Origin of the sequence: Winogradskyella marincola (genome assembly GCF_029624125.1) — a bacterium.
In the GTDB taxonomy this organism is placed as follows: Bacteria; Bacteroidota; Bacteroidia; order Flavobacteriales; family Flavobacteriaceae; genus Winogradskyella; species Winogradskyella marincola.
The window spans coordinates 1-230,686 of sequence record NZ_JARSBN010000002.1; the positions used below are offsets into that span (position 1 = coordinate 1).

Sequence of the window (230,686 nt, forward strand, 5' to 3'; positions counted from 1 at the left end):
AATATCTCAGCGTCTTTACTCGGTAAATCAAACTGCTCTTGTTCGTCCCCTGAATTGTCATTGTCGCATAACTCATAAGAACTTACTTCTATGGTATCTGGTAGTGGGTTGACAATTAATTGCAAGGTCGTAGTATCATAACAGCCTGCTCCGTTTTCTATACGTACATATACTTCTTCTGCATTTGCAGTGGTATTGGTGTATAAATTTGGTAATACTCCGGTATTGTCAATAGCTCCTTCTGGCGTGGAATGGTACGTTACTGTTACTCCTGTCTGAACTCCTATAACCTCAGCATCGCGATCGCTTAATGTAAATACCGTAAAACCATCGGTATCGTCATCACACTCCTCTAAAGCTATAGGTGCATTTGCAGTTGGATTACCTAATACTTCTAGGGTTAAAGAAGTAACAGCATAACACTCCTCATTATTATTGTCTTCTAATCGTGCATAAATAACCTGACTATTTGGTGTTGTATTGTTGTAAGGAGATGCTAATGGTGATTGGTCGTCTTCAGCATCTGTTTCGGTTAAATGATAAGTTACACTTACATTGTCAGGATCATTTGTTCCTATAACTTCTGCATCTCTATCTGTTAAAGTAAATGTTCCTATTCCATCAATCGTATCGCCATCACAAACTTGTATTGGAGTTATCATACTTCCTGTTGTAATATCTGTAAATAAGAGTTGAAATGATGTGGTATCAAAACATTCTTGAGAAGCATCAGCTATGCGAACCCATATTGTTTGAGGGTTAGAAACATTAGTATAGTTTGTAGGTAAAGCTCCTACATTATCAATGGCATCTTGCTCTGTAAGGTGATACGTTATGACAAAATCGTCAGGGTTTTGACTTCCTAACACATCATCATCATTTTCTGATAAATCAAACTCTGCTGTTCCATCAGCATCACATGTAGACAAATCTGGTGCAGTATTAGCGACAGGATTTGGTTTAAACTGTACAAAAATATCTGATGAATTTTCACATCCTGGTGCAAACACTACATCAACATAATAATATCCTTCATCTATAACATCAATTGTAGAACCTGTCTCTCCATTAATAAGAGTTGCATTATTAATATCATCTGTAGGAGAGTAATACCAAGTATGTGTTGCTGTTGGAGCTTGCGTATCTAGGGTTACTGCAGTACCACCACATTCTGCAGTACCAGCTGCAATAGTTACATCATCACCTAAATCTCCTCCTAAATTAAAACTGCCTGCTTCTAAAAATATAGCAGAATCCCAAATAGAGTCTCCTTCATCAGCAACAACAAGTTTAATCTCATACTCTACATTTGGTGTAACAGGAGCAGTTGCTGTTAAAGCAATTGTGCGTCCACCATAGTTGGTATCGCCTAACTCATATCCATTAAAAAAAGCTGGATTAGCCGTACATGTGCCAGAGTTATTAATATTGGTTACACTTACAGGAGTACCATCATCTAATACCGCCAAATTAGTGTATTCTGTTGTTCCTACTTCTCGTAATAAAAATGCAAAAGCATCGGCAAAACTACATTCTGTACTACCATCATATTCCTCAGAGAACATGATGTAACGGAAACTTATTGCTGTGTCTGTAGGCACAAAACTAAACTTCACATATGTAGCATCATTAGAATTAAAACTTGGATCCGTTGGCAAGAATAAAGCTTCTAAATCTGCATCACCTCCTAAGCCAAGATTTGTTGATGCTGTTGTTCCTGGCCCATCATCTTGATTACCTCCTTCAAATGCTCTACCTGTAGATAAAACAATACCTTCTTCAAACGGAAAATTAGGAGCTGCACCACCTCTTGTAAAATATCCATAACTTTTGGTTTGTAGTGCTCCAGGCGTACCACTGACTTGCACTTCAAAATTATCTACACTTGAACATCCTCCTGAAACCAATACATTTTCAACCAATTCCTCTAAGGTATAAGAAGATTCTGGGTATGCCGAATTATTTATTGTTACTATAGGATCTAATACATTAACAAAAAATGTTGTGCTTTCATCACAACCTATGGGATTATCATCTTCTACAGTTAATGTTACTAAATATGTACCTGGTGCTGCATAAGTGTTAGACACATTTGTTCCAGTACCAACATTACCATCTCCAAAAGTCCATGAATATGTTGCATTTGTACCATCAACTGAAAATGTAGCTCCACCTACAAAATCAACTGTTTCTCCTGGTAATATCTCAACAACATTCGGAAAAGTTTCTGCTGGTGTTGTACTTACAATCTCAGGTGTTATTGTTTGACAGGACACAGCACAAGTGATGTTGGCTTCCCAACCTGTTGTATTTAGCGAACCATTAGATGTAAAAGTTATAGTTAAACATCCTGAAGCATTATCTGTTGACGCTATTACAGTTCCTGGAGACGCTACACCAGAATATGTCCCAATAACAGGCGCTGTAGTATCATCTCCATCGTAAATGGTTAATATATCAGCATTTAACTGTGTACTAAAATCAACAAAATCTAATATAATAAACTCATCTGCATTTGGTGCACATATCGTTGTTGTAAAACTTTCGTCATCTCCATAAGAACCAAACTCTCCACCTGAATCAAAAAACCTATCAGGTTCACAACGCGTAAATGTCCCATCTTGCATTGAGAAGTCTTGAGAATACCCAAGAACTGAAATCATCAGTGCAGTAAAAAATAATATCTTTTTCATAGCTAGTTAGAATCCATTAAAAAACACAATAAAATATTATAAATTTAACATTAGACATTATGTTTTTACAAATGAGGACGAAATTTAATCAAATAAAATGAATTGACTTAAGAAATTGGTCACAAAACATTATATACATGATTAACGATTGATGCTGATATTTCATATTTTTGCATAAAAAAAGATGCCTAACACAAAAATAACAATAGTTCCTACCTCTAATGAGGCCATTTTAAAATTTGAAGCTGATCGGTTTTTAACCAATCACAATAGTTTTGAATTTAATAACATTGACGAAGCAAAAAACTCTCCTCTAGCTCAGCAATTATTTTATTTACCTTTTGTAAAGAAAGTATACATTGCATCGAATTTTGTAGCTATTGAGCGCTACAATATAGTTACTTGGCCAGATGTACAAGATGAAGTAGCTACACAACTAGAAGACTATTTATCTGGCGATGGTATCATTGTTACAGAAGACGCTGTAAAACCAAAAGCTGCAGTTACTGTTTATGCAGAAAGCACACCTAACCCAAGTGTTATAAAATTTGTTTGTAATAAAGTTTTAGTACCAAATGTATATGAATTTACATCTATTGAAGAGGCCAAACCTTCTCCAATGGCAACTGCTTTATTTCAATTTCCATTTGTAAAAAATGTGTTCATGGAAAAAAACTTTATTTCCATCACTAAGTTTGACATCATTGAATGGGAAGAAATAACACTTCAACTTAGAGAGTTTATAAAATCTTATGTTGAAGATGGTAAAACTATACTTAATGATGACGCTCCTAAGCAGCTTAACAAAACAGAAAAAGCCATTGAGCAAAAATTTGAAGCTCTAGACGACACTTCAAAAAGCATTGTAAATATTCTTGAAGAATACGTTAAACCTGCTGTTGCTAGTGACGGAGGTAATATTGAGTTTAGGTCTTACGATGAAAACACAAAAAAGGTAGAAGTGTTACTACAAGGTGCTTGTAGTGGATGCCCTTCTTCTACTTTTACATTAAAAAGTGGAATTGAAAACATGCTAAAAGAAATGTTAAACGATACTGCTATTACCGTTAACGCAATTAATGGGTAAACTTATGTGACTTTTTATCTTCAATTGTTTCTAAAAAATACAATCTAATAAAACAATATTATTATGGCAGTATTAAAAGTAATTGAAGTATTATCTAACTCAGACAAAAGTTGGGAAGATGCCACTAAAAAAGCTGTAAAAGAAGCATCTAAAACAGTAAAAAATATACGTTCTGTATACGTACAAGACCAAAGTGCCATTGTTAAAGATGGTGATGTTACAGAATTTAGAGTTAACTTAAAGTTGACATTCGAAGTTAAATAATTGCAAAACAATATTTTAAATTTACTCGGTTTACTACCGAGTTTTTTATTCAAAAAAAAATAATCAAGATGGAAACACAAAAATGGATAGATAAAGGTTATGACATAATTGTTGAATTTGCGCCTAAAATTTTGGCTGCAATTCTGATATGGATTATTGGTAATTGGGTCATTAAAATGGTAATGAAAGGTGTAAAAAAAGCCATGACCAAAGCTAATTATGAAGATAGCTTAAAAAAATTCTTACTCAACCTACTTAATTGGATTTTTAAGATTGTATTAATCCTTGTTGTGCTTGGCACTGTTGGTGTAGAAACCACTTCTTTTGCTGCAATACTAGCTGCTGCTGGTTTGGCTATTGGTATGGCTTTGCAAGGATCTCTTGGTAATTTTGCTGGTGGTGTTTTAATAATGATTTTTAAACCTTTTAAGATTGGAGATCTTATTGAGGCTCAAGGCGAAATCGGAGCTGTAAAAGAGATAGAAATTTTTACCACCAAACTAACAGGTCTTTCTAATAAAGAAATTATAATTCCTAATGGTGCGTTGTCTAATGGCAATATTATAAATTATACTACTGAAGGCACAAGACGTGTAGACTTGGTTTTTGGCGTAAGTTATGATGCAGACATAAAACAAACTAAAGAGGTTTTAATGAATGTGCTTACCTCTAACCCTAAAGTATTAAAAGAGCCTGCTCCTGCTGTTACGGTATTAGAATTAGCAGACAGCTCTGTTAATTTTGCAGTAAGACCTTGGAGTAAGGCAGAAGATTATTGGAGTGTTTACTTTGAAGTTACAGAAAACACAAAAGAAGCGTTAGATGCAGCTGGTATAGAAATACCTTATCCACACTCTGTAGAAATACAAAAAGAAGGTTAAACCTTCTTTTTTACAGCTACAAAATCTTTTAAATAATAAGGTTCAAAATAGGCGACATCTTCGATGTCGCTTTTTTTATACTTTAACTCAGACAGCAAACTCATTTCATTTGCAGAAGGTAATTTATCTTCAACAAAAATTGCATTTGGATGATTAAGCAACTCTTTTGTTTTAGCAACACCACTTCCTACAAAATAAACCTTATTGTCTTTTAGCAAGTCTATATAACTCTCTTCGGTTAACACTTCGGCTTTAATCTCTCTAACCTGTTCGTATTTATGATTAAAAATAGCTGAATACACTTCCATACGACGTGCATCTAACATAGGTATAATAACACCATCATCAGCTTTTACCTGATGTGCTAAACTTTCTAACGTCGAAACCGAAATTAAAGGCTTACTTAAAGCATAACACAATCCTTTAGCAGATGACACACCTATACGCAAACCTGTGTAAGACCCAGGACCTTTGCTTACTGCAACAGCATCTATATCTTTAGAAGAGATGTTTGCTTCTGCAAAAACATCTTTTATATAGACATGCAAGGTTTCTGCATGAGAGTAACCAGCACTGTTATCTTCTTTTAAAACTAAAGTCTCTCCATCTTTAGACAGAGAGACTGAACAATTTGTTGTGGCTGTTTCTATATTAAGTACTAAGGCCATTAAATGCTATTTAAAATTTATTCCTCTTTCTTATCCTTTACGCCTGAGGTTGTTTTCTTTTTGTTTTTATACTCTAAAAGATCACCAGGATTTAAGGATTTTGAAACCATATTATATGGACCTGTTATGATCTTATCGTCTTTTGATAATCCTGAAATAATCTCAATATTAGAGTCGTCTTGAATACCTGTTTTTACAACTCTTAATTTGGCTTTCCCGTTATCATCTATAAACACGCATTCAAACTTTTCTTCTTCATTTTGAATTTCGTCTTCTTCAAACTCAGCCTTAGAACCATAAGGTTTTTTAGTAGCGCTTGTATCTGTCTTAATTACAATTGCACTTATTGGCACTGCTACTGCATTTTTCTTTGTTTTGGTAATAATATCTACCGTAGCTGTCATACCTGGTCTAAATGGTGAATAATTCTCTGGCTTACCTTCTGTAAGATCTTTGTAAGACTCTTCAAGTATTCTAACTTTTACTTTAAAATTAGTAACCTGATCTGCAGTTAAACTACCTGCTGCAGAGTTAGCTATTTCTGTTACTACTCCTTTAAATTCTTTTTTCAAATAAGCATCTACTTCAACAATTGTAGAATCTCCAATGCTTACCTTTACAATATCATTTTCGTTAACATCTACCTCAACTTCCATATTATTAAGGTTTGCTACTCTTAAAATCTCAGTACCAGCCATTTGTTGCGTACCTACAACACGCTCACCTTCTTCAACATCAAGCTTAGAAATTGTACCGCTCATTGGCGCATAGATTGTTGTTCTGTTTAGATTGTCTTTTGCTTCATTAACAGTTGCTGCTGCACTTTGCACATTGTAGTACGCAGAATTTTTTCCAGCCACCGCAGTTTCGTAGGCTGCAATAGAACTGTCCCAATCTGCTTTTGAAATTACGCCTTTATCAAAAAGCGACTTGCTTCTTTCGTAATCTGCTTTGGCTTGTTTAAGATTAGCTTCGGCTTGCTCTAATCCAGCTTTTACATTCTGATAGGATGCTTGAGAACGGTTTACAGCAGATTGAATTAAATCTGGATTTACTCTTACTAATAAATCTCCCTTTTTAACCTCCTGACCTTCTTTAAATGGTAATTCTAAGATTTCGCCCGATACTTCTGAAGAGATTTTAACCTCTACTTCTGGTTGAATTTTTCCGGTAGCAGAAACGGTTTCTACTATATCTCTTAGAGCAACTTCTTTTACTATAACTTCTTTAAAGTTTCCTTTTTTACCAAACCATCCCAATGATGAACCTGTCACTAATAAAATTAGTAAAGCAACAACACCACCAATTATAATTTTTACAGTTTTACTCATTTCTAATATTAATTTAAATCAGTTATTGGAAGTCCAAAATAGAATTCTAATATTTTAAGTCTGAAAATATAATCATACTTTGTCCTTACCACGTCTGATTGTGCATTTTCATATGCTGTTCTCGATTGATTAAAATCGAATGAATTAGACAAACCTACATCATAACGTTCTTTGGCGTACTCAAAAGCTAAACGACGCGCTTCTTCTGTTTTCAAAGCTGCTTCGTAAGATTTTTTAGAGTTTTTTGCATCATTATAAGCCTGATAAACGGTAGACTCTAAGTCTAACTCTGTTTGCTCTAACTGAAATTTTTGGCGCTCTATGGCTACTTTACTTCTTTGAACATTATTTCTTACGCTAAACCCATTAAAAACAGGGATTCTAAGTTGTAATCCAAGTGATGTACCATCAAAAATGTATAACTGGTCTATAAATGGAATATCTTCACCTGTAAATGGATTTGTTTGAGAACTTGCCCAACGCGTGTTGTATTGCACAAAACCAGATAATGTAGGATAGTAGCTAGATTTACTGATTTCTAAATCTTTTTCTGCCAAATCTAAATTAGCTTTAGCTATAAGCACATTATTAACTTCTTCTTTAGCTTTCTCTGCAATCTCAGCTGGACTTTTTTCTAATATATCTGCAGACACTAAACCGTAGTCTATATCTACAATATCAAAATTTAAATAATCTTTAAGTTGTAATGTTTGTGCTAATCCTAGCTTAGAAATAAACAATGCATTCTCTGCATTTATAATTTGTTGTTCTTGGGTAGCGCTTGTAGCTTGTATTTCTAATAAATCGCCTCTTGGCAACACTCCTGCATCAACAAGATCTTGGGTGTTTTTAATATTCTCTTTTGTTACTTCGTTTTGAGATTTTAAAACACGCAACTGCTCTCTGTTAGCAAGGATTTGTAAAAAAGAATTTGCAACCATAAGTGATACATCATCCTTCATTTTATCTAATCCATACTGCGAAGCTATTTGATTTAACTTAGCTCTTTGAAGCGTCTTCCAGTTGGCTAAACCATTAAAGATATTAATCCCAGAACTAATTGAACCATTAGCAGACTCAAACGTGCTATTTTCAAACTGGTTTGTTGCTGGGTTTACGTTAGCACCTGTATTACTTCCAAAACTTCCGTTGGCATTAAGAGTTGGTAAAAAATTACCAATAGCATCTTTTTTTGCTATATCTGCAAGATTAGTATCTAACTCACTTTGCTTAATAGAAATATTATTTTCTAAAGCATGATTTACACACTCTAAAAGTGTCCACTTTTTATCTTGTGCCTGACCAAAAGCTACAAAAAAGAGTAGTAATACTATGATTGATTTTTTCATCTGTATGTTTATTGATTGTTTGATAGACAGATGGAATTTGTCATTATTAAATATATTGAAATTTATTTTTTGACTCATTTCACAATGCCTATATGTCTATGTAAATTATAAAGTGTTACACTAAATGTTAAAATTATTGTTTGGCAAATTTTTCAACACCTTGAACAGGATTCCAAACCTTTATTTTATCATCCTTGGTAATACCGCTTTTAACCTCTACAAATATACCGTCTCCTATACCTAGTTCTAAATCTCTGCGTTCAAATTTTTGCTCTCCAATCTGAACTTCTACATATGGTTTTTTGGTTTCATCATCATACTGCACTAAGGCTTCTTTTATCGCTAAAACCTTTTCTGCCTTTTCTAAAATTATTGAAGCATTAGCACTTAATCCTGCTCTAATAAATGTAGAATCCATTTTCTTTAAAGTTCCTTTAATTTCAAACTGAATAGCTCCATTTTCTTCAACTCCTTTAGGTGCAATGTAATCTAAAACTGCATCAAATTTATCGTCCTCTATAGCACCAACAGTAATCTCTAAAGGTAAGCCTTCTTTTATTTTTCCGACTTCACTTTCATCTACCTTACCTTCAAAAATCATTTTAGTTACATCTGCTAATGATGCAATTGAAGTTCCTTCATTAAAATTGTTAGCTTCAATAACCTGGTTTCCAGCCTTAACTGGAACATCTAACACCATACCAGATACAGTTGCTCTAACCTGCGTTTGAGCTATATTACCAAGTCCTGAAGTAGTTCCGGTTTTAATAATATCATAATTTTGGCGCGCTTGAGTAACATTAATTCTCGCTTGCTCTACTTGTTGCTTAGCCTGAAGAAAGGTATTGTTTACCTGATCGAAATCATTTGCTGAAATTACACCTTTATCAAACAGTGCTTTTTGACGATCATAAATCGCTTTCTGAGTATTAAAATTAATCTCTGCGGTTTGTAGTGACGTTTGATTGGAAGAAATACTGTTTTTTGCACTTGTAAGATTTGAAACATTTGGTATTACTCTAATCTGAGCAATTAGATCTCCTTGTTCTACATACTCTCCTGCTTCTACATATACTTCGTCTACAACACCAGAAATATTTGGCTTAATTAAGACCTCTTCTTTTGGCACAATAGAACCAGTAGCTACAGTCTTAACCACAATGGTCTCTTCTGTAGGAGACTCTGTTGAATAAGTCACAGGATCTTCCTGATTTTTTTGCCATAAATAATATAAAGCAACTACAAATAACACTACAATAAGCAGTAAGGCAATTAATGTTTTTGTTCTTTTCATGAGTTAATTGATGATAATTAATTTATTCTATTCTTAAAGCGTCTACGGGTTTCATCTTGGTAGCTCTTGTTGCTGGAATAAATCCTGCAGCCAGCCCAGAGACAATTAAAATTATTAATGCTGTAAATACAACTTGCATACTTACGCTTGGATTGGCAAAGTTTTCGGTAGGACCAGCATTGTCTAAAATGGTATTTAATCCCCAAATTAAAAAAGCGGCGAATGTAATACCTATCATACCAGACAAGGTTGTTAACAATAAACTTTCTTGAAGAATTTGAGATTTTATAGTCCATGGAGAAGCTCCCAACGCTCTTCTAATTCCTATTTCCTTTGTACGCTCTTTTACAACTATAAGCATAATATTGTTAATCCCAATAATACCAGACATTAACACCAGTATACCTACAAAATAACCAACAATACTTAAAATTGAAAACAGACCATTAATTCTTCCAAATTCTTCAGCGAGATCAAAATGGCCAATAGCTCTATCGTCTTCTGGGTGCACTTTGTGCCTCGATTTCATTAAATCAAAAACCTTTTGCTTAATTGTTGTAATTGGCACATTGTCTTTTGCTGTTATAGCCATCCAACCAACTCTATCTCCTCTATTAAAAGCTTGACCAAAAGTGGTAAAAGGAATATAAATGGTATTGGCTTCTTCTTCTTGGTTACCTTGACTATTACTCATTTTAAATGTACCAACAACCATAAAATTAACACCATTAATCTTAATGTAAGTACCTATAGGATCTTCGTCTTTATCGTATAAACCTTTTATAACACCTGTACCTATAACACAGGTTTTTCTTTTTTCGTTAATATCAGAATATGAAACAAAACGCCCTTGAAGTATATCCATAGGTTGTTGATTTATATACTCTGGGTAATCTCCATAAATTTCAAAAGCACCTGTTTTTGTACCTCTTATGACATTGTTAGCTCCTCTAAATCCTCCGAGTTGGTTTCGTGGAGACACATATTTTAGATTAGGAATTTGACTTTTTATTGCTGCAACATCATCTATCTTATAGTTAAAATAACGTCCTTTTGGCAATCCTTTATATGGTTTAGAAGTACCTTGAGTCCACATAAACATAGAGTTGGTAGCAAAATCACCAAAATCTGCTGTAACTCCATTTCTTAATCCATTGGTTAATGCTAATAATATAACCAGAACAAAGATTCCCCAAGCAACACCAAATGCTGTTAAGGCTGTTCTTAACTTATTTGCACTTAAGGCTTCTAATATTTCGCTCCAACGTTCTCTGTTAAACATATTATTCGTCTCTTAATGCTACAATAGGTTTTATTTTTGCTGCTCTGTAAGCTGGAAAAAAACCAGCAACTGCACCTGCAAAAACAAGCACAAAAACAGCACTTAAAGCAATATTAAAATCTACTTGTGGATATTTTATAAAATCGTGCTGAACCTGAGGTCCTACTATTTCGAGAAGCCCTAAACCGAAAATTAAGCCAAATAAACCTGCAAACATGGTTACAAAAATGGCTTCCTGTAATATCATTCCTATTATTGATAATGGTAAAGCTCCAAGTGCTTTTCTAATACCTATTTCTTTAGTGCGCTCCTTTACGATAATCAACATAATATTTCCAACACCAACTACACCTGCTATTATAGTTAGCACACCTATAACCCAAAACACAAATTGAATGGTATCTATTAATGAATATATTTTTTTAGCTTCTTCTAATGTATTAAATACACGCACAGCACTCGTATCATCTGGAGCAACGGTATGTATTTGTTTTAATTCAGTTTCAATAGCAGTAGACATATTATTAGATAGTGTAACTGCATCTTCAAAATTATCAGACATCTTAACCGTAACTAGGATGTTTCTAATATTATCACCAGCTCCAAAAACTTTTTGAGAAGTAGATAATGGAATATAAGCTTGTTGCTCTTCGCGCTCACCACCTGGATCTATAAATACACCAACAACCTTAAAACTTATTCCATAGATTTTTATTTCTTTATTTATCGGGTCTTCATCCTTAAACAGATCTTGCCTAAGTTTTTTGCCAATAACAGCTACTTTTCTGGTTTCTTCTACATCTGTTTCGTTAACAAATCTACCAGTTTCCATATCAGCATTTTCAATAAACTGATGATCTGGCATAACACCTCTAACCTGATAATTTACATTTTCGTTTTTATAGGTAATCTCTGCTCCCCAAATAGAAAATATAGCTGTTTCGTGCTCTATATTACTTTTGTATTTCTGAGAAATGAAGTCAAAATTTTCATTTTTCATTTGAACATATCTCCCTGGATTAAGGCCTTTGTATCCTTTTGTAGTAACACCAGTCCATACTGTAATTAAATTAGAAGCATCTCTTTCAAACTGAGACTTAACACCATTTTCTAACCCTTTACTAAAGCCTAAAAGGATAACTAAAATAAAAATTCCTGATGCTACTGAAAGACCAGTTAAGAATGTACGAAGTTTATTTTTTCGTAAAGTTTCAAATATTTCTTGCCAACGCTCTAAATCAAACATGTGCTGATGCCCTAACTTGTTCTACAGTGCTATCGTCTATAATAACACCATCTCTAAGGTTTACAATACGCTTAGTCATATGTGCTATATCATCTTCGTGTGTTACAATAAGTATTGTCTTGCCTTCATCATTAATGCCTTGAATAAGCTCCATTACTTCGTAAGATGTTTTTGTATCCAAAGCTCCTGTTGGCTCATCTGCTAACAGTACTTTAGGGTCGCTAGCCAACGCTCTTGCTATTGCTACACGTTGCTTTTGACCTCCAGACAACTCACTTGGGAGATGATGAGACCACTCTGCTAAGCCTACCTTTTCTAGATAATGCATGGCTCTGTCGGTACGCTCTTTCCGCTTTACGCCTTTGTAGTATAATGGCATAGAAACGTTATCTAATGCACTTTTATAATTAATAAGGTTGAAGGATTGAAAGATAAATCCTAAAAATTCATTCCTGTATTTGGCTGCTATCTTCTCATTAAGATTTTTAATAGGCACGTTATCCAGAATATATTGACCTGAGTCTGCTTCATCTAACATTCCTAAAATGTTTAACAAAGTAGATTTACCAGATCCTGATGAACCCATTATGGAGACTAGCTCACCTTCATTTACATTAAAATTTATTCCTTTTAACACGTGAAGCGAATTGCTTCCCATATGGTAAGACTTATGTAAATCTTTAATCTGAATCATAATTGGTTGGTTAACACATACAAGTTTAAGAAAATCTAGGAGGCTTTTGTGCCAACAAATTGTTAAGACTTCTTTACAAACCCTATGATATAGACTAAAATTTTAAAGAATTGTTACAATTATTAAACTGTTTTATTTGACTTTTTAGAATTATTGAAAGTCTTGTATACAAAAAAACCTATAACAGCTACCAGAATATAAGGTACTGCCATTAAAAACATAATGCCATCATTGATGCCTTCTGCTGCAGATTGATCCTCTCCACTTTCTAACACTGCTCTACACATAGCACACTGCGCATTTGTTCTTAGAAAAAAGAAAAGTGACATTATTAGAAAGGTTATTTTTTGTTTCATTATTAAATGTAATAAGGCGAAATCATAAAGTATACTACAACACCTGTTACTGCAACATACAACCACATAGGAAACGTTACTTTAGCTATTTTCTTATGACGCTCTATATTATTAGTTATAGCTCTTACATAGGTGATAAGCACAAATGGTATAATGACAACAGAGAGTAAAATGTGCGTTATTAGGATAAAGTAATATATATATTTTATAGCTCCCTCTCCACCGAATTTTGTTGAATCACTCGTCATATGATACGCCACATACATTACTAAAAACATTACAGATAATGCTATGGCAAACTTCATTAAGTTTTCGTGTAGTTTCCTGTTTTTATTTTTAATTGCTATTACGGCAACTATAAGTACAATTGCTGTTAACCCATTAATGCCAGCATAAATTGGAGGCAACATCGTTAGTGGCTCTACATCGAAACCTAATTCTCGAAGATTAATTCCAAAAAGCGCTGCTACTGCAATTGGTATTACCACTGACAATACAACTATCCACTTATTGTACTTTTTTTCCTGATCTAAATCTACATTACTCATATTATTCTTTCAATAGTTTAGCAATATCTTCTTTTAGAATTGTAATTTCTTGCGGAATTCCTTCATCATCTTCTCCTTCTTCTTCAGAAATTAAACCATTATAAAACAATAAAGGGTTTCCAAAATTATCTCTTCTAGATCTTATATATCCTTCTTTATCTATTAGAGCAAAATTACCTGAATGTTCAAAGCCACCTTCTACATCATCATTTTTTCCAGTATATAGATTGAAACCTTGATTGGCTAGCTTGTAAATAGCATCTTCATCTCCTGTCATTAAATGCCAGTTAGGATTTGTAATTCCGTACGACTTGGCATAAGCTTTCAAAACTTCGGGAGTATCGATTTCTGGATTTATGGTAAATGAAGCTACACCGAAATTTTCAAAATCTTTGAAGTGATTTTGTACGTTTACTAGGTTACGATTCATTATTGGACAAATCGTTGGACAGGTTGTAAAAAAGAATTCTATAACATAGACCTTACCTAAATAATCCTTGTTAGTAACAGTGTTACCATTTTGGTCTGTAAAACTAAACTCTGGCACTGTTCTATTTTTTCCATCTAACGGAATATATGCTAAATCCGAAGCTTTCTTTGATACATCTTCGCTTCTGCTTTCGTCTCTTGTAATATCATTATTGCTTACTCTATTTATAATCTTTGGTATAAAAATGATACCAAAAACTAAAATGATAAAAGCAATACCTACATATGAATAGTTAGCCTTTTTACTCATTGATTTGTTTTAAATCTTTATTTCTTCTTTGATTAGAATCATCAAACTCTCCTTTGCGCTTATCTCTATATTCTTTAAAAAGCACTCTCATATCTTCTGCTGCCATTTTGTTTTTAAGCTCAGCAACTTCTACACAATCATAACTATACAAGCTATAAACTGACGCATTTGATTCTATCTCTTTATCTGTTCTATCGTCTAATCTTCCTCTTTGGTTTAAATCTCTATCTACTATAAAAACCATACTTGAAGAAAGATTGTTATCTAATGTTTGTTCTGACTTTAAGCTATTAAAAATGCTTTTAATATTAGACTCATTAGTATAAACTAGGTGCCAAAATTTTAAATCTTCGTAAGTCTTAATTTCCTTTAGTAATGTTTCTGCTTCGGATTTAGCTTCGTGTGGCAACAACATAACGACTTGAAAAGTTTTAAATCCTTTACTTCGGTCGTATACCAATTCTTTAAGATTAAAAGCTGCAGTAGAATTATCCATTGGCTTTTTACCTAAAAAAGATAAAATAGTAATATGATCTTTTAGTTGAATCTCGTTTTCATTGGCAGGTAGTTCTTTAATACCTTCTTTAACGATATCTAATGGATTATAATTATCCTTAGAAAGCAACATTACTAGTATAAATGCTACTGGCAAAAAGAATAAAATACCTAAGACGATGTTGCGTTTTCCGCTGCTTAATTCCATAATACAAAAATAAAAAAGGTGGTTTAGAAAAACCACCTTTTAATATCATTTAACTCAATATTTTTGAGTTTAAAAATCTCTAGTAATCAAAGCATCTTCTGCATTGTATACACTAAATACATAACCACCTTCTTGCAATAAGATGAATATTAAGTAGCAGATTAAGAAAACTCCTGTCCAAACCACAGATCTTCTTAGCCCTTTGGTTTCATCTCTCATGTGCATAAAATCCCAAGTGATGTAATATGCTTTAACGATTGTAAGAAGGATAAATATTAAGTTTAGAGGCTTCATATATACAAATGGCGATAAAATTATATTACCAATTGTTGCAAAGAACCCTCCCTTAAAAGGATCTATCCAAGTGTGCATTAAAATTTCTGGTTTGTAAATACCTAGTACAACTTCTACAGCAGTTACAAATGTTAAGAATGCTAAAACACCCCAAATTTTTTGTGTATTGGATTTAAATTTCCAAAGCCCTCTAAATATCTCTAATTTATGTTCGTGTGCCATAATTTATTAACTATTCTATATTTTAAACTAAGTAGAAGAATGTAAATACAAATACCCAAACTAAATCGACAAAGTGCCAATAAAGTCCAACTTTTTCTACCATTTCGTAGCTACCTCTTCTTTCGTATGTTCCTAAAACAACATTAAAGAAGATAATGATATTAATTACTACACCAGAGAAAACGTGAAATCCGTGAAATCCAGTTATGAAAAAGAAAAAGTCTGCAAATAAGGATGTACCGTATTCGTTAACTACTAAGTTAGCACCTTTAACTACTAACTTTCCATGTTCTTTTATTTGTCTTAGAGATTCCTCTCTAGACAAAACAGTTTTTTCACCTTCCGCGTTTATTTCCTGAGTTCTTACTCTAATATTTTCGTTTGCAGCAAGACCATTGTAGATTTCGCTTACAGAGTAAGGTGGCAATGCTTCTTCACCAACAAACCATAAACCGTTTTTACGTTCGTGCTGTGCTCTTACACCTTCTTCTACAACCGCAATATCTTCTATAGATACTCTTTTGAATTTTTCTTTGCCATCTACAGTTACATACTCACCAAACTGCAGGATATTACCACCATTAGTCTGTACTGCACCATAGTCTCCTTGTATAAATGTTGCCCATTCCCAAGCCTGAGAACCAACAAATATTAAACCACCAATAATGGTTAAAAACATGTATACGGTTACTTTGGCTTTGTTCATATGATGACCTGCATCTACAGCTAATACCATAGTTACAGAAGACATAATAAGAACAAATGTCATAAACGCAACGTAAATCATTGGCAACTCTTGCCCATGTAAAAACGGAACGTGAGTAAACACTTCATCGGCAATTGGCCATTCTTTAATAAACTTAAATCTAGAAAAGCCGTAAGCGGCTAAAAAACCTGAAAAAGTTAATGCATCAGAAACGATAAAAAACCACATCATCATTTTACCATAACTTGCTTTTAGAGGCTTATTTCCTCCTCCCCAAGTTTTTTCTTCTGTGCCAGTATTTGCTACTGTAGAATCCATAGAAATTATTTAAATTTTAAGATTGGACAAAAATAATCAAATTCTGTCTCTAAAAAAATATAAAAACAAAAACAGCACAAGCCAAAGCAGGTCAACGAAATGCCAGAAATTTGCAGCCAGTTCTAAACCCAACATATTGTTGGCATTGTACTTTTGTTTAAAATGATTATAAATAACAACAGCTATACAAATTAACCCAGCAATAACGTGCAATATGTGCACAACCGCTATGATGTATATGTATGATATTGTGATATTACTTGTTGGTCCTGTAAAGTTGTATCCTGCTTCAATGATTTGCTTAAAACCTTCAAACTGAACGTATATAAAAGCAATACCTAAAACTAAAGTGATTAACAACCAGATCTTAGACATTTGCCCATTATTTTGTTTTAGAGCTTTTTTAGCTAAGATGAAAGTTAAACTACTTAAAAGAATAACAACAACACTTACATAAAATGCACTTGGCAATTCGTAATTGCTAAGCCAATCTTTATCTCTTCGTTGTTTAGAACTTACAATGAAAGCACTCAATAATGCCGAAAAAGTCATTATTAGAGATCCTATACCAAACCAAAGCATCATTTTCTTTGATCTGCCTATTTTTTCCTGTTGTGTTCCTTCTGTTAAATCCATTCTATCTCAAAAATTTATCCGCAACAAATATAATTTGCAACATTGTAATATAGAAAACACTAGACAACATAAGTTGTTTAGCGGCTTTTACCGTTCGCTGTTTAAATAATCTTAATGCAAAAACCAACATTAGTACACCTAATAAAAATACTAGCACTGCAGCTAGAATAGACAGTTTTAAGTCTCCCGTAAAACCTAAAACAGGGATAATAGATACTAATATTGTCCACACACTATACATTATAATCTGTACTGCAGTTCCTTTATCTCTCTTTCCTGTTGGAAGCATAAAAAAACCTCCTTTTTCATAGTCCTCATATAAAAACCAACCAATAGACCAAAAATGAGGAAATTGCCAAAAAAACTGAATAGCAAATAAAGTTCCTGGCTCTATACCAAACTCTCCTCGAGCAGCTACCCAACCCAACATAAATGGAATTGCTCCTGGTAGTGCACCTACAAATACAGATAATGGTGTCTTAGTTTTTAAAGGTGTGTAAACACTTGTATATAAAAATATAGAGATTGCTCCCCACATTGCTGTTTTAGGATTAATATTATAAAGTGTTACAATTCCTAAAACTGCAAATACCGTAGCAATAACAAATGCAGTATTAACAGACATACGACCAGCAGGAATAGGTCTATTTTTAGTCCTATCCATTAAAGCATCTAAGTCTCTCTCAATAATTTGATTGTAAGCATTTGAAGCACCTACCATAAAGTATCCACCAAGAGCTAATAGAATAAGTGTAGTATAGCTTATTGTCTCGGCACCCAACAAATATCCTGCAAGTGCAGAAAACACCACACTAACAGACAATCCCATTTTTGTGATTTCTTTAAAATCTGTTATTACAGAATTTTTTGATATCGAAGAATTTGTAGTGCCCAATGCTGTTTTATTGTCCAGTTCTTAGCGAGTGCAAAGATACTTTAAAAAAGGGTTTCACCAACGTTATAGAAACTTTAATAAACGTATTTTTTTTTAAAAATCGTTATACCAATTAAAAAGATCTGTCCTAATGCCTAAGCTAAACCAAAGCGTGTTTGAATCTGCAGTTGTAGACGTTATGGTTTCAGGATTAAAATCTCTGTAGATAATATTTGCAAACACTTTTAAGTTTGTTTGCGGATTGAGTAAGTACCCCATTTGATGTTCCCACATAAAACTATTGGTTTTATTTCCTTGACCAATAGTTATACCTGTGTCAGAAACACGATCATTGTAATCTCTATAAATATCTCCTCCATAAGAAAAGCTATCTTCTTCTGTATTATAGTCAAAACCTCTTTGCCCAATAATTAACTTGCTATCTGCAAACCAACGCTTATAATTATATCGACCAATTAGCACCAACTCTCTAAAATTAGATCCCCAAAGATGTGCCATCGGCTGGTTAAAATGCCCATAATTAAGAATTTGAGTATTGTGAGAATATGTATAAGGACGAACTTGATTGTATTCGGCCTGAAGCAGCAAGTTATCGACTTTAAATGCATTGAAATATTTAGCACCTAATTGAAAACCAAACTTATTTTTCCAGCTTTTGTTTCCACCTGTGACATCACTTAAGGAAAATTCATCTAAAATGAATTGCCCATAGAGATTTACTTTATTATTCCATTTGTATTTACCACTTAGACCTAAAATAGCATTTCCAGCTCCTTGCCCTGTTTGAAACTCAATCGCTCTAAAGAAAATAATCGGATTAAGATAATTAACATCAAAACCTCTACCATTTGTATCCGCCCACATTACAGACTCAAACAATCCTATATTAAGTCTTTTAGACACATTCCAACTTAGATAATGATTTGCCATATACTTAGTTAAAAAGGCATCATCTACCACAACCTCTGGCCTAACATCCTTAAGCCACATCCATGTGCTTGTGTATTTTATCTTCCAGAAACTCGTATTCAGCTTAAGGAAAGGATATGGACTTGCTACATCACTCTGAAATAGTGAACGGTATCCATCACCAATAAAATTTTTACCATGTCCAAATTGAATATTTAAAAAATCTGCTGGTGTGTAAGATAAATACGCTTCTGCAACAGGATAATCATACGAGTTTTCTTTAAATCCCTTACCAATGCCACGACCAGGAATTATTGCTGGATCTGGACCAAAAGCCTTTAGACTTTCTGCATAAGCATTAAAATAGTCTGCAAATCTTCCTTGACTCTCATATACCGAAGTGGAAATATTGAAACGCTTACCAAAACCAGCTTGAATATAGATACCTCTCGTATTGTTCCAGGTACCATCATCTCCTTCTGTTTCTCCACCAAGTTGCAAATCCACAACTGGGTCTACTGTAAACCAGTAATCTTTACCTTGAACTTGCACTAAATGTTCGTTATAAAGCTTTCTGCCAAACCAACTATCTGTTTCTTTTGCTAAACTTTCTTTCTCTGCTTTAATGTCATAATATTTAGCAACATCAGCTTGAATAAAAGGCTTGGCTGCCGTATGACTATTAGTGCCTATTACATTCATATCATCATCAAAACGTGCGTAATAAGAATGCGTAAAAGGAACATTTAATTGACTGTTATACTCTAAGCCTTCATAAGGTTTTGTGCCTTTATTTACATTATCAAACTCGTTAGACAAAGTCGCATTTAAGTCATCTTTTCTTTTCTGGCCTTTTGCATTAGCCTCATCACTTTCATTCTCATTAGTTTTCTCAATAGGCTCAACCAAAGGGATATTTATATTTAAGCTATACTGAACAAAAGTTGGCTTACCATTATACGTAGCTGGCTTTATTTTTGGCAACGCTTCAAAAACTCGTTTAGTTTCTTCCTTTAGTTCATCATAGATAGCATCCACGTATACAACGTTGAATTTACCTTCTTTACTAACTTCAAACAACACTTGCACATTTCCTTTATAATCTTCGTCTGTGATTATTTGAGGTACTTTAAAATTATTATACACAAAACTATTTAAAGTAAAATTGAAACATGACCTTAACTGCTCTACCGCAAGCGAATCGCACTCACTAAATACAGGTGGTTTTTCGTAGGTTGAAAGTGTCTGAGCATTACTCAAAAAAGAAATTAATAAACCAGCAATAAGCCAAATACGCTTCATAAAACAGACCTAATTATTAGTGCTCGAAAGATACTTATTTTTTTTAGTAACCTTAAAACAAAAAACCGCTACAGCTGGGTAACGGTTTTTATAACTATGCAATTACTATTAGTCTCTTACCATAAACTTAATTGGCAAATTATAGATAACACCAACGGCTTTATTCTGCTGATAACCTGGCTTCATACTAGGTATTTTATCTATAACACGTATTGCTTCTTTCTCTAGTACTGGGTGTGGAGCCCTAATTTTTACATCAGTAACGTTACCATTTTTATCTACTGTAAACTGTGTTTGAATAACTTGCAAGCCAGATATACCATGGTCGCTAGCTATTTCTGTATTAAACTTTCTACCAACTAGCTTGGTAATCTTATCTGACATGCATTTTTTTCTATCCTCATTGGTATTCATTTTTTCACATCCTGGATATATTGGAGCTTTCTCAATTTTATAAAAAGGAACATCTACAGGTGGATCTACTTTATCTACAATAATATCTTCTGGTTTAACCGTAGGCTCATCAGAAGGTTTTGGGTCATCTGGTGTAAAAATTACTTCTTCTATATCTGGTGTATCATTCTCTACCTCCTTGTAAACATCTTTTAAATCTCTACTGCGCTCTACTTTGGGCTCGCTTTTCTTCTCAACAACCTGTTCTACTCGATAATCCGGCACTACATCTATAGTTGCTAAATCATTACTTTCTACAACATCGATTGTTACCTTTTTTTCTTGAAACTGCATTTCAAAAAGCCCATAAGTAGCCAGCAAACAAAGAATCAACCCTATTTGAAAATACAGGGTTGAGTTTTTTTGTAAATTTGCATCATGCTTTTGTGACTTCTTCACCTCAACAGTGCTCTGACCAGCGTTGTTGAGATCTTTTTTTGAATTTTTCATAATACGTATTATTTAAAATGTTAATATTATGATAAAGTCACAATAAGCGTACCAAAAAGAAAATCCCGTCCAATTAATTTTGAACGGGATTTTTATTTTTTAAATAAGTCTTAGACTATTTAGTCATTTACCTGGAATACAATTGGAATTGAAAACGGCATTACCACAGACTTACCTCTTTGTTTTCCTGGCTTCATTTTAGGAAGCTTAGATAAAACTTTTTGAGCTTCTTTTTCTAAAGCTGGGTGAGGACCTCGAGTTTGTATCGCAGTAACATTTCCATTTTTATCTACTTTAAATCTACAGAAGATTCTTTTCTTACCTGGAGCTAAACCTAAATCTTGAGCTAAATCTGTGTTGAATTTTCTTGAGATAAATTTATTTACCTTTTCATTCATACATTCTTTTTTTGCTGCGTTACCTTTTTCATTTTCACAACCAGGGAAAACAGCAACATTTTCAATAACATGGAAAGGTACCTCAAGATCTTCTTCTACCTCTTCTACTTCTACCTCTTCTACCTCAACGATTTCAGTTTCCATTTCAGTTTCCGTAGACTCTATAACTGTTTCTTCTACTTCTACTTCATCTTCTACAACCTCGATTACTTCAGGCGCAGCTGGTGGTGGAGGTGGTGGAGGTGGTGGAGTAACGATTTGCTCTGTAACAGGCGCTTCTTCTTCAAACTCATCATCTACATTAAGTGTGTCTGCGACAATATCGCTCTTCTCATAACTCTTGTATTCAAGAGCCATATATGTAAAGCCTAGCATTAATGCTAAACCAACAGCAAAATATAATGAGCTGTTTCTACTTACATCTGATTTTGGATTCTTTTTAAGTTCCATATTGAAAATTCTTTAATAGAGTTGCTAATTTAATTAAATAATAAGTAAAAAAGCAAAACTTCTTTTTATTTTAACTTTATTATATTTAATCTAACAGCAATTAACGTGCCAATTATAACACCTGAAGCATTCGCCATCAAATCAAAATTATCGTAAGTTCTTTTTATATTTATTTGATGCTGCAAAACCTCTAACAAAACACCAAATAAAAAAATAACGATAAAAATCAACCATAAGTTTTGTTTTGTTTTACCTGATTTAAAGAATGTAATCCACAAACCAGCTAAACCAGCATAGGCCAAAAAATGATATATCTTATCGTCAAATGAAGACCCTAAATTTGGCACTCCATCTAGGCTTATAAACGTTACTACAATCAGTGCTAATGTATAAATAACAGCAACCGATAATAGTAGTTTTCTAAGCACTTACTAAAGCTTTATAGTCTTCTGCAGACAGTAAGTTATCTACTTGAGAAGCATCAGAAAACTTTATCTTAATCATCCAACCATCACCATAAGGGTCTGTATTTACCTTTTCTGGCTCATCTTCTAGATTTTCGTTGAATTCAATAATTTCACCAGATAATGGTAAAAACAAATCTGACACAGTTTTTACAGCTTCAACTGTACCAAATACTTCTTCTGCGTTTAGAGTTTCGTCTACAGTTTCTACTTCTACATAAACGATATCTCCTAATTCTCCTTGTGCAAAATCTGTAATGCCTACTGTTGCAATATCACCTTCTATTTTGATCCACTCGTGATCTTTGGTGTATTTTAATTCTGATGGTATATTCATCTTAAATTGTATAATATAATTAGTGAAGCAAAAGTAATTTTTTAATTGCTTGTTTTCAAACCAAAATCCTAAAATTAATTTCCGAAGTTATATCGCAATGTAAAACCTGATCTAATTGAGGTTTGAGGGAATGATGTAGATATTGCAAAATCTGAAAATGTATAATCAAAATAGAATATCGCTGTAAGATTTTTACTAAATGCATAATCAGCTGTAAATTTTCCTCCCCAAATAGTTTGGCCAGCAGTAATCTGATTATTTTCTAAATCGAGATATCGTATTATGGTTTTATTATCTCTCACAGAGATATCTGCACGCATGTTTAAATCGCTTTTTACAATTTGTTTTGCACCTGCTAATGCAGATCTAATTCTAAGGTCCTTTATACGATATCCTAATCCAAGTGTATATTCTTGACCTTGAATTTCTGTAAGCAGATTGTTATCGAAACTTAAGGATAACATTCTGTCTTTTTGTATTTCTGCTAATACCTTGATAGAGTTTTTCATTTCAAACTCTAAACGAATTAATGGACTAAATTGCTCTTCTAAGTTGATGTTACTATACAAGGTACCATTTTTAAAATCTCCCGACTGGTTTAAAGCATCTGTTGATTGATCGTCATATTCTACACCTCTTTCTCCTGCTACATAATCTAAATTTGTTCTAAACTGGTTTATGGTATATCTAGATCTATAGCCATGTTGTACAGAAAAACGTCTAAAGGTCTTTTTGAACCATGGAATTTTCATTAATCCAGTATACTTTAACGTCCAGTTAGGTATTGGTACATCTCTAAACGCTCTAGTTGTTATTTTCTCTGGATCGCTACCATGGTAAGCCGAAAGGAAAGCTGGCAACAATACACGTTGACTATTTTTTCCAAAACCTAACGGATATCCTTCTGCATCTGTTGCAAAGTTGTTTGTACCATAAAACTCTCTCGCTAATCTATTGGCTACAATTAATCTATTGGCTCTAAAATCGTCAAAAGCGTCAGATTGATTTTCATCACTTTTACCAAAAGCTGTTTTGATTAAAGCTGTTGATATATTAAAATTACCAAATGTATTAGGTGTTAAAGATCTATAATCTAAAATACCATCACCTGAACCTACAGGCACTTCGTTTCCATCAGCATCCAAATAATCTTCTACTCTAAAGTTTTCTGTAAAGTTCTCTGCGTAGGTTCGGTTACCTATTAAATCGATTTTTAAATCTCGCATTGGCTCTACATTAACCGAATAGTCTAATGAGGTATTTTTTACAGATGTGAATTGTTCATTAAAATTATCGTAAGTTGTTAACCAACCATTATTAGCCACTATGCTTCTAATATCGTTTTGGCTACCAAAAGTATAACCCCAAGTTGGTCTTAGCGTTCCTATAAAACCTGGTGTAGGTAAATATCCAGGCAAATAGGTTCCGTTATTCTCACTATAACCAAATTGTATACGCTTTACCATGGTAACAATATCTACTAAAGTATTGTACGCTTTCTTTCCTGCACTTAACCTATTAGGGTCTTTTTGCTCGTCTCCACCATCTAGTGATTTATTTGTATTTGGTGTTGCAGATCTTGATTTAACACGAGATTTGCTGTTTCTACCTCTACCACGTCTATTATCTTTTCTTACTAAACCTACAGACCTGTAAAATGTCTCCATGTTTAAGGTAGAATTAATATTGTGCGTATTAGAGTTCTGTATAGAGTGCCCTAGATTTTGTGGTTGCCCATCAATAATAATACCTTCATTTAAATCTGAACCTTTTTGCCACTGAAATGCTCCATTATAGGTGTAAGTGGTTCTTAAAAAACTTAAAGCAGGAATCTTATACAAAGGCAATTCGTAATTAACCTGAAGTTGTTGTGTTTGGTAGTTTGGATCTCCAAAATCAAAGAAACCATCCCAAACATCTAACGTTGGGTCTTGCCTTCCATTAAGCTGGTCATCTATAAAATAGTTTCTAACAATATTAGTATTAGCAGCGCTAAAATTAAGACTTAATGCATCTGTAAAATTATAATTTATGGCATACTGAAAATCGAAAGTATAGTTTCTTCTAAATAATTCTTCAATACCAATATTATCACCACCCAGTTCTACTTCTCTAAACTTCTGTTTACTAAATTGCCTGTTTATATCTGTATTTACCGAAATGTTAGATGGTAATAAATTAAGGTTAAAATCTTTTAGAATCTTCCAGTACTTTCCTGTAAAGAGAGAGTCATTCTTTTTAAAAGGCTCTATTCTTACTGGCTCAAAAGCGTAGTTATAGTTGACACCTGCTCTTACATTTTGGTCTAAAGAATTTTCAATCTCAAAATCGCGATGCTCAACTTTGTTATACGAATAGTTGAAGGTTAAGTTTTCTACATCGTAAAAACGTTTCTTCTTTTCTGTTGTACGTTGTTTTCTAACACCTATGAAGTTTATACTCTTTCGTTTTGTATAATTTTCATTTACTTTAAGTATAGAATCTTGGTTGGTAGTATTATCTAACTGTGTTTGTAACTCTATATCTCTATAGTACTCATCAAACTGAGGAGTTATAATTTCTTCGCTTTGCGAGTAGTTAAACGGAAGTTGAATTCCCCATTTTTTAGGTAGCAACTGACCTAACTGCACATTAGTAACTACATCGTATTGTTTTACATCTTCTCTGCTACGCTCGTTAGGAGACTGTTCTAAACCACCAAAACCGATTGTACTACGTCTACCTGTTGCACTAATATCTGCAAAATCTGCAATATTAGAGTCCATACTTACTACAGCAGCCCAACCACCTTCGTTTTCTAGATCAGACATACGCAACTCATTGAACCAAACTTCACCACAAGCAGGAGTTCCTGTTATACCAGAATTCTTTACACCTACCATTAAAACTCTAATATCACCAAAATTAGGATTACCTTTTATAGCCACACGTTGTTGTCCTGTTGCTAAAGGCGAAAATTCTGCGACAGGTGTATCATTTAACACTCCATCTATAACATTATAAAACGTAGGATCTTCGTTAGAAAGCGTCTGATCAAAAATTCCCTGTGACTTAATATCTTGAAGAATATCTAACGAGATATTAATCTCATTAACTGCTGGCCAAATACGTTCTTCTATAGACAAATTACCATCCACTAAATCTGTTGGTAATAATGGTACTTCTATTTGATAGAAATTTTGAGTAAAGTCATTACCCATTCTTATAAAGGCAGTAAGCTCTCCTTCTTGAAGGGTTTGCCCATCTTGAGCTTCAGCATGTAAAAACATACGTAAGTTTTTGTACTGACGCATATCTACATTAATATTCTTAAACACACCTCTAGAGTCTTCTGGCTCCAACTCGCAAGCTTGTAACACTAAAGACTGTTCGTTTTGTCTTATAATGTTGTTGTTGTTATTTAATTCCTCACGTCTTACACCTGGTGGAATTACGTAATCTCCATCATTTTCTTGCACACCAATAATACCAACATTAAACTCTGCGTTTGCACTGTTATTAGTTGGATCGTTATCTAAGTCTAACGTGTATCGTCTCCAATCACTTCTTACCAAATCTAAAGTTGCAAAACGAAGCACAGTATTTTCAACAAAATCTCGTAAGTATAGACGAGCAAAACGCACAGATCTTATATCAGAAATACCACCTATAGAATTAGTTGGCTCGTTGATCGGTAATCTAAACTGGTACCAAGTTACATCTCTTTGAGTTCCATTTGGAAGTGTTACAGTCCTTACTTTAACGTCGTTAATCTGAGGATTATTGGCATTTAAAATTGTTGGGTTTATATCTACCTCATACTCGTAATAACTATCAATAGTATTCATGGTGTTATCACGGTTAATATCTTCTACATCTGGCTGCGTAGTAGATCCTCTATTCGTATCTGTAAACACATCTGGAGTATTACCTTCTAATCCATTGTATTGCTTATAACGTTCAAAAATATTACCATCTGTATTAAGGTAGTAGGTATAATTATCTTTTGCTGGATCTTCGCCAAATTGCGAACCATAAACAGCAGCTTCTTCAACATCATCATAACCATCTAATCCAACATCTTGATATGTTCTTTCTTGTCCTGTAGTTGCAAAGGTGTAAATTAAAGATTGGTTTTGTGGCACAACACTATTATAAGCTGTAGGCTCTAGAATTGAAACATTACCATCATCTGGAAGTCCGTTTTCATATTGCTTCTTCCCATCTTTTAAGACATCTTCAGAGATGTTTCCTAAGTTTATAAAAAGCTTACCACCTTGACTTGCAGGATTATCTAAAAATGGATCTTGCACCCAAAATTCAATATATTCTACATTGGCTTGTTCAAAATCTGTAGATGTAATTTGTCTAGATATACCTGCCCAACGTTGGTTTGGCATTACTGTTCCTTGTGCTTCTTGAGGATCAAAATTATAAGGTCCTCTTTCGTCTGGATAATATGTTAAATCTAAAGTATTAATTACAGCTGTTTGCCCTTGAACTATATCTACCTCTGGAAAAATTTCTTCAATAAAAACACGTCTTGTGTATAAGTTAGACACATCATCATCGCTTATACCACTTGGACGTTGTGTACTATAAAAAATAGGATCTACAGTATACCAGTTTAAAAACCCTCTACCATAACCATTTTCTACTCCACTATCGTCATTACCTCTTATATTTCCTGGTAATTCTTTTGGTCTACTAGACAAGTACCAAGATAACGGACTTAATAAGTCTATAGAGCCTTGTGTACCTTCAAAATCATCAATATAAGCTGTAGCCTCTCCATCGAAATCTGTGCCTTTTGGTGCTCCAGGCAGTAGGTATGCAAACTCACCTCTTACCGAAAGGTTAGATGGCACATCTGTATCTATGTTAGGAAGCTTATTTACCAACCTTGTTAAAAACGGAACTTCAGTTGAATAATTACCATTAAAACCAAAGATGGTATTATTTATAGGCTCTGAATTAAAATTAGCTTTTTGAGTAATTGGTCTTTCATTAAGATTTAAAAGTGTTGCTCCAAGCACAAAATTTTCATTAAACTGATGCTCTACATTAACACCAGTAAATCGTCTTGTTTGCTGACCAAACACTGCATTATTTTCTACCGAAACATTGATTGGTGTATTTGATGCTTTTAAAGCTTCATCTAAAATCTCTACGCGTCCTAACTGATAATTCACGGTATAATCTATACCTTCTACCAATACTCTACCACCTGCTGTAACTCTTACAGAACCTCTAGGCACATTAAAAGCACCTATAGGAATTCCTCCATCGCCTCCACTACTCTTAAAACGTCCTTTTATCTGAAACTTGTTTTTTTCAGCTTCATTTAAAGCTTGCGTTTTTGTAGATTTATAAAGCAAATCGTAAACGTACTTTTCTTGGTTTTCATTGGTGTAAACGTCTTGTTCATAATCCGTATCATTATTACTTGGATTATTATCATTATCTAAGACATCGAATAAGTAACGACCAAAAGGCTCGACCTTTGTGAAAATAATTTTACCATTTTGAGGTATTATTGTTATCTGAGGATTTGTAACATAATCAAAGAAACCATCACCTCCTTCTTGAGGATCATTGTTGCTATTTAATCGATCTAGATGAAATAGCCTAATTAATGGTGTTTCTTGTATCTCGGTATCGTCATTAGGATCTAATGGTGTGTTATTATTGTACAATGGAAATGTTGTACCTTCAACTGGTCTTATGTAGTTGACAGGTGATGCTTCTGTATAGAAAATATTTAACCTAAAATCTTCTTGACTTAATTGAAAAGCACCTGTATCGTAGATGTTTTTCATCATTAAGTCCCAAATTGGCTGTTCTACAGATGTTACAGCACTCTTCAGCATTTTTAAGACTAAACTTTGGTTGTTTACCACCTGATTACCTGTAGTACCTTCGCTTACTTGGGTTGCATCTACTCCATCGTTTGCAAACTCACCAACTTGGTACACTTGCCCACCTCTTGTATACTGAAACGCTACAGCTAAAACTTCGTCATTTAACAACCTTTGGTTTAAAGAGATATAACCAAGTTCAGTATTTAAAACATAATCTTGTCCTTCTTGAAGCTTACGCGCAGCTTCAAGCTTTCCGTAATCAAAACCTTCATTAACATTTACAGAAACACCAGCTTCTACGTTGGTTATATTTCTAACTGCTTCCGTTAAAAGCGAGCCTGCACCACCAATATTAGTAGGATCAAAATCATTGTTACCATTATCTGGTAGTCCTCCTAGGTTATTGATAAAACCTCCTGGCAATGGATCTAATCCTATATTCTCTGGATCTGACTCACCTAAATCCTGAAATGCTACAATGTTTCTTACATTTTCAGTTTGGTTATTTCTGTTTGTTACCCAGACTTCTACTCTGGTAATTTGTAAACCTTGATTGTCTATAAAAGGGTATTGTAATAAAGCTTTATCATAGTTATCTCTAAAGTAATGAGATAAAAAATAGTGTCGGTTTTCGTCATAATCTCTTGCAAAGAATTCAAACTCTTCTAAAGTACCACCTCCTTGTGCTACAACAGATTTAGACTGGGATTGTTGCTCCGAGAAAACAGCTGTAACTCTTGTTTTACCAAACTGCAATTCTGTTTTTACACCAAACAGACTTTGTGCGCCTCTAATTAAAGAACTATTAAGAGGCATATTTACATTACCAACTTCAATCTTTCTAATGATATCGTCTTCTGTTGGTGTATATTCTAATTTTACAAGCTGTTGAAAATCGAACGTTGCTTCGGTATCATAGTTGGCTGTAACCTGAAGTCTGGTACCAACCTTACCAAGTAAACTTAGCCCTATTCGTTGGTCAAAATCAAAAGTAAAGTTAGATCTATTACGAGGTGAAAATGAAGGATTATCTTGCTTAGAAAATAACACTCCTAAATCCACTTCTGCATAACCACTTGGTATTACACTGATTGTATTACCGCCAAAAATAGTTTCAAAAAGTCCAGAATTAACATAAAACTCTGGTAACAAATTCTTCTGGTCTTCCTCGCTACCTTCTTTCTGTCCAGCAGCAGCATCTGCCATGCGCTTGTAATACTCTTTTAATCTTTCTTCTAATACCAAACGTCTGAATTCTTCTGGAGTAAGAATTAAAGGATAGTTTATATTAAAATCGCCTATTTTCTCTGTATACACATAGCGTTCTAAAATAGGATCGTAAGTATATTTTGAAATAATGCTACTAGGATTTGGCATTTTAAGCTTACCTAGTGCAAATGTTGTTTTTGTAGAATCTTGCTCTTCTGTTTCTGGCTCTTGGGCAAAAGCAGGCGCACTCATTAGCATCATAAATGCTAGTGACACGTAAAAACTGATTGACTTTAATTGATTGTAGTTAGTTCTATTCAATTGTATTATAAGTTTTTAAGAGCTTCTTTTATGATTTGCTCCACAAGGGCATCTGGTTGGGCTTGTAATATTTTATCAACTACTTTTTCGGATTGTTTTTTGTTAAATCCTAAAACATCTAAAGCAGATAACGCTTCTTCTTTGCTTGTATTGTTTGGTATAAGAGAAAGTTCGTCTATACCATACACTTTTAACACTTTATCCTTAAGATCTATAATAACACGTTGAGCGGTTTTGGCTCCAATACCTTTTACACTCTGAATTAATGCCACATCTCCACTTGCTATTCCTTCTTTAACTTGGTCTGGCGTTAAGGACGATAGCATTGTACGCGCAGTATTTGCACCTATTCCACTAACTGAAATTAGAAGTTTAAAAATTTCGCGCTCTGTTTTAGAAGAAAAACCATAGAGACTATGCGAATCTTCTCTTACCTGTAGATATGTGTACAGTTTTAAATGTTCTTTATCAGGAATTTGAGAAAATGTATGTAGAGATATATTAATAAAATATCCTACTCCGTTGCAATCTATTACAACGTCTGTAGGATTTTTTTCTACTAGTTTTCCCTCTAAGTGTGTAATCATTTATTACATAAGGTTAAAGTCCCAAATGTAATAAAATTATTTACAATAAAAGAGGTGTTACTAATGTAAGACTACTTTGCCTTTTGTTGTCTTTTTTCTCTTTCTTGTGCATCTATAACTGCTATTGCAGTCATATTTACAATTTCGTCTACACTAGCTCCCAATTGAAGTATATGTACAGGCTTTGCCATACCCATCATAATAGGACCTATAGACTCTGATTTATTAAGCTCTTTTAATAATTTATAGGTAATATTTGCAGCATCTAAATTTGGAAAAATAAGTGTATTTACTTTTCGTCCTGCTAATTTAGAAAACGGAAATATATCTTGAAGCATTTTAGCATTCAAAGCAAAGTCGGTCTGTAACTCACCATCAACAACCATATCTGGATATGCTTCATGCAAAAACGCAACAGCATCTTGTACTTTCTTTGATTTTGGGTTTTCTGAAGATCCAAAATTAGAATACGAAATCATTGCTGTTACAGGTTCTATTCCAAACATTCTTGTAACTTTTGATGTCATTCTTGCTATTCTTGCCAAATCCTTTGCATCTGGATCTATATTTATGGCTGTATCGCTTAAGAACATTGGTCCTCTTTGCGTCATCATAACGTTGGTTGTAGCTATTCTAGTTGCTCCATCTGCTTTACCTATTAATTCTAACATAGGCTTTACAACAGTTGGATAACTTCTTGAGTAGCCTGTAATAAGCGCATCTGCATCACCTACATTTACCATCATTGCAGCAAAGAAATTACGTTCACGCATTTTTTTCTCCGCAGAATAAACAGTTACTCCTTGTCGTTGACGTTTTTCCCAATAAACCTTAGCGTATTGGTTTTTGCGTTCATTCTCTTCATCAGATTTTGGATCAATAATTTCTACATCTGCATCAAACTCTATTTCAGACATTAACTCTATAATGGTATCTTTTCTACCTAAAAGCACTGGTTCTGCCACGCCTTCTTCGTAAACTATCTGAGCTGCTTTTAAAACATCTAGTTGGTCTGCTTCTGCAAAAACTACTCGTTTTGGGTTAGTACGTGCTCTTCCTAGCAACTGACGTACCAACTTATTATCAGAACCCAGACGTTCTAACAACGCATTTTTATATCTGTCCCAATCCTCAATTGGTTCTTGCGCAACACCACTTTCCATAGCTGCTTTTGCTACAGCAGGTGGCACTTCTGCTATTAATCTTGGATCAAAAGGTTTTGGAATAATATAATCTCTACCAAAGGCTAATCTGGTTTCGTTATATGCCAAATTAACCTGTTCTGGTACTGGTTCTTTAGCCAATCTAGATAGTGCTTTTACAGCAGCCATCTTCATTTCTTCATTAATTTTGGTAGCTCTAACGTCTAATGCACCTCTAAAAATGAAAGGAAACCCAAGCACATTATTTACCTGGTTAGGATGATCACTACGACCAGTTGCCATAATGATGTCTTTTCTGGTATCAATAGCTAAATCGTAATTTATTTCGGGATTTGGATTTGCCATTGCAAATACAATTGGGTTTGCAGACATTGACTTTAGCATCTCAGGAGACACAACATCTGCCATAGATAAACCGATAAAAACATCAGCATCTTTCATGGCTTCATCTAAAGTATCTATTTTTCTGTCTGTTGCAAACTCTGCTTTTTGAGCTGTAAGATTATCTCTGTCTTTTCTAATAACCCCTTTACTGTCTAACATTACAATGTTTTCGCACTTAGCACCAAAGGCTTTGTAAAGTCTTGTACAAGAAATAGCAGCTGCTCCTGCTCCACTTACTACAATTCTTACATCTTCAATATTTTTTTCGGCCAGCTCTAAAGCATTCAATAATGCTGCTGCTGAGATTATTGCCGTACCATGCTGGTCGTCGTGCATAACAGGAATATCTAACTCTTCCTTTAAGCGACGCTCTATTTCAAAGGCTTCAGGTGCTTTAATATCTTCAAGATTAATACCACCAAATGTTGGTGCAATGTTTTTAACCGTTTCTATAAACTCATCAACATTTTCTGTATCTACCTCAATATCAAAAACATCTATGTCTGCAAAGATTTTAAACAGCAACCCTTTTCCTTCCATTACAGGTTTTGAAGCTTCAGGACCAATATTACCAAGTCCTAAAACTGCTGTTCCATTAGATATTACTGCTACTAAATTTCCTTTTGCTGTGTATTTATAGACATTGTTAACATCCTTTTCTATTTCTAGACATGGTTCTGCAACACCTGGTGAATATGCTAAAGATAAATCTCTCTGTGATGCATATTTCTTTGTTGGAACAACTTTTATTTTTCCTGGAGTTGGCTTGGCATGATATACCAAAGCTTCTAATCGCTTGCTTTGTTTGCTCATAATCTAAACGGATTAAGCCGCAAAGATACGTAATGAAACTGGGTCTTAAAGACCATTAGCATTAAAATAACATGAAAGTATATATAATAGTTAATCTTTGAGAAACTGAACATTTCTAAGCAGTCCTGCATACTTAGTTCGCTTTACTGCAGATTTTTTAAATACTTTTTTAAACGTCTCTTCTGTAATGTCTTCCCAGTCTTTTTTGGTCATTGATAATAGTTCAGGGTGCGGATTAAATAAAGGCTCGTTATGCGGTTTACTAAACCGATTCCATGGACAAACGTCCTGACATACATCGCAACCAAACATCCAATCATCAAATTTACCTTTCATGTCAGAGGGTAAATTATCTTTTAATTCTATTGTAAAGTACGAAATGCATTTACTTCCATCTACAACATAAGGTTCTGTAATGGCTTCTGTTGGGCAAGCATCTATACAGGCCGTACACGTACCACAATGGTCTGTAACTGGTGTATCATACTCTAACTCTAAGTCTATAATAAGTTCTGCAATAAAATAGAATGAACCAACTCTTTGAGTTAGTAGATTAGAATGTTTTCCTATCCATCCTAAACCAGATTTTGCTGCCCAAGCTTTGTCTAAAACTGGTGCAGAATCTACAAATGCGCGTCCATCAACTTCTCCTATTTCTTCTTGAATAAAAGCCAACAACATTTTGAGTTTATCTTTTATTACAAAATGATAATCGGTACCATAAGCATATTTTGATAGCTTATAGCTATTAGCTGTTTGCTCTTGGCTTGGAAAATAATTAAGCAATAAAGACACTACACTTTTTGATCCTTCTACAAGTAGTGTTGGATCTAAACGTTTATCGAAATGGTTTTCCATATAACGCATTTCGCCATTCATATTTTTATTTAACCAAGATTCTAGTCTTGGTGCTTCTTCCTCTAAAAATCCAGCTTTACTGACTCCACAAGACAAAAAGCCGAGTCTCTTGGCTTCTGCTTTAATAAGTTGTGTGTATTTAGAGGTATTAGTCATTAAGATCGAGGTTCAAATCTTAAGAAAGCATTTTTTGGTTTTAAGGTAATGAGTGGTGTAATTTCTATAGTTTCAAATTCTGGTATAATCTTATATTCTGAAACTAGTTGACTTACTGCTATTATCATTTCAAACATAGCGAAGTTATTACCTATACACTTTCTTGGACCTGCACCAAATGGAAAATATTGAGATGAGTACTTTCGTCCTCCTTCATCAAAGCGCTCTGGCATAAAAGCTTCTGGCTGATCCCATAAATCTGGGTGTCGATGAATCTCGAAAATAGAGAACAACAAACTAGAATCTGCCTTAAACTTCATTTCATTAAAAGTATCGTCAGAGATATTAACACGATCAATAAAATAAGCTGGCGGATACAATCGCATAGCTTCCTCTATTACTTGTTGGCATACTTTTGCAGATGTTACTATTGCCATTATATCATCTGTTTCTTGCTTTATACCAGAAACTTCTTCTACAATCTTATCTTGCCAATTGGGATGTTGTGCAAGTAACTGAAATGTAAATGTTAGAGCATTAGATGTTGTTTCGTGTCCTGCTACAAATAATATTAAAATTTCGTCAATTAACTGTGCTTCGCTCATTGGTGTACCATCTTCATATTTGGCATCGAGCAGCATATCTAATAAATCGTTTTGCCTAGAACCCGAATCTCTTCGCTCGTTAACAATACGTTTTAAAATTTGTCTTGCCTCTTGGGTAAGATCTAAATGCTTTTTTAAACTTCCGCTTGCAGAAAACCACCATGCTAAATAAGGTTGCCTTAATTCTTTTACAAGCATTTTTTGAGTTGCCTCTGTTATGTGCTGCAATCTGTGTATATCTTTTTGATTTACAGCACTGCTAAACAATGATTTTACAACAGTTTGAAATGCTAAATCATTTAATATAGGAAAGATATCTATTCTTTGGTTAGGCTGAATTTGTTGGTATTCTGAAATAATAGTATTCTTAATATTATCTAACAACAAATTGAGTTGCTTTTTATGAAAAGCTGGCTGAATCAGTTTTCGTTGCTTTTTCCAATGTTCTCCTTCAGATGTTAATAATCCTTGGCCAACATACTTTGATAGATCTTGTGTTTGGATCTTGGTTTTTGAATAGTTTTTCTGATTTTTTTGAAGCACATATTCTGCAAAAGCAGCATCTCTAGAAAAGTAAATTTTTCTATTTGGACCTATTGTAAGGCTAAATGTATTTCCTTTTTCAGAGAAATTTTTGTGATGAAACGGTAAAGGGTTTTTTAAAATATTTAGCGAATGCCTTAAAAATTGAGATAAAGGCACGTTAGGTATGTTTGTATTATTCTTCATAGATCTAAAAAATCAAAACAAACCTCCTTGTATTGGCCCTTTAACTTTTCCTAAGTGTTTATATGCTTGTTCTGTGACTTCTCTTCCACGAGGTGTTCGCATTATAAAACCTTGCTGAATTAAAAAAGGTTCGTATACTTCTTCTATTGTTTCGGCACTCTCACTTACAGCTGTTGCTAAAGTTGTAATACCAACAGGTCCTCCTTTAAACTTATCTATAATGGTGGTTAGGATTTTATTATCCATTTCATCCAATCCATGTGCATCAACATTTAAAGCCTCTAAGGCGAACTTAGCTATTTCTATATCTATTTTACCGTTACCTTTTATCTGAGCAAAATCTCTAACACGTCTTAATAAAGCATTAGCAATACGAGGTGTCCCACGACTACGACCTGCAATTTCTATTGCTGCTTCCATTGATATTGGCACATTGAGTATTGATGAACTTCTTTGCACAATTGTAGTTAGCAAATCTGTTTTATAATACTGCAAACGACTGCTTATACCAAAACGTGCTCTCATAGGTGCTGTTAATAGTCCTGAGCGTGTTGTGGCACCAACTAAAGTAAATGGATTTAAATTAATCTGAACAGTCCTTGCGTTTGGTCCAGACTCTATCATGATGTCTATTTTATAGTCCTCCATGGCAGAGTACAAATACTCCTCTACAATTGGGCTTAATCGATGTATTTCATCAATAAAAAGTACATCTCTCTCTTCTAAGTTAGTTAGTAAACCTGCTAAGTCACCTGGCTTATCTAAAACTGGTCCTGATGTTACTTTAATATTTACATCTAGTTCGTTTGCTAATATGTGTGCTAATGTGGTTTTACCTAATCCAGGAGGCCCATGAAAAAGGGTATGATCTAATGCCTCTCCTCTTAGGTTAGCCGCTTGAACAAAAATCAATAAATTCTCTAATACCTGATCTTGGCCTGTAAAATCATTAAAGGATAAGGGTCTTAACTTTTTTTCTAGATCAAGCTCTTCTGGACCAAAGTTGTCGTTAGATGGATTTAGGTTTTCGTTCATAGTATTTTCCGTGAAAACGGGAATCTTTATAAGTTACATATTAAAGATTCTGAAGCTAGTTCAGAATGACAAAGAAGTCTAAACAAATATAATGAAAAAGACCTTTGAAGATTTAATCACTCCAAAGGTCTTTTCTTATTTATTCTGCGACATCATATATCGCGAGTATTTTTTAGTGATGTAATTCCTCTTCACCTTCTTTCATCGGTACAGTTTGAGGCACAAAATCTTCGTCGTGACCTGGCTTACTGTAATCGTATGGCCAACGGTGTACATGAGGAATTTCTCCTGGCCAATTACCATGAATATGCTCTACTGGAGTTGTCCACTCTAATGTCGTAGATCTCCATGGGTTTTGAGTCGCTTTCTTACCGTAGAAAATACTACTAAAGAAGTTATATAAGAATATTAACTGAGCTGCTCCTGCTATCAATGCAAATACTGTTATTACAACTTGAGTATCTGCAGTATCGTCAAATAATGGGAAGTTAGAGTTAGTATAATAACGTCTTGGTAAACCTGCCATTCCGATAAAGTGCATTGGGAAGAAAACACCATAAGCACAAACTGCAGTTATCCAAAAATGTAAATAACCCAATTTTTTGTTCATCATTCTTCCAAACATTTTAGGGAACCAATGGTACACACCTGCAAATACACCATATAATGCTGATATACCCATTACTAAGTGGAAGTGAGCAACCACAAAATATGTATCGTGTACGTTAATATCTAATGCACTATCACCTAAAATGATACCTGTTAAACCACCTGTAATAAATGTAGATACTAATCCTATAGAAAACAGCATTGCTGGATTCATCTGAAGATTACCCTTCCAGAGGGTGGTTATATAGTTAAATGCTTTTACCGCTGATGGTATTGCAATTAATAATGTAGTAAATGTAAATACAGATCCTAAGAATGGATTCATACCAGAGATAAACATGTGGTGACCCCAAACTATAGTAGATAAAAATGCAATTGCAAGGATAGAAAGAATCATTGCTCTATATCCAAATATTGGTTTTCTAGAGTTGGTTGCAATTATCTCTGATGTAATCCCTAATGCTGGAAGTAATACGATATATACTTCTGGATGTCCTAGGAACCAAAATAAGTGTTCGTATAATACAGGAGAACCACCTTGGTAATGTAATACTTCACCTTGAATAAATATATCTGATAAGAAGAATGAAGTACCAAAACTTCTATCCATTATTAAAAGTAATGCTGCAGATAAAAGAACAGGGAAAGATATAATACCTATTACTGCTGTGATGAAAAATGCCCAGATTGTTAATGGCATTCTTGTCATAGACATCCCTTTTGTTCTTAAGTTTAATACAGTTACAACATAATTTAAAGATCCTAATAATGAAGATGCAATAAATATAGCCATAGATACTAACCACATAGTCATACCTGTACCAGAACCTGGCTGCGCCATTGGCAATGCACTAAGCGGTGGATATATAGTCCATCCTGCTGCTGCTGGACCTGCCTCTACAAAAAATGATAATACCATTATTACACAAGACAAGAAGAACAACCAATAAGATACCATATTCAAGAATCCTGAAGCCATATCTCTGGCACCAATCTGAAGTGGAATCAGAAGGTTACTAAATGTACCACTAAGACCTGCTGTAAGTACAAAGAATACCATTATTGTACCATGAATAGTAACTAATGCTAAGTATATATCAGCATCCATAATACCATCTGGAGCCCACTTACCAAGTAGAGCTTCAAAAACAGCATTTTGTTGGTCTGGCCATGCTATTTGCATACGAATCATTAACGACATCATAATACCTATGATACCCATTGCTATAACACCAGTAATTAAATACTGCTTAGCTATCATTTTATGATCTTGACTAAATATATACTTAGTCACGAAAGTTTCTTTATGATGATGTACGTCGTGATCGTCGTGATTGTGTGTATCTACTGTTGCTGACATAATCTATTTATCTGTTTCTTAATTTTTTAGTTCAATGATTTTGCAAAAGTGGTCTGTTCTGCCATCCAAGCATTATATTCTTCTTCGGTCTCTACAATAATTTTCATCTGCATGTTGTAGTGTGACTTTCCACAAATTTTATTACATAATAATAAGTAATCAAATTCGTAGGTTAATTCTTGACCTGCTTCTTCTATCTCTGCTTGACGTGCTCTTCTAAGGTTGTTAATATTTTGAACCTTATCAATTATATCTGGATTTTGACGCATATCTGCAGTTGTTACAGTTGGTGTAAATCCGAATTGAGTTACCATACCTGGTACACAGTTCATTTGTGCTCTAAAATAAGGCATGTAAGCTGAGTGCAATACATCTTGAGAACGCATCTTAAATAAAACTGGTCTATTTACAGGCAAATGTAGTTCTGTAACTATAACGTCGTCTTGAGCGTTAGGATCGCGCTCATCTACACCTAGTATGTTAGCTCTATCTAAATCTATTAATCTTACGTTAGCTTTTCCAAGTACATTATCTTGACCTGCATATCTAGCTTTCCAGTTAAATTGTTGAGCATAAAGTTCTACAATTAAAGGATCTTCTTGGTCATCAACATTCATGATATCATTCCATGTAAATAAACCGTAGATAATTAAACCTGCTAAAACAACAACAGGAATGCCTGTCCAGATAGCTTCTAAAGTATTGTTATCTGCATAGAATAATGCTTTTCTACCTTTTTCACCTCTGTATTTAAAAGCAAAGTAGTGTAACAAAAATTGAGTTACTGTCTGTACTATAAAAATAACAACCATAGAAATGGCCATAAGGTTATCTATACCAGGACCATGTTCTGAAGCTGAGTTAGACATTAAAGGTAAGTCACCTAAATACCAAAAACATAATATAGTAATGATATATATGAAGGCTAAAAAGCCCATCATTAAGTAACCGTTTAACTTATTATCTTTATCGTCAGCTACTTGAGAATTGCTTGCTCCTACTTGAGCCAAGTCAAAAATCTTTATCAATTGCCAAATAGCAACAGCTACAAAGAGTACAATTATAATCGTTAATAAAGTAGTCATTATCGTATGAGTTCTTTTTAAATATTAATAATGGAAATGTTTACTTTCCTCTGTAAATGGATTTTGTTTTGCTAATAATGGTGCTTTTCCTAAAGCTGTAAATACAATGAATAAGAAAAGACCACCAAATAATAAGACAGCACCTATTTCTGGCATACCTATAAACCATCTATCTACTACTGTTGCTGGCATAATCCAGTTGAAAACATCTAGATAGTGACCGCAAAGAATTACGATACCTGCCATGATTACAAACCAGTTAATACGCTTGTAATCACTATTCATTAATAGTAATAATGGGAAAATAAAGTTCATTGCTAACATTCCGAAGAATGGAAGTTTGTAATGTTCTATTCTAGTAACAAAATAAGTTACCTCTTCTGGAATATTTGAATACCATATTAACATGAATTGAGAGAACCATAAATAGGTCCAGAAAATACTGATACCAAACATAAATTTAGCTAAATCATGAATATGGCTGTCATTAACAAACTCTAACAATCCTTTAGATTTTAAGTAGATAGATATCATTGCAATTACCGTAATACCACTTACAAACATACTTGCAAAAACATACCATCCAAATAAAGTACTAAACCAGTGAGGATCTACACTCATTATCCAATCCCAAGACATCATAGACTCAGTATAGATATAAAACACTAAGAATGCTGCAGAGATTCTAAAGTTCTTTTTAAAGTTTTTATTATCACTTGCATTATCTTGAGCAATAGAGAACTTTCTAGAGAAATATCTGTATAAAGACCATCCTCCTAAGAAAATAAGACCTCTAATAAAGAAACCTGTTTTGTTTAACCATCCAGATTTACCTGCCACTAATTTATCGTAGTTTTCGTGTCCTACTTCTGTAACACCTTCTTTTAACCATACAAATAAATGGCTATCTGCGGCAAAAGCAATGGCTAACACAATTAAACCACCAGGTAAAACATAAGAAGTAATACCTTCCATAACTCTAAATAAGACTGGAGACCAACCTGCTTGTGCTGCATACTGAATTGCGTAAAAAGCAAGAACACCAAGAGCAATCATAAAGAAAAAGAATGCACCAACATAAAGTGCTGCATAAGGTCTGTTGTGGATTTGGTGTAGCGCATGCTCTTCATGATGTGTTAATCCACCATGAGCTTCTTCACCATGATGATCATCGTTCTTTGCAACAGCATGACCTGCTTCTGCATGCTCATCACCATGAGCTTCTGTAGCATGAGTATCACCATGCGATCCATGACTATTTTCTGCTTTTATATATTGATCAATGTTTCCTTCATTCCAATGATGTGAATCAATAAAACCATAAGCAACACCTATCAAACCGAGTACCATCATAATAATAGCACCCATTCTTAATCGATTTGAAATTTTATATTCCATTTATATAATCTTTATCTAAATCTTATTTTTCTAAATCTGCCTTTAGTTTCTCAACATAAGCAACTACTTGCCAACGCTCTTCCTCGTTCAATTGGTTTGCATAAGAACCCATTGTGTTTTTACCATAATAAATAACATGGTAAATACTACCTGTAGTTATTGCTCTACCAGCGTCATCATAACTTGGCACACCTAATATTTTTTCACGGTCTACTAGCTTACCTTTTCCGTTTCCTTTATTTCCGTGGCAAATACCGCAGTAAATATCGTAAAGCGCTTTTCCTTTATCATAATCTACTTGTGTAGAATCTAAAGGACTTGTTAATGTTGTCTTTGCTAGTTCGTACCCTTCATTAGTATTCTCTATCTCATAAGGCATAAAGTCACCTCTAGGAATAGTTCCTTCTGCTGGTAACTGTGCTTGAACTCCGTTAGCAAAAGCATCAGATTCCTGATAAGTTTCATAACCTACTGATTGGTACATATTAGGCATGTATTGATAGTTAGGTCTAGAATCTTTTTTACAAGACACAAAACTTACTAATAAACCTAGTACTACGATATATTTCAATGATGTCTTCATATTAATGTGCATCTTCGTCTTTATCTACAATATTAATTTCAACAGCTCCTGTTTCTTGTAATAATGAAGTTAATTCACTTTCATTATTATGAATAGCAATTTCCATTAAGAAATGATCATCTGTTGTTCTTGGATCAGGGTTTTCTGCCTTCTTAAAAGGCCACATTCTACTTCTTAGATAAAATGTAATTACCATTAAGTGCGCTGCAAAGAATACCGTAAGCTCAAACATAATAGGCACAAATGCAGGTAAATTTTCTAAATAACTAAAGCTTGGTTTACCACCAATGTCTTGTGGCCAATCTTTAATCATTATAAAATTCATCATTGTAATAGCAACCGTTAAGCCAACACATCCATACATAAATGCTGTTATTGCAAGTCTTGTTGGTGCTAAACCCATTGCTTTGTCTAGTCCGTGAACAGGAAAAGGAGTATATATTTCCTCGATATGATGCTTTTTTGCCTTTACCGTTTTTACGGCTGACATCAATACATCATCATCTGTATAAATAGCATGAATTACTTTTGAAGCTTCCATATACTATATTAGTTGTTTAATAAATTTTTAGCTTGCCCTGCCCAATCATCACGCTCTGCTCTTCCTGGGAAAGAACCTGTGATTGAATCTAACAAATCATATTCTGTTTTTGTCATCTTACTAACTTGTAAGAACGTATAAATACCAATACTGTTTAGTACTTCTTCCATCTTAGGTCCAACACCATTGATCTTCTTTAAATCATCTGCTGATTCTGTTGAAGGATCAAAAGAACCTATGCTACCTAGAAGACTATTAACTTTTTCTGAATTGTCAACTGATGCACTATCTTTTGAAGATGAAGCTACAAATCCTACAGGACTTGATGTTCTAGAATCTGCTCCTGTACCTACTAAGCTATCTCCTCTTTCTCTTATGTTTTTGTAACGCTCACCAGATGACTTTAAGATCGTCTTAACTTCTGCTTGTGCAATTACTGGGAATGTACGAGAGTATAATAAGAATAATACAAAGAAGAATCCTATTGTACCTATAAATATACCTATATCTACAAATGTTGGAGAGAACATAGTCCAAGAAGATGGTAAGTAATCTCTGTGTAATGATGTTACAATGATTACAAAACGCTCAAACCACATACCTATGTTTACAACTATTGATATAAAGAATGAGAACATGATACTTGTTCTAAGTTTCTTAAACCACATAAACTGTGGAGAGAATACATTACAAGTCATCATAGCCCAATATGCCCACCAGTAAGGTCCTGTTGCTCTGTTTAAGAATGCATATTGTTCATATTCTACACCAGAATACCATGCAATAAATAACTCAGTGATATAAGCCACACCTACAATTGAACCTGTAATCATAATTACAATGTTCATTAACTCAATGTGCTGTACTGTAATATAGTCTTCTAAATTACACACCTTACGCATAATGATAAGAAGTGTGTTTACCATTGCAAATCCTGAGAAAATTGCACCAGCAACGAAGTAAGGTGGGAAAATTGTTGTATGCCAACCTGGAATTACAGACGTTGCGAAGTCAAATGATACAATTGTGTGTACAGAAAGTACAAGAGGTGTTGCTAAACCAGCAAGTACCAATGATACTTCTTCGAAACGTTGCCAGTCTTTAGCTCTACCAGACCAACCAAAACTAATCAAAGAATAAATCTTCTTTTGGAAAGGTCTAATGGCTCTATCTCTAAGCATTGCAAAATCTGGTAATAAACCTGTCCACCAGAATACTAATGACACAGATAAATAAGTTGAAATTGCAAATACGTCCCAAAGTAATGGCGAGTTAAAGTTTACCCATAACGAACCAAATTGGTTAGGAATTGGTAATACCCAATATGCTAACCATGGACGACCCATGTGAATAATTGGGAATAAACCTGCTTGAACAACCGAAAAGATTGTCATTGCTTCTGCAGAACGGTTAATTGCCATTCTCCATTTTTGGCGGAATAATAAAAGTACTGCAGAAATAAGTGTTCCTGCGTGACCAATACCAACCCACCAAACGAAGTTAGTAATATCCCAAGCCCAGTTTACAGTCTTGTTAAGACCCCAAACTCCAATACCAGTTGACACGGTATAAATAATACAACCTATTCCCCAAAGGAATGCAACCAAAGAGATGCCAAAAACAATCCACCAAGCTTTGTTTGCTTTGCCTTCTACCGGTTTTGCTACATCTATTGTAACATCGTGGTACGATTTTTCTCCGGTAACTAAAGGTCTTCTAATAGGTGCTTCGTAATGAGACGCCATAATTATATAATTGATTCTTTAATTTTTATTTATGCTTGTGATGTGTTACGTACTTTTGTTTGATAAACCACGTTAGGTTTTACACCAACATGCTCTAACAAGTGATACGCTCTATCATCTTTTACTAATTCTGAAATTGGACTTCCTTCTTCATTAACATCTCCAAAACGCATTGCTCCACTACCACATGCTGCTGAACATGCACATGCATCGTTAAACTCGCCTTTTGCAACAGGTCTTCCTTCGCGCTTAGCTTTAAGGATTACTGCTTGAGTAGACTGGATACAGAAAGAACATTTCTCCATAACACCACGTGAACGAACTGTAACATCTGGATTTAACACCATACGTCCTAAATCATCATTCATGTAGTAATCAAACTCATCATTTTGGTTATATAAGAACCAGTTAAAACGACGAACTTTATACGGACAGTTGTTAGCACAGTAACGAGTACCTACACAACGGTTATACGCCATATGGTTTTGACCTTGACGACCATGCGATGTTGCTGCTACAGGACAAACTGTTTCACAAGGTGCATGATTACAATGCTGACACATTACTGGTTGGAAAGCTACTTGTGGATTATCCGCTGGATTTTCCATTTCGCCAAACTCACTTAAAGAGCTTCCTAAGCCAGATATGTTTTCTTTCTTTTCGTTATCACCTTCAAAAGTATCTTGAGAAGAGTAATACCTATCAATACGCAACCAGTGCATATCTCTACTTCTTCTCATCTCTGATTTACCTACTACAGGCACATTGTTTTCTGCGTGACAAGCGATAACACAAGCTCCACATCCTGTACAAGCATTTAAATCTATAGATAAGTTAAAATGATGTCCTACTGTACGGTCAAACTCATCCCATAAGTCTACTTTTGAATCTGTAACTTTTACAGGATTATGATCTAATGACACTAGAGGAACAGCATTCCAAACATCTCTGTCTTTTGTATTGAATACCTCTAAGCTAGTTTCTTTAATGATATCTCCACGACCCATTAATGTGTTATGCAATTGCACACACGCAAACTCATGTTCACCAGATGCTTTACTTAAAGTTACATCTTGTACAGAGTTAAAGTTGTGGTATAGAGGGTAAGCATTAACACCAGTCTTCATTTCTGCTTTCATACCTTCAGCAGTTCTACCATATCCAAATGATAATCCTACTGAACCTTTAGCTTGACCTGGTTGTATAATTACAGGAACATTTTCTAAAGTAGTTCCGTTTACTGTAATATTTACTCTGCTTCCGTTTAATCCTCCATTAGCTACATTCCAGTTTTCAAGACCTAAAGCTTCTGCATCTGCTCTTGAAACTGTTACGTAGTTATCCCAAGTTGTTCTTGTTATTGGATCAGGAAACTCTTGTAACCAAGGGTTATTAGCTTGCTGACCATCTCCCATTCCTGTCTTAGGATATAGAACCAATTGCATTTTCCCAGCTTTAGCAGATGCTGCTAATTGTCTTGCTGCGTTACCACTTGGTGTTTCTACATTATCATCTGAAGAACTATCCTCTACTGCTTCCGTGTTTTCCACACTTGAAGTTGATGTAGACACAAACACACCATCTTGTACAGCTTTGTTAAATGAAGCTCCATTTAAAACATCAGCTGTCCAAACAGATTTTAAATAATCTCTGTATGATGTACTATTTCCATTCCATGCTAAAAGCACTTCCTGAAATTGTTTTGTATCGAATAACGGACGAATTGTTGGCTGCATTAACGAGTAATGTCCTGCTTTTAATTCGAAATCACCCCAAGATTCTAAACTGTGAGGTGCAGCAGCTATATATTGTGAAAGTACAGATGTTTCATCTTGTTTCATAGAGAATGAAACTGATAATTCTGTTTTCTTTAAACCTTCAGCAAAATCTGTTGAATTAGGAAGTGTGTACATTGGGTTAACACCATTCATAATAAGTGCACCAACTTTACCAGCTTTCATATCAGCTACAAGTTGCATTACACCTTTATCACTTCCTTGTCTTGTATTTATCGTTGTTTTAGGATCAAATGCCTTACTGTTTAAATACTCATTAATCTCTAAAACTACAGTTTGCGCATTTACGTCTTGAATACCTGCAACAACCACAGCATTACTACCAGCTTTTGAAATCTCATTTGCAGCAGACTGCACAGCTTTAGCAATGTTTTCTGGTAAATCTACCGAAACAGCACCACCAACTACTAAACTATGTAATTTTGCTAGTGCTAATTTCTGTTGATTTGGTGTTAATGGCACACGCTTATCAGCGTTAGCTCCAGATAGAGTCATGTTAGACTCAAACTGGATGTGACGCGACATTTTTCCATTTTCAGGAATACGCTTTTTTGCATAATCACTATCGAATCCTCCACCTTGCCAATCGCCAAGAAAATCTGCACCAACAGATACTATAGTTGTAGCTTTTGAGAAATCGTAATTAGCCATTCCTCTTTTACCATACTTTGCTTGGTATGCATCTAAAGTTGCTGATTCTGAAATCGCATCATAAGTAACATGCTTTACATTACCATACTTTTCTGCAAACTCAGAAACCAATTTATTAGTTGAAGGACTTGGCGTTGTAGCTGTTAAGAAAACGATTTGCTTATCGTCACTTAAGCTATTTAATTTTGAAGTTGTTTCAGAGACAAAAGTATCCCAAGAAATGGTATCATTACCCTTCATTGGCGACTTCACTCTTAAACTATCGTATAAACCTAATATAGAAGCATGAACTCTTGCATTAGCACTGCAATTTGTTTTTGCATCTGTATTGTTTTCAATTTTTATTGGTCTTCCTTCTCTTGTTTTTACCAAAACACTTGCAAAATCATAACCATCTGCAATTGTTGTTGCATAGAAATTAGCAACACCTGGCACTATTTCTTTTGGTTGATTTATATAAGGAATTGACTTAATTACCGGACCTTCACAAGCAGCCAACGAAGCAGCAGCTGTACTAAACCCGATATACTTTAAGAAATCACGACGCGATGTAGATGACGACTCTAAAGTCTCCTTATCTCCTAAAAACTCATCTGTTGGAATTTCTTCCACAAATTCATTTTGTCTAAGCGTCTCAACAATAGAGCTATTATCGTTTAGCTCTTCAACACTTTTCCAGTATTTCTTGTTTGATGACATATAATTCTGAATTACTTCTTATTAAAAATTAATAATGGCACTTACCACATTCTAATCCACCCATTTGTGCCGCAGTTAATTGCTCAACACCATACTTTTTAGATAACTCTTCATGAATCTTAGTATAGTAACCGTTGTCTTTAACCTTCACATTTGTCTCCCTATGACAATTAATACACCAACCCATTGTTAATGGCGCGTGTTGATACATTACTTCCATTTCCTCTACAGGACCATGACACGTTTGACACTCTACACCTGCAACAGACACGTGCTGAGAGTGATTAAAGTACGCAAAGTCTGGTAAATTATGTATACGAATCCATTTCACTGGCTTAGAATCACCTGTATAACCAGTACCATCCCAACCAACAGCAGCATATAATTTTTGAATCTCTGCATTATAATCCACACCATACTCTTTACCTTCAGCTAAAGTCTCTGGCGCTACTTCTGAAATAGACTTGTGACAGTTCATACACACATTCAACGAAGGAATGCCTGATGTTTTACTTACTCTAGCAGAAGAGTGGCAGTATTTACAATCTATACCGTTATCTCCAGCATGTATTCTATGAGAATAATGAATTGGTTGCACAGGCTCATAACCTTGATCAACACCAACCTGCATAAAATAACCGTACACAAAATAACCACTTGCTAACAAAAACAAAATAGCAGTTACCAGTACTAAGAATTGGTTTTCTATAAATGCTTTCCAAATTGGTTTTCTTTGTTCGTCTACAGGAATCTCAATACCCTTTGCTTCCGCAAAACGATTTAACGTACGCTTTACTAAAACCAAAGCCATTGCTAACAACCCAAATAACACTACCAGTGCACCAAGAATTAGATCATTAGAAACTCCTCCTCCAGAACCAGTTCCTTTAACCTCACCAGTTGTTGGAACAGGTTTTTCTTCTTTAGGCTGAGCAGTATATGCTAAAATATCAGTAATATCCTGATCACTTAACTGCGGAAATGCAGTCATTGCAGTCTGGTTATACTCGTTAAAAATCTTAACAGCATAAGCATCACCTGCCTTAATTAGAGATGAACTGTTGCGTATCCACTTGTTTAACCACTCTCTATCCAAACCTTGCTCATCGGCTAATCTTGCTTCTACATTACGCAAAGCAGGACCTGTCATTGGCTTATCTAGCTTATGACACGCAGCACAGTTAGTATTAAATAAAGATTTTCCGTTTGCTGGATCTCCTTCTTGAGCAGTCAGTGAAGTTGAAAACGTAAGTAATAAAATAAAACCAACACTAAATATCTTAGAGGTTAAATTACGGTAAATCACTTGTTTCATATTGTTAGTTGAATTATCTTCTAATCTTTGGTACGATTTTTTCAGTTAAATATGACAAAAGTCATGTTTCTGAAACTCTGGCAAAAGTAAGATATTAAGTCGATTTTAGAAATCATAGAGAAGTGTTAATATCTAATTTATACCAATTCTAAATAACATTTTTATGGCTATATCGTTGAATAATATAACTTTGTATTTAAACCACAAATTATGACAAAAAAAAACAAATATATCAGTACTGCAATTTTAACATTATTACTCTCCGCAAGCTTAAATGCGCAGCAAGGAGACGTCACAATTGAGCAAGATAAAGAAATAGATAAGCTGCTAGAATACAAAAAGGATGTTAAGACCAGTAAAGTCTATAGAATACAAATATTCCAAAGCACAGATCCTGATAAAGCTGATCGTGAAAAATTGAATTTTTTAAACCTATTTGACGAGTGGCCTGCTGAAATTGTTTGGAACACTCCAAACTATAAAATATGGGTAGGTAATTTTACAACAAGACTTGAAGCAGATAGAGCTCTAGCTAAAATAAAGAAAGAATACATGTATGCTATGATTTTTCAACCTAAATCTGACAAAAAATAGAAACACAGTTAAAATAAAACACAAAAAAAAGCGACTTATATAAGTCGCTTTTTTTATTTAAATTATTTAGAAATTATTTTAATTTCTTTTTTACTTCAACCTCTTGGAACGCTTCTAAAATATCTCCTTCATTGATATCATTGTAACCTTTAATTTGCATACCACAATCGTAACCTTTAGAAACTTCCTTAACATCATCTTTAAATCGTTTTAATGATGATAATTCACCTGTGTAAACCACAACTCCATCTCTAATAAGTCTTATACCAGAATTTCTGTAAATTTTACCATTAGTTACCATACAACCTGCAATGGTACCAATCTTAGAGATCTTAAATGTTTCTCTAATTTCTGCTGTACCTGTAACCTCTTCTTTAAGCTCTGGAGATAACATACCTTCCATAGCATCTTTAAGGTCATTAATAGCATCGTAGATGATAGAATATGTTCTGATATCGATTTCTTCTTTATCGGCAGTTATTCTGGCATTTCCAACAGGTCTAACGTTAAAGCCAACAATAATTGCATCAGAAGCAGATGCTAACAACACATCACTTTCTGTAATTGCTCCAACACCTTTGTGGATAATATTTACCTGAATTTCTTCTGTAGACAACTTCTGGAATGAATCAGTTAATGCTTCAACAGAACCATCCACATCACCTTTAAGGATAATGTTCAGCTCTTGGAAATCACCAAGCGCTATACGTCTTCCAATTTCATCAAGTGTAATATGACGTTGAGTTCTAACAGACTGTTCACGTTGTAATTGTGTACGTTTAGCAGCAATTTGTTTTGCTTCACGCTCATCTTCAAATACATTGAATTTATCACCTGCTTGTGGTGCACCATCCAGACCTAATATTGATACTGGTGTTGATGGCCCTGCTTCTACTATGTCGTGACCACGCTCATCGTGCATAGCTTTAACCTTACCACTATTCTTACCTGCTAAAACGTAGTCTCCTACTTTTAAGGTACCAGCTTGTACTAAAATTGTTGATACATAACCTCTACCTTTATCTAAATAAGCTTCTACTACTGTTCCGCTTGCTGCTTTGTTAGGGTTAGCTTTTAATTCTAATAATTCTGCTTCAAGTAATACTTTTTCCAAAAGCTCTTTTACTCCAGTACCAAATTTTGCTGATATATCATGTGATTGAATTTTTCCTCCCCAATCTTCAACTAATAAATTCATATTAGCTAATCCTTCTTTCACCTTGTCTGGGTTTGCGTCTGGCTTATCAATTTTATTTATAGCGAATACGATTGGAACACCTGCCGCTTGAGCATGAGAAATTGCTTCTTTGGTTTGTGGCATTATAGCGTCATCAGCAGCTACAACAATAATAGCAATATCTGTTACTTGAGCACCACGAGCACGCATTGCCGTAAAGGCTTCGTGACCTGGTGTATCTAAGAATGCTATTTTTTGACCATTATCTAACTGAACTCCATAAGCACCAATATGCTGAGTAATTCCACCAGATTCACCTGCAATCACATTTTCTTCACGAATGTAATCTAGTAATGATGTTTTACCATGATCTACGTGACCCATCACTGTTACGATTGGTGCACGAGATTTTAAATCTTTTGGATCGTCTTCTACTGTTTCTATTGATTCTTCAATATCTGCAGTAACAAACTCTACTTCATATCCAAACTCTTCTGCTACGATGGATAATGTTTCTGCGTCTAAACGCTGATTCATTGTTACCATCATACCCAAAGACATACATGCAGAAATAACTTGTGTTACACCAACATCCATCATTGTTGCAACTTCACTTACAGTAACAAATTCTGTTACTTTAAGGATTTTGCTTTCTGCTGCTTCTGCTTGAAGTTCCTTTTGAGATTGCTCTCTATGTCGATCTCTTTTTTCTCGACGGTTTTTAGCTCCTTTTCCTTTACTAGATTTTCCTTGTAGCTTTTCTAGTGTTTCTCTTACTTGCTTTTGTACTTCTTCTTCACTAGGCTCTTCCTTAACTACTTTTGGACGAGTACCTCTTCCTTTGCCTCCTCTTCTATTATCAAAGTTTGGTCTTCCGCCTCCATCATTGCCTCCTTTGCTAATTCTACGTCTCTTACGTTTATTATTGTCATTAGAAGAATCTGTCTTTTTATCTTCTTTTTTCTTCTTAGGCTTATTAAACTGAGATAAATCTATTTTTTTACCTGTAGTAACCGGACCTGTTAGTTTTTGGTATTGAGTTTTTAACTTATCATCTGTCCTAGGCTCAGTGGACTCTGGTTTCTTCTCAACTTTAGGTTCTACCTTTTTTGGCTCTTCTTTTTTAGGCTCAACCTTCTTAGGCTCCACTTTTACAGGCTCAACCTTTTTAGGTTCTTCTTTCTTAGGCTCCTCTTTTTTAGGTTTTTCCTCTACTACCTTTTGTTTTTCTTCTTTAACAACAGGCTTTTCCTCTTCTTTCTTCTCCTCTTTAGCTTTTGGCTTTTTATCTAAATCGATTTTACCTATCTGCTTTGGACCACTAAGCTCAGCCTTTGCTTTTACAACAGACTCTTTTACAGCTTCTTTCTTTTCCTTTTCTACAATTTCGCGTTCGCGCTGCTCACGAAGCTTCTCTTTTTCCTTGAGTTTTGCTTCACTTACCTCTTGAGCTTTTTCACGCTTAGATGCATCTGTTTGAAATTCATCAGATAACGTGTTGTAAACCTCTTGCGAAATTTTTGTATTAGGACTTTTCTCAATTTCGATGCCCTTAGACTCTAAAAAGTCTACTGCACGGTCTAATGAGATGTTTAGTTCTCTTAATACTTTATTAATTCTAATTTGAGCCATAAATTGCTGTAATATACTTAAATCTGTTTTATATCAATCTAACTTCTTCTGTTTTTAAAGTTAAACTGCTATTAGTCTTCAAACTCTTCCTTAAGAATTCTAATGACTTCTAATATTGTTTCTTCTTCTAAATCAGTACGTTTTACTAAATCGTCTACGTCTTGTTCTAGAATGCTTTTTGCTGTATCCATACCAGCTTTGCTGAATTCATCAATAATCCATCCATCGATTTCATCTGAGAATTCTTTTAATTCTACATCTTCTTCTGCACCTTCTCTAAACACGTCTATCTCATAACCTGTTAACTGACCTGCTAAACGAATGTTATGTCCACCTCTACCAATAGCTTTGGACACTTCTTCTGGCTTTAACAACACCTCAGCACGCATGTTTTCTTCGTCTAACTTTAAAGATGTTACTCTTGCTGGACTTAATGCTCTTGTTACATACAGTTGCGTGTTGTTTGTAAAATTAATTACATCTATATTCTCGTTACCAAGCTCGCGCACAATACCATGAATACGAGACCCTTTCATACCAACACAAGCTCCTACAGGATCTATTCTGTCGTCATAAGAATCTACAGCTACTTTAGCTTTTTCTCCTGGTATACGAACTACTTTTTTCACTGTTATTAAACCGTCAAATACTTCAGGAATTTCTTGCTCAAATAACTTTTCTAAAAACAATGGTGATGTTCTAGACATTATAATTGCAGGCTTACTTCCTTTTAATTCAACACTTTCTATAACTCCTCTTACATTTTCACCCTTTCTAAAGAAATCTGAAGGTATTTGTCTGTCTTTTGGCAAGATAATTTCATTACCATCATCGTCTAATAAAATTATAGCTCTATGACGGATGTGATGTACCTCTGCAGTATAAATTTCACCTTCTAACTCTTTAAATTGCTTATAAATGTTAGTATTATCGTGCTCATGAATTTTAGAAATAAGATTTTGTCTTAATGCTAAAATTGAACGTCTTCCTAAATCAATTAACTTTACTTCTTCTGCAACGTCTTCACCTACTTCAAAATCTGGCTCTATTTTTTGAGCTTCTGATAATGCAATCTCTTGATTAGGATCCTCAACTTCACCATCTGCAACTACGATACGATTTCTCCAAATCTCTAAATCACCTTTATCTGGATTGATAATGATATCAAAGTTGTCGTCGTCTCCGTACTTCTTTTTTAAAGCATTACGTAACACATCTTCTAGAATCGCCATCAGCGTCACTCTATCAATTAACTTATCGTCCTTAAATTCTGAAAATGACTCTATTAACGCTACATTTTCCATAATTGAATTGAATTAAAATTTTATTTTAACTTTTGCTTCTTTAATGTTATCAAAAGCAATATTAACTTCTTTAATTATTGTTACCTTACCTTTTCCTACTGGTTTTGGTTCTCTAGCTTTCCACTTTAACATCACCCCTTCTAGTGTAACATCTGTTAATTGCCCTTCTAGCACATTACCTTCTACAGTTTTTATTTCTAGGTTTCTACCTATATGCTTATTATACTGTCTTGGTTTTTGCAAAGGCGATGCTGCACCACAAGAGGATACTTCTAATGAAAAGTCTTGCTCTTCTCTATCAAGATTGTGCTCAATGGCTCTACTTACAAAGATGCAATCTTCTACTAACACACCATTATCGCCATCTAAAATAACTTTAATGGTATTATCTGATAAAATTTCAAAATCAATAAGGATTAAATCCTTACGCTGATCTAGTGCCTGATCTAATAAATCTTTTACTGTATCCTTAAACATCTCTTGATATAAAAAGAGAGGACTTTTTCGTCCTCTCTCGTTTTCTTTCCGTAAACAATTGTGCAAATATACAATATTATATGAACTTTTCAAAGTCCAGTAAAATGGATTTATTTTCGTAAATTTATGTAACTAATATAAATCACTCAAAATAATGAATAGAATCCTAGTCCCTACTGATTTTTCGGAGCAAGCAACTAATGCTTTGGAAGTTGCTGCCATGTTAGCAAAAAAACATGATGCCGAAATTTACTTATTACACATGATGGAAATACCTATGCAACATATTGATCCAGGATCTGTAAAAAGTGACATTCCTGAAACGCTTTTTTTTATGAAACTAGCGCATAAAAAATTTGAAGATCTTATGGATAGTGATTTTTTAGAGGGCATTACTGTTCATGAAACTGTAAAGGCTGATATTACATTCAATGAGATAAAAGATGCTTGCAAAGAATTTGACATTGACTTAATAGTTATGGGCTCTCATGGTGCTTCTGGCCTCAAAGAAATGTTTATTGGTTCTAATGCTGAAAAGGTAGTTAGATCTTCTGATGTTCCTGTGCTGGTTATTAAAAATAAGCACAACAGCTTTAATATTAAAAACTTTGTTTTTGCCTCCGACTTTAAAAATGACAATAGAGAAACTTATAAACAAGCCGTAAAGTTTGCGGAATTATTTGATGCTAAAATTCACCTATTACTAGTTAATACTGCAAATAATTTTATTACAACTCACGAATCTAGAACTCGAATAAACGATTTTATTTCTGGGCAGAGTTTTGAAAACTATACTATAAACGTGCACAACGACTTTAGTATAGAACAAGGTATCTTAACTTTTTCTCAAGAAATTGACGCGGACCTAATAGGTATAAGTACACATGGCAGACAAGGTATTGCTCATTTTTTTAATGGCAGCATAAGTGAAGACTTAGTAAACCATGCTAAAAGACCAGTAATAACTTTTAAGATATAAAAGAATACCACAGATGTAAATAAAAAATCCTAATCAAAAATGATTAGGATTTTTTTGTTGATCTGCTTGAGCTCTCTTCGATTACACTCTACATAAACTTCTCATCTTATATATTGTAAAAAAAAAAAAAAATCCTTACTCTAATAGAATAAGGATTTAGATTTCAGTTGGCCTACTAGGGCTCGAACCTAGACTCTTCTGGACCAAAACCAGACGTGTTGCCAGTTACACCATAGGCCAATCTCTCAAATTGAGGGTGCAAATTTAATACAAAAGTTGTATTAAGCAAAAAAAAGTAAAAAAATAATTGAAATTACTTAACGTTAACTTAAAAATGTAGGCATTACTATAATAATTAGTAAATTCGCCAGCATCATTAACCAAGGTTTTCAATGACAGATTTTAACTTTAAAAAGTGGAATAACGTATTAGCATGGCTAGTATTTGCAATCTCTTGTACAGTCTATGCGCTAACTGTAGAACCAACAGTAAGCTTTTGGGATGCAGGAGAATACATCTTAACATCATCTAAATTACAGGTTGGTCATCCACCAGGAGCACCATTGTTTCAAATGATGGGAGCTTTCTTTTCTATTTTTGCTTTAGAACCTTCACAAATTGGTATGATTATGAATTTAATGAGTGCTGTAGCAAGTGCTTTCACCATTTTATTCATGTTTAAAACCATAAGTCTTTTATTAGTAAAACTTGTAAAATATAATGAAGATCCTTCTCAAGGTAAAGGACTAGCCATATTAGGCAGTGCTTTTGTGGGTAGTTTAGCTTTTACGTTTACAGACTCTTTTTGGTTTAATGCTGTTGAGACCGAAGTCTATGCCATGGCTACGCTTATAATGTCTATAATGTTCTATTTAGCGTTGCGCTGGGAACAAGACATGCATAAGCCAAGAGGTAACAAATGGCTAATTCTTATTGCTTTTGTTATTGGTCTTTCGTTTGGAGTTCACTTTATGGGATTACTAACTATACCTGCTATTGGCCTTATATACTACTTTAAGAATTACAAAACGATAACCGTTAAAAACTTTATTTTAGCAAACGTTGCTTCTGCCGCTATACTTTTGTTTATTTTCAAATTATTATTGCCATCTACTTTAAAACTCTTTGGTAATTTAGAAGTGTTTTTTGTAAACTCTATAGGATTACCATTCAATTCTGGAACTATCATTACAGGCCTCTTGGTGATTGCCTTGTTCTACTTTGGACTAAATTATACTCGTAAAAAAGGATTTATTCACCTTAACACATTGGCACTATGCCTTATGTTTATTTTTATTGGGTTTTCTTCTTGGATGATGCTACCTATCAGAGCTAATGCAAATGTAATTATTAACGAGAATGATCCGTCTGATGCCAGAGAATTATTAGCTTACTATAACTTAGAACAATATCCAGAAACCCATTTGTTTTACGGACCACAGTTTACCGAAATCTATTCTGGAGCGGATAAAGATGAGCCTTTTGTTAATGACAAAAAGAACTACGAACGTGACGAAAAAACCGGAAAATACATAATCATTAACGAGTGGGAAGGCACTAAACAAAACTACAACCATGAGCATGCTTCTATACTACCAAGAATGTGGAGTAGTGAACATGCTGAAAATTATATGATGTTTGCTGGGTTAATTGATTTTAAAATAAACCCAAATCTTCAAAAAAATGCTTTTGATGAAGCATACAATGTCTTTATGAACGATGCATTAAGACAAGGTTTAGGCGAAGCTGAAGCAGACCAAATCGCTACTGAACAAGCAAGCTCATACGCTTTACAAGAAAAACGTCGTTTTGACCAAGTTGTCAACGATTTTAGAACGCGTATAAAAAAAGGTGAAATAGACTACGAAGGCTATGACAAATTCTTAAGACGATACGGACAACAATACCTAATTGTAGAGCAACCTTCTTTTGCAGATAATATTACCTATATGCTCCAATACCAATTTGGTTACATGTATTGGCGTTATTTTATGTGGAATTTTACCGGAAGACAAAACGATATTCAGGGTAAATACGACGATTTTAATGGTAATTGGATTTCTGGAATTAAGTTTATTGACGAATTGCACCTAGGTGTATCTCAAGACAACTTACCTACAGAAGTTTTAGAAAATAAAGCCAGAAACACGTATTACTTCTTACCATTATTACTCGGTATAGTTGGATTTTTGTTCTTATTGTATACAGATGCTAAACGTTTTTGGGTTTTACTAGTTTTCTTTTTAATGACTGGTTTAGCAATTCAATTTTACACTAACATTAGACCTTTTGAGCCTCGTGAACGTGATTACTCGGTAGTTGGATCTTTCTATGTGTTTGCCATTTGGATTGGCTTTGGAGTTTATGCCATCTACGATCTTTTAAAATCTAGCATAAAAACAAAATTATTAGCTCCTGCCGTTACAATCGCATGTTTAGTTATTGTACCAGGTGTTTTAGCGGCTAACAATTGGGATGACCATGATCGCTCAGGAAAATATACAGCCAATGCAATGGCAAGAAAGTATTTAGAATCTTGTGCACCAAATGCCATTCTATTTACCATTGGAGATAACGACTCCTTCCCATTGTGGTACTTACAAGAAATTGAAGGTGTAAGAACAGATGTTCGTGTGGTTAACACAAGTTTATTTCAAACAGATTGGTATATAGATCAAATGAAACGAAAGGCCTACGAAAGCGATCCTATTCCTTCAAAATTGACCCACGATAAGTATAGAGGTAGCAATAGAGATATTACAATCTACAGAGAGATTACTAGAAAAATTGCAAACGACACTTTAGACATCAAAGAGTTTATGGACTTTATAACCAGTGACAGACCAGACACTAAGTTTGAACATGTTGTAAAAGCTCAAGGTGAAGATCCTAGACAATATCCTAAACACATTCTTAACACTAATTATTTCCCAACAAGGCATATCAGTATTCCTGTTAATAAAGACCAAGTTCTTAAAAACGGTATTGTTAAAGCCAAAGATTTGGATAAAGTTGAAGACAAAATTTATGCTGAGATAGAAGGAAGTTATATCTACAAAAACAGATTATTAATGTTAGATATTTTAGCAAATAATAATTGGGAGCGTCCAATCTACTTTACTGGTGGAGCCTTTGGTGCAGAAGACTATGTTTGGCTTAAAGATTACCTACAATTAGATGGCATGTGTTACAAACTAGTACCGATAAAAACACCTGTAGACAGAGCTAACCCTTACGATATGGGACGTGTTGACTCTGAACTTATGTACAACATGGTGAAAAAATGGAATTGGGGAGGAAGCGGCGAAGACATCTATCACGACATTGAAAGTAGAAGAAACGGTATTACATACAGAGGTAATTTAGCACGATTAATAGAAGCTCTTATCAATGAAGATAAGTTAAAAGAAGCTGAAGAGATTGCAGATATTGCCATGGAAAAAATGCCTGTAGATAAATTTGGATACCACTCACTTTTAGAACCATACATAAGCGCTTATTACGAGGTCGGAAATACCGAAAAAGGAAGAGCTTTATACAAAGATGTAGCAAAAGTTTATCAAGAAAACTTAGTGTACTATGGAGGCTTAGAAGAATACGATCAAATAAGATTAATTGATGACATATATCTAGACATACAACGCTACAGAGCCTTAGTAGACCTTCTGGTAATATATAACGACAAAGACTTTGCTTTAGAGGAAACCAAGAAGTTTAACAGCTACCTAAGCCTACTTAAACTTATGGATTCTGCCGAGCAAGAAGAACAACCAAGAGACGATATAGACATTAATACTATTTTAAACGATACAATTAAAGATTCTATTACTCCTGAAGAATAAAAACTAATGCAGATTATTCCAGCCAAAACACCAGGATTTGTAAAAGCATTATTCCCAAATTTTGTCTGGAATATCAACACACCAAACAAAGAGCTTTATCTAACCTTTGATGATGGACCCACGCCCGAAATTACAGATTGGGTACTTTCTACATTAGAAGAATACAATGCTAAAGCAACGTTTTTTTGCATAGGCAATAACATTGAGAAACATCCAGAAATCTTTCAAAGAATCATTAATTACGGACACGCTGTAGGCAACCACACTTTTAATCATCTTAAAGGCTGGAAACACCAAACTGAGGATTATATTAATGATGTTATTAAAACTGAAAGCTTCATAAAAAAGCACAAGCTTAATAGTAATGAAAAGTTATTTAGACCTCCTTATGGAAAATTCAAATCAAAACAGAGCAAAAAGATTTTAGAACTAGACTACAAAGTCATTATGTGGGACGTTATTTCTTATGATTGGGATAAATCAATATCTGAAGAAAATTGCCTAAAAAATGTAACATCTACTGCAAAAAATGGTAGTATTATCATTTTTCATGATAGCGTAAAAGCATACAAAAACCTAAAATATGCCTTACCTAAAGTTTTAGAATATTATAGTAAAAAAGGATTTGCGTTTAAGGCTTTATCTAGAGATACTCTTGAATAATACTTATTAAAGTAGCAACATCTTGCCCACCGCTGTGACGCCATTTCATCTCGCCATTTTTGTAGATTATTAAAGTAGGCAAACCCTTTACTCGCAATGCTTCTGCCAGCTCTCTGTTTTTATCAACATCTATCTTAATAACCTTAGCCTTATCACCTAATGCTGCAGCAACATCTCTAAGTATAGGATGCATAGCTATAGATTGGTCATTCCACTCTGTGTAGAAGTCTAATAGTACCGGAATATCGACATCTATTAATTCCCCAAATTTTGACATACATTATATTTTTAGTCAAACTTATTCAACTAACCTCTTAAACTTATGAGTAAAAAAAACACAACAGATTAGTTACGAACTATATAAAAATAAGCATTTCTTTACAATTATGCTTGTTTTGTTCCTTTTTTGAGCTCTATTACAGTAATTTCTGGCCATATACCAACTCTGCCTGGATAACCAAGATAACCAAAACCTCTATTAACATTTATATATTGACCAAGAGCTTCATATATTCCTGCCCATTGCTTGTAGCGCCATTTTACAGGACTCCATTTTATCCAACCAGGAATTTCTATACCAAACTGCATTCCGTGCGTATGACCACTCAAGGTTAAATGATAATGGTACGTATCATTTACCACTTGCGCATCCCAATGACTCGGATCATGAGACATTAAAATTTTAAAATCATCAGAATTAATCTGCGACGAAGCCTTTTTAAGATCTCCTTTTTGCTTGAAGCCTTTTCCCCAATTTTCAACTCCAACGATAGCTATTTTTTCACCATTTCTTTCTAAATATCTATGCTCGTTGAGTAAAAGATCAAAACCAATTTCTCTTTGTATATCTTTTAAATCTTCAAGATTTTTTGCTTTTTCTGCTGAGGAATCCCAATCCACATAATCACCATAATCATGATTTCCCAAAACAGAATATTTTCCGTCTTTAGCCTTTAGTCTACTAAAAGTAGTTTTCCAAGGTAACATCTCTGAAGCTTTATTATTTACCATATCACCTGTAAATAATATAACATCAGATTTCTGATCATTTATTAGATCAATAGCATATTCAATTTTCTCCTTGTTATCAAAACTTCCAGAATGTATATCGCTGATTTGTGTTAGTCGATAACCATCAAAAGCCTCTGGTAAATCTTCAAAGTGCAGTGTATAATTCAAAACTCTAAAATTATACTTACCCTTATACATACCATACAATAATGATGCAAATGGTATTGCAGCTAGTCCTAGACCTATTTGGCTAATAAACTTACGTCTTCCTGGTATATGAAAAACCTCTTTTTTGGCAATAAACTTATCATACAAACCAAAAATTCCTCTAATGATATCTTCGCCCAAAAGTATAGGTACAAGCACAAGATTTAGAGACATAAAAGTTAATAAAAAACCAAAAGCATAACTTTTTAAAGGGCTTAATACCCTACCTTCATTCACTACCGTAAATTGAAGAATAAAATTACCAACTACAACGACAGCAATTGCAATAAATAAGTAATGAATCCACGTTTGCTTTGTCACAGTCTTAATGGCCTGAAAACCGTAAACTGTAAGTAAAATATATAGTATAATAAAAATTATCCATCTTGTCATAAGACAAATTTAAACATATGCACCTGTACTTATCTTATGAAAGTGTTAAAGGTTTTTACAGCTAAATCATCCAAACTATTAACCTCTGTTTTAAAATAAACAGTTTTTGATTCATCAGGCATTAAATCGAAAAAATTATCAGAAAAATGACCTTTAGCGTTTGTATACAAAAACACATCTTTTTGAAGTGTTGACGAAGACAACTCTACAGAAAAACCATCATTAGTTTTAGTGATTATTTTTTGAATTTCGGCTTGATGCAGTTTTAAATCTTTTGGTTTTACAAAGTAGAAAAATGATGAATCACCATTGAAAGTTGAAACTAAAACAGTTTCGCCTTTATTGAAGTTTAAGGCTTTTAAATCTAATTCAAATTTTACTTCACTTGAAAGTGGCTTGACCGATATTTGCTCTTCGTTAGACCAAATAACTTTGCCTGAAAAATTCATTAGTTTCAAACTTAGCTTTCCTGATATATCTTCTAAACCATCATTAACAACCCAGGTTTTTAAAGTTTCATTTTCAACTTTTGAAGACACTAAAATATTTTCAAAACTTCTTTTAGCCTTATAATGTAAGGCTTTCCAATTACCAAAATAATCGATACTACTCCATGAAACCGCTGGCCAGCAATCATTGAGTTGCCAGTATAGTGTACCCATATTATAAGGTTTTGCACGTCTATGTGCTTCAATACCTTTAGTGATGCCGTAAGCTTGTACTAATTGACTCATATATACATAATCTTCCGCTGAATCAGGCACAGGAAAATCGCGTTGCATATAAGTTTCTATAATTTGAAATCCTCTAGAATGCTTTTGATGATTTTTAAAACCTTCAGAAGTAATATCTATACTATCCTTTTGATTTATGAATTGAATGACCTCGTAACTCGGAAACGACTGAAACCCAAACTCACTCATAAAACGTGGCACATTATCTTCCAGATGTTCAAATGGATAACCATCGTGCCAAATCCACCAATCGTGCGCATCGCCTTCTGACTTATACAACGGATTGCCTCTTCCATATTTTGGAGACGTTTGCCAGTAACTGGTATTTGAGTATTGATTCACTACTTTTGGAAGTATGCTATCAAAAACCTTTATATAATTGTTCCAAATTTCTTCTTTCTCTTCTTCACTTCTGTCGGCTTGCCAACCCCAACGATTCCAGCCTTCAGAACTTTCGTTATTACCGCACCAAAGTGCAATAGATGGATGATTTCGCAATCTTTTTACATTCTGCTCAGCTTCTTTAGCAACATTATCTAAAAACTCAGTGTCGCCAGGATACATTGCACAGGCAAACATAAAATCTTGCCAGACCAAAATGCCTTTTTCATCGCACAAGTCATAAAACTTATCATCCTCATAAATGCCACCTCCCCAAACTCTCAGCATATTCATATTGGCATCTACAACATCGCTTAACAACCTTTCGTAATCACTATTTTTTACTTCATTTTGAAAACTGTGCTGTGGAATATAATTAGCGCCCTTGGCATAAACAGGCACATCGTTGACTTTAAAATAAAAGGATTCGCCATTACTATCTCTTTCGGTAGCCAACTCAACAGTTCTCAAACCTTTTTTTACTGAAATACTATCTAAAATTTTTCTGCCATCTTTTACAACAACTTTAATATCGTATAAATATGGTTCGCCTAGATTGTGTGGCCACCAAAGTTTTGGGTTTTTTATATCAAAAATAATCTCTGATTTATTTTGGTCTGAATATTCTACATTCAATTTATTATTAACATAAACACCATAGGTCAAATTACTTTTATCTTTCGCTTCAACCTTTATATCTAATATGAATTTTGCGATGGAATCTTTCAACTCAATTTGATTTAAAAATGTTTCTCTAATCTTAAAATCATTCCAAGCCACTAACTTTATCGGTCGCCAAATACCACTTGTATTCAATTTTGGTCCCCAATCCCAACCGTATTGAAATTGTGCTTTTCTTGTAAAAACACGCTCGCCTTCCGGTAGCTCATATGATAATTTTTCTTGTGCTTCTTTTTCATATTTAGAAGTACTTTCAAAAACTAATCGCAATTCATTTTCAGCTTTTAAAAGTGGTTTTACATCTACGTCCCATTTTCTAAATGCGTTGTTAGCTTTTAAAATTAAACTGTCATTTAAATAAACCGAGGCGTAAGTATCTAGACCATCAAAATTGAGCTCAAAATGTTTTTTCTCGAGCAAGTCTTCGCTTAATGAAAAAGTGGTTTTGTATTCCCAATCGGTTTCTGAAACCCATTGTACTTTTTCTTCATTATTACCAATAAAAGGGTCTTCAATAAATTGATGATACAACAAATCTGAAAACACATTTCCCGGAACAGTTGCAGAGTTCCAAACGGTATCTGCTACTTTTTTGAATTGCCAATTTTCATTGAGATTAATTGTAGTTGGTAAATCGTGTTTTGGCTGACAGCTGAAACAGAGTAAACAGGTTATAAAAAAAACAATAAAATATCTCATATCATAAGTAAAGGCTAGATTGTCTGAAAACTTGAGTTTTGTCAATCTGAACTCGATTCAGATCTTAAAAAAACACTAAACATAAATTAAAATGAGATTCTGAAACAAGTTCAGAATGACACTTCGCTATTTCTAAGAACCTAGACTAATTTATCGCATCTAAAATAGCTTTTATTTTTATTGGGTCTGATAAGGTCATTGGCACAGAAAACATAGAATTACCTTCCGCTTTGGTTGTTGAAGCTGAAGCGTGAATTTCGTCTAAACCAGCTTGTTTAAACAGCCTCGCATTTTTTAAAGACACGCCTCCTCCTGCTAAAATTTTGATTTTATTTTCGGCTAAAACATTTAATTCTTTTAATAGCTCTAAACCTTCTTCTGCGGTTGTTTTTTGGCCTGAAGTTAGCACACAATTAGCACCAAGTTCTATAAGTTGCAATAAGGTTTCTTTTGGGCTTTTAACCTCATCAAAAGCACGATGAAATGTGAATGGTAAGGGCTTGGCAAGGTCAATCAGAACTTTTGTTCGTTCGTCATCTAATGTATTATCAGGTTTTAAAACACCTGAAACAATGCCTTTACAACCTAAATCTTTGCAAAGCTGAATATCGGTTTTCATTATCTGAAATTCATCATCAGAATACACAAAATTGCCACTTCGAGGACGTATCAACACAAAGACTGGAATGTCTAATTCTTCAATTACTTTTTTCAATAAACCATATGATGGTGTAATGCCACCAACCGAGAGTTCTTGACACAATTCTATGCGATGTGCTCCTGCCTCTTGAGCATTTTTTGCGGATTGGTATGAGTTGGCGCAGATTTCTAGTTTCATAGTATTTCCTGCGAAAGCAGGAATCTTTTTAATTTGTACTTGTTCTTTTGTTTTACACCCCTAAAGTCCCCTCAAGGGGACATTCCTAAAAAGGAACTTGTGAACTATTGTTCATTTTGAGATGACTTTAGAGTATCTCATTAATTTACAATGATCTCATCAATAAAGGTCCAAGCTTTGTTACCAGCACCTTGCTTGCCTTCTGGGATTGTGCCGTAGTTTTTCACTTTAATTTTAATATATCTCGTTTTACAACTATTACCTGATTCAAATACAATACATTCTAAATTAATTTTTTTAGTCCGTTCAGTATCTTCAAAAAAAGGTTTACTAAACTCAACTCTCATATCATTACTAAAATTATTTTCATCATCGACATATGTAACAATTACTTTGTCCGGTAAATAAATCCATTGCCCATTACTTTCATAAAAACGAACTTCAAAAGAGTTAATTTCTGTTTTCTTCCCCAAATCAATTGTAACCTCAATATCTTCTCCCCAAAACCCTAACCATTCTTTATCTCCATATCGCGAATCACTTCCTGAAATACCATTAATTAAACCTTCTGCTCCACTTCCAGAGTAGGCTTTATGTGGTTGTTTATCTATCGTGATTTTTGCACCAACTGCTTTGTGGTAATTAATGTTTTGTGTAAAAGTTTTTCCTAATTGTTTCTCCTCATTAAATACAGCTGCTTTGATTGTTGAACTTTCGGTAATCGGAATTTTAGAGTCGTAAACTTTTGAATTAAAGGTAGGCTCACTTCCATCTAAAGTATAACAAATGCTCTTGCCTTCTGTTAGAGTTTTTAATTCATAATACGACTTTCCGTCTTCAGAAATTAAATCGCCTTCAATTTCATAAAGATGATTGGCATAGTTAATATCCAAAGCATCTAAACGCAGATGAAAGTTTTCTAACCTCGAAACAAAATCCTTGTAGTTTTTATGTTCAGGTTGAGACCAAACCACTTCGCTCAGCGCCAACATTCTCGGAAATGCCATATATTCAAGATGCTTTTCATTTGGAATGTATTCTGTCCAAATATTGCCTTGAGCACCTAAAACATATTTTGATTCTTCTATTGTTAATTCTTTTGGAATTGGATTAAAATCATACACTTTTTCCAACGGCAAAAAACCACCAATAGCCAAAGGCTCATCCTCATTTTCGGATTGGTAATAATCGAAATAGCAATGTGATGTTGGTGTCATTACCACATTATGTCCAGATTTTGCAGCTTCAACTGCTCCACTCGTACCTCGCCAAGACATAACCGTTGCATTGGGTGCCAAACCACCTTCCAAAATTTCGTCCCAACCAATGATTTGTCGCCCTTTTGAGTTAAGATATTTTTCCATTTTGGTAATGAAATAACTTTGTAAATGGTGCTCGTCTTTTAAGCTTTCTTTCTTAATCAGGTCTTGGCAATGCGCACAATTTTTCCAACGGGTTTTTGGTGCTTCGTCTCCACCAATATGAATGTATTTGCTTGGGAAAAGTTCTAAAACCTCATCCAAAACATCTTCTAAAAACGCAAAGGTTTTTTGATTTGGACAATAAATTTCCTCAAAAACTCCCCATTTTTTGGCTACTTCAACGGGTTCATCTGTACAGCCTAACTCTGGATAAGCCGCAATAGCAGCTTGTGCGTGACCTGGCATTTCTATTTCAGGAATCACAGTAACAAAACGCGCTTTAGCATACTGAACAACATCCTTAACTTCCTCTTGGGTGTAATAACCTCCATATCGTTTACCATCAAACTGATGTGGTTGGTCGCTGTAATGTCCTACCAAAGTTTGATTTCTATAAGCTGAAACCTCTTGTAATTTGGGATATTTCTTAATCTCAATGCGCCAACCTTGGTCGTCTGTAAGATGCCAATGAAAAGTGTTTATCTTCAACATAGACAAAGCATCAATGTATTTTTTTATAAAATCAACCGAAAACATATGTCTTGCCACGTCGAGATGCATACCACGATAAGAAAATTGAGGTTCATCTTTAACTATCAATGCCTGAACAGTAATTTCATTCTCTAAAAACGTATCATTTTCCAGACCAACAGGCATTAATTGCCGTAAGCTTTGCACAGCATAAAATGCACCTTGATCTGTTGATGCTTTAATTGTCATTCCGTCTTTTGAAACCGTTAAAACATAGGCTTCAGGCTTTAAATTGTTGTCTAGTTTAAATTGAATTTCATTTCCTTCTTTCAGATGTATTGGACTTCCGCTTTCAATAAAATCTTTTAAAAACAGCGCGCTAACCTTAAGATCGTCATCGTAAGTTATTCCAGTAGATTCATCAATTGTAAAAAATGAATCTATTATTTCTACAGAATTTGGAAGCGGAATAATCTGTGGTTGAATTATTTGAGCAGGCTCTTTCTCACAACTTATGATTAAAAGCAACAAAATAAATAAACATAGGGATTTCTTGATGTGCATTTTAGTATATTAGATGCTTTAAAATTAGCAATCTTTTGAAAAATCTTAAATTATTTTCCACTTTCATTGCTATCCTTTTATTTTTTGGATGCAATAAAAACAATAATCTCAAACCTGCAAAAAAAGACCAACCACTAACCAACTACGTCAATACCTTTATTGGCACAGGTGGTCACGGCCACACCTATCCTGGCGCAACGATGCCTTTTGGTATGATGCAACTGAGTCCTGACACACGTTTAGAAGGTTGGGACGGCTGCTCTGGCTATCATTACACTGATGAATATATCTACGGATTTTCACACACACATCTTAGCGGTACAGGTATTAGCGATTATGGCGACGTTCTTTTAATGCCAACCAATGCTATTAATTTCAATAATGGATATGATGGAAAATCTGGTTATAGAGCTCACTTTTCACACGAGAATGAAAGTGCAGAACCAGGTTATTATAAAGTACATTTAGATTCAACTGATATTGATGTTGAGTTAACAGTTTCCAAACGAAGTGGTATTCATAAATATCAATTTCCATCGGCTGAAAATCAGTATGTGGTTTTAGATTTAGCACACAGAGACAAACTGTTGGGTTATAAAATTGACAAGTTAAACGACAGAGAAATCAATGGTTACAGACATTCTGCTGCTTGGGCAAAAGATCAGCGTTTGTTCTATCATATTAAATTTTCGCACCCAATAAAAAACATCGTCTATGATGACGGCGAAAGTGTGGCTGTGAGTAAAAATTACAAGTTTGAAAGTAAAAAGGCCGTCATTCAATTTGAAAACCCAAACAACGAACCAATCCTCATTAAAACAGGAATTTCAGCCGTTGATGAATCTGGTGCTTATAAAAATTTGGAAGCCGAAGTTTTAAACAAAGATTTTGAAACCGTAAAGCAAGAAGCACATCAAGCCTGGGAATCTCAACTCGAAAAAATTGTTATTGAAGGTGATGATTTAGACAAAAAAACCAATTTCTATTCCGCCTTATATCACACAATGATTGCACCAAATATCTATCAAGATGTTGATAGTCGTTATAGAGGTATGGATTTAGAAATTCACGAAACTAAAAATTTCGATTATTACACTGTGTTTTCACTTTGGGATACGTACAGAGCTGCTCATCCGCTCTATACGATTATAGAGCAAGATAAAACCAATGATTTCATCAATACCTTTTTGGCAAAATATGATGAAGGCGGCATAATGCCAATGTGGGATTTATCAGGAAATTATACTGACTGTATGATTGGCTACCACGCTGTACCTGTTGTTGCCGATGCGTATTTAAAAGGTATTCGCGGCTACGATACCGAAAAAGCTTTTGAAGCTATGAAGCATTCGGCAACGCGAGATAAATTTGGGTTAGAAGCCTATAAAAATTATGGCTTTATTCCTGTTGATGAAGAAAGCGAATCGGTTTCAAAAACCTTAGAATATGCTTATGATGATTGGACCATAGCTCAGATGGCTAAAGCGATGAATAAAGACGACGATTATAAAACCTACATTCAACGTGCGCAATACTACAAAAATGTGTTTGACCCAAGTAGTAAGTTTATGCGTGGACGTTTTAGAAATACGTGGTTTTCGCCGTTTGATCCTTATGAAGTTAACTTCAACTATACCGAAGCCAATTCTTGGCAATACAGTTTTTATGTGCCACAAGACATTTCTGGCTTCATAGATTTATTGGGTGGAAAAGACGCTTTAGAAGCCCAACTTGATGAATTATTTTCGGCAAAAAGCGAAACTTCGGGACGTCATCAATCGGATATCACAGGTTTAATTGGTCAGTATGCTCACGGTAACGAGCCAAGCCACCATATGGCTTACCTTTATAATTTTGTAAATAAGCCACATAAAACCCAAGAGAAAGTTCATCAAATTTTAACCGAACTCTATAAAAACGAACCAGATGGTGTTTCGGGAAATGAAGATTGTGGGCAAATGAGTGCGTGGTATGTATTGAGTTCTATGGGCTTTTATTCTGTAACGCCAGGTTCTAATCAATATATCATTGGCGCACCACTTTTTGACAAAGCCACTATTAATCTGGAAAATGGAAAACAATTCAACATTACAGCGCATAAACTAAGTGATACCAATAAGTATGTAGAATATGTATATTTAAATGGTGAAAAACTAAACAACACCTACATCACTCATAAGGATATTGTGAATGGTGGTAATTTGGAATTTCATATGACCGACAATCCAGCGGTTTGGGGAAGTCAAGACGGTCAAGAGCCAAAAACCGAAATAACAGACCACATTATTTTACCGTCGCCATTTATTGAAAAAGGGGATATCACTTTCAGAGGTTCTACGGAAGTTGTTTTAAATACTTCTGAAAAAGATGCCAAGATATTTTATGCTATTAATGATGAAGATTTTCAACTTTACGAAACGCCTTTCAATATAACAGAAGACACAAAAGTGAAGTTATATTCTGAAAAAGACGACCTGAAAAGTCCTGTGCTAACCACGCCTTTTTATAAGATTGACCCAAACTTAAGCATCACTTTAGAAAGTGAATTTGCTAATCAGTATTCAGCAGGTGGAAATGATGCGCTTATTGATGGCATTAGAAGCACCAAAAACTACAGAACAGGCAGTTGGCAAGGCTACCACAACACAGATTTAGTGGCCACTGTAGATTTAGGAAGACTGAAACCTATCAACCTGATTTCTGTAAACTTCTTGCAAGACCAAGGTGCTTGGATTTTTTATCCGACCGAAGTGCAATGCTTCGTTTCAAAAGATGGTAAAAACTATAAAGCTTTACCATCGCAAAAGATAAATACGCGAGACAGAAATAATGAAATTGAAATTAAAACCACTGAGTTTAAAATTCCAACAACAGAATATAAGTATGTAAAAATCATCGCAAAGAAACTAGGCGAACTACCAGAATGGCATTTGGGCTACCCAATGGATGGCAGAAGCTGGATTTTTGCTGATGAAATCTCGATAAGATAACTATGGCATTTAACTCATTAATTCCAACATTAGAAGTCGAAAGTATGGATAAAACCATTGCGTTTTATGAATCGTTCTTAGACTTTAAATGTATTAGCAGAGACGCCAATAATTGGGCATTTTTAAAAAAGGATGATGTGGAAATAATGCTATCTTCACGTTTTTACGAAGATAAATTTCCAAAACCTGTTTTTACAGGCGGTTTATATATTTATGTAGATGATATCGATGTGATATGGCAAATACTAAAAGACAGAGTTGATATTTGTTATCCTATTGAGAATTTTGAATATGGTATGCGCGAGTTTGCCATTTTTGATAACAATGGCTACAGATTACAATTTGGTCAAGAATTAGAACCTAACTAACAACAATAAAATATGAGCAATCAAAACAACAAATCGGCTTTAGCAACCTTAGTCACCGTTTTCTTTTTCTGGGGATTTATTGCTGCATCCAACAGTGTATTTATTCCTTTTTGTAAAACGTATTTTAACATTGACCAGTTTCAATCGCAATTGGTAGATTTTGCCTTTTATGGTGCGTATTACATAGGTGCTTTGTTATTATTTATTCTGTCTGGTTCTATCAAAAAAGACATTATGAATAATTGGGGCTACAAAAATGGGATTATATACGGTTTATTACTTTCAGCTGTTGGTGCTTTTGTAATGTATCCTGTAACAGCAGGTGCCGAACAAGGTCAAACTGGTGTATTTTACTTGGTGCTCATCGCGTATTTTATTGTTGCCTTAGGCTTCTCGCTGCAACAGACTGCTGCCAATCCATTTGCTATTGCACTTGGCGACCCAAAAACTGGTTCGCATCGTTTAAATTTAGCTGGAGGTATTAATTCCTTCGGAACAACCATAGGTCCTGTTGTGGTAAGTTTAGTCATTTTTGGATCTGCAAGTTGGAGCTCTGATGAATTAGCATCTATGATTGCTAATAATGAAATTACGCTAATGACTGTGCAACAGCTTTATCTTGGAGTTGGTGTTTTATTTTTAGTTGCTGCTGCATTATTCTACTTCTCTAAAAAATTACCATCATTAAAATCTGAAACAGCTTTTGAACCAGCTAATAAAGCCAGAAACCTACTTGTTTTATTGACAGTTGTCGTTTTAGGATGCATAGGATATGTAATTGGTTCGTATGTAGGAAAAAATGAAACTAACGAAAAATTAGAACAACTAAGATTGATTTTATTATTTATTGCCCTAATTTCCGTCGTTATTGCTGTATTTTACGCATATACTAGCGCATCAAAAAAGCCAGAAGGCTGGGGAGCAATGAAGTATCCTCAATTAGTCCTAGGCATGCTTGCAATCTTTACATACGTTGGAGTTGAAGTTACTGTAGGAAGTAACTTAGGAGAACTTTTAAAACAGGAAATTGAAAATTCCGGCTTAAACATGCTTGGTCTTCCCGCTCTAAACGACTCTCAACTAGGCTCATACATCTCATTATATTGGGGCGGATTAATGATTGGTCGTTGGGTTGGTGCCATTACTGTTTTTAATCCAAGTAAAGGTCTTAAAAAAGCCTTGCTTATCATTGTTCCTTACATTGCCTTTGGTGTTATCATTCTAGTTAATTCAATAAAGTACAGTTTCAGTTCTGACGAAATTTTATTTTTCGCCATTTGTATTGCGGTTCAAATCGGTGGTTTCTTCTTAGCTAAGGACAAACCTGTTCAAACTCTAAAAATCTTTAGTTTATTAGGCATCATTGCAATACTTATTGGTCTATTTGCTTCTGGTAATGTGGCTTTATTCGCTTTTATATCTGGTGGGTTATTTTGCTCTATAATGTGGCCTTGTATTTTCACATTGAGTATTGCAGGTTTAGGCAAGTACACTTCTCAAGGTTCATCATTTTTAATAATGATGATTTTAGGTGGAGCCATCATTCCACCAGTACAAGGAAAATTGGCTGATGTATTTACCATACAATCGTCGTATTGGATGGCTGTTGCTTGCTTTGCTTATCTTTTGTTTTATGCGTTTAGAACTAAGACCGTTTTAGACAAACAAGGTGTTGAATACTAAATTTCATTTATGCTTAAAAACATTTTTTTTATACTTAGTTTAAGCCTTTTCTTTTGCTCTTGTAATGACAATAATCAAGAGGAGAATTCTAAAAACATTCCCACTCTAGATTATACTCAATATGTAAATCCATTTATAGGAACCAGCAAAATGGGTCACGTTTTTCCTGGTGCATCAACACCTTTTGGAATGGTACAATTAAGTCCACAGACTAACTTTGAGGTAATGTTTAAAGACGACGGGAGTTACAATACCGAAACCTACGAATATTGTGCTGGCTACCAACACAAGGATTCTACAATAATAGGATTTGCGCACACTAATTTTAGTGGTACAGGACACTCAGACCTTGGCGATTTTTTAATAATGCCTACTACCGGAAATCTTGTATTAGACCCAATAGAGTCTAACGACACAAAAGGTTTTTATTCTACATTCTCACACGATAAAGAGGATGCTTCACCAGGTTATTACAAAGTAGATTTAGACAGTTACAACATTAAGGCTGAACTAACCGCTAGCGAGCGTGTTGGGTTTCATCAATATACGTTTCCAGAATCTAAGAATGCGCATATCATTTTAGATATGGTTTACAATGTTTATCATCACGATAATAAAAATATATGGACATTCATTAGAGTAGAAAACGACTCAACCATAACAGGCTACAGGCAAACCAAAGGTTGGGCAAGAGATAAGAAAGTATTTTTTGCAGCAAAATTCTCTAAACCTTTTACCAGCTATGGTCATAAAAAATATGACAACGTGAAATATGATGGGTTTTACAGACGTTTTAAGCAGGATGAAAATTTCCCAGAAATGGCAGGTAAGGACATAAGAGCATATTTTAATTTTAATACAAGTGAAAACGAACAAATAAAAATAAAATTCGCACTATCATCTGTAAGTTCTGCTGGTGCTATGAAGAATTTAGAAACCGAAATTCCGCATTGGGATTTTGAAAAAACAAAACAAGAAACCCAACAAAAATGGAATAAAGAGCTATCTAAAATTGAAGTTGAAACTTTAACCGAAGCACAAAAAACAACATTTTACACCGCTCTTTATCACACCAACTTATCACCTATTATTTATGAAGATGTAGATGGACAATACAGAGGTTTAGACCAAAACATTCATCAATCTGATGGTTTTACCAACTATACTATTTTCTCGCTTTGGGACACTTACAGAGCACTGCATCCTTTATTCAATATAACACAGCCGGAGCGCAACAATGATATGATAAAATCTATGTTAGCTCACCACGATGAAAGTGTTCATAATATGCTTCCTATTTGGAGTCATTACGCAAATGAAAACTGGTGTATGATTGGCTACCACGCTACTTCGGTAATTGCAGATGCTATGGCTAAAAATGTTGGTGATTTTGACTATAATCGTGCATTAGAAGCATCCGTTAATACAGCCAGCGTAAGTTATTTTGATGGATTAGGCGACTACATAGATTACAAATATGTACCTGATGATAAAAGCCATTCTTCAGTATCCAAAACTTTAGAATATGCCTACAATGATTGGTGTATTTTACAAATGGCGCAAAAAGTAGGTCATCAAGCTCTCGAACAAGAGTTTTACGAACGCTCTAAATATTACAAAAACGTTTACGATCCTCACATAGGTTTTATGCGTCCAAAATTATCTGATGGTAAATTTAGAGAAGATTTTGACCCAATGGACACGCATGGACAAGGATTTATTGAAGGTAATGCTTGGAATTACGGACTATACGTTCCTCAAAACATAGATGGTATGATAGATATGATGGGAGGAAAAGACAGGTTTAGCCAACACCTGGATTCTCTTTTCACAATGGAAATTGACGATAAATACATTGCCAAACACGAGGACATTACCAGAGATGGTATAATTGGCAATTATGTTCACGGTAACGAACCTGGCCATCATATTCCTTACCTTTACAACTGGACCAATAATCCTGAAAAAACTCAAGCAAGAGTTAGAATGATTATGGACACAATGTATGGAGCTTCGGTTGAAGGGCTCTGTGGTAACGATGACGCAGGACAAATGAGTGCTTGGTATATATTCAGTAGTTTAGGGTTTTACCCTGTAACACCAGGATCAGCAGATTATGCTTTAGGAAGTCCTCTAGTAAAAGAAGCCAAAATTCATTTAGAAAATGGCAAAACACTTTCTATTACAGCTAATAATCAGAGTAAAGACAACGTATATGTAAAAAGCATTTCAATTAATGGAAAACCAATTGAAGGCACTTCAATATCACATCAAGACATTATGAATGGAGGTAAGATAATTTTTGAAATGTCTAACCAACCAAAATAAACACAATATGAACCGCAGAAAATTCATTAAAAATACATCCATAACAGGAATTGGTTTGGCACTAGGAAGCTCAATGGTAAGTTGTGCAGAAAACAATTCTGAAAAACCCACAGTTGCTGAAGTCTCTGACAAATCTGAAGCTGGCTTCCCAATGGTCATAGCTACCTGGCACGTAAAAAATGCAACAGCAAAAGCTATGGAAGTGTTACAAACTGGCGGAACTTCTCTAGATGCTGTTGAACAAGGTTGTATGGTAGAAGAAGCTGACATTAAAAACAGTTCTGTAGGCAAAGGAGGTTTACCGGATAGAGATGGAAATGTGACGCTAGATGCATGTATAATGGATAAACATGGTAATTGTGGCTCTGTGGTTTACCTTAAAGAAATAACTCATGCGGTTTCAGTAGCCAGAAAGGTTATGGAAGATACTCCTCACGTAATGTTGGCTGGAGAAGGCGCCAAGCAATTTGCACTATCAAATGGTTTTAAAACTGAAAATTTGCTTACAGAAAGTTCTAAAAAGGCCTGGGAAGAGTGGAAAGTGGAATCAGAATACAAACCCATAATTAACATAGAAAACCATGACACTATTGGTATGCTTGCCATTGATAAGAATGGCGATATTGCAGGAGCTTGTACCACAAGTGGATTAGCCTACAAAATGCAAGGACGCATTGGTGATTCACCAATAATAGGTTCAGGATTATTTATTGATAATGAAATTGGTGGTTGTGTAGCTACAGGTTTAGGCGAGGAAGTTGTTAAAACCGTTGGCAGCTTTTTGGTTGTAGAATTAATGCGACAAGGCAAATCACCTCAACAAGCTTGTGAAGAAGCAATTAGCAGAATCGTAAGCAAACCAAACAGCAACTATAAAGACTTTCAAGTTGGTTATATTGCTGTAAATAAAAAAGGAGAAACTGGGAGTTACTCTATTCATCAGTGGTTTAGCATGACCAAATTTCAAAATGGTAAAAACGAACAAATTCAAGCTGACTTTTATAACAAAGTTTAGATTTCAAAAAACTATTTATCTAAAAAAATAGATTTATATCGTCTTTTTTTGAAACTCACATTCTGCTTAGTAACTTGCTATATAAATAAACAAGATTGTTCCCTACAAAATGTCTACCATAAGAGTACTTATAGTTGAAGATGACCCTATTATTGGAGAGGATATTCATGATATGCTTACCAATGTAGATTATAGCGTTGTATCTGTAGCATATTCTAAAACAGAAGCCATAAAGGTTATTAATGATGAGCAGCCAGATTTAGTGCTTTTAGACATTAACCTAGACGGAGATTTTGAAGGTTTTGAAGTTGCTGAACATATAAACAAAACCCGAAGAATTCCTTTTTTATACCTCACTTCGTATTCTGGCAAAGAAATTTTAGAGCGTGCCAAACCTACAATGCCTATGGGTTACATTGTAAAACCCTTTAACGAAGAAGAATTATACTCTAATATTGAAGTGGCTCTTTACAATTTTTCAAAATTTGTTTTGCCTACAGAATTTCAGATAGAAACTATTAATTCTAAAATAAACACTCCTCTAACTCAAAAGGAATTTGAGACACTCAAAGGTTTGTACCATGGCAAAACCAACAGACAACTTGCCGAATCTCAATTTGTAAGTGTAAATACTGTAAAAACACATATTAAAAACATCTATGAAAAGATGGGTACACACACAAGGTTAGAGACCATAGCTCAAATAAATTCGCTTTTAGGCTACTAACACTACTTAGGCATCGTTATAGAAACTTCTGTTCCGTTGGCATTGTTAATATTTATTGAAGCTTTTAGCTTTTGTGATAGCGATCTTATAAGGCGCTGCCCAAATGAAGTTTCGTTTGCTTTTTGTTTTAGATTTTCTTCCATTCCTACTCCATTATCCTTAATCCTTAGAGTATAATTACTTTCGTCTTCTTGCATTTCTACATCAATACTCGGATTACCAGACCAATCCTCAGGAAAACCATGCTTTAAGGAATTTGTAACCAACTCGTTTACTATAAGTCCAATTGGAATTACAGATTCCACATCCATTTTTAAATTGTTGGCATCAATATGAAAAGCAACATCGTCTTCAGATTTATTATAAGAATTGAGAATACTTTTTACTAGACCTTCAAAATAATTTTGTATATCTACAGTAGTTAAATCCTCACCAACATAAAGGTTTTTATGCAACAAAGCCATAGATTGCACACGATTTCTACCTTTTTGAAGCACCTCATAAACATCCTTATCTTCAACATATTTTGATTGAAGATTCAATAGACTAGATACCATCTGAAGATTATTCTTAACGCGATGATGGGTCTCGTGCAATAACAATTCACGATCCTTAAGCGCCTTAGTTATGGTGTCATTCTTCTTCTTTATTTTTTTATTGAATTGCAACAGAACTATAGCGGCAACACCCAATAACCCAAGACCTATTAATGATATTATCATAATAGCTCTGGACCTTGACAGCTTTGTTTCTTTAATTTCATTTTCCTTATTAAGAAGAGCTATTTCTGCATCCTTTTTTTGTTGGTTGTAGCGCGCATCTTTTTCGGCTATAATTTCAATAGACTCATTAGAATAAATAGAATCGTTTATCTTCTTAAATGCTTTAAAATTGGTGAGTGCACTCTTATGATCTCCTTTTTTTTCGTAGGCTTCAGCAAGTAAATCGTATGCTCTCAGTTCCTGGTAAAGGGATTCGTGTTCTTCAAAAGAGAACACATCCTTTAAATGCGATATGGCTTCATTGTAGCGATTTAACTTAATTAAAATTTCGCCCATGTTAATTTTAGATTCACATAGATTGTAGGTGCTACTTAAATTTTCACGGATTTTTAAAGCTTTTAAATGTTCATCATACGCTTCATTAAGTCTGTTTTGTTCTTGTCTTAAAACTCCTAAAAAATCATGATGAAATCCCATTTCTCTTAGCGTTGGAAAAACAACATTGTACTCCTTTTGTTTCATTAAGTGATACTCAGCCTTTTCATAATCTCCCAAATCGGTATAAACCATACCTAAATTAGCATTAACGCTAGCCAAGCCAGCACTATCTTTTAATTTTTCGAATTGGGTTAACGCTTTTAAATACTGTTCTTTTCCTTTTTCTAGCTGATCTACATTAAGATAAAAACCAGCCAAAGTTTTATTAATATGAGCCTTTTGCTTTGCACTACCTATGTTATCGTAAATCTTTGCAGCCTCAAGAAGCTTATTTTGAGATGCTACATTATTGCCCAAAAACATGCTTATAGTTCCTATAAAATGCGCGCTCTTGGCTATATCGATAGAATCATTTTGTCTTTTAGAATAGTTGTAAATATTATTATAATAATCAAGTGCTGTTTTATAATCTCCGTGCCATCTATGACTCGCTGCTAAAATATAATTAGTACGTCTTAGTTCTGAACTATCTTTTAGATTAATGACCTCTTTTTTTAATTTATTGGCTAAATGTTCTGCCAAATCCGGATCTCGCTGAACTAAATATTCACCCAACAGAAAATAGGCTTCCTTTTTGGCCTTAATGCTTTTTGCAGAATCAATAACCAATTGCAAACTATCTTGATAAGCATCTGGTATTGCATCTTGCCCAAAACTTAAATTACAGAAAATAAAGCAAAAAAATAAGCAAATTAAATACTGCTTCATGAAATATTGTATTAAAGTACAAATGTAAGAAACCTGTTTTTTACAAAAACCACCCAAAGGAATGAAAAAATAAATCATTAATTGTCAGAATTTTACACCCTATTATTCAACCCTCAACAAAATGAATACAACCAGTCCTGATAAAACAAAAGATAAACTAAGTAAGAATCCGATTAAAAATTTTGCTGTAGGTATTATAGTTATGATTATTTTTTTAATTGGCCATAGTCTATTTGCTCAAGTTGGAGTGGGCAATACTAATCCCCAAGCACAATTAGACATTAGTGCTTCTAACACTACTTCCCCAACCAACCAAGATGGTATATTAATACCTCGTGTTGTTAATCTTCCTGCCAATGGTGTAATGACTTCTGCACAAGATGGTATGTTGGTATTCTACGATAACACATCAGAAGACGGTAAAGGCTTTTATTATTGGGATGACACAGCCAATGATTGGATTAAAATTGCCAGTGGAACAATAAGTGATGACTGGGCAATATCAGGGAATAGCATTAATACAAATAATTTCCTGGGTACTACCAACAACCAACCAATAAAGTTTAGAACTAACAATACGCAACGAATGATTCTTGATATAGATGGCGACTTAGGAATAAACCAAAATTTTACTAGCGCCACATTAGATATAGGCTTTACAGATGGTAAAAATGTTATTGAAGCAACAGGCAATTATACCTCAATTATTCCTACTACAATAGTTTCTAACATATCTGGACCAACATTAGCCAATAGTGCAGAGATTAACAATGGCATGACTCAATCATTTACTACGACATATGATGGCGAATTAAATTATATTCAATTTTATGCTAGAGGCTCTACTAATGGAAATCAAGATACAAGAATAATAATACGTAGAAATGGAGCTGTAATTTATAATCAGGTTTTTTCAATAAGTTACACAACATCAAGTTTAATGAAAACTGTTAATTTCCCTACCGGTATTCCTATTACTACAGGATTTAATTATACAGTTGAAATAGAGGACGTTGACTATTCTTGGCCTTCATCTTCTATATATGGTTATTTCTCAACCTCTAACACATATAACAACGGTAACGCTAGTGGTAATGCTCCTACATCAGGCGACCTAGCCTTAAGAGTAAATATCAACAGAGAAGTGTCCTCTACTGGTAATGTTTTTGTACTTAATGATGACGGACAATTAAGCATAGGACATGCAAATCCTTCTGCAACATTAGATGTTGTAGGCAACTTTCAATATGTAGATGGCAATCAATCGTCAGGTAACATATTAGTTTCAGATAATAACGGTAATGCTGGCTGGTCAGATCCAACAACCGTATTTACCGACACGGATGACCAAAATCTAACTTCTGCAATTCTTACTGGTACTACACTTAATTTAGCCATTGAAAACGGAACAGGTGCATCTGTAAACTTAGCTGCTCTACAAGATGGAACCGGAACTGATGACCAAAACCTAACTTCTGCAACTCTTACTGGTACTACACTTAATTTAGCCATTGAAAACGGAACAGGTGCATCTGTAAACTTGGCTGCTCTACAAGATGGAACCGGAACTGATGATCAAAACCTAACTTCTGCAACTCTTACTGGCACTACACTTAATTTAGATATTGAAAACGGAACAGGTGCATCTGTAAACTTAGCTGCTCTACAAGATGGAACCGGAACTGATGACCAAAACCTAACTTCTGCAACTCTTACTGGCACTACACTTAATTTAGATATTGAAAACGGAACAGGTGCATCTGTAAACTTAGCTGCTCTACAAGATGGAACCGGAACTGATGATCAAAACATACAAAATCTAGGTTTTAATACCTCTACAAATATTTTAACAGTTGGTATAGAAAATGGCACAGCTCAAACTGTTAACCTGTCGACTTTGAACAATACTGGAAATGACTGGTCTATTAATGGAAATTCTGGAACAAATCCAACAACAAATTTTATCGGCACAACCGACAACCAAGATTTAGCTTTCAGAACAAATAATGTAGAAAAAGTACGTATTACTGCAAAAGGTCAAATTGAAACTACTCAACTACAATCTGTATGGATTGGAGAAAATGCTGGTAATTCAGTTACATCAGGAACAAGAAACACTCTTGTTGGAAGAAATGCAGGTACAGCTATAACTACTGGCCTTGACAATACCGCTATAGGAGGTTTAACACTTTCTAACTTATCTACAGGAATAGACAATACTTCCATTGGACTTGGAGCTTTATTATACCTTCAAAATGGAAACGGAAACACATTTGTTGGAGAACAGTCTGGAGAAAATCTAGCTACTGGTAATTATAATACCGTCTTAGGTCACCTTGCAGGAGAAAACATGAATGGTTCTGCTAATATTTTTATAGGCTATCAAGCAGGAAATAGCACTACAGGCAGTAATAAATTAATCATTGATAACAGTGATGATGGTACTAATTCATTTATTTATGGTGAAATGGATAATGAAATTCTACGCGCAAATGCCGAGGTACAAGTTATTAGAAATAGTACTGGTACAATATCTCATCTTGACTTAATAGAGACAACAGCAAATGATGGTAGTCGCTTAAAGTTTTCTAATTCAACAGAAACAACAAATAACTGGTTACTTTATGGAAGAGCAGACAACACAGATGCAGATAGTCGTTTAAATATTTTCTATTCTGGTTCTGGCAATATAATCGAAATATATGGAGACAATACTGTAGAACTGAATGGACAATTGGGTGTTAATCTAAACAATCCAACTTATGCTATACATTTACCTAACAACCCTACGATAGGCACTGGTCAAGGTCGTGCTAACGCTTGGACAACCTATAGTGATTCTCGCGTAAAGAGCAACCAACAACAAATAGAAAATGGTCTTGCTATAATCAATAAAATGGTACCTAAAACATACTTTCATCATAGCGGGAATATAGAAAATGGGATTCTTAATATAACAGATAATGGAGAACACACATTGGGTTTTATTGCACAAGAACTTTACGAAATATTACCTGAAGCTGTCCAAAAACCTGAAGATGAAAACGAATCCTTATGGTCTATTAATTATGATAAGGTCATTCCAGTAACTGTAAAAGCTATTCAAGAATTAAACAAAAAAATTGAAATTCTAGAAACAGAAAATGCAAAACTTAAATCCAAACTCAATCAACTTGAAGCTTTAGAAGCAAGAGTTTTGGCATTGGAAAACAACAACTCAAGTAATGTAAATAATACAACTGAAGATTAAAAATAATTGTTTTCAAAGACAATTATGATTTTGGGCGAGAAAGCCGCAGTAGGGAGCGGCTTTTTCAAGCTCAAATAAAAAGAGAATTTATTCTCAGTTACGTGAAAATTTTAACTATTAGTTAATTTTTAGTTTTTGGAAAGAGTCGCTGTAGGGAGCGGCTTTTTTCTTTTTATTAAAACCACCTTATAGTTAACCTTGCTAGTTTCTCCTTAAAATTAGTGTATGGAGGAAAAAGCAATTCATTAATACCAACAGTATGTTGTTTTACCACAGCACGTTGGTTACTAAAAGCTTTAAAACCATAATAACCATGACTTTTACCTATACCACTATTATTTACACCTCCAAAAGGTAGGTTATGGTTAGCATAATGAATCACATTATTATTAATGCACGTACCTCCTGCTCTGGTATTCTTAACAACCTTATCTATATTACGCTTACTATTACTATAAATGTACAAAGCCAAAGGACGCTCTTTTTTATTGATATAGGTAATGGCTTCATCTAATGTTTTATAGGTTACCACAGGTAATATTGGACCAAATATCTCTTCCTTTAGTAAAGTAGCATCCTCACTCACATTAGCAACAATAGTAGGAGCTATATATTTTGAAGCCTTATCTACTACTCCACCTATACTTATATTAGCGTCAAGCTTTTTTGCATTTTCCAAATGAGCTTGCAAACGATTAAAATGTTTATCCGTTACTATCCTTCCATAAGAATCTGATGTTTTAGGTTCATTTGTAAAATAATGCTCTATCCACTTTTTGCAGGCTTTAGTAAACTTCTCTCTAATGGTTTCATCAATTAAGATATAATCTGGTGACACACAAATTTGCCCTGCATTCATAAACTTTCCCCAAACAATTCGCTTTGCGGCTTTATCGATATTTGCAGTACTATCTATTATTGTTGGAGATTTACCACCTAGTTCCAATGTTACTGATGCCAAATGCTTTGCTGCTGCAGACATTACTATCTTACCAACATGAGGCGAACCTGTAAAAAAGATATGATTAAAAGGCAATTGTAATAATTTAGTTGAGGTTTCCACTTCTCCCTCTATTAAGGCAACTTCTTTCTCTTCAAAAACAGTTCTTATAATTTCAGCCATCAACGCTGAAGAATTTGGAGTCATCTCAGATGGCTTTATAATTACAGAATTGCCAGCAGCTATTGCAGACACTAAAGGCCCAAAAGTTAAGTTAAATGGAAAATTCCAAGGAGAAATAATCAAACAAACACCTTTAGGTTCATATATATAATACGAACTAGATCCAAACATAGACATAGGCGTATCTACTCTTTGCTTTCGCATCCATTGTCGTAGATTAGATTTTGCAAATTTGATTTCGCTTATAATTGGATATATCTCAGTAAGTTCTGCTTCAACCTTAGGTTTATTTAAATCCCTTTTTAAAGCTTCAAGTATTTTATCTCTAAATGTTACCTCAATTGCAACCTTAAGCTTCTTTAACAACTTTATCCTATAACTATAAGGCATATTACCAATCTTAAACTGTTGAGATTGTTGTTTCAAATACAACTGATAATATGGATTATTGGTAAAATCTACATCATTTTGATTCATAAGCCTCTTATTTATATTAACACAATGCATTTCGTCGACAATATTTGCAGAGCATCTCTTTTGGTCTGAAAATCAATAATTTTCATCTAGCAAAACACCCATTTTAAAGGGCTACAAGCTCATTTTGTGTATTTCACCGATGATTTTAACTAACAAGTGTCAGTTATCTAAACAACTTGGTCATTCGTCCAAAAGTTTCACTACAAACAAAGAATCCTACGTTACTTTGAATCGAAATTAAAACAAAACGATTTAATAACAATGAAAAAAGGTTTAGTCATATTAGCTTTCTTAACAATGTCTCTAGCAGGATTCGCTCAGCAAGACGTTGTAAGTAACATTGAGACTGAATTAGTTGAAACAGTTAAATCTGAAAAGCCTGAAGTTGCTAAAGCTACTATTTCTGCTAAAGCTAAGGCTAAGGTTTTAAAAATGAACCACAAAAAAAGTAACGAGATTATAAGTATTAAAGCTTACAGAAAAAGTCTTCAAATAAAAGTTAAGACTGTAAAGCTTTGCTAATTAATATGCTATTAACCATTAAAAAGCCGAAACATAAGTTTCGGCTTTTTTTTATTCTATAAGTACCGCTAAGTTTTGTAGTTTTATAGACTTCAAAATTTCAAAAAATGTCAGACCAAAAACGTGTTTTCCTAGTCGATGCTTACGCCCTAATTTTCCGTGGGTATTATGCTTTTATAAAAAATCCAAGAATCAACTCAAAAGGCATCGATACGTCGGCCATTATGGGTTTTATGAACTCACTTTTAGATGTTATAAAACGTGAGCGTCCAGACCATTTAGCCGTATGTTTCGATAAAGGCGGAAGTACCGACCGTGTAGAAATGTTTGAGGCTTACAAAGCCAACAGAGACGAAACGCCAGAAGCCATAAAAGTTGCCGTACCATACATTCAAGAGATTTTAAAAGCCATGCATATTCCTATTATGGTGAAGGAAGGTTATGAAGCCGACGACGTTATAGGAACCCTATCAAAACAAGCCGAAAAACAAGGTTATCAAACCTTTATGGTTACACCTGATAAAGATTTTGCACAGTTAGTGTCTGAAAATATTTTTATGTACCGCCCAAAATCGTTTGGTGGTGGTTATGAAACTTGGGGCATTCCTGAAGTACAGAAAAAGTTTGAAGTTGAAGACCCTTTACAGGTGATTGATTTCTTAGGAATGATGGGCGATGCGAGTGATAATATTCCAGGTTTACCAGGTGTTGGTGAGAAAACCGCGAAAAAATTCCTGAAAGCCTACGGAAGTATGGAAGGTTTATTTGAAAACATCCACGAGCTGAAAGGTAAAATGAAGGAGAAGGTAGAAGCTAACCAAGAATTAGGTTTACTATCGAAAAAACTGGCTACCATAATGCTTGATGTTCCGGTGGAATTTGATGAAAAAGATTTTGAAATGTGCGACCCAGACATTGAAGCAGTTAAAACCATTTTTCAAGATTTAGAGTTTAGACGACTTACTGAAAATTTCTTAAAAACTTTTGCTGCGGAAGATACTCAAGCAACTGCTGAGACAACATCGAAAACGGAGGAAAAAGCAAAACCAAAAACAATCTCAACGGCTGGCGCAGGACAATTTTCTCTATTTGGTGGCGATGTTAATGAGGCAGATACCGAAACAAGTTCAGCATCACACATCCGAAAAACCGCAGAAACCACAAGCCATTTTTACCAAAGCGTCGCTTCTGGTATGGCAACAAAACTTTTCATTAAAAATTTAATGAATCAAACTTCGGTGTGTTTTGATACCGAAACCACAGGTTTAAATCCGTTAACTGCAGAATTGGTTGGCATTGCATTTTCATGGGAAGTTGGCAAAGGCTTCTACATGCCATTTCCAGAAGATAAAACCGAAGCACAAGATTTAATCGAAGCGTTACGTCCATTTTTTGAAAGTGAAACCATTGAGAAAATTGGTCAGAATTTAAAATACGACATCAAAGTTTTAGCGAAATACAACATCGAGGTAAAAGGCAAATTGTTCGATACCATGTTAGCGCATTACCTCATCAATCCAGATATGCGCCACAATATGGATGTTTTGGCAGAAACTTATTTGAATTATACACCAATTTCTATTGAAACGTTAATTGGCAAGAAAGGCAAAAATCAGCTTTCAATGCGCGACGTTCCTTTGGAAAAACAAACGGAATACGCGGTTGAAGATGCCGATATCACCCTACAATTAAAAGAACATTTTCAAAATGAATTAGGCGAAGCCAATACCCAAACCTTGTTTGATGATATTGAAATTCCGTTACTGCGCGTTTTAGCAGCTATGGAATTGGAAGGCATTAATTTAGATAAAGACTTTTTAGCGTCACTAGCTGAGCAACTAAACAATGATATTGCTACACTTGAAAAGCGCATTTACGACGCTGCTGGCGAAGAATTCAACATTGCATCACCTAAACAATTGGGTGTTATTTTGTTTGAAAAAATGAAGCTTGTCGACAAACCTAAAAAGACCAAAACTGGGCAATATTCTACTGCAGAAGATGTCTTGAGTTATTTGGCTAAAGACCACGAAATCATCCAAAACATTCTTGATTTTAGAGGTTTAAGCAAGCTTAAAAGCACTTATGTTGATGCGTTACCGCTACAGGTTGAAGAAGCCACAGGACGCGTACACACCGATTATATGCAAACCGTTGCAGCTACTGGACGTTTAAGTAGTAACAACCCGAACTTACAAAACATTCCTATTCGTACAGAGCGTGGTCGTCAAGTGCGAAAGGCGTTTATTCCGCGAAGCGAAGATTACACCCTTTTAGCTGCCGATTATTCTCAAATTGAATTACGTATTATCGCTGCTTTAAGTGAAGAAGAAACCATGATTGAAGCCTTTAACAACGGTGAAGATATTCACGCTTCAACCGCTGCAAAAGTGTTTAATGTGGCTATTGAGGACGTCACGCGCGAACAACGTAGCAACGCTAAAACTGTAAACTTCGGTATTATTTATGGTGTTTCTGCTTTCGGATTAAGCAATCAAACTAATTTATCTCGTAGTGAAGCCAAAGAGTTAATTGACACGTATTACGAAACCTATCCGAAGCTAAAAAATTACATCAGTAAGCAAGTCGATTTTGCGCGCGACCATGGTTATGTGCAGACCGTTTTAGGCCGTCGCAGATATTTAAAAGATATCAATTCTAGAAATGCAGTGGTGCGTGGTGCTGCCGAACGAAATGCGGTAAATGCGCCAATTCAAGGTAGTGCTGCCGACATTATTAAACTTGCTATGATTGCCATTTACAACAAACTTGAAGCTGGCAATTACAAAACAAAAATGCTACTGCAAGTGCACGATGAATTGGTTTTCGACGTTTATAAACCAGAATTAGAAGAGATTTCAAAACTGATTAAAACTGAAATGGAAAATGCTTATAAACTAGCTGTGCCGTTAGATGTTGAGTTAGACACAGGTAACAACTGGCTTGAGGCGCATTAAAGTTTAGAAATAGCCTTTTCTAGAATATTTTTTATCTGGTGCTTTAAACTTTCAGGTTCTATGATTTTTGCATAATCTGAAAAAACGATATACCATCTTGAAAAACCATGTTCTACATAAGGTGTTAAGAACGTCATTTCAACATAATGGGCTTTTACTTTTTCGGATACAAATCCGTGTTGCCATTTGCTATTGTTTATAAATCGAACAACAGATTTATCTACCTGTATAACTACTTTTGTTTTTTCTACGTCATTCAATTTGTTACGGTAATCATCTAAGGTAATGTGCTCTCTTGTAAAACCATGTTGAGTGGGTTTTATGGCTAGCATTCTATCGGTTCTAAATTGTCTGTAATCCTTCCGAAGATGACAAAAACCCAAAACATACCAAAATCCCGTTTCGTGATAAATACCAACAGGCTCTACAAAGCGTTCGGTAGGTATTTCATTGTTAAGCGCCTGATATTTTAGATGCACTTGACGCTTTTCAGCAATACTTTCAAAAAGTACTTCTAGTGCATTTGGCAAATCATCATTAAATAGTTTGTGAGAAGGATCGACAAATATTTGAGATTCTAAAGCAGAAATCCAGTCTTTTTCACGTCCACGTAACACGGATTTCAACTTCAGCATTGCAGATTCGTAGTAATTTCCTAATGATTTATCTACAAACTTTTGCATCAACTTTTCGGCTGCAACAAAACTACCAACTTCTTCGCGTGTAAACATTACAGGTGGCAAACGATACCCTTCCATTATAGAATAACCAACACCTGCCTCACTAATGATAGGCACACCAGAAGCTTCGAGCGTACGAATATCGCGATAAATGGTTCGTAAACTTACCTGAAATCTATCGGCTAATTCTTGTGCTTTTACAATGCGTTTGGATTGTAATTGAATAAGTATGGCTACAATTCTATCAAAACGTTTTACAGTGTCTAAACTCATAATGCTGTAACATATATCCCAAAGATAGGTTTTCAGGTTGAAGTTTGTGTTTAATTTACCCTTCAACATAATCTATTAATCATTAATAATACACAAAAATAGATGTGGTCTATGACAAAGGTTTGTCAGTTGAAATTTTTTAAAACTTTATTTTTTACTACTGACACAAAGCTGTCACTATGCACTTTTAATTTTGATTTCAAATAATAAGAACATCAAAAAACTAAAATCATGGAAACAAACACCAACACTACATTACAAACAGTAATTACATCTGAAGAATTATTAGCCCATTGGCAAGGACATCGTAACTTAACTCGACGTGTTATTGAAGCTTTTTCAGAAAAAGATTTATTCAATTTTTCAATAGGAGGCATGCGTCCTTTCTCTGAAATGGTTGTTGAACTACTAGCTATTGCAACACCTGGCATCAAAGAAATTGTTACTGGTAAAACTGCAGCGTTTAATGAAGATATAAACCATGAAAACAAGAAGGAAAAACTGCTAGAAATTTGGGATAAAACAACCGAAGATATCAACGCGTATTGGCCACAAATAAAGCCAGAACAATTTCATGACACTATTAAAAGTTTTGGGGAATATGAAGGTACTGTTTGGTCTTCTATTTTTTATTTCATTGACAATGAAATTCATCATCGCGGACAAGCCTATGTGTATTTACGTGCTTTAAATATTGAACCACCTTTCTTTTACGAACGCTAAAATTTACAGTATGAATTCTGTTTTGGTCTTTAAAACATCTATCACTTCAAATCGTGAAATCAAACAGTTAAAGCCTGTTTTAAATAGCTTAATTGCCAAAAATGGATATTGGAATTTTGACTTGGAAGATTGTGACAACATCTTCCGAGTTGAAACCAAAACCATTTCACCTCATGCCATTTCTCAGATCTTTAAAAGTCTTGGTTTTTCTTGTGAAGAATTGGATTAGAAAACCTATTTACGTTTTCTCTTCTTATACTTGACCTTATTTTTTCTTTGATTAAAAGGCACAGCATCATTAAAGGTATGCTTAGTTTTTCCTGGTTTATTCTTGCGCCATTTCTCTTCTTTCTTTGGCAATAGCACTTTCAATAAATCTTGACGACCTAATTTATTAAGCGTGTTTTTAATCCAAGCTTTGTTTTCATCCTTATACCAAAAGAAAAAACGATGTTGCTCGTCTTTTTCCTTTTTTGTTTTTGGTGTATTAACCTCTTTAAGTGTATACGGATGATAACCACTATAATAAATTACCGTTGCAACCGTCATTGGTGTTGGCGTAAAGCCTTGAACTTGCTCAAGCTGAAAGCCCATATCTTTAGTTTCGGCAGCAAGATTTGCCATATCTTCAACTTCGCAAGCAGGATGATTTGAGATGAAATACGGAATTAACTGCAGGTTCAGTTTATTCTTAATATTGATTTTATCAAAGCGTTCTTTAAACTTATGGAAATAACTAAACGAAGGTTTTCTCATAAGTTTCAAAACAGGATCACTGGTATGTTCTGGCGCTACTTTAAGTCGTCCAGAAACATGCTTGGTCATCACTTCTTCAGTATAATCATCTAACTCTTTTGGATCTGCGTTTTTATTGAATTCTGGCACCAACATATCATGTCTAATTCCAGAACCGATAAACGATTTTTTTACTTTCGGATGACTATCTACAGCCTTGTACAACTCGGTTAACGGTTTATGAGACGTATCTAAATTGCTACAAATTACTGGCGAAATACAACTTGGCGCGACACACTTATCGCATATAGCTTGCACCTTACCTTTCATTTGGTACATATTGGCACTTGGCCCACCAATATCAGACAAATAGCCTTTAAAATCTGGCATATTCGCCACTTTATCAACTTCTCTTAATATAGACTCTTTACTACGACTAGCTATAAATTTTCCTTGATGTGCCGAAATGGTACAAAAACTACATCCACCAAAACAACCACGATGAATATTTATAGACGTTTTTATCATCTCGTAAGCAGGAATTGGTCCACGCTTATTGTATTTTGGATGCGGTAAACGCGTATATGGCAAATCGAAAGAGGCATCAATTTCTTCCTCTGTCATTGTAGGATAAGGCGGATTTATCATCAGCATCTTATTACCTACTTTTTGGAAAATTCGTCTTGCAGCCAATTTATTTGACTCTTGCTCTATTACTTTAAAGTTAGATGCGTAAGCCTTTTTATCTTTTAAACAGGTTTCGTGTGAGGCGATTTCAACATCTTCCCAATTTTTATTTTTTGGAATATCGTTTTCATCATTAATAAGAATCGCTGTTTGGTTTACCGTATTAATACTTTCAAACGGCACACCACGTTCTAGTAAACGGACAATTTCACGAAGTGGCTGTTCGCCCATTCCGTAAACCAACATATCGGCTTTAGAGGTTTCTAAAATAGTTGGCATTAATTGGTCGCTCCAATAATCGTAATGAGTGACACGACGTAACGAGCCTTCAATACCACCAATTAAAACTGGTGTATCTGGCCATTTTTCTTTTAAAATTTTACTATAAACCGTAGATGCATAATCTGGCCTAAAACCAATTTCGCCATTTGGTGTGTACGCATCTTTATCACGACGTTTTTTGTTGGCGTTGTAATTACTAATCATAGGATCCATACAACCTCCCGTAACACCGAAGAACAAACGCGGCTTGCCCAACTTAACAAAATCCTGAAGATTATCGTTAACATTAGGTTGTGGCACGATAGCAACACGCAAACCCATACTTTCTAACAAACGTCCAATTACTGCTGGACCAAAGGTTGGATGATCTACATAGGCATCTCCGCTAAACAGGATAACATCTAGGTATTCCCATCCGCGAATTTTCACCTCTTTGTTTGTGGTAGGTAACCAACTAGAAAGTCTTAATTCTTCTTGCATAACGGCACAAAGGTAAATAGAAATTACTACTTAATTGCAAGCACTCCTGTTAAACCACACAAAAGCAACACAATAGCAGTAAATTTTAATGAAAAATTATAAATCGAGGGCTTTAATATTTTCTATACGGTTACGTTCTAGGAAATCATCAATAGTTTCAAAATGTTCAATAACACGTTGATTTTTAAATTCGAACACTTTTTTTGATAAGCCTTGAAGAAAATCACGGTCGTGAGATACTAAAATTAAAGTACCATCAAACTCTTTTAAAGCCTCTTTTAAAACATCTTTCGATTTTAAATCGAGATGATTGGTTGGCTCATCCAGAATCAAAAGATTTACAGGTTCTAATAGTAACTTCACCATGGCTAACCTCGTTTTTTCACCACCAGAAAGCACAGCAACTTTTTTATCGATATCGTCGCCTTTAAACATAAAACGACCCAGAATATTTTTTATTTGCGTACGAATATCGCCTTTTGCAACTTCATCAACCGTTTGAAAAATAGTTAAATCTTCATCTAAAAGTGCGGCTTGGTTTTGTGCAAAATAACCCACTTGAACATTATGACCTAAAGAGCAAGTGCCTTCTACATCAATTTGTCCCATAATGGCTTTTATCATCGTTGATTTCCCTTCACCATTTCTACCTACAAAACATACTTTTTCGCCACGAGCAATCGACATGTTTGCATTTTTAAACACTACATGATCATCGTATGATTTAGAGACATCCTTAACCGTTACAGGATAATCTCCCGAACGCTGTGTTTTTGGAAAACGCAGTTTTAAAGCTGAAGTATCAATATCGTCAACCTCAATAATTTCTAACTTTTCAAGCATTCGCTCTCTTGATGCCACCTGATTGGTTTTAGAATAGGTACCTTTAAAACGCTCAATAAACGCTTGGTTGTCCGCTATAAATTTTTGTTGCTCTTGGTAGGCTTTTATTTGATGCGCTCTTCTGTCTTCACGAAGTTGCAAATAATGGGTATAATTTGCTTTATAATCGTAAATACGACCCATCGTCACTTCTATAGTTCGGTTTGTAATGTTATCTACAAACGCTCTATCGTGCGAAATAACCACCACGGCTTTAGCTTTATTTACCAGAAAATCTTCTAGCCAAATTACCGACTCAATATCAATATGGTTGGTAGGCTCATCAAGCAGAATTAAATCGGGTTTTTGAAGTAAAATTTTTGCCAATTCAATTCGCATACGCCATCCACCTGAAAACTCGCTTGTTGGCTTATTAAAATCTTCAGGTTTAAAACCCAAACCTTTCAAAGCTTTTTCAACTTCGGCAGTGTAATTTACTTCTTCTAAAGCATAATATTTTTCACCTAAATCTGATACACGCTCAATGATTTTCATATAGTCTTCAGACTCGTAATCGGTTCTGGTTTCAAGTTGCTTGTTTAAAGCATCCATTTCGTCACGCATTTCAAAAACATGACTAAATGCTTTGGATGCTTCTTCTAAAACAGATGTATCATCTTCGGTTAATAAGTGCTGAGGCAAATATGCAATCACGGCATCTTTTGGTGCTCTAACATGACCTTTAGTTGGATTTTGTACGCCTGCAATAATTTTCATCATTGTAGATTTTCCAGCACCATTCTTACCCATTAGGGCAATTTTATCATTCTCATTTATAGTAAAAAACACATCACTAAATAAGGTGTGACCACTAAATTCTACAACTAAATTATCTACAGAAATCATAGCTTTAATTTTAAAGGCGCAAAACTACTAAAAGCCGAAAGATAAATCTTTGATTTTTTTGAAGTAATATTGCATTTTAAACCTGTTATGAGCATTATTTCAACAGACCTATCAAAAGCCATAGAACTTCTTAATAACGAAGAGCTTGTTGCTATACCAACCGAAACGGTTTATGGTTTGGCTGGTAATATATTTTCAGAAAAAGCGGTAAAAGCAATTTTTGAAACTAAAGAACGTCCATTTTTTAATCCGTTGATTGTTCATATTCCTAATATAGAGTATCTAGAAACCATTGTTGAAGCGATTCCTGAAAAAGCAAAACTCTTAGCTGAAGCCTTCTGGCCTGGACCAATAACATTGGTTTTAAAAAAGAAATCTATAATTCCTGATTTAATTACTGGTGGAAAAGACACGGTTGCGGTTAGAATTCCCAACCATCCAACTACTTTGGAACTTTTAAATCAATTAGATTTTCCGCTTGCCGCACCAAGTGCTAATCCTTTTAACCGAATAAGTCCAACCAAAGCTGAGCATGTAGAAAACTATTTTAAGGATAAAATACAAATGGTTTTAGATGGTGGAGCTTGTAAAAGTGGCATTGAATCTACAATTATCGGTTTTGAAAATGGTGAACCTATAATTTACAGGCTAGGCTCAACGTCTGTAGAAGCCATTGAAGCTGTAGTTGGAACTATTGAAGTTAAAAACAGTTCGGCTGAGCATGGTCGAAGTCAAAAAGAGGCTGCACCTGAAGCGCCAGGGATGTTAGAACGTCATTATGCGCCAAAAACCAAAACCATTCTCACCACTAACATAGCAGAAGCTATTGAGACCTATAAAGATTTAAAAATTGGACTTCTAACTTATAATGATATTTTGAATGATGATGCAATCGCATATAAAATTGTGTTATCCGAAGGTAAAAATCTAGAAGAAGCGGCTTCAAAATTATATGATGCTTTACATCAATTAGATCAACAACAACTCGATATTATTATAGCAGAACAACTACCAGATTATGGTTTGGGCAAATCTATAAATGACAGATTGCAACGCGCCACAAAGTAAATCTAACTTCAACCATTTTAAAACACCTGATTTTCAATACGAAAAAACATTTAATTAGAGTTTGCCAATCCAATTGTTTATCGTAAATTTGCAAACTCTTTTTCGGAAGAGGAATGTTTAATCTTTTGTACCCTAAGGTGCAATAATAAATCAAATTAGTGTGGATACATTAAGCTACAAGACAGTTTCTGCTAACAAAGCTACCGTTAATAAGGAGTGGGTTTTAGTTGATGCTGAAGGACAAACTTTAGGTCGCTTAGCTTCAAAAGTAGCAGTACTTTTAAGAGGTAAGCACAAGCCTAACTTTACGCCACACGTTGATTGCGGTGACAACGTAATTGTTGTAAACGCGGAAAAAATCAACTTAACTGGTAACAAATGGACGGAAAAAAGTTATATCCGTCACACAGGTTATCCAGGTGGTCAAAGAAGCTTGACTGCTACTGAGATGTTTGAGAAAGACCCAACCAGATTAGTAGAAAAGTCAGTAAAAGGAATGTTACCTAAAAACAAATTAGGAGCAACTCTTTTTAGAAACTTAACTGTTGTTGCTGGTACTGAGCACGCTCACGAAGCTCAAAAACCAAAAACAATTAATTTAAACGAATTTAACTAATGGAAGTAATTCACAAAATTGGCCGTAGAAAGACGGCTGTTGCCCGTGTATACGTTGCTGAAGGAAAAGGTAACATTACGGTGAACAAAAAAGACATGGCGGATTATTTTACTACTGCAACATTACAGTATAAAGTAAACCAAGCTATTGCTATGACTAACAATGATGGCAACTTTGATATTACTGTTAACGTATATGGAGGTGGTATCACCGGCCAGGCGGAAGCTATACGTTTAGCATTATCTCGTGCTATGTGCGAAGTAGATGCTGAAAACAGAGCAATATTAAAGCCAGAAGGTCTATTAACAAGAGATCCAAGAATGGTAGAGCGTAAGAAATTCGGTCAGAAGAAAGCGCGTAAGAAATTCCAGTTCTCTAAACGTTAATATCCAACAACACTTAATTCAGAACTTGACTTTTCAAGTTCTGGATTATTTTATTTTATTGAAATCCGCTGCATAGTGCAGCAAATTATAAACCAGTTATTGTTGTCCATGACTTTACAGTCAGGATTTAGTTTAGCATCTAAATGACTAAGGCAAATAAACCACTTAGCCATTGCTAATTCAACAGAACGTAAACTATACAAAAATGGAAAAAGTAGAAGTAAAAGAACTACTAGACGCAGGTGTACATTTTGGTCACCTAACACGTAAGTGGAATCCAAACATGGCTCCTTATATCTACATGGAGCGTAATGGTATTCACATCATTAACCTTTACAAAACAGCTGCTAAGATTGATGAAACTTGTGCTGCATTAAGCAAGATTGCTGCATCAGGTAAAAAAATCTTATTCGTAGCAACTAAAAAGCAAGCTAAGGACATCGTTGCTGAAAAAGCAGGCGCTGTAAACCAACCATACATTACTGAGCGTTGGCCAGGTGGAATGCTTACAAACTTTGTAACAATCCGTAAAGCTGTTAAGAAAATGTCTTCAATTGATCGTATGAAAAAAGACGGTACTTTTGAGTCATTATCTAAAAGAGAAAAATTACAGATAGACCGTCAACGTGCAAAATTAGAAAAGAACTTAGGTTCTATCTCTGATATGACACGTTTACCAGGCGCTTTATTTGTTGTAGATACTTTAAGAGAGCACATCGCAATTAAAGAAGCTCAAAAACTAAACATTCCAATCTTTGCAATGGTAGATACTAACTCTGACCCACGTCAGTTAGATTACGTTATCCCAGCAAACGATGATGCTTCAAAATCTATTAACAAAGTTTTATCTATCGTTTCATCTGCAATTCAAGATGGTTTAAACGAAAGAAAAGCTGAGCGTGCAGAAAAAGATAGCGGAAAAGCTAAGAAAGCTGCAAAAGCTACTGTAGCAGATCAAGAAGAAGAATAAAAAATAACATTTAGAAAATATATAAAAGTCGTTTAATTCGTTTCTTCGCAGAACATTAATTATTCGACTTTTTTAAATTAAACACTATGGAAAATACTGTAAAAATTACAGCAGCAGAAGTAAACAAGCTAAGACAAGCAACTGGTGCTGGTATGATGGATTGTAAAAAAGCTTTAGTTGAAGCTGGTGGTGATTTTGATAAAGCCATTGAAGTATTACGTAAAAAAGGACAAAAAGTTGCAGAAAAGAGAGCTGACAGAGATTCTTCTGAAGGTGCTGCTGTTGCTAAAATAAATGCAGACAACACTTCTGGTGTTGCTATCGTATTAGGTTGTGAAACTGATTTCGTAGGTAAAAACGAAAACTTCGTAAAATTAGCTAACGATTTAGCTGATGCTGCTTTAAATTTTGATTCTAAAGAAGATTTCTTAGCTTCTGATTTTGGTGGTATGACTGTTGCTGAAAAATTAGTTGAGCAAACTGGTGTAATCGGTGAAAAATTAGACATCACTTCTTTTGAGAAATTAGACGCACCATTTGTAGGACAGTACGTTCACATTAACAAAATTGCTGCTTTAGTTGGTTTATCTGCAAAAGTAGATAACGCTGATACTTTAGTAAAAGATATCGCAATGCAAGTAGCTTCTATGGGAGCAACTACATTATCTTACAAAGATTTTGATCCTGCTTATGTAGCTTCAGAAACTGAAGCTCGTATTGCTGTAATCGAAAAAGAAAACATAGAATTAGGTCGTTTAGGTAAAACATTAAAGAATGTTCCTAAGTATATCTCTATGGCACAATTAACTCCAGAGGTTTTAGCACAAGCAGAAGAAGATGCTAAAGCTGAGTTAAAAGCTGAAGGTAAGCCAGAACAAATCTGGGACAGAATCTTACCAGGTAAAATGGAGCGTTTTGTTTCTGACAATACTACTCTAGATCAAGAGCAGTGTCTATTAGACCAAAAATTTATTAAAGACGAAAAGAAAACTGTTGCTGAATACGTTAAGACATTTGGAGATGTTGAAGTAACTGGTTTCAAACGTGCTTCAGTTGGATAATTAATTATTCAAAATAATTTATAAAGCTAAAAGCCTTTCAATTTTTGAGAGGCTTTTTTTTGACATTTTTTTCACTTTTACAGATGCTAATAATTATGTAGCTTTGTTCAACTTTCAAAACAGGTATGAAATACAATAGAATACTACTAAAATTATCTGGTGAAGCCCTTATGGGAGAGCGCCAATACGGTATAGATCCTCTGCGTTTAGCCGAGTATGCCCAAGATATTAAAGCTATTACAGACCAAGGCGTACAAGTTGCTATTGTTATTGGTGGCGGAAACATATTTAGAGGTGTTGCCGGAGCCAGTAATGGTATGGACCGAGTGCAAGGCGACCATATGGGAATGCTGGCAACTGTAATCAACGGATTGGCATTACAAAGTGCTTTAGAAGATGCTGATATTCCTACCAGGCTTCAAACTGCAATAAAAATAAACGAAGTAGCAGAACCTTTTATTAGACGCAAAGCGATGCGTCATCTAGAAAAAGGACGTGTGGTTATCTTTGGTGGAGGCACAGGAAATCCTTACTTTACAACTGACTCTGCTGCTGTACTAAGAGCTATAGAAATTGAAGCCGATGTTATTTTAAAGGGTACACGTGTTGACGGTATCTACACTGCAGACCCAGAAAAAGATAGTACTGCTGTAAAGTTTGATCACATTACTTTTGATGATGTTCTTAGAAAAGGACTTAAGGTTATGGATACAACAGCTTTTACACTTAGTCAAGAAAATAAATTACCAATTATAGTATTTGATATGAACAAAAAAGGGAACTTACTAAAAGTAGTTTCTGGTGAGACCATAGGTACAGAAGTTAACCTTTAGGTTTTGGCTTAACTTTTGATAACTCACAATTAAAATTATAAAAATTATGGACGAAGACATTCAATTTATATTAGATTCTGCAAAAGAAGCAATGGATAATGCCGTAAAGCATTTAGAAAAACAATTGGTAAACATTAGAGCTGGTAAGGCAAGTCCTGCTATGTTAGGCAGTGTAATGGTAGATTACTATGGTTCTCAGACACCTATAAATCAAGTTGCAAATGTTAATACACCAGACGGAAGAACAATTTCTGTACAACCTTGGGAAAAAAGCATGTTACAAGAAATTGAGCGTGGTATTATGTTAGCCAACTTAGGTTTTAATCCTATGAATAATGGCGAAACTATAATAATCAATGTTCCGCCTTTAACAGAAGAACGTAGAAAGGATTTAGCTAAACAAGCTAAAAGTGAAGCTGAAGACGCTAAAGTTGGTGTTAGAAATGCACGTAAAGATGCTATGAATGACATCAAAAAATCTGATGTTTCAGAGGATCTGCAAAAAAATGCAGAGATCGACGTACAAGAACTTACCGATTCTTACGTTAAGAAGATAGATAAAATTCTTGATGTAAAAGAAAGTGAAATTATGACGGTATAAAAACCTTCATGTTTTCATTTTTTTATTTGGTAAGACTAATACCAATCTGAAATTAGTTTCAGGTTAAAAGCAGCGTATTTTATTTAGCTTTTAATATTAATCCATTTGCATGCTTAAGCAGTCTCTTGCTATTCTTTTATTTTGCTTTGCTACATTTTGCTTGGCACAGAATCCTGTTTCTAAAAAAAGTGATTCTGTTAAAATAGCCAGAGACTCTATAAAAAAAGCCGAGTTCCTTAAGAATTTAGGCAATGGATTTTTACCTACTAATTTTTTTGATCTAGACTTAAGGTACCTCATAAAGTTTAACCAATACGAAGGTTTTAGAACCGGTTTAGGAGGCACAACCAACAAAAGTTTTTCTGATCGCTATAGAGTAAACGGCTACCTTGTATATGGATTTAAAGACACCAGATTTAAGTATAGTATTGGTGGTGGATTTAGAGTTAATGAAGCCACCAATACTTGGATAAATTTATCGTATACTGATGATCTAAAAGAAACTGGTAGCTCAACATTTTTAACCGATAAACGTTTCTTTACTTTTTTTGAGCCTAGACTTTTAAACATTGATTTATTTCATAGATACATTACAAAGTCTATAGGTATACAACACAAAATATCTAACCACTTATTATCTGAAACACAATTTTCAGCAAGCAAAATCAATCCTACATACAACTACAATTTTGTATTAGGTGATGAGTCCTTTAATTCATTTGATTTAAGTACAGCCAAATTTAGTTTACAATGGAGTCCTTTTAGTAAATTTGAATTAAAAGAAGATCAAATTGTAGTAACCAGAGATGGTTATCCTAAATTTACATTACAAGTTACTCAAGGTTTTAAATCTGTTTTTGGTAGTGACTTTAATTTTTCTAAACTAGATTTTAGGACTATTCAGCAATTTACACATAGTAATGATTCTAAAACAAATATTACTCTTGTAGCTGGATTGGCAGGTGGCGAAACACCTCTTACTCATTTATATCACGCGTATCCAAATAACATTACTAAAGAAACCATATTGCAACGTTTTTCTGTTGCTGGTCTTAATAGTTTTGAGACTATGTATTTTAATGAATTTTTTAGCGATAAGTTCTCTACCCTCCAACTAAAACATTTCTTTAAGCCTTTTAAGATTACAGAACGTTTTAAGCCACAATTAGTTCTTATTTCTAGGTATGCACTAGGAGACATGAAAAGCATCAGCAGACATCAAGGTATTAGCTTTAATACCCTTAATCATCTCTATTCTGAGTCTGGTTTTGAAATCAACAGACTTCTACTTGGGTTTGGATTGAGTTTTGCCTATCGCTATGGAGCATATCATCTTCCTAATTTTGAAGATAATATTGCTTTTAAGTTTACTTTTAATATCTCTTTGTAAAAATCTTTATTAATAAAAAAAGCCCTTCCAAATTCTGGAAGGGCTTTTTTAATAGATATTAATTGATTTTGTTACCATCTTTATCAAAAAAATGATATTCAAGATATGTGTAAGCATCTCTAGGTATAATTTTTACCCATTTTTTGTGTTCAAAGAACCACTTTGTACGTACAGATGGATACCCTTTGGTTAAAAAGGCTGCTATAAAAGGATGTGCATTTAAGGTTATCTTTTTATAGTCTTTTTTAATAATCCTTTCTAGGTCTTGCTTAATACGTTGCACTACTTTAATTGGTGCTTCTATTTCGTCTCCACCTACGAGATTAGGATTTTCTTCTTTAGTTTTAATATTGCGCTCTGGCCTAACGCGTTGTCTGGTAATTTGCACTAAACCAAACTTACTCGGCGGCAATATTTTATGCTTTGCTTTGTCATCTTTCATCTCTTCACGGAGATGGTTGTAAAGTTGTTTTCGGTTTTCTGCTCTGCCCATATCTATAAAATCAACTACAATGATTCCTCCCATATCTCGGAGGCGTAGTTGACGGGCAATTTCTGTTGCAGAAATTAAATTTACTTCTAAGGCTGTGTCTTCTTGGCTTTTTTCTTTGTTAGAACGGTTACCACTATTTACATCTATAACATGCATAGCTTCGGTATGTTCTATAACAAGATAAGCACCTTTAGCCATAGAAACGGTTTTTCCAAAAGAAGTTTTTATTTGGCGTTCTATGCCGTATTTTTCAAAAACCGGAATACCATTTTTGTAGTACTTTACAATTGACTCTTTTTTGGGTGCAATTTTTTGCACGTAATCTTTTACTTGTATGTACAATTCTTCATCATCTACAACAATACCAGAAAATGAATCATTAAAAATATCTCTAAGAATAGAAGATGCTTTATTCATTTCACCTAAAACTTTTGTTGGGTGATGTGCTTTGTACAACTTTTTACACATTGCTGTCCATCTCGTCAGCAAGTTCTGTAAATCACTGTCTAGCTCGGCAACTTTTTTGCCTTCTGCTACAGTACGAATAATAACACCAAATCCTTTGGGAGTAATACTTTTTACTAATCGTTTTAGTCTGTCTTTTTCTTCTTGAGATTCAATTTTTTGAGAAATCGAAATTCGGTTAGAAAAGGGTACCAAAACAATATATCTACCTGCAATAGACAATTCTGAACTAATGCGAGGTCCCTTTGTAGAAATTGGTTCTTTTACTACTTGTACTAAAATTGATTGATTAGATTTAAGCGCATTGGCAATACTGCCATTTTTGTCTAAATCTTTTTCAAACGGAAAGTCTTTAAGACTGTAATCTCTTAATTTTCCTGTGCTTACACGTTTAATGAATTTTAAAAGCGAAGGTAATTTTGGCCCAAGATCATGATAGTGTAAAAACCCATCTTTTTCGTAGCCTACATTAACGAAAGCTGCGTTAAGTCCTGGAATAACTTTGCGGATTTTAGCAATAAAAATATCACCTACTGCAAAGTTATTATCTTCTTCGTCTTTGTGTAATTCAATAAGTTTTCCATCTTTTAATAAGGCAAAATCAACAATATCTGAACTCGATCTTACGATTAATTCTTTGTTCATGATGTTAATTTATATTCCGACAATAAACATCGGAATGGATTTTACTAAATTATTTTGACACAGGATTCCGATAAACATGTATCGGATAATCCAAACAAATTAAGATGTACTCTATTAATACATCTAATTTTATATCAAAGAACGTCTTGTAAAAACTGAAAAAAGTAGTTTAAAACTACTTTTTTCCAGCTTATTTCTTCTTGTGACGATTAGCGCGTCTACGTTTTTTACGCTTATGCGTCGCTACCTTGTGTCTTTTTCTTTTTTTACCACTTGGCATAATGAATAATGCTTTTTAAATTAATATTTTTTTTAATGTTTTTAGTTTACTTCAACATTAGATTTTACACCTTCTAAAAATACTTTAGCTGGTTTAAAAGCTGGTATGTTGTGAGCAGGAATCTTAATCGTAGTATTTTTTGAAATGTTACGACCTGTTTTCTCAGCTCTTGTTTTGATTATGAAACTTCCGAAGCCTCTCAAATAAACGTTATCTCCACTTTCTAGTGATGATTTTACTTCTTCCATGAAAGTTTCTACCGTAGCCTGTACGTCACCTTTCTCCATACCTAACTTATCAGATATCTTAGCTACTAAATCGGCTTTTGTCATTGTTATTAGTTTTAGGGTTACTATTAAAATCTTAAGGGATGCAAATATATGTAATTTAATTTCAATATTTCAAGCGTAATTAATTAAAATTTAACGCAATAAAGATTTAATTTTGCTCTATCATTTAAAAATTCAATGGATTTTAAAAACAAATTAACTAACTGGTATTCAGACAACAAAAGAAGCTTACCTTGGCGAAACACTAAAAATCCATACTACATTTGGCTCTCAGAAATAATTTTGCAACAAACACAAGTTAAGCAAGGATTACCGTATTATGAAGATTTTATTAAGCAATATCCTACTGTTTTTGATCTTGCAAATGCATCTGAAGAAGAGGTTCTGAAATTATGGCAAGGGCTTGGTTATTACTCCAGAGCAAGAAATCTTCATACTACTGCCAAACATGTAGCTTTTGAATTGGATGGTCGTTTTCCTAATAACTATAAAGACCTATTAAAGCTTAAAGGTGTTGGCGACTATACCGCAAGTGCTGTAGCCTCAATTGCATTTAACGAGGTTGCTGCTGTAGTAGATGGTAATGTTTACAGAGTTCTATCTCGATATTATGGTATTATAACTCCAATAAATTCTACTGATGGTATAAAAGAGTTTAAAAAATTAGCCTCTAACCTTATTGATAAGGAGCAACCTGCAACCTTTAACCAAGCTATTATGGAGTTTGGTGCCACACAATGCAAACCCAAAAACCCTAATTGTACTATTTGTCCGCTAAACGAAAGTTGTATGGCGCTTCAAAAAAATATGATTGAGTTTTTGCCTGTAAAGCTGAAGAAAACAAAAGTGAAAACCCGATTTTTTAATTTCTTAGTATGCATAGACAACAATAAAAATACACTTCTTGAAAAAAGAACCTCAAAAGGTATTTGGCAAAACTTATACCAGTTTCCTTTAATAGAATCTAATAAAAGTTTGTCTTCAGAAGAATTTCATTTACTCAATATAAAAGATTCTGTTTTAGACAATCTAAATTTTGACTACTCCTTATATAATATAGAAGATATAGTTCATAAACTATCGCATCAACATCTGTATACCAAATTCTGGATTATTGAAACAAAAGAATTGCCTAAAAAAAGCATTGCCATAAAGGAGATAAAAAAATATCCTGTTCCTGTACTTATTAGCTCGTTTATTGACGCTTTTAATTTCAATGATTTATAAGAATCACATTTTTTTCTTAATTTTAAATGTGTGATTACAAATTAAGTAACTTTGTAAGCTAAAACAATTTATAATTATGTCAGGAACATTGAATAAAGTAATGCTAATTGGGCATTTAGGAGATGAAGTAAAAATGCATTATTTCGATGATAAAAACTGCGTTGGTCGTTTTCCTTTAGCAACTAACGAAACTTATACAAACAAAACCACTAATGAGCGTGTTACTAACACCGAGTGGCACAATATAGTAGTAAGAAATAAAGCTGCAGAAATCTGTGAAAAATACCTTACCAAAGGAGATAAAGTATACATTGAAGGACGCATAAAAACCCGAAAGTGGACAGATGATAAAGGCATGGAGCGTTACTCTACAGAAATACAGTGTACAGACTTTACTTTCTTAACAAATAAAAACGAACAACAAGCACAGTCTTCTGTTGCTCAACAGCCATCTCAACCTCAGCAAGCTACTCAGAACAGCGCTGCACCACAAGAGGATGACGATTTACCATTTTAATTAAATTAGTTTTATTTTGGACCCAGAACCCTCGGTTTTACTTTCAAATTTATTAGTTACCAATACATCGTTTATAACTAGTATTATATTACTTGTTATACTATTAGCATGTTCGGCTCTTATATCTGGAGCCGAAGTAGCACTTTTTTCGTTAACCAAATCTAACATAGACAAAGGGCTCGAAGAAAATTCGTCTGCTATGCAGATTATTGCATCATTGCTAGAACGACCAAAAAAGCTACTGGCAACTATTCTTGTTGCAAACAATTTTATAAATATTGCTATTGTACTACTCTTTGCTTTCATAGGCGAAACACTTTTTAAAAATGTTACCAGTACATTAATGCGATTTTTACTAGAAGTGGTCTCTGCTACTTTTCTCATCTTGTTATTTGGTGAAATTATTCCAAAAATATACGCAAGTAGAAACAGCGTTAAGTTTGCTTCATTTATGGCAAGACCATTAAGAGTCTTAGACGTTATATTTTCTCCTATAAGCCTGCCAATGCGTTATACCACGTTGAAGATTCAGGAACGATTTGGAAAACAACGTTCTAATTTTAGTGTAGACCAGCTATCGCAAGCTTTAGAACTTACTAACGATGAAGACACCACACAAGAAGAACAAAAGCTATTACAAGGTATTGTGTCTTTTGGAAACACAGACACCAAACAAGTAATGCGTCCACGAATGGACTTATTTGCCATTAATATTGACACACCTTTTGAAACCATCATAAAAGAAATTATAGACAATGGATATTCTAGAATTCCTGTTTATGAAGAAAGTATAGATGACGTTAAAGGTGTACTCTATGTTAAAGACCTTTTGCCTCACCTAAACAAAAAAGAATTTAATTGGACCACCTTGTTAAGAGAGCCATTTTTTGTTCCAGAAAACAAAAAACTAGACGATTTAATGGTTGAGTTTCAAACTAAAAAAGTACATCTAGCAGTTGTTGTTGATGAATATGGTGGCACTTCTGGTTTGGTTTCTTTAGAAGACATTATTGAAGAGATTGTTGGAGACATTAGCGATGAGTACGATGATGAAGATTTAGTTTATACAAAGCTAGATGATAACAATTATAGCTTTGAAGGTAAAACACCTCTTAAAGACGTATACAAAATCATTAATTTAGAAGACAATGAAGCTGAAGATTTTGAAAACAAAAAAGGGGAAGCAGAAACATTAGCTGGTTTTGTTTTAGAAATATCTGGAGGTTTCCCAAGGGTTGGAAGTAAAATAAATTATAAAAATTACGTTTTTACTATTGAAGCCTTAGAGCGCAAGCGTATTAAACAGATTAAGTTTACGCTTTTGAGATAAAATATTGAAGTTTAAAATTTAAAAGATTCCTACTTACTGCAAAAGTTATATGAAACGTATAGTATTACCAATAATAAGTCTTTTCATGCTAGGTTGTGGCAATGATCCATTACCTAAGCCAAAAGGCTATTTACGATTAGAGTATCCTGAAGCTGAATATAAAAAAGTAGAATCCTCTTTACCTTTTTCTTTTGACAAAAATGCTTTTTCTGCTTCGGTATCAAAAGCTAAAACCTCTGGAAACGTTAAGGGAATAAACGTTAAATACCCTTCTCTAAAAGCTACAATATACCTTAGCTACAAAAAAGTTAATAAAGATAATTTAGACAGCTTACTACGAGATGCTCAAAACCTTACTCAAAAGCACACAATGAAGGCTGATGAGATAACTTACAAGCCTTTTGAAAACACTAAAGACAAGGTCTATGGTATGTTATATGAAGTAGGTGGAGATGCAGCTTCTCAATCCCAATTTTATGTTACAGATAGCACAGAACATTTTCTTAGCGGCTCACTATACTTTTATGCCAAACCTAACTATGATTCTATCTATCCAGCATCTGAATACCTTAAAAAAGATATTAAACGCTTGATGGAATCTATAAAATGGATAGAGCATTAATAATGAAAATATACAAATAAAAAAAGCAGCCAATTGGCTGCTTTTTTTATTTGTATAATGATGAGAATACTTAGTCTTGATAAACCCATTCACCACCCATTTTTATAACAGCAAAATCTTCAGTACCGTTACTACCATTGTATATATCAATAGTAACAATATATTTTTGCTCTTCTTCTGCAGATGGGTCTAATTCGTCTAAAACAACACTTATAGCATCTAAAACCATAGCATTAGTCCACTCTGCTGGGTTTCCTGATCTTCTGTCCATGTTACCATAGTTTTCCATACTTGTTGTAGCTTCTGGATAAACAGAACCTAATTCTGCAACTATAGTAGCATAATCTCCAGGAGTCATTGTGTATCTTATTGTGTTGTCTGGTACCCAAACACCATCTTCGAAACCAAATTGTAAAGTTGTAGAAACTACACTCTCATGACCTGACCATACACCATTCATGTACATATAAGAATTACCTCTTATTTGAGCTCCACTTGAACTTGAGTAATAATCATAGATTACTAATAACTCATCTTCTTCTTGAGCATATGGGAATGTTAATTCTAAGAATGTTGGTAAGTAATTGTCTGGTGGAATAGAACTTCCGAAATTATCGTACTGACCTGGTTGACCAGAACCTTCACCCATAGAATCAAAATCATTAGAGCTTAAGTAATAAACACCTTCAACAGCTTCCCAAGCACCACTTGTATACACAAAGTACTCACCTTTAGAGTTTGTATCTCCAGTAGCACCTAATGTCTTTATTTTTAAGCTTTCGATTCTCCATCTTGCAGCATCAGAATCTGTAGACTCGTATCTAAAAGCAACATTAACAACTTGTCCGTCATATGCAGAAAAATCATAATCTTCTGAAGATGCCATATCACCTGTTGCAGGATTTGCTAAAGTAATTTCGTCCCAAGTAGCAGCTAATACATCACCTGAATAATCTGTAGATACATATATCTTTAATAAAGATGCATCACCAGCATAATCTAACTCTTGAGTAATTTGAAACTTAAGATCACTTTCTCCTGTTAAATCAATTGTTGGAGATACTAACCACTCTGTGTTTGCAACTTGACCACCGAAGTAACTATTACCTTGAACATAACCTGATTGAGAAGTCCAAACTTCGTCACCACCAAATTCTTCAGAAACTGTCCAACCCTCAAAACTTCCTGCAAAGTTATAAGATACTAAGTCTGCTAAACCAACTTCTGGCTCTTCAGTATATTGGTCATATTTAGCTAAAACTATTTGTCCTTCTACTGGACTAGCAACTTGTGCATCAAGAATTGCTGGTATTTCATTTGTTGCATCTACATCTGGATAAAATCCAAAAGCATCACTTCCTGCAGTTGCATAATCTGAGTTTGTAAACTCGTATATGTCAGCATTTGTGTAATCACTAACACCTTCTGCACTACCAATATATAAGTCGTATCCAACTAATACTTGAGAACCTTCTCCCCAAAATGGATACATTTCCTCTAATAATTGAGGTATAGAGTCCTTAGCTTGTTGTTCTGAGTCGAAACTTCCAAAACCTAAACCTAAGGCATCATAATCATCACTAGTTAACGTGTAACTATCAGTACCAACAATTGGATCAGCACTAGTATCTAAGCCATCATAGATGTCTTCCATTGGATTACAACCTACGAAGATTGTTCCAAAAATTGCTAAGCAATAAAATATTCTTTTCATTTTAATTGTTTTTTTTAAAAGTTAACTCTAAGACCTACACTGTAAGTTCTTCCTGGACCAAAATAAACTTGCGCTGTTGAAGCTGTACCGTCTATATCATTAGCATCTGAAACATACTCTGTGTTAAACACGTTGTTAATTTTACCTGTTAAAGTAGCCTCAAATGATCCCATTTGGAAGGTATGTCTCATACCTAAATCAAATAAACCAAAATCTGGAAGTTTCCAAACATCGTTTGTATTGTTACTACTTCTATTTGTTACATCATAAGAAGCGTAGTTATCTCCTGCAAAGTTATAATCAAAATAAATATTAGATTTTGGTGCTAATTTGTAATCAGCTCCTAAAGCAAATGTAGTTTGTGCAGCATCACCTACTTTAATACCATCTGCATATACTTCTATAGGATCTCCTACTTGCTCACCTGCTTGGTCTCTTACGATTGCAGAAACGTTGCTTTTCCATTTCCAGTCACCTAATGAAGCCATACCTGTAACAGTTAACTCATCAGTTGCTTTATATCTAAAATCTAATTCTATACCTTGGTGTAATGCGTCTATACCTAAAACATTGTAGAAAAAGATATCGTCACCTGTTCCTATTGATCCTGAATAAGATTTATCTAACCAGTTTGTGTAATAAATGTTTACGTTAGCGCTTAATTTTTCGCTACGGTAACCATATCCTAATTCTGCACTAAATACTTTTTCATTAACTGCATCTTCGTTAGCATCTATACCATCTTCATCTAAAAATACAGAATCTAAAAACGGAGGTCTTGAGAAGTAACCTACATTAACAAAAATATTGTTGTTAGCGTCTAAGTTGTAGTTACCACCACCTTTGAAACCATATCCTAAAAAGTCTACAGCGTCTGATGATCTACTACCTGTTATAGTATTGTTCATAAACTCCTTTTGTTTATAACTACTGTTAGAAACATCAGCAGCAACAAAGATATTGAAGGCATCAGTAACCTGATATTCTGCTTGACCAAAAAGTCCGTATCTTATTACTATACCATCATAGTCTTTATTGTACTTATCACCAACTTTTAATGGTTTTCCAAAAGCAAATGTATCTGTTTCGTTATCTAAGAAGAATTGACCTCCTAATAAATCATCTACTTGGTACCAGTGAGAACCTACATAGTAACGACCATCAAAACCACCTGAGATTGTTAACGCGTCATTAACTCTGTTTTTGTAAGTAGATAAAACACCAAACCATTCGTGAGAGTTTCTAGAAGAAGAGATAATATCTGTAGATCCGTTTACACCATTAGCCCTGTTTTCTTCAACGATTCTATCAAAATCTATTGGTTGTAAACCTGAAGATCCTATTCTGTATTCATCAGAACCGATTTTAGTTCCTTCATCTCTTCTACCTCCACCAGAACCGAAAGAAGCGTAAACTGCAGTAGATAAAGCCGACTTTTCATTTATATTCCATAAGTGGTTTATAGACATTTGTGGCTTGTGGTAAAAGTTGAATGATTGGTGGTAAACCTCACCATTTTTATATCCCCAATCTTTGTTAGCTCTTCTTGGTCCTGAGTCCGTTGCTTGAAGCTCTGCTATTGTAGAACGGTTATAACGTTGACCATGCTCTTGCTGAGCACCAAAAGCAGTAAAAGATAATCTGTGAGCATCATTTATTTGTTGAGATAAACTAACAAAATAATTGTATCCTGAAAACTCTGTACCGTCTACATAACCTTCACCGCCAATTTTTGAAGCACTAACTGTAGCAGCAAATCCTTTGTCTGTAAGACCTGTTGAGTAAGTCATTCCGTATTTTAAATAACCATTGTTACCTACGCTAGACGTAATACTTCCTCCTTTTACAGCATCTGTAGTTTTAGTGATAATATTTATAGTACCACCTACAGAAGATACAGCTACTTTAGAAGCACCTAATCCTCTCTGAACCTGCATTGTTGATGTTACATCACCTAATCCTGCCCAGTTACTCCAGTATACTGCACCATTTTCCATGTCATTTACAGGTACACCATTGATCATTACAGCAACGTTTTCAGAATCAAAACCTCTTAAGTTGATTCTACCATCACCATAACCACCACCAGCTCTTGTAGCATAAACACCTGGTGTGCTTTTTAAAATTTCTGGAAATTCTTGAGTACTTAACTTTAAAGCAATCTCACTAGACTTAATAGTAGAAACTGCAACAGGAGTCTTTCTGTCAACTGCAACAGATGCTACAATCATTATTTCATCAAGACCAACCTCACTAGATACTAAAGTTATTGTACCTAAATCTGCGTCTCCATTGTAAGCTATAGTTTGGCTAACATAACCTACATAAGAGATTACAACCTCACCAGAACCAGACTCTGCAGTAATTGTAAAATTACCATCAAAATCAGTTGTAGTACCATTGGTAGTCCCTTTTACTATAACATTAGCTCCAGGTAATGGCGAATTCATATCACCATCAATCACTTTACCTTTAATGGTACTTTGAGCATACATAACTGTTGAGAACAATGTCAAAACAGCAATACATAAAAATTGATTAATTTTTTTCATTATGAAATTTAAGTTAATTGGTTTTTCATCAGCGCAAAATTACGCATTACGCTAACTGTAACATTAACTAAATGTTAACAATTAGTCGCCATGAAGTTAATTGTAAAATCAACAATATTATGCACGCACAATTAAAATTTATTAAAATTTTTTAACAAATCTTAACAATTTTTCTTATAAAAGTTAACTAATTCTTGTGTAGAAGCGTCATGAGAACCCAAAATATCATTACTTGTAAGCTCGTTTAGAATTGTCTTAGCTAATTGTTTACCTAGCTCAACACCAAACTGATCATAACTGTATATGTTCCAGATAATGCCTTGTACAAAGATTTTATGCTCGTACATTGCAATTAACTTTCCTAGACTTTCTGGTGTTAGTTTTTGAATTAACAGTGAAGTTGTTGGCTTGTTGCCTTCAAAGATTTTAAATGGAAGTAATTTTTGTTTTTCTTCTTCAGAGAGTGTTGTTTTTTCTAGCTCTGCTGATACTTCTGCTTCTGTTTTACCATTCATTAATGCCTCTGTTTGTGCAAAGTAGTTAGACATTAATTTATCATGATGCTCTTTATTGCCGTGAAGCGATTTAATAAAACCTATAAAATCTGCAGGTATCAATTTAGTACCTTGATGTATCAATTGGAAGAAGGCATGCTGTGAGTTTGTACCTGGTTCTCCCCAAATTATAGTACCAGTTTGATAATTCACATTATCTCCTGCTCTATCTACATACTTACCGTTACTTTCCATTATACCTTGTTGCAAATAGGTAGCAAACTGATTAAGATATTGCGTGTATGGTATAATTGCTTCACTTTCGGCATTAAAAAAGTTATTGTACCAAACTGTTAGCAATGCGGAAATAACTGGAATATTTTCTTCAAAATCGGCTGTTTTAAAATGCTCATCCATTTTATGAGCACCAGATAATAAGCTTTCAAAATTATCGTATCCTATTGCTAAACTAATAGATAGTCCTACAGCACTCCATAATGAAAAACGACCTCCAACCCAGTCTTTCATTGGGAAGATATTGTCTTCATTAATACCAAATGCTTTTACACTCTCTATATTAGTAGAAACAGCAACAAAATGTTTAGCAATTGCTTCTTCTGGTAAAGTTTCTAAAAACCAAGCTCTAATAGAGTTAGCATTAGATAGAGTCTCTTGTGTTGTAAATGTTTTTGAAACAATAACGAATAAGGTTGTTTCAGGGTTTAAGTGTTTAATAACCTCTTTGTAATGGTCTCCATCTACATTACTTACAAAATGTGTATTTAAATGATTTTTGTAATACTGCAGAGAATCTACTACCATAGCTGGCCCAAGGTCTGAGCCTCCTATTCCAATATTTACAATATCTGTTATTGATTTTCCGGTGTGTCCTTTATGACTACCACTTACTACAGTATCGGTAAAATCTTTGATTTTTTGTTTTACCTCATAAATACCTGGCATTACATTAACACCTTCTACAAAAACCTCAGCATCTTGTTTGGCTCTCAGTGCTGTATGCAACACTGCTCTCCCTTCTGTTGCGTTAATGATATCACCTTCAAAATACTTTGAAATAGCATCCTTTAAATCCACCTCATTAGCCAGCTCAATTAGAGAATTGAGTGTTTCTTTGGTAATTCTATTTTTTGAAAAATCTACATAAAAATCCTCCCACTCAACTGTAAGCTCTTCTGCTCTTTTTGGGTTAGACTCAAAAAGTTCCTTTAAATGCGTAGTTTTAATGGTCTCAAAATGGGCTTGTAATTTTTTCCAAGATTCTGTTGCGGTTGGGTTTGTAGATTTAAGTGCCATTATTGTATATCTGTTGTATTGTCTTCTGTAATTGTGTTTTCTGTTTTTTGAGTTCCGGTTTCTAAAAAGAAAATATTATCAAGCTGCTGTTTTATTGGCTTGATGTGATCTAAATATTTAGTTTTTAGACTATCTGAAATTGGCTCTGCTTCTGGTAATTTTTGTTTAAAAGGATCTACTTGTTTTCCGTTTTTCCAAAAACGATAGCAAACATGCGGACCTCCTGTGTTTCCCGTCATTCCTACCCAACCAATTATATCTCCTTGCCTAACATACTGCCCTTTTTTTACATTTTGAGCTTTCATATGAAGGTATTGCGTAGAGTATGTTGCATTGTGCCTAATCTTTACATATTTGCCATTACCTCCTCGTCTTGTAGATTCTATAACTGTTCCATTTGCTGTTGCCATAATTGGCGCACCTACAGGTGCTGCAAAGTCTGTTCCCTTGTGAGGTCTTACTTTGTAACCGTAATAAGCAATTCTTCTATTAAGATTGTAACGAGACGATAATCTACCAAACTTTACTGGCATTTTTAGGAAGGCACGTCTTAAGTTTTTGGCATCTTCATTAAAGTAATCTACAATGTTTTTAATAGAATCTGTTTTGAACTGAAAAGCATATAACGAATCTCCATTATGCTCAAAATAAGCTGCTTTTACATTATGAACTCCTGCATATATAGTATCGTTAATATACTTATCTGTGTAAATCACCTTAAACCTATCACCTGGCTGTAAGCGTCTAAAATCTATAGTCCAGGCATAAATATCATCTGCCATTTTATAAGCCAAAACCTGACTTAGACCTTTATTTTCTAAAGTCTCAGAAATATTATTTTCTATAACACCTGTAGCTGTTTTTTCTACATAAGTTATAGGTTTTGTACGCGTGTATACTTGTATAGAATCTTTAAAATCTATAACCACATAGTCTTCTAAGTTCTGTTGATAAATGAAGGTTGTCGGTTTTTGAATACTATCGTTAATTCGTTTTTTATCGAACAATAAAGTGTAGGGTTTACCAACTTGAAGTTTTGTAGCTATATCAAAAGTATCTTTAGCTTTTTCTGCTATTTGAAATATTTCTGGATAGCCAATATTGTTTCGTTCTAAGATAATACCAAAAGTATCTCCTCTTCTTACTGTATCTCTTTTGAATTCGAATTTTTTTAGGTCAAACCCAAATTCTAATATTTTTTCTTCTTGCTTCTGCTCTGCAACTTCCTTTTTATAGTTTTCTGCTGAATTATCCTCTTTACATGCAACAAAAAACATCGCAAAAACAGCAAGTACTATTAATCCTTTTAAACGCATTAATTGCTAATTAAATATTATTTCCCCAATTCTCTAATTCCTCTTCTGACCATAAATCTGGAAAGAAAATACGTCTTTGATATCTTGGGTGCATGTATTTTTTCCAGTCACTTCCTCCTGTAGCTTCTCCATCACCCATACCACTCTCAATGTAGTGTCTTGCCGCATTGTAATGCGCCATTACCCATGTTACATTTACTGTATAATCAAAATGACGCATCGCTTTTACAAGATCTTTGTCTTTTTGATCTTCTTCTGGCAGCTCCTTAAAGCGTGTCCATAGATTTTTGGTATTGTATTTTTCCATAAATCTTAAGAACTCTTCTTTGTAGCGCTTTTCAAAATTAACTAAAAGTGTAGATTTTTTTCCTGTGCTATGATCTTTTCCTGCAGCTTGCCAATACAAATGCTCAAAAGCATGAGTATATGGTGTATTTCTATCTATATTAGCTCTAAACCTATAATCTATAAGATTAATTAACTCCGTTGAAGCAAATTCTATAAGCCTATACTGTGCACTTTGAAATCCGCTGGCTGGTGTTAATGTATATCTAAACTTCATATACTGCTCAACTTCCATACCTTCTCTCATAATATTGAAAGACGTAGTGAGCATATCAAAATAACGACTTATGCGCATTATTTTATTTTCAAAGAAAACAACATTAAGGTCTTCTTTTTCTGCTACTTGAGATATTTCCCAAAGTATCATCTTAAAAATAAGCTCGTTAATTTGATGGTAAGCTATAAACACCATCTCATCTGGAAGCGTAGTACGCTGTGTCTGAAGACTTAACAACGCATCGGTTTGTATATAATCCCAATATGTAATCGGCTTGCTATATAGCAAGCCGTATAAATGGTCATCTGTATCTTGGTCTATTTTAACATACTTCTCTTGAAGTTGTTTTAAAATCTCATCGAAATTTGGTTGGTCTGACATAAATTAATTATCGTATACTATCGGAAAGGAATGTTTCAATCCTTTAAATTGTACTAAATCGGCACGCAGTGAACCAACTGCTAAATCTGCCTTTATCTTTAGTGGAATTTTATTTTTATCTGCACTGACCCACAAAGTTAAACTTTCTTCTTCTTTAAACACACGTCCAGCCATAACATATGGTCTAAATTTTAAAGATTTAACTTTTACTTTAGAGTCATTAATATCTACTTTTACGGTTTCTCTGCCTAAGTACTTGAGCTTAAAGCCATAGTTTTCTTCATCAAAAAACATATTGGTTTTTATTTCATCACCAATTTTTAGCTCATCTATGTTTATACTATTTCTTAGATAATAGTACATAGACACCATATCTTGCACATCTTTTTCTGTTGAAATGGTTTTTGTTTTTTTGTGTTTTTTGTTATTAACAACAGCTTTTTGTTCTTGATGATTAAACTCAATCTCAATATCTTTTGTATGGCCGCCTTCATCAATCTTTCTTATAAACTTATATGGCACACCTGTTTCTTTATCAAAATAACTCTCGTAGCGATCTCTTACCTTGAAGAATAGATTAACTGCTCCTGTTGTTTTGCCTTTACCAACAACATGATATACCGATTTGCCATTAAGCTTTCTTTCATCTACTTTTAAGGTCGCTTCACCTGCCTTAAACCAACCACTATAACTCATCCTAAACTTAAACCATTCACCAGATTGAAACGCAGTTTCTTGCTCTGGACTTGGTGCCTTAAGACTAATTAAAAAAACTAATATTGTAAGTACGTACTTCATAATTTTGCGATTTGTAAATTTAACTAATGTTACTCAATTTTCGGGTTACATTTAACTTAAATACAATTACTATTCCAAATCTATTAAAACCCTGAAATACAAGCAAAAACATTAGGTTAATTTATTGTTTTTTGTTTCAACACTCGTAACTATGGTATTTACGAGCACAAAAAAGCAAAACATAAAACATCTTGTAATAATCGCTTATTACGATCTAAGACATAGGTAGCATGTGTATTAGCGCGCTTAGAACAAAAGACTAAACGCGCTTTTTTTTATTTATAACGTTCCTCGTTTTTCTTGTTCTCTCTCTATAGATTCAAACAATGCTTTAAAGTTACCTGCACCAAAACCTCTTGCTCCCATACGTTGAATAATCTCGAAGAATAACGTTGGTCTATCTTCAACTGGCTTTGTAAAAATTTGAAGCAAATAACCTTCCTCATCGGCATCTATCATTATACCAAGTGATTTTAAGGTTTCAATATCCTCTCGCAATTCGTGACTAAACTCTTCTAATCGTCCTGGTACAGCTCTATAATATTCTTCTGGCGGAATAGACAAAAATTCCACTCCTCGTTTACGCATATCTGATACCGTTTTTATAATATCGTCCGTTGCAACAGCTATATGTTGTACTCCTGGTCCTTCGTAAAAATCTAAATATTCCTCAATCTGTGAACGCTTTTTACCTTCAGCTGGTTCATTAATTGGGAATTTTATTCTTCCGTTGCCATTACTCATCACTTTACTCATTAATGCTGAGTATTCAGTATGAATTTGCTTATCATCAAACGATAAGAAGTTAACAAATCCCATAACGTCTTCGTACCATTTTACCCAAGTATTCATTTCGCCCCAACCTACGTTGCCTACCATATGATCTACGTATTTAAGACCTACTGGCTCAGGATTATAATCTGACTCCCACTTTTCGAACTTAGGCATAAAGACTCCGTTATAATTTTTGCGCTCTACAAACATGTGCACGGTTTCGCCATAAGTGTAAATTCCTGCTCTTACAACCTCCCCAAACTCATCAGTTTCTACTGTTGGCTCCATATAAGATTTTGCACCACGTTTTGTGGTTTCTTCGTAAGATTTGCGAGCATCTTCTACCCAAAGTGCTACAACTTTAACACCATCACCATGCTTTACGATATGATCGTTAATTGGATGCTGAGAATTTAATGGTGTAGTTAGCACTAATCTTATCTTGTCTTGCTTTAACACATAAGACACAGTGTCTTTACTACCCGTTTCTAAACCTTTGTAAGCATACGACTGAAAACCAAATGCTGTTTTGTAAAAGTGAGCAGCCTGCTTGGCATTACCTACATAAAATTCCACATAGTCTGTTCCTAATAAGGGAAGGAAATCTTGTGCTCCTTCAAATATTTTTTCTAATCCGTAGTTTACTGATTTTATTTCTTTACTCATATCTTTTTAGAATAGAGAAGCTAGAATAGAGAAAAAAGATGACTTATAATTTATTTTGAAAACTCATTGTCATTTTTTGAAACTCTGCTATTTTACCTTCAAGTGATTTTAATTGTTCTTTATTTAAATAATTTCTTTTGTTTGCTATTATTAGTTGCGTTTCAAGTTCGAACGATGAACTTAATGAAATGTCTATAAAATGAGAAAACGACTTGTCTGTTCTTGAAGAACCCTCAGCAATATTGCTTGGAATTGAAACTGAACACCTGTTAATTTGAGATACCAACCCAAATTTTTCTTCGTTTGGAAAACTTTCAGTTGCTTTAAAAACATCATCTACAATCTCCATCCCTAAACTCCAAATCTTTAGATTCTTGTAGTTATGTCTTTTCATATACTCATTTCTATTTTCTCGTTTCTAACATCTCAACTACTCCAGCCACGATTTATAATAATCCTCATCGGCAATTTTTAAGGCATCTTCTGTAACCTTTAACGGCTTAAAAGTATCTACCATAACGGCCAATTCATCTGTTTTTACTTTACCGATACTACGCTCCATAGCACCTGGATGCGGACCATGTGGTATACCTGCTGGATGCAATGAAATATGACCTGCTGCAATATCATTCCTACTCATAAAATCGCCATCAACGTAGTACAACACCTCATCACTATCTATATTACTGTGATTATATGGTGCTGGCACAGCCAATGGATGATAATCGTACAAACGTGGCACAAAACTACACACCACAAAAGCATCAGTTTCAAATGTTTGGTGTACTGGTGGTGGTTGATGCACACGACCTGTTATAGGTTCAAAATCATGTATAGAAAAAGCATAAGGGTAGTTATAACCGTCGTATCCAATAACATCAAAAGGATGCGAAGCGTAAACCATTTCTATAATTTCGTCTTGCTTTTTTATTTTTATTAAAAAATCACCAGACTCATTATAAGTTTCCAACTCTTGTGGCTGACGCAAATCGCGCTCACAAAATGGTGAGTGCTCTAACAACTGACCGAACCAGTTTCGATAACGTTTTGGTGTGTATATTGGTCTGTAAGACTCTACTATAAATAGACGATTATCTTCGGTGTCAAAATCCATTTTGTAAATAACACCTCTTGGTACTAGTAAATAATCTCCGTATTTAAAATCTAAATTACCCAACATAGTACGCAACTTACCTGTGCCTTTGTGCACAAAAATAAGCTCATCCGCATCTGTGTTTTTATAAAAATAATCTCTTGTAGATTCTTTTGGCGCAGCCAGTATGATGTTACAATCGCTATTAGTCAACACTATTTTTCTACTGTCTAAATAGTCGTTTTCTGGCTTTACTTTAAACCCATGCAAACGGTATGATTGCATGTTATTTGCTTTAGCAATTTTTGGGGCTACACTATATTGCTTTCTTATTTCTTTTACTTGCGTTGGTCTTTGCTCATGGTAACTATTGGTTGACATACCATCAAAACCTATAGTACCAAATAACTGTTCGTAGTAAAAGCTGCCATCTGGTTTTTTAAACTGCGTGTGGCGCTTTGGTGGAATTTTTCCTAATTTATGATAAAATGGCATTTTGTTTTCGTTTAATTGTTGATTTGTGTATTCGTTTAATTATCGTAAACGAACAACGTTTTAAAGGTACAAAAATTAAGAGATTTCTGGTTTAACAGAAAAAACAAAAAGGGCGTATTTATTCTGGATTCCTTTTGATAAGGAAATGTAAATGAAGTTTAAGATTTTCCCAGAATGGTGTCATTGTGATACAAAGTTTATAAAAATTAATTTAAAACCAAAACCCTAGATTAAAAAACCAATAATCTTCTCCTGTTTCTGGTGAGTATGTGTACTTAGCTTCTAATGGACCAATAAAAGTTTCTAGAGAGTAACCCAATGCATAACCTGTATAGTCTGGTGACGAAAACCAGTTGCCTGTCTCAAACAACCCATTCTCAACATTAGCATAGTTTGCGGCTAAAATTATATGATGATTTTTTAGCCACTCATAATCTAATGTAAAACAAGATTTTACAAAACTATTACCAGCTATATCAAAGAAATCGTAACCGTAGAAACTGTAAAAATTATTTATAAAATTATCCGCATATCCACCTAGTGCAAAACCGAGTGTAGATATTGAATTATCCCCTAAAGTAAACCCTCCACTCGCTTCAGTCTTTAGAGCAACTTTTTTACTAAAACTAAAAGCATACCCTAAATCTGCCTTTGCTATAGAAAAAGGTTCAAAACCTGAAATAAAATCTGATGCATTGAGATACCAATGAAAATCACCACTGAAATAAGCTCCATTTTTAGGAAAAACAGGATGACTGTAACTATCATATTTTAACTTTCCGAATACACTAAAATAGTCAGTATTTTCAAACACAAAATCATCTTCCTGATTTTCTGACAATAGCGTTTCTGATGTTATTTTTAATCGCTTATGTTCACCTCCTAAACGCAAAGAAAAGTCTTTTCTAAAGAGCGTCTGTAAATAGATTTGGTTTGTAAAATCCTGAAGTTTTGCATCAATTTTATTTAAATTATCTAAGAGTGGCGAGTCTTCTTCTAATGCTAACTGAGGGTTTATATTTTTACCAAATTGATTGAAACGAGACTTTAAACCTATACTTATATAAAACCCTTTATCTATAAAATAATCAAGGTTAAATCTAGAGTTGTCTCCAAGTATAACATCTAATGAAGCTATATCATTATCAAAAAGCAACCGTTTTTTTGTAAGATTTGCCAATATAGCACTCTTATACAATCCGTCATAATGGATGCCTAACTTTAAAAACGTTGAAGCTTCAGACTCTTGTATTTTTCCAAGAAGCCTATACTTATTTACACTATCTGTTGGCTCTAATTGATATCTAAACGTATCAAAATTATTAGTTGCAATGACATTATTTATTCGTTTTTTAAAATCGTCATAGCTCAATGTTTCATTGCCTCTTAACTTTAATTTCCCTAAAAGATAGGATCTTGTATAACGCTCATTCCCGTTTATAGCTATAGACTCAATTTTAAGGCTATCTATAATTTTTAAATAAGACCTTTCAACAGTACTTTTTTGTGATTTTTTAATATCATTAAGCGCGACTAAATGATCTAAAGCGGCTGCTTCTCCGTTAGCAATAATATCTTCGCCTTCATCAAAAGAAAGCACCGAAAAATTAGCAATATCTGGTTTTATGTAAATATCCACCATTGGCGCCTTGTCTTTCATGGCGCTGATAGTTCTAAAATTATTAATCTGTAGTAATATTTCTGGCGCACTCTTTAAGCCGTCTCTATCTCTTAAATCATCTTGCACGTCAACACCTATAATAATATCCATGCCTTTTGCCCTTAACTCCTCAACAGGGAAATTATTAGTAACTCCACCATCTATTAAAATCTTATCTCCTATAACAACAGGTTGAAAAACAGAAGGCAAAGCACCACTTGCCGTAACAGCTTCTGCCAATCTGCCTTTATCTAAAATTAGAGACTCACCTGTTTCAATATTGGTAGCCACACAGAAAAACGGAATCGGCAGTTTTTCAAAATCTCTAACCTCATTAACGGGAAGCATTAACTGATACAATAAATTATATACATTTTGACCTCTTGACAAACCAGAAGGCAACTTAATTTTGAAATTATCAAAAGGCAGATTTACCGCATACTTTTCTTCACTTTCTCGCTCATAAAAAGATTTTGACTCTCTAGGAAACTCATCATTAATAAGCTCATCAAAATCTACAGTATTGAATAAATCTTCTAATTGCTGACCAGAATATCCTGAAGAATACAGAGAACCTATTATAGCACCCATACTTGTACCTGCTACATAGTCTATTTTTATACCTAAACTATCTATTACTTTTAGAGCACCAATATGAGCAAAGCCTTTAGCACCACCTCCACTTAGCACTAAACCTATCTTTGGTTTTTTAGCCTCCTGGGCATTTACTGTATTATTCCATAAAAACACATGAAGCAATAACAGTGCACTAAAAATTATTTTAATATGATATGTTAGGGAATTTTTCAACTTATTCTTTATGATAATAATTATACACTTTACTTGCTCTAGACACACCAACAACTGCCTCTAACTCATCTAACTTAGCATTGGCAATTCTCTTAACGGTTTTAAATTGCTTCATTAAATCGATAATGGTTTGCTCACCAACACCTGTAATATTTTCGAGCTCGGTTTTTAAAGCTCCTTTACTTCTTCTATTCCTATGATGTTCTATCCCAAAACGATGTGCTTCGTTACGTAATTGCTGTATTATTTTTAGTGTTTCGCTTTTTTTATCTAAATATAAGGGAATTGGATCATCCGGATAGAATAATTCTTCTAAACGTTTTGCAATTCCTATTATAGCTATCTTTCCTCTCAAGCCTAAAATATCCAAACTTTTTAAGGCTGATGACAACTGTCCTTTACCTCCATCTATAATAATTAGCTGTGGCAATGGCTCATCTTCGTCTAGCAAACGTTTGTAACGTCTATATACCACCTCTTCCATTGATGCAAAATCATCTGGACCTTCAACCGTTTTTATATTAAAGTGACGATAATCTTTTTTGCTTGGTTTTCCGTTTTTGAAAACCACACATGCTGCTACCGGATTTGTTCCTTGGATATTTGAGTTGTCAAAACATTCAATATGTCTTGGTTCTTCAGATAAACGTAAATCGGCTTTCATTTGTGCCATTATTCTATTAGCATGACGGTCTGGATCTACTATTTTTATTTGCTTTAGTTTATCCATTCTGTAATACTTTGCATTACGCTCTGATAAATCTACAAGACCCTTTTTATCACCTAGCTTTGGTATAGACACTTTTATATCTTCACCTAAATCTACTTTAAAAGGCACAAATATTTCTTTAGAATTAGAATTGAAACGCTGTCTTATTTCAGTTATAGCAATTTCTAACAACTCTTTATCAGATTCCTGTAATTTCTTCTTCAGCTCTAATGTGTGAGACCTTATGATAGAGCCATAACTTAATTGTAAAAAATTGATATAAGCATACGTCTCATCACTTACAATTGAAAATACATCGACATTGCTAATTTTTGGATTAACGATTGTAGATTTTGCCTGGTAGTTTTCTAAAATCTCTAGTTTCTCTTTTATTTTCTGAGCATCTTCAAACTGCATCACCTCAGCATATTGTCGCATTTGCACTCTAAACTGCTGTAAGGAATCTTTAAAGTTTCCTTTCAAAATTTCGCGTATAGCCACAATATTTGCATGGTATTCTTCTTCGGTCTCATAACCTTCACAAGCACCTTTACAATTTCCTAAGTGATACTCTAAACAAACTTTATATTTACCAGCTTCAATTTTTACTTCCGACAAATCATAATTACATGTTCTTAATTGGTATAACCCTTTAATTAAGCCAAGTAGGGTTTTTACGGTTTTCATACTAGTGTATGGTCCAAAATATTCAGATCCATCCTTAATAACACGTCGAGTTGGAAAAACTCTGGGAAACCGTTCATTTTTTACACAAATCCAAGGGTAAGACTTATCATCCTTAAGCATTACATTATACTTAGGCTGATACTTTTTTATAAGATTATTTTCTAGCAGCAAAGCATCGTTTTCTGTCTCCACAACGATATGCTTTACAGACGCAATATTTTTTACCAAAACACGCGTTTTACCATAGTCGTGATGTTTTGTAAAATAACTACTTACACGCTTCTTTAAATCCTTTGCCTTACCTACGTAAATCAACTTTTCGTCTACATCAAAATACTGGTAAACACCAGGTTGATGAGGTAAGGTTTTTATTTGTATTTCTAAGCTGGTTTTTGGCATTATATCAAAGGTAACAATAAGATATTTTTTTTATGTTTTTTGAATAAACTTTATAACTATCTTGTGCCACTTTTTTAAAAACTAATATAACTATGAAAAAGGTTTTGGGACGAGTTGATAAAATTGACTTCCCGCAATTACATCTTAATGAAATTGATGTAAAAATAGACACAGGTGCTTACACTTCTGCTATACATTGCTCAAAAATAAGAGAAGAAGACGGCAAGCTTTATTGCACCTTTAAAAGCAAAGGACATCCTAACTTTAATGGTAAAGAAGTTACTTTTAACGAGTTTACATTTACAGATGTAAAAAGTAGTAATGGTCATAAAGAAAACAGGTACAAAATAAAAACAACTGCTATATTCTTTGGAAAAACTTATAAGATTAACTTAACTTTAAGCACTAGAGACGACATGAAATTTCCGGTCTTAATTGGCCGTCAATTTTTAAAACAAAAATTCTTAGTCGATGTTGACTTAGAAAACCAATCGTTTAAAAAACACAACTAATGAACATTGTCATTCTATCGCGTAATTCGCAATTATACTCTACACGCCGACTTATTGAAGAAGGTGAAAACAGAGGCCATGATGTCGAAGTTATAGATCCGCTTAAGTGCGATATTATAATAGAACAAGAAAAACCAACCATATACTACAAAGATCGTTACTTAGATTATGTAGATGCTGTAATACCTCGTATTGGTGCTTCGGTAACTTTTTATGGCTGTGCTGTGGTAAGACAGTTTGAAATGATGAATGTCTTTACAACCGTAACTTCAGACTCTATTATAAGAAGTAGAGATAAGCTACGTAGCTTTCAGCGCCTATCTAAAGCTGGTGTTGGTATGCCTAAAACGGTTTTTACAAACTACTCTCGCGATGTTGAAGAAGTTTTAGACCATGTTGGCGGACCTCCTGTAATTATAAAGTTATTAGAAGGTACACAAGGTCTTGGCGTCGTTTTAGCAGAGTCTAAAAATGCTGCAGAGTCTGTATTAGAAGCTTTTAACGGACTACAAGCAAGAGCTTTAGTACAAGAGTTTATTGCAGAAGCTAAAGGTGCCGACTTAAGAGCTCTAATTGTTGATGGGCAAGTTGTTGGCGCGATGAAAAGACAAGGTAAAGAAGGCGAGTTTCGCTCTAACTTACACAGAGGAGGCAGTGCCAATCTTATAAAACTCTCTGATGATGAATTAAAACTAGCCATAAAAGCAGCTAGAGCATTAAAGCTTCCTGTATGTGGAGTAGATATGCTACAATCTGCCAGAGGTCCTTTAATAATGGAAGTTAATTCTACACCAGGACTAGAAGGTATTGAAGGTGCTACACAAAAAAACATAGCAAGAGCTATTATTACTTATATTGAAAGAAATAGAAAGTAAAAAAAATAACTAACAAGATTCTCTTTTTACGGGAAGTATATATGAGCGAAAAAGAAGTACTAAATATCTTAGGAAAAAAAGTAGCTTTAGGCGAAAGTGCTAAAGTAAGTTTTAGCGTTGCCAAACTTCACACACAAAATACCATTGAAGTCCCTGTTATTATTGAGCGATCTAAAAAACCTGGACCTATAGTATTAATTACTGCTGGTATCCATGGAGATGAAGTTAATGGAGTTGAAATTGTGCGTCAAATAATTTCAAAAGGCATTAACAAACCAAAAAAGGGAACAATTATATGTATTCCTGTAATTAATGTTTTTGGGTTTATACACATGGATAGAGAATTTCCTGATGGCAGAGACCTTAACCGCGTCTTTCCGGGAGGAAAAAGCGGCTCGCTAGCAAGTAGAGTTGCTCATAAATTAATGACCGAAATAGTGCCTCATGCAGATTTAATATTAGATTTTCATACAGGTGGAGCAGATCGTTTTAACGCAGCTCAAATTAGAATTATTAAAAACGATGTGGTCTTAGACGAGCTTGCTCAGATTTTTGGCGCTCCAATAATCTACTATACCAAAAACTTAAACAAATCCTTTAGAAACACGTGTTATAAACTTGGCATACCAATGCTTTTATTTGAAGGTGGCAAATCCTTCCATATAGATAATAACGTTACCAATACTGGTGTTAATGGTACTAAAAGAATTTTGAACCACCTAGGCATGCTTAATAGAAACTTTAAAGTTTCTAAGCCTAAAAAAAGCTGTATAAAAATATTAGACAGCAAGTGGATTAGAGCCAACCACTCTGGCATGTTTAAGGCCTCTGTAGATGTTAACACATTTGTAAAAAAAGGAGATGTTTTGGGGCACATTACAGATCCTTATGGTAGTTTTAATCATTTTGTAAAGGCACCTAACAACGGTTACATTTTTAACGTTAATGAATCTCCAATAATTTATCAAGGAGATGCTATTTTTCATATTTCTACAAAGCTTCAACAATGACGAAATCTGAGGTACGCAAACAATATAAAGCTTTACGAAAATCACTTAGCTTAGATCAAATTGACGACTTCAGTCTTGCCATTGCAAACCGATTACTACAACTTGATATTTGGAACAAATCCTTCTATCATATTTTTTTATGTATTGAAGAACAAAAAGAAGTAAACACAGAATACATCTTAAATATTCTAGCAGGAAAAGATAAAAACATAGTAATTTCTAAAAGTAATTTTGAAGATGCTTCTATGACGCATTTTCTTTTAACAGACAATACTACTATTAGAAAAAACGACTACAACATTCCTGAACCTGTAGATGGTATAGAAATAAACTCAACTCAAATAGACGTTGTTTTTGTACCCCTTTTAGCTTTTGACAACACCGGAAACCGAATAGGCTATGGCAAAGGATTTTATGATCGGTTCTTAGCAAATTGCAAACCCGAAACCATAAAAATTGGTTTATCTTTTTTTGAGGTTGAAGCGGAAACCTTTGAAGCTTCCGTAAATGATATTAAACTAGACTATTGTGTAACTCCTGATCGCGTGGTTCAGTTTTAGAAATAGACTCTTCCTTAAAAGCTTTCTTATTAAACACAATCAAAATACCAATTCCTGTACTTATGGCAACATCTGCCACATTAAAAACAGGATCAAAAAAAGAAAATGCTTTCCCTCCTACTAAAGGTAACCAGTTTGGTAATTGGCCACTCCAAATCGGGAAATGAAGCATGTCTACAACATTACCATAAAACACATCTGTATAACCTCCTTCTTTTGGCAAAAAAGTAGCAACCTGCATATGACTATCGCTAAACAAAACTCCGTAAAAAACAGAATCTAATATATTACCTAAAGCACCAGCAAATATTATAGAAATAGCAAATATTAATGTTTTAGATTTTTTCTTTTTGGTAACATCTACCAACCAAAAACCAATACCTGTAACAGCTACAATTCTAAAAAGCGTAAGAATAAGCTTTGCTGACTTATCTGAAATAAAGGTAAAAAAATCACTCAGTTTAGTTCCCCAAGCCATTCCATCATTTTCTATAAAATCAATTTTAAACCATGAAAACACAGTAACGCCATCATTTAGGGCAAAATGTGTTTTGATATAAATTTTACTGATTTGATCAACCAATAAAATAAGAATAATAATTATTGAGGCTTTTTTTAATGACATACTATATTCCTGCGAAGGCAGAAATCTCTTAATATTAAACAATAAAGCAAAAGTAATGGTTTATTCTTGTCTTGCAACTGAATAAGAACATTGATGTTCTTAAGCTAAACACAATAGAAATAAAACAAAAGACCTCACAGGTTTTAAAAACCTGTGAGGTCTGTATATGAATTTATTTATAAGCATACTTTTAGATTCCTGCTTTCGCAGGAATTTGCTACTTCTGCATATTCTTAGCTTCGATACTAAGCGTTGCGTGCGGTACAAGCTTTAATCGCTCTTTATTGATTAACTTCCCTGTAACTCTACAAACACCATAAGTCTTATTTTCTATTCTAATCACAGCATTTTTAAGATCTCTAATAAACTTTTCTTGGCGAATAGCCAATGCCGAATTAGACTCTTTACTCATAGTTTCACTTCCTTCTTCAAAAGCCTTGAATGTAGGCGATGTATCGTCCGTACCATTATTATGGTCATTCATATAAGCACTTTTTATTAATTCTAAATCGTGCTCAGCTTTACTTATTTTTTCTTGAATTAAAACTTTGAATTCTTCTAAGTCTTTATCTGAATATCTATTTTTAGTATCTGCTGCCATAGTTTTTTAATGTTTTTGGATGAATAATTTGGTATTTACTTCATCAAAAGCAATTTCTATACCATTGTTTAAATTATCCATTAATTTTAAATCTTCGGTTAAGGTTTCAGATTTGATATACTCCTCGTTTGAAGCGATTGCAGCTGCAACTTGTGCATCATTTTGCAGTTGAACATCAATGCGGTCTGTAACTTCAAATCCAGAATCTTTACGCAAATTTTGAATACGGTTTACGAGCTCACGAGCAATACCTTCCTTTCGTAATTCTTCTGTGATTGTAACATCTAAAGCTACCGTTAAAGCACCTTCATTAGCAACTAGCCATCCTTCAATATCTTGAGATGTAATTTCAACATCCTCAAGTCCTAAAGTAATGTTTTTTCCATTAATTTCAACGTCTAAACTTCCGTTTTGCTCAATTTTTTTGATGTCTTCAGCCGAAAACGCACTTATTGCGCTGGCTATCAACTTCATATCCTTACCAAAACGTGGTCCAAGTGCTTTAAAATTTGGTTTTATTTGCTTTACCAAAATATCCGAAGCGTCTTGTAAAAGCTCTATTTCCTTGATATTCACCTCGTGTTTTATCAAACTTGAAACGGCTTCTATCTCTTCCTTTTGTTGGTCATTATCAACAGGAATCATTATTTTTTGAAGCGGCTGACGCACCTTAATCTTCTCTTTAGCTCTTAACGATAATACTAATGATGATATTGTCTGTGCGTTTTCCATTTTGCGCTCTAACACTTTATCTATAGCACTTTCATCTGCCTTAGGAAACTCTGCTAAATGCACACTCTCAAATCCTTCTTTTTGGGTAACTGCATTAAGGTCTAAATACAATCTATCCATAAAGAATGGCGCAATTGGTGCACCAAGCTTAGCGATGGTTTCCATACACGTATATAGCGTTTGGTATGCCGAAATTTTATCGGCTTGGTAATCGCCTTTCCAAAAACGTCTTCTACTTAAACGTACATACCAATTACTTAGATAATCTTGAGTAAAGTCTGAAATGGCTCTCGCAGCCTTTGTTGGCTCATATTCGGCATAATATTCATCTACCTTTTTAATTAAGGTATTTAATTCTGAAAGAATCCAACGGTCTAATTCTGGTCTTTCATTTAGAGGAATATCTGCCTCTTCATATTTAAAACCATCTAAATTGGTATATAAACTGAAGAATGAATAGGTATTATATAACGTTCCGAAGAACTTACGTTTTACTTCCTCTACACCTTCAATATCAAACTTTAAATTGTCCCAAGGGTTGGCATTGCTTATCATATACCAACGTGTTGCATCTGCTCCGTGATTTGCTAAAGTTTCAAATGGATCTACAGCATTGCCTAAACGCTTAGACATTTTTTGCCCATTCTTATCTAAAACCAATCCGTTAGACACTACATTTTTGTATGCCACAGAATCGAAAACCATTGTTCCGATAGCGTGCAATGTATAAAACCAACCACGTGTTTGGTCTACACCTTCTGCAATAAAATCTGCTGGAAACGCTTCTTTCTTATCAATGAAATCTTTGTTTTCGAACGGATAATGCCATTGTGCATAAGGCATAGAGCCAGAATCGAACCAAACATCTATTAAGTCGCTTTCGCGTTTCATCGGTTGACCTGATGCTGATACCAATACAATTTTATCAACTACGTTTTTATGTAGGTCTATTTTTTCATAGTTTTCTTCAGACATATTACCAACCTCGAAGTCTGCAAATATATCTTCAGACATTACACCTGCTTCAATAGCTTTTGCTATTTCACTTTTTAGTTCTTCAACAGAACCTATACACAACTGCTCTTTACCATCTTCTGTTCTCCAGATTGGTAATGGAATTCCCCAAAAACGTGAACGTGATAAGTTCCAATCGTTAGCATTAGCCAGCCAATTACCAAAACGCCCTTCGCCTGTTGATTTAGGTTTCCAGTTAATTGTGGTATTCAGCTCGTGCATTCTACCTTTTACGTCAGTGACTTTAATGAACCAAGAATCTAACGGATAATATAGAATTGGCTTATCTGTTCTCCAACAATTTGGGTAGCTGTGCTTATATTTTTCAACCTTAAAGGCTTTATTTTCAATTTTTAATTTAATGGCAAGCTCTACATCTACAGATTTCTCTGGTGCTTCACCATCATTGTAATACTCGTTCTTTACGTACTTACCAGCAAACTCGCCCATTTCTGGTCTAAAACGTCCTTGCAAATCTACAAGTGGCACTAAATTACCATTATCGTCCTTTACCAACATTGGTGGAATTTCTGGTGTAGCTTGTTTTGCAACCAAGGCATCATCTGCACCAAAGGTTGGCGCTGTATGCACAATACCTGTACCATCTTCAGTAGTAACAAAATCTCCAGAAATTACTCTAAAGGCATTCTCAGGATTATCGTTTGGCAACGCATAGTCTAGCAATTGCTCGTACTTAATACCAACTAAATCTTTTCCTTTGAATTCTTTAACGACGTAGAAAGGAATCTTTTTATCGCCTTCTTTAAATTCAATAAGTTCAGGCTTGGTTTCTACTTGCTTGTATTTTCCATCAAACTGTTTACCGACAAGACTTTTTGCCAACACCACATTCATTGGCTTGAATGTGTATTGGTTGTATGTTTCAACTAAAACATAATCAATCTTTGGACCAACAGTTAAAGCAGTGTTACTTGGTAAGGTCCAAGGTGTGGTCGTCCAAGCTAAGAAATGAATATCGCCTTCATCTTGAAGAAAATCTGGCAATGTTTCTGCTATGGCTTTAAACTGCGCAACAACTGTAGTATCTGTAACGTCTTGATAAGTTCCTGGCTGGTTAAGCTCGTGCGAACTTAAGCCTGTACCTGCTTTTGGCGAATATGGCTGAATGGTGTAGCCTTTGTACAACAAATTCTTATCATAAATCTGCTTTAACAACCACCAAACACTCTCCATATATTTGGATTTGTAGGTAATATATGGGTCATCCATATCTACCCAATAACCCATTTTTTTGGTAAGGTCGTTCCAAATATCTGTGTAACGCATTACAGCTTTTTTACACGCTTCGTTGTATTCTTCAACCGTAATTTTAGTTCCAATATCCTCTTTGGTAATGCCTAATTCTTTTTCAACACCCAACTCTACTGGCAAACCGTGTGTATCCCAACCCGCTTTACGCTTTACCTGGAAACCTTTCATTGTTTTGTAACGCGGAAAGATATCTTTTATAGCACGTGCCAATACGTGGTGCACGCCTGGTAAACCATTGGCAGAAGGTGGTCCTTCAAAAAACACGTAAGGCTCTTTGCCTTCTCTGGTAGTTACACTTTTTTCGAAGATATTATTAGCTTCCCAATAGCTGTTGATGTCCTCAGCAACTTTTGGCAAGTTAAGTCCTTTGTATTCAGGGAACTTTGTACTCATTATTTACATTTCTTTTCGAGGCACGAAATTAAGGATTTATGCGTAAATGATAAGTCTTAAACCCAAAAAAAGCTACCAGATTTGTCTCTGGTAGCTTTTTTTTTTAGTTATTGTAATGAAAACGTTATTCCACAATTACTTTTTTGGTAATTGTACTATTTCCATCAGATAATTGCACAACATAAACACCACTCGTGTAATTTACTGTGCTTAAAGTATATTGAGTACTATATGCTTTTAAAGTTTGCGTTAAGATCTTACGTCCTTGGATATCGAAAAGACTCAATTCTGTATTATTTGCCATAAGACCTTTTATAATTATTTGATCTAAAGCATTATTACTAAGTATATCTATACTTTCTAGATTAGTCTCATTTACAGACAATGCATTATTTTCAAATCTTAAATAAAAACGTCCAACACCTGTTAAATTTACACTTGGTGTAAAGGTATAATCATTTGTATTTAATAATGTAAAGGTATTGGTTTGAGCATCCTCTAAATATACATTTGAAGTGATGTTTGAGTCCACTAAACTTATCGTTAATTGCTCTCCTTGTGCTGCATTAACACCAAGTGGTACAATGGCGTTATTAGAAACATCATCATGACCTATTGCCTGTATAGCCATACTTTCTCCCAAGTTACCTTCTGCCAATTCTGAGTAGATAGAAAAGGTTGAAGACACTCCTCCTAAATGTGCAGCATCATAACCTGTATCTAAACCTAAACTTGCATTGTTTGTAATATAGAAATCGGTAACAAAATCATTAGTGCTTGTGCTCAACTTTATTCCTGCATAAGAAATTGTATTAGCCGATCTGCCTGGAATAAAATCGTCTGAAGATCCATTAGCTCGCATTGAAGGTGTAAACGTTATATTTCCACCACCAGACTTTGAAGACACAAAGAAACCTTGACCTGGAGCTATCAAAGCATTTGGGTTTGCATCAGAATAACTCAAGTTCCAGATTTCCCAATTGCTACCATCTCCATCATTTGCATCATAACCATAAACACCTGCTGTTTGAGTTTCAAACTCTGACATGTTAGCTGCTAAGAAGTCTGATAATTTAATATACGACGTATATGGATTACCTATAAGATTCCATCTTTGATAAGCTGGTCCTGAATTTGCTATAGCCACATCTGCCTGATCCGTTTTAACAGATCCGTTAAACGTAAATGTACTAGCGTTTGTTGAAGCTGTTCTGTATCCGCGAGCTGCTTCTAAATTAAGAACATCTGATGTAGAATAGGTAAGATAATCTCCTGTAGATTTATCAAAATGTCCAAAGAGATATAATGTTTCGGCAGCGTTCATATAGATATTACTGTTATTAGCAGTAAAATCACTGAAGCTTTCTCCATTAACTGGCGGAGCTATTAAATCATTTCCGTTAGTGTTTGAATTTACAAAACGATGGTATTTTAAATTACCTGTAACACTACCTTCTACTAATAAACTTGCAAATTCATTTGAATCTGAATTTAAAACAAACTCTCCATTATTAACAATATTACCGTTAACCGTAACTGAATTTGCTTTATCGATATTTAATGTTGCGCCAGAGGCTACTCGTACATTATTTACATTTATATCTGAAGTTACATTAAAAGTACCATCTAAAACAAAAATGTCTTCTGTAGCTGTTAAGCCGCTTGGTGGATTTGGTGACCATGTACTGCTACTATAAAGCAAGCCACTGAAAATATTGATAATATAATCTTCGTACTCGCCTCCATTATTCCCATCGTAGTCCATTTCACAAGAGTCATTTGGTGTCCAATAAGTTCTTGATGCTACACGCATACGTGTATTACCAGACAATGCTGATACAGGTACTGTAAAACTACCTGTAATCATAGAGTTATGAGGGAATAAATCATCTCCATCTGTAGTACCCCAAACACGCTCACCAGAATCACCGAAATCTCCATCTTGATTAAAATCAATCCAAATACTATGACCTGATGTTTTGTTCCATGAATGCGTATTTACCAGTGTTATTTCAATATTAAAATCATCACCAGTTCTTAGGTTCGGAATTGCTAATCCATCATCTGTATGGTCTGAATATCCATTTACATCATCATTTTGATTACTTGAGTTCGACAAGATATTAGTGTTTCCTGAATCGCTTAACTGAAAATTACTCATATAAAAATCATCCGGATAATATGCAACTACTGGATTGCAATAATTAATTGCTGTAGTTGTAAAATTAACCAGTGAACTGTATGCAGATTCTCCTGTACCACAATCTGCATTAACTTGTAGTTCGTAATCTGTAGAAAGGGTTAAACCAGAAATTACAATTGAGTTTGTAAATGCTGTTTCTGTTATCCACGAGGATGCTCCAACCTCTCTATATCTTACATTAAAAGTTACATCACTTATATCATCCCACGAAACGTTAGCCGTTGTTGTACTCGGTACAACATTTAAGCTTGAAGGTACTGCTAGTGTATTAACCGTAACATTTTGTGTTGCTGTATCTGTATTAGTTCCATCATCAAAAGTCCATGTTATGGTACCTGACTCTCCTGGATTATATGTTACAGCATCTGTTGTTGTTGCTGTTACTTCTACACAAGCATTATTTATTAACGTAGGAGCTTCAACAGTAATACTACAATTACTTACAATATCATCTAAAGCTGGTGCCACAAAAGGACTTGGAGAAGCATTTGGCTGAACTGTTATGGTTGCAGTACATCTGCTTTCATTACCATCATTATCAGTTACTGTTAGTGTAACTTCTGTGGTTTCACCAACATCAGAACAGTCAAAAGTATTATCATCAATTTCTAACGAAGCAATACCAGCAGATCCACCTGTAGATCCGTTATTGATATCTGAAGCTGTAATTGAAGCTGTACCATAAGAATCTAAAGTAACCGTTATATCTTGACAGTTTGCAACTGGTGGATTAGAAACTAAAGCACCAACATATTCTATTTTTACAATCATACCAGGATTTGCAACAGATACTCCACTCGTAGATGAAGGACCCGAAGTACCACCTCCATTATCTGTAACCGCATAGATTGTTAATCCATCTGGTGAAATTGCCAAATCTCTATATCTATCATTAGAAGAATGCCACTCATCATAGACATCACCAACAACATCATCTCCATTAGCAGAAAGTTTTGCTCTATAAATAGTACCTTTCTTTAAAGATGTTACTAATAAAGATCTTCCCCATCCTGGGATATTTCCATTTTCATGGATATCTATACTTGAAGGCGCAACCGTTGGCCATGTAAACCAACCACCTGAAGGATCTGTTGCTATAGTACTATTATACGTCCCAATTGGTGGCTGAAAATTAGCTGGAACATCATTTGCCGTAGGATAAGACTCATACTCCGTTGCAGTCTCGGCGCCTGCAGGACAGTTATGGTCGCTAAAAGAACCAGCATTACAACCACCTCCTAAAGAAGACCAATTACAATAAGTGTAAGCCATATTATCATAATAACCTGCTATTTCTGGCCATCCGTAATTTTTTCCTTTTTCTACAACATTAATTTCATCATCTACTTTTGCTCCATGCTCTGAGTTAAAAAGTGTACCATCGGCGGCAAAAATAATACCCTGAGCATTTCTATGTCCATAAGTATAAACATGACTCTGAACACCATCAAGAATTGGATTATCTGATGGAATGCTTCCATCTAAATTTAAGCGCAGCGTTTTTCCTGGATAATTATCATAATCTGTAGAAGAGGTAGGTAAAACCTGAGATAAAATTGGGTCACAAGAGTAATCAAACTGATTTGCTCCTTGATCTCCAATTGTATAATACAACTTTAGATCTGGCCCAATAATTAAACGACCAGAATTGTGGTCTGCACTACCAGGTAAGCCTTCTATTATTGTTCCGTTAGCGTCTAACGACGTATCTTCTGATAAACTATTTGTATTATTATCATATACTAACCTTACAATTCTTAGTTTAAGACCTCCATCACTGTAAGTGTAAGCTGCATAAACATAATTGTTAGTTGTAGTAGTTATATCTGAGTACAATGCAGGATGTATTGCCATACCCATAAGACCACCTTGCTTAGCATTTGCCACTTTACTTGACAAATCTATCATTACACTAGGTGAGCTTGTATATGCATTAGGATCTACTCTAACTATTTTTTCACCAACTCTTTCGGTAACCCATAAATAATCGTCTGGACCGTATGTAATTTCCCAAGGGTAATCTAAAGCATTGTCTGGTGTTATTTTAGTTGTGCTCCAATCTGAACCGTTTGTTGTTGCTGATGAGCTTGGAGAAAAAGGGGTTTGAGCTTCAATTGAGATAAAATAAAGAAAGAAGCTAAGGAGTAAAAATCTTTTCATTTAGTTTATTGCTATGTTAGTTATATGAATGCGATTAATTAATAATTATTTTTTTGGTAACAACACCTTTGTTTTTAACAGACAACACCACAACATATGCACCTGCCGAAATGTTGTTTAATCTATATTCACTATAAGTTTCATGATAAACTTGATTTGCTACAGGTAGCTCTTGACCAAGCATATTTATCATTTTCACACTTTCTATGTTTTCCTTTTCTGGGTTTAAAACTACTATTTTGTTTCTTCCCATAGCATAGTAAATCTGTAAATTTTCTTCCAGATTTTCTGAAACAGATAAAGCATCTTCCTCTGTTTGAAAAACAATTTCTAATCTATCATTAAACTCACCACCCTGAGATAAAAACTGATATGCACCCTCTCTAAGATTGTGATATGTATTTGTTAAATTATCTCTGAGGTAAATTTTTTGATCTTCGGAAATATAATCTGTATCTGTTAAGCTTACAGTATAATTATATTCACCAGATGCTTGCAATGCCAATGGCACAACCTTATCATCTGTTATATTGCTATATGCCTGAATTGTATATTTGTCTTCACCCATTAACAAACTAAGATCATCATTATTAGACTCTAGATTTTTTGCTTCAAACCCATAATCAAATTCATCTGAAGTTTGATTGCTAAATCCTAGTAGTAATTCTCTTTTTGTTTGAGGTCCATCCACAGAATTAAATTCTAAGCGAATTCTTTGCATTATTTCTTCTTCAGTTTCTGCCGATACCTCATCTGACTCTGTTGAATTTTGAGAATCTACAGCTCCTCTAAAAAATACAGAACCATTATCATAAGATCCATCCGCATCAATTTCTTTTACAAAAACACGTTGACCATTATTAAACACAACATTACCATCCTCTAAAATCTCCACTATAAAACCCTGTGATACTGGTAAGTATCTTGTTGGAATTTTTGTACCATCCTGATTACCGTTATTACCACCTTCTATTCCAACAAACTGATATGCTCTAATCGAGCCTGTTTTATTGACTTGAGCATATCCTCCATTATATTGATTTAAAACATGAGAAGAACCACTCCACTGTTGCCACAATTGAATTGTACCATCTATTGTACCTTCATTATCATCTATAAACTTATGAATATCTATAGCAGATGGATATGGATTACCTAGCAAATAATCTGTTTTTGTATCTGCTGGTTCTGAGCCAGCTCCTCCTGTATCTAAAACAGGTATTACAATGGTTCCGTTATTTGGCTTTCCTTCAAATAAGTATTGTTGTTCTGAACCTACACCAACACCTTTGGATGTATAACCTACTCCTGAATTTATTTGATCGTAAATATCTATTAAAACCCAGTTAGAATATGTAACGGCATTAATAAATGTAAATAACCAATAAGTACTGATTTTTCCTTCTTCGTGATAAGCATTAGTAAACTCAAAATCATCTCCATTTTGATCCTTTATCATAGAAAGGCTAAAACTTGTATTATTTGCATTATTTGAAGTTGTATTATTATCTGTTATTGTTGTTGCAGATAAACTTCCTACTGGAGACGACCAATAGTTGTACCTATAAAAACTACTGTTTCCTTCTTGCCTTCTTAATATTTTTCCTGATGAAGATGTTACTAAATCACTTTTATTGGTTTGCACTAATTGTGAATCATCTTTTAAATCTAAAGCACCATTAAGCTCTAGATACCAATTGTTTTCAATTTTATTATCACCCAAAACAGTGAACATCTGATTTTCATCAATTAAAAACCCTAAATTGGTATGAGAGGCATTCGATGTTACATTATTTTTTATATGTACAATACTCCAGTCTTTATTAGTCTGTACATCTTCAATATCCCAAACATTACCATGCAACCATGTAGCTTCTGTTGTCCATGGTCCATCAGTATTGGTTACATATGGTAATGGAGCTGTTTGATAATAAATATTCTTAATATTATATAGCTTAGCTCCTGTTCCTTGGTCTAAACTTAGCGTTACTTTATTATCCGTTACATCGTCTTTATATCCATCCATCTTATAGTACTTTAATAAGTTAGTTCCTATAGAATTTTCTGATATATTTTTTGGAATGATTTTTCCTTGATTAAAACTAAAATTTTCATCTAGTTCTTGATATATAGTAGCTTGTTGCTCCTCTTGTGTAAGCGCAACATTAAAAACTCTTACCTCGTCTATTTCTCCTTTAAAATAGTTAGTATCTACACCAGATTGTTTACCTATTGTGAAATTTGAAATATCAGCAGAAACACCTCCATTACTCAAAGCTCCATCTTGTTTTACACCGTTAATATACAATGCCGTACTATCTGAGTTTGTTGTTGCCGATACATGAGTCCATACACCATCTACAACAAGATCTGTAGAGGTAATCACTGCGCTACCATCTAACATTAGTGTTATAGAATTATCGGAATGATTAAGTTGTAAGTAAAAATTGGACTGACCAGCTATAATACCGTTTGTACTTGCATGATTACTTCCATCTGTTTTTATCCATACCATTAAAGAAGCATCACCTGAAGTTAATACATTACCATCTTCGACGTAGTCATTTCTTCCATCAAAATATAATGAGTATGAATCATCTAAATCTCTTGGTGAGCCATAAGCACTATCATTAGTATCAAAACTATCTAAAAGTCCATCTTTATCAGAGTCTGTAGTACCATCAATAATACCATCACCATTTGCATCTAAATGAACATAGATTGTTGTATCTATATCGCTACCATCACTAGGATTGTTACTTGCATCATTACTATCTATATCTAAATAATCTGGCACTCCATCTCCATCTGTATCTAAAGGGTCTGGATAACTAAATGTACCATGATCTGTGGTTGATGCTGTGTCAGAATCATCATCATTATCATCCATTAACGATAATATTCCATCACCATCAAAATCATTATCGTCTATTTTATTGGAATTATCCTCATAGTCTGAGCCTTCTCCCAATCCATCTCCGGAGATATCTACATCACCCAAACCATTATACTCTACATTATCATAGATACCATCATTATCACTATCTAGATCCAAATAATCTGGCACTCCATCTCCATCACTATCCCTTGGCACAAGACCTTCATAAGCATCATGCAAACCATTTCCATTTGCATCTACCCAAGGATTTGTAGTATCATTATATACTGTTGCATCATAGTTATCATCTATTAAACCAAGCTCTACAACATTAGGAATCCCGTCGTTATCATTATCTAAATCTATGATATCTGCAACACCATCACCATCTAAGTCGCATAATGTTTGCTTTACAAAAACATCATCTATTGCCAAATCATTACCTAAACCACCTAGATTAGCATTACTTAACTCAACCGTAAATTGAGTATAAGAAGTTGTAAAACTCGCACTAACCTCTACCCAATCTCCTGCTGGACTTGTTGGCTCTATTAAACCAGATGTTTCTGAAGCAATAACATTACCATTAGGATCGTAAATAGTAATTATTACCTCTGGACGCTCTCTTGTTGCCAGTTCTGAGCTATCTATATCGTCTCTATCTATATTTATAGCATAAAACCCAAACTGAATTGGCACATTTGCAACAGCACCAGAAATAAACTGGTTATAAAAAACACCTGGCTCTTCTGTAGCATTAAAAATTGCCATTCTACCATAAGTATCTCCTGGAGTATGATCTTCTCCAGCGTACCAATAATCTTCGGCCCATTGAGAAATATCTGTATCTATATCATCTGCAACATCATCATCATTTGTAATGGTATAATGTACTGTATAATCTCCATCATTAACACTTGTAGGATTATATGTAGCAGGACATGATCCTGTACCATCTTCATAACAATAACTTGTTGTAACACCTGCATAATTACCATTAATCATAACTCGGTTTTGCCCAGCACCAAAAGTTTCATTAAGAAACACTAAATCCGTAGTTGATGCAAAAGGATAACTTGTACAAGAAAGTGTTTCTTCTTCATCGGTTAAGCCATCATTATCATCATCTATATCTACATTATCAGACACTCCATCACCATCTGTATCTGGAAACGTTTGCGCACCCTCTCCTTCTACAACAAAGACATAAGGGTTTTCTTCTGGGTCATCTGAATGAACACTCAACGTGGCAGAAATTACACCTATTGAGGATGGGTTAAAAGAAACACCAAAAGTGTCTGACTCACCTGGCGCTAAAGTAAAATCGGTAGGAAAAGTAGTAATTGAAAAATCAGCACTCCCAGTTATAGAAACATATGGAGACGTTAAAGTAAGATCTACTACACCATCATTTCTTATTTCAAAAGATCTGTTTAAAGCTCCTGAATTAATATCATATATACCATAATACGTATGATTATCTGTTGAGGTAGAAGTATCACCGTCAAAGATAAAATTATCATTACCTAAAACCTGAATATCTTGAGTGGTGATATGATTAATTATTTCAACCTTATAGTCTTCAAATTCTTCAGGTTGTCCATCGGAATTTCCACATGGTACATTAGAAGACCAATATCTTCTGGCACCAACTCTTAAAACTGTTTCACCTAAAGCTGATGTCGCAGGAATAGTAATATTTAAATTCCCTGTACCCTCTCCATTAGTATCTCCAATAAGCTCGCCAGCATCTACAAAATCACCATCTTGATTTAAGTCTATATAAACTGACCAACCTACATTACTTCCAACAGTTGAAATTGAAGCTGTATAAGTGTTATTTCTTGTTAAATCTGCATAGCCATAGCTAGAATCTAAATAACTTGCATAGCCACCATCATCTCCCGATGTATTGTTTATAGTATTGGTATCACCAACTAAAGTAAAATTTGTTATGTAATGAGAACCTCCTGAATTACTTGTTGGTTCACAATGTCCTAAATTAACAACGATGCTAACTGTCGCTGTATCACAATCATTATTAGCATCGCATAGGTTGTACGTAAAACTATCCGTTCCTATAAATCCTGTATTTGGAATATACTCAAACACACCATCCGACACTTCTGTAACAGTTCCATTGGTTGGACCAACATTTATAGCATAGTCATCACCATCTGTTCCGTCTGAAGTACCGATATTATCATTACTACTTACATCTATCTGATTAGAAACTCCAGATGTACTATCTTTTAAAACAGCTAAAGAATTATCTCTAGCCAAAGGATCTACCAATGTTGCGCCTGTAATATTAAGTGTATAATCTTCGACTTCTGCTCTGTAGTGAAAGTTACAAGCATCTGTAGACATTACTCCTTCATTACCACCACAACTAGAACAGTATGAAGCAGCAATTCTTAAGACCGACGAGCCTGTTAAAGCTCCGATATCTATCGTTATATTTCCTGAAAAAGTTTGAGAAGAGTTGCCATTATTTACATATCCACCAGAATCATAAACCTGCACATAATTTCCTGTACCATCATAGTCTATCCAAAATCGCATTTTGAGATCACCCCAAGTGTCTTTCGTATTAGTTGCAGAAAACGAATACGTATTACCTGCTGTAACATTAACAGACAAAGAAGTATGATCTGAATATTGCCCTTCAGCAATACTATTATTATTTATAGTAGAAGCTGCATCGCCAGTAATTGTAAAATTACTTATACCAAAATTATTCCAGTCTACCATACCAGAAGGCACACACTGAGCAGACATTTTAAATCCAAAAAAAAGAACAATAATTATGCAAGCTAACTTAAAAGTAATTTTTTTCATAAGTAGGCGTATTTACGATTGGTTGAGCCAAATATAGCTTTTGACACATCAATAACCTACTGAAAATCAATAATAATTACGACTAAATGTGCATTTTTATCGATAAAATGCAATATTGTTTTTTTGTTTAAAAAAAAAGCAATAAAAAAGGCTTTTTTTTAACAATATATCAAAAAAAGACGCTGTAACTCACTGAAAACAAACACAAAAACAACACCCAAACAGACATAAACAAAAAAAAAGGCTGTACTACAAATACTAGCACAACCTTTTTTTTTAGGAAAGTTTAAAAAACTATACTTCTTTATTTTACTACTATCTTCTTACTTATTGAAGCATTGGTAGCAGTAACTAAATTTATAACATAAGCTCCTGTACTTAAGTTTTGCAATGTATACTCATTATAAGATCCTGCATAACCTTGTGTTTTGTACACTGATTGCCCTAACATATTAATAACCTCAATACTTTTAATATCCTCGTTTTTAGGGTTCATTACAACAATCTTGTTTCTGGCCATTGCGTAATATAATGATATGCTTTCTATATCTGAATCATTTACAGACAGAGTTTCTGAATCATCTTGAAAAACAATTTCTAACCTATCATTAAACTCGCCAGATTCTGATAAAAACTGATAAGGTCCATCTTCTCTTAAGTTATGATAAATATCCATTAAATTATCTCTAAGGTAAATATCCTGATCTTCTGAAACATACTCAGTATCTGTAATCTTAATTGTATAGTTGTGATTTCCAGAAGATTTTAATGCTAATGGAACCACCTTATCAGAAGTGATATTACTATATGCCTGAATAGAATACACATCATCTCCCATTATTAGATTAAGATCATCACTTCCAGGTGAAGTATTTTTAGCTTCGTAACCATAATCAAACTCATCTGAAGTTTCGTCACTAAATCCTAAAAGTAATTCTCTTCTTGTTTGCGGTCCGTCAACAGAATTGAATTCTAAACGAATCTTTTGCATAACATTTTCTTCAGAATATGAAGAGTTTTGTTCTTCAGATGCTTCAGAATTTGGGTTTCCTCTAAAGAATACAGAACCTGAGTTGTAAGAACCATTTGCGTCTTCTTCTTTAATAAACAAACGCTGACTATTATTAAAAACAACGTTTCCGCTTGCTATAATCTCTACAGTAAATCCTTGACCTACCGGCAAATATCTTGTTGGCACTTTTGTACCATCTTGATTTCCATTTGTATCTCCTTCTATACCCACAAACTGGTAAGCTCTAATTCCGCCTGTTTTATTTACTTGAGCATAACCTCCATTGTAGTCACTTAAATTATGAGAACTCCCACTCCACTGCTGCCAAAGCATTATAGTACCATCTATAATACCAACATTATCATCTATAAATTTATGAATATCTAAAGCCGATGGATATGGGTTACCCAATAAAAAATCTGTTTTTGAAACTGCTGGCACAGAACCATCTCCACCTGCATCAATTACAGGTACTACTATAGTTCCATTATTTGGTTTTCCTTGAAATATGTATTGTTGCTCTGACCCAACACCTGTTCCTTTTTGAGTATAACCTATACCAGGCTCTATAGGACTTGATGCATTAAGGCTAGCCCAATCATAATACGTAACACCATTTTTGTAGGTATACATCCAATAGGTACTAATTTTACCTGTTTGGTTATAACTATTGGTAAATTGAAAATCACTTCCGTCTGGCTGCTTTAACATTCCGGTGTTAAAGTTTGTATTGTTATCGTTATTTGCAGAAGAATTGTTGTCCGTTAAAGCCGATACTGATGTAAGACCTACAGGCGATGACCAGTAATTATACCAGTAAACACTGCCAGTACCTTCTTGTCTTCTTTTAAGCTTTCCGGTAGCAGACGTTACCAAATCACTCTTAATGTTCTGAATTAATTGCGAATCTTCTTTTAGATCTAAAGTTCCGTAAAGCCCTAAAAACCAATTATTATTCACAGCATTACTACCTTCAACTTTTAAAACTCCATCTGTATTAATAATTAAACCAGAGCCCGAATAAGATGTTGATAATGTAACCTCACTATCAATCTCTACAATACTCCAGCCTTTTACATTATCTACATCTGTAATATCATTAACATCTCCATGTCCCCAAGTACTGGCAGCTGCCCAATCTCCATCTTGAGTAGATTTGTAAGGTAATGGTGCTGATTGATAGCACAAATTCTTAACATTATATATAACTGCTCCTGGATTTACATCTACAGCAGGCGTTACTTTATTATCTAGAATATCATCTTTAAAAGTATCCATTTTATAATATCGAATTAGATTGTTTCCAATATTATTCTCTGAGATGTCCTTAGGTATTATTTTTCCTCTGTTGAAGTTATAGTTTTCATCTAATTCCTGATAAACAATCTTCTGAATCTCTTCTTCCGACAAACTGGTATTAAAAACTCTAACCTCATCTATTTGCCCTTTAAAATAATTTTGTCCACCAGTATCAAAAGGTTTTCTTCCAATTCTGTAAATTAAATCATCTGAATAAGGTATGCTTCCAGAAGCATTATTACCCGAAGCTACTTTTTCTCCGTTGATATATATTTTTAGGTTTTCCTCTGAAGCCCCACCATCATAAACCGCAGTGACGTGTGCCCATTTATTATACTCAAGTTTTGCAGAAGATGGTGCTTGAGCTTGAGCATTACCAAACATTTTTAGTCTAACTTTCCTAGAAGAATTCACAAAAACCCTAAAGTTTTTCTGTCCCATAATTGCACCTGTAGAATTAAAATCTTGATCTATCTTAACCCAAGCCATTTGCGTTACTTTAGTTAAACCTTCTACAACATTAGACGTTTCTTCTATGTAATCGTTTCTACCATCAAAAAGCAAACTGTAAGAGCCATTTTCTATATCTCTTGGTGACCCAAAAACAGAATTATCCGTATCAAAATCATCTACAATACCATCTCCATCTGTATCTGCAGATCCACTAACAAATCCATCATTATTAGTATCTAGATGTGCATAAATTGTGTTACCAATATCACTTCCATTAGCAATATCATTTGTTGAGTCATTACTAAATAAGTCTAAGTAATCTGGTATACCATCTCCATCTGTATCTAAAGGTGTTGAATAGCTTAAAGTTCCATGACTACCTGTATTATTATCTAACAAATGAAGTATTCCATCTCCATCTTGATTGCTATCTATTGTACCTGCAGAAGGATCATTGTAATCTCTACCATCACCTACACCGTCTCCATTAACATCAATATCTCCTAAACCATCATACTCTACGCTATCAAAAATACCATCATTATCACTATCTAGATCCATATAATCCGGAACACCATCTCCATCAGAATCAACAGGAGTTACATTCTCATAAGCATCATGCACACCATTCTGATTAGTATCTGACCATGGGTTTGTAGAATCACCATATACGGTTCCGTCTAAATTATCATCAATAAGTCCTAATTCAACTACATTCGGAATACCATCATTATCATTGTCTAAATCATAAATATCTGCTACACCATCATTGTCTGTATCTGTGCAATTGTATTCCGTTAATACAGAAAAAGGAAGTAATGTTTTAGAAATAGTTGAGCTAGAATATGACACACTTAAAGACTCATAACCACCATTCTCATAAAACAATATAGTAATTGAATGATAACCAGGAGTTAAATCAATAGTTCCAAACCTTTCTTGTGAAGAATGATCTCCATCGTTGTCCACTACTTCTTCTCCATTAATAAATAATTTAGAACCATCATCAGAAGTGGTGTAAAACGTATATGTCTCTGTTGTACTTATATTAATAAATCCAGTATACCTAATGGCAAAAGTATTATCATCTTCAGGTGTTATCATCTGCCAAAGAGCATCAACATCGATTTCAGATACACTACCTGTTGCTGTAGCACCTGAAGTTGGAATATTATCTACACTTGGCACAACGTTAATATCATAAAACTCATATGATAGACTTTGGGTTACTTGATTACATCCAGCTCCTTCATCTACATTTAATATACCATCATTATCAATATCTAAATCTGAAGCATCTCCAACACCATCTCCATCCGTGTCGGAATCTAAATGAAGGGTAGCGCTGTTTTCAATTTGAATACATGAATTATTAGCATGTGTTACCACTAAAGTATAAACACTACCATCCAATCCAGTAACATCCGAAATATTTAAACTAGCAGACGTAACACCCGAGTAAACACCACCATTTGACAAGTTTGCACCATTTAATTGCCATTGATAAACCAAACCTGCATTTTCATCTGCATAATTACTTGAATAGTCTGGTTCACCATTTGTGGTATATGTTGTTGTACTTTTTGCTATTGCACTTGTTATAGTAAAGCTTGTGCTTTCACCAACCACAACCAATTGATCTTCTAAATCTGTAGCATTTACAGTAACTTCTACCGCTGTAGTAACGTTGGTATTTGTACCTGTATAAGATGTTGCAGCTCCTGTAACTAAACCATTAGCATCAACACCTGTGCCATCTACTTGTCCGTCTGCATTACTATCTGTATGACCAGCCTCTATTACATCGTAACAGCCATCACCATCACTATCAATATTAACATAATCGAACACACCATTTCCAGAAGTATCAATAGGTGTTGTAGCTTCTGCTGTATCATCTACTCCGTTATTATTATTATCACTAAATGAAGCATCGTTACTATCAATCATTCCATCATTATTAGTATCCAAACTTCCATTACCAGCTTCGTCGACATCGTAGATTCCATCGTTGTCCGAATCTAAATCTAAGTAATTTGGAATTCCATCGTTATCCGTATCTGTACAACCGTTTTCAGACAACACAGAAAATGGTATTAATGTTTTAGAAATAGTTGAACTTGAGTATGAAACAGTTAGATCCTCACCACCAGTTCTTTCATAGAATAAAATAGTTATTGGATATACACCAGGAGATAACTCAATATTTCCTGATATTTCTTGCATAGAATGATCTCCATCATTATCAACAACCTGATTGCCATCTATAAATAATTTAGAACCATCATCAGAACTCGTATAAAAAGTATATGTTTCTTCTGTATCAATAGTAATAAAACCACTGTATCTGATTGCAAAATTTTCATGATCACCAGGTGTAATTGAAGACCAAAGTGCATCTACATCTATCTCAGACACACTACCTGTTGCTGTAGCTCCTGTTGTTGGAATATTATCTACACTTGGTGCTACATTAATATCATAAAACTCATAAGACAGACTTTGCGTAATCTCATTACATGAGGCTCCTTCATCTACATCTAGGATTCCATCATTATCAGTATCCAAGTCTGTACTTTCAGGATTTCCGTCAACAATATTTATAAGATAATCCTCTACTTCACCATTTACCCATTGAAAATCACATGATGTAAAATTAGGGTCATTATCCCCTTTTACGGCAACACGTATTTTTGACAACACCTCATCAGCATTACTAGGTATTGGAATACTAACTGGTACTGTAACCGTTTTATTTCCTCCTATACTATTTGAATGCTGGAACGTGAACAAGAACCTTTCGCCCGCATCTTCAAAATCATTATCAGAACTCTCATTAAAATTTAACCAAACTGCCACTGTATTAACATCTGTATTCCATCCGTTTAAGGTAACATCTACAGTACCTGTTAAAGTTTCACCTGTTGTTATGTCTGCAGCTGAAATACCTGAATAATATGTATATCCTCCTGTTGAACCAGAACTATTATTGTTAATTCCAGCTAGAGAAACATTAGAAATATATAGTGTATTGTAGCCATTTAGATTCGCTGGCTCACAAAACATAGGTGCTGTATCCTCTGAAGACCCACTACCAGAAACAAAATTAACATTGTAATCTTCTACCTCTCCAGCTTGCCAGTTATAATCACAAGAAGTAAATGATGTCCCTGTTCCTGTTATCATACCAACACGCATTCTTGCCAAACCGTTTTGAACATTTGAAGGAATAGGAATGCTTATAGGCACTGTTATATTTTTCTTTCCTCCTGTATTGTTAGTATCTTGAAAAGGAAACAAAAAACGCTCTCCACTATCTTCAAAATCATCATCTTCTTCATTGAAGTTTAGCCAAACTACCACAGTGTGAGCATCAGTATTCCAACCATCAAGCTTTACCTTAACGGTTCCTGTCAATGTTTCGCCCGCGGTTATATCTGTTGGCGAAACACTAGAATAGTAGTTATAAGAACCTGTAGGCCCACCACTACTTTTATCAATAGTTCCTATAGATACATTAGAAATGTAATTGGTATTGTAGTCGTTAATATTTACTGGTGTACAGTATTGTGCGTGTAAGCTTGAAAAAGCTAAAGCATTAAACAACAGCAAAAAACAAATTAAGGGTGCTTTTGAAGTTTTCATAGGTCAAGATAATAGCGTCCAGGATAAGACTTTGAGGGGCAGAACTATCCTTTACATTAACAAAAAATTATTAACACTTTTTAATAACGGGAGCAATGATAGGAATAAATAAATTAATAATCTAATAAAAACGATGTTTTTTATCGATTAAATGCACAATTAATCCGATTAAATACTTTTTGTGTCAGAAAAATAAAACATAAAACACTGTAAATCAGACAATAAAATTTACAACGTCTTCAATCTTGGAAATTAACTGAATTTTGATTAAAGTATTTTTTAAAGCAATTTTATTGTATTTAGACACAAAAATCGTGGAAAACCCAAGCTTCTCTGCCTCTAGAATGCGCTGCTCTACACGTTGTACTGGTCTTATTTCACCAGACAAACCAACCTCTGCTGCAAAACAATAATCACTTGGAAGCGCTACATCTTCGTTAGAAGATAATATTGCAGCCACTACAGCCAAATCAATTGCAGGATCATCTACAGTAATACCTCCAGTTATATTTAAAAAGACATCTTTTGCACCTAACCTAAAGCCTGCTCTCTTTTCTAAAACTGCCAACAACATATTAAGTCGCTTTGCATTAAAACCGGTTGCAGATCTTTGAGGCGTACCATAAACCGCAGTACTCACCAAAGCCTGAACCTCTATCATTAAAGGCCTTAAACCCTCTAATGTAGCCGCAACAGCGTTACCAGACAATTCACCATCTTTTTCTGAAATTAGAATTTCGGAAGGGTTTGAAACCTCTCTCAAACCAGAACCTTGCATTTCATATATACCAAGTTCGTTTGTTGAACCAAACCTATTTTTATGAGCTCTCAAAATTCTAAATACATGATTTCTATCGCCTTCAAACTGAAGAACAGTATCTACCATATGCTCTAAAATCTTAGGACCAGCAATGTGACCATCCTTGGTAATATGCCCTATTAAAAGCACTGGTGTTGCTGTTTCTTTAGCAAACTTTATAAGCTCTGTAGTACATTCCTTTATTTGCGAAATGCTTCCGGCTGAAGATTCTATATAATCGCTATGCAAGGTTTGAATAGAATCTATAACTACTAAATCTGGCGCTACATCTTCAATCTGCTTAAAGATATTCTGAGTTTTGGTTTCTGTAAGAATGTAACAGTTATTTTCTTTAGGGTTAATGCGTTCTGCACGCATTTTTATTTGTTTCTGGCTTTCTTCTCCAGAAACATAGAGCGTTTTATAAGGTAGCCTTAATGCCACCTGAAGGAGTAGTGTACTTTTTCCTATACCTGGTTCACCACCCAAAAGCGTTAAGGATCCTTGCACCATTCCGCCTCCTAACACACGATTAAACTCTGCATCTTGCATATCTAACCTTGCCTCTTGCGCTGTATCAATCTCATTAATCTTTAGCGGCTTTGATGCACGCTTAGATGCTGATGTTGATGTTGCTGTTTTCCAACTGCTCTTTTCTGGTTTTTGAATAACCTCTTCTGCAATTGTATTCCACGCTTTGCAAGATGTACATTGTCCTTGCCATTTTGCGTATTGCGAACCACAATTTTGGCAAAAAAATGTTGTTTTTACTTTAGCCATTAAACCTCTCTACTTAATTATCCTCTTTTTCTTGATTGTCTTTATCGGCTTTAGCTTTCTCTTCTTTTGCTGCTTTTGCAGCTTCTTTAGCTGCCTCTTTTTCTTCTTTTTCTTTTTGCTTAGCTAATTTACGCTCTTCTTTTTCTATCTCTTTCTCTAACTCCAATAACTCAATTGTGCCATTAAGTTCTTCTAATTTTGAAGTTATATAATCCATCGTTATAAGTGGAGTCTCTTCGAGTTCTAAAGCATCTTCATAATGCTTTATTGCTTTTTTAGTGTCTTCCGTTTTCTCTGCATGCATGGCCAGATAATGGCTTCCTAAAACAGATTCTGGATATAATTTTTTAGCAAGCTTACCTATCGCTTCTAAAGATTCTAAATCTTCGCGTTGCTCTGCTGCTTTTCTTATTTTTTCAAATTCTTCTTCTTTAATTGGTTTTACTATACCAAAAAGATCTTCTATTCTATCGTAACGCTCTACCAAATAGTCGTCCAATGTACCTTCATAAGGCATTACCTTCTCTTCTAATTCTTTCTCGCGAAGCGGTTTATAGATTTCAAAAATCTTATCAAAAGATCTTGCTATAGCGCTATTTACTAACGTGTAGTGCGTATCATTTTCAAAATCATCAAAGTAATAGGTTAAAAATTGATTATTAACAGCAGAGATTTGCTCATTGGCACTTAATACAGCTTCCCTTATGTATGGCAAATCTTTGTCTGATGTTGCCATGTAATAAAAAATATCATCTTTAAAAAACTCTAATCGCTCACCTAAATAATCTCTAACTGTACCTGATAAATCTGGACTTATACACACATAGGCATTAAATAATGGATCTTCTTTAAAAAGGTAAGAATTAATAAAATTACCCATTAAGTCATGACCAACTGCAATTTTAAATTTACTAAGGTTATAATTTTCTTCTAAATATGGTATTAACTCCTGAGCTACAAAATTATGAAAACGCAAACCTGATTCTTTTGGCAAACCCGTTACCTCATCACAATACCCATCATATCGTCTATCATTGCCTTGCACTACTCCAACAATTATTGATCCTGGCATATCATCAAAATACGTTTGAAAATCTACTTGACCTGCAATAGGTTCAAATAGATAATCTCCATCAAAAACAATAATTAAAGGATACATAATCTCAGAAGATGGATCGTAGTTTTTAGGCAGTTTTATTTTTAATTTTCTAACACTATTAAGATTAGATGAGTTAATCTCCTTATAGCTTATCTGCGCAAAAGCTGGTAATCCAACCAACAACACAAACACCATTAAAACAGTTTTTTTCAAAGAAATGAAGTCTTGCTTTTTACTGTAAAACATTTCAGAATTTTTAAGGATTGTAATCATTTCTGTTTCGTTTTTAGTTTTTTAATTCATCTTGAATCTGATACATCTTATCTAGCATCATTTCTTTATCAATATACTGAGACGGCTCTAACATTAATCCAGACTTGTATTGCAAGAGCGCTTTGTTAAGATTTCCTTCTATTTCATAATACATTCCCATATAATATGCACTTAACATAGATTTTGGGTACTCTTCTTTTACCAATAACGCTAGATTTTCTAGAGAAGTTAAATCTTCTTTTTTCTTAGAAGCCGCAGCAATAGCTCTAATATCGTTTTCTACAAGTTGTTTTTTAAACCCATAGAAAAACTTAATATTATCGTACTTAGCTACAAGGTAATCGTAAGGAGAGCCTTCGTAGGTGAGTATTTTTTCTCTATATTCTTTTCCATCTATAGGCTTATATAAGGTGAAAATTTCGTTTAACGCCTTCGGTATACCCATTCCCACTAAAGAGTAGTGGTTAGCATCATCAAAATTATGAAACGTATAACTTAACTTTTCGTTTTCTACGGTTTTTAGCTTTGCATCACATTCTATAACTTCGGCTTTTATTGCTTTAAAATCTTCACTTCCTGTAGCAAGGTAATAAAAGGTTTCTTCTTGTAATTCTGTTAATTTAGCCTTAACACCATCAGCTATGTCAGTTACCAAATCTGGACTTAAACTTATATAGGCTCTAAAAGAATTCTTGTTTTTTAATAAAAAGTAATTTATAAAATTAGCGCTTTCATCATGACCTACAACCACTTTAAATTCAGACACTTTATAATTACCTTCTATGTAAGGCACTAATTCATCATGTACAAAGGCATAAAAATTTTCACCATTTTCTGACAACAAGCCTTCGTCAGTGTGTTCAAAATCCGTTGTTCTATATATTTCTTGATTAACACCTACTACTATACATTCTGGTATATCCTCCCAATATGCCTGATAATCTACATTACCTGCAACTGGCTCAAAAAGATAATCTCCATCCAGCACAAGAACTAATGGATAAACACGCTCAGCTTTGGCATCGTAATTTCTAGGTAACTGAATTTTTATTTCTCTAGGACTGTTAAGTCTTTCTGATTTTACGGTTTTGTGGATGGTTTGCGCATATGCGCTTACCACAACAAAAAACATAAAAAATGTTGTGAAGAATGTCTTCATTTGCAATAGTGTTCTTTAAAGTTAAAGCAAGGTAAAAAATATTTCTATATACCTGCTTTCTTTCTGTTGTAGATTGGCAAGTAGATTAAAGAAACACCACCTAAGATAATGATTATTAGTGTTTGTGTAGACCACATAATCCAACCAAAGGCTCTGCTTGGGTCTTCTGCTATGCTAAACAAACCAAATGCTATAACAACTGCCTCTGGAAAAGAGCCTATACCTCCATTGGTTGCTGCAATACTAAAGCTAGCCAGAATAAACCCAATTAAAATTGCTGCCAATGGTATATGTTCTATTTCTGGTAATGCAAATGTGGTAATGTAAAACATCAATAAATACATTACCCAAATAAAGATAGTATGAAAAATGAAAGGCCACTTTTTTTTCATCTTGAAGACACTAAGGGCACCCTCTATTAGTCCACCTATAAACTCTTTAATTTTTAATGCAATTTTAGAACCACTTCTAATTATGATAACATATAGCAAAACTACAAATACAACTCCCACAGAAGCTCCTATAATTAAGGTTGAAGAATTAAACTTACCTGCAAAAAAGCTATAAATAAATTCAAACTTTAAGACAAAGGCCAATGCTACTACCAACAACAGCATAATGGTATCTGCCACACGCTCGGCAACGATAGTCCCAAAACCTTTTTCAAACGGAATGTTCTCATAATTGGCTAAAATTGAAGCTCTGGCCACCTCACCTGCACGAGGTATCGTTAAATTAATAAGGTATGCTGAATACACTGACATAAAACTATTGACTAACTTAGGATTATACCCTAAAGGTTCAGCAATAAATAACCAACGATATGCTCTGGATAAGTGACTTAAAACACCACAGATTACACCAATAACTATCCAAAAATAATCAGCATCTTTAAAGTACTGAATTAACTTTGAGATGGATATTTGAGACAATGAATACCACACCAAAACCACACCTAAGAGTAAGGGTATCACAACTTTTAGGATGGACTTGAGTTTGCTCAAACAATATTACTTTAGAAGATTGTTAGCTTCATTTGGAAACACTAAAGATGGCTTAAAAACTTTAGCTTCCTCAATATCCATAAAAGCATAAGTAATTAAAATTAGAATATCTCCAACAGCTACCTTACGTGCTGCTGCACCATTTAATGTAATTTCACCACTGTTTCTAGGTCCAGGAATACAATAGGTTTCTAAACGCTCACCATTGTTATTATTAACAATTTGAACTTTTTCTCCCTGTATAATATTTGCAGCATCCATTAAATCTTCATCGATAGTTATACTACCAATGTAATTTAGGTCTGCTCCTGTACATTTTACACGATGAATCTTAGATTTTACAACTTGAATTTGCATGAGGCAAAGATAATTAATTTAAGGCGATATTATCTATAAGTCTTATATCACCAGCATAAACAGCAATAAACGCTCTATATGTCTTTTTTGTTGATTTTCTTTTTACTGGCTTTAAGGTATCTACATCTGCAATAATAAAATACTCTAGCTCTAAGAGCGGCTGTTTATTAAATTGTGCTTCTACCCATTCCGTTACATTTTTAGCACTTTTTGTGCCAAACTTAGTTTTGGCAGACTTTAATGTCTTGTATATAAATGGAGCTGCTTCACGATGATCTACTGTTAATCTCGTATTTCTAGAGCTCATAGCCAAACCATCTTCTGCTCTATGAATTGGACAACCAATAACTTCTACTGGCATATCATGCAATTCTACAAGCTTCTTTATTATTTGTAGTTGCTGAAAATCCTTCTCGCCAAAATAAGCTTTATTAGGTGTAACGATTTCAAACAATCGTTTTACTATGGTGCCTACTCCGTCAAAATGTCCGTCTCTAAAAGCTCCCTCCATTTCATTTTCAAGGCCATCAAATTTAAAAGATTGCGATTTTACATCATCACCATAAATATCCTCTACTGCAGGTGCATACACCACAATTTTATCATTACTTACAGTCTTTAATAAGGCAACATCTGCCTCTAAAGTTCTTGGATATTTTACTAAATCTTCTTGATTATCAAATTGGGTAGGATTTACAAAAACGCTAACCACAGCAAATTGGTTTTCGCTCAACGCCTTCTCCACTAGAGACAAATGACCATTATGAAGCGCACCCATAGTTGGGACAAAGCCAATGGTTATGTTTTTGACCTTAAAATCATCAATAACTTGAGATAATTCAGATTTATTATGAAAAACTTTCACTCTAGTAACAAAAAATTAACGCGTGCAAACATAATATTTTACTGGCAATCTGCACAAATTTTTGTAATTTTGCATGTTTTTTACTCTTAATTTACAAAAGCAGAAGATTTTATGAAAGATAAACGAATATTGTATGTGTCCTCGGAAGTAGTTCCATATTTACCAGAAACAGAGATTTCTTCAATGTCATTTGAAGCGCCTAGAATGGTAAACAAACAAGGAGGACAAATACGAATATTTATGCCACGCTTTGGTAATATTAACGAGAGAAGGCATCAACTACACGAAGTTATTAGACTCTCAGGTATCAACCTAGTGATTAATGATTTAGACATGCCTTTAATCATTAAAGTTGCCTCTATCCCAAAAGAGCGTATCCAGGTTTACTTTATTGATAATGAAGAATACTTTAAAAGAAAAGCAACCTTAACAGATGAGGATGGCAAACTGTTTCCTGATAATGACGAACGTGCTATTTTCTTTGCTAAAGGTGTTATAGAAACCGTTAAAAAATTAAACTGGGCTCCAGACATTATCCATGTTAACGGATGGTTAGCTTCTCTATTACCATTATACCTTAAAGAATTCTACAAAACAGAACCTTTATTTACAGAAAGTAAAATAGTTACCTCTGTATACAATCAAAGTTTTGATGGCACGTTAGATAAGGGAATGATAAACAAAGTAAAATTTGATGGCTTAGAAGAAGACGCTATAAAACCTCTTGAAAAGCCAGATTATATAAACTTAATGAAAGTTGCTATAGATAACTCTGATGCGGTAATTAGAGGTTCTCAAGAATTACCTGAAGAATTAGATAGCTATATCAACGATTTAGAAAAACCTGTTTTAGATTTTCACTCTATTGAAGAATTTGCAGATCCATACACAGAATTTTACAAAGACGCTGTACTAAACAGTTAATAATACTTATGAAAAAGAACAAAATTGCACTTAATTTTTTAGTACTTACGTTAATCGTATCGAGCTTTATAGCATGTGATAGTGACTTTAACAACTTAGAATCTGACGTTTTAAATAGTGATGTAGCAACTAATTTTGATATCAAAAACGAAAGCTATGACGTTATTACATACACCAATGCGTTAGGTCCTGTTCAGAGCAACAGTGGCATAGGTCTAAGTACACTTGGAATTTATGATGATAACTATGGTAGAGTAACATCTAGCTTTGTATCTCAAGTATCATTATCAACGTATTCACCTACATTTCTTGGCAGTGCCAATGAATTACAGATTGATTCGGTAGTATTAACTCTTCCGTTTTTCTCAGGTGTAACAAATGTTGACGAAGACAACAACATAACTTACAATGTAGATTCTATTCTTCCAGAAGGTGACACGTATAATCCAATAAAACTGAGTATATATGAAAACGGTTATTTCATAAGAGACTTCGATCCAGGTGCAGATTTTAATGAAGCTCAAACTTATTTCTCAGACAAAACAGCAACAAACTCAGAGACCATTGCTCCGCTAGAAGGTACACCTCTAACATTTGTAGAAAATCCTACAGATGTTAATCACATATCTCTTAACTCTTCAGGCAACATCAACATCAGTAAAAAAGGATTTATATTAACTGAAACGATAGAAGGAGAAGATGGCGAAGAAGACAATACTACAACTACTTATGCTCCTCCTGGAATACGATTAAAATTAGATCATCAATTTTGGGAAGACAAAATAATTAACAGAGAAGGTGAAGCCGTATTAAGCAACGCTAATAACTTTTCTGAGTATTTTAGAGGACTTTATTTTAAAGCTGAAGCTGTAAATGATGATGGAAGTCACCTTATCTTAAATACAAATTCAACAAGCTCAAATGTTACCATCTACTATACCACAACGACGATAACACAAGACGATAATGGAGAAGATGTAATTACAGAAGAGCACAAAAATTTTGCTATAAACTTTAGTGGTAACAAAATCAATTTTTTCGAAAACAGCTTTAACACACCAATTTCTGATGGAGACGAAACTCTAGGCGACGAAAGAATCTTTATAAAGGGTGGCGAAGGCTCTATTGCAAAAATTAAATTATTCAATGGTGAAAACATAGATGAAGATGACGATACTATGAATGCCTTTGAAAACTGGAAAAATGAGTTTGTTGAAACTGAAAATGGGAAATTCAAAAGTATAAAACGTCTTGTTAACGAAGCTAACCTAGTGTTTTATGTAGACCAGGATTACTTAGGTCAATCAGGTTTATACGGACCAGAAAGAGAACCAAATCGCCTGTATATTTACGATTTGGACAACAAACTTCCTTTAACAGACTTTTTTGTAGACGTAACCAATAACAGTCTTCCTAATTTATCAAAATACAATCACCTAGGTCCATTACAACGTGTAGACGATGAATCTAATGGAGATGGTATAAAATATAAATTTAGAATTACTGAGCATATCAACAACCTGCTACTTAATGATTCTACCAATGTAGAGTTAGGTTTATCTGTGGCTTTAAATGTAAACTTAGAAGAGCTTGCTCAACCAGAAGTTAAAACCAATGATGGATCTACAAAAACAACTCCTATAAGTTCTGTCTTATCTCCTAGAGGAACTGTTTTACATGGAAACAACTCAGCAGACGATAGTAAAAAAGTATATTTAGAAATATATTACACTTGCTTAGGAGAAGATTGTGAAGACGAAGAGTAATCAAACCAAAAATAATCAAACTATTTAAAATTAGTCTATGTGTGGAATTGTTGGGTATATTGGCCATAGAGAAGCTTATCCTATTGTAATTAAAGGACTTCAAAGATTAGAGTATCGTGGGTATGACAGTGCAGGTATTGCACTTTATGATGGTACAGACATAAAACTTTCAAAAACAAAAGGTAAAGTTTCCGATCTTAAAGAAAGATTAGAAAATGAAATTTCAACTCATGGCACTTTAGGTATTGGTCACACACGTTGGGCTACTCATGGTGTGCCTAATGATGTAAACTCGCATCCACATTATTCAAACTCTGGCGACCTGGTTATAATCCATAACGGAATTATAGAAAACTACGATGCCTTAAAAAAGGAGCTAATTAAACGCGGTTATACATTTAAATCAGATACAGATACAGAGGTATTAGTCAACTTGATTGAAGATGTAAAAAAGAATGAAAATATAAAACTTGGAAAAGCTGTTCAAATCGCATTAAACCAAGTTATCGGAGCTTATGCAATAGCCGTTTTTGACAAAAATAAACCTAATGAAATTGTCGTTGCTAAACTTGGTAGCCCACTAGCTATAGGTATTGGTGAAGATGAATTTTTTATAGCCAGCGATGCTTCTCCTTTTATAGAATTTACTAAAAACGCTGTTTATCTCGAAGATGAGCAAATGGCTATTATTAGAAGAGGCAAAGACATTAAGGTAAGAAAAATAAAAGGTGATTCGCTTGTTGATCCTTACGTTCAAGAACTTCAATTAAATCTTGAGCAAATCGAAAAAGGTGGCTACGACCACTTTATGCTAAAAGAAATATACGAACAACCTGAAGCAATATTAGACACCTTTAGAGGAAGACTTCTAAGCAATGAAGCTGTAATAAAACTTGCTGGAGTCGAAGACAACATGAAGAAATTTCTGGCAGCAGAAAGAATTATTGTTGTTGCTTGTGGTACGTCTTGGCATGCAGGTTTGGTTTCAGAATACATTTTTGAAGACTTAGCAAGAATACCTGTAGAAGTTGAGTATGCTTCAGAATTTAGATATAGAAATCCTGTTATTACAGAAAAAGATATTGTTATTGCAATATCTCAATCTGGTGAAACAGCAGATACTCTTGCTGCAATTAAATTAGCCAAATCTAAAGGAGCTTTTGTTTTTGGAGTTTGTAATGTTGTAGGATCTTCAATTGCAAGAGAAACTGATGCTGGTGCATACACACATGCTGGACCGGAAATTGGAGTGGCTTCAACAAAAGCATTTACAACTCAAATTACGGTCTTAACATTAATTGCCTTAAGACTTGCCAGAGCCAAAGGAGCGATTTCTAGCTCAGAGTTTAGACACCATTTAATTGAACTAGAAACTATACCTAGCAAAGTAAAAGAAGCTCTTGAGTCTGATGGCTATGTTCAGACTATAGCAGATATATACAAGGATGCTAAAAACTTCTTATATCTAGGCAGAGGATACAACTTCCCTGTCGCTTTAGAAGGAGCTTTAAAACTAAAAGAGATTTCTTATATCCATGCAGAAGGCTATCCTGCCGCAGAGATGAAACATGGACCTATTGCTTTAATTGATGAGCATATGCCAGTTGTTGTTATCGCAACAAAAAAAGGACATTATGAGAAAGTTGTCAGTAACATTCAAGAAATAAAATCCAGAAAAGGTAAAATTATTGGTATTGTTACCAAAGGTGATAAAAGTGTAAAAGAATTGGCTGATCACGTTATAGAAGTTCCTGAGACTATAGAATCTCTCACTCCACTCTTAACGACAATTCCATTACAACTATTGTCTTATCATATTGCAGTAATGCTAGATAAGAACGTAGACCAACCTCGTAACCTAGCTAAATCTGTTACGGTGGAGTAACTCTCAACAACAAAAAATATTTTGAAAAGCCTTAAAATTGTGAATTCCGCAATTTTAAGGCTTTCAATTTTTCAAAAATTGCTATGCATGCATAATTTTTTGAGAATTTCTTACCTAATTTTCATATATTTATTTAAATTGGCATCAAATAAATTAACTAATTCTCTAACATGAAGACAATCTTAAAGATTTTTACATTACTTTTTTGTGTGGCATCTTTTGCTCAGACCACAGTAAAAGGTAAAATTATTGATGATACTGGGTTACCCTTACCTGGTGCAAATATAGTAGTAGTTGGTACCAGTTCTGGTACTGTTTCAGATTTTGACGGTAACTACACCTTATCTGTAGACCAAAATCCACCATTTTCAATTCGTGTAAGTTATACAGGTTTTGAAGCTCAAACTATCGAGATAACTAGTAATGAACAAACTGTTGATGTCACTCTCAAAGAAGGCAACTCATTGGATGAAGTTGTTATTTCTGCTTCTCGTACACCAGAGCGTATTTTTGAATCTCCAGTAACTGTAGAACGTTTTGGTATAAAAGAAATCAAGAATACCGCATCTGTAGACTTTTACGACGGTTTAGAAAACCTTAAAGGAGTAGACATAAATACTAACAGTTTAACCTTTAAATCCATCAACACCAGAGGTTTTGCAACGTTTGCTAATACACGTTTTATGCAATTGGTAGATGGAATGGATAACTCTGCACCAGCATTTAACTTCCCTCTTGGGAATTTATTGGGTATGACAGAAACAGATGTACAAAGTGTAGAATTATTACCTGGTGCTGCCTCAGCTTTATATGGAGCAAATGCTTTTAATGGTATCTTATTCATGCGAAGCAAAAATCCTTTTGACCACCAAGGTATAAGCGGTTACATTAAAAGAGGTATTACTTCACAAGAAGCCGCTGGTGATAATGATTATACAGATCTAGGTGTTAGAATGGCATATAAATTTAGCGAAAAGTTTGCTGCTAAAGTTAATTTTGGCTATTTAAAAGGTACTGACTGGTATGCTGTAAACGAACAAGACAAACTTAATCGTGGATTAACTAGAGCCGATATTGATTACGACGGAATTAATGTGTATGGTGATGAAGTAAGTACCAATATTAATGATGTTGCTCAAACATTAGAAAGCCTAGGCTTAGCACCTTCTGGCGCTTCAGCACTTGTTCCTTCAGTAGATGTTAGTAGAACTGGTTATAACGAAAGAGATTTAACCAATTACAACGCTGAAAGTATAAAAGCTGATTGGGGACTATATTTCCGTCCTTGGGAAAATGATTTTGAAATCCAATATGTAGGAAAGGTAGGCTCTGGTAACACCATTTATCAAGGAGCTAACAGATATAATATCAAAAACTTCTTCTTACAGCAACACAAACTTGAAATTAGAAACGATAACTTTTTTGTAAGAGGTTATATTACCGAAGATAAAGCAGGTGATTCTTATGATATGGTATTTACAGGTATCAATATCAACAGAGCGTGGAAAGATGATTCAACATGGTTTGGTGAATATGTTGGAGCTTACATAGGTGCAACTTTAAGTGGCGCTAATGATGAACAAGCCCATATCGCCGCAAGAACTCAAGCTGATACAGGAAGATATTTACCTGGCACTCCTGAATTTCAAAGAACATTTGAGCAGGTCACAAGTAATCCAGACTTAGGTTCTGGTTCTAAATTCAAAGATAATTCTAAAATCTATCATGCAGATGCTAATTACAACTTTGGAGACTTAGTAGATTTTGCTGAAATTCAAGTAGGTGGATCTTACAGAAGATATCGTTTAAATTCTTTCGGAACCATTTACACAGATAATGATGGCCCTATTAACTATTCTGAAGTTGGTATTTACACTCAGCTACAAAGATCTTTAGAGCTATCTGAAAACGTAGAACTTAAACTTACAGGTTCTCTAAGATATGACAAGTCTGAACTATTTGACGGATTCTTTTCACCAAGATTATCTGCAGGTTTTACAATTAATCAAGACCACAATATTAGAGCCTCTTTCCAAACAGGATTTAGAAACCCAACGACGCAAGACTTATATATTGGCCTAGATGTCGGTAGAGCTATTTTAGTTGGTGGTGCTCCTAACAACCCAGCAAGAGACGTTAGAAACTACGATTTAAGTGCAACTGGTACTGCTATTACAGGGCAATCAAATATTGCTTTTGATGGTACAGGAGCATATAACAATTCATTCTTAGCTAATTCTGTTGGAGCTTTTGCTGCATCAGGAGATCCTACAGCATTAGAAATTGGAAACTCTAACTTAGTACAACCAGAACAAGTAAGCTCAGCTGAAGTTGGTTATCGCGGGAAGCTAGGAGATATAATTGTTGATGCCTCTGCATATTATAACCAGTACCAAGATTTCTTGGCTAATGAAACTGTAATTGCACCATTTTATGGTGATGTGCAATTAACGCAAACGTTACCAAATGGTACTCCTTTAGCGGTTGCCGCAATTGCTAATGGCGATTATCAAGCATACCAAACTTATACTAACTCAAATGAAACTGTAAATTCTTATGGTGCTGCAATACAAGTGTCAGCAAAAGTATTTGATGGTTTTGACCTTAGTGCAAACTACACCTATTCTAAACTAGATTTTGATGTAAAAGCTAATCCTAATTTTAGAACAAACTTCAACACACCAGAGCACAAAGTAAAAGCATCTTTTGGTAAGACTGAATTATTTAAAAACTTTGGTTTTAATGTGTCTTGGAGATGGAGTGACAACTACTTCTGGGAAGCATCTTTCGGAGATGGAGATGTACCTTCTTTCAATGTTCTTGATGCGCAAATCAACTTTAGAGTTCCTAGTTTAAAATCTACTTTTAAAGCAGGAGCTACTAACTTATTACAAGATGAGTATTTTACTGCATTTGGTACAGGTTTCATCGGATCACAGTATTATGTATCTTGGACAATTAACAACTTATAATAACGGAAAAGAAAATCAAGATGAAAAAAATTAAATATATAGCATTATCATTCCTAACCTTAGGAATGGTCGCTTGCGAAAATGATTTAGTGCAAGATTTAAGAGATAGAAATGACAATAGCGGAGAACCTCTATCTGAATTAACCGCTGGTTCCGCAGATTTTTCAAATTACGTTTCTATTGGAGCTTCTTTTACAGCTGGCTATACAGACAACGCACTTTTTATTGCTAGTCAAGAAAATTCTTTTCCCAATATTATGGCAAGTAAGTTTGCCAATATTGGTGGTGGCACATTTAATCAACCAATGATGAACGACAACTTTGGAGGTCTGGCTGTTGGTGGAACGAGAATTACAGACCCAAGGTTGGTTTTTGGCGGAGCAGGCCCTGTTCCTCTTGAGGCAGTTGTTGGACCAGTTACGGTTTCAACAGACATAGCCTTAAATAATCCAACAGGCCCATTCAACAATTTAGGTATTCCTGGCGCAAAAAGTTTTCATTTAGTAGCACCTGGTTATGGTAATTTAGCTAATTTCCCTGCTGCAGCTAACCCTTATGCTGTTCGTGTTACAGGAAATGCACCTAACGCTAGTATTTTAGAGTTAGCTATGGCTCAAAACCCAACATTCTTCTCAATTTCAGAAGTGGGAGGAAATGATGTGTTAGGCTATGCGCTTTCTGGTGGAGATGGATCAAATCCTATAACCGACACTCCAACTTTTAATGCATCACTAAATGCATTGGTGGCTGGTTTAACCTCTACTGGTGCCAAAGGTGTTATTGGTAACCTTCCAAATATTACAAGTTTATCTCATTTTACAACAGTACCATATGCTCCATTAGACCCAACTAACGAAACATTTGGACCTTTAATCCCTACATTAAACGGAATTTTTGGACAAATAAATTTAGTTTATGAAGCTCTTGGTCAACCAGATAGAGCTATTGTTTTCTCAGAAACTTCAGCAAGTCCTGTTGTTATAAAAGATGAAAGTTTAGTAGATATATCTGCACAAATGGCTGCTGCATTTAATGCCAGTCCTACGTTCCCTACATTTATCCAATCATTAGGATTGCCTGCTTCTGCGGCTCCACTAGTAGCAAATCTATTAGGTGCTACCTACGGACAAACGCGACAAGCAACAGCAGAGGATTTATTAGTTCTACCTAGTAGTTCTGTAATAGGGACCGTAAATACCGATTTCTATGCTTTTTTAACAAGCCAAAACATACCAGCATCACTAGCTGGTCAGTTTTCTGTTGAAGGTATTACGTATCCATTAGATGATAAATGGGTATTGTTACCATCAGAACAAGCAGAAATTGCAATGGCTACTCAAGAATATAATGCCACAATTTCCAATGTAGCAAGCACTAACAATTTAGCATTGGTTGATTTAAACTCAATATTAGATCAAGCTTCAACGACTGGAATTATGTTTGACGATTACAACATGAACACAGATTTAGTATTTGGTGGTTTAGTAAGCTTAGATGGTGTACATTTAACTGCAAGAGGTTATGCATTAATGGCTAATAGCTTTTTACAAGCTATAGATGCCACTTATGGTTCAACTTTTGAAGCATCAGGAAACCTAGCAGAAGCTGGTGATTTTTCAACAAATTACTCTCCAGCACTACAGTAAAATAGATTTTATAATCCTTATAAAAGCGCACTCAACTCGAGTGCGTTTTTTTTTATTTAAAAAGATCTATTTTTTTAAATAAAACCATATCTTTGCAGCGCGAAAAACGCACGTACTCAACACAAACATAAAGTGTTGTTTTTCAGATTTAAATTATTGCAAAACAAAAACATATAAGTAATGTCTAAAGTTACAGGTAAAGTTGCACAGATTGTAGGTCCAGTTATCGATGTAGAATTCGGTGCTGGTGCAGAACTTCCAAAAATTTATGATTCATTAGAAATTAACAACCCAGATGGTTCTAAATTAGTATTAGAGGTACAATCTCACATTGGTGAAGATACTGTACGTACTATTGCAATGGATTCTTCTGATGGTTTAAGTAGAGGAACTGAAGTTGTTGCAACTGGTGCTCCAATCCAAATGCCAATTGGCGATGACGTTTACGGACGTTTGTTTAATGTAATTGGTGATGCAATTGATGGATTAGGTGACTTACCTAAAGCTGGTGAAGCAGGTTTACCTATTCACAGACAAGCTCCAAAGTTTGAAGACTTATCAACGTCTACTGAAGTTTTATTTACAGGTATTAAAGTAATTGACCTTATTGAGCCTTATGCCAAAGGTGGTAAGATTGGATTATTTGGTGGTGCTGGTGTAGGTAAGACCGTATTAATTCAGGAGTTGATTAACAATATTGCAAAAGGTCACGGTGGTTTATCAGTATTTGCTGGTGTAGGAGAAAGAACACGTGAAGGAAATGACCTTTTAAGAGAGATGCTAGAGTCTGGTATTATTAAATACGGTGATGACTTTATGCACTCTATGGAAGAAGGTGGATGGGATCTTCAAAAAGTAGATAAAACTGCTATGAAAGATTCTAAAGCTACTTTCGTTTTCGGTCAGATGAATGAGCCTCCTGGAGCTCGTGCTCGTGTAGCATTATCTGGTTTAACTATCGCTGAATATTTCCGTGATGGTGCTGGTGACGGACAAGGAAAAGACGTACTTTTCTTCGTAGATAACATCTTCCGTTTTACACAAGCTGGTTCTGAGGTATCTGCACTTTTAGGACGTATGCCTTCTGCGGTAGGTTACCAACCAACATTAGCAACTGAGATGGGTGCAATGCAAGAGCGTATTACATCTACTAAGAAAGGTTCTATTACTTCTGTACAAGCGGTATATGTACCTGCAGATGATTTAACGGATCCTGCTCCTGCAACAACGTTTGCTCACTTAGATGCAACAACTGTATTATCTCGTAAAATTGCTGAGCTTGGTATCTATCCTGCGGTAGATCCTTTAGATTCTACTTCTCGTATTTTAACACCAGAAATTTTAGGTGATGAGCACTACGATTGTGCACAACGCGTAAAAGAGTTATTACAACGTTATAAAGAATTACAAGATATTATTGCTATCCTTGGTATGGAAGAATTATCTGAAGAAGATAAATTAGCTGTATCTAGAGCAAGACGTGTACAACGTTTCTTATCTCAACCTTTCCACGTAGCTGAACAGTTTACAGGTATTCCTGGTGTATTAGTAGATATCAAAGAAACTATTAAAGGTTTTAATATGATTATGGATGGTGAGTTAGATCACTTACCTGAAGCAGCATTTAACCTTAAAGGTTCTATCGAAGAAGCTATTGAAGCAGGTGAGAAAATGTTAGCTGAAGCGTAAACTAATAGTGCGATATGAGATTTTAGTTGTGAGAACTTCTAATTAGCTCAATACTCTATACTCAATACTAAAAATTATGTACTTAGAAATTGTATCACCAGAAGCGACTTTATTTAGTTCAGAAGTTGACTCTGTAGTAGTACCAGGTGTAAATGGTGAGTTTGAAATGTTATCTAATCACGCACCTGTAGTTTCTATCTTAGGTGAAGGAGTTATTAGAATAAAAACACACACACAAAGTCATCTAGTATTTGATGAATTACATGGAGATGTTGTTCCTCATAACGATGACAAAAAAGTTCTAACAGTAAGTATTAACTCTGGAACTATTGAGATGAAAGACAACAAGCTAATTATATTAGCTGATTAAGAAATAATATTCTTTCAAAATAAAAAAGCGCTAAACATAATGTTTAGCGCTTTTCTTTTATAGCTTATTTAAAATAGAATCCATTATCCAAGCAGTATGTGTTGCGGTTTTACCTGTAGAAGGATGCTCAATACCTGATTGCAAATGCTTTACCATATTTTCAACATGATATTGCTGAATATGCTTAGGGTTTTCAATAAAAACTTGTTCTACTTCATTACTTGTTATAACCTCAATTGGTTCTTCACCAAATACAGAAAATGATAACTCACCATCACTGCCAACAATCCTAACTTTATCTTCGCGTTTATAAGTACCAAAACTCCACATTCCTGTTCCTAATACACCATTCTCGTGCTCCCATGATGCTGAAATAATGTCTTTTGCCGAATACAATTGTTGTTGATTAGACGAAATACCTTTTGCTTCTTTTACGTCGCCTAATAAGTCTACAAATAGGTCTAATCCATGACTTGCCAAATCATCAAAATAACCTGCTGGTGCAATCTTAGCATCTGTTCTCCAATTATATGTCTTTGATATATCTAATTCGCTTGGCGTACGACTTAAAGACCAACTTATATGCCTTACACTACCTATTACCTTTTCTTCTAATAGCTCCTTTACTTTTTTAAATCTTGGCAAGGATCTGCGATAATAGGCTACAAATAAAGGAAGCTCGCGTTTTTCGAAGATCGTTTGTATTTCAAGACACTCTGCATAACTTGGAGCCATTGGTTTTTCTATACAACATATTTTGTTTGCCTCTGCTACTTTTATAGCATAATAATGATGTGTATCTGGTGGTGTTGCAATGTAAACAGCATCTACTTCAGGATCGTTAATTAAGGCATCTGCATCGTTATAATAACGTGGAACGTTATGTCGTTTGGCATAGTCTTTTGCTAAATCAAAATTTCTGCGCATTACAGCAACCAACTCAAATCCGTCGGTTATTTGGTAAGCTGGACCACTCTTTACTTCTGTTACATTACCACAGCCAATTATTCCCCATTTTATGCTTTGCTTCATTATGGTGTTACCTTTAAATGCTTTTTAGCTTAATACAGTTTCTTAATTACATTTGTTACAATGCCCCAAATAACAAAATCGTTTTCCTCAGTAATTTTTATGATCGGATAATTTGGATTTTCGGGCTGTAACCATACTTCACCCTTTTCTACTCTAAGACGCTTTACAGTAAACTCACCATCTAAAAAACAAACAGCAATTTTATTGTTCTCTGGCTCTAGGCTTCGGTCTATAACCAACAAATCATTATCATCTAAACCAGCACCAATCATGGATTGTCCGCTTACTCTGGCATAAAATGTAGCTTCTTTATTTTTTACCAGTTCTTCATCTAAAGACAAACGTTGTTCCTTAAAATCATCTGCTGGTGATGGAAAACCTGCAGAAATTCCGGTATCGAAGAAATTTGCTCCAGCATCTTCAACAGGCTCTGGAATAAAAAATGTTAAGTTTTGAGATTGCAGTGTTTTCATAGTTATTGATTTGCTCCTACTTCTAAGAACTTTATTTTTACCATCCCTACAAAAGCAGGAACTTAATTATTTAATTATTTTTTCTTTTCTGAATTCCTGCGTTCTCAGGAATGACAGCAAGGTTTATTTTACAACAATAATATCATTAATATTAGTTGTATATCTTGGTGACAAACGCTCTTGTCTCATTTTCCAAGTGCGTTCTAAATCTTGGTTTCCTATCTTAATTTTGTCTCCTTTATACTTCTTATTAATCTTATCTATTGCAGACATTAAAGGTTTGTGTTTTGGATCTTCGCTTTCAAACATATCTAGTTGATAATTGTCTGTTGGCACCAAACCTGTAACCACAACTCCTGCTCTTTTGTACTTAATACCTTTTTTAAAAATTGTATCGACTGCTTTAACTGCTTGTTTGCTTATAATTAAAGACGAATCTGTAGGGTAAGGAAAATTTATTATAGTACTTGCTCTATGCTGTTCTTCTTCCTTTTTATGTCTATTACTACTTATAGATACAATAATCATATGGCAGCTAGAACCTTGTCGTCGCAATTTTTCGGCACAACTCGTAGCAAAGGTAGAGATACGTTCTTTTATATAATTGATATCGTCGTAAGTATAATCGAAACTTCGAGTGGTGGCAATGGCTCGCTTTCGCGTTGGCTCATCCAATTCAATTTTTGAAACTCCTTCTAAATCTTTTTTGAGCTTCCACTCTGTAATAGAAAATGTTCGTCGTACCCATTCGTCATCTAGCTGTGTAAAATCATAAGCGGTTTTGCAACCCTTAGCTTGCAATCGGTTTTTTAGTTGCCTTCCTATTCCCCAAACATCTTCGAGCTTTATCCATTTTAAGGCTTTAATTCTAGAACTTTCAGAATCTATAACATAGACGCCTTTGGTTTCTTTAGGAAACTTTCTGGCAATTTTATTAGCCACTTTGCTCAAAGCTTTTGTTGGTGCAACACCTACACAGGTTGGAATTCCTGTCCATTTTAGAATGCGCTGTCGGATCTGAATACCATAATCACCAAAATCGAAATCTTTAAAACCTTTGAACTGTAAAAAGGCTTCATCTATACTGTAAACTTCAACATCTGGTGTAAAATGTTCTAATATTTTCATTACACGACTACTCATATCTCCGTATAAAGGATAGTTAGATGACAGCACTGTAATATCATTGGCTTTACAAAAGGCTTCCCACTTAAAAATTGGTGCGCCAAAAGGTAAGTTTATTGCTTTGGCTTCATCACTCATAGAAATAACACAACCATCATTATTGCTAAGAATAGCAACTGGTTTGCCGTTTAGACTAGGATTAAAAACCCGTTCGCAAGACGCGTAAAAATTATTACAATCTACAAGTGCATACATAGATGTAAAGATAAATAAAGTTAGACTAAATAGTATCGTCTTACTATATTTGAATACATGAAACATGGTACCATAATTTCCGAAAGCGACAGACCTATATGGCAAATTCCTATCGCTGCATTTCTATTCACAGCAGCATTAGGCGTTTTTATTAATATCATTTATAACGCGCAATTAACCGATGTAAGCACTAGGTATATAGTTAATAATCTTAAAACGGTTATTTTACTAACAATACTAGGCATTAGTTTCTGTTCTAAAAAAAGAATACATATAGATATCGTAAACTCTAGATTTAGACCTACTATTGAAGTTGGCCCTATTAAAATTGGTAAATGGAATACTATTCAAGATTACGAATATGTCTCTGTATTTCATCAAGCACTTAGCGACGGCAGTTACATATTTGAAGTTAATCTTTGGTACGATACTAACAAGCACTTTAAGTTATATGAAGAATATGACTATAAGGAAGCTTTTTTAATAGCTTATGACCTGTCTGAAGAATTAGATATAGACTTGCTAGACGCAACTGTTCCTAATGACTATAAATGGATAGATAAAGAGGAATGGAAAGATAAAATCAATTCCGTATGAAAGAAACTTTTGTTACCATCGCCAGATTCACCTACTCTAGTGAAGCACAAATCATAAAGGGTCGTCTCGAAGCTGAAGGCATTAAAGTCTTTTTAAAAGATAGCATTACCATAGATACCGATCCTTTAGTTAGCAATGCCATTGGTGGTGTAAAATTGAATGTTTTGGCCGAAGATGAAAGTAAAGCGAAAGCAGTCTTAAATTCTATTTCTGCTTATGCTTTAGATGATAATGGCAATGCTGCTGCCTGTTCTAATTGTGGTAGCAATAACATTAACCTCTACTCTACTATTAATAGTTTTAAATCCTTGGTTCATTTTATAATAGGTTTTGTTTTTGGCTCACTTCCGCTAAGCGCGCGTTACGAGTATAAATGCGATAATTGCAATACTATTGTTAACTTTAAAAAGCAATAATCCTATCATAGGCTTGTTTTAACCTAGACACTACAATCTCAATTTCATCTTCATCTAAATGCCCAAAACCAAATCTTATGGCACAGGTATTTTTATCTTGATATAAAATCGTTTTTGGTAAAAACACATCTAAAACTTCAGCTTCATTTGCTAATTGTACCAGAGAAATCTGTTTTATAAATTTCAACCAAATTGCTAAACCTCCTGAAGGTTTTTCAAACTGAATAACATCTTTAAATTGTTGTTTTAGAGCATCACACAAAACATCTCTTCGTCTTTTGTAGGTTACAATATTCTTCTTTAAAAGCCTGTATATTTCACCTTCAACAATTAATTCCGATAGCATTTGCTCTTGTATAATATCGCCTTGCTCATCTAAAAGCGTCAAATAATTATGAGCTTCAGCAATAAGATTTTCGGGTGCTACAACAAATCCAGATTGAAAACTTGGAAAAAACGACTGTCCCATTTTTCCCAAATAAATCACCATACCATTAGAATCTGCCGTTGCCATTGGTAGCATGGCCGAACCATCGTATTGAAAATCATAATCGTAATCGTCTTCAATTATGGCAAAACCATAATCTTTGGCCAGGTCCAATAATTGAATACGTCGTTCTGCACTCAAGGTTTTTGTAGTTGGATAATGCCTATGCGCACTTACATACACACACCGAATTCGATTTTTCACAAAATGCTGTCTTATATAATCTACATCGAGACCGTCGTCATCCACAGGAATTGTCCTAATCGTAGCTCCTGCTTCCTGAAAAATAGTGTTAGACGCATAATGACTTAACTGACCAACCAAAACCAAATCGTTTTGCTTTATCAGCAATTGCGATACGATGTAAAGACTCATTTCAGAACTGCGTGTATTTAGTAGGTTGTTGGGCTTTATATGAAATCCTCGTGTGGCATTGAGATAATTACACAACTGCGTTTTAAAGACTGAAATTGATGACGTTGTAGTTCTGTTCCATTTTTGAATAAGTGGTTTACGCTTCATAGCTGCGCTATACCATCTCGAAAATTGATGTGTTGGATGCAAACGCAAATCTGGCTTACCATCATTAATAATGTATTTGGCTTGTGTTTGCTGAAGATTGGTTGCCAAATGAAACGACTGTTGAAACGGAAAACCAGCCTCCTTAGGATAATGATACGCCTGATGCACTTGCTGTGCAGTAGCCTTAATTTTTGCTGTGGCTTGCTCTGGTAGCAACACAAAAGTGCCTTTATTTGCAATGATTTCTACCCAACCTTGAGATGCCAACTCATCGTAGATTGCAACGGCTGTGTTTCTATGCACCTTTAAAAGTTGGCTTAATGTTCTTGTGCCTGGTAATTTTGTACCTTTTACCAGATAACCACGCTGAATAGCATTTATAATTTGCTGAGATACTTGCACATAGACAGGTTGCACGATAGTTTTATCAAAACTAATAAGCTGTTTTAAAATTGCTTCAACCGGACTATTCATTCTTTTAAAAGTGGACTATTTTAATCGTCCGGAAAGTTACGACTTTTGCACTTTCAATTTAAAACAAGATATGAGAAAAAAGATTACCCCTTTTGCATTACTAATTATGGCTGTTTTTCAGCTTAATGCACAAGAAGTTACACAACAATTAGATTCGGTTACTTTAACTGGTACACGTATCGATTTACCTTTTAAAGAAAACTCAAGAACGATAAACATCATTACAGCAGATGCTATTAAAAAAAGTGCCGCTGTAAATCTTGCAGATCTATTGCAGCAAGTGGCTGGTGTAGACATCAGAAGACGTGGCACAGGTGGCAGCCAAGCCGATCTTTACATAAGAGGTGGTGGTTTTGACCAAACACTTCTACTAATAGATGGTATAAAAATGGATGATGTACAAACTGGTCATCATAGCATGAATGCTGCTTTACCAATAGAAGTTATTGAGCGTATAGAAATTATCAAAGGTCCTGCCGCCAGAGTTTTTGGTCAGAATGCTTTTAACGGAGCTATAAATATTGTGACTAAGAAAAACCTGAAAAATTCAACATCTGCAACTATTGAAACTGGATCATTTGGACAACTTAATGGTAATGTTACTGCTGGTGTAGATTTAGAAAACTCATCGCATATTGTTCATGTTGGCAGAGTGACTTCTGAAGGTTACCGAATTAACACCGATTACGACAATGCCAATTACTACCTAAAAAGTACGTTCAATAAAAATGCACAAGCTATTGAAATGACAGCTACATTTCTTGAACGCAAATTTGGTGCACAAAACTTCTACACAACGAATCCTACGTTTAACGAGTACGAAGAAACGCAGAATAGCTTAATTGCATTTGGTACAACGTTTAGAACTGAAAAATTTAAAATTCAACCAAGAGTTTACTGGAAACGTAATCAAGATATCTTTCTATTACGACGAGATGAGCCAGATTTTTATAGAAACATGCACATTTCTGATAAAATTGGAGCGGAAACAAACGCCTCTTACACTTCAGAATTAGGTATTACTGGTTTTGGTGTAGATCTTTCTAAGATTTACCTAAGAAGTAACAACTTAGGAGACCGTAACCGTTTTATGGCTAATGCATTCTTAGAGCATCGCTTTAGTTTGTTAGACAACAAACTAGACATTACACCTGGTGTTGCTTTAACGTATTTTTCCGATTTTAAATTTCATGCATTTCCTGGTTTAGATGTTGGTTATGACATTACCAACAACTTCAAGGTTTATGGTAACATTGGTTATACTTACCGAGTACCAACCTACACCGACTTATATTATAACGATCCTGTAACTACAGGAAATGAAGATCTAGAACCAGAAGAAGCGTTTGCACAAGAGCTTGGTTTAAAATACATCTCACCAAAACTTACAGCAAGTATCGCTGTATTTAACAGAGATGCAGATAACCTAATCGATTATGTAAGAACATCTGTAACCGAAGATGTATTTACTGCACAGAACATCACAGAAGTTAACACCAAAGGTTTAGAGTTTGATGCTGCATACAACTTTAATATTAGCAACTACAAACAAACTTTAGCGTTTGGATACTCGTACTTAGATGATAATATTTCAGATCAAAATGAAGAATTATCACGCTATTCACTTAATACGTTGAAGCACCAATATATTACGCGATTAAGCACACAGTTATTTAAAAACGTAAGTCAAAACATTGTTTACAAATATGCCGAACGCACAACAGGACAAACCTATAATGTTTGGGATGCCTCAATTGCTTTCAGAATTAATCAAGCGGAATTTACAGTAACAGCAAGCAACATTTTTGATGCTGACTACATTGAATCTGGCTTTACACCAATGCCTCCAAGTAACGTGTTATTTGGTTTACGATATACGTTTAAATAGATAGAAAACAACATATCATACTATAAATCCTGTCCTAACCGACAGGATTTTTTTGTTGCTATTGTAACAAAATTCAAATAAGTGCTACATATTATATGTAAGCTTATCGCTACATCCGGAATAGCGATAAAATTCAACCATCACATTCTTATCAGGGCTTTAATCCTTTAAAAATGTATCCTTTAGTTTAGAATTTATTGTAAGGTATTTCAATTAAAAGTACTAGATTTAACGCTATGAACATCTTTAGAAAGCTATTCAATTTTTTTCAGGCTAAAGCTAATACCATGATTGATAATCAGTATGAGCTTGAAGACACCATTGAAGAACAACTGAATCGCTTAAAAGAAGAACTTTCTTATACTACCGAGCACCTAAATAAAGTAAAAGCGCTAGCAATTCGTGTAAAAAATGACAATAACGAATATGCCACTAAAGCAAAAAAAAGCGAAAATGAAGCTGTTGCTATTTTAAAAAAAGTACAGCTCAATCAAATTGATGTTTATGAAGGAGATCGCTTAGCCAGAGAAGCTTTGATAAAAAAAGAAGCATTATTAGCAAAAGCGAAAGCTACAGCAGCAGAACGCGATAAATTAGATTATAAGGTTGAATTGTTAAAAGGTAATGTAGCAATAATTCAATCAAACATTTCAGACTATGAAAAAGAGCTCGATACTTTAAAAGCTGAAATTAAACTAATCGAAGCTGAACAAAACATAAACAAACAAATGACACATCTTAATGCTCAAAGTATTGATGATAGATTGAAATTTTTAAAAGAAAAAACACAAGAATTTCAAGACTTAAAAGAGCAACCAGATGATTATATAAACTTAGACAACGATATAGATTTCACACTAGATGATACGGTATCTAAAGCTAATGAAGATCTAAAAAAATTAAAAGAAGAATTAGGCATAAAAAACAGTAATTAATCAGTTATTTTACCAAACGCGCTCAAAATGAGCTCACTTTAAAACCATAAACCATTGGAACAGTATTTAGACATCGTATTCTCACAAGTTAACATTACGCTCAGCATTTTGTTAATCCTCCTGATTTTATATTGGCTCGTTACCATGTTTAGTGGTATCGATTTCGACTTAGATGTTGATGTAGATATCGATGTTGACATAGATGCTGACGTAGATATGGAAGTCGAAAGCGGTCTGGAAAGTGGCAACATAGATTTTCAAGATGTTAGCAATGTAGAAGTAGACCGTCAGCATGTTGTAAACAGAAGAACTCGTAATTTAAAATGGTGGCAGGTTGTATTAATCTATTTCAACTTTGTTGGCTTACCATTTATGTTCACCTTTACTTTCTGGATTTTTAATTGGTGGCTCATATCTGTTATTACAACGACGCTAACCAACAGTTACGATACCAGTTTTGGATATGCTATTGTTTTACTGGCAATACTACCATCATTGTTTCTTACAAAAATCGTAACCGTTCCTTTTAAATCCTTCTTTAAAAATTTAAATAAAGACGGTGATAAAGCTATTGACTTCATAGGTTTAGAAGCAAAACTTCTATCTACTATTTCAGGAGAAAAAATGGGCAATGCCGAAGTTATAGTCGATGGAAACGTAATGACGATCTATGTAAAATCATTAGACACATCAGAACTAAAATTTCATGAAAAAGCACTAATAATTAAACAATCCGAAGACAAAAACTACTATTTAGTTGCAAAACCAAACCTTAATTAACATTTAAAAACCAAATAAAAAACCATGGAAGGAATCTTACCTCTTATTTTAACCGGACTGGGAATTATTTTATTCCTAATCATTGTGTATTTCGCAATCATTGCGATGTTTTACAAAAAAGTACCACAAGGCCAAGCACTTGTCAGAACAGGTTTTGGTGGCACAAAAGTAGCCACAGACAAAGGCTTGTACGTGGTTCCTGTATTTCATCGTGTAGAGATTATGGATGTCTCTGTAAAGAAAATTCAAATAGAACGTTTGGGCACAGAAGGCCTTATCTGTAAAGACAATATGCGTGCAGATATCAAAGTTGCCTTTTTCGTTCGTGTAAATAATGAAGTTGAATTTATTAAGAAAGTAGCACAAACTATAGGTGTAGATCGTGCCTCTCGCATAGAAACTTTAGAAGATCTTTTTGAAGCGAAATTCTCTGAAGCCTTAAAAACAGTTGGTAAGAAGTTTGAATTCATCCAGTTATATGAAGCGCGTCGCGAATTTAGAGACGAAATAGTAGACATTATTGGCACAGATCTTAATGGCTACACGCTAGAAGATTGCGCTATTGATTATCTAGAACAAACAGCAGTTTCATTTTTAAAACCAGATAACATCTTAGATGCAGAAGGTATTAAGAAGATTACTGATCTTACTGCTGAGCAAAATATTAAAGCCAATTTAATAAAGCGTGATGAAGAAAAAATCATTCGCAAACAAGATGTAGAAGCACAAGAAGCTATCCTAGAATTGGACAAGCAACTGGCTGAAAAAGAAGAACAACAAAAACGCGAAATTGCTAACATAAAAGCTCGTGAAGAAGCTGCAACTTTAAAAGTAGCAGAAGAAGAGCGTTTAAAATCTGAAACTGCACGTATAGCAACCGAAGAAAAAGTAAAAGTTGCTGAAGAAAACATGCAACGTCAAATTATTGTTGCAGAGAAAAATAAGCAACGTACAGATGCTATAGAAAGTGAACGTGTAGAGAAAGACCGTTTATTAGAAAGAACCGAAAAAGAACGTATTGTGACGTTGGCTCAAATTGAAAAAGAGAAGGTTGTTGAAGTAGAGAAAAAGAACATTCAAGATGTTATTAGAGATCGTGTTACGCTAGAAAAAGGTGTGGTTGAAGAGCAGGAAAACATGAAAGACATCGAAGCTTTCAAAACTGCTGACAGAGCAAAACAAGTGGCAATAACTAACGCTGAAGCGGCTGCACAAGAAGACTTAATAAAAACGATTAAATCTGCTGAAGCACAGAAAGAAGCTGCAAAACAAAAAGCTGAAGAATTAAACATAGAAGCACAAGCGCAAAAAGAAGCGAGCGAAAAAGAAGCTGAAGCTCGTAAAACACTTGCTGAAGCAAAAGCAAAAGAGGAAGCTACAATTGGTATGTCTGAAGCACAAGTGATGCATGCAAAAGCTGAGGCTAGCGAAAGACAAGGTGTTGTTGATGCATTAATCATTCAGAAAAAAGCAGAAGCAGAAGCGAGTGGAATTTCTGCTAAAGCGGAAGCTAAACGATTAGAAGGATTAGCAGAAGCTCAAGTTATTAAAGAGAAAGCTATGGCAGATGCTTCAGGAATTGAAGAAAAAGCTGAAGCAATGAAGAAGTTAGATGGTGTAGGTAAAGAGCACGAAGAATTCAAACTTAAACTTGATAAAGAATTACAAGTTGACTTAGCTAAAATCAATATTCAGAAAGAAATTGCTGATGCACAAGCTAAAGTAATTGGTGAAGCGTTAAGAGCTGCTAAAATTGATATTGTTGGTGGTGAGACTATGTTCTTTGAGCAAATTATAGGACAAATAACAAAAGCCAAGGGTTATGATCGTTTGGTACAACACTCAGAAACTGTAAGCGAAGTAAAAGACGCTATACTAAGTAGCGATGATGTAAAAGGAAACCTACTCGATAAAGTAAAATCCTTTGTAGATAAATATGGTATAAGTTCAGAAGATATTAAAAACTTAACTATTGCCAATTTACTGAGCAATCTACAAGATAAATCTGATGATAAAAGTGAACAAACCATGTTAAGTAATCTATTCAACCTTGCAAAAGGCATGGGATTATCTAACAAAAAGATGAATGATTTATAAAAATAAAGCGAGCAGGAAAATGTAAGGTTAAAAATTAATTCAAATGCTTTTACTATATGAACTTTGAAAAATACATCATTGCTAATGGTTTAGAAGAAAAAAAATTGAATGATGCTGTTCAAGAGTTAGCTAATTTATATGCGGACACAGGGTTCACTAAAGAAGTGAGAATTTTTAAAAGTAAAATAGCAAGCAATGTATTTGTAATTAATTTTTCTAGAGATACAGATTTTGAAAGATTTAAATACTTTGTCAATTTTCTATTTTACCCTTTTGACTATGAGTCTAATCATGAAGTTTATGGATATTGGAACTTAACTCAAGATGATGATATCAATAAAGAACTCTATGGTAAAAGAATTCAACTTTATATTTCAGCAAATGACGAAGATGGAGATAATGTATATGGAATTCCTCAAAATTGGGATGAGACCATAAAACTTTGCTTTGCTATTGGGCATGCATATGTTCCAATTGGAAGAAAGGAATTCGATTTTTTTGAAAAGTCACTTTCAAAATCTGATTTTTTTGAATTAAAACCAATTTATGGTATTATAAATAAATCAGAGAATAAAAAAACAGGTTGTTCTTTTATTTTCTTGATTCTAATCTCTATTACAGCAGCATATATGTTGTTATAAAGTAAAATTGAGAAATTATCCATATGCTTTTTCAAAAAATGATGTTCTCTAAAACTTTTTCAATATAGAGGATGAGGGACAATAACATCTAAATCTCGACTACCGAGTAAACTTTTATAAAAAATGGCAGACAACCAAACTGATGATAATATAGCTTTAGATTCTGGAACTTACGAAATCATTCAGAGTCGTTTACTAAAGCAAAAAAACGATTTACAAAACCGTTTACACCTCCTTAACGAAGCGCGTAAAACCGTTTTTGGATCCTTAGAAACACAGCTTATTGCTAACGATCGCATCAATACGGAGAACAACTGTATTGCCAGAGATATCGTTTCTATAGGAAACCAAAGCTTATTTGGCTATAACGTGCATTTTGGACTGCGTACATCTATTTCGTTGAGTGATGTTTTTAGCGTTTATCAGTTTCAGCGACACGATGATGCTTTCAGGTTTGAAGAAAGTCCAACTGGATTGCAAATTATTGATGATCCTGTGTTTAAAAACGACTTCGAAAATCTATATAAATATTATCGAAATACCATTTTTTCAAAGTTTGCCATTATTGGTAATTATCTCCACATGGTATTTCAGCTAAGCGAATCAGTTTCGGATATAAAAACATTCAAATGGCTTATTAATGGTAATACTTTAGAATATATAGATAACCGTAGTGAGCACGAGTATAAGTATCCTAAACAATACGATTTTATCTGGAATGAAGCTGGCCGAGATCATCAACGTAATGGAAAACATGCACATGTTTCTATATTGGATAAGGTTTTTGTTGAAACTATTGGTGGAGATTTAACTATTAAAGTCGAAGATAACACAGACGATGGCAAAGGTATTTATAGTGAAGATGTTGAGCATAAAGACCAAACCTTAGATGATGGTCAGTACCGTTATGCCGATTTGGGAAATCTTATTGTTTTAGAAATAAAACCATTTCAAGAACAACCACGATATTTTGTATACAACCATAAACTTAAAGTTGTTGAAAAAGTGGATTCCATAGCACAATCTGCTGTTTTGTTACCAGACGATCAAGGTATTATTTTCCCGAGTGGATACTATCTGCAAACTGGTGAATACAATGTGTTTTCAAACACAACGTATCAATTAAAATTTCAACAAAAAATAACCTCTCCCAACGGAGAAGATCACCTGTATATTTACTACGATCCTAAGGAGGCTGTTTATGTCTTAATGTCGTACAACGTCATTGATCAGGAAGTTAAAACACCTATTATCTGTAATGGGTTTACAATTTTAGATAATGGTGAACTGTGTTATTTCCGCACTGAAGAAGAACAAACCAAGCATCACATGATGCAAATATGGCAAACACCATATTTAAAAGGCGATATTATGCCTTCAGAGCATCAAGACACTTTACTTTATAAAATTGGGAATAAGGATATTGTTAAGGCCATGGCCGAAACTAACGAGCTTATTACACTACTTAATAAGGAAGATAGCTATGATGGGTTGTATGATGATATTGCGCGAGTATCCAAAGACATTTTAGATGCTTATTATTGGATTTCTAAAGAAGAGACCCAACAGCTCAATATACCTTTGGCTGAAATCAACAAAGCCTCTAATGCTGCTATAGATGAATTTGAAAAGGTAAAGCAATTACGCAAACAAGCTGAGCAAGAAACCCTTTCCATTTCTAAGAAATCTGAAGAGCTTTTCAGTAAAATTAAAAGCACGTCTTTTAAATCTATTAACGATTTTGTAAATCTGCTAACACAATTGCGTTCCATAAGAGGTGAGGCTATTGGATTGTACGAAGTTCGTTATGTCGATCATGATTTCATTAAAGGTATTGAAGCTCAAATTTTGGAGCAAAACGACACCATTTCTAGGCGTGCAACTACATTTCTTTTAGATGATAAAGCTTTAGAACCGTATCACAACGCCATTAACGAAAAGCAAAAAACACTAGAAGAGTTAAAAAAGGTCATCGAGATAAAAGCTTTAGAGGAAGAGGTCAATAAAATTGCAGAAGATTTAGAACTGCTTATCGATATTGTATCAAATCTCGATATTGAAGATACCTCTCACTCCACTAAAATCATTGAAAATATCTCTTTGATTTTTGCGACAATCAATCAGGTTAAAGCGGCAATAAAAAACAAATTAAAAGCTGTTGGCAAAAAAGAAGCACAAGCCGATTTTACTGCACAACTCAAACTTATTGATCAAAGTATTATCAACTATATTGATATTGCCAACACACCTGAAAAATGTGATGAATTTCTCACAAAGGTTTCTATTCAACTTGAAGAATTAGAAGGCAAATTTTCAGATTTTGAAGAATACATTACTCAAATTATAGAAAAACGAGAAGAGGTTTACGCAGCTTTTGATAATCGCAAATCTAGCCTTGTAGAAGCTCGAAATAAAAAAATGATTGCCTTACAAAATGCTGCGCAACGCATTATAAATGGCGCACAAAAAAAGGCACAATCCTTAGAGGATATTGCTGCAATAAATGGCTATTTTGCCAGTGACCTTATGATAAATAAGGTCCGTGACATCATCGGTCAATTAAAAGAGCTCGGCGATGTTGGTAAATCTGAAGCCATAGAAACAGCGCTTAAAGTCGCGCGTGAAGATGCTTTACGAAAACTGAAAGACAAAAACGAACTCTACGAGGATGGAGACAACGTTATAAAGTTAGGAAAGCACAAGTTTGGCGTTAATAAGCAACAGCTAGATGTTACCATAGTTTTTAAAAATAATGAGCTGTTCTACCATCTTACAGGTACCGATTTTTATCAGAAACTAAATCATGAGGTACTTAACAACTCAAAAGACATTTGGAATCAAGAATTAATTTCTGAAGATCAACAAGTCTATAGAGCGGCTTATCTTGCCTACAAGATGTTCTCTACTGGTGATAAAACAGCACTAAATAAGCTGAATGATGCTGAGTTACTAAGCCATGTACAAGATTACATTAGTGGTGATTATTCAGGTGGTTATGTTAAAGGTGTTCATGATTATGATGCCACGCAATTTCTAAAGGTTCTATTACAAAAACATCAGGAATTAGATTTATTAATCTATCCACCAAATGTAAGAGCTGAAGCACAATTTTTCTGGAATAATCTTTCTGAAGAAAACCTAAAAGCATACAACCACGACTTAAAAAGTGCTGGTGAGGTTTTGGCTGTTTTTCCCAACAGCAAGGAATATGATTTTATCATTGATGAGCTAGCGGAAGACATTCAAACTTCAAGAAAAATTGAGGCTAATAGTGCCAAAACTATTGCCGAATATTTATTTAACGAACTCAAAGACAATGACGCATTTACAGTTAGTAGCGAAGCTATAAAACTAAAAGATGCTTTTGAAAAGGAATTAAAAGCACAAAAAGCTACCGAAAAATTCAAACAACGTCTTAACGATAGTGCTACCCAAAAAGATCGTATAGAATTGGTAAAGCATTGGGTTTCGGCATTTGCAAAAGCAAATGAAAACACATTGGTTCCTTATGTAAATGAATGTGTGGCTTGTATTTTGCATAAGAACGATAGCGCTTCTAATACTGCTGTTGCAGAAACTGAAATCAAAGATTTAAAAGGCGTTCATCCTAGTATTGTTGATGGTACCTTTCAATTTAGCTATCATAAATTCTCTGAAGAACTAGAGCATTTTAATAGTGTAAAAGTTCCTGCGTTTTCAGCCTTTAAATCGGCTAAACATGAGGTTATAGAACAACTCAAGGAACAGTTGAGATTAGATGAATTTAAACCTCGCGTATTAAGTTCTTTCGTTAGAAACAAACTTATAAATCAGGTGTATTTCCCACTTATTGGAGATAATTTAGCAAAGCAATTAGGTACTGTTGGCGATACCAAACGTATAGACCGAATGGGTTTATTGCTACTGATTTCACCACCTGGTTATGGTAAAACCACATTAATGGAATATGTAGCCAACAGACTTGGCTTAATATTCATGAAAATTAATGGTCCTGCCATAGGCCACGAAGTTACCTCTGTAGATCCTGAAGCTGCAAATAATTCTGCTGCCAGAGAAGAGCTTAAAAAATTAAACTTAGCTTTTGAAATGGGTGATAATGTGATGTTGTATTTAGATGATATTCAACATTGCAATCCTGAATTTTTACAGAAGTTTATCAGTCTATCCGATGGTACACGTAAGATTGAAGGTGTTTACCAAGGCAAACCTAAAACTTACGATTTAAGAAGTAAGAAGTTTTGTGTTATCATGGCTGGAAATCCATATACCGAAAGTGGTGAAAAATTCCAGATACCAGACATGCTTGCTAACCGTGCAGACATATACAATTTAGGTGACATTATTGGAGATACAGCCCATTTGTTTGAGTTAAGTCTTATTGAAAATGCCTTAACAAGCAATCCTGTTTTACAACAATTAAGCACCAAATATTTTGATGATGTGTATACCTTAATTGACCGTGTACAACATAACACAGCAGACGCAGAGCTTAAAGGTAATCATAGTAACCAAGAGGTTGCAGATTATGTTTCTGTGATTGAAAAAGTCATTAAAATAAGAAACACTGTTCTTAAGGTTAACGAGACCTATATTGCCAGTGCAGGTATGGAAGACAGCTATCGTACAGAGCCTAGTTTTAAGCTACAAGGATCGTACAGAGACATGAACAAATTAGTTGCCAAAGTAGTGCCTATAATGGATGATAAGGAATTGCAAACCTTAGTATTATCGCATTACGAAAACGAATCGCAAACTTTAACTAGCGCTGCGGAAGCCAACCTTTTAAAGTATAAAGAATTAAGCAATTCGTTAACCGAAGAAGAGCTACAGCGTTGGGAAGACATTAAAGTGATTTTTGCCAAAAACAATAAGCTGAATAGTCTAGGTGGACAAAACCAAATGTCGCAAATTATAGCACAGATGGCTGACTTTACTGATAATATTGAAGGTATAAAAGAAATACTGAGACAAGGATTTTTAGACAAAAAATAAAATTTGATAATAAACACAATAAGGTTATCAGAGAATTATGATAGTCTGTCATTCTGAACTCGTTTCAGAATCTAAATGAACTCATTTTATTTTTTTAGAATCTGAAATAAATTCAGATTGACAAAATCTTAACTTTTTAGACAGTTTTATCTTTTCACCATAGGATTTACTAATCAGTAATAAGTTATTTTTTATCATACAATTTAAACCAATTGGTAACGTTTTCTTAACTTTGGCATTCTAAAGTTTTAACTGTTGCAATTAGACCTTCAAGACATACCTCGCGTAAAGACAATTACTAAAGAAGATTTTATTAAAAATTACTTCAAGCCACAAAAACCTGTGGTTATTGAGCGTTTTATTGAAGATTGGCCAGCTTATTCTAAATGGAGTTTAGACTACATGAAAGAGGTTGCAGGCGATAAAACGGTTCCGCTTTACGACGATAGACCTGTAGATTACAAAGACGGTTTTAACGAAGCTCATGCTAAAATGAAAATGAGCGATTATGTAGATCTTCTAAAACGCGAGCCTACAAAATTCAGGATTTTTCTTTGGAATATTTTGAAAGAAGTACCTCAACTTCAAAAAGACTTTAGTTATCCAGACTTTGGATTAAGGTTAATGAAAGGCTTACCAATGCTATTTTTTGGTGGAAGAGATTCGTACACCTTTATGCATTATGATATTGATTTAGCTAATATATTCCACTTTCATTTTGAAGGTAAAAAGCAAGTGATTCTTTTCGATCAAAAACAGAATAAGTATTTATATAAAGTACCGCATTCTTTAATAACAAGAGAAGATATTGACTTTGCTAATCCAGATTTTGAAAAATGGCCTGCATTAAAGCATGCCAAAGGTTGGGTCTGTAACCTTAATCATGGAGAGGTATTATACATGCCAGAAGGCTACTGGCATTATATGCGCTACTTAACACCTGGTTTTTCTATGAGTTTACGTGCCATTGCGCGTAATCCTAAAAACTTAGGAAAGGCACTTTATAATATCTTTTTAATGCGTAATTACGACAACCTTATGCGTCGTATAAAAGGCCAAAAATGGATTGACTGGAAAAATGAAAAGGCAATAACGAACACAAAGCCTTACGTTTAATTTTCTGACATACAATCTATTTGTATATTTGCCAACATTTTTTAAAAAAATATAGAACATGAAAAATATTGTATTTATAGCAGCATTGTTATTTTTTGGTTTTGTTAATGCTCAAGCTTTTCAAGGCAAAGGAGATCAAAAACTTCAGGTTGGTGCTAACTTTCAAGATGAAGCTACTGGTATTAATGTAACTTATGATTATGGATTAGGCGAAAATATCTCTGTTGGTTTATCTTCTTCTTACGCTTTAGGTGTTGATGATGTAATGGCAGATTTAACTGATTTTGGTGACCGTTTTGACCTAAAAGCAAGATTTAATGCTAACCTTGGTAATGTTATAAACATTGATCCAAATTTTGACCTTTATCCAGGTCTTAGCCTTAGCTTAAAGAATTTTGGTGGTCATATTGGTGCACGTTACTTCTTTTCTGATGGTTTTGGCATCTACACAGAAGCTGCTTTTCCGCTTGCAAAGTATGATGATAACGTTGATTTCTTTTACAATCAATTTACTTTTAATATTGGTGCAAGTTTTAACCTGTAGTTTTTGCCATTCTGAACTGTCGCACTGAGTCTGTCGAAGTGTAACAATTCAGCATAACACAATAAATTCAAAAAGCCTTTTCTATTATACGAAAAGGCTTTTTTTATAAATACTCATTTAGCTTTTCGTAAACCAAATTACTCTCCCAGCCTCTGTACAGTAAGTAATCGGCAACTTTCTTCTTTTTCTTGTATAGATTCTTTTCTTTAACCTGCTCTATTCGCTTTTGAGTTATTTCATCTAACGTTTCAAAATAATCTTCATCGCTAATTTCTTTTAGAGCCACATCTATTGCGTATTTAGAAATATCTTTAAATTTTAACTCTCTTACTAGCCGATTTTTTCCCCATTTTTTTATTCTGAATTTTCCTCTAACAAAAGTTTTAGCAAAACGCTCTTCATTTAAAAAATTGTGATTAATAAGATGCACCATTATTTTGTCTATTGCCTCAGGAATCATCCTCATATTCTTCAACTTAGCTCTTACTTCTTTATGACAACGTTCTTGATAAGCGCAGTAATTTTCAAGCTTTTTTTGCGCTTCATCGATAGTATAGGTTTTTTGAAGATTCATATGACCAAAATATAACTTTTTATTAATTAAGTTCTATCTTGCAATAGCCTGATATAGAACAGATTTAATTTATCTTTATCACAAATTAATCCATTTTTATCCCTATGAAAAAAATTACCTCATTTTTTTTGATTGCTGTGTCGTCTTTCTATTTCGGATACTCGCAATCGATTTTCACTAATCCAATTACAGACACCAATCCAAGTATTGACAATCCGTATAATAACGGCGAAGTAGTTGATGGCAATATCACAGTTTCTGGTATTGGAAGAGGTATTGGAATAGCAGCTAATACCGCAACAGACAGATATAATGCTAGAAATTGGGATTCGCCTAGCTTAGATTTAGCAGATTATTTTGAATTTACCCTCACTCCAAATGCCAATTATGAGATTGATTTTATTAGTTTCGTTTACACAGGTCAGAGTTCTAATACTGGTCCAACTAACATTGAATTGCGCTCTAGTTTAGATGGATATGCATCAACTATTGGCACAACAAGAGTAATAGCTCCGCCAGCCACCTACAATGCAACTATTGACTTATCTGCTGGCGTTTATCAAAATTTAACAGCAGCAACAACTTTTAGGATTTATGCTTGGAATGCTTCAGCTTCAGCAGGTACTTTTAGTATTAATGATTTTACATTCAACGGTGTTGTAGCAGCTGCACCATGCAACTCAACAGTAACTTGGGATGGAACCAACTGGTTACCTGGAAATCCTGATATAACAACCGAAGCTATTATAAATGCAGATTATGACACTGCTTTTCATGGAGACTTTTCTGCATGTAGTATTACAGTTAATGCTACATATGAGTTAACGGTTTCTAATGATACTTATGTTGAGATTCAAAACGATATTGTTGCTAACGGAGATATTAATGTTAGGTCTAAAGGATCTGTTATACAAAATAATGATCTTGGTACAGTCTCTGGAACAGGTGATATATCAGTTACCAAAAAGACCTCTTTTTTAAACAATTGGTATGAGTATACTTATTGGAGTTCGCCTGTACAAAATGAAACAGTTGGCAATGCATTTTCTGATGCAGAACCAAACAGGCGTTTCTATTTTAATGCTCAAAATTTTGAAGACGCACAGGCAGAATCAAATAATGATAACAACCCAGTATTGGGAGCTAATGACGATATTGATGATAATGGAGACGACTGGACATTTGCGAATAATGCAACGATTTTAGCTCCTGGACAAGGGTTTGCAACTACACATGCTGAATCGCTCTTTTTTGGACCTCCAATGTCTACTCTACCATATCAATTTGATTATATATTCTCCGGACTTTTTAACAATGGTGTAATTAATGTTCCTATCTATAGAAACGATAACACCACTACAGATAATAATTGGAACTTTATTGGAAATCCTTATCCATCAGCAATAAGTGTACCTTCTTTTTTAGCTCTTAATGCTTCCATTGATTCCTCTGTACCTGGAAACCCTATTAATGGTGCTATTTTCTTATGGTCGCAAAATACAGCACCTTCAAACACTCAAAATGGTAATGAAATTTATAATTTTGCGCAAGCAGATTATGCCATAATTAATGGAGTGACAAGCGTAAAAGGTGGAGATGAGGATACAAATGGAGATGGAACTGTTAATGCTTTAGATGACCCTAATTTAACCATACCATCTGGACAAGGCTTTTTTGTCGCTATGAGTGATACTGCACCTGCCACTAATGTTGGTGGAGATATATGGACCACTAACGTTGTATTTAATAACTCTATTAGAGTTCTTGATCAAAACACGCAGTTCTACAGAAACTCAAACAGTTCTTCTCTTAATACACTGAAAATAAATTTAACTTCTGATAATGGTGTATTTAATCAGATTGCAGTAGCGTACAGAGATAATGCCACCAATGATTATGATGGAATGTTTTTTGACGCACCTAGAAACTTATCGTCTGAAGCTAGTTCAATTTTATATTCTATAATTGAAGGCTCTGACAAGAAATTTGCAATACAAGGACGTAATACTTCGAGTTTAAACCTCGACGAAATAGTACCTTTAGGTTTTTATACAGGTATTGAAGTACCTACGATATACACTTTAAGTTTAGCTAACATCGAGGGAGCTTTTTTAAATGAAAATACTATATATATTAAAGACAATCTTAATAACACAATCCATAATTTAACAAATTCTAATTATAGTTTTACTTCTGATGCTGGAGATTTTAACGATCGTTTTGAAATCGTATTTACACCTGAAGTTTTGTCTTTAAATGACACTATTATTAATGCAAATGAGCTTATAATTACTGAGCTTCATAATGGTGAAGTGCAAATAAAAGTTAGCGAACCACACACCATTGAGCATGTAGAAATCCTAGATATTCTTGGAAGACAGATTTACAACTTTACAGGTAATACTTCGGTTGAAGTGTATAACTTATCTAAACTTAGTAATGCCGCATATGTAGCCAAAGTAACTCTATCTAACGGACAAGTTATCAGCAAAAAAGCTGTTAAACAACGTTAGTTTAGATAAAAAACAAAAACATAAAAAAGGTCTCGTATAATGAGACCTTTTTGTGTTTTAAAAGGCATATTGCAATGCTAATATAAGATTTCTACCAGCTGCAGATATACCAGAAGAATACGGTCTGTAACGCTGATCTGTAATATTTTCCAGGCTTGCCGTTAGTGTTAATTTATCTTTCCATTGGTACTGAGTTCTTAAGTTTAATGTGTACCAAGAAGGCGAATATGGTTTTCCGTCTGCATCTGTAGCATACAAATAATCTTTAGAATACTCTGATGGTGCCAACTGATTGTAAGACAACTCACTGTTATATACCATAAACGCATCAAAAAGCAACTTCCCTTTTTTCCAGATAAGATGAGTTCTACCAAAATTTGGAGCTACGTGTCTTACCGGAACTTCTACTCCATTATCATCTTCTGTACCTCCAATAACATTATACTGTGAACGAAGTTGTAACGCCTTAGAAAAATTAACTTCTGCACCTATTTCAAAACCATAAATCCAGGCTTTAGAAGCGTTTTGTATGGCTTGTACTGAGCTTAATTCTCCATCATACACTATTTCTGTTTCGCCATTGATATCAAAATCTCTTCTAATTAATGCGTTGTCTAAAAAGGTGTAATAAGTAGCCATGTCTAATACAACTTTGTTTTCAAAATTTAGTTTCAGACCTAATTCACCTCCATAAGCGTATTCTGGTTTTAAGTTGTTGTTTGGTACCACAACAGATCCTGGCTCAGAGTCAAACACCTTACCAATATCATCAATATTTGGTGCTCTAAATGCTGTTGAAGCATTGAGTTTCCATTGTATCATTTTGCTTGGCGACCAAGTTATTCCTGCCGTCCCTGTTAACGCTCCTGTGTTAATATCAGCTTTGTTAAAAGGAAAATTTAAAAAGACATTATTTTCAGTAAAATCTGCCTTAGCAATTATCTGACTGTATCTTAATCCTGTTTGAAATACAAACTTTGAATTTGGCTTATACTTTAGACTTGTGTATGCTGCCATAGACTGCCAAGTAGCTCCATCTGGATAGCGCGTTACTGTTGCTGTATTTTCGTTGGTAATAATATTTTTGTCATGACCTTCAGAATTTACAGTATTGTGTAAATATTCTAATCCATAAAAAAGACTTGTTTTGCGGCTTAGCTCTTTTTCAAAATCTATATTAAACGATATTGCATCTACATTTTCTTCTCTTACCGCTCTAATATCGGATTGAAAATCTCTATCTTCTCGACTCTCTTTAAAGTTTTGATACGCTAAAGTCGCTTGAAACTTATCGTATAAATTAGAACTGCTACTGGTTTTTGTGACTTGAAAATTACCCATAAACCATTGCTGCGGACCATAATTCCACTCGGCAGAACGTAATATTTCTCCTCGTGGTCTTATTAATCTGTCATATCTTGAATAATCTGATGTTGTTGTAAAAAACAACCCTAAATCTAGCTTAAGGTTATCCTTAGGCTCATATCTCACCTTTTGCATAAGGTTTATCTGATCGTATCCTGTGGGTCTTTGTACTTTAGAATTGCTATTTGCAACGATAACGTCTTCTCCATTTTGTCTTACAACATATTGTGGTCTTAGATACTCATCTGGACCATGGCTTCCCATTCTTAAGTCATCAAAATCGGTATAGCTAATATTGGTTAAAAAAGCCCATTTTTTATAACCTAAATTAAAATCTAGATGTGTTGTTTTTTCGTTATTAGCACTAGCATAGCGAAGCATGGTATTTCCACTAATTATAGACTCGTCCTTATATGACAATTGTGGTTTTTTGGTGTAAAAACTCATTACTCCACCAATAGCATCGCTTCCATATACAACAGATCCTGCACCTAGTGTTACTTCTGTATTTTGAATTGATAACGGATCTATTGAAATAACATTTTGCAGATTACCTCCTCTAAAAATAGCATTATTCATTCTTACTCCATCTACAGAAATAAGCAATCTATTGGTAGAAAAGCCTCGTATCATTGGGCTACCACCTCCCATTTGACTTTTTTGAATAAATACATTGCCTGTATTATCTAAAAGATCTGCACTTGTTTGTGGGTTGGCAAAGACAATCTCTTTAGCATTTACCGCAACAATAGATTGTGGAATATCTTTTTTACTTTGTTCAAACTTTGACACCGAAATTACAATTTGCTTAAGCCCTTCTACTTTTGGAGTTAAGTGTACCGTGTAATTGTTTTTAGAAATTTCTAACTTTCTTAACTGAAAAGGCTCATACAACAGATTCTTAAAGTAGATAACTTCTCTGTCGTTAAACTTATTTAGATTGGCATTACCATCAAAATCGGTAACTTCGTACTTTGTTTTTTTTAAATTATATAAAGAAACACCTGAAACAGGTTGATTTGTACCCTCTTCTAAAACCGTGATGGTTTGGGCTTTTATGCCTTTAGAACACAGGCACAAAATGATAGTAAAAATGATACTACATTTTAGTTTTATATACTTTGTCATAAAATACTTCTGTAATAAAATTGGCTTAATGAAACACTTCATTTAGCACTTGTAATGATTTTGGTTTTTTAAAACCATCCAAATGTAACTCAAAATAATGCAATAAGACATTTAAAAACTCTCTCCTTTGTTTTGCATTGATTTTAATACTATTTAATGCATCAAAATTTGTGCCCAATAGCTGTTTTAAGAGTGTTAAATTTTCACCAGAAATAGAGTAAATACTATGATTGGTAGATTCAAAAATTCCGGATTCCATGTTAAAATATGGCTGCTCTATATTAATACTGTCTGGTAAAAAGCCAAGATAACGCGTTAACTTTAGCAAAAACAACAAATGAAAATTAGAAAACTGATCTGCACTATCGAGATATTGTAACGCAATTTCGAGATAATTAAATAGTGATTCGTTTTTCTCTTCCTCCTTAAGTGTGTGCACTAGAACTTCTGAAAGAAATAGTGCAATAGAGCTCTTGTAAATATTAGAATGTACTGTACGATATATATAACTAAACTTTACTTCTTTAATGCCTTGAAGCGACCTATTGGTTTTAAAATTTTCTTCGAAAGATAATTGAGACAAAGCCTGGTAGTATATTGTTTTGCTACTCCCTTTTCTAGATTTTAAAACCCCTCTTAAAAGGTAAGTTACCACTCCACGCTCTTTGGTATAACACTTTACAATAAGATCGTGGTCTCTGTATTTTAGTTTAGAAAGAACAATACCTTGGTTTTTTGCAAACATCTTATCGTACTATAAGCACCTTTAAAACCTTTGTTTCAAACGAATCTAAGTCTGAAATCATTACAAGATAAACACCTGTTCTTACTATAGAGTTTCCTAGGTTTTTACCATTCCATACAGCTGTACCTCCATCTATAGCAAAGTTATAATTAGCATTTGAAGATCTTAAATTGATATTAGACTGAGCTTCAGCAACAAGGTTACCTTCAATATCGGTAATCTTAATATTTACGTTTTCTGTTAACCCACTAATTTTAATACCTTTATTGATATCATTTAAATCATTAAATCCTAACACATTATATTCTGGTCGCACAGGATTAGGATATACAAAGGCATCTTCTAATGTTTCTTCTGGCTTAGAACCACCAGCCTTAAACGAAAGTAAACCCTTAGTTGTTGCTATATAAACCTCTCCATTATTAGAGTCTAATGCAACATCTAGAATTCTATTAGAAGGCAACGGAGAATTATCTTTTGTAAAATGATAAATGGTGTTTTGTCCGTCTGGTGAAAAGTAAAACAAACCAGAGTCTACTGTACCAACCCACTTGTTATTAGAACCATCAGCTTCAATATCTGTTATCGTTTGAGATTCTAATAACTCTTGCGCAATTCCATCTTCTAAAATAATAATTGAACTTAAAGTAGGATTAGGGTCTTCAAAAAAGCCAGACGTATTATACAAAACCCGTAAACCTAAAACTGTACCAATCCATAATTGATTTCTATTATCAATTTCTAAGGCTGTAACTCTGGGAGAAGGAAGGTTTTGCTCTTCTGAAACTAAATTTTTTAACGGATTAGAAAGACCTTCATTATAAGCGTAAAGACCATTAGAATAACCACCTATCCATTTTGTACCATTATTATCTATTTCGATATCAAAAAAACCAAATTCATCATTCAATGTATCTTCTATTATTGAAGAAAAATCATAACCTTGCCAGCTTCCTGAGTTTGGGTCATAAGATTTTAAAGGGTTTGGTGCGCGAGCAGTTAAACTCCAAAGGACACCGTCATCATCAAAAGTAGATGCTGAAACCCTAATACTTACAGCTGATGGGTTGCTTGGAATTATTAACGACTCTAATCCACTGTTTTCTTGATTATATAAAATTGTAGGTTCAAAATTATTTATTTCTAAAATTCCATTTTGAAAAGAACTCACAAAAGCTTGATTTGGATTAAAAGGATTTACGGATATTTTAGATAAGTTTCTGGCACCAAAAACACTATCAAAAGGTATACTTTCCCAATTATTGTCTCGTAGATAGCTTAAACCTCTTGCTCTTTGAGGAGAAGGATCAAAAGAAAATGTATAATCTCCAAAACATGCCCAAACGGCATCAGAGTCTGCGTTAAGTCTAAACACCTCATTCATTAATGGTCCATTAGGTTTAATTTCTGCATATGTTAATCCATCAAAAATTGCAGTTGATAAAACACCATAATCCTGAGTGCCAATATATACATCATCATTAACTAAAACCGCAGAAGAAAAACGTGTATCATAATCTGCGTTAGTGTTATAACTCTCAACCAACTGGGCATTCTCATCATAAACTTGAATAGTATTAATGTTTGATAAGATTAAATTACCTTGACTAACCTCCGAATCAACTGGATTTAAAGGCAATACAAATAATTGTGATAAACCAGTGTTGGTTACTTCAAAAAAAGTTCTGTCTAATCGTACTGCATAAGCTAGATCCCCTACAGTATTAATATTTGTAAAATTACCGCCTGATACGGTTTGCCATTGTGAAAAGTCAATAAGGTTAGGATTGTTTAAATCCGCTTTTTTTAAACCATTATTACCAGAGCATGCTGCGAAAATTTCGTTATTTAATACTGTAACCTGATTAACTATAATTTGCGATCCTCCATTTCCTAAAAAAAAAGTATCCCCAAATTCTAATCGCTCTAAGTCGTACACAGAAACGCCATAATCTGTAGAAGTATAAACCAAACCTTCATGTTCATAAAAATGGTTAATAGACTTATTATCTGGCGTAATGTTTTGTTTTTCTAAAATATCTACCACAGACAACACTGAGTTATCTGTTTCTGAATACACTTCTATAAGACCTGTTTCGTAACCTATCACTAAATACTGGTATTCATCGCTATAAAGTATTGTTGTTATTTGCTCACCAGACAAGCCTTCTACCGTTGTAATTGTATTTATTTCACCTGTTAAAGTATCATATTCAAAAACAGCATTTTGAGCAGCGGCATATATTTTATCTGTTCCACTAACAACATCAACAATATCACTATAAGAAAAATGTGCTTGCCATAATGCAGAAAAATCTTGAGCACAAAGATTAAGTGATAAACTAAAAAAGAATATTAAAAATTTAAAAACCGTTTTATGCATTATAGTTTGTTTGCTCAAATATATTTAATAGTAACGACAATATTATGCTAATCATATAATATGTAACAAAAAAAGCTTCCGTAATTAACGGAAGCTTTTTAATCTTTTAAGACTTTTATATTATATAACTCCTTGAGCTAACATTGCATCAGCAACTTTAACAAAACCAGCTATATTAGCACCTCTAACATAGTCTATTGTTCCATCATCATTCTTACCATACTCAACACAAGAATCGTGTATATCTTCCATGATATCTTTTAATCTTGCGTCAACTTCTTCTCTTGTCCAACTTAAACGTAATGAGTTCTGACTCATCTCTAAACCAGAAGTTGCAACACCACCAGCATTAGACGCTTTACCTGGAGCAAATAATATTTTTGCTTTATGGAACTCATGAATAGCTTCTGGAGTAGATGGCATGTTAGCTCCTTCAGACACACAGATACAACCGTTATCTATAAGGGCTTTAGCCTCTTCGCCATTTAACTCATTCTGTGTTGCACACGGAAGTGCTATATCACATTTAACAGACCAAGGTCTTTCTTCTTTAAAATATTTAGCATTAGGATATTTATCAACATACTCACTAATTCTGCCTCGCTTATTGTTTTTAAGATCCATTACAAACTGTAACTTTTCTGTATCAATACCATCTTCATCATAGATATATCCGCTAGAGTCTGAAAGTGTAAGCACTGTTGCACCTAACTCTATAGCTTTTTCTGCAGCAAATTGTGCCACATTACCAGATCCAGAGATAACTACTTTTTTTCCATTGAAAGAATCATCTTTGGTTTTTAACATGTTCTCAGCAAAGTAAACATTACCATATCCTGTAGCTTCTGGTCTAATTAAAGATCCACCCCAAGACTGTCCTTTACCTGTTAACACACCAGTAAAAGTGTTGTTCAATTTCTTATACATCCCAAACATAAAACCAATCTCTCTTGCACCAACACCTATATCTCCTGCTGGTACGTCTGTGTTATGACCAATATGTCTGTACAATTCTGTCATAAAAGCGTGGCAAAAACGCATAATCTCGTTGTCTGATTTTCCTTTAGGGTCAAAATCAGATCCACCTTTACCACCTCCCATTGGCAGAGTGGTTAAACTATTTTTAAATACTTGTTCGAATGCTAAAAACTTAAGAATACTAGCATTTACTGTAGGATGAAAACGTAAACCACCTTTATAAGGCCCAATTGCAGAATTCATTTGTACTCTGTAACCTCTGTTTACTTGAATTTCACCTGAATCATCTACCCAACTTACTCTGAACGAAATTAGTCGTTCTGGCTCTACCATTCTTAAAAGAATATTTTTACCATTGTAGATTTCGTGTTCAGCAATGTAAGGAATAACTGTTTCAGCTACCTCTTGAACTGCCTGTAAAAACTCAGGTTCGTGTCCATTTCGCTCTCTTACAAGATCTAAAAAAGCTTCAATTTTATCTTCCATATAAAAAATTGTTAAGAAATTGTGATTTATAGGGTGCAAAGATACGTTATCTTTAAAAATAAAGACTTATTTTTTTTATATTCTCAATTATTTTTTAAATATTCGGGCTTTGTAATAAAATTCTTCTCCCTAAAAGAAATTTGCATTTTATCCGTTTTATTTTGTGTTTCGTCGAGTTTTTATATATTTGTTCGGCAACCACTTAATCACAAGTGTTTTATGGTAAGACATATTAAAAAATTATTTATGCTGTTTGGATTGATAGGTGCAATTCAAACCTCTTCTGCCCAATTGGGTTTTTCTCACGAAATAGGTGCATTTGTTGGAGCGGTTGCGTTTCAATCTGACTTTGGTGTTAGAAGTAATTTTGAAACTAATTCTGGTAATTCTGGTGTTGCACTAGGTATTGTACACTACATAAATTTTGCCTACAGAGCGGATTGTAACTGTTACACAACAGACACTTATTTTAATGATCACTTTAAAATAAGAAGTGAAATCTCTTGGAACAAAACATCATTAGAGCATTTTGGAGAATGGGTTGATGATGACTTAACTAGTGTTGAAGCTGATAAGCTTAGAGCTCATAGCGGAGAAGCTCAAAACTGGGATATTGGTATGCAGCTAGAGTATTTCCCTAGAAGTATTAGAGAGTTTTCTGCTGGTGCCTATTCTTTTGCCCCTTTTGCAGCAGTTGGTGCTCACTTTGTATCTTTCAATCCAACTGTTGAGACAACTTATGGAGATAGAAATCCTTTAAACAATAACAATTTCTACAGTGGTTGGAATACTGTATCTAATGGTGATCCTTTTGTTAGTTCTGAGTCGGGCTCTACATGGTCCGTAGTTTCTAGTATTGGAACACGTTATAAACTAACAGTTTTATCAGACCTATTTGTAGAATTGAGATGGCAATATTATTTTGATGATTTTATTGATGGTCTTAATCATAAACTACCATCAAATAAGGCAAAAGACTGGAACCTTTGGCTAAATTTTGGCTACATCTATTATTTAGATTAATAGAAGGTTGTTTTTAATTAACCTATTGCTTGTTTAAGGTCTGCTATTAGATCTTCTTTATCTTCTATACCTACACTTAGTCGTATTAATGAGTCAACAACTCCTGTTTTCTCTCTTTCATCTTTTGGTATACTTGCATGTGTCATACTTGCAGGGTGACCTGCTAAAGATTCTACACCACCAAGAGACTCTGCGAGTGTAAATATGTTTAAATTTTCAACTATTTTAATGGCTTCTTCATAATTATTTCCTTTTGTTCTAAAAGAAACCATACCGCCAAAATCTTTCATTTGAGATTTTGCAATGTCGTGATTAGGATGATTCTTAAAGCCTGGCCAATATACATTTTCAATTTTTGGATGATTATCTAAGAACTCTGCAACTGCTCTACCATTTTCACAATGACGTTGCATCCTTACATGTAATGTTTTTATACCTCTAAGAACTAAAAAAGCATCTTGCGGACCACAAATAGCACCACTTGCATTTTGAATAAAATATAACTTATCCGCTAATTCTTTATCTCTTACAACCAAAGCTCCCATTACCACATCACTGTGACCTCCCAAATATTTAGTAGCTGAGTGCATAACAATATCTGCACCCAAATCTAATGGCTGTTGTAAGTATGGTGTTGCAAACGTATTATCTACAGCTAATAATAGATTATGCTTCTTAGAAATTTTTGTTATCGCTTTGATGTCAATAATATTCATCATAGGGTTTGTTGGAGTTTCTACCCAAATGAGTTTGGTTTTTGATGTTATGTAACTTTCAATTTTATCTGCGTTATGCATTCCAACAAAATGAAACTTAATTCCAAAATCTTCATATATTTTAGTAAAAAGACGGTATGTACCACCATACAAATCATTTGTAGAAATCACCTCATCACCTGGTTTCATTAACTTTAAAACAGCATCAATAGCTGCTAATCCAGAACCAAATGCTAAACCATAATTTCCACTCTCTAAACTCGCAAAAGATTGTTCTAACGCATGTCTTGTTGGGTTATGAGTTCTGGAATACTCATAGCCTTTGTGACCTCCAGGTGTAGATTGCGCATAAGTGGTAGTTTGGTATATCGGAGGCATTACAGATCCGTGTGCAACATCAGGCTCTTGACCTCCGTGTATAGTCTTAGTATTAAATTTCATATCTATTTTATTGCTTTTATTTATCTAACGAAGCCTCTAATGTTAAAAATAATTATTAACTATTATTTTAACATATCCATTTCACTATAAATTAAAAAAGGGTTATCTTAATCGTAGTAAATTTACAGAAAACAAAACCTTGTAAAGCACAACAAATTTAACCCATAATCTGTTCTTTATTAAGCACCACAATCCCTTTAATGAATGATTAACAAGAAATCTACCTCAATTCTATCTTTAGCTTTATTTCTAAGCCTATTTTTAGTGTCTTCATGTAATAATGAGTCTAAACCTATAAGTTTTGAAAACAACTCTTACGAAAACAACTACGAAGCTGACATTTCTGTTTCTATTGATGAAGCTGCTGGTAACGACGACATCAGTAAGGTTATTAATTTCAAAATAAAAGAAGCTATAATTTCTACGCTAAGTGATGTTACAAAAAAAACAAACTTAGAATCAGTTTTAGAAGATTTTAATTCTGAATATATTGCTTTTAAAAAAGAATTTCCTGAAGCATCTCATCCAGCTTGGGAGCTTCATATTGAAGCTGAAAAATCTTACCAATCCGAAGACGTCATCACACTTTCTGTTAACACTTATGAATTTAAAGGTGGTGCACACGGCAATGATAAGATTAAGTTTTTAAATCTTAATACTGCTACAGGAGACGTTTACAACATAAATGATCTTGTAGAAAATTCTAAAGACTTTAAGACACTTGCCAAAACGTATTTCTTAAAATCCATTGATGCTGATAAAGAAAATAATAAAATTGAAGATTACTTCTTTGGCAAACCTTTTCAGTTACCAGAAAATATTGGATTTAGTGACGATGGTTTAGTTTTTTTATACAATGTGTATGAAGTTGCTTCTTACAATCAAGGCTACACAGAGTTTATTATTCCTTTTGATACTGTTGAGCCTTTCTTAAAAGTTAAGTAGGTTTTCTAATAAATCGAGCTAAAAGTCCGTTCTTTGCAACTACATTATTACAAGGTAAAAAATGAAAAAAATCTATTATCTCAGTACTTGTGACACTTGCAAAAGAATCATTAATGAACTCAATCTACCTGAAGACTTTGAATTTCAAGATATAAAAACTCAACCTATTACTAAAGTGCAGATTGAAGAGATGCGAAGTTTAACGGACAGTTATGAAGCACTTTTTAGTAAAAGAGCCAGATTATATAAAGAGCTAGATTTAAAAAACAAATCGCTTACAGAAGAAGGTTATAAAAACTACATATTAGAGCATTATACTTTTTTAAAGCGTCCAGTAATTATCTATAATAATAACATTTTTATCGGCAACTCAAAAAAAGTAGTCGAAGCTGCAAAAAACACAATACATGAATAGCAGAGCTTTTGCACTTTTTGCTGTTTTTATGGTGCAGCTACTATATGGTCTTAACTATACAATTGCCAAAAATGTGATGAACGCAAACCACATAAAACCCTTTGGCTTTGTATTGATACGTGTGGCTGGTGCAACACTTCTTTTTTGGTTATTGAGTCTTTTTCTTCCTAAAGAAAAAATTGAAAAAAAAGATTTCCTAAAGTTTATTGTTGCTGCCGTTTTTGGTGTTGTAGTTAATATGCTCTTCTTTTTTAAGGGACTAGAATTTACCTCACCTATACATGCCTCTGCAATAATGACAATTACACCAGTAATTATTTTAATTCTATCTGCTTATTTTCTAAAAGAAAAGGTAACAGCAATGAAAATAACTGGTATCGTTTTGGCTCTTTGTGGTGCTTTAGTACTTACTATTTATGGTAAATCGGCTAGAGAAGGCGACAATGTACCTCTTGGAAATTTACTCATATTTCTTAACGCTATTTCTTATAGTATCTATATAATTTTGATTAAAAAACTTACTGCCAAGTACCATCCATTTACTTTTATAAAGTGGCTTTTCTTGTTTGGTCTAATTATACTAATTCCATTTGGATACAACGATGTAAGTATTGTAGAGTGGCAAAACTTTACTCCTGGCGTTTGGTACTCGGTAATATTTGTAGTTATTGGTGCTACTTTTGGCACCTATCTTCTTAACCCTCTAGCATTACAAAAACTTAGAGCATCTACTGTTGGTACATTTGTATACTTACAGCCAGTAATTGCAGGCTTATTTGCATTAGCTGTTGGTGCAGATTTTATAGACGCCATTAAAATTGGTGCTATGCTTCTTATTTTTGCAGGTGTTTATGTCGTTTCTATGAAACCTAAACTAAAAAAGTAATTTGCCTCTAAAGACTAAAATATTTAAAACTGTTGATGCTATTCCAAAATCTTATTGGGATAGCCTCAACTGTACAAACAACATATACTACTCACCTGAGTTTTTAAAAGCTTTTGAACTTGCAAATGCAGACATAGAGTTTAACTATATCTTTATCTTAAAAGAAGGGAAAGCCGTTGCTTTTGCAAATACTCAGATTGTAACGATAGGTATAAAAACCATTACCAAAAACATAGCTATGGCTTCTGGCCTTAGACGCATTGTAAACAATATGTTTTGTTACAACCACATCAAGGTATTGTTTTGCGGTAATGTTTTTTTAAGTGGCGAATACGGTACATTTTTAAAGGAAGGAGAACCTAAGGTAAAAACGTTTAAAGCCATTGCAAAAGCTGTAAAAAAACTCTACCGATGCAAACGTCTTAGCACCATCTTTATTAAAGATTTTGAAGATGAATCTCTCTACATTACAGATCACTTAAAGGCTTTTGACTATGCGTCCATGCATGTAGAGCCTAACATGATTATTCATCTCGATTCTGCCTGGAACTCTTTTGAAGATTACACCTCTGCATTAAAGTCTAAATACAGAGTAAAAGCCAACAGAGCTGACGCAAAAAGTGAATTATTAGAGGTTAAAAATTTCAGCAAAGAAGATATAGAATTCTACAAAGACGAATTACAAAGCTTATACCAAAATACCATTGATAATGCCGATTTTAATGCTCAAATTTTAAACCTCAACACATACATACACCTTAAAAATACTTTTGGAGCTTTATTTACTGTTAAGGGTTATTTTTTGGATGGTAAACTTGTTGGTTTTTTATCTGCAATGCAAAACAAAAATCATTTAGACGCTCACTTTATTGGCATAGATTACTCTAGTAATAAAACGTATGGCATCTACACCAGAATCTTAAATGATTATGTTCGTTTAGGAATAGAAACTAAATCCTCTCAAATAAACCTTGGCAGAACGGCTTCTGAAATTAAAAGCACGCTTGGTGCACAACCAAAAACTTTAACCTGCTACTGTAGGCATAAATATGGTTTACCGAATAAAATCCTTAAGCCCTTTATAAAGAATGTTCATATAAAAACATTCAAGCAGCATCAACCTTTTAAATAAATTCCTGCGAAAGCAGGAATCTCTTGGTCTTAATTTCCCAATCCTTTAGTATAATTATTTACTTTATATTTTAAGTGGCTTCGGTCTCACACCATGCTTTCTGGTATCTTCTTTGGTAAGCACTTTATAGTTTTCAGACTTTGGAAATGTATGTGCCAATTGTAACAATTCATCAGGCAAACCCGCTAGTTTTCTTGCTTTTAAGTCTATCCATGCACCTTGCATTTCGCAATACGCTAAATTCTCTCCTTTGTGATTGTAAAAATTATGTTCAAACATAAAAAGCATGCCATCTTCACTTAGACCAGACACTTCAATAGTAACTGTAATTGGTGTACCAATAAAGGATTCTTTAAAATAGTACATGTGCTCATAGAACACAACAGGTCCAATATTATGCTTCATTATTTCTGGCATAGAAAAGCCTTGTTCGCCAAAAAAAGACATCCTCGCATGACTCATAAAATTAGTGTAAGCAGAATTGGCCAAATGACCATTAGCATCAACATCACTCCAGCGAATTTCAAATTGTTTTTTGTACATGGTAAATCTTTGGTTTAAGAAAACAAAGTTAACAAACCCTCTTATGCACGCATAAGAGTTTCTAAAAATTTTAAGATAATTTAAGAACCGCTGATTTTTGTACCTTTGCCCAACTTTAATCGCATCTTTAATGATACAATCCATGACAGGTTATGGGAAATCTGTTTTACAACTCCCAACCAAAAAAATATCTATAGAGTTAAAATCACTAAATAGTAAAAACTTAGATGTTAACGCTCGTATGCCATCTATGTATAGAGCAAAAGAACTAGATATTAGAAAACTACTTGCCAAATACCTCGTAAGAGGCAAAGTAGATTTTTCGCTTTTTGTTGAAATTACAGGTGAAGACAGTAGCTCTAAAATTAACACAACTGTTGTTAAAGAATACATGAAACAACTTAAGGATGTGGTTGACGGAGACAGTATAGAGTTATTAAAAATGGCTGTACGCTTACCAGATGCTGTAACTACAGAACGTGATGATATTGACGAAGAAGAATGGTTAAAAATCGCTGAAGGTATTAATGAAGCCATCTCTAAAATTGTCAATTACCGAGAAGACGAAGGTGCTATATTGAAGCAAGATTTTACAGATAGAATTGCAACACTAAAAGAATTACTAGACCAAGTTATTGCAATGGATCCTGAGCGTATTGATGGTGTAAGAGCACGTTTAGAAAAAGGCATTGCAGACATTAAAGAAAAAGTAGATGAAAACCGTTTTGAACAAGAACTCGTTTACTACATTGAAAAGTTTGACATTACAGAAGAAAAAGTAAGACTAGATAATCATTTAGACTATTTTATAAAAACTTTAAACTCTAATGATTCTAACGGAAAAAAACTAGGTTTTATCTCTCAAGAAATTGGTAGAGAAATCAATACCATTGGCTCAAAATCTAACTATGCACCAATGCAAAAGCTCGTGGTGCAAATGAAAGATGAGCTAGAGAAAATAAAGGAACAATTATTGAATGTGCTGTAATTAAAAACAAATCTACGTGTCTAAAGAATTAAATAAACAAGGGAAACTTATTGTATTTTCAGCACCTTCTGGTTCTGGCAAAACTACAATTGTACGTCACCTTTTAAAACAACCCGAACTTAATTTAGAATTTTCAATATCTGCCACATCGCGAGAAGCACGTGGTAACGAGGTCCATGGTAAAGATTATTATTACCTCTCTCTAAAGGAGTTTAAAAACAAAATTAAAAACGACGAATTTTTAGAATGGGAAGAAGTTTATAGAGATAACTTTTATGGTACTCTAAAGACTGAGATTGAGCGCATTTGGGCACAAGGAAAGCATGTTATTTTTGATATTGATGTATCTGGTGGTCTACGTATAAAACGTAAATTCCCTGAACAAACTTTAGCCATTTTTGTAAAACCACCAGACTTAAACGAATTGGTAAGACGATTAAAAGATCGTGGTGAAGAAAGTGCTGAAAAAATTAGCATGCGTGTTGCCAAAGCTCCAGCAGAATTAGCTACAGCACCACTTTTTGACACAATTGTTGTTAACTCTAACTTAGACGAAGCTTTAGAAAACGCTTATAAACTGGTGTCTGATTTTATCAAAAAATAAATATTAATCTGTCACCCTGAACTTGTTTCAGGGTCTTAATTTTTTAAATAGATGCTGAAACATGTTCAGCATGACAAAATATTATGAAAATAGGTCTTTACTTCGGCACATTTAACCCAATACACATTGGTCATTTAACGATTGCAAACCATTTAGCAGAGCATAGTGATTTAGACCAAATATGGTTTGTAGTAACTCCTCAAAGTCCGTTTAAGAAAAAAAGTAGCTTGCTCGATAACTACCAGCGTTTAGAAATGGTATTTCAGGCAACGAAAGATTATGATAAACTGCGACCTAGTGACATAGAATTTAGTCTTAAACAACCAAACTACACTATAGATACGCTCGTTTATCTCGAAGAAAAATATCCTAACCATACGTTTTCTTTAATTATGGGAGAGGACAATCTTAAAGGGTTTCATAAGTGGAAAAACTACGAGCTAATTTTAGAAAACTACAACATCTACGTATATCCTCGTATTTCTGAAGGTAAAACAGACACACAGTTTAAAGATCACCCAAAAATTCATCACGTAGCAGCTCCAATAATGGAAATTTCTTCAACATTTATTAGAAATTCTATTAAGGATGGTAAAAATATTCGTCCTCTACTCCCTTATGCTGTTTGGGAATACATTGACGAGATGAATTTTTATAAGTAAAACTCCTGCGTAGGCAGGAATCTCATAGCTTTAAGACTTATACCATTTGAGATTACTGGTATCACTTTAATGAAAGTTTTGAAATAAAAGATAGAGATACTGAAACAAGTTCAGCATGACAATTTCTACTTAAAAATGATAAAAAGCATTTTCTAAATGCTCAATCTTGTAGGCTTTGTTTTCTTTAACAATGGCAATAATATCGAATCTAACCTCAACATCTAAGTCGTTTTCTGTTACATATTCGTCCACTGCTTTTACGAGGTTTTTTATCTGTTTTGGCTTTACAAAATCCTGAGGATTTCCAAACTCTAACGAACTTCTGGTTTTTACCTCAACAATTGCCAAAATATCACCTTTTTGGGCAATAATATCAACTTCGGCTTTATCAAAACGGTAATTACGCTCCACAATATCGTAGCTATTTTCGATTAGAAAATCCACAGCCAGTTGCTCTCCTTTTTTACCAAGTTCGTTGTGTTGAGCCATAGTTCTTTGAATAACTAGTTTTTGATAAAATTTACTTTAACTTATTAAATAAATAATCTGTTAGACTTAATTCTTTTAAAACCATACCTGCTGAAAACACATAAAACACTATAATCATTAAAGATGAAATATTCAGCATACCCACATAAGCATTATGGCTTGACAGTATATAAACCGAATATATCAAAAGAAGTGTACCAATAACTGACAATATATTTTTGACAAACAGTTTTAATCTTAACATGCTTAAACCAATTAACACCTTCCCTAGAAGTGAAAAGAAGCCAATTGCAGAAAGATATTCATTTGTTAGGAATGAATAATTAAACTTAAAACTACCTTCTAAAAAATCTGAAATGAAAATAATATCCGTTAATATTAAAAAGCCTACACCATGACCAGCTCCAAATAAAATAATAGAATGCATTATAATGTAAACTATCTTTATTCTTTGCATATTATTTTAACGATAGCTTAATTCGGAACTTTCCTTCCCAACCTTCAACTCCACTTCTCTACCCAGCACTAATGCTCTATTATCTTTTTCATGTCCGGCTGGCATATTAAAAGCTATCGGAAAATCATAATCTGCTGTTGCATCTAATATCAATTGCTCTATCGATGTGCCCCAAAGTGTTGTGTTTTTTCTCAACTTAGACATATCACCAACAACTAAACCTTTAAGGTTTTCAAAATAACCTGCACGCTTCATACTTTGTAGCATACGATCTATATGATATTTGTACTCACCTATTTCTTCAATAAAAAGAATTTTTCCAGAGGTATCTATACTTGTATCAGAACCTAACATAGTGTGCAACATGGTTAAATTACCACCAATTAATTGCCCTTTTGCTTCACCTTCTCTATTATATTTAGAACCTTCTAAATCATAATTTTCAGGCTTACCGAATAGTGCTGCTTTAAACGTATCTACAGACTCTTGCACTTCTGATATATCTTTTGTTAAGCTCACACACATTAAGGCATGCAAAGACTCAAAACCTTGGTTATGTAGCTGATTATGTAACGCTGTAATATCACTGTAACCGATAATCCACTTAGGATTCTCTTTTAGTTTGGTGTAATCTAATTTATCTAAAATTCGCACTGTACCATAACCTCCTCTTGCACACCAAATGGCACTAATTGTTGGGTCGTCCATAGCTTTTTGCAAATCTTCGCAACGTTCTTCGTCTGTACCTGCAAAATGATTAGCCTTGCTAAACACATGTTTACCAACAGTAGCGTGCAAACCCCAACTTTTTAGTAAATCGACAGCCTGTTGCACTTCTCGCTCTCTGTTTTTTAGTATTCCCGAAGGTGCTACAATAGCAACAGTATCTCCTTCTTTTAGGTATGGAGGCCTAATTAATTCTGATGTCATTTTATTGGGTTTATGTGTTTCATTTTGAGCATTACCTTCAAAATGCTTACCTAACAGAACCACTAAGCATAGGACTATAACTTGCTTAATATTCATAATTTTTGGTTTTTGTAAATATAAAAAGTTAATCTCTAAGAACTAAAAGAATTAGACTGTTAGTACTATTGAAATAAAAAAGGTTATCGCTATAGAACGATAACCTTTTTTAATCTTATGAGATAGATTTTCTATCTAAAAAATAAACGCGGCTTTGAAGCACCTTCTTCAGCTGGTCTTCCAAATTCATCTGAAAAATCATAAGCTCTTAAAGGTCCTGAAAAACTTCCTGAAAAAGCAGTTCCATCACTTGTTGTACCTTCAAACTCTAATTCGTAAGAAGAACCATTATCTAAAACAGAAAAACTTCCTGAATTAATAGATATTCCCTCATCTTGCTCTATTGTAGCATTAATATACACTTCGGCATACTCATAACCACCAGCATCTGCAGACCCAAAACTATAAGTACCCACTTGTAAATCTGAAACATTACTTGTAAAAAGTTCAAAATATACACCAGAAAAAACATCCTCTGTAGGGAAAGGATATCCATCAACAGTTCTTACTTGTGTATCAACTAGTGTAATATCAAAATTATAAATGCCATCCATATACTCACCGTAATCCATGATAACACCTGATTTTAATTGAATTTCGGTATCACCATAAATAACAACTCCGCTTCCGGATGATGAACCTCCATCATCATCATTCTTGCATGAATAAGACATTAAGCCTACACTTAGTAGTAAAACAAATAATTTTAAGTTTTTCATTTTTTTAATAATTTTTGAATTGGGTCTCAATTTAATCTAATTTTCAGACTCACAAAGAAAAAACCTACAAAAACACACACTCAAGATGCTAAATATCAATTATTTCTACATAAACAAACATTACACCAACCAAAATCATAATTAAAAATCGTTTCTTTATTTCTTAAGCCATTTGATATCAATTTCAAACTAAAATCCTATTAAACCCAAAATAGCAAAATCAAAATTGAATCGAGTTTGATATATGTATAGTTACATTTTGTTTTTTATCGCTTTTTCTTTTAAATCTAGAGAAAAAAAGCATTCTACTTAAAGTTAAAGACCATTATGTTTCAATACAAAAACTTAATAGTTATTTTTGCTGATTAAACTATGTTTTCATGTCAAAGAGATATACTATTACAGCTGCTTTACCTTACACTAATGGTCCAATTCATATTGGTCATTTAGCAGGTGTTTATGTGCCAGCAGATATTTATTCGAGATATTTAAGATTAACAGGTAATGACGTTGCTTTTATTTGCGGTAGTGATGAGCATGGTGTTCCTATTACTATTAAAGCAAAAAAGGAAGGAGTGACTCCACAAGATATTGTAGATAAGTATCATGCTATCATCAAAACTTCATTTGAAGATTTTGGCATTTCTTTTGACAACTATTCGCGTACCTCAGCGAAAATACATCACGATACAGCTTCAGAATTCTTTAAAACACTTTATGACAAAAATGAGTTTGTAGAAGAAGTGTCTGAACAATTATACGATGCTGAAGCCAATCAGTTTTTGGCTGATCGCTTTGTTATTGGTACGTGTCCAAAATGTGGTTTTGAAGAAGCCTATGGAGACCAATGTGAAAACTGTGGAACCAGCCACAACGCTACAGATTTAATTAATCCGAAGTCTGCCATTACAGGTAATACACCAACATTAAAAGAAACCAAACACTGGTTTTTACCTTTAAATAAGCACGAAGAATTTTTACGTGAATGGATTTTAAAAGGGCATAAAAAAGATTGGAAACCTAACGTTTACGGCCAAGTAAAATCTTGGGTAGACGATGGACTACGTCCTAGAGCCGTAACCAGAGATTTAGATTGGGGAATTCCTGTGCCTGTAGAAGGTGGAGAAGGCAAAGTATTGTATGTTTGGTTCGATGCACCTATTGGCTACATCTCTGCCACCAAAGAATGGGCTGCACGTGTAGGCAAAAACTGGGAAGATTACTGGAAAGACGAAAACACCAAACTGGTACACTTTATTGGTAAGGATAATATTGTGTTTCACTGCATCATTTTCCCATCAATGCTAAAGGCTGAAGGCTCATACATTCTACCAGAAAATGTGCCTGCTAACGAGTTTTTAAATTTGGAAGGCAATAAACTTTCAACTTCAAAAAACTGGGCCGTTTGGTTACCAGAGTATTTAGAAGATTTTCCAAATCAGCAAGATGTGTTGCGCTATGCTTTAACGGCTAATGCACCAGAAACTAAGGACAATGATTTTACATGGAAAGATTTCCAAGCCAGAAACAATAATGAGTTGGTGGCTATTTTTGGTAATTTCATTAATCGTGTTGCTGTACTAACTAACAAATATTATAACGGAGAAATTCCGCAACCAGCAGAATTTAAAGCGATAGATGAAGAAACCTTGGCAGCAGTAAAAGCGTATCCTGCGGTAATTGCAAGTTCTATTGAGCGTTACCGTTTTAGAGAAGGTAGCCAGGAATTAATGAATTTAGCACGTCTCGGAAACAAGTATCTAGCTGATGAAGAGCCTTGGAAAACTATAAAAACAGACGAAGAACGTACTAAAACCGTAATGTTTGTGGCTTTACAAATTGCTTCGGCTTTAGCTGTGTTAAGTGAACCGTTTTTACCATTTACGTCTGATAAATTGAAATCAATTTTAAATCACGCTGAACTTGATTCTGAATTGACTTGGGAAGACATTTCAACTAAAGATGTTTTACTTCCTGCAGGTCACAGCATTCAATCCGGAAAACCAGAATTATTATTTTCTAAGATTGAAGATGACACCATTCAAAAGCAATTAGATAAACTTGAAGCTAGTAAAAAAGCCAACGAAGCGGCTAACAAAAAAGTAGAGCCTCAAAAAGAGGAAATTACTTTTGATGATTTTACAAAATTAGACCTTCGTGTTGGTACTATTTTAGAGGCTGAAAAAATGCCAAAAACTAAAAAATTACTGGTTTTAAAAGTCGACACTGGTATCGATACACGTACTATTGTTTCTGGTATTGCAGAAAGTTTTTCACCAGAAGATGTTATCGGCAAACGTGTTACTGTTTTAGTCAACTTAGCACCAAGAAAATTGCGAGGAGTAGAAAGTCAAGGTATGATTTTAATGACTGAAGACGAAAGTGGTAATTTAGTGTTTGTAAATCCTAATATCGACGGAGTTCCTAATGGATTGAAGATTAGCTAATTACTCTAGTTAAAATTCTTAAATTATTAATTTTCAATCTTTTTTATTGTCAAAAACATAAAAATTAATGGTGTTCTATACCTATCTTTAGTTGATATCATAAAAAAATGTATCTTTCTATTGATAAACTAAATTTTCTTTTAAATGAAAAAAACTACTTCTTCAAAATTTACTAAACAATTAGCTAAATATGGTGCATTAACAGTTGCCATAGCAGGTGTTGCCGATGCAAATGGACAAATTGTATATACTGATGTTGACCCTGATTTTTCGGGCAACAGTGGTGATGAATTTTTCTTGGATCTTAACCAAGATACTGTAAATGATTTTAGAATACATCAATCTGGTTATAATTTATTTATAGAACCATTAACGGCTAGTAATAGTGTTCTAGGTTCTGGGTCTTCTTCAAACACCTTTGTATATCCTTATGCGCTTTCTAGTGGCGCAGTTGTTTCTGCTGGCCAACCAGTATGGCTCAACCAAGGTTTTTCTGGCGGTTTTCAATCACTAAACTATGGTTCAAGTAGTTATTGTTCTTTTGGAAATTGGTGTAGTGAAACTGATAAATTCTTAGGGTTGAGATTTACAGTTGGTGGCAATATACATTATGGATGGGCCAAGTTAGATGCAACTTTTGATAACGGATGGACCATTAAAGAATTTGCCTATAACTCTACGGCCGATGAAAGTATAGAAGCAGGTCAACAAACCCTTGGTGTAAGTTCTAACGATATACAAGATGTTAGAATTGTTGGGCTTAATAAATCTATTGGATTATATAATCTTACAGAAACTACTGAATATACATTATACAATATTGAAGGTAAACAGCTGCTCAATGGCAAAATCGAAAATGTAAACTCTAGCGTAATTGAAGCCAACCAAATGACTTCAGGTATTTATATTTTAGAATTAAACACGCTAGAATCTAATACTACTTTAAGGAAAAAAGTAGTATTATAAAATACTTAAGAAATAACTCTTTAAAAGTAACGGTAATAATTACCGTTACTTTTTTTTATGATCTATTGCGATAAAGTTTGGTGTCTACACAGGCACACATTTTTTCTGTATCCAAATTCTTAAGTCCTAAAAATTTTGAAATTTTTTCTGTTATATCATTTGGTGAGTTTATCACATCCTTGTGATTAACATACATAAGTTCTACATGAGGTTCCTTGTTCTTCCAAATAGAAACTTGATTTAGATGTTTTTCGTAAGTTTCTAAAAGACGTGTAGGTAAAACTTCGGGATCTTTACCAAGCATTACTTGTTGAGATTTTACAACTTCGCCTAAATCTCTATTCATAAAAATTACCTTATACCTATATTTTGGATCTAGATATTTCAATAATGGTGCAACTACCTTTACAGATTTGCCTTGTGCTTTTTCTATCCAAGTATTATCTCTTGCAATTGACATTACTGGGTCATACTCATAATACCCTTTAGGATTTGATTTATCCGCTTTACGATTATTGTCCGTTAAAACTTCGAGTCCTCCTTTATCTAGCATTTGCATCATTAATGATGTCCCAGATCTAGGTAATCCAGAAACCACAACTATCTGATTTTCGATATATTGGAATGTCGATTTATCCGTTAAATCGATTGAATTTTGTTTCTTATTAATATTTTGAATAGCAGTTTCCGCCCTAAAATGCGTTTTAGGCTTCAACATTGCTGCTGTTTCATAGGCTTTTTTAGCATTTTCCAAATCTCCAAATTTTTCAAGAGCTTCGCCGAGCGTATAATGTGCTTTAGGAAAATATTTCACCAACTCTATAGCTACAAAGGCATGATCAATGGCCTCTTCATAATCTCCTAAACGAATGTAAGTTTCTGCCAAAGCTTGGTGTGTTTTAGCTTTATCCGATTCATATTTCAAAGAACTCTCATAGGCTTCTTTGGCATTTTCAAATTCATTGAGTTGCCTATAAATGTTACCTATCTGATACCAAACTTCAGAATTTGGTTTATTATTCTTGGCTTTATTTAAAAGCTTTAAAGCTTCATGAACTTTCCCTTTGTTAATTAAAATTTTTGCTTCAGAAAAGTAAGTGTTTATCTCAAAATACTTATCTCTTGTTTTTAGTTCTTTCAAGTATATTTCCGCCTTGTCAAAATCCTTTGTAGCAATACTTATAGATAGAAGATCCATATAAAATGGAATGACATCTATTTTAGAATCTCCTACTTTAACATCAATAGAGTCCTTTTTCTTTTTTAAACTTTCTATTTCCTCTTGTTCAAAAACAGGATAATCCTCTGAGATTAAATCCAGTAAAATTTCTTTTGCCCTATCATAATCTTTTTTACCTGAGTAGACTCTGGCTAAATTGTGCTTAAGGTCACATTTTGTTTTTAAAACTGCTGTTTCCATTTTTTCATCAGGTCGTTCTATATACCCTAAATCTATAAGCTGCTCTAAAGTTTCTTGATCACTTAATTGGTCTGCTTCTTTTGATTTGTCCTGTTCACCAAAATCTCCACTTACATTTTCCCAAGTATCAATATAATTAGGCTCTTTAACGTCTTTAAATATATCTAAAGCTACTTTACCATCCATATCTTTTCCTATTGGCAGATTGTACATATGTAAAATGGTAGGAGCGACATCAATAAGACCTAGTCCAAATACTTTTTCGTTCTTTTTAATGTTTGGACCAGAAGCAACAAACATTCCAAATTGTCTATGGTCGAGAGATGGTGCTGCTGGGTATTTTGGCATCTTTACAATTCGTTTATGTCCAGATTCAAATCCATGATCTGACATCACAATAACTGTAGTATCTTTATCGACTAAAGATAGCGTCCTATCAAGCATCATATCCTGAAAACGATATGCACCAATTACACATTCGTTATAAATATCATATAAATCTTGAGGAACACTATTTAATTTTGGTGGATGGTATTTCATAAAGGCGTGACAAATATGATCTATTAAATCATAATAAATTGCCATAAAATCCCAATCTGTTGTTCTTAGTAAGTTTGTTGCCGCAGCATGAATAGAACTATTCTCAGCCATGATTCTTGCAAAAGCCTGTAAACCCTTATGTTTTTCTTGATCTATTTGCCCAGCTTTAGGTATAAAAGGTAATATATGAGCTTCAGTAATTTCGTGAGAAAACATTCGTAAATCTTGAATATCATTCACTAAGCTTTCTGGATGAACAGTTCCCTTAACAATAGGATTTTTGGCTTTTGGGTCTTGTTTTACTTTTTGAAATTTATCCGTTACAACAACACCATTTATTGGCTCTGCAGGAAAACTTGGCCACCAACCTACAAGATTACTTTTTAATCCTTGATTATGTAAAATATTCCATATGGCTCTAGATTTTCTTGAATTTACAGTAACAGGTCTTACTCCCTTCATATCTGGCATTAACTCAATAAAACCAAGAACACCATGTTTGTCTGGGGTTTTTCCTGTAGCTACTGTAGACCACAACATAGGTGAATACGGAGGGTTCATTGTTGCCATATTACCATACACACCATTATTAATTAATCTCTGTAATGCTGGCATTTGTCCTTTAGCTAAAAGGGGACCTATAATCTGCCAATCGGCTGCATCCCATCCAATTAAAAGTACTTTATTTTTTTTGCTCATTCTTTCTTTTTGATTTTGCCTGTTTTTTAACCTCACGCCAAGCTCTTAAACCCACATCGCCTAGAGCCAACAATCCCAAAGAACCTTTTTCAGTAACTTCATAATTATGATTAATGGTTTCTTTATTCATACCATTTGTTATTTATTTGACACAATATTTAACTTTGAAAATAAATATAAAAAACTTAATCTTTTTCCTACTACTATTTCAGGACTTCATTTACTTTATTCATGATCGCATTCATTCAAAATCATACGCAATTATCACAAACATCTATAAAAAACACCATAAAATTACTCAACGAAGATTGCACAATTCCCTTCATTTCTCGTTATAGAAAAGAAGCAACTGGTAATTTAGATGAAGTTGAAGTTGGCTTAATCGTAAAGTTTAAAGAAGAATTTGAAGCTTTAGAAAAACGAAAAGCATCCATTCTAAAAGCTTTAGAAGAACAAGATGTCTTAACCGAAGCTTTGAAGCAAAGTATTGAGGACGCTACAGACTTAACCACGCTTGAAGACTTATATTTACCATATAAGAAAAAGCGAAAAACTAAGGCTGAAACTGCTCGTAAAAATGGCCTAGAGCCTTTGGCTAAAATCCTAATGAGCCAAAATGCTAACGATATAGAATCTATTGCTTACAAGTATGTAAAAGGCGACATATCATCTACAGAAGACGCACTAGAAGGTGCCAGACATATTATTGCCGAATGGATTAACGAGCGCACAGATATTAGAAACGCATTAAGACAGCAACTAGAACGGTTTGCTCAGATAAGCACTAAAGTTGTTAAGGTAAAAGAAACCGAAGAAAAAGCACAGAAATTCAGAGATTATTTTGATTGGTCCGAAAGTTTGGGTCGTATTCCATCGCATCGCTTGCTCGCTATATTACGTGCAGAAAGCGAAGGTTTTATCAGAGTAAAAATTGAAATTGATGACGATAAAGCCTTAGAACGCATAGACAGAAAAATTATTCGAAGTAACAATGCTTGTGCAGACCAGTTAGAATTGGCAATTTCTGATGCTTATAAGCGCTTACTTTTTCCATCGTTGAGCAAAGAAGCCTTAAATGCCGCTAAAGAAAAAGCAGACGATGCAGCTATTACTGTCTTTGCTAAAAATTTAAGACAGCTTTTATTAGGCTCACCTATTGGCGAAAAACGTGTTTTAGCTATAGATCCTGGATTTAGAACTGGTTGTAAAGTGGTTTGTCTTGATGAAAACGGTAACTTAAAACACAATGAGACCATCTATCCGCACGCACCAAAAAATGACTTCTCTGGAGCAATAAAAAAACTGGCTTCACTTACCGAAGCGCATAAAATTGAAGCCATTGCTATTGGTAATGGTACAGCATCGAGAGAAACAGAAACTTTGGTTAGAAAAATTCAGTTTAAAAATGATGTTCAGGTTTTTGTGGTCAGCGAAGCTGGTGCGAGTATTTACTCAGCTTCAAAAAATGCACGAGACGAATTCCCAAATTACGATGTTACTGTAAGAGGTGCTGTTTCTATTGGTAGACGATTGCAAGATCCTTTAGCAGAATTGGTAAAGATTGATGCCAAGTCTATTGGTGTTGGGCAATACCAACACGATGTAGACCAAACAAAACTACAAAAGCAACTTGGCATTGTGGTAGAAAATTGCGTAAATGCTGTTGGTGTTAATATTAATACAGCGAGTGTTTCACTTTTAAGTTATGTATCTGGAATTGGACCAAAACTAGCGGAAAATATCGTTAACTACAGAACAGAACATGGTGCATTCTCATCAAGAAAAGCTATAAAAAAAGTGCCGCGTTTGGGAGGAAAAGCCTTTGAGCAGTCGGCTGCTTTCTTAAGAATTAAAGAGGCTAAAAACCCTTTGGATGATTCTTCTGTACATCCTGAAAGTTATGCCATTGTTGAAAAAATGGCTAAGGATGAAGGTGTTTCTATAAAAGAATTAATTGGTAATAAAAGCCGACTTCAAAATATTGATTTAAAAAAATATTATACAGAAACCGTTGGTTTACCTACACTACAAGACATTGTAAAAGAGCTTGAAAAACCTGGTTTAGACATTAGAGAGGAAGCGAAAGTTTTTACTTTTAATCAAAACATAAAAACTATAAACGATCTTCACGAAGGACAACTTCTTCCTGGTATTGTCAATAACATTACCAACTTTGGTTGTTTTGTAGATATTGGCATTAAAGAAAGTGGCTTAATTCACGTTTCAAACCTAAGCGATAGCTTTGTCAAAGATGTTAATGAGCACGTGCATCTGCATCAACAAATTATAGTAAAAGTACTAGATGTTGATGTGAGCAGAAAGCGTATTCAACTGAAATTACATAAGTAGTATTCTTTCAAAAAAAAATAAGAATCTAAAAGTGCCAGAACTTATATTGTCTGTAAATTCTTATATTGACACTGTTATAACCACCTTAAACTAACTAACAAAACAAATGGACGGAATAAGAATAATACTCATCGTTATTGCTGCTCTGATTATAATTGTGAATCTATTTATAAATTTTTCTAATATTTTTAAAATAGTTTCTTACTGCTTTAAATCAAACACTTTAAACCAATACTGGAGTTTATTTTTTAAAAACTGTGTTAGTGCTAGAGCTCTTATCTCTTCGGTATTTGCCATAATTATAGCTGTTATAATTTTTATTATCATTACACCTTTTGTTCTTTTTAGACGTGCTACTATTGGCAAAAAGACAGCTGCTTTAATTGAAGAAGGCATCTTATTTGAGTATCAAGATTTAAACTTAAACGATAAAAACGTTCATTTTAATTCTAACTTAGAATCACTTACAGGCATTTCTTTAACTAATGATTTAGCAGCAACAGGAAATGTAAAAATAGACGTTACTTTGGTTATTAGCGAAATACAAACCAAAGTACAAGCTGAGGACAAGACATTTTCTTTTAAAGCTATGCATAATATTACCTTGAATGATGGTAAAGATGCTATTGTACCTGTTTTTATAACAATTGACCAAAAAAGTCATCCTGTTTACTTTGTTTATAACGAAACGCACAAAAATCAATTCAATAAGATAAATAGCAAACTTTACAGCCGAGGATTTAAGTCTATCTATTTTTCAATTTTACCGATGTAAGTTTTTTTAGGTTAAAAAAAAGATATTCAATTTCTAAACCTAATATCTTTTAGGTCTTTACACAGAAGACCTAACCAGCAATGGTACTTTCATTTCTGAAGAGAAAACTATATCTTTAGAATAAAATAACTACTATGAAAACACCTTCTAATCTGAGTTTTTATTCAATATTATCAATAATATTTCTAAGCCTTATTAATGTCTCATACAGTCAAGAAGAAAAGCTCGTTAAATCATACACAGACTATCATAAAACTGCCAGAGAGATCGTTTACTTACATCTCAATAAGTCTACTTACATAAAAGGTGAAGATATTGGCTTTACAGCTTATGTTTTAGACAAAAGAAATAAAAAACCTTCAATCTACACTTCTAATCTTTATGTGATCATTGAAGATTCTAACAACACCATTGTAAAACAAAAGTTAGTACGTGTAAATGAAGGCGTAGCTTCTAACATTTTTGAAGTTGATTCTTCTTTTAGTTCTGGCACATACAGCATTAAAGCCTATACCAATTGGATGCTTAACTTTAATGAAAAGAACTATTATTCTGAATCTATACAAATCATCGATCTCGAAAAACAAGCTAAAGAAAATACAACTCTTGCTGAAAATGATATTGATGCTCAGTTTTTACCAGAAAGTGGCCATTTACTTAGTGACGTATCTAATGTTATAGGTGTTACTCTTAAAGACCAATATGGCTACGGCATTCCAAATGCTAAAGGAACCGTTATTGACAATAACAAAAACACAATAACAACCTTTGCGACCAACCAGTTTGGTATTGGCAATTTTCAACTCACACCTACTACAACAAACACTTATACCGTAAAACTTAATGCCGAAGGCAAAGCGTACGAGACAAGCCTTAATCAAGAAATAGAAAAGAAAGGTATTATTATCAGTCTAAACAAACTAAAAGACAAAATCTATATCTCTCTGGCTACTAATAACGAAACCTTAAATACCATTAAAAATCAAAGGTACACGCTGATGATTCATAATGGAAATAGTTATAACTTAATGGATGTTTACTTTACAGACAATACTGTTATTACTAAGGTTCTGGACAAGAATAACACCTCTCCTGGTATTAATATTGTCACGCTTCTCAATGCAGAAGACAAGCCTATTGCTGAGCGTTTGTTCTTTAATCATAGTGGTATCAAAATTATAGAACCAAGTACTGTTACAACTTCCAAAACAACCGATTCTATTGCTTTTAATTTAAAATTCAATTCTCTAAACCCTAATCTTAAAAACTCTTTTAGCATTTCGGTTTTACCGCAAGACACCAAATCTTACAACAAGGAAAACAACATTATTTCATCGACTTATTTAGAACCTTACGTTAAAGGAATTATAGAACAGCCTAAATACTATTTTACCAATACTGACCTCAAAAAAGAGTATGAATTAGACAACCTTTTAATTACACAAGGTTGGAGTAGTTATAATTGGGACGATATTTTTAAAGGTGCACCAAGCTTATCTTATGAGTTTGAACAAGGTATTACCGTAAAAACCAATACTGCTTTTAACAGTAATGCTCAATTGATGTATAGTGTAAATAACGAAGGCTTTATGATTGCAGAAGCAAACCCTAAAGATTCATACTACTGGATTTACGGACTATATCCTGAAGATAATACTACCATCAACATGTCCGAAGTTACAGAAGCCAAAGGGCTAAAACCTGCTTCTGTGTACTTACAGTTTTTTCCAAAGGCAATACCTCAGCTTACCAATAACATCAATGATTTAATCTACAGCGAAAAAATACAAGAGCTAAAAAGAACTAATTATTCTAAAAACAACTTTTTTAAGAATACACAAAATTTACAAGAGTCAGATACCGTAAATGTTGTGTCTAGCCCAATACTAGAAAAAAGATTTAAGCAACATGAGTTAAGCACAGACAGATTTGGAAGAGTTACTGTAGTTGATGAACAAGATGAAACCAATCTTATCAGATTAACAGATTACATAGATCAAAGAATAAAAAGTGAAAGAATAAGAACCCAAAACAGTAATGACTCTTCATTAAAAATCGGAAGATTTCAAATAAATTATTTTTTAGACGATGTACTCTTAACCGACCCAACAATTTTAGAAGGTTTATTTTTATCAGATATTGAGTCTATTGAATTTAATAGGTTTGGCGTAGGTGATGGCTACAGAAGCCCTAATGGCTTTGTAAAAATTTACACTAAAAAGTTTCCTTCTTATGGATACGACAAAAAAACCACTAAAGCATACGAATTTCCTTTAACCTTTAGTGCTGATAAAAAGTTTTATATCCCAAAATACAAACTATATCAAAATGATTTTTTTAAAAACTATGGTGTTATAGATTGGAAAACAAACCTTACGGCAAACAAAAATGGCATTATCACTTTTAAAATCGCAAAACCAAAAGTTCCAATAAGTCTTTATATTGAAGGTATTGCAAACGATGGATCACTGGTGTCTGAAGACAAAAAAATCTCTTTAGACTAAATGCTAAAAATAGCATACCACCCAATTTATAAACATCCATTGCCTGAAGGACATCGTTTCCCAATGGAGAAGTACGATTTGCTACCTCAGCAATTATTGCATGAAGGGACTTGTACTAATCATAATTTTTTTGAACCTCAAAAACCAAACGACAAACACATTGTTGCTATACACGACCCAGAATACTACTACGACCTTGTTAATGTAACACTAGATCAAAGAGCTGCCAGAAAAATAGGATTTCCGTTGAGCAGAACTTTAGTAGAACGCGAAGTTTTAATTGCCGATGGCACAATTAAAGCATCAGAGTTTGCAATAAAACATAGCATAGCTATGAACATTGCTGGTGGCACACACCATGCTTACACCAATCGTGGCGAAGCTTTTTGTTTACTCAACGATCAGGCTATTGGAGCGCGATATCTTCAGAAAAAAGGACTAGCACAAATGATCCTTATTGTAGATTTAGATGTACATCAAGGTAATGGTACTGCAGAAATTTTTCAGAATGATGATTCTGTATTTACATTTTCTATGCATGGCAAAAGCAATTATCCTTTTAAAAAAGAATTGAGCGATTTAGATATCGCATTAGACAATGATACCAACGACAATACCTATCTCAAGATTCTAAAAGATACACTTCCTAAACTTATAGATGAGCAACAACCAGATTTTATCTACTACTTGTCTGGTGTAGATGTTATTGCTTCAGATAAATTAGGAAAACTAGGCATGAGCATAGAAGGCTGTAAAGAACGTGACCGTTTTGTTTTACAAACCTGCAAAGACCAAAGTATTCCTGTAATGTGTAGCATGGGAGGAGGATACTCAGCAGACATAAAAATCATTGTAAATGCACATGCCAACACCTACCGATTAGCACAAGAAATTTTCTTTTGAAATTAGAAATTAACTCTAAAAATGAGATTTGGCGTAATCCCTAAGGATTGCTGTTTCACTTCTGTTACAGCATCATTATTAATACGATAAAAACTATTTATAGTGTTTTCACGATTTAAAAGATTCCATACAGAAAGTCCAAGATTAGCACTGGTAGCTGTGCTTAATCTAAAATTATACAATGCTGAAACATCTACTCTTAGATAGTCTTTAAGTTTAGAAGAATTAGTGCTATTGTAATTAATTTCGCCATTACTAAGTTCGTTTCCTTCAACAGGAGTTGTTGTTGGCCTACCAGAATTCCAATTTAAACCTGCGGACACTTTTAACTTACCAGAAGTGTAATTTGTACCAAGCGTAATTGCATGCCTAATATCATAATTACTAGGAAAAGTCGCCTCTGGTAAATCGCTAAATGTATAATCGCTATTCATAAACGAGTAGCTTAGCCACGAATTGAAATTATTTAAACGCTTTCTAACTATAAAATCGAGACCTCTCACTTCATTAAATCCGCTTGTTCTTACAAATTCATATTGATTTTGAAATCCTTGACTTTGCGTAGTAATTCCCTTAATCTTTTTATAATATCCTTCTGCACTAACCAACCATCCATTTTGGCTGTAAGACAAACCCAACGATGCTTGACGACTTTGTATTACAGGAATATCGTTATCGTTAGACAACTGCCATCTACGTTTTTCTATACCTAAAAAATCATTCTGAAAATTTATAATCTGAGAACTATTTTGATGTTTAAATTCACCTAAAACTTCAACAGAAAAGAAGTCTAAAAACTTATGAGAAAAACTCAATCTTGGTTCTAACAGATGTTTGCTAAACTTATCTATGTAATTGTATCTTATACCAGAAGTTAGATTCGTATTTTTATTATTAGACTTATAAGAAAGCTGCGAAAATACACCATGCGTTCTCACCACCTCAGACACTAATAACTTAAAACGTGGTACATCTACATCATCTAAATTGGTCATCTTTGTTTCTACAAAATGGTAACCACTTAGTAATTGAAACCTGCCATTAAATTTATGATTTACCTTTAGTTTTAAACTGGTTTCAGAGATCTTATTTTCCTGCAAAAATCGTTGCGAATCTAAGAGATTGGCATTAATAGATTTTAATTTATAATCTGTTTCGTAAGCTTCAAAAACGGTTTGCCATTTAGTGTTCCAAACTTTAGAATACGAGATTGCTCCTGCAATACTATGTTGAGACAGGCTGCTTTCTCTGGAATCCTCAATAGCATCAATCGTAGTGTTTTCATTAAAAACCAACTCATTGGTTGCGTTTATAAAATTGACTCTTAATATTTCGTTTTTATTTATCTTATAAATCCAACGAAAAGACGCATCATAAAAATCGAAAGTTTTATCAGAGTTTGTAATACTCATGGTATTATTTTCTACTTCTGTGTCTTGGGATATGCGCTCAAAAAAGTTGTTGTAGGTAGGAGTCTCAGTAAAATCGCTTAAAGCTTTTCTGGCCGCAACTTGCAATGAAGATCTTTTGCTAATAGGAACATCTACAAAGCCATTGGCATCAATAAAATTTACACCAATGTTTCCATTAAAAACTTTATTAATATTTTTCTCGGTTTCCATAGAAATTGTTCCCGAAACACCATCTGTAAATTCTGTAGACGACCCATTTTTGGTTAAAGAAACGCGTTGTGTTATCTGAGGATTAAACATGGAAATAAGGCCGAAAAAATGACCAGATTGATACATTTTTATATCATCCCACAGAATTAAATTCTGGTCGTGAGATCCGCCTCTTATATTAATGTTAGAAACCGTTTCATTAATACTCTGTATGCCAGGAAAGGCTTGTACAGCCTGCAAAACATCAGTCTCTACCAAACCAGGCAAGATGTCAAATTCAGAAACCTTAATTTCAAAAGAACCATTACTTAGCTTATTGATTCCTTTTACAATATAACCAGACACCATTACTTCTGAAAGTTTTTGCAAATCAAAAGCGGGATTGATAGCTATAACCAAAATCATATTATCTTCAGTAATTTGATACTGAAAATCGGTTTGAATTTCTAAATAGTTCAACGCTTCATTTAAGGAAAGTGTATTCTTTGGTGGCTCAACCAAAATACCAGAAACAGCATCTTCGGCATAATTAAACTGAACTTTATAGCGCTGTTCTAATATTGATAAAATTTCGGACAAAGATATCCTGCTCTCAGTCTCTTGTGAAAAAGCACAGAAAGAAAAACTAAAACTAAGAAGTAGTACTAGTATGTACTGCCTAATCTGTATCGCCATAAATTAGCACTTGGTTGGATGAACTAATTTTATAGGTTAAATTCATGGGTTGAGTTATGGCAGAAAGGGCTTTTTCTAAATTTTTGTGAGTAAATCCACCTGAAAACAATCGCGTTGTTTTGGTGTCTTTAAAAGTGACTTTTACACTAAATTGACGCTCTAACTCAGAGACAACTTCTTTTAAAGGAACAGATTTAAAGCTACTTCTGTTTTCAATCCATTCTGGCTGGATAGCTCCTACCTTATCTTGACTAAATGTAGTGTTTAATATACGATACGTATCGCCTGCCAACAACTGTCTTGTAATGGTATCTGACGAGACCTTAACAATACCTTCGTAGCATACAACTTCAAAATAATCTTGTCTTGCTTTTACATTAAACTCAGTACCAACAACCGTTACAACACCTTGTTTTGTTATAACATCAAATGTTTTTCCTTTGGCTACTTTAAAATAAGCTTCGCCTTCTAGATTTAGCTGTCTATTATCGTACCACGAGTCTTTATCGTATGTAATTTTAGAATCCGAATTCATTATTACACGAGACAAATCAGGAAGTGTCATAGTCGTTTTTTCGGCTATTTGTGTGTGCTGTTCTACCATGCTATCATTCATAAACATGGTAAAGTAAATTGCCAAGCCAATAACCAAAACACTTGCAATTCTTAACGCTGGTTTTAGCCAGTTAAGACGTTTTACGGATGATCTTACTTTATATTTTGCTTTAAAGGTTTCAAAATCATCAACCTTAGAGAATTCTGAAGCTTTGAAATGTTTTGCATCCTCAATTAACTTTCGATTAAGAGCAAAGTCTTCTCGCTTACTAAATGCTTCTTTCTCAGCATCTGTAAGATCTTCATTCAGCCATTTATTTAATAATTTATCTTCAATCATAAATTTGCTCATTAAACATATAACAACTCAGCTTTCGATTCTCCTGATTATTTTATTTTAAAATTTTCGAGCTCTTTTTTCAAAATATTAAAAGCGGTATAGATTCTATACTCTACTACTTTTTGTGTCACTCCCAACATATCGGCAATTTCACTGTGCTTCTTTCCTTCAACCTTACTTAATAAAAACGCAACTCGTTGTTCTTCCTTTAAACTGCCAAGGACATTTTTATATTTTTCGAGATATTGTTCTTGCTCTAGTATAAACTCTGGTGTTTCGTTTGTGTACTGTTTTGGCTTGTTTTTTTGATAGTTTAAAACCACTTTTTGATGTTTAATTTCGTTAAGCATCAAATTATTTGCAACCGTAAACAAAAAAGATTTAGCCTTAGCAAAAGTTACTTTCTTACAGTTATCCCAAAGCTTTATAAAGGCTTCTTGAGCCTTATCTCTTGTGTTGTATTGTGCACCATATTTGTAATACAAAAAATTGTGCACGTCATCTGAGTATTTGTTATAAACACGCTCAAATGCAGCTTCTTCACATATATTTTCGCTAAGATCTTTAGACAAGGTTCAAATAAAAGTTTTCATAAAGGTATAGAAATATTTTTTTGAAAAAAGTTCAGTAGTTTTTAAAAGTGAGTTGTTATATCTTAAATGGCAATAAAAACTTTAGTCATTATGAAACTCAAAACATTTTTAATCTTTCTTGTAATTTCTTTCATTTTTTCTTCGTGCAGAAAAGAGGAAAGAGAGTTTATTCAAACACCAGAAGATGAAGTTTTAGAAGCCAACTCTAACATTGCTGCATTAATGCAAAGAACAGCTCTTAACGATGGATCTGTAGACAATATCGTTGATAGAGCTAACTGCTTTAACATCGCTTTTCCTTATACAGTAAATGTTAATGGTGTAGATATAGATGTAAATTCTGCAGAAGATTATGCAGTAATTGAGTGTGTTTTTGACCAAACTGAAGACAACAGCACTTTAAACATTTCATTTCCTATAACAATTGTTTTAGCAGACTATTCTGAGGTTACTATAAATAGTCTATCAGAGTTTGATGCTTACACCAACAGTTGCAATGACGAGAATGAATACGATGATGATATAGAATGTATCGATTTTATATTTCCTATTGAAGCTTCAATATTTAACCCAAATAATGAGCTATTAGAAACCATTACTATTGAAAACGACAATCAACTTTTTGAGTTTATAAATGATCTCGATGAAGATAATATAACAACCATAGATTTTCCTGTAACAGTAATTCTTGCTAATGACACAGAGGTAAGTATTAACAACTTTGTAGCGCTTGAAGATACTATTGAAGATGCTATTGACACTTGCGATGAAGATGATGATTACGATTATAGTGACGATGATTGTGATGATTGCACGCCATCTCAATTAGAAGACTTACTCCTTGGCTGTTCTGATTGGGAAGTAGATAAACTAGAGCGTAATGGAAATGATTATGATAATGCCTACAATGGTTATGTCTTTAACTTTTTTAATGATGGCACCATGTCTGTGTATTGGAACTCCATTATAGAATATGGCACATGGACAACTAGTGGCACTGGTAATAATCTCGAAGTTTTAATTAACGTCCCAGCTTTACCATTGTGTAATAACAATTGGATTTTGCACGAAATAGAAAACTGTTCTGTCGAAACAAAAATAGACCTAAGAGTTGGAGATGAAGACAGATTGCGATATGAGAATAATTGCAATTAATAAAACAAACCTTAAAATCAATTAACCATGAAAACTAAAGCTCTTTACAGTATTTTATTAATGATGAGTTTTTCATTAATGTCTTTTACATGTTCTGATGACGATGATGGTAACAATCAGGATGATAATTCGCAAGAAATAGCTCAAATACAAACAACCGTAGAATCAGGTGACTGGATTGTGACAAGCTACATAGACTCAGGCACAGACGAAACCAACGACTTTAATGGTTACACTTTTACTTTTGGAACCAACGGTAGTATTACAGCAACCAACGGTAATACAACTTACAATGGTACTTGGTCTGTTACTGATAGTAATAGTAATGATGATAGTCCAGATAGTGACATAGACTTTAATATTTCATTCCCTGTACCAGATGATCATGATTTTGATGATTTAAATGACGATTGGGATATTATTAGTCACAGTAATAACATGATTAGCTTAAGAGATGTTAGTGGTGGAGATGGAAGCGTAGACACTTTAATATTTGAAAGAAATTAATTAGAAAACACCAAGCAATGCGTAAGTGGATAATAATATTGGTTATTGCAATAGTTGTATCAATTTTTGGCTACAATTACATATACCAAGACCACAGAGATATTGAAAGTGAACAAGCGGAATTCACAATGACTTCTTCGGAAATAAATCAATTATTTTCTAAAAATTCCACTTCTGCTGAGCAAAAATTTTTAAACAAAACTATTGAAGTTTCAGGCTTAATAACAGATATCAACAGTAATGACATTACTATTGATGATAGCGTATTCTGTCAATTCTCAAACAATCTTGAAACCTCATTAGACAAAAATGAAAACATAAAAATAAAAGGACGTGTTATTGGTTATGACGATTTGCTAGAACAAGTAAAACTAGACCAATGCACTATTATTAACCAATTAAAATAAAAAATCATGAAGAACAATTACTTTCTAAAAACAACCACTCTACTTGCATTAGTGTTACTAGGTTTTTCTAGTCTCAGTGCTCAAGTAAGAATTGCAAAGCTAGATCCTGCAACAAATTCAGTTACTTTAAAAAACTATGGCAGTACAAATGTTCCAATATCTGGTTATTGGTTTTGTAATTATCCTGCTTACGGACAAGTTAGTTCCATGACTTCTGTTGCCAGTTTAGACCCAGGAGAAGAAGTAAATATTGCTAGCTCTGTTAGTTTTGCTGTAGCAGATGGAGAATTTGGACTCTACAACACCAATAGTTTTGGGTCTTCAACTGCGATGGAAGATTATATGCAATGGGGAAGCGCAGGACACCAAAGAGAGTCTGTTGCTGTTGCTAAAGGTATCTGGTCTGCAGGTACATTTATAGATCTTGCCGCACCTTTTGCCTACAGTGGCTCAGGTACAGAAAATGGTGCCGAGCAATGGATAACATTTAGAAGCGTTAGAATCTCTAAACTAGACCCTAGCACCAACTCTGTAGCACTTAAAAACTTTGGTTCATCTGCTGTAGATATTTCAGGTTATTGGTTTTGTAATTTCCCAGCTTACGGACAAGTTAGCGCTATGACGAGTACAGTAATGTTAAATCCAGGTGAGGAAATAAATATCGCTAGCTCTATTAGCTTTGCTGTTGCTGACGGAGAATTTGGTCTTTATAACACCAATAGCTTTGGGTCAGATACTGCAATGGAAGATTACATTCAATGGGGAAGTGCTGGTCACCAAAGAGAATCTGTAGCAGTAAATAAAGGTATTTGGGATGCTGGTACTTTTATAAATGTTGCTCCTCCTTTTGAGTATACTGGCAATGGTTCGCAAGATGGTGTAGTCTACTGGAGTACACTTGGCATTAATAACTTTGAGGAAATGGGTAATGTTAAACTATATCCTAATCCTTCAAACGCTGTTCTTAATATAAACGTTGAAACCGTTGGTGCAAATGGTACTTTAGAGGTTTATAACATCCTTGGCAAAAAAGTATTACGTCAAGAAATAGAATTAGACCAAACATCTCAAATTGATGTTTCTGGTTGGGATAGTGGTGTATACTTAGTTAAAATTTCTTCTGATAATGGTGAAGAAACTAAACGATTTGTAAAGCAATAAACCAAACAGTTTTAGCTAGAAAATAATCTACATTACATAATTTAATTATTAAAAAATGAGACCCTTATTTATACTCATCATGCTATCGCTATGCCAAATTTTAACGGCTCAAGGAGATGATTTACTTAGCGAAATTGACACTGATTCTGTTGGAGACCAATATGCTACAGCAGCTTTTAAAGGTCTAAAAATCGTAAACTTTGAATCTACCAAACTCGTTGCAAAAAAAGAATTAACCTTCATTGTTTCTCACAGATTTGGTAGCATCGAAAATGGATTTGACAGTTTCTTTGGACTAGATGATGCTGTTACCAGATTAAACTTTGTTTATGGTATCACTGATGGAATAAATATTGGTGTATCTCGTAGCTCGTTTCAAAAAATTTATGAAGCCTCAGCTAAATATAGACTAGTAAGACAAAAAGAAAATGGTTTTCCATTTACTATAGTTGCCTATAATTCGATTTTAATAAATACCGCATTAGAAAAAGAAAATTTACCGAAGTTAGAATTTAGGGATCGTCTAGGATATACAGCGCAATTGCTTATATCTAAAAAAGTAAGTTCAAAATTGTCATTGGAAGTGGCACCTACATTTTTTCATGACAATTTTGTGGCTTATGACGAACAGCACAACTCGCAATATGCTATTGGTTTTGGAGGACGACAAAAATTAGGCAAGCGTTGGTCTATAAACTTAGATTACGGATGGCATCTTAACAGAGCTGATGGCTCACCTTTTAAAAATCCTCTTTCTATTGGGTTCGATTTAGAAACTGGAGGGCACGTTTTCCAAATGCATTTTTCTAACGCTCAAGCCATGAATACCAATGGTTTTTTGGGGCAAGCCACAGGAGATTGGAGCTATGGCAACATCTATTTTGGGTTTAACTTAAGTCGTGTGTTTTAAAAAAAACAGTAATTATGAAATTTAAATACCTCTTATATTTTGCAAGCTTATTCTGCTTTTCAAACTGTTCTTATAACAGTGAAGATGACTTAACAGAAAATGTTATTATTGAAGAATTTGTAACCTACGAAGACAATATAAAATCTATAATAGACACCAATTGTATTTCATGCCACAGTAGTCCTCCAATTAACGGAGCACCAAATTCTCTGGTAACCTATAACGATGTTGTAGATGCTATAGAAAACAGAGATTTAATTGGACGTATTTCTACCACAGATGCTGGTTTTGTAATGCCGTTTGGAGGTCCAAGATTACCACAAAACTTAATAGATCTTGTTGTTCAATGGGAACAAGAAGGTTTGTTAGAAAACTAAAATATTACGTTATGAAAAAGGTCATATTTTTAGCACTATTCTCAATAAGCATAAGTGCAATAGCTCAAAGCAAATACCTAACCAAAACAGGACAATTAAATTTTGAAGCCTCTGTACCTTCTTTTGAAGAAGTTGCTGCAAAAAACAATGCTGTTACTGCAATTTTAAATACTGAAAACGGAGAATTTGCAGCCTTAGCTTTAGTAAAAGGCTTCCGGTTTAAAAATGCTTTGATGGAAGAACACTTTAATGAAAATTATGCCGAATCTGATAAGTATCCAAAAGCAACTTTTAAAGGAAAAGTTGATGACCTAGATTTTGACGATTTAAGTAATGAAGAAAGTAACACTTCAATTGATGGTTCATTAACATTTCATGGAGTCACAAAACAAGTTGAAGGCATTCCTTTAACCCTAAAAAAGGAAGATGAAAAAATTATTATTTCAGGTAATTTTAAGGTGTTAGCATCAGATTTTGAGATTGAAATCCCAAAAATTGTTGCTAATAAATTATCTAACGAAGTTGATATAAATTTTAGGTTTGAATTGGTTAAAAAATAGAATTCTATTCTAAAACCAAAAGCGCTAGTTAGTACTAGCGCTTTTTTTGTACACCTACTTATTTTCCAGAGAAAATCTCTTTCAATTGTGTTACCATATTTCCATTGCCTGACACAGTGATTTCACCAATCTTTTCGGCAATTTTTTCAACATACTCCATCTCTTTTAGCTTGTATAACATATCATTCTCCTCCATCAACTTTGCTGTGTTTAACAAACTACGTGTAGAAGCTGTTTCTTCACGTCGCATAATAACGTTGGCTTGTGCTTTCTTTTGTGCAACTAAAACCTGGTTCATAATATCTTTCATTTCACCAGTTAAAATCACATCTCTTATACCGCAGTTTATAACGGTAACACCTAACTTTGATGCGCTTGTTTTTACGTCTTCAAACACTGTTTCTGCAATATTATCTTTACGTTCTAGCAATTCATCTAAGGTGTAAGCACCAACATAAGCACGCAACACCAACTGCATTGTAATGTATAATTGCTTTTCGTAATCCTTGTTTTCTAAAAGTGCTTTTTCTACATCTTTAACTTTGTACTGTGTGTAAAAGTTGATACGAATAGCAGCTTTATCTTTAGTTAACAATTCTTGTCCTGAAATTTCTAATTGAAGCTGACGCAAATCGGCTTTAGCAATTTTTATAGAAGTATCATTTCTCCAGAAACGGTATGTACCACCTCCGAGTGTCTTTGTATATACATCGTCTACTAAAAGCACGGCTTTTTCGTAAGCTGCAACTTCAAAAGTTCTGATGTATTTATTAACTTCATAATTGCTAAAAAGTGACTTATCTAAGTTTTCAGTTATATAAATTTTGTTTAAATCTACACGTACATACTCACGCTCGATTAGACCTTTCCAGAACACATAACGACCAGCGTTTAGGACATTTTTAAAGTTTCCTTTTTCGTAAAGTAAAACAATCTCTCCGTCCTTTACCTCTACCACATCTAACATAGCAGCTAAAACCTCATCTTTTAAGAGAACTTCTAATGCTATTGGTGTAGTAAAACTAGTGCTCAAATCATACATTAGTACACGCTGGTTAAAACCTAACCAGTGCAAACCTTCAGTAATTACTCTAACGTAATCACCTTTTTTGAATACCAAACCTACTTTTCCGGCATTAATTCTTACTCGTAACATTGTTTTTAGTTTTTTAATTAAACATCATTTTTGCCAACTAAGGCGAATTGGTAATACTTGTAACGGACGGATTACCAGCTTCAAAATGGTATTGACGAGTTCAACACTTTTTTGAAGTTTATCTTTATTTTAAATTTTACTTTTAAAAAATAGCAGATTGCAAATCATCTCATCTACACGGAATTACTCATAGCAATATCTGCCATAATCAGTGCGATGACTGCACGTTAAAAAAGGAAATCCTATTGATTTTGTCTTTTAACCTTTAATCATAACAGTAACTATTTTTGAAATTACAAATCAGTAATTCAAAGTACATCTGAGATTGCTTGTTATTGAACACTAATAGTTACTATTAAAGCCAATCTACAATCTACTATTTCGTCATTTTTGTTGAGTAGTGTGACGGGACTACTTGTCTATCAGTTTTATAAGATGATAAGCTTAAATCCTACATTATGAGTGTAGTGCTCTAACCTACTGAGCTACAAAGCCTAATTTGTGGTGGCTTTGACAGGAATCGAACCTGTGCAACTAAAGAGACATTCTTTAAAGAATGTCAACTGTTCGCTAGAACCAAAATCTAGTGCGTTTCCATTTCCGCCATATCCGAAACCGGATAGTGGGACTCGAACCCACATGAACTGGTGGTTTTTATTTTGGTAAAAAAACCGTAACCTTCAAGTCTAGTTGAACATAAAACGAGATACATCTCTGCATCGCATTATGCAATAGTGCTATACCGAAACACCCAACAAGACTAGCTTGATATCTTAAAAAAAGCGTTCTGAGAATACCTTCGCTTTAGGATAAACTTTCCTAGGATTATAGCCGTAGCCCTTCCCTAGTTTTCCACGCGCTTCTCATTGCTTAGAGAATTACGTACTTATCCGATGCCTTAATACATTGTAACCGTTCGGCAACTTAGACTTGGCCTGCATAGTGGCTTAACACCACGCTTTGCAATTACAAGGGTTGGCTCCCTCACCATTCATAGACGTCCTCTCTTGAGGCGGCCTATTAGAATGTTTACCGCACAATAAAGGCTTGCGACCTCTACCGTCCCATATATTTCAATGGGTTTAGGCAACTACTAACTGCTACAATGTCCGAAGTCTTTTGCTTTTAAATCGCTGTATCTAAAGTACAGTGCTCTACCAGTTGAGCTATCCTTTTGGTTCAGGACTGGGACTCGAACCCAGACTATTTTTTGACCTAGAAGAAGGGCTTCGAAAATGGCTTCGTAGATTTTAGCCTACAAAATACCAACCTTCTCCTTGCATGTTTCCCAACACACGGTAAGTTAAGTCACCGAACTGTTTCCAATCGGGTAACTCTTATACTGCAATACGCTCCGTAAGGTTGGATGACCTTAACGTAACCCATTACTACAACTTTTCCTATTGGTGTCTCCACCTCAAGCTTCATTAAAATTGGCTATAGATTCTTAAAATACCTCAGCGGTTGCCCCTAGTACTTAGTAACCTACGTTTGTTGCTTGCTTACGTGTACTATCTTCTGAAGAAAACAGTCTCCATTTGCAGTGCCTGCAAACAGATTTATCCTTGTTACCAAGTTTATCTAAGGACGATAAGCCGCCCCAACATTCAACAATAAAAATTGAGAGTGCTGATTTTTTTTTAATGATGAAACTTATTATCTAAGTCTCATACAATGTCAATGAACTTTGTTGTGGAACAGACAGGACTCGAACCTATATCGCCAGATCTTCAATCTGGTGCATTGACCAACTTTGCTACTGTTCCAGAATTTTAGTGCCTATCAAGATTAGTTCGTTCAACACTTATGGTGGGAATTGAAAGATTCGAACTTTCTAAGTACAATACAACTGTTTTACAGACAGTCTCAGCTCACCAACGCTGACGAATTCCCAAATTTGAGACAAGAATGAGATTCGAACTCATAAAAAAACAGAGTTGCAGTCTATTGCCTTAACCATTAAGCCATCTTATCTTTAAAATCGGCAAACCAAGGCCTGCCGATTTGTTTATTCTCCCTTCTTTTTAATTACAATAAATTATTTAACCGATTCTGAAACCAGCTATTTTTAGTTTCTGTTTCAGCTTCTTTTTTAGCCTGATTTTCTAAGACTCTATTTGCATTTGCCTGCACCTTTCTTTTCTTTTTTACACGAGACAAAACACCATCTACAAAACATATAAAATCATCATTTAACGCTAATTGCTTTGCTTCTTTTAAAGCGCGTTCTGCGTCTTCAAACTGAGTCATACTCTCAAACAGTTGGCCTTGTGCCAATGCTATACCAGCCTTATCTATACCTTTTACAGTCTTGGCAAAATCAATAACTTTTTGAGCTTCTTCAAAGTCCTCGTTATTGGTTAATAACCTTATGTAGTCTGGATAAATATCTGTTAAATCCAATCTGCTTGCCAAGGCGCTTTCGTAATATGTCTTAGCTGTTTCGTAATCACCCAATTGCTCTGCATATACTTTTGCCATTAAGTGCAACGCTTTGGCATTTTCTGGATCGTAAGATAACGCATAGTGCAAGGCTTCAACCGCTTTTTCTAATTCCCAAGGATACGCTTGTATTGCTCTAAACAAGTGTATGTTTTGTAATATATTTCCCATTTTCCCTTTATTCAATAGTTAATACTGTCTTAAATGCATCGCCTTTAATGGATGCTTTTAAAACTGTTTGTTTTTGATTAAATCTTAATGTTGAGACATAAAAAAATCCGAAACAGTTTTATTGCTTCGGATTTTTTTCTGGAAGATGATCTGCCTACTTATAAACAGACATTTCAGAAATATACCGAAGCCTTTTTTTATTTGACCCTAAGTCGCGTACAATCGTACACGATGGTTCTCTAAAATTTTGAATTACTATACTATGCTTTAGCATGGCTTCTTGTTTTTGTTATTGTTGTTTTTTGATGCGAATCTTTTGTTTGATTCTGCGGTGCAAATATAAAGTTGATTTTTTGAAACTTCCAAATAAAATTTCAATTTAAGATGCTGATTATCAATTAATTGAAGTTAAAAAAGAGCATAGAAATTCCTGTCCACTTTATGCAGATTCTTGGAGACTTACGACAAACACTTGTTTCTCAAAAGTTTAACCTTCAATGCTTATATTTTAGTTTTTAAAATCTTGTTTCAACTTTTATCTAAAAAAATTTCATTTTTTATTTTCTAACTTTTAATTGCTTTGGGTTTTTCCTTCATTTTTTGATTTATAAACAAAAAAAGGCGTCCAATTTCTTGGACGCCTGTATTCTATAAATGGGTTTAGTCTAAATCATTTGTAATTAATGATTAACATAGATACATAGCGTCCTTCCGCGTTGAAATAATTCGATACTATTTCCGCGATAATCCCACTGACACATCAGTGATTTTGGTGCTTTATGTACTCTTGTTGTTATCATTAGTGGTACAAATATGATATATTATTTACTTAAAATCAAAATTCAACTTCAAATTAGATTAAATATGAATTACAGATATAGACCAATATCTCCTTTTGAATAGTTTTAGTTTGATGCTCATAGTCTGTATCTTTGATAAAAAAGGAGAATATTATGTTATCAAAATCAATAGAAACTGCATTAAATAAGCAAATACGTATAGAAGCGGAATCTTCTCAGGTATATTTAGCAATGGCTGTTTGGGCAGAAGTAAAAGGTCTGGAAGGTATATCTAATTTTATGTACGACCAGTCTGATGAGGAGCGTGAGCACATGCTAAAACTTGTGAAGTTTGTTAACGAACGTGGTGGACACGCTCATATCTCAGAGCTTAATGCACCTAATGTAGAGTTTAATTCTTTTAAAGAAATGTTTCAAAAACTACTAGAACATGAAGTTTTTGTATCAGAAAGTATTAATGAGCTTGTACACATCTCTTTGCAAGAAAAGGATTATGCTACTCACAATTTCTTACAGTGGTATGTTGCAGAACAAATAGAAGAAGAAGCTGTTGCCAGAACTATTCTTGATAAAATTAACATGATTGGAGACGATAAAGGAGGTCTTTATTTATTTGATAGAGATATACAACAGTTAACGGTAAGCTCTGCTGCTCAGACACCTGGAGCTGGTATGTAATTGTTAAAATTTATTTAGAACAAATTAAAATAAGTATATTTGCAGCCTAATTTAAAGAACCCTCTTTTGAGGGAACTAAAGATGGGCAAAAAGAAAAAGGATAAAAAGGATAAAAAGCTTAAAAAAGAGCGCATAAAAATTTTAGAAGTTTCTGGCGTTGATACTTTAGGTAAAGTAAAGTCTAAGTGCTGTAAGAAATATAAAAAGGCAGAGCATAAACGATGTAAAAAGTGCCCTTGCTTTGATCTTCTAAAAAAAGTAGCCTAAAAATTTTAAGTCTTGTAATGTTTTATAGTGTATGTAGACTTACATATACATGAAATATACATTTAATGAATTTGCTACAGGTGCAATTTTTAATATTGGTAATACCGACAACCTTACTCCATTAAAAAAAGCACAACAAGTTAATCTTTATACATTTATCTGGGCCAACTCTCAACCTATAGAGCTTGTAATAGACAGTGTTCCTATTACGCTACCAGCAAATCATATTTTAGCACTTACACCTATACAATACATACAGTATATTAGTGGTAGGGATGTAATTTTATATCAATTTAACAGAGAATTCTACTGTATAAAAGATCATGACCATGAAGTAAGCTGCGCTGGTATGCTGTTTTTTGGTAATATTAATATCCCAATTATAAGCCTTGATGAAAAAGAACAACAAAAGTACAAAACGCTTCACGAGGTTTTTATTGATGAGCTTGAAACTAAAGATAACATACAAGCCGAAATGCTCAGAATGTTGATGGGTAGATTTATTATAAAAAGTACCCGGTTACTAAAAGCAAAAGAGGGCATTATTGAAACTCAAAAAAGCTCAAAAGTAGATTTACTAAGAGCTTTCAACGTATTAGTAGAACAGCATTTTAAAAACGAACATAGTGTGTCTTTTTATGCTGAAAAACTTTATAAATCACCCAAAACGCTCTCTAATAATTTTGCAAAGCTTAACCGTAGTCCGTTACAAATTATTCATCAAAGAATTGTTTTAGAAGCTAAACGATTGCTTACCTACACAGATAAATCTGCAAAAGAAATTGCTTACGACATTGGTTTTGATGATGCATCACACCTTAGCAGATTATTTAAAAAATATACCTCTCAATCGCCTTCTGAATTTAAAAAATCCCTAAACACACTTACTTAGGAAATATTGACAAGTCTAAGGGCAAATTCTTCATTCTATTCTCCTACCGCTTCCTTCATCTTTGTAGTGTAATTTTTAAAACTATAAAAGATGAAACATTCCATTAAATCCATATTCAATCTTATAGAAATATTTGCAAAAAGCCCTAGACGCATTGCAACAAGTACATTATCTAATACGCATTGCGAGCACGAGCAATTGCATGATTATTACTGCGACGCAGAAAAACCTCACGTTAACCCTTAAGGAAATAATGACAAGTATAAGGGAAGTATTTTCATTCTATTACTTCCCTTTCTACTGCAACTTTGTACCATCAAAAAAATTAAATAACAAACGCTGATTTATTCAGCATAAAAATTAAAATTATGAGCACATTTAATGTACCAACACGAGAAAACGTTAGTGAAAACAACCAAGCAATTTTTGACAACCTAAAAAAGGCTTTAGGATTTGTACCAAACTTATACGCAACTTATGCGCACAGTGATACTGCTTTAGAAAACTACTTAAACTTTGCTAACGCAAAAACATCGTTGTCTGCTAAAGAAAAAGAAGTTGTAAACTTAGCTGTAAGCCAAGTAAACGACTGTATTTATTGCTTATCTGCTCACACAGCAATTGGTAAAATGAATGGTTTTACTGACGAACAAATTTTAGAATTAAGAGCTGGTTTTTCTTCAGTAAACACCAAATTAGATGCTTTGGCAAAATTGGCAAAAAACATTACAGAAAATAGAGGTCGTACAGATGCAGATGTTTTAGAAAACTTCTTTAACGCTGGCTACACCAAAGCCAATTTAATAGATACTATTTCTTTAGTTGGTGACAAAACCATCTCTAATTATGTACACAGT

At 34.1% G+C, this 230,686-nt stretch carries 173 protein-coding genes and 5 tRNA genes (1 of these 178 cut by a window edge); 78 read left to right on the forward strand and 100 right to left on the reverse strand.

The window, feature by feature from the left end:
• A partial coding sequence (locus tag P7122_RS03305; protein WP_278004356.1) for an FIDD domain-containing protein occupies nucleotides 1-2,693 on the reverse strand: 2,693 nt, incomplete at its 3' end.
• A 184-nt stretch (nucleotides 2,694-2,877) separates the two neighbouring features.
• Between P7122_RS03305 and P7122_RS03310 the strand changes: the two genes are divergently transcribed.
• From P7122_RS03310 to P7122_RS03320, 3 genes are all read left to right on the forward strand, one after another.
• Complete coding sequence (locus tag P7122_RS03310; protein WP_278004357.1) at nucleotides 2,878-3,780, forward strand: NifU family protein; 903 nt, start codon at nucleotides 2,878-2,880, stop codon at nucleotides 3,778-3,780.
• Between the two features lie 63 nt (nucleotides 3,781-3,843).
• Complete coding sequence (locus P7122_RS03315) at nucleotides 3,844-4,044, forward strand: dodecin family protein (RefSeq protein ID WP_278004358.1); 201 nt, start codon at nucleotides 3,844-3,846, stop codon at nucleotides 4,042-4,044.
• A 68-nt stretch (nucleotides 4,045-4,112) separates the two neighbouring features.
• Nucleotides 4,113-4,925: a mechanosensitive ion channel family protein gene (locus P7122_RS03320; protein ID WP_278004359.1), complete on the forward strand. Its 813-nt coding sequence runs from the start codon at nucleotides 4,113-4,115 to the stop codon at nucleotides 4,923-4,925.
• Here P7122_RS03320 and tsaB read toward each other — a convergent pair.
• The 34 genes from tsaB to P7122_RS03490 all read right to left on the reverse strand — a co-directional run bounded on the left by tsaB (nucleotide 4,922) and on the right by P7122_RS03490 (nucleotide 48,451).
• On the reverse strand, nucleotides 4,922-5,593 hold the full coding sequence (gene tsaB / locus P7122_RS03325; RefSeq protein ID WP_278004360.1) for a tRNA (adenosine(37)-N6)-threonylcarbamoyltransferase complex dimerization subunit type 1 TsaB: 672 nt from the start codon (nucleotides 5,591-5,593) through the stop codon (nucleotides 4,922-4,924). The genes P7122_RS03320 and tsaB overlap by 4 nt on opposite strands.
• 17 nt (nucleotides 5,594-5,610) lie before the next feature.
• Nucleotides 5,611-6,924: an efflux RND transporter periplasmic adaptor subunit gene (locus P7122_RS03330; protein ID WP_278004361.1), complete on the reverse strand. Its 1,314-nt coding sequence runs from the start codon at nucleotides 6,922-6,924 to the stop codon at nucleotides 5,611-5,613.
• A gap of 8 nt (nucleotides 6,925-6,932) precedes the next feature.
• Complete coding sequence (locus tag P7122_RS03335) at nucleotides 6,933-8,273, reverse strand: TolC family protein (RefSeq protein ID WP_278004362.1); 1,341 nt, start codon at nucleotides 8,271-8,273, stop codon at nucleotides 6,933-6,935.
• A 133-nt stretch (nucleotides 8,274-8,406) separates the two neighbouring features.
• A complete protein-coding gene (locus P7122_RS03340) occupies nucleotides 8,407-9,567 on the reverse strand; it encodes an efflux RND transporter periplasmic adaptor subunit (protein ID WP_278004363.1) in 1,161 nt (386 codons plus the stop codon).
• Between the two features lie 22 nt (nucleotides 9,568-9,589).
• Entirely contained in the window at nucleotides 9,590-10,849 is a 1,260-nt protein-coding gene (locus tag P7122_RS03345) for an ABC transporter permease (RefSeq protein ID WP_278004364.1), read from the reverse strand.
• Between the two features lies 1 nt (nucleotide 10,850).
• Nucleotides 10,851-12,095, reverse strand: a complete 1,245-nt coding sequence (locus P7122_RS03350) for an ABC transporter permease (RefSeq protein ID WP_278004365.1) — start codon at nucleotides 12,093-12,095, stop codon at nucleotides 10,851-10,853.
• Complete coding sequence (locus tag P7122_RS03355) at nucleotides 12,088-12,789, reverse strand: ABC transporter ATP-binding protein (RefSeq protein ID WP_278004366.1); 702 nt, start codon at nucleotides 12,787-12,789, stop codon at nucleotides 12,088-12,090. The genes P7122_RS03350 and P7122_RS03355 overlap by 8 nt, the downstream gene beginning before the upstream one ends.
• 122 nt (nucleotides 12,790-12,911) lie before the next feature.
• Entirely contained in the window at nucleotides 12,912-13,145 is a 234-nt protein-coding gene (locus P7122_RS03360) for a hypothetical protein (protein WP_278004367.1), read from the reverse strand.
• A 2-nt stretch (nucleotides 13,146-13,147) separates the two neighbouring features.
• Nucleotides 13,148-13,693 carry a DUF420 domain-containing protein gene (locus tag P7122_RS03365; RefSeq protein WP_278004368.1) on the reverse strand — a complete coding sequence of 182 codons (546 nt, stop codon included), beginning with the start codon at nucleotides 13,691-13,693 and terminating at the stop codon, nucleotides 13,148-13,150.
• Between the two features lies 1 nt (nucleotide 13,694).
• Nucleotides 13,695-14,432, reverse strand: coding sequence for an SCO family protein (locus P7122_RS03370; RefSeq protein WP_278004369.1), 738 nt, complete (start codon nucleotides 14,430-14,432; stop codon nucleotides 13,695-13,697).
• Nucleotides 14,425-15,135, reverse strand: coding sequence for a hypothetical protein (locus tag P7122_RS03375; protein WP_278004370.1), 711 nt, complete (start codon nucleotides 15,133-15,135; stop codon nucleotides 14,425-14,427). Before P7122_RS03375 ends, P7122_RS03370 begins: the two co-directional genes overlap by 8 nt.
• A 69-nt stretch (nucleotides 15,136-15,204) precedes the next feature.
• Nucleotides 15,205-15,651: a cytochrome C oxidase subunit IV family protein gene (locus tag P7122_RS03380; RefSeq protein WP_278004371.1), complete on the reverse strand. Its 447-nt coding sequence runs from the start codon at nucleotides 15,649-15,651 to the stop codon at nucleotides 15,205-15,207.
• 22 nt (nucleotides 15,652-15,673) lie between these two features.
• Nucleotides 15,674-16,675: a cytochrome c oxidase subunit 3 gene (locus P7122_RS03385; protein WP_278004372.1), complete on the reverse strand. Its 1,002-nt coding sequence runs from the start codon at nucleotides 16,673-16,675 to the stop codon at nucleotides 15,674-15,676.
• A 36-nt stretch (nucleotides 16,676-16,711) separates the two neighbouring features.
• Nucleotides 16,712-17,311, reverse strand: a complete 600-nt coding sequence (locus tag P7122_RS03390; protein WP_278004373.1) for a cytochrome c oxidase subunit 3 — start codon at nucleotides 17,309-17,311, stop codon at nucleotides 16,712-16,714.
• Between the two features lies 1 nt (nucleotide 17,312).
• Nucleotides 17,313-18,206, reverse strand: coding sequence for a heme o synthase (cyoE, locus tag P7122_RS03395; RefSeq protein ID WP_278004374.1), 894 nt, complete (start codon nucleotides 18,204-18,206; stop codon nucleotides 17,313-17,315).
• A 93-nt stretch (nucleotides 18,207-18,299) separates the two neighbouring features.
• The gene (locus P7122_RS03400) at nucleotides 18,300-20,417 is read right to left on the reverse strand and encodes an energy transducer TonB (protein WP_278004375.1); all 2,118 of its coding nucleotides are present in this window, start codon (nucleotides 20,415-20,417) and stop codon (nucleotides 18,300-18,302) included.
• Nucleotides 20,418-20,525: 108 nt separating this feature from the next.
• Nucleotides 20,526-21,320: an energy transducer TonB gene (locus P7122_RS03405; protein WP_278004376.1), complete on the reverse strand. Its 795-nt coding sequence runs from the start codon at nucleotides 21,318-21,320 to the stop codon at nucleotides 20,526-20,528.
• Between the two features lie 119 nt (nucleotides 21,321-21,439).
• Nucleotides 21,440-22,168: an energy transducer TonB gene (locus tag P7122_RS03410; protein ID WP_278004377.1), complete on the reverse strand. Its 729-nt coding sequence runs from the start codon at nucleotides 22,166-22,168 to the stop codon at nucleotides 21,440-21,442.
• Nucleotides 22,169-22,233: 65 nt separating this feature from the next.
• On the reverse strand, nucleotides 22,234-22,596 hold the full coding sequence (locus P7122_RS03415; RefSeq protein ID WP_278004378.1) for a VanZ family protein: 363 nt from the start codon (nucleotides 22,594-22,596) through the stop codon (nucleotides 22,234-22,236).
• A complete protein-coding gene (gene gcvH / locus P7122_RS03420; protein WP_278004379.1) occupies nucleotides 22,589-22,969 on the reverse strand; it encodes a glycine cleavage system protein GcvH in 381 nt (126 codons plus the stop codon). The genes P7122_RS03415 and gcvH overlap by 8 nt, the downstream gene beginning before the upstream one ends.
• Before the next feature lie 74 nt (nucleotides 22,970-23,043).
• Nucleotides 23,044-30,339, reverse strand: a complete 7,296-nt coding sequence (gene sov, locus P7122_RS03425) for a T9SS outer membrane translocon Sov/SprA (protein ID WP_496196792.1) — start codon at nucleotides 30,337-30,339, stop codon at nucleotides 23,044-23,046.
• A 5-nt stretch (nucleotides 30,340-30,344) separates the two neighbouring features.
• A complete protein-coding gene (gene ruvA, locus P7122_RS03430; protein ID WP_278004380.1) occupies nucleotides 30,345-30,926 on the reverse strand; it encodes a Holliday junction branch migration protein RuvA in 582 nt (193 codons plus the stop codon).
• A gap of 71 nt (nucleotides 30,927-30,997) precedes the next feature.
• A complete protein-coding gene (locus P7122_RS03435; RefSeq protein WP_278004381.1) occupies nucleotides 30,998-33,286 on the reverse strand; it encodes an NADP-dependent malic enzyme in 2,289 nt (762 codons plus the stop codon).
• Nucleotides 33,287-33,376: 90 nt separating this feature from the next.
• Nucleotides 33,377-34,300 (reverse strand): tRNA epoxyqueuosine(34) reductase QueG, encoded by a 924-nt coding sequence (gene queG, locus P7122_RS03440; protein ID WP_278004382.1) that lies wholly within the window; start codon nucleotides 34,298-34,300, stop codon nucleotides 33,377-33,379.
• Entirely contained in the window at nucleotides 34,300-35,634 is a 1,335-nt protein-coding gene (locus tag P7122_RS03445) for a cytochrome P450 (protein WP_278004383.1), read from the reverse strand. Before P7122_RS03445 ends, queG begins: the two co-directional genes overlap by 1 nt.
• 12 nt (nucleotides 35,635-35,646) lie before the next feature.
• Nucleotides 35,647-36,669 (reverse strand): Holliday junction branch migration DNA helicase RuvB, encoded by a 1,023-nt coding sequence (gene ruvB / locus P7122_RS03450; protein WP_278004384.1) that lies wholly within the window; start codon nucleotides 36,667-36,669, stop codon nucleotides 35,647-35,649.
• A gap of 172 nt (nucleotides 36,670-36,841) precedes the next feature.
• Complete coding sequence (locus P7122_RS03455; protein ID WP_278004385.1) at nucleotides 36,842-38,638, reverse strand: cytochrome c oxidase subunit I; 1,797 nt, start codon at nucleotides 38,636-38,638, stop codon at nucleotides 36,842-36,844.
• A 26-nt stretch (nucleotides 38,639-38,664) separates the two neighbouring features.
• Nucleotides 38,665-39,723: a cytochrome c oxidase subunit II gene (locus P7122_RS03460; RefSeq protein ID WP_278004386.1), complete on the reverse strand. Its 1,059-nt coding sequence runs from the start codon at nucleotides 39,721-39,723 to the stop codon at nucleotides 38,665-38,667.
• Nucleotides 39,724-39,747: 24 nt separating this feature from the next.
• On the reverse strand, nucleotides 39,748-41,121 hold the full coding sequence (locus tag P7122_RS03465; protein ID WP_278004387.1) for a quinol:cytochrome C oxidoreductase: 1,374 nt from the start codon (nucleotides 41,119-41,121) through the stop codon (nucleotides 39,748-39,750).
• 22 nt (nucleotides 41,122-41,143) lie between these two features.
• Nucleotides 41,144-41,704, reverse strand: a complete 561-nt coding sequence (locus P7122_RS03470; protein WP_278004388.1) for a c-type cytochrome — start codon at nucleotides 41,702-41,704, stop codon at nucleotides 41,144-41,146.
• Nucleotide 41,705: 1 nt separating this feature from the next.
• Nucleotides 41,706-42,245, reverse strand: a complete 540-nt coding sequence (locus P7122_RS03475; protein ID WP_278004389.1) for a DUF3341 domain-containing protein — start codon at nucleotides 42,243-42,245, stop codon at nucleotides 41,706-41,708.
• Nucleotides 42,246-42,253: 8 nt separating this feature from the next.
• Nucleotides 42,254-43,990: a helix-hairpin-helix domain-containing protein gene (locus tag P7122_RS03480; RefSeq protein WP_278004390.1), complete on the reverse strand. Its 1,737-nt coding sequence runs from the start codon at nucleotides 43,988-43,990 to the stop codon at nucleotides 42,254-42,256.
• Between the two features lie 29 nt (nucleotides 43,991-44,019).
• Entirely contained in the window at nucleotides 44,020-47,136 is a 3,117-nt protein-coding gene (locus P7122_RS03485; RefSeq protein ID WP_278004391.1) for a TAT-variant-translocated molybdopterin oxidoreductase, read from the reverse strand.
• Between the two features lie 28 nt (nucleotides 47,137-47,164).
• Nucleotides 47,165-48,451 carry a c-type cytochrome gene (locus tag P7122_RS03490; RefSeq protein WP_278004392.1) on the reverse strand — a complete coding sequence of 429 codons (1,287 nt, stop codon included), beginning with the start codon at nucleotides 48,449-48,451 and terminating at the stop codon, nucleotides 47,165-47,167.
• A 210-nt stretch (nucleotides 48,452-48,661) separates the two neighbouring features.
• Here P7122_RS03490 and P7122_RS03495 point away from each other — a divergent pair, with 210 nt between their 5' ends.
• Nucleotides 48,662-49,045 carry an SPOR domain-containing protein gene (locus P7122_RS03495; protein ID WP_278004393.1) on the forward strand — a complete coding sequence of 128 codons (384 nt, stop codon included), beginning with the start codon at nucleotides 48,662-48,664 and terminating at the stop codon, nucleotides 49,043-49,045.
• Between the two features lie 73 nt (nucleotides 49,046-49,118).
• Here P7122_RS03495 and infB read toward each other — a convergent pair whose 3' ends face one another.
• The 3 genes from infB to rimP form a co-directional block, all read right to left on the reverse strand.
• The gene (gene infB / locus P7122_RS03500; protein ID WP_278004394.1) at nucleotides 49,119-51,854 is read right to left on the reverse strand and encodes a translation initiation factor IF-2; all 2,736 of its coding nucleotides are present in this window, start codon (nucleotides 51,852-51,854) and stop codon (nucleotides 49,119-49,121) included.
• 71 nt (nucleotides 51,855-51,925) lie between these two features.
• Nucleotides 51,926-53,158: a transcription termination factor NusA gene (nusA, locus tag P7122_RS03505; RefSeq protein WP_278004395.1), complete on the reverse strand. Its 1,233-nt coding sequence runs from the start codon at nucleotides 53,156-53,158 to the stop codon at nucleotides 51,926-51,928.
• Between the two features lie 12 nt (nucleotides 53,159-53,170).
• Nucleotides 53,171-53,635 (reverse strand): ribosome assembly cofactor RimP, encoded by a 465-nt coding sequence (gene rimP, locus P7122_RS03510; protein ID WP_278004396.1) that lies wholly within the window; start codon nucleotides 53,633-53,635, stop codon nucleotides 53,171-53,173.
• 154 nt (nucleotides 53,636-53,789) lie between these two features.
• On the opposite strand from rimP, the gene P7122_RS03515 reads away from it, so the two are divergent.
• Nucleotides 53,790-54,614, forward strand: a complete 825-nt coding sequence (locus P7122_RS03515) for a universal stress protein (protein ID WP_278004397.1) — start codon at nucleotides 53,790-53,792, stop codon at nucleotides 54,612-54,614.
• A gap of 167 nt (nucleotides 54,615-54,781) precedes the next feature.
• On the opposite strand, the gene P7122_RS03520 is transcribed toward P7122_RS03515, so the two are convergent.
• A tRNA-Gln gene (locus tag P7122_RS03520) sits at nucleotides 54,782-54,854 on the reverse strand.
• A 152-nt stretch (nucleotides 54,855-55,006) separates the two neighbouring features.
• Between P7122_RS03520 and P7122_RS03525 the strand changes: the two genes are divergently transcribed.
• Together P7122_RS03525 and P7122_RS03530 are read left to right on the forward strand one after the other, a co-directional pair.
• Nucleotides 55,007-58,456: a glycosyltransferase family 117 protein gene (locus P7122_RS03525; RefSeq protein WP_278004398.1), complete on the forward strand. Its 3,450-nt coding sequence runs from the start codon at nucleotides 55,007-55,009 to the stop codon at nucleotides 58,454-58,456.
• A 6-nt stretch (nucleotides 58,457-58,462) separates the two neighbouring features.
• A complete protein-coding gene (locus P7122_RS03530) occupies nucleotides 58,463-59,119 on the forward strand; it encodes a polysaccharide deacetylase family protein (protein ID WP_278004399.1) in 657 nt (218 codons plus the stop codon).
• On the opposite strand, the gene P7122_RS03535 is transcribed toward P7122_RS03530, so the two are convergent.
• The 5 genes from P7122_RS03535 to P7122_RS03555 form a co-directional block, all read right to left on the reverse strand.
• The gene (locus P7122_RS03535) at nucleotides 59,100-59,396 is read right to left on the reverse strand and encodes a thioredoxin family protein (protein ID WP_278004400.1); all 297 of its coding nucleotides are present in this window, start codon (nucleotides 59,394-59,396) and stop codon (nucleotides 59,100-59,102) included. The two genes, P7122_RS03530 and P7122_RS03535, sit on opposite strands and share 20 nt — an antisense overlap.
• 107 nt (nucleotides 59,397-59,503) lie before the next feature.
• A complete protein-coding gene (locus P7122_RS03540; protein WP_278004401.1) occupies nucleotides 59,504-60,730 on the reverse strand; it encodes a metallophosphoesterase in 1,227 nt (408 codons plus the stop codon).
• A 29-nt stretch (nucleotides 60,731-60,759) separates the two neighbouring features.
• Nucleotides 60,760-63,270 (reverse strand): beta-mannosidase, encoded by a 2,511-nt coding sequence (locus tag P7122_RS03545; protein ID WP_278004402.1) that lies wholly within the window; start codon nucleotides 63,268-63,270, stop codon nucleotides 60,760-60,762.
• 100 nt (nucleotides 63,271-63,370) lie between these two features.
• Nucleotides 63,371-64,063 carry a copper homeostasis protein CutC gene (locus P7122_RS03550; RefSeq protein ID WP_278004403.1) on the reverse strand — a complete coding sequence of 231 codons (693 nt, stop codon included), beginning with the start codon at nucleotides 64,061-64,063 and terminating at the stop codon, nucleotides 63,371-63,373.
• Nucleotides 64,064-64,203: 140 nt separating this feature from the next.
• On the reverse strand, nucleotides 64,204-66,519 hold the full coding sequence (locus tag P7122_RS03555) for a beta-N-acetylhexosaminidase (protein WP_278004404.1): 2,316 nt from the start codon (nucleotides 66,517-66,519) through the stop codon (nucleotides 64,204-64,206).
• Nucleotides 66,520-66,554: 35 nt separating this feature from the next.
• Between P7122_RS03555 and P7122_RS03560 the strand changes: the two genes are divergently transcribed.
• The 6 genes from P7122_RS03560 (at nucleotide 66,555) to P7122_RS03585 (ending at nucleotide 75,630) form a co-directional block, all read left to right on the forward strand.
• A complete protein-coding gene (locus P7122_RS03560) occupies nucleotides 66,555-69,509 on the forward strand; it encodes a GH92 family glycosyl hydrolase (protein WP_278004405.1) in 2,955 nt (984 codons plus the stop codon).
• Between the two features lie 2 nt (nucleotides 69,510-69,511).
• Complete coding sequence (locus P7122_RS03565; RefSeq protein ID WP_278004406.1) at nucleotides 69,512-69,877, forward strand: VOC family protein; 366 nt, start codon at nucleotides 69,512-69,514, stop codon at nucleotides 69,875-69,877.
• A 12-nt stretch (nucleotides 69,878-69,889) separates the two neighbouring features.
• Complete coding sequence (locus P7122_RS03570) at nucleotides 69,890-71,560, forward strand: MFS transporter (protein ID WP_278004407.1); 1,671 nt, start codon at nucleotides 69,890-69,892, stop codon at nucleotides 71,558-71,560.
• 9 nt (nucleotides 71,561-71,569) lie between these two features.
• Nucleotides 71,570-73,888, forward strand: coding sequence for a GH92 family glycosyl hydrolase (locus P7122_RS03575; RefSeq protein WP_278004408.1), 2,319 nt, complete (start codon nucleotides 71,570-71,572; stop codon nucleotides 73,886-73,888).
• A 7-nt stretch (nucleotides 73,889-73,895) separates the two neighbouring features.
• A complete protein-coding gene (locus P7122_RS03580; RefSeq protein ID WP_278004409.1) occupies nucleotides 73,896-74,903 on the forward strand; it encodes an isoaspartyl peptidase/L-asparaginase family protein in 1,008 nt (335 codons plus the stop codon).
• A 109-nt stretch (nucleotides 74,904-75,012) separates the two neighbouring features.
• Nucleotides 75,013-75,630, forward strand: a complete 618-nt coding sequence (locus P7122_RS03585) for a response regulator transcription factor (protein WP_278004410.1) — start codon at nucleotides 75,013-75,015, stop codon at nucleotides 75,628-75,630.
• Nucleotides 75,631-75,632: 2 nt separating this feature from the next.
• Here P7122_RS03585 and P7122_RS03590 read toward each other — a convergent pair whose 3' ends face one another.
• Nucleotides 75,633-77,558 carry a tetratricopeptide repeat-containing sensor histidine kinase gene (locus P7122_RS03590; RefSeq protein ID WP_278004411.1) on the reverse strand — a complete coding sequence of 642 codons (1,926 nt, stop codon included), beginning with the start codon at nucleotides 77,556-77,558 and terminating at the stop codon, nucleotides 75,633-75,635.
• Between the two features lie 121 nt (nucleotides 77,559-77,679).
• Here P7122_RS03590 and P7122_RS03595 point away from each other — a divergent pair, with 121 nt between their 5' ends.
• Nucleotides 77,680-80,808, forward strand: a complete 3,129-nt coding sequence (locus tag P7122_RS03595) for a phage tail-like protein (RefSeq protein ID WP_278004412.1) — start codon at nucleotides 77,680-77,682, stop codon at nucleotides 80,806-80,808.
• Nucleotides 80,809-80,983: 175 nt separating this feature from the next.
• Here P7122_RS03595 and P7122_RS03600 read toward each other — a convergent pair whose 3' ends face one another.
• The gene (locus tag P7122_RS03600; RefSeq protein WP_278004413.1) at nucleotides 80,984-82,408 is read right to left on the reverse strand and encodes an aldehyde dehydrogenase family protein; all 1,425 of its coding nucleotides are present in this window, start codon (nucleotides 82,406-82,408) and stop codon (nucleotides 80,984-80,986) included.
• 261 nt (nucleotides 82,409-82,669) lie between these two features.
• On the opposite strand from P7122_RS03600, the gene P7122_RS03605 reads away from it, so the two are divergent.
• Together P7122_RS03605 and polA are read left to right on the forward strand one after the other, a co-directional pair.
• Complete coding sequence (locus tag P7122_RS03605) at nucleotides 82,670-82,930, forward strand: hypothetical protein (RefSeq protein ID WP_278004414.1); 261 nt, start codon at nucleotides 82,670-82,672, stop codon at nucleotides 82,928-82,930.
• A gap of 107 nt (nucleotides 82,931-83,037) precedes the next feature.
• Nucleotides 83,038-85,887, forward strand: coding sequence for a DNA polymerase I (gene polA, locus P7122_RS03610; protein WP_278004415.1), 2,850 nt, complete (start codon nucleotides 83,038-83,040; stop codon nucleotides 85,885-85,887).
• Here polA and P7122_RS03615 read toward each other — a convergent pair.
• A complete protein-coding gene (locus P7122_RS03615; RefSeq protein WP_278004416.1) occupies nucleotides 85,884-86,840 on the reverse strand; it encodes a helix-turn-helix transcriptional regulator in 957 nt (318 codons plus the stop codon). The genes polA and P7122_RS03615 overlap by 4 nt on opposite strands.
• Before the next feature lie 231 nt (nucleotides 86,841-87,071).
• Here P7122_RS03615 and P7122_RS03620 point away from each other — a divergent pair, with 231 nt between their 5' ends.
• A complete protein-coding gene (locus tag P7122_RS03620; RefSeq protein ID WP_278004417.1) occupies nucleotides 87,072-87,563 on the forward strand; it encodes a DinB family protein in 492 nt (163 codons plus the stop codon).
• Nucleotides 87,564-87,573: 10 nt separating this feature from the next.
• Nucleotides 87,574-87,792 (forward strand): hypothetical protein, encoded by a 219-nt coding sequence (locus tag P7122_RS03625; RefSeq protein WP_278004418.1) that lies wholly within the window; start codon nucleotides 87,574-87,576, stop codon nucleotides 87,790-87,792.
• Between the two features lie 5 nt (nucleotides 87,793-87,797).
• Here P7122_RS03625 and P7122_RS03630 read toward each other — a convergent pair whose 3' ends face one another.
• The gene (locus P7122_RS03630; RefSeq protein WP_278004419.1) at nucleotides 87,798-89,747 is read right to left on the reverse strand and encodes a YgiQ family radical SAM protein; all 1,950 of its coding nucleotides are present in this window, start codon (nucleotides 89,745-89,747) and stop codon (nucleotides 87,798-87,800) included.
• A 96-nt stretch (nucleotides 89,748-89,843) separates the two neighbouring features.
• The gene (locus P7122_RS03635; RefSeq protein WP_278004420.1) at nucleotides 89,844-91,475 is read right to left on the reverse strand and encodes an ABC-F family ATP-binding cassette domain-containing protein; all 1,632 of its coding nucleotides are present in this window, start codon (nucleotides 91,473-91,475) and stop codon (nucleotides 89,844-89,846) included.
• 87 nt (nucleotides 91,476-91,562) lie between these two features.
• Here P7122_RS03635 and P7122_RS03640 point away from each other — a divergent pair, with 87 nt between their 5' ends.
• The 8 genes from P7122_RS03640 (at nucleotide 91,563) to P7122_RS03675 (ending at nucleotide 98,400) form a co-directional block, all read left to right on the forward strand.
• Nucleotides 91,563-92,543 carry an L-threonylcarbamoyladenylate synthase gene (locus P7122_RS03640; RefSeq protein WP_278004421.1) on the forward strand — a complete coding sequence of 327 codons (981 nt, stop codon included), beginning with the start codon at nucleotides 91,563-91,565 and terminating at the stop codon, nucleotides 92,541-92,543.
• Between the two features lie 160 nt (nucleotides 92,544-92,703).
• Nucleotides 92,704-93,159, forward strand: coding sequence for a 50S ribosomal protein L13 (rplM, locus tag P7122_RS03645; protein ID WP_278004422.1), 456 nt, complete (start codon nucleotides 92,704-92,706; stop codon nucleotides 93,157-93,159).
• Nucleotides 93,159-93,545 (forward strand): 30S ribosomal protein S9, encoded by a 387-nt coding sequence (gene rpsI / locus P7122_RS03650; RefSeq protein ID WP_278004423.1) that lies wholly within the window; start codon nucleotides 93,159-93,161, stop codon nucleotides 93,543-93,545. The genes rplM and rpsI overlap by 1 nt, the downstream gene beginning before the upstream one ends.
• 205 nt (nucleotides 93,546-93,750) lie before the next feature.
• Complete coding sequence (gene rpsB / locus P7122_RS03655) at nucleotides 93,751-94,515, forward strand: 30S ribosomal protein S2 (RefSeq protein ID WP_278004424.1); 765 nt, start codon at nucleotides 93,751-93,753, stop codon at nucleotides 94,513-94,515.
• A gap of 86 nt (nucleotides 94,516-94,601) precedes the next feature.
• Nucleotides 94,602-95,576 (forward strand): translation elongation factor Ts, encoded by a 975-nt coding sequence (gene tsf, locus P7122_RS03660; RefSeq protein WP_278004425.1) that lies wholly within the window; start codon nucleotides 94,602-94,604, stop codon nucleotides 95,574-95,576.
• A 125-nt stretch (nucleotides 95,577-95,701) separates the two neighbouring features.
• On the forward strand, nucleotides 95,702-96,409 hold the full coding sequence (gene pyrH, locus P7122_RS03665) for a UMP kinase (RefSeq protein ID WP_278004426.1): 708 nt from the start codon (nucleotides 95,702-95,704) through the stop codon (nucleotides 96,407-96,409).
• A 46-nt stretch (nucleotides 96,410-96,455) separates the two neighbouring features.
• Nucleotides 96,456-97,010 carry a ribosome recycling factor gene (frr, locus tag P7122_RS03670; RefSeq protein WP_278004427.1) on the forward strand — a complete coding sequence of 185 codons (555 nt, stop codon included), beginning with the start codon at nucleotides 96,456-96,458 and terminating at the stop codon, nucleotides 97,008-97,010.
• A 109-nt stretch (nucleotides 97,011-97,119) separates the two neighbouring features.
• Nucleotides 97,120-98,400: a DUF5686 family C-terminal domain-containing protein gene (locus tag P7122_RS03675; protein WP_278004428.1), complete on the forward strand. Its 1,281-nt coding sequence runs from the start codon at nucleotides 97,120-97,122 to the stop codon at nucleotides 98,398-98,400.
• 58 nt (nucleotides 98,401-98,458) lie between these two features.
• On the opposite strand, the gene P7122_RS03680 is transcribed toward P7122_RS03675, so the two are convergent.
• Nucleotides 98,459-100,003, reverse strand: coding sequence for an Rne/Rng family ribonuclease (locus P7122_RS03680; protein WP_278004429.1), 1,545 nt, complete (start codon nucleotides 100,001-100,003; stop codon nucleotides 98,459-98,461).
• A 321-nt stretch (nucleotides 100,004-100,324) separates the two neighbouring features.
• Nucleotides 100,325-100,615: an HU family DNA-binding protein gene (locus P7122_RS03685; RefSeq protein WP_076619727.1), complete on the reverse strand. Its 291-nt coding sequence runs from the start codon at nucleotides 100,613-100,615 to the stop codon at nucleotides 100,325-100,327.
• Between the two features lie 135 nt (nucleotides 100,616-100,750).
• Between P7122_RS03685 and mutY the strand changes: the two genes are divergently transcribed.
• The 4 genes from mutY (at nucleotide 100,751) to gldD (ending at nucleotide 104,269) form a co-directional block, all read left to right on the forward strand.
• Nucleotides 100,751-101,800 carry an A/G-specific adenine glycosylase gene (gene mutY / locus P7122_RS03690; protein ID WP_278004430.1) on the forward strand — a complete coding sequence of 350 codons (1,050 nt, stop codon included), beginning with the start codon at nucleotides 100,751-100,753 and terminating at the stop codon, nucleotides 101,798-101,800.
• A 76-nt stretch (nucleotides 101,801-101,876) separates the two neighbouring features.
• Nucleotides 101,877-102,317 carry a single-stranded DNA-binding protein gene (locus P7122_RS03695; RefSeq protein WP_278004431.1) on the forward strand — a complete coding sequence of 147 codons (441 nt, stop codon included), beginning with the start codon at nucleotides 101,877-101,879 and terminating at the stop codon, nucleotides 102,315-102,317.
• A 16-nt stretch (nucleotides 102,318-102,333) separates the two neighbouring features.
• The gene (locus P7122_RS03700) at nucleotides 102,334-103,647 is read left to right on the forward strand and encodes a gliding motility-associated protein GldE (protein ID WP_278004432.1); all 1,314 of its coding nucleotides are present in this window, start codon (nucleotides 102,334-102,336) and stop codon (nucleotides 103,645-103,647) included.
• Nucleotides 103,648-103,696: 49 nt separating this feature from the next.
• On the forward strand, nucleotides 103,697-104,269 hold the full coding sequence (gene gldD / locus P7122_RS03705; protein WP_278004433.1) for a gliding motility lipoprotein GldD: 573 nt from the start codon (nucleotides 103,697-103,699) through the stop codon (nucleotides 104,267-104,269).
• 70 nt (nucleotides 104,270-104,339) lie between these two features.
• Here the strand turns inward: gldD and P7122_RS03710 are convergent, their stop codons facing one another.
• The 11 genes from P7122_RS03710 to uvrC all read right to left on the reverse strand — a co-directional run bounded on the left by P7122_RS03710 (nucleotide 104,340) and on the right by uvrC (nucleotide 120,693).
• A complete protein-coding gene (locus P7122_RS03710) occupies nucleotides 104,340-105,983 on the reverse strand; it encodes a choice-of-anchor J domain-containing protein (protein ID WP_278004434.1) in 1,644 nt (547 codons plus the stop codon).
• A gap of 14 nt (nucleotides 105,984-105,997) precedes the next feature.
• Nucleotides 105,998-108,535: a TonB-dependent receptor gene (locus P7122_RS03715; RefSeq protein ID WP_278004435.1), complete on the reverse strand. Its 2,538-nt coding sequence runs from the start codon at nucleotides 108,533-108,535 to the stop codon at nucleotides 105,998-106,000.
• A gap of 161 nt (nucleotides 108,536-108,696) precedes the next feature.
• Nucleotides 108,697-110,343, reverse strand: coding sequence for a glucose-6-phosphate isomerase (gene pgi, locus P7122_RS03720; RefSeq protein WP_278004436.1), 1,647 nt, complete (start codon nucleotides 110,341-110,343; stop codon nucleotides 108,697-108,699).
• The gene (locus tag P7122_RS03725) at nucleotides 110,343-111,659 is read right to left on the reverse strand and encodes a M23 family metallopeptidase (protein WP_278004437.1); all 1,317 of its coding nucleotides are present in this window, start codon (nucleotides 111,657-111,659) and stop codon (nucleotides 110,343-110,345) included. Before P7122_RS03725 ends, pgi begins: the two co-directional genes overlap by 1 nt.
• Nucleotides 111,660-111,669: 10 nt before the next feature.
• Entirely contained in the window at nucleotides 111,670-112,602 is a 933-nt protein-coding gene (locus P7122_RS03730; protein ID WP_278004438.1) for a tryptophan 2,3-dioxygenase family protein, read from the reverse strand.
• Nucleotides 112,603-112,605: 3 nt separating this feature from the next.
• Nucleotides 112,606-113,400, reverse strand: coding sequence for a DUF3108 domain-containing protein (locus tag P7122_RS03735; RefSeq protein ID WP_278004439.1), 795 nt, complete (start codon nucleotides 113,398-113,400; stop codon nucleotides 112,606-112,608).
• Between the two features lie 279 nt (nucleotides 113,401-113,679).
• Nucleotides 113,680-114,840: a 4-hydroxyphenylpyruvate dioxygenase gene (hppD, locus tag P7122_RS03740; protein ID WP_278004440.1), complete on the reverse strand. Its 1,161-nt coding sequence runs from the start codon at nucleotides 114,838-114,840 to the stop codon at nucleotides 113,680-113,682.
• A gap of 43 nt (nucleotides 114,841-114,883) precedes the next feature.
• Nucleotides 114,884-115,234, reverse strand: a complete 351-nt coding sequence (locus tag P7122_RS03745; RefSeq protein WP_278004441.1) for a four helix bundle protein — start codon at nucleotides 115,232-115,234, stop codon at nucleotides 114,884-114,886.
• A gap of 36 nt (nucleotides 115,235-115,270) precedes the next feature.
• On the reverse strand, nucleotides 115,271-116,428 hold the full coding sequence (locus P7122_RS03750; RefSeq protein WP_278004442.1) for a homogentisate 1,2-dioxygenase: 1,158 nt from the start codon (nucleotides 116,426-116,428) through the stop codon (nucleotides 115,271-115,273).
• A gap of 211 nt (nucleotides 116,429-116,639) precedes the next feature.
• Entirely contained in the window at nucleotides 116,640-118,898 is a 2,259-nt protein-coding gene (locus P7122_RS03755) for a patatin-like phospholipase family protein (RefSeq protein WP_278004443.1), read from the reverse strand.
• A 1-nt stretch (nucleotide 118,899) separates the two neighbouring features.
• Nucleotides 118,900-120,693: an excinuclease ABC subunit UvrC gene (gene uvrC / locus P7122_RS03760; protein WP_278004444.1), complete on the reverse strand. Its 1,794-nt coding sequence runs from the start codon at nucleotides 120,691-120,693 to the stop codon at nucleotides 118,900-118,902.
• Nucleotides 120,694-120,785: 92 nt separating this feature from the next.
• On the opposite strand from uvrC, the gene P7122_RS03765 reads away from it, so the two are divergent.
• From P7122_RS03765 to P7122_RS03780, 4 genes are read left to right on the forward strand one after another with little or no spacing between them, the layout of a single operon-like run.
• Nucleotides 120,786-121,205 carry an ATP-dependent zinc protease family protein gene (locus P7122_RS03765; protein ID WP_278004445.1) on the forward strand — a complete coding sequence of 140 codons (420 nt, stop codon included), beginning with the start codon at nucleotides 120,786-120,788 and terminating at the stop codon, nucleotides 121,203-121,205.
• Nucleotides 121,205-122,080, forward strand: a complete 876-nt coding sequence (gene rimK / locus P7122_RS03770) for a 30S ribosomal protein S6--L-glutamate ligase (protein ID WP_278004446.1) — start codon at nucleotides 121,205-121,207, stop codon at nucleotides 122,078-122,080. The genes P7122_RS03765 and rimK overlap by 1 nt, the downstream gene beginning before the upstream one ends.
• Before the next feature lie 41 nt (nucleotides 122,081-122,121).
• Nucleotides 122,122-123,090, forward strand: coding sequence for a succinylglutamate desuccinylase/aspartoacylase family protein (locus tag P7122_RS03775; protein WP_278004447.1), 969 nt, complete (start codon nucleotides 122,122-122,124; stop codon nucleotides 123,088-123,090).
• A complete protein-coding gene (locus P7122_RS03780) occupies nucleotides 123,087-123,650 on the forward strand; it encodes a 5-formyltetrahydrofolate cyclo-ligase (protein WP_278004448.1) in 564 nt (187 codons plus the stop codon). Before P7122_RS03775 ends, P7122_RS03780 begins: the two co-directional genes overlap by 4 nt.
• Here P7122_RS03780 and P7122_RS03785 read toward each other — a convergent pair.
• The 12 genes from P7122_RS03785 to panC form a co-directional block, all read right to left on the reverse strand.
• Nucleotides 123,604-124,275, reverse strand: a complete 672-nt coding sequence (locus P7122_RS03785; RefSeq protein WP_278004449.1) for a lipoprotein signal peptidase — start codon at nucleotides 124,273-124,275, stop codon at nucleotides 123,604-123,606. The genes P7122_RS03780 and P7122_RS03785 overlap by 47 nt on opposite strands.
• A gap of 217 nt (nucleotides 124,276-124,492) precedes the next feature.
• Complete coding sequence (locus P7122_RS03790) at nucleotides 124,493-124,876, reverse strand: TraR/DksA family transcriptional regulator (protein ID WP_278004450.1); 384 nt, start codon at nucleotides 124,874-124,876, stop codon at nucleotides 124,493-124,495.
• Between the two features lie 6 nt (nucleotides 124,877-124,882).
• Entirely contained in the window at nucleotides 124,883-128,287 is a 3,405-nt protein-coding gene (ileS, locus tag P7122_RS03795; protein ID WP_278004451.1) for an isoleucine--tRNA ligase, read from the reverse strand.
• Nucleotides 128,288-128,411: 124 nt separating this feature from the next.
• Nucleotides 128,412-132,650, reverse strand: a complete 4,239-nt coding sequence (locus tag P7122_RS03800) for a PQQ-dependent sugar dehydrogenase (protein ID WP_278004452.1) — start codon at nucleotides 132,648-132,650, stop codon at nucleotides 128,412-128,414.
• A gap of 34 nt (nucleotides 132,651-132,684) precedes the next feature.
• A complete protein-coding gene (locus P7122_RS03805; RefSeq protein WP_278004453.1) occupies nucleotides 132,685-138,369 on the reverse strand; it encodes a DUF8693 domain-containing protein in 5,685 nt (1,894 codons plus the stop codon).
• A gap of 304 nt (nucleotides 138,370-138,673) precedes the next feature.
• Complete coding sequence (locus P7122_RS03810; RefSeq protein WP_278004454.1) at nucleotides 138,674-144,778, reverse strand: DUF8693 domain-containing protein; 6,105 nt, start codon at nucleotides 144,776-144,778, stop codon at nucleotides 138,674-138,676.
• A gap of 214 nt (nucleotides 144,779-144,992) precedes the next feature.
• Nucleotides 144,993-146,357, reverse strand: a complete 1,365-nt coding sequence (gene radA, locus P7122_RS03815) for a DNA repair protein RadA (protein WP_278004455.1) — start codon at nucleotides 146,355-146,357, stop codon at nucleotides 144,993-144,995.
• Nucleotides 146,358-146,370: 13 nt separating this feature from the next.
• Nucleotides 146,371-147,729, reverse strand: a complete 1,359-nt coding sequence (locus P7122_RS03820) for an alpha/beta hydrolase-fold protein (RefSeq protein ID WP_278004456.1) — start codon at nucleotides 147,727-147,729, stop codon at nucleotides 146,371-146,373.
• A gap of 13 nt (nucleotides 147,730-147,742) precedes the next feature.
• A complete protein-coding gene (locus P7122_RS03825) occupies nucleotides 147,743-148,888 on the reverse strand; it encodes an alpha/beta hydrolase (protein ID WP_278004457.1) in 1,146 nt (381 codons plus the stop codon).
• 44 nt (nucleotides 148,889-148,932) lie between these two features.
• A complete protein-coding gene (locus P7122_RS03830; RefSeq protein ID WP_278004458.1) occupies nucleotides 148,933-149,892 on the reverse strand; it encodes a lysylphosphatidylglycerol synthase transmembrane domain-containing protein in 960 nt (319 codons plus the stop codon).
• A gap of 6 nt (nucleotides 149,893-149,898) precedes the next feature.
• Entirely contained in the window at nucleotides 149,899-150,249 is a 351-nt protein-coding gene (gene panD / locus P7122_RS03835) for an aspartate 1-decarboxylase (protein WP_278004459.1), read from the reverse strand.
• A gap of 13 nt (nucleotides 150,250-150,262) precedes the next feature.
• Nucleotides 150,263-151,114, reverse strand: a complete 852-nt coding sequence (gene panC / locus P7122_RS03840) for a pantoate--beta-alanine ligase (protein ID WP_278004460.1) — start codon at nucleotides 151,112-151,114, stop codon at nucleotides 150,263-150,265.
• Between the two features lie 111 nt (nucleotides 151,115-151,225).
• Between panC and P7122_RS03845 the strand changes: the two genes are divergently transcribed.
• The 7 genes from P7122_RS03845 (at nucleotide 151,226) to P7122_RS03875 (ending at nucleotide 162,366) form a co-directional block, all read left to right on the forward strand.
• The gene (locus P7122_RS03845; RefSeq protein WP_278004461.1) at nucleotides 151,226-152,038 is read left to right on the forward strand and encodes a glycogen/starch synthase; all 813 of its coding nucleotides are present in this window, start codon (nucleotides 151,226-151,228) and stop codon (nucleotides 152,036-152,038) included.
• Between the two features lie 8 nt (nucleotides 152,039-152,046).
• Nucleotides 152,047-153,804 (forward strand): BamH family beta-barrel-assembly machinery protein, encoded by a 1,758-nt coding sequence (gene bamH / locus P7122_RS03850; protein WP_278004462.1) that lies wholly within the window; start codon nucleotides 152,047-152,049, stop codon nucleotides 153,802-153,804.
• Nucleotides 153,805-153,841: 37 nt separating this feature from the next.
• Nucleotides 153,842-155,689, forward strand: coding sequence for a glutamine--fructose-6-phosphate transaminase (isomerizing) (glmS, locus tag P7122_RS03855; RefSeq protein WP_278004463.1), 1,848 nt, complete (start codon nucleotides 153,842-153,844; stop codon nucleotides 155,687-155,689).
• A 170-nt stretch (nucleotides 155,690-155,859) separates the two neighbouring features.
• The gene (locus P7122_RS03860) at nucleotides 155,860-158,661 is read left to right on the forward strand and encodes a TonB-dependent receptor (protein ID WP_278004464.1); all 2,802 of its coding nucleotides are present in this window, start codon (nucleotides 155,860-155,862) and stop codon (nucleotides 158,659-158,661) included.
• A 20-nt stretch (nucleotides 158,662-158,681) separates the two neighbouring features.
• A complete protein-coding gene (locus P7122_RS03865) occupies nucleotides 158,682-160,307 on the forward strand; it encodes an SGNH/GDSL hydrolase family protein (protein ID WP_278004465.1) in 1,626 nt (541 codons plus the stop codon).
• Nucleotides 160,308-160,487: 180 nt separating this feature from the next.
• Nucleotides 160,488-161,996 carry a F0F1 ATP synthase subunit beta gene (atpD, locus tag P7122_RS03870; protein WP_278004466.1) on the forward strand — a complete coding sequence of 503 codons (1,509 nt, stop codon included), beginning with the start codon at nucleotides 160,488-160,490 and terminating at the stop codon, nucleotides 161,994-161,996.
• Between the two features lie 76 nt (nucleotides 161,997-162,072).
• Nucleotides 162,073-162,366, forward strand: coding sequence for a F0F1 ATP synthase subunit delta/epsilon (locus P7122_RS03875; RefSeq protein WP_278004467.1), 294 nt, complete (start codon nucleotides 162,073-162,075; stop codon nucleotides 162,364-162,366).
• Between the two features lie 57 nt (nucleotides 162,367-162,423).
• Here P7122_RS03875 and P7122_RS03880 read toward each other — a convergent pair whose 3' ends face one another.
• The 3 genes from P7122_RS03880 to P7122_RS03890 all read right to left on the reverse strand — a co-directional run bounded on the left by P7122_RS03880 (nucleotide 162,424) and on the right by P7122_RS03890 (nucleotide 165,251).
• Nucleotides 162,424-163,398, reverse strand: coding sequence for a Gfo/Idh/MocA family protein (locus tag P7122_RS03880; protein WP_278004468.1), 975 nt, complete (start codon nucleotides 163,396-163,398; stop codon nucleotides 162,424-162,426).
• A gap of 29 nt (nucleotides 163,399-163,427) precedes the next feature.
• Complete coding sequence (locus P7122_RS03885; protein ID WP_278004469.1) at nucleotides 163,428-163,871, reverse strand: LexA family protein; 444 nt, start codon at nucleotides 163,869-163,871, stop codon at nucleotides 163,428-163,430.
• A gap of 123 nt (nucleotides 163,872-163,994) precedes the next feature.
• Nucleotides 163,995-165,251: a Y-family DNA polymerase gene (locus P7122_RS03890; RefSeq protein WP_278004470.1), complete on the reverse strand. Its 1,257-nt coding sequence runs from the start codon at nucleotides 165,249-165,251 to the stop codon at nucleotides 163,995-163,997.
• Between the two features lie 57 nt (nucleotides 165,252-165,308).
• Here P7122_RS03890 and P7122_RS03895 point away from each other — a divergent pair, with 57 nt between their 5' ends.
• Nucleotides 165,309-165,848 carry a hypothetical protein gene (locus P7122_RS03895; RefSeq protein WP_278004471.1) on the forward strand — a complete coding sequence of 180 codons (540 nt, stop codon included), beginning with the start codon at nucleotides 165,309-165,311 and terminating at the stop codon, nucleotides 165,846-165,848.
• A complete protein-coding gene (locus tag P7122_RS03900) occupies nucleotides 165,845-166,264 on the forward strand; it encodes a putative signal transducing protein (RefSeq protein WP_278004472.1) in 420 nt (139 codons plus the stop codon). Before P7122_RS03895 ends, P7122_RS03900 begins: the two co-directional genes overlap by 4 nt.
• On the opposite strand, the gene P7122_RS03905 is transcribed toward P7122_RS03900, so the two are convergent.
• Entirely contained in the window at nucleotides 166,251-167,747 is a 1,497-nt protein-coding gene (locus P7122_RS03905; RefSeq protein ID WP_278004473.1) for an aminotransferase-like domain-containing protein, read from the reverse strand. The two genes, P7122_RS03900 and P7122_RS03905, sit on opposite strands and share 14 nt — an antisense overlap.
• Before the next feature lie 70 nt (nucleotides 167,748-167,817).
• On the opposite strand from P7122_RS03905, the gene P7122_RS03910 reads away from it, so the two are divergent.
• The 8 genes from P7122_RS03910 to P7122_RS03945 all read left to right on the forward strand — a co-directional run bounded on the left by P7122_RS03910 (nucleotide 167,818) and on the right by P7122_RS03945 (nucleotide 180,740).
• Nucleotides 167,818-169,635, forward strand: coding sequence for a TonB-dependent receptor plug domain-containing protein (locus P7122_RS03910; RefSeq protein ID WP_278004474.1), 1,818 nt, complete (start codon nucleotides 167,818-167,820; stop codon nucleotides 169,633-169,635).
• Nucleotides 169,636-169,871: 236 nt separating this feature from the next.
• Nucleotides 169,872-170,570, forward strand: coding sequence for a PspA/IM30 family protein (locus P7122_RS03915; protein WP_278004475.1), 699 nt, complete (start codon nucleotides 169,872-169,874; stop codon nucleotides 170,568-170,570).
• A 54-nt stretch (nucleotides 170,571-170,624) separates the two neighbouring features.
• Complete coding sequence (locus tag P7122_RS03920; protein ID WP_278004476.1) at nucleotides 170,625-171,350, forward strand: hypothetical protein; 726 nt, start codon at nucleotides 170,625-170,627, stop codon at nucleotides 171,348-171,350.
• 24 nt (nucleotides 171,351-171,374) lie between these two features.
• Complete coding sequence (locus tag P7122_RS03925) at nucleotides 171,375-173,447, forward strand: flotillin family protein (RefSeq protein WP_278004477.1); 2,073 nt, start codon at nucleotides 171,375-171,377, stop codon at nucleotides 173,445-173,447.
• Nucleotides 173,448-173,503: 56 nt separating this feature from the next.
• On the forward strand, nucleotides 173,504-174,088 hold the full coding sequence (locus tag P7122_RS03930) for a hypothetical protein (protein ID WP_278004478.1): 585 nt from the start codon (nucleotides 173,504-173,506) through the stop codon (nucleotides 174,086-174,088).
• A gap of 123 nt (nucleotides 174,089-174,211) precedes the next feature.
• Entirely contained in the window at nucleotides 174,212-179,080 is a 4,869-nt protein-coding gene (locus P7122_RS03935; protein WP_278004479.1) for a DNA repair ATPase, read from the forward strand.
• 255 nt (nucleotides 179,081-179,335) lie between these two features.
• The gene (locus P7122_RS03940; RefSeq protein WP_278004480.1) at nucleotides 179,336-180,196 is read left to right on the forward strand and encodes a cupin-like domain-containing protein; all 861 of its coding nucleotides are present in this window, start codon (nucleotides 179,336-179,338) and stop codon (nucleotides 180,194-180,196) included.
• Between the two features lie 58 nt (nucleotides 180,197-180,254).
• On the forward strand, nucleotides 180,255-180,740 hold the full coding sequence (locus P7122_RS03945) for a DUF6646 family protein (protein WP_278004481.1): 486 nt from the start codon (nucleotides 180,255-180,257) through the stop codon (nucleotides 180,738-180,740).
• A gap of 103 nt (nucleotides 180,741-180,843) precedes the next feature.
• Here P7122_RS03945 and P7122_RS03950 read toward each other — a convergent pair whose 3' ends face one another.
• Entirely contained in the window at nucleotides 180,844-181,314 is a 471-nt protein-coding gene (locus P7122_RS03950; protein ID WP_278004482.1) for a regulatory protein RecX, read from the reverse strand.
• Between the two features lie 104 nt (nucleotides 181,315-181,418).
• Between P7122_RS03950 and P7122_RS03955 the strand changes: the two genes are divergently transcribed.
• Entirely contained in the window at nucleotides 181,419-183,827 is a 2,409-nt protein-coding gene (locus tag P7122_RS03955; RefSeq protein ID WP_278004483.1) for a DUF8693 domain-containing protein, read from the forward strand.
• A 57-nt stretch (nucleotides 183,828-183,884) separates the two neighbouring features.
• On the opposite strand, the gene P7122_RS03960 is transcribed toward P7122_RS03955, so the two are convergent.
• The 4 genes from P7122_RS03960 to gdhA form a co-directional block, all read right to left on the reverse strand.
• Nucleotides 183,885-186,320 carry a TonB-dependent receptor plug domain-containing protein gene (locus P7122_RS03960; protein ID WP_278004484.1) on the reverse strand — a complete coding sequence of 812 codons (2,436 nt, stop codon included), beginning with the start codon at nucleotides 186,318-186,320 and terminating at the stop codon, nucleotides 183,885-183,887.
• 25 nt (nucleotides 186,321-186,345) lie between these two features.
• The gene (gene recO, locus P7122_RS03965) at nucleotides 186,346-187,065 is read right to left on the reverse strand and encodes a DNA repair protein RecO (RefSeq protein ID WP_278004485.1); all 720 of its coding nucleotides are present in this window, start codon (nucleotides 187,063-187,065) and stop codon (nucleotides 186,346-186,348) included.
• Nucleotide 187,066: 1 nt separating this feature from the next.
• Nucleotides 187,067-189,448: a type IX secretion system anionic LPS delivery protein PorZ gene (gene porZ, locus P7122_RS03970; protein WP_278004486.1), complete on the reverse strand. Its 2,382-nt coding sequence runs from the start codon at nucleotides 189,446-189,448 to the stop codon at nucleotides 187,067-187,069.
• A 120-nt stretch (nucleotides 189,449-189,568) separates the two neighbouring features.
• Nucleotides 189,569-190,912, reverse strand: coding sequence for an NADP-specific glutamate dehydrogenase (gene gdhA / locus P7122_RS03975; protein ID WP_278004487.1), 1,344 nt, complete (start codon nucleotides 190,910-190,912; stop codon nucleotides 189,569-189,571).
• Between the two features lie 219 nt (nucleotides 190,913-191,131).
• Between gdhA and P7122_RS03980 the strand changes: the two genes are divergently transcribed.
• Nucleotides 191,132-191,935, forward strand: a complete 804-nt coding sequence (locus tag P7122_RS03980) for a THC0290_0291 family protein (protein ID WP_278004488.1) — start codon at nucleotides 191,132-191,134, stop codon at nucleotides 191,933-191,935.
• A gap of 17 nt (nucleotides 191,936-191,952) precedes the next feature.
• On the opposite strand, the gene P7122_RS03985 is transcribed toward P7122_RS03980, so the two are convergent.
• The gene (locus P7122_RS03985; protein WP_278004489.1) at nucleotides 191,953-193,092 is read right to left on the reverse strand and encodes a cystathionine gamma-synthase; all 1,140 of its coding nucleotides are present in this window, start codon (nucleotides 193,090-193,092) and stop codon (nucleotides 191,953-191,955) included.
• Between the two features lie 204 nt (nucleotides 193,093-193,296).
• Between P7122_RS03985 and P7122_RS03990 the strand changes: the two genes are divergently transcribed.
• The 4 genes from P7122_RS03990 to P7122_RS04005 all read left to right on the forward strand — a co-directional run bounded on the left by P7122_RS03990 (nucleotide 193,297) and on the right by P7122_RS04005 (nucleotide 196,470).
• Nucleotides 193,297-194,037, forward strand: a complete 741-nt coding sequence (locus tag P7122_RS03990) for a DUF3298 and DUF4163 domain-containing protein (RefSeq protein WP_278004490.1) — start codon at nucleotides 193,297-193,299, stop codon at nucleotides 194,035-194,037.
• Nucleotides 194,038-194,098: 61 nt separating this feature from the next.
• Nucleotides 194,099-194,452, forward strand: coding sequence for an arsenate reductase family protein (locus tag P7122_RS03995; protein ID WP_278004491.1), 354 nt, complete (start codon nucleotides 194,099-194,101; stop codon nucleotides 194,450-194,452).
• Nucleotides 194,445-195,338: a DMT family transporter gene (locus P7122_RS04000; protein WP_278004492.1), complete on the forward strand. Its 894-nt coding sequence runs from the start codon at nucleotides 194,445-194,447 to the stop codon at nucleotides 195,336-195,338. Before P7122_RS03995 ends, P7122_RS04000 begins: the two co-directional genes overlap by 8 nt.
• 1 nt (nucleotide 195,339) lies before the next feature.
• Nucleotides 195,340-196,470, forward strand: coding sequence for a hypothetical protein (locus tag P7122_RS04005; RefSeq protein ID WP_278004493.1), 1,131 nt, complete (start codon nucleotides 195,340-195,342; stop codon nucleotides 196,468-196,470).
• A gap of 63 nt (nucleotides 196,471-196,533) precedes the next feature.
• Here the strand turns inward: P7122_RS04005 and P7122_RS04010 are convergent, their stop codons facing one another.
• Complete coding sequence (locus P7122_RS04010; protein WP_278004494.1) at nucleotides 196,534-197,013, reverse strand: acyl-CoA thioesterase; 480 nt, start codon at nucleotides 197,011-197,013, stop codon at nucleotides 196,534-196,536.
• A gap of 130 nt (nucleotides 197,014-197,143) precedes the next feature.
• Between P7122_RS04010 and P7122_RS04015 the strand changes: the two genes are divergently transcribed.
• From P7122_RS04015 to nadD, 3 genes are all read left to right on the forward strand, one after another.
• Nucleotides 197,144-198,001 (forward strand): YicC/YloC family endoribonuclease, encoded by an 858-nt coding sequence (locus tag P7122_RS04015; protein ID WP_278004495.1) that lies wholly within the window; start codon nucleotides 197,144-197,146, stop codon nucleotides 197,999-198,001.
• Between the two features lie 16 nt (nucleotides 198,002-198,017).
• Nucleotides 198,018-198,605, forward strand: a complete 588-nt coding sequence (gene gmk, locus P7122_RS04020) for a guanylate kinase (protein ID WP_278004496.1) — start codon at nucleotides 198,018-198,020, stop codon at nucleotides 198,603-198,605.
• An 83-nt stretch (nucleotides 198,606-198,688) separates the two neighbouring features.
• Complete coding sequence (gene nadD / locus P7122_RS04025) at nucleotides 198,689-199,267, forward strand: nicotinate (nicotinamide) nucleotide adenylyltransferase (RefSeq protein WP_278004497.1); 579 nt, start codon at nucleotides 198,689-198,691, stop codon at nucleotides 199,265-199,267.
• A 129-nt stretch (nucleotides 199,268-199,396) separates the two neighbouring features.
• On the opposite strand, the gene P7122_RS04030 is transcribed toward nadD, so the two are convergent.
• From P7122_RS04030 to P7122_RS04045, 4 genes are all read right to left on the reverse strand, one after another.
• The gene (locus tag P7122_RS04030; protein WP_278004498.1) at nucleotides 199,397-199,756 is read right to left on the reverse strand and encodes a YraN family protein; all 360 of its coding nucleotides are present in this window, start codon (nucleotides 199,754-199,756) and stop codon (nucleotides 199,397-199,399) included.
• Nucleotides 199,757-199,787: 31 nt separating this feature from the next.
• A complete protein-coding gene (locus P7122_RS04035) occupies nucleotides 199,788-200,213 on the reverse strand; it encodes a hypothetical protein (protein ID WP_278004499.1) in 426 nt (141 codons plus the stop codon).
• A 6-nt stretch (nucleotides 200,214-200,219) separates the two neighbouring features.
• Nucleotides 200,220-201,239: a S66 peptidase family protein gene (locus P7122_RS04040; protein ID WP_437130085.1), complete on the reverse strand. Its 1,020-nt coding sequence runs from the start codon at nucleotides 201,237-201,239 to the stop codon at nucleotides 200,220-200,222.
• Nucleotides 201,240-201,370: 131 nt separating this feature from the next.
• A complete protein-coding gene (locus P7122_RS04045; RefSeq protein WP_278004500.1) occupies nucleotides 201,371-201,958 on the reverse strand; it encodes a hypothetical protein in 588 nt (195 codons plus the stop codon).
• Between the two features lie 380 nt (nucleotides 201,959-202,338).
• Here P7122_RS04045 and metG point away from each other — a divergent pair, with 380 nt between their 5' ends.
• Both metG and P7122_RS04055 read left to right on the forward strand, forming a co-directional pair.
• Entirely contained in the window at nucleotides 202,339-204,405 is a 2,067-nt protein-coding gene (metG, locus tag P7122_RS04050; protein WP_278004501.1) for a methionine--tRNA ligase, read from the forward strand.
• 144 nt (nucleotides 204,406-204,549) lie between these two features.
• Nucleotides 204,550-205,371 (forward strand): T9SS type A sorting domain-containing protein, encoded by an 822-nt coding sequence (locus tag P7122_RS04055; RefSeq protein ID WP_278004502.1) that lies wholly within the window; start codon nucleotides 204,550-204,552, stop codon nucleotides 205,369-205,371.
• A 55-nt stretch (nucleotides 205,372-205,426) separates the two neighbouring features.
• Here the strand turns inward: P7122_RS04055 and P7122_RS04060 are convergent, their stop codons facing one another.
• A complete protein-coding gene (locus tag P7122_RS04060; RefSeq protein ID WP_278004503.1) occupies nucleotides 205,427-208,030 on the reverse strand; it encodes an alkaline phosphatase family protein in 2,604 nt (867 codons plus the stop codon).
• On the reverse strand, nucleotides 208,014-208,160 hold the full coding sequence (locus tag P7122_RS04065; RefSeq protein ID WP_278004504.1) for a hypothetical protein: 147 nt from the start codon (nucleotides 208,158-208,160) through the stop codon (nucleotides 208,014-208,016). Before P7122_RS04065 ends, P7122_RS04060 begins: the two co-directional genes overlap by 17 nt.
• A 101-nt stretch (nucleotides 208,161-208,261) precedes the next feature.
• On the opposite strand from P7122_RS04065, the gene P7122_RS04070 reads away from it, so the two are divergent.
• The 4 genes from P7122_RS04070 to P7122_RS04085 all read left to right on the forward strand — a co-directional run bounded on the left by P7122_RS04070 (nucleotide 208,262) and on the right by P7122_RS04085 (nucleotide 214,561).
• Nucleotides 208,262-210,379: a Tex family protein gene (locus tag P7122_RS04070; RefSeq protein WP_278004505.1), complete on the forward strand. Its 2,118-nt coding sequence runs from the start codon at nucleotides 208,262-208,264 to the stop codon at nucleotides 210,377-210,379.
• 106 nt (nucleotides 210,380-210,485) lie between these two features.
• A complete protein-coding gene (locus tag P7122_RS04075; protein WP_278004506.1) occupies nucleotides 210,486-211,154 on the forward strand; it encodes a hypothetical protein in 669 nt (222 codons plus the stop codon).
• A 134-nt stretch (nucleotides 211,155-211,288) separates the two neighbouring features.
• Complete coding sequence (locus P7122_RS04080; protein WP_278004507.1) at nucleotides 211,289-213,658, forward strand: hypothetical protein; 2,370 nt, start codon at nucleotides 211,289-211,291, stop codon at nucleotides 213,656-213,658.
• Nucleotides 213,659-214,561 carry a histone deacetylase family protein gene (locus tag P7122_RS04085; protein ID WP_278004508.1) on the forward strand — a complete coding sequence of 301 codons (903 nt, stop codon included), beginning with the start codon at nucleotides 213,659-213,661 and terminating at the stop codon, nucleotides 214,559-214,561.
• Between the two features lie 2 nt (nucleotides 214,562-214,563).
• Here the strand turns inward: P7122_RS04085 and P7122_RS04090 are convergent, their stop codons facing one another.
• The 3 genes from P7122_RS04090 to P7122_RS04100 form a co-directional block, all read right to left on the reverse strand.
• Nucleotides 214,564-216,762, reverse strand: a complete 2,199-nt coding sequence (locus P7122_RS04090; RefSeq protein WP_278004509.1) for a TonB-dependent receptor plug domain-containing protein — start codon at nucleotides 216,760-216,762, stop codon at nucleotides 214,564-214,566.
• Between the two features lie 79 nt (nucleotides 216,763-216,841).
• Complete coding sequence (locus P7122_RS04095) at nucleotides 216,842-217,753, reverse strand: FecR family protein (protein WP_278004510.1); 912 nt, start codon at nucleotides 217,751-217,753, stop codon at nucleotides 216,842-216,844.
• A gap of 47 nt (nucleotides 217,754-217,800) precedes the next feature.
• On the reverse strand, nucleotides 217,801-218,325 hold the full coding sequence (locus P7122_RS04100) for an RNA polymerase sigma factor (RefSeq protein WP_278004511.1): 525 nt from the start codon (nucleotides 218,323-218,325) through the stop codon (nucleotides 217,801-217,803).
• A 111-nt stretch (nucleotides 218,326-218,436) separates the two neighbouring features.
• Between P7122_RS04100 and P7122_RS04105 the strand changes: the two genes are divergently transcribed.
• Genes P7122_RS04105 through P7122_RS04135 form a run of 7 tightly spaced genes read left to right on the forward strand, consistent with a single transcriptional unit; the run spans nucleotide 218,437 to nucleotide 223,423 of the window.
• The gene (locus tag P7122_RS04105; RefSeq protein WP_278004512.1) at nucleotides 218,437-219,501 is read left to right on the forward strand and encodes a hypothetical protein; all 1,065 of its coding nucleotides are present in this window, start codon (nucleotides 218,437-218,439) and stop codon (nucleotides 219,499-219,501) included.
• A gap of 27 nt (nucleotides 219,502-219,528) precedes the next feature.
• A complete protein-coding gene (locus tag P7122_RS04110; RefSeq protein ID WP_278004513.1) occupies nucleotides 219,529-220,008 on the forward strand; it encodes a hypothetical protein in 480 nt (159 codons plus the stop codon).
• 17 nt (nucleotides 220,009-220,025) lie between these two features.
• Nucleotides 220,026-220,415, forward strand: coding sequence for an OB-fold protein (locus P7122_RS04115; protein ID WP_278004514.1), 390 nt, complete (start codon nucleotides 220,026-220,028; stop codon nucleotides 220,413-220,415).
• Between the two features lie 6 nt (nucleotides 220,416-220,421).
• Nucleotides 220,422-221,576 carry a T9SS type A sorting domain-containing protein gene (locus tag P7122_RS04120; RefSeq protein ID WP_278004515.1) on the forward strand — a complete coding sequence of 385 codons (1,155 nt, stop codon included), beginning with the start codon at nucleotides 220,422-220,424 and terminating at the stop codon, nucleotides 221,574-221,576.
• 55 nt (nucleotides 221,577-221,631) lie between these two features.
• The gene (locus tag P7122_RS04125) at nucleotides 221,632-222,486 is read left to right on the forward strand and encodes a DUF5777 family beta-barrel protein (RefSeq protein ID WP_278004516.1); all 855 of its coding nucleotides are present in this window, start codon (nucleotides 221,632-221,634) and stop codon (nucleotides 222,484-222,486) included.
• Between the two features lie 14 nt (nucleotides 222,487-222,500).
• Complete coding sequence (locus P7122_RS04130; RefSeq protein ID WP_278004517.1) at nucleotides 222,501-222,863, forward strand: hypothetical protein; 363 nt, start codon at nucleotides 222,501-222,503, stop codon at nucleotides 222,861-222,863.
• An 11-nt stretch (nucleotides 222,864-222,874) separates the two neighbouring features.
• Nucleotides 222,875-223,423 (forward strand): YceI family protein, encoded by a 549-nt coding sequence (locus P7122_RS04135; RefSeq protein WP_278004518.1) that lies wholly within the window; start codon nucleotides 222,875-222,877, stop codon nucleotides 223,421-223,423.
• 58 nt (nucleotides 223,424-223,481) lie between these two features.
• Here P7122_RS04135 and P7122_RS04140 read toward each other — a convergent pair whose 3' ends face one another.
• The 6 genes from P7122_RS04140 to P7122_RS04165 all read right to left on the reverse strand — a co-directional run bounded on the left by P7122_RS04140 (nucleotide 223,482) and on the right by P7122_RS04165 (nucleotide 227,192).
• Nucleotides 223,482-224,579, reverse strand: coding sequence for a slipin family protein (locus P7122_RS04140; protein WP_278004519.1), 1,098 nt, complete (start codon nucleotides 224,577-224,579; stop codon nucleotides 223,482-223,484).
• Between the two features lie 502 nt (nucleotides 224,580-225,081).
• Nucleotides 225,082-225,196: transfer RNA gene (locus P7122_RS04145), tRNA-Gln, on the reverse strand.
• A gap of 1,076 nt (nucleotides 225,197-226,272) precedes the next feature.
• Nucleotides 226,273-226,345: transfer RNA gene (locus tag P7122_RS04150), tRNA-Phe, on the reverse strand.
• 41 nt (nucleotides 226,346-226,386) lie between these two features.
• Nucleotides 226,387-226,472 (reverse strand) — tRNA-Tyr (locus tag P7122_RS04155).
• Nucleotides 226,473-226,479: 7 nt separating this feature from the next.
• Nucleotides 226,480-226,553, reverse strand: a tRNA-Cys gene (locus P7122_RS04160).
• A 54-nt stretch (nucleotides 226,554-226,607) separates the two neighbouring features.
• Nucleotides 226,608-227,192: a hypothetical protein gene (locus P7122_RS04165; protein WP_278004520.1), complete on the reverse strand. Its 585-nt coding sequence runs from the start codon at nucleotides 227,190-227,192 to the stop codon at nucleotides 226,608-226,610.
• A gap of 953 nt (nucleotides 227,193-228,145) precedes the next feature.
• Here P7122_RS04165 and P7122_RS04170 point away from each other — a divergent pair.
• The 5 genes from P7122_RS04170 to P7122_RS04190 all read left to right on the forward strand — a co-directional run.
• Nucleotides 228,146-228,670 carry a ferritin gene (locus P7122_RS04170; protein WP_278004521.1) on the forward strand — a complete coding sequence of 175 codons (525 nt, stop codon included), beginning with the start codon at nucleotides 228,146-228,148 and terminating at the stop codon, nucleotides 228,668-228,670.
• 81 nt (nucleotides 228,671-228,751) lie between these two features.
• Nucleotides 228,752-228,937, forward strand: coding sequence for a hypothetical protein (locus P7122_RS04175; protein ID WP_278004522.1), 186 nt, complete (start codon nucleotides 228,752-228,754; stop codon nucleotides 228,935-228,937).
• Nucleotides 228,938-228,986: 49 nt separating this feature from the next.
• A complete protein-coding gene (locus P7122_RS04180; RefSeq protein ID WP_278004523.1) occupies nucleotides 228,987-229,829 on the forward strand; it encodes a helix-turn-helix domain-containing protein in 843 nt (280 codons plus the stop codon).
• A gap of 90 nt (nucleotides 229,830-229,919) precedes the next feature.
• Nucleotides 229,920-230,075 carry a hypothetical protein gene (locus P7122_RS04185; protein ID WP_278004524.1) on the forward strand — a complete coding sequence of 52 codons (156 nt, stop codon included), beginning with the start codon at nucleotides 229,920-229,922 and terminating at the stop codon, nucleotides 230,073-230,075.
• 122 nt (nucleotides 230,076-230,197) lie between these two features.
• On the forward strand, nucleotides 230,198-230,686 hold the 5' portion of the coding sequence (locus P7122_RS04190; RefSeq protein ID WP_278004525.1) for a carboxymuconolactone decarboxylase family protein. 60 nt of this gene lie beyond the right edge of the window; only the first 489 of its 549 coding nucleotides appear in the window; it begins with the start codon at nucleotides 230,198-230,200; its stop codon lies beyond the right edge, outside the window.

Excerpts from the sequence above, each read along its gene's own strand:
- P7122_RS03310 (WP_278004357.1), top strand. The coding sequence starts at position 2,878 with ATGCCTAACACAAAAATAACAATAGTTCCTACCTCTAATGAGGCCATT.
- P7122_RS03315 (WP_278004358.1), top strand. The coding sequence starts at position 3,844 with ATGGCAGTATTAAAAGTAATTGAAGTATTATCTAACTCAGACAAAAGT.
- P7122_RS03320 (WP_278004359.1), top strand. The coding sequence starts at position 4,113 with ATGGAAACACAAAAATGGATAGATAAAGGTTATGACATAATTGTTGAA.
- tsaB (WP_278004360.1), bottom strand. The coding sequence starts at position 5,593 with ATGGCCTTAGTACTTAATATAGAAACAGCCACAACAAATTGTTCAGTC.
- P7122_RS03330 (WP_278004361.1), bottom strand. The coding sequence starts at position 6,924 with ATGAGTAAAACTGTAAAAATTATAATTGGTGGTGTTGTTGCTTTACTA.
- P7122_RS03335 (WP_278004362.1), bottom strand. The coding sequence starts at position 8,273 with ATGAAAAAATCAATCATAGTATTACTACTCTTTTTTGTAGCTTTTGGT.
- P7122_RS03340 (WP_278004363.1), bottom strand. The coding sequence starts at position 9,567 with ATGAAAAGAACAAAAACATTAATTGCCTTACTGCTTATTGTAGTGTTA.
- P7122_RS03345 (WP_278004364.1), bottom strand. The coding sequence starts at position 10,849 with ATGTTTAACAGAGAACGTTGGAGCGAAATATTAGAAGCCTTAAGTGCA.
- P7122_RS03350 (WP_278004365.1), bottom strand. The coding sequence starts at position 12,095 with ATGTTTGATTTAGAGCGTTGGCAAGAAATATTTGAAACTTTACGAAAA.
- P7122_RS03355 (WP_278004366.1), bottom strand. The coding sequence starts at position 12,789 with ATGATTCAGATTAAAGATTTACATAAGTCTTACCATATGGGAAGCAAT.
- P7122_RS03360 (WP_278004367.1), bottom strand. The coding sequence starts at position 13,145 with ATGAAACAAAAAATAACCTTTCTAATAATGTCACTTTTCTTTTTTCTA.
- P7122_RS03365 (WP_278004368.1), bottom strand. The coding sequence starts at position 13,693 with ATGAGTAATGTAGATTTAGATCAGGAAAAAAAGTACAATAAGTGGATA.
- P7122_RS03370 (WP_278004369.1), bottom strand. The coding sequence starts at position 14,432 with ATGAGTAAAAAGGCTAACTATTCATATGTAGGTATTGCTTTTATCATT.
- P7122_RS03375 (WP_278004370.1), bottom strand. The coding sequence starts at position 15,135 with ATGGAATTAAGCAGCGGAAAACGCAACATCGTCTTAGGTATTTTATTC.
- P7122_RS03380 (WP_278004371.1), bottom strand. The coding sequence starts at position 15,651 with ATGGCACACGAACATAAATTAGAGATATTTAGAGGGCTTTGGAAATTT.
- P7122_RS03385 (WP_278004372.1), bottom strand. The coding sequence starts at position 16,675 with ATGGATTCTACAGTAGCAAATACTGGCACAGAAGAAAAAACTTGGGGA.
- P7122_RS03390 (WP_278004373.1), bottom strand. The coding sequence starts at position 17,311 with ATGGATTTAACAGAAGGAACACAACAGGAAAAAATAGGCAGATCAAAG.
- P7122_RS03400 (WP_278004375.1), bottom strand. The coding sequence starts at position 20,417 with ATGAAGCGTATTTGGCTTATTGCTGGTTTATTAATTTCTTTTTTGAGT.
- P7122_RS03405 (WP_278004376.1), bottom strand. The coding sequence starts at position 21,320 with ATGAAAAATTCAAAAAAAGATCTCAACAACGCTGGTCAGAGCACTGTT.
- P7122_RS03410 (WP_278004377.1), bottom strand. The coding sequence starts at position 22,168 with ATGGAACTTAAAAAGAATCCAAAATCAGATGTAAGTAGAAACAGCTCA.
- gcvH (WP_278004379.1), bottom strand. The coding sequence starts at position 22,969 with ATGAATATACCATCAGAATTAAAATACACCAAAGATCACGAGTGGATC.
- ruvA (WP_278004380.1), bottom strand. The coding sequence starts at position 30,926 with ATGATTACACACTTAGAGGGAAAACTAGTAGAAAAAAATCCTACAGAC.
- P7122_RS03435 (WP_278004381.1), bottom strand. The coding sequence starts at position 33,286 with ATGAGCAAACAAAGCAAGCGATTAGAAGCTTTGGTATATCATGCCAAG.
- queG (WP_278004382.1), bottom strand. The coding sequence starts at position 34,300 with ATGACTAATACCTCTAAATACACACAACTTATTAAAGCAGAAGCCAAG.
- P7122_RS03445 (WP_278004383.1), bottom strand. The coding sequence starts at position 35,634 with ATGAAGAATAATACAAACATACCTAACGTGCCTTTATCTCAATTTTTA.
- ruvB (WP_278004384.1), bottom strand. The coding sequence starts at position 36,669 with ATGAACGAAAACCTAAATCCATCTAACGACAACTTTGGTCCAGAAGAG.
- P7122_RS03455 (WP_278004385.1), bottom strand. The coding sequence starts at position 38,638 with ATGTCAGCAACAGTAGATACACACAATCACGACGATCACGACGTACAT.
- P7122_RS03460 (WP_278004386.1), bottom strand. The coding sequence starts at position 39,723 with ATGACTACTTTATTAACGATTATAATTGTACTCTTTGTAGCTGTTGCT.
- P7122_RS03465 (WP_278004387.1), bottom strand. The coding sequence starts at position 41,121 with ATGGAATATAAAATTTCAAATCGATTAAGAATGGGTGCTATTATTATG.
- P7122_RS03470 (WP_278004388.1), bottom strand. The coding sequence starts at position 41,704 with ATGAAGACATCATTGAAATATATCGTAGTACTAGGTTTATTAGTAAGT.
- P7122_RS03475 (WP_278004389.1), bottom strand. The coding sequence starts at position 42,245 with ATGGAAGCTTCAAAAGTAATTCATGCTATTTATACAGATGATGATGTA.
- P7122_RS03480 (WP_278004390.1), bottom strand. The coding sequence starts at position 43,990 with ATGGCGTCTCATTACGAAGCACCTATTAGAAGACCTTTAGTTACCGGA.
- P7122_RS03485 (WP_278004391.1), bottom strand. The coding sequence starts at position 47,136 with ATGTCATCAAACAAGAAATACTGGAAAAGTGTTGAAGAGCTAAACGAT.
- P7122_RS03490 (WP_278004392.1), bottom strand. The coding sequence starts at position 48,451 with ATGAAACAAGTGATTTACCGTAATTTAACCTCTAAGATATTTAGTGTT.
- P7122_RS03495 (WP_278004393.1), top strand. The coding sequence starts at position 48,662 with ATGACAAAAAAAAACAAATATATCAGTACTGCAATTTTAACATTATTA.
- infB (WP_278004394.1), bottom strand. The coding sequence starts at position 51,854 with ATGGCTCAAATTAGAATTAATAAAGTATTAAGAGAACTAAACATCTCA.
- nusA (WP_278004395.1), bottom strand. The coding sequence starts at position 53,158 with ATGGAAAATGTAGCGTTAATAGAGTCATTTTCAGAATTTAAGGACGAT.
- rimP (WP_278004396.1), bottom strand. The coding sequence starts at position 53,635 with ATGTTTAAGGATACAGTAAAAGATTTATTAGATCAGGCACTAGATCAG.
- P7122_RS03515 (WP_278004397.1), top strand. The coding sequence starts at position 53,790 with ATGAATAGAATCCTAGTCCCTACTGATTTTTCGGAGCAAGCAACTAAT.
- P7122_RS03525 (WP_278004398.1), top strand. The coding sequence starts at position 55,007 with ATGACAGATTTTAACTTTAAAAAGTGGAATAACGTATTAGCATGGCTA.
- P7122_RS03530 (WP_278004399.1), top strand. The coding sequence starts at position 58,463 with ATGCAGATTATTCCAGCCAAAACACCAGGATTTGTAAAAGCATTATTC.
- P7122_RS03535 (WP_278004400.1), bottom strand. The coding sequence starts at position 59,396 with ATGTCAAAATTTGGGGAATTAATAGATGTCGATATTCCGGTACTATTA.
- P7122_RS03540 (WP_278004401.1), bottom strand. The coding sequence starts at position 60,730 with ATGACAAGATGGATAATTTTTATTATACTATATATTTTACTTACAGTT.
- P7122_RS03550 (WP_278004403.1), bottom strand. The coding sequence starts at position 64,063 with ATGAAACTAGAAATCTGCGCCAACTCATACCAATCCGCAAAAAATGCT.
- P7122_RS03555 (WP_278004404.1), bottom strand. The coding sequence starts at position 66,519 with ATGCACATCAAGAAATCCCTATGTTTATTTATTTTGTTGCTTTTAATC.
- P7122_RS03565 (WP_278004406.1), top strand. The coding sequence starts at position 69,512 with ATGGCATTTAACTCATTAATTCCAACATTAGAAGTCGAAAGTATGGAT.
- P7122_RS03570 (WP_278004407.1), top strand. The coding sequence starts at position 69,890 with ATGAGCAATCAAAACAACAAATCGGCTTTAGCAACCTTAGTCACCGTT.
- P7122_RS03575 (WP_278004408.1), top strand. The coding sequence starts at position 71,570 with ATGCTTAAAAACATTTTTTTTATACTTAGTTTAAGCCTTTTCTTTTGC.
- P7122_RS03580 (WP_278004409.1), top strand. The coding sequence starts at position 73,896 with ATGAACCGCAGAAAATTCATTAAAAATACATCCATAACAGGAATTGGT.
- P7122_RS03585 (WP_278004410.1), top strand. The coding sequence starts at position 75,013 with ATGTCTACCATAAGAGTACTTATAGTTGAAGATGACCCTATTATTGGA.
- P7122_RS03590 (WP_278004411.1), bottom strand. The coding sequence starts at position 77,558 with ATGAAGCAGTATTTAATTTGCTTATTTTTTTGCTTTATTTTCTGTAAT.
- P7122_RS03595 (WP_278004412.1), top strand. The coding sequence starts at position 77,680 with ATGAATACAACCAGTCCTGATAAAACAAAAGATAAACTAAGTAAGAAT.
- P7122_RS03600 (WP_278004413.1), bottom strand. The coding sequence starts at position 82,408 with ATGAATCAAAATGATGTAGATTTTACCAATAATCCATATTATCAGTTG.
- P7122_RS03605 (WP_278004414.1), top strand. The coding sequence starts at position 82,670 with ATGAAAAAAGGTTTAGTCATATTAGCTTTCTTAACAATGTCTCTAGCA.
- polA (WP_278004415.1), top strand. The coding sequence starts at position 83,038 with ATGTCAGACCAAAAACGTGTTTTCCTAGTCGATGCTTACGCCCTAATT.
- P7122_RS03615 (WP_278004416.1), bottom strand. The coding sequence starts at position 86,840 with ATGAGTTTAGACACTGTAAAACGTTTTGATAGAATTGTAGCCATACTT.
- P7122_RS03620 (WP_278004417.1), top strand. The coding sequence starts at position 87,072 with ATGGAAACAAACACCAACACTACATTACAAACAGTAATTACATCTGAA.
- P7122_RS03625 (WP_278004418.1), top strand. The coding sequence starts at position 87,574 with ATGAATTCTGTTTTGGTCTTTAAAACATCTATCACTTCAAATCGTGAA.
- P7122_RS03630 (WP_278004419.1), bottom strand. The coding sequence starts at position 89,747 with ATGCAAGAAGAATTAAGACTTTCTAGTTGGTTACCTACCACAAACAAA.
- P7122_RS03635 (WP_278004420.1), bottom strand. The coding sequence starts at position 91,475 with ATGATTTCTGTAGATAATTTAGTTGTAGAATTTAGTGGTCACACCTTA.
- P7122_RS03640 (WP_278004421.1), top strand. The coding sequence starts at position 91,563 with ATGAGCATTATTTCAACAGACCTATCAAAAGCCATAGAACTTCTTAAT.
- rpsI (WP_278004423.1), top strand. The coding sequence starts at position 93,159 with ATGGAAGTAATTCACAAAATTGGCCGTAGAAAGACGGCTGTTGCCCGT.
- rpsB (WP_278004424.1), top strand. The coding sequence starts at position 93,751 with ATGGAAAAAGTAGAAGTAAAAGAACTACTAGACGCAGGTGTACATTTT.
- tsf (WP_278004425.1), top strand. The coding sequence starts at position 94,602 with ATGGAAAATACTGTAAAAATTACAGCAGCAGAAGTAAACAAGCTAAGA.
- pyrH (WP_278004426.1), top strand. The coding sequence starts at position 95,702 with ATGAAATACAATAGAATACTACTAAAATTATCTGGTGAAGCCCTTATG.
- frr (WP_278004427.1), top strand. The coding sequence starts at position 96,456 with ATGGACGAAGACATTCAATTTATATTAGATTCTGCAAAAGAAGCAATG.
- P7122_RS03675 (WP_278004428.1), top strand. The coding sequence starts at position 97,120 with ATGCTTAAGCAGTCTCTTGCTATTCTTTTATTTTGCTTTGCTACATTT.
- P7122_RS03680 (WP_278004429.1), bottom strand. The coding sequence starts at position 100,003 with ATGAACAAAGAATTAATCGTAAGATCGAGTTCAGATATTGTTGATTTT.
- P7122_RS03685 (WP_076619727.1), bottom strand. The coding sequence starts at position 100,615 with ATGACAAAAGCCGATTTAGTAGCTAAGATATCTGATAAGTTAGGTATG.
- mutY (WP_278004430.1), top strand. The coding sequence starts at position 100,751 with ATGGATTTTAAAAACAAATTAACTAACTGGTATTCAGACAACAAAAGA.
- P7122_RS03695 (WP_278004431.1), top strand. The coding sequence starts at position 101,877 with ATGTCAGGAACATTGAATAAAGTAATGCTAATTGGGCATTTAGGAGAT.
- gldD (WP_278004433.1), top strand. The coding sequence starts at position 103,697 with ATGAAACGTATAGTATTACCAATAATAAGTCTTTTCATGCTAGGTTGT.
- P7122_RS03710 (WP_278004434.1), bottom strand. The coding sequence starts at position 105,983 with ATGAAAAGAATATTTTATTGCTTAGCAATTTTTGGAACAATCTTCGTA.
- P7122_RS03715 (WP_278004435.1), bottom strand. The coding sequence starts at position 108,535 with ATGAAAAAAATTAATCAATTTTTATGTATTGCTGTTTTGACATTGTTC.
- pgi (WP_278004436.1), bottom strand. The coding sequence starts at position 110,343 with ATGGCACTTAAATCTACAAACCCAACCGCAACAGAATCTTGGAAAAAA.
- P7122_RS03725 (WP_278004437.1), bottom strand. The coding sequence starts at position 111,659 with ATGCGTTTAAAAGGATTAATAGTACTTGCTGTTTTTGCGATGTTTTTT.
- P7122_RS03730 (WP_278004438.1), bottom strand. The coding sequence starts at position 112,602 with ATGTCAGACCAACCAAATTTCGATGAGATTTTAAAACAACTTCAAGAG.
- P7122_RS03735 (WP_278004439.1), bottom strand. The coding sequence starts at position 113,400 with ATGAAGTACGTACTTACAATATTAGTTTTTTTAATTAGTCTTAAGGCA.
- hppD (WP_278004440.1), bottom strand. The coding sequence starts at position 114,840 with ATGAGTAAAGAAATAAAATCAGTAAACTACGGATTAGAAAAAATATTT.
- P7122_RS03745 (WP_278004441.1), bottom strand. The coding sequence starts at position 115,234 with ATGAAAAGACATAACTACAAGAATCTAAAGATTTGGAGTTTAGGGATG.
- P7122_RS03750 (WP_278004442.1), bottom strand. The coding sequence starts at position 116,428 with ATGCCATTTTATCATAAATTAGGAAAAATTCCACCAAAGCGCCACACG.
- uvrC (WP_278004444.1), bottom strand. The coding sequence starts at position 120,693 with ATGCCAAAAACCAGCTTAGAAATACAAATAAAAACCTTACCTCATCAA.
- P7122_RS03765 (WP_278004445.1), top strand. The coding sequence starts at position 120,786 with ATGAAAAAGGTTTTGGGACGAGTTGATAAAATTGACTTCCCGCAATTA.
- rimK (WP_278004446.1), top strand. The coding sequence starts at position 121,205 with ATGAACATTGTCATTCTATCGCGTAATTCGCAATTATACTCTACACGC.
- P7122_RS03775 (WP_278004447.1), top strand. The coding sequence starts at position 122,122 with ATGAGCGAAAAAGAAGTACTAAATATCTTAGGAAAAAAAGTAGCTTTA.
- P7122_RS03780 (WP_278004448.1), top strand. The coding sequence starts at position 123,087 with ATGACGAAATCTGAGGTACGCAAACAATATAAAGCTTTACGAAAATCA.
- P7122_RS03785 (WP_278004449.1), bottom strand. The coding sequence starts at position 124,275 with ATGTCATTAAAAAAAGCCTCAATAATTATTATTCTTATTTTATTGGTT.
- P7122_RS03790 (WP_278004450.1), bottom strand. The coding sequence starts at position 124,876 with ATGGCAGCAGATACTAAAAATAGATATTCAGATAAAGACTTAGAAGAA.
- ileS (WP_278004451.1), bottom strand. The coding sequence starts at position 128,287 with ATGAGTACAAAGTTCCCTGAATACAAAGGACTTAACTTGCCAAAAGTT.
- P7122_RS03800 (WP_278004452.1), bottom strand. The coding sequence starts at position 132,650 with ATGAAAAGATTTTTACTCCTTAGCTTCTTTCTTTATTTTATCTCAATT.
- P7122_RS03805 (WP_278004453.1), bottom strand. The coding sequence starts at position 138,369 with ATGAAAAAAATTACTTTTAAGTTAGCTTGCATAATTATTGTTCTTTTT.
- P7122_RS03810 (WP_278004454.1), bottom strand. The coding sequence starts at position 144,778 with ATGAAAACTTCAAAAGCACCCTTAATTTGTTTTTTGCTGTTGTTTAAT.
- radA (WP_278004455.1), bottom strand. The coding sequence starts at position 146,357 with ATGGCTAAAGTAAAAACAACATTTTTTTGCCAAAATTGTGGTTCGCAA.
- P7122_RS03820 (WP_278004456.1), bottom strand. The coding sequence starts at position 147,729 with ATGATTACAATCCTTAAAAATTCTGAAATGTTTTACAGTAAAAAGCAA.
- P7122_RS03825 (WP_278004457.1), bottom strand. The coding sequence starts at position 148,888 with ATGAAGACATTCTTCACAACATTTTTTATGTTTTTTGTTGTGGTAAGC.
- panD (WP_278004459.1), bottom strand. The coding sequence starts at position 150,249 with ATGCAAATTCAAGTTGTAAAATCTAAGATTCATCGTGTAAAATGTACA.
- P7122_RS03845 (WP_278004461.1), top strand. The coding sequence starts at position 151,226 with ATGAAAGATAAACGAATATTGTATGTGTCCTCGGAAGTAGTTCCATAT.
- bamH (WP_278004462.1), top strand. The coding sequence starts at position 152,047 with ATGAAAAAGAACAAAATTGCACTTAATTTTTTAGTACTTACGTTAATC.
- glmS (WP_278004463.1), top strand. The coding sequence starts at position 153,842 with ATGTGTGGAATTGTTGGGTATATTGGCCATAGAGAAGCTTATCCTATT.
- P7122_RS03860 (WP_278004464.1), top strand. The coding sequence starts at position 155,860 with ATGAAGACAATCTTAAAGATTTTTACATTACTTTTTTGTGTGGCATCT.
- P7122_RS03865 (WP_278004465.1), top strand. The coding sequence starts at position 158,682 with ATGAAAAAAATTAAATATATAGCATTATCATTCCTAACCTTAGGAATG.
- atpD (WP_278004466.1), top strand. The coding sequence starts at position 160,488 with ATGTCTAAAGTTACAGGTAAAGTTGCACAGATTGTAGGTCCAGTTATC.
- P7122_RS03875 (WP_278004467.1), top strand. The coding sequence starts at position 162,073 with ATGTACTTAGAAATTGTATCACCAGAAGCGACTTTATTTAGTTCAGAA.
- P7122_RS03880 (WP_278004468.1), bottom strand. The coding sequence starts at position 163,398 with ATGAAGCAAAGCATAAAATGGGGAATAATTGGCTGTGGTAATGTAACA.
- P7122_RS03885 (WP_278004469.1), bottom strand. The coding sequence starts at position 163,871 with ATGAAAACACTGCAATCTCAAAACTTAACATTTTTTATTCCAGAGCCT.
- P7122_RS03890 (WP_278004470.1), bottom strand. The coding sequence starts at position 165,251 with ATGTATGCACTTGTAGATTGTAATAATTTTTACGCGTCTTGCGAACGG.
- P7122_RS03895 (WP_278004471.1), top strand. The coding sequence starts at position 165,309 with ATGAAACATGGTACCATAATTTCCGAAAGCGACAGACCTATATGGCAA.
- P7122_RS03900 (WP_278004472.1), top strand. The coding sequence starts at position 165,845 with ATGAAAGAAACTTTTGTTACCATCGCCAGATTCACCTACTCTAGTGAA.
- P7122_RS03905 (WP_278004473.1), bottom strand. The coding sequence starts at position 167,747 with ATGAATAGTCCGGTTGAAGCAATTTTAAAACAGCTTATTAGTTTTGAT.
- P7122_RS03910 (WP_278004474.1), top strand. The coding sequence starts at position 167,818 with ATGAGAAAAAAGATTACCCCTTTTGCATTACTAATTATGGCTGTTTTT.
- P7122_RS03915 (WP_278004475.1), top strand. The coding sequence starts at position 169,872 with ATGAACATCTTTAGAAAGCTATTCAATTTTTTTCAGGCTAAAGCTAAT.
- P7122_RS03925 (WP_278004477.1), top strand. The coding sequence starts at position 171,375 with ATGGAAGGAATCTTACCTCTTATTTTAACCGGACTGGGAATTATTTTA.
- P7122_RS03930 (WP_278004478.1), top strand. The coding sequence starts at position 173,504 with ATGAACTTTGAAAAATACATCATTGCTAATGGTTTAGAAGAAAAAAAA.
- P7122_RS03935 (WP_278004479.1), top strand. The coding sequence starts at position 174,212 with ATGGCAGACAACCAAACTGATGATAATATAGCTTTAGATTCTGGAACT.
- P7122_RS03945 (WP_278004481.1), top strand. The coding sequence starts at position 180,255 with ATGAAAAATATTGTATTTATAGCAGCATTGTTATTTTTTGGTTTTGTT.
- P7122_RS03950 (WP_278004482.1), bottom strand. The coding sequence starts at position 181,314 with ATGAATCTTCAAAAAACCTATACTATCGATGAAGCGCAAAAAAAGCTT.
- P7122_RS03955 (WP_278004483.1), top strand. The coding sequence starts at position 181,419 with ATGAAAAAAATTACCTCATTTTTTTTGATTGCTGTGTCGTCTTTCTAT.
- P7122_RS03960 (WP_278004484.1), bottom strand. The coding sequence starts at position 186,320 with ATGACAAAGTATATAAAACTAAAATGTAGTATCATTTTTACTATCATT.
- recO (WP_278004485.1), bottom strand. The coding sequence starts at position 187,065 with ATGTTTGCAAAAAACCAAGGTATTGTTCTTTCTAAACTAAAATACAGA.
- porZ (WP_278004486.1), bottom strand. The coding sequence starts at position 189,448 with ATGCATAAAACGGTTTTTAAATTTTTAATATTCTTTTTTAGTTTATCA.
- gdhA (WP_278004487.1), bottom strand. The coding sequence starts at position 190,912 with ATGGAAGATAAAATTGAAGCTTTTTTAGATCTTGTAAGAGAGCGAAAT.
- P7122_RS03980 (WP_278004488.1), top strand. The coding sequence starts at position 191,132 with ATGGTAAGACATATTAAAAAATTATTTATGCTGTTTGGATTGATAGGT.
- P7122_RS03985 (WP_278004489.1), bottom strand. The coding sequence starts at position 193,092 with ATGAAATTTAATACTAAGACTATACACGGAGGTCAAGAGCCTGATGTT.
- P7122_RS03990 (WP_278004490.1), top strand. The coding sequence starts at position 193,297 with ATGATTAACAAGAAATCTACCTCAATTCTATCTTTAGCTTTATTTCTA.
- P7122_RS03995 (WP_278004491.1), top strand. The coding sequence starts at position 194,099 with ATGAAAAAAATCTATTATCTCAGTACTTGTGACACTTGCAAAAGAATC.
- P7122_RS04000 (WP_278004492.1), top strand. The coding sequence starts at position 194,445 with ATGAATAGCAGAGCTTTTGCACTTTTTGCTGTTTTTATGGTGCAGCTA.
- P7122_RS04010 (WP_278004494.1), bottom strand. The coding sequence starts at position 197,013 with ATGTACAAAAAACAATTTGAAATTCGCTGGAGTGATGTTGATGCTAAT.
- P7122_RS04015 (WP_278004495.1), top strand. The coding sequence starts at position 197,144 with ATGATACAATCCATGACAGGTTATGGGAAATCTGTTTTACAACTCCCA.
- nadD (WP_278004497.1), top strand. The coding sequence starts at position 198,689 with ATGAAAATAGGTCTTTACTTCGGCACATTTAACCCAATACACATTGGT.
- P7122_RS04030 (WP_278004498.1), bottom strand. The coding sequence starts at position 199,756 with ATGGCTCAACACAACGAACTTGGTAAAAAAGGAGAGCAACTGGCTGTG.
- P7122_RS04035 (WP_278004499.1), bottom strand. The coding sequence starts at position 200,213 with ATGCAAAGAATAAAGATAGTTTACATTATAATGCATTCTATTATTTTA.
- P7122_RS04040 (WP_437130085.1), bottom strand. The coding sequence starts at position 201,239 with ATGAATATTAAGCAAGTTATAGTCCTATGCTTAGTGGTTCTGTTAGGT.
- P7122_RS04045 (WP_278004500.1), bottom strand. The coding sequence starts at position 201,958 with ATGAAAAACTTAAAATTATTTGTTTTACTACTAAGTGTAGGCTTAATG.
- metG (WP_278004501.1), top strand. The coding sequence starts at position 202,339 with ATGTCAAAGAGATATACTATTACAGCTGCTTTACCTTACACTAATGGT.
- P7122_RS04055 (WP_278004502.1), top strand. The coding sequence starts at position 204,550 with ATGAAAAAAACTACTTCTTCAAAATTTACTAAACAATTAGCTAAATAT.
- P7122_RS04060 (WP_278004503.1), bottom strand. The coding sequence starts at position 208,030 with ATGAGCAAAAAAAATAAAGTACTTTTAATTGGATGGGATGCAGCCGAT.
- P7122_RS04065 (WP_278004504.1), bottom strand. The coding sequence starts at position 208,160 with ATGAATAAAGAAACCATTAATCATAATTATGAAGTTACTGAAAAAGGT.
- P7122_RS04070 (WP_278004505.1), top strand. The coding sequence starts at position 208,262 with ATGATCGCATTCATTCAAAATCATACGCAATTATCACAAACATCTATA.
- P7122_RS04075 (WP_278004506.1), top strand. The coding sequence starts at position 210,486 with ATGGACGGAATAAGAATAATACTCATCGTTATTGCTGCTCTGATTATA.
- P7122_RS04080 (WP_278004507.1), top strand. The coding sequence starts at position 211,289 with ATGAAAACACCTTCTAATCTGAGTTTTTATTCAATATTATCAATAATA.
- P7122_RS04085 (WP_278004508.1), top strand. The coding sequence starts at position 213,659 with ATGCTAAAAATAGCATACCACCCAATTTATAAACATCCATTGCCTGAA.
- P7122_RS04095 (WP_278004510.1), bottom strand. The coding sequence starts at position 217,753 with ATGATTGAAGATAAATTATTAAATAAATGGCTGAATGAAGATCTTACA.
- P7122_RS04105 (WP_278004512.1), top strand. The coding sequence starts at position 218,437 with ATGAAACTCAAAACATTTTTAATCTTTCTTGTAATTTCTTTCATTTTT.
- P7122_RS04110 (WP_278004513.1), top strand. The coding sequence starts at position 219,529 with ATGAAAACTAAAGCTCTTTACAGTATTTTATTAATGATGAGTTTTTCA.
- P7122_RS04115 (WP_278004514.1), top strand. The coding sequence starts at position 220,026 with ATGCGTAAGTGGATAATAATATTGGTTATTGCAATAGTTGTATCAATT.
- P7122_RS04120 (WP_278004515.1), top strand. The coding sequence starts at position 220,422 with ATGAAGAACAATTACTTTCTAAAAACAACCACTCTACTTGCATTAGTG.
- P7122_RS04125 (WP_278004516.1), top strand. The coding sequence starts at position 221,632 with ATGAGACCCTTATTTATACTCATCATGCTATCGCTATGCCAAATTTTA.
- P7122_RS04130 (WP_278004517.1), top strand. The coding sequence starts at position 222,501 with ATGAAATTTAAATACCTCTTATATTTTGCAAGCTTATTCTGCTTTTCA.
- P7122_RS04135 (WP_278004518.1), top strand. The coding sequence starts at position 222,875 with ATGAAAAAGGTCATATTTTTAGCACTATTCTCAATAAGCATAAGTGCA.
- P7122_RS04140 (WP_278004519.1), bottom strand. The coding sequence starts at position 224,579 with ATGTTACGAGTAAGAATTAATGCCGGAAAAGTAGGTTTGGTATTCAAA.
- P7122_RS04165 (WP_278004520.1), bottom strand. The coding sequence starts at position 227,192 with ATGGGAAATATATTACAAAACATACACTTGTTTAGAGCAATACAAGCG.
- P7122_RS04170 (WP_278004521.1), top strand. The coding sequence starts at position 228,146 with ATGTTATCAAAATCAATAGAAACTGCATTAAATAAGCAAATACGTATA.
- P7122_RS04175 (WP_278004522.1), top strand. The coding sequence starts at position 228,752 with ATGGGCAAAAAGAAAAAGGATAAAAAGGATAAAAAGCTTAAAAAAGAG.
- P7122_RS04180 (WP_278004523.1), top strand. The coding sequence starts at position 228,987 with ATGAAATATACATTTAATGAATTTGCTACAGGTGCAATTTTTAATATT.
- P7122_RS04185 (WP_278004524.1), top strand. The coding sequence starts at position 229,920 with ATGAAACATTCCATTAAATCCATATTCAATCTTATAGAAATATTTGCA.